Raw genomic sequence first — 226834 nt, 5'->3', positions numbered from 1 at the left:
GAACTTCTCCGGCCGGTCCTCGTTGAAGAACGCATGCGACGTGCCCGGGTAGTCGTAGGTCTGGCAGGTACCGCCGGCCGCCTCGATGGCCCGCCGGGTGGCCTGCACGCCGTCGGCGGACGAGGTGCCGTCCTCTTCCGAGCAGTGGATGAGTGCGGCCTTGCCGGCGTAGTCGGGCCAGTCGGCGCGCATCCCCTCCCAGGGCAGCCGGGGGTAGAAGCCGGCGGTGGCGACGACCCGCTCGGAGAACGTCGCCGACCAGAGGGCCAGGCTGGCGCCGGCGCAGAAGCCGGCGCAGCCGACCTTGCCGGTGACCTCGGGACGGCCGGCGAGATATTCCGCCGCGGCGGCGATGTCCGTCGCCGCCTCGTCCATCTGCGGCGCGTTCAGCATCTGCCGCAGCTCGGTCGGCTTGCTGGCCGGCTCACCGTGCCGGAAGTCCGGGGCGAGGGCGACGAACCCCGCCTCGGCGAAGCGGTCCACCACCGCCCGGACGTGGGGCACGAGGCCCCACCAGTCCTGGATGACGATGACCGCCGGGCTGGCCACACCGCCGGAGGGTATCGCGAGATACCCCTCGCTCGTCCCTCCGTTACTGGTGAAGCTCACCGTCTCGCCCATGGCCCGTCCTCCTAGCGGTCAGTCATCGTTGGCTGGTCGCCCAGTGGTCCTACGTGCCGGTAGCCTGCCACGCCGCCACCGCGCCGGGGAAGACGCGGGAACAGTGGCATTCACCTCCCGTTCGCCTTGTGGCCGGCCCCCAGGTACGCCGACGGCGGCGCGGGTGACTCCGCGCCGCCGTCCGTGTTCCCGGTCTACCGGGTCAGGCCTTCTTGGTCAGGCAGAGCAGGTAGTACTTCTCGCCGCTCCGCTGTGCGCCGGAGAAGACGTACCCGTCCTCACCCTCCTTGAAGTACTGGCCGCATGCGTCACCGGACTTGGCCTGCTCCTCGTTCTGGTCGTCGACCCGGCCGACAACAGTGAACGCCGCGTCGGTCGAGGTGCACTCCACCACCTTGGCGTCGTCGGCGTGCTCCTGGCCGTCGCCCTTTATCTCGGGCAGCTGGGCGATGCAGTCGCCGACCTTCGCCTGGGCGGTCTCGTCGCGGTTCTGATAGACCTTCCAGGCTCCCTTGAGCCCGCCGACGACGAGGACGGCGAGGATGAGGCCGAGGATGCCGAGCACCTTGCGACGGCGGGACTTCCCGGTCTCGGCCGGCGGCGACGCCTGCACGGCCGGCTCGGGCTGGCCGTTGTACGGCGCGGGAGGCGGTGCGACCTGCTCTGACACTGCTGTTCCTTCCAAGGGGTTGATGAGCAGACGACACCGTAACGATCAACTCCGCCCCAGCCCCTCAGCCTTTCAGCCAGTTCCCAGCTTCCGTCCACACGGGGCATTCACCGAGGGCGTGGCTCCGAGCGCCGCTCAGCCGGTCGGGCTCGGCACCGGAGCCGTGCTGGTCGGGGCCGGGGTCACCGTCGCGGTGGGGACCGGGGTCGGCGTGGCGGCAGCCGTCGGCAACGAACTGTCCGTCGGTTGCGGCGACGCCGGGGTCGCGGCGGGCGCTCGGCCCGCCGGCGGCACCGGGACCGCGGCGGGCGGCCGCGGCCGGAACGGCGCGAGTTGCGGGCAGTACGGATAGCCGGTCCGCAGCGCGGCGTCCGGTTGGGCCGGGTCGACACACGACGGGTAGCCGAGCCGGATCGGCACGCCGTTCTGATCGAACAGCCGGGCATTCTCCACCAGCCGCCCCTCGCTGTCGTAGACGAAGACGTCCTGGACGGAGTCGTACCGGTCGCCGACCGACACCCCCTGGTAGCCGAACTCGTCCGACCTGGCGTTCTGGTCCACGTTGACGAGCATGGCGAAGGAGAAGAGCAGCAACGCGGCGGTGCCGAGGCGCAGCAGACGGCGGGGCCAACCCCGCAGGCCGGGGGAGCGGTGACCCAACCAGACCGAGGCGAGGACGCCGCCGGCGAGCAGGAACAGGCCCGCCACCGCGCTGTCGCCGAGCCGGGGCAGCAGGCCCGACGGCTCGCCGAGCGCGGCGGAGAACAGCAGGGCCGCAAGCCAGCCGCGCAGCACCCACCAGGCCGGCCGGAGCAACCGGAGGAACTCGGACGCCTTGGCGTACCCGAGGAGCGGACCGAGACGGACGTCGAGGCCGGACAGCCGGGCGCGGGCCCGGTGCGCGGCGGCGGCGATCCGCCGGTCCGGGCCGCCGCGACCGCCGAGCGGCTCGCCGGCACCGGCGGCCGCGCGCAGCTCGGCGGCGTACGCCTCGGGCTCGCCGAGCCGGTCGACCAGCGAGCCGTCCGCCTCGGCGGCGACCTCGGCCAGGTGCTCCGGCAGGTCCTCGGTCAACTCGTCGCGGACGGCGGGCGGCAGGTCGGCCAGTGCGGCCCGCACCCGGTCGACGTAGTCCGCGATGTCCTGCCCAGTGACGGTCATGCCGCCATCCCCCGATCGTCGAGCAGTGCGTCCATGGTCGTGGCGAAGGAGCGCCAGGTCTTGCCGGAGCGGGCGAGCTGGTCCCGGCCGGCGGCGTTGAGGGCGTAGTACTTGCGGTGCGGGCCGGATTCGCTCGGCACGACGTAGGTGGTGAGCAGGCCGGCGGCGAAGAGCCGGCGCAGGGTGCCGTAGACCGAGGCGTCGCCGACCTCCTCCAGGCCGGCGTCGCGCAACCGGCGGAGGATGTCGTAACCGTAGCCGTCCTCCTCCCGGAGCACGGCGAGGACGGCGAGGTCGAGCACGCCCTTGAGGAGCTGCGTGGTATCCACGCTTCCGACACTAGTGTGGATTGCGGAGTACCGTCAAGAAAACACTAGTGCGCGTCGGCCCGTCGTAGAGCATCCTGCGTGGAGGTCGCCGACAACCTGCCCGGCATGGTCCTGGTCCGCGACAGCAAGGACCGGACCGGACCGATGCTCACCTTCGCCCCGACCGTCTGGGCGGCGTTCGTCAGCCAGGTCAAGGGCCGCCCGCACCTGGGTAGGCCCAAGCCCGGGGCTGCTACTCGGTGTGCTGGGTCACGTTGATGACCGCGCCGTTCGGGTCACGGACGAAGAACCGGCGTAGCCCCCAGGGCTCGTTGGTGAGCGGGTAGACGATCTCGGCGCCGAAGGCGACGCACCGCGCGTGCACGTCGTCGATGTCGTCCACCTCGATCGACACGTCGGGGTGGACGCCCGCCCGGATGTCGCGCTTCATCACCGAGAGCTGGACCTCGCGGGTCTCCCCGCCGAAGAACAGGATCCAGTCGAGCCCGTCGCCGCCGTCCAGCCCGATCAGGTCAGTGTAGAATCGACGACTCCCGTCGAAGTCCTCGGAGCGGATGTTCGGCTTGATCCGCTTGACCGCCATTTCGGCAGCCTAGGCGGCTCACCCGGTCGGCGCGAGGCTCCAGGCGATGCCGTCGAGGATGTCGTGCTCGGAGGCGACCACCGACGGCATGCCGGCCCGCTCCATGATCACGCGGAGCACCAACGCCCCCGCGCCGATCACGTCGGCCCGGCCCGGGTGCATCACCGGGATGGCCAGCCGCTGCTCGCGGGTCTTTGCCAGCAGGTCGGCGGTGACGTCGGCGACCGCCTCGTACGACACCCGGGCGTGGTGGATGCGCGCCGGGTCGTACTCCGTCAGGCCCTGGGCGATGGCGACCACGGTGGTGACCGACCCGGCGAGCCCGACCAGCGTGGCGGCCTCGCGGCCCGGCACGGCCGTCAGCGCCCGGTCCACCGCGACCGCGATGTCGGCCTGGGCGGCGGCGATCTCGTCCAGGGTCGGCGGGTCGCCGTGCAGATGCCGCTCGGTCATCCGGACGCAGCCGATGTCCATCGAGATGGCGGCCTCGACCCCGCCCTCGCGGGTGCCCACCACGAACTCGGTCGAGCCGCCGCCGATGTCGACCACCAGGTACGGCGGCTCGGCGTCGGCGGGCAGGCCGCGCACCGCGCCGGTGAACGAGAGTCGGGCCTCCTCGTCGCCGGTCACCACCTCGGGCTCGACGCCGAGGGTCTGCTCGACCATGGCCCGGAACTCCGCGGCGTTGGCCGCGTCCCGGGTCGCCGAGGTGGCACACATCCGGACCCGCTCGGCGCCCAGCTTCTCGATCTCGGCGGCGTAGGACGCCAGCGCGACCCGGGTGCGCTCGATGGCCTCGGGGGCGAGCCGGCCCGTCTTGTCGACGCCCTGGCCGAGGCGGACGATCTCCATCCGCCGGGTCACGTCGACCAGCGGCGCCTGCGGGCCCGCGGACGGGTCGGGCAGGTCGGCGACCAGCAGTCGGATCGAGTTGGTCCCGCAGTCGATGGCGGCCACACGCGTCGTCACGGCAGCAACCCTACGGCAGCGCCCCGGCCCGGACGCCACGGTCACGGGCGCAGCCCCGACCCCGACGCCGGGTCCCGTCCCTCCCCGGTGCGCCGCTCGTCGGGCGGGTCGCCTCCGGGGCCGGCGTCCCCGGACCGGCCCAGCAGGTGCCCGCCGAGCGGCGTCAGCCGGTGCAGCACCGCACCGCCGTCGCGCCCGGTCCGGATCAGACCGGCGGCCCGCAGCGCCGTCATGTGCTCCGACGCGGTGGAGATACTGACCCCGACCGCCCCGGCCAGCGCCGTGGTGGTGTGCCGGTCGGGCTCGCCCAGCCGACGCAGCAGGGCCGCCCGGGTGGCCCCGAGGAGGCGGCCGAGCGGATCGACCCCCGGGGCGGCCGCGTCGCGCGGCATCGCGGCGGGGTAGACGAGCAGGACGGGACGGTCCGGCTCGACCAGCACCCGGGGGCACGGGCCGGCCAGGGGCGAGGGCAGCAGCAGGAGACCCTCGCCGGTGCCGGTCACCTCCCCGCTCCACCAGGTTCGCACCTCCAGCACCGGCGGCCGCCAGCGGATCGCCGGGTGCAGCCCGGCGAAGAGGCCCTCCAGGCCGCCCGCGGCCAACCGGTGCGTGGCGGTCGCGACGTGGTGGCGGTGGGCGGACGCCAGATCGGTCCAGTGCGGCGCGAGCACGGCGCCGAACCAGGTCGCCACCGCCTGGTCGAACAGGTCCAGGATCTCCGGGTCCGCCTCGGCGAACCGGCGCCGCAACGGCGTCGCCGACAGCTCGGCGTACGCGGCGGTGAGCTCGGCCCGGACGCGTCGGCGCGGGGTGGCCCGGATGGCCGCGAGACCGGCCGACACCGATTCCAGGCCCTCGAACGGGGTGAGGAAGTCCGGCAGCCGACCGCGGGCGGGCAGCAGGTGCGCCAGCGACGCGGCGGCGGCGCGCACCGACGCCCCGGAGGTGGCGCCCGCCTGTCGCGCGGCGAGGGCCGGCACCAGCCTGGCGGTGGCCGGGTCGCGCAGCGCCTGACGGGCCAGCATCGCCGTGCCGACCGGGTGCAGGCGCCCGGCGAACCGCACCCGGCACAGGTCCTCCGGGGTCAGATGAAGGCGGAGCATACGGGCAGCGTGCCGGTATTCGGCGAGGGCCGAAAGGGTTGACCCCGCCGGACCCGGCTCACCACTGTGGACCTCGGAGTCCACGAAGGGGGCGGGGCGTGCGACGGACGATGGCGGTGCTGACAGGGTCCTGCCTGGTCATCCTCGGCACGGCGTGCGGTGATGAACGGGGGCGTCCCGGGGCGACGGCCTCCCCGCCCCCCTCGGCCGCCGAGCGGCCGGCGGCCGGCGACCACCGGTTGACCCTGCGGCACGACGGGACGGAGCGCCGCTACCTGCTGCACGCCCCGCCCGGCTACGACCCGGCCACGCCGCTCCCGCTGGTGATCGTGCTGCACTTCTACCCCGGCGATGGGGACGCGATGCGCCAGATGGTGGGCCTGGACGCCAAGGCCGACCGGGAGCGTGCGCTCGTCGCCTACCCGGACGGGCTGAATGGCGGCTTCAACGCCCTGATCTGCTGCGGGTCGTCGGACGACGTCGGGTTCCTCAAGGCGCTCACCGCCCATCTGGTCGAGACCTGGCGGGCCGACCCGGACCGGGTCTACCTCACCGGCATCTCCAACGGCGGTGACATGAGTTTCCGGGCCGCGGTCGAGGCCGAGGGGGTGTTCGCGGCGATCGGCGTGGTCAGCGGCGGCTACAGCGGGCCCCGGACGTCGGCGGAGGAGTACGTGCCGAAGCGCCCGGTCTCGGTCATCACCTTCATCGGCGGCCAGGACGTCTACGCCGACATCTTCAGCGAGGGCACGCGCACCTGGCAGCGGCGGCTGGGCTGCCGGCCGGCACCCGGCCCGCGCCGCACGGCGCCCGCCGGGATCTCCCGGACCGACGCGCGCTGCGCCGACGGCAGCGACGTCACCGTCTACACGATCCCGGACATGGGTCACTCGTGGCCCGGGGCGGCCTCCGGCCAGCTCGCCGCGCCGCGGGCGGGTGTGGTGGCCACCGACCTCGTCTGGGCCTTCTTCGCCGCCCACCCCCGGCGGAGCTGACACCACTCGGTCCGGGCCGGGCCGGCCGTCACAGGCGCAGCAGCATCCGGGTGTTGCCGAGCGTGTTCGGCTTGACCCGCTCCAGGTCCAGGAACTCGGCGACACCCTCGTCGTACGAGCGCAGCAGCTGCTCGTAGACCGGCTGCGGCACCGGCGCGCCGTCGATCTCCCGGAAGCCGAACGAGCCGAAGAAGCTGGTCTCGAAGGTGAGCACGAAGATCCGCGCCACGCCCAGCTCCCGGGCCGCGTCGATCAGCTCGCCGACGATCCGGTGGCCGATCTTCCTGCCGCGGCAGGCCGGGTCGACCGCCACCGTCCGGATCTCGGCCAGGTCCTCCCACATCACGTGCAGCGCGCCGCAGCCGACCACCGTGCCGTCGGGCGCCACGGCGACCCGGAACTCCTGCACGTCCTCGTAGAGGGTGACGGTGGCCTTGCTGAGCAGCCGCCGGTCGTCGGTGTAGGTGTCGACCAGCCGCCGGATCCCGCGGACGTCACCCGTCCGGGCCCGGCGGACGACGATCTCGCCCCCGCTCACTCTTGCGCCGGGACGTCCACGCACGGGCCGGCGGCCCACCACTTCTCCACCAGCGCGAGGGTCTCGTCCCCGAACGGGTTGACCCCCGGCCCGGCGCCGAGCGCGTGTCCCAGGTGCACGTGCAGGCACTTCACCCGGCCGGGCATGCCGCCCGCCGAGATGCCGGCGATCTCCGGCACCTCGCCGATCGCCTCCCGCCGGGTCAGGTAGTCCTCGTGCGCCGCCCGGTAGCGGGCGGCCAGCTCCGGGTCGGTGGCCAGCCGGTCGGCCATCTCCTTCATCAGCCCGGCCGACTCCAGCCGGCTGCACGCCGCGGTCGCCCGCGGGCAGGTCAGATAGAACAGCGTCGGGAAGGGCGTGCCGTCGGCCAGCCGGGGCGTCGTCTCCACCACGTCGGGCAGGCCGCAGGGGCAGCGGTGGGCCACCGCCCGGGTGCCCCGGGTCGGGCGTCCGAGCTGCGCGGCCACCGCGGCCAGGTCGGCCTCGGTGGCCGGTTGGCGCTCCGGCGGGGGTACGGAACCCGCCGCCGGGTCCTGCGGTGGTACGACAGTCACGGTGCCCATCTCTCGTTCGGTGCTCAGGTGGTGCTCACTTGTCGGGGCGCTCGGCGTTGGCCGCCTGCACGCTCGACCACAGCGTGTCGTACCAGGGATCGGGCGGCTTGGGCGGCCCCGGCTTCGCGCCCTTGCCGGCGTCCTTGGCGGCGCCCTCCGGGTCGGAGAGCACCACCAGCAGCGTCTCCCCCGGCTTGCCCATGAAGAACCGCTCCCGGGCCTGCGTCTCGATGTACGCCGGGTCCTGCCACTTGGCCGCCTCGGCGGAGAGCTCCTCGATCACCCGGCGCTGATCGGCCTGGGACGCCTCCATCCGCTCGATGTCGGCCTGCTGGTCCAGGTAGACCCGGACCGGATAGGTGTACGCCAGGGCGAGCGCGATCAGCACCGCGAAGAGCACGGTGGCCCGCCCGGTGAAGCGCCGGGGGTGGGGTGCGGAGAGCCGCTTGACGCTGCCGCCGGCAGCCGTCCGCCGGGCGGCGGGCCGGCTCGCGGAGCGTACGCCCTCGGCGCCCCGGGCCGCGCCGGGCGACCGGCCGGCGGCGCCGCGCGGCTCGGCGCGGACGCCACCCTCGCGGGCCGACGACCGGGCTCGAGGCCCGCCCGTCCGGCCGGCCTGACCCGGCCGGCGGACGGGACGCTGACCACCCGGTGTGCGGCGCTGCTGCATCGTCACACCCCTCCCCCGGAGCTACGCGCTCAGGCCGAACGGTAACGCGGGAACGCACCTGCACCGGCGTACCGCGCCGCGTCGGCCAGCTCCTCCTCGATGCGCAGGAGCTGGTTGTACTTGGCGACCCGGTCGGAGCGGGCCGGGGCGCCGGTCTTGATCTGGCCGCAGCCGGTGGCCACCGCCAGGTCGGCGATGGTGGTGTCCTCGGTCTCGCCGGACCGGTGGCTCATCATGCACTTGAAGCCGGCCCGGTGGGCCAGGTCCACCGCGTCCAGGGTCTCGGTCAGCGAACCGATCTGGTTGACCTTCACCAGCACCGCGTTGGCGGCCTTCTCGGTGATGCCGCGGGCGATCCGCTGCGGGTTGGTGACGAAGAGGTCGTCGCCGACGATCTGGATCCGGTCGCCGACCGCCGCGGTCAGGGTGGCCCAGCCGCTCCAGTCGTCCTCGGAGAGCGGGTCCTCGATGGAGACGATCGGGTAGTCGCCGATGAGCTTGGTGTAGTAGTTGCTCATCTCCTCGGCGGTCTTCGCGCTGCCCTCGAAGGTGTAGGTGCCGTTGTCGAAGAACTCGGTGGCGGCGACGTCGAGGGCGAAGACGATGTCGGTGCCGAGCCGGTAGCCGGCCTTCTCCACCGCCTCGGCGATCAGGTCCAGCGCGGCGGCGTTGGTGGGCAGGTTCGGGGCGAAGCCGCCCTCGTCGCCGAGGCCGGTCGAGAGGTTCTTCTTCTTCAGCACCGACTTCAGCGCGTGGTAGACCTCGGTGCCGGAGCGCAGCGCGTCGCGGAAGGTGGGCGCGCCGATCGGCGCGATCATGAACTCCTGGACGTCGACGTTGGAGTCGGCGTGCGCGCCACCGTTGAGGATGTTCATCATCGGCACCGGCAGCAGGTGCGCGTTCGGGCCGCCCAGGTAGCGGAACAGGCTCAGCTCGGCGCTGCCCGCGGCGGCCTTCGCGATCGCCAGCGAGACGCCGAGGATGGCGTTGGCGCCCAGCTCGGCCTTGTTGTCCGTGCCGTCGAGGTCGAGCATCTTCTGGTCGATCAGCCGCTGCTCGCTGGCCTCGTACCCGATGAGCTGGTCGACGATCCGGTCCTCGATGTTCGAGACGGCCTTCTCGACGCCCTTGCCCTGGTAGCGGTCCGCGTCACCGTCGCGCAGCTCGATCGCCTCGAAGGCGCCGGTGGAGGCGCCGGAGGGCACGGCGGCGCGGGCGATCGTGCCGTCGTCGAGCCCGACCTCGACCTCGACCGTCGGGTTGCCCCGCGAGTCCAGGATCTCCCGGGCGACGATTCCCTCGATGGTTGCCACTGAGTCGCTCCTCGTTTGTGTGTTCCGGTCCGGTATGGGCCGCGACGGTGCGGCTGAGGCAGGTGTTGAACGCAGCGTATCGGGCGACGCCCGGTCGCACGCCTCCACCCGGTGTCCCGCTGGCGCACGGAGCCGGACCCGAATCCCGCGCCCGACGGCGGGTGACACGGACATTCCCGGATTCTCGGGCGTCAACCGGCAACGGGTTTGCGAGAGGTTGCCCCGATCGACAAGGCTGGGCGCCATGCCCGCCCCCTCGACCACTCTCCGCGTGCTCGCCACCTCGGTCATCGCGTCGCTGACGGTCACCGGGTGTCAGGCGCTCGACGACGCCGGACAGGCCCTCGGCCGCGCCGACCTGGTCAACGACCTCGCGGCCCGGATGGACCGGGCGCTGGAGCAGACCTGGGCCGCCGACTACCAGCTCCCCGGTGGGAAGGCGGCCTCGATCGCCCAGACGGAGGACCCGCTCCGGTCGGCGTACACCTGGCCCGCCGGCAAGATCACGGTGACCCAGGAGGCGCTCACCCGGTGCGCGACGACCGCCGGCCGGACCTCGTGCACCGTGCTGCCCCCGGTGCTGACCGCCGGCAAGCCGTCGGTCGCCGTCTACACGGAGGCCGGCAAGCTCGGCCTGGTCACCCCACCGGCCGTGATCAGACTGCTCACCGAGGCCGCCCTCGACCCGGAGGCGACCATCGGGCAGAGCGACACCACGCTCTCCGGACACCACGCCACCTGCGTCGACGTCACCCGCTCCGGGGACCGGTTCAACGCCTGCGTCACCACCGAGGGGGTGCTGGGCAGCTTTACCGGCACCCTCGACGGCAAGCCGGCGGAGGTGGCGCTGACCGGCTACACCGAGACGGTCGACCCGGCCACCTTCGACGTGCCGCCCGGCGCCGGCGTGGTGGACCACCGCAGCGCCATCTCCTGACCTCTGCCGCCACCCAGTGGTACAGCAGCAGGTGGACCACGCGGAGCAGGACGTAGGCCAGGGCGAGGAGCAGCGGCCCGTCCCGGCCCGGCCCGGACGACCAGGACCGGGGCGGCGACGAGGAGCGCCGCCATGACCAGGACCCCGAGGCGGACCAGACCGACGTCGGCCGGCGTCTGGTTGCCCAACCAGGCGTACGACGACCAGGCGAACGAGAGCAGCACCAGCAGGAGCAGTCCCCCGCGCCAGGCCCACCGGGCCCGGCGGCTGCCCGATCAACGCCATGATCCGCGTGAGCGCGAAGACGAAGACCAGATCGAAGAAGATCTCGAACGCCGTCACCCGACGGTCCGGGGCTGCCGGTGCCGGGGGCCGCGGCCGGAACCGCACGTCGTCGGCCCGGGATGCGATCAGCTCAGCAGGAACGCGAGCAGATCCTTGTTGACCTGATCCTGGTGGGTCGAAGTGATGCCGTGCGGCGCGCCCGGGTAGTAGATGTCCTGCGCGTTCCGGACGAGCTGGGCGGTCTTCCGCGCCGAGTCCTTCACCGGGACGATCTGGTCGTCTTCGCCGTGCAGCACGAGCGTGGGGACGTCGAACTTGGCGAGGTCGTCCCGGAAGTCCGTCTCCGAGAACGCCTTGATGCTCTCGTACGCGTTCCACAGCCCGGCCTGCATGCTCCACAGCCAGAACTGGTCGAGGATCCCCTTCGAGACCTTCGCGCCGGGCCGGTTGGCGCCGTAGAACATCTGCGCCAGGTCCTGGTAGAACTGCGACCGGTCCTTGACCAGGTTCGCGCGCAGCTCGTCGAACACGCTGATCGGGAGGCCCTCCGGGTTGTCCGGGGTCTGCACCATGATCGGCGGTACGGCCGAGATGAGCACCGCCTTGGCGACCCGGCCGGTGCCGTGCCGGCCGACGTAGCGGGCCACCTCGCCGCCGCCGGTCGAGTGGCCGATCAGCGTCGCGTCCCGCAGGTCGAGCGCCTCGATGACCGCGGCGAGGTCGTCGGCGTACCCGTCCATGTCGTTTCGGGTGCCGGCCTGGCTGGACCGGCCGTGGCCGCGACGGTCGTGGGCGACCACCCGGAAGCCGTTCTGCGCCAGGAAGAGCATCTGCCCGTCCCAGGCGTCCGCGCTGAGCGGCCAGCCGTGGGAGAAGGTGACGACCGGACCCTCACCCCAGTCCTTGTAGTAGATGTCCGTGCCGTCCCTGGTCGTGATGAAGCTCATGCCGCTACCTTCCTGGTCACAGCGGTGGGTGCGGACGACCGAGCCGCGCGCGCCGTGTCGCCGCAGGCCAGCACGGGGAGGGTCGACTTCACCCGATGCTAGGCCGGCCCTCGGCCGGGAACGGCCGGTTCATCGAAACGCGCTCCGCGCGAAGCGGGAGGGCCGCGACCGGTGGACCTGATCGGTCTCCATCGCCACGTCCACCACCGAGAACCGCCACCCGTTAGGGTCGTACGGATGTCGGTCCCCCAGCCCGTACGCGCAGGCTTCCTGCCGGGATCGGACGCCACCGTCCCGCCCGCCCCCGACGATCTGGCCCTGCCGGTGGCCGGCCGCCGGCTGTTGACCGCGCCGGACGGGGGCTTCCCCCGGGTCGCCGACCTGCCGCCGGAGACCCGCTGGGTGCCACTGGGCACGCTCGACGGGTTACCCGCCTGGGGCGCCGAGGTGATCCCGGGCGAGAACGACGGAGGGCGCTGGCGCAGCTGGCGCGCGCTCGCCGCCGAGCTGCCCGAACCGCTCGCCACGCTCGCCGGTCGGGCGCTGGCGGTGCTCACCTGGCGGCGTACCCACCGCTGGTGCGGCGCCTGCCGGGCGGAACTGGCCGACGTGCCCGGCGAGACGGCCCGCCGCTGCCCCGGCTGCGAGCTGTACGTCCCGATGGGGCTCTCCGCCGCCGTGCTCACCGCGATCACCCGCCCCGGCCCGGCCGGCGGCACCGACGAGCTGCTGCTCGTCCGGCACGCGTACGGGCCGACGGAGCTCTGGGCGCTGGTCGCCGGCTTCCTCGAGGCGGGCGAGTCGCTGGAGGCGGCGGTGCACCGGGAGGTGGCCGAGGAGGTCGGGCTGGCCGTCGGCCGGGTCACCTACTTCGGCAGCCAGCCCTGGGCGATGTCCGGGCCGGGGACGCTGCTGGCCGGCTTCACCGCCACCGCCGCCGACCCCACGGCCGAGCCGGTGGTCGACGGGCGGGAGCTGGTGCAGGCGCGCTGGTTCCCGCTGGACGCGCTGCCGGCGGAGCTGCCGCCGGCGTACTCGATCTCCCGCTGGCTGATCGACGCGACGGTGACCGCCGCGCGGCGCTGAGCCGGCGCGGCGCCCGGGGCCTCAGGCCGAGGCCAGGTGAAGGGCAGCGCCTGCAGGTGCTCCGGCGGCTCAGACACCGAGCAGGGTGCGCAGGTGCCGGGGCGGCGGGCAGTCGTGCGCCAGCATCGCGTCGTGCCACTCGCGCACCGGCACCCCGTCCGGCCGGGACCGGGCGATGTCGGCCATCTCGCTGTAGCCGACGAAGTAGGTGGAGAGCTGGGTGGAGGTGAGCAGCGCCCGGCGCCACTTGCCGGCCGCCTCGCCCTCCTCCTGGAAGCCGCGCCCGGTCATCAGCGCCATCGCCTCCGACTCGGGCAGCTCCTCGCAGTGCACGAGCTGGTCGAGCAGGGCGTTGATGGTCATCCGGAGCTGCATCTTGAGCTGCTGCAACCGCACCGGCAGGCCGCCGAAGCCGAGGCCGGCCATCAGCTCCTCGGTGTAGACCGCCCAGCCCTCGACGAACACGCCGGACTCGGTCAGCGCGCGGACCCGGGTGGGGCCGGCGTACCGGCGGGCGTGGGCGAGCTGGAGGAAGTGGCCGGGCATCGCCTCGTGCACGGTCAGGTTGCGGATCATGTGGTCGTTGTACTCGCGGTAGAACGACTCGACCCGGTGCGCCGGCCAGTCCGCCGGGGTGGGCGCGATGCAGTAGAAGGTCGGCAGCTCGGCCGTCTCCAGCGGGCCCGGCGAGTCGCAGTACGCCACCGCGACGCCCCGGGCGAACTCCGGCATCTCCTGGATCACGCACGGGTCCTCGACCAGGGTGATCAGGTCGTGCGCGCGGACGAAGTCGCTCGCCTCGTCCAGGGTGACCGAGGCCAGATCCACGATGGAGTTGTCGTCCGGATGCTCGGCGGCGAGCAGGTCCAGCGCGCGGCGTACCGTCCCGTCGTCGGCCGGGCCACCGACCAGCTCGACGGCCGCCTCGCGGATCTCCGCGGTGACCCGCTCCAGGTTGGCCCAGGCCCGGCGCTGCACCTCGGCGGCGCCCAGCTCGGTGTCGAGGGTGTGCCAGAGCCGCGCCTCCCAGCGCCGCCGGCCCAGCCGCGGGTCGCGCCCCGGCCCGGAGTCGGCGGCCAGGCCCATTCGCAGCCAGGCCACGAACTCTTCCAGCGCGGCGATCGCGTCGATCGCGACCGGCTCGATCCGGCCGTGCAGCCCCGGCGCCTCGGCCAGCAGCCGGGGCACCCCGTCGCGGATCAGCGCCGCCGTGCCGGTGAACTGCCCGACCGCCGTCTCGGCGTGGATCCGCGGCATGTCGCGCAGCGTGGCGCGCGCGGTCGCCAGGGCGTCCGGTACGTCCGACAGCCGCCCGGCCAGGTGGGTCAGCCGCTCCCCGACGGGCGCGTACGGGCGGGCGAGCAGCGCGTGCAGCAGCGGACCCGGGTTGTGCCGCAGCGGGTCCCACTCGTGCGCGCGGATCTCCGTCGACTCGAACAGCGCCCGGTCGACAAGGCTGCTCAGCAGCGCGTGGTCGACGCCCTCCTCGACGTCGAGCGAGTCCGGGTCGATCTCGGAGAGCGCGTCGGCGGCCTCCTTGAGCATCCCCTGGTCCGCCGCGACCGCGTCCGCGGAGAGGTCGGGCAGCCGGTCGTCGTACCGGTGGTCCCCGGCCGACGTGGCCAGCCCCGGCCGGCTCTCCAGCAATGCTTCGACGATCCGCTCAGCGAGCGGCACGAACGACTCCATCCCCCGACCCTACCGACCGACCCCGACGTTGGCCCTCCCTCAGCTGATCATGACGTTGTTGTCACGACACGCCGTGCCGGACGACAACAACTTCATGGTCAACTGGGTGGGTTGGTGCGGGCCTCGCGTTCGGCGGCGCGGACGGCTTCGGCGTAGGCGAGGGTGGTGCGGCGGAGGGCGGCCTCGGGGTCGATGTCCGCCCGCCGCGCCGCCGCGACGGTGGAGAGGAGGCTGGCGCCGAGTCTGGCCTCCGGGTCGACCTGGGAGTCAGCGAGGGGTGGCGGGACGGCGAGGCCGACCCGGGCGGCGCGATCGAGGATCTTGGCGGCCAGGGCGAGGGCGGGCTGGCTCAGCGCGATGCCGTCCAGCACCGACTCGCGGGCCTTCTCGGCACGCTTGATCCGCTCCCAGTTGGCCTCGATCTCCTCCAGCGAGCCCGTCTGCGCGCCAGAGAAGACGTGCGGGTTGCGGCGGACCATCTTGTCGACCAGCCCGCCGGCCACGTCGTCGACGTTCCACCGCTCGCCCTCGGGCAGATCCTCGGCGAGCCGGGCGTGCAGCAACACCTGGAGCAACACGTCGCCCAACTCCTCGCGGAGGGCGTCGGTGTCGTCCGCGCTGATCGCGTCGTACGCCTCGTAACACTCCTCCAGCAGGAAACCGGCGAGGCTGCGGTGGGTCTGCGCGAGCTTCCACGGGTCACCACCCGGCGAGGCCAGCCGGTCCATCACCTCGACCGCGTCCAGCAGCCGCGCGCCCGGCGGATCCCACGAGCCGTACATCAGCTCCAGCTCGGCCAGGCCGGGCGACCGGGCCAGCCGCAGTCCCAGCTCCCGGGCCAGCGCCTCGTCGCCGGCCGGGCCGGCCAGCCAGACCGCCGTGCCGCGGGCGGCCATCGCGTCCAGCAACGCCTGGGTCGCGCCGCCGTCGACCACAGTGACCTCGGCGCCCGCCGAGCGGACCGCCGCCGTCAGCGCGCTCTCCGCGCCCGCCAGCACCGGAGCGGACCGTACGACGTCCCAGGCGGCCGCGGTCAGCAGGCCGGCCGGCAGCCGGGGCGAGGTGACCAGCAGGACGATCCGCGCGGACATGCTCAGGAGGCAGCCTGCTCGGTCGCCTCGGTGGCCACCGGCTCCGGGGTGGAGATGTCGGTCACCTGGCCGTTGCCGTCGACGTAGGGCAGGTCGTACTGCTGGAGGCCGTTCTGGGTCTGCAGCAGCGCCGGGATCTCCAGCGCCGCGAAGCGCGGGTTGACCGTGACGTCGAGCTCCTCGACCTCGTCCTGGAGCGCCTCGCTCACCGCGGAGACCTGGCGGGTGAACGGCGCCTGCTCGAACTGCTGGCGCTGCTCGTCGGCGGACCAACCGGCCGGGGCCACGCCGGCCTTGACCAGCGCGTCGTAGAGGTCGCCGCGCGAGTCGTCGGTCAGCTCGGCCGGCGGCAGCCCCGCCTCCAGGCCCAGGTAGAGGTCGTACCACTCGGCGGCGAGCTTCGCGTACTCCGTGTTCGGCACGCGCAGCTCCCGGCCGATCTGCTCGGCGCTGAGCTGGTCCGCCACCTGGACCTTCCGCTCGGTGGCGATCCGCTTGCCCAGGTCGATGCCGACCAGCAGGTTGAGGATGTCCTGCCGGTCCACGTTCAGCTTCAGCTGCTCCGGCGTGGGGGTCGCCCCCTGCTGCGCGGCGGAGGCCTTCATCGCCTCCGCGTACGCCGCCTGGGCCTCGTCGTGGATGGCGTCCACCCGGTCGACCGGGTAGGTCCGGTCACCCACGTACGCGGCGACGTCCGGCGCCGACCGTCCGCAGGCGGCGAGGGGGAGCACAGCGAGGGCCGCGACGCTGGCGGCGGCGATGAGACGGCGAGCACGCATGCGGGTCACTCTCTCACGCCCGGCACGCGGCTGTGACGCCGCCCACCCGGCCCGCTCACCGGGCCCCTGCCAGGGCCGGCTCCGCCGTCTCACCTTCCGCTCGCCACTGCGGGGCGGGCAGAACCGGCCCGCTCCTCGGGCTCGCCCAGCACGTCCTTGAGGAGCTGGGCGCACCACTCCAGGAGGGCCTGGTCGCGCAGCGGCTCGCCGCCGACTCGGCGGGTGCTCGGGCGCGGGACGCTGACCTGGTCCGCGGCCTGCTTGTAGACCGAGTCCGGGTGGTAGCGCTTGAGCCGGAGCTGTTTCGAGTCCGGCAGCGGCAGCGGGCCGAACCGGAGGTGCTTGCCCTGCATCGAGACGTCGGTGAGGCCGTACCGGCGGGCCAGCAGCCGGAACCGGGCCACCGCGACCAGGTTCTGCACCGGGGCTGGCGGCTCGCCGTACCGGTCGGTCATCTCCGCGACCACCTCGCTCAGCCGCTCCTCGTCACGCGCCTCGGCGAGCTTGCGGTACATCTCCAGGCGCAGCCGCTCCACGCCGACGTAGTCGTGCGGCAGGTGCGCGTCGACCGGGAGGTCGATCTTGACGTCGGCCTCCTCCTCGGGCTGCTCGCCCTTGAACGCCGAGACCGCCTCGCCGACCATCCGGATGTACAGATCGAAGCCGACGCCCTCGATGTGACCGGACTGCTCGCCGCCGAGCAGGTTGCCGGCGCCCCGGATCTCCAGGTCCTTCATCGCCACGTACATGCCGGCGCCCAGCTCGGTGTGCTGGGCGATGGTGGCCAGCCGCTCGTGCGCGTGCTCGGTGAGCGGCTTCTCCGGTGGGTAGAGGAAGTACGCGTACGCCCGCTCCCGGGCCCGGCCGACCCGGCCGCGGATCTGGTGCAGCTGGGCCAGGCCGAGCAGGTCGGCCCGCTCCACGATCAGGGTGTTGGCGTTCGGGATGTCGATGCCCGACTCCACGATCGTGGTGCAGACCAGGACGTCGAACTCCTTCTCCCAGAAGCCGACCATGACCTTCTCCAGCGCGTCCTCGCCCATCTGGCCGTGCGCCACCGCGACCCGCGCCTCGGGCACCAGCTCCCGGATCCGGCGGGCCGCCCGGTCGATCGACTCGACCCGGTTGTGCAGGTAGAAGACCTGCCCGTCGCGGAGCAGCTCCCGGTGGATCGAGGCGGCCACCTGCCGGTCGTCCTGCGCCCCGACGAAGGTCAGCACCGGGTGCCGCTCCTCCGGCGGGGTGGCGATGGTGGACATCTCCCGGATGCCGGTGATCGCCATCTCCAGCGTCCGCGGGATCGGGGTGGCCGACATGCTCAGCACGTCGACCGAGGCCCGCATCGTCTTCAGGTGCTCCTTGTGCTCGACGCCGAAGCGCTGCTCCTCGTCGACGATGACCAGACCCAGCGACTTGAACCGGGTGGCCGACTGGAGCAGCCGGTGGGTGCCGATGACGATGTCGGCGGTGCCCTCGGCCGCCATCGCCAGGGTCTGCTCGGTCTCCTTCGGCGTCTGGAACCGGGAGAGCTGCTTGATGGTCACCGGGAACTGGCCCATCCGCTCGGCGAACGTGTTGTAGTGCTGCTGCACCAGCAGGGTGGTGGGCACCAGCACGGCGACCTGCTTGCCGTCCTGCACCGCCTTGAACGCCGCCCGGACCGCGATCTCGGTCTTGCCGTACCCGACGTCGCCGCAGATCAGGCGGTCCATCGGGACGGTCTGCTCCATGTCCCGCTTGACCTCCTCGATGGCGGCGAGCTGGTCCGGCGTCTCCTGCCAGGGGAAGGCGTCCTCCAGCTCCCGCTGCCACGGGGTGTCCGGGCCGAACGAGTGCCCCTTGGACGCCTTGCGGGCGGCGTAGAGCTGGATCAGCTGCGCGGCGATCTCGCGGACCGCCTTGCGGGCCCGGGCCTTCGACTTCTGCCAGTCCGAGCCGCCCATCTTGTGCAGGGTGGGCTGCTCGCCGCCGACGTACCGGGAGAGCTGGTCGAGCTGGTCGGTGGGGACGAAGAGCCGGTCGCCGGGCTGGCCCCGCTTGCTCGGGGCGTACTCGATGACCAGGTATTCGCGGGAGGCGCCGTTGACGGTGCGCTGCACCAGCTCGACGTACCGGCCGATGCCGTGCTGCTCGTGCACGACGTGGTCGCCGGCCTTCAGCTCCAGCGGGTCGATGGTGTTGCGCCGCCGGCTCGGCATCTTGCGCATGTCCCGGGTGGAGGTGCCCCGGCCGCCGGTGACGTCGTTGCCGGTGAGGAGCACGAACCGGGACGCCTCGTCGACGAAGCCGGCGCTCAGGCAGCCGCAGCTGACCAGCAGCTCGCCGGGGGCGGGCGCGGTCGGCACCTCCTCGGTGAGCCGGGCGCCGAGGCCGGCGTCGCGGAGCACCTCGACGGCGCGCTGGGCGGGGCCGTGCCCCTCGAAGACCAGCGCGATCGACCAGCCCTCGCCGGCCCAGCGCTTCAGGTCGTCGACCACCCGGGCGGTCTCGCCGTGGTAGAGCGGGGCGGGCTGGGCGGCCAGGGTCACCGCGATCGCGTCGTCGGGGGTGACGTCGACCTCGGTCGGCGCGTCCTCCCAGGGCTGCCTGGCCGGGGCGGTGGCGTCCGCCTCGACCAGGCCGAACGGGGCGAGGGTCCACCAGGGCTGGCGCAGGGCGCGGGCCGCCGTGCGTACGTCGGCCAGGGTCTTGAAGGCGGCGGCGCCGAGGTCGACCGGGGCCTGGCCGCCGGCGGCGGCCGCGGCCCAGCTCGCCTGGAGGAACTCCTCGGAGGTACGCACCAGGTCGTGCGCCCGGGTGCGGATCCGCTCCGGGTCGCAGAGCAGCACGTGGGTACCGGCCGGCATGCAGTCCAGCAGCAGTTCCAGGCTCTCGTTGCCGAGCAGCGCCGGGACCAGCGACTCCATCCCCTCGACGGGGATGCCCTCGGCGAGCTTGTCGAGGATCTCGGCCAGCTCCGGGTGTTCCTGGGACAGGGCGGCGGCGCGCTTGCGGACCGCCGGGGTGAGCAGCAGTTCCCGGCAGGGCGGCGCCCAGAGCTGCGGCACGCCCTCGATGGTGCGCTGGTCAGCGACGGCGAAGGTGCGGATCTCCTCCACCTCGTCGCCCCAGAACTCGACCCGGGACGGGTGCTCGTCGGTGGGCGGGAAGACGTCCAGGATGCCGCCGCGGACGGCGAACTCACCCCGCTTGGTGACCAGGTCGACCCGGGCGTACGCCATGTCGGTGAGCCGGCGGGCGACCTCCTCCAGATCCGCCTCGTCGCCCGCGGCGAGCTGCACCGGTTCCAGGTCGCCGAGCCCCTTGAGCTGCGGCTGCAGCAGCGACCGGACCGGCGCCACGACGACCCGCAGCGGCCCGGTGCGGCCGTGCGCGTCGGCCGACCCCGGGTGGGCCAGCCGGCGCAGCACGGCCAGCCGCCGCCCGACGGTGTCGGAGCGGGGCGAGAGCCGCTCGTGCGGCAGCGTCTCCCAGGACGGGAAGACCGCCACCTGCTCCGGCGGGAGCAGGCTGCCCAGCGCCGAGGCGAGGTCGTCGGCTTCCCTGCTGGTGGCGGTCACCGCCAGCACCGGGCGGCCGGCGCCGCCCGCGGGCTCGTCCGCCGCGACCCCGGCGACCGCGAACGGGCGCAGCGCGGCCGGGGCGGTGAGGTCCAGGCCGTCGACCTGCGCGGCACCGGAGCGCGCCAGGTCACGGGCCCGGGCCAACCCCGGGTCGGCCAGGGCGGCGGCGAACAGTCCGGTGAGCATCAGTGATCACTTCCCGCGGATGGCACACGACGATCACCCCGCGCCCGGTCTGGACGGGGGGTTTGCGAATCGACACTATCTCTCCGGGGGGACGATCGGCCGCCACGCCGTCGAGGAACACCTGGGGGGTACCGAATCCCTGCTGAGGGCATCGGCCGTGACCCGCGCCGGAGGACAGCCCCGGCGGTGGCGGGTGTGCTGGGGCAACGGATCTTGACGGGGCGAGCGGCCCATGATCGGCTTGCCGGGTGGCGGAGCAGTATCGGGCGCAGTTCGACGCGGAGGTCACCTTCGCCAACGGTGGCGGGCTGCGGACGGAGGGTTTCCGGCTGGACATCCCGGGCCGGGACATCGGCGACGACGAGTTGGCCGCGCTCTTCGTCCGGCACCTCGGGCTGCTGATGGTCGCTGAGGTGCGGATCGACCGCAGGACGATCATCGAAGAGCCGCACAAGGGCGGCCGGGGCGTCGCCACCGGCGCCCCGTCGGCGCGGCGGCTGGTCGAGCTGAGTCACGTGATCACCGACGGCATGACCACCCTGCCGGGCTGGCCCGGGCCGCGGATCAGCGACTGGCTCACCCGGGAAGCGTCCCGGCCGAACTACGCCCCCGGGGTCGAGTTCCACGTCGCCCGGATCGACATGATCGCGAACACCGGCACCTACCTGGACACCCCCGCGCACCGCTGGGCCGACGGCGCCGACCTCACCGGTACCCCGCTGGACCGCCTCGCCGACCTGCCCGGACTGCTCGTCCGGGTACCGGCGGGGACCCGCGCGGTGGACCGGCTGCTGCTCGCCCCGTACGACGTCGCCGGTCGGGCGGTGCTGCTGCACACCGGCTGGGACGCCCACTTCGGCACCGACCGGTACGCCGCCCCCGAGGCGCCCTACCTGACCGGGGACGCCGCCCGCGCCCTGGTCGAGGCGGGCGCCGCCCTGGTCGGCATCGACTCGATCAACATCGACGACATGAGCCCGGCGGCTGCCGGCGAGCGGCCGGCGCACAGTGCCCTGCTGGCCGCCGGCATCCCCATCGTCGAGCACCTGACCGGCCTCGACGCGCTGCCGCCGACCGGCTTCCGGTTCACCGCCGCCCCGCCGCGGGTGGCCGGCATGGGCACCTTCCCGGTCCGCGCCTTCGCCGTGCTCGGCTGACCGAACCCGAGCCACCGGCGACACCCATGGCGTTCCACCCGTCGGCGGGGTCGGTCACGGCGGAGGGGCGTGCGCAGGATCGGGTACGCCCACGAGTCGCTCGGCTCAGTAGCGCACCGAGATCCGGCGCTCGACCGCGTCGACCCGGATCTCCCCGCCGTACGGGATGATCAGCTGCGGGTCGGTGTGGCCCAGGTCGACGTCGAAGACCACCACGGCGTCGGGGGCGTACTCCGCCAGCGCCCGGGTGACCGCCTCCCGCTGGTCGTCCGCCCACGCCCGCCGCTCCTCGACCGTGTGCGGCCGATCGAAGTCCCACGCCTTGGCCCGGCCGACGACGACCGCCGGGAAGCCGGCGAGCAGCCCGCGCTCCCCCATGTTCCGCAGGATCCGGAACACCTCCTGCGCGCCGGGCAGCTCGTTGGAGGTCTCGAAGACCAGCACCGACCCGGCCAGCTCGGCGGCGGACGGGACCCGGTCGGTCGCCATCAGCCAGTGCAGGATCTCCAGGCAGCCACCCCAGGTCCGCCCCTGGACCACCCGCGACGGCCCCTGCCAGCGCCAGCCGTCGCCGGGGAGCATCTCCGGCTCGAACGCCAACGTCTCCGGCTCGTCCCACGGGTTGGGCTTGTCGCCCCACTCGGGGGCGGGCGCCAGGTCGTACCAGCCGGAGGTGAAGAGGGCGGCGCGCAGCGAGTCGAAGGTCAGCGGGTGCGGTTTCCCCGGCCGGCCGAGGTGCACCAGCACCGACCCGCCGTGGTACGCCACGATGCCCAGCCGGTACAGGTGGTTGAGCACGTTGGTGTTGTCCGAGTAGCCGAAGTACGGCTTCGGGTTGGCCCGCAGCACCTCGTCGTCCAGGTGCGGGGTGACCGTGATCAGGTCGTCCCCGCCGACGGTGGCGAGCACCGCGGTGATCGTCGGGTCGGCGAAGGCGGCGGTGAGGTCCCGGGCCCGGTCGCGCGGGTCGGCGCCCATCACCCGGGTGGTCGGGTACTCCACCGGCTCCAGGCCGAACTCCTCGCGCAGCCGGCGCAGCCCCAGCTCGTGGACGTGCGGGAAGAGGCCCGACAGGCCGCGGGAGGGAGAGACCACGGCGACCCGGTCGCCGGGTCTGGGCTTCGGCGGGTAGGTGGGCGAGCTCATGCTCGAACGCTACCGAGCCGGGCCATCGGGTTTTCAGACGGTCTGGCCGACCTCGATCAGGTGGCCGTCCGGGTCGCGCAGGTAGCAGCGGATCTCCCTGCCCCGGTCCTGCGGCGGGGTCAGGAAGACCGCGCCGCGGGCGCACCACTGGGCGTACACGGCCCGGATGTCGGCCACCCGGATGTTGAGGAAGGCGCTGGTCCGGTGCGGGTCGCTCGGGGTCTCCAGCGTCACGTCGGGCTTGTCCTCGGTCGGCCCGCCGCCGACGGCGATGATCACCCAGCTGTTGGCCAGCTTGACGATCGCCGGCTCAGCCTCCCGGACCACCGTGCCGCCGAGGACGTCCCGGTAGAACGCCGCCGACCGGGCCACGTCGGCGGCCACCACGAAGTGGGCCAGCAGGATGCCCTCGGCCGGGTTCGGCAGGTCGTCGCGCGCCATGCCGCCAGCCTGGCAGCGGCGGGAGCGCGGGGCGGCGAAACCCCACAACCAGGGCGAACCGCCACCCTAGGCTGGCGGCGTGGACGAGGACCGGGAGCTCGCGGTGCGGGACTGGCTGCCGCGTACCGCGGCGCTGCTGGTCGGCACGCTCGCCCTGGCCACCGCGTTCATCGCCGCCTACGTGGGGGCGCTGCACCAGCCCACCCCGCGCGACGTGCCGGTCGGGGTGGTCCTCGACGACCAGCGCGCGCAGCAGGTGATGGCCGCCCTGCGCGCCCGGACCGACAAGATCAAGCCGATCGAGTACGACAACCCGCAGGCCGCCGACGACGGACTGACCGCCCGCGAGGTGTACGGGGTGCTCACCTCCGGCCCGGACAGCGGTCTGCGCCTGAGCACCGCCAGCGCCTCCGCGCCGGCCGCCGCCGAACTGGTCACCCAGGTGCTCACCCAGGCCGCCCGGCAGGCCAACCTGCCGCTCCAGGTCACCGACGAGGTGCCGGTGGAACGGAGCGACCCGCGCGGACTGGTCCCCTTCTATCTGGCGGTCGGGTACGTGCTCGGCGGCTACCTGGCCTCCACCGCGCTCGGGTTGAAGACCGGCACCGCCCCGGTGAGCCTGGCCCGGGCCAGGCTGCGGATCGCCGCCCTCGCGGTCTACTCGGTCGTGCTCGGCATCGTCGGCGCGACCATCGTCGGCCCCGTCCTGGACGTCTGGCACCACGACGTGCCGGCCGTCGCCGCGGTCGGCGCGCTGGCGGTCTTCGCCGCCGCGATGGTGGCCTCCGCCGTGCAGGGCTGGCTCGGACTGCTCGGTACCGGGATCGTCATCCTGCTGCTGGTGGTGCTCGGCAACCCCGGCTCCGGCGGCATCTACGCCCCGGAGTTCCTCCCCGACTGGCTGCGCGGCATGCACCGGTGGAACGTGCCCGGGCTGACCACCGACCTGATCAAGTCGGCGGTCTACTTCGACCGCCGGTCGACGGGCTGGTCACTGACCGGCCTCGTGGTGTGGGCGCTGCTCGGGGTCCTCGGGCTGATCACCGCGACGATGTTCCACACCCACCGGCGGGCCCGCCGCGCCGCCGGCCCCCATCGCACCGGACCGGACGAGCCCGCCACCGATGGCTGAGCCCTCCCGCCCGTCCCAGGGTGCAGATCATCACGCGGGCCCCCTCCTTGCGGCGGGGCCGGCGCGGATACGATCCAGGGAGTCGGACAGCGCTGTCCTTCGTACTCACGTAAGGAGCGCACCGTGACCGACCAGCACGACCACGACGGCCCGGACGCCGCGCTGCGGGCCGACATCCGCCGCCTCGGCACGCTCCTCGGGCAGACCCTCGCCCGCCAGGAGGGCCGCCCCCTGCTCGACCTGGTCGAGGAGATCCGCGCCCAGGTCCGCTCCGACGCCCCGGCCGCCGCCCAGCGCCTCGGCGGTCTCGACGTCACCACCGGCACCAAGCTGGCCCGGGCCTTCTCCACCTACTTCCACCTGGCCAACATCACCGAGCAGGTGCACCGGGCCCGCGACCTGCGCCGCCGCCGGGCGGTCCAGGGCGGTTGGCTGGACCAGGCGGCCAAGATGATCGCCGAGCGCGGGGTGCCGGCCGAGGAGATCGCCGCCGCGGCCCGCCGGCTCGCGGTCCGCCCCGTCTTCACCGCCCACCCGACCGAGGCGGCCCGCCGCTCGATCCTGTCGAAGCTGCGCGCGATCGCCGACGAGCTGGACGCCGAGACCGCCAACGCGATCCTCTACGGGGCCAGCGACGAGGGGCCGGCCAACCGGCGCCTGGCCGAGCTGCTGGACCTGATGTGGCAGACCGACGAGCTGCGGCTGGACCGGCCGGACCCGACCGACGAGGCCCGCAACGCCATCTACTACCTGCGCGACCTGTACGCCGAGGCCGCGCCGCAGGTCCTCGACGACCTCGCCGACACGTTGCGCACCCTGGGCGTGGAGACCTCACCGACGTCCCGCCCGCTGACCTTCGGCACCTGGATCGGCGGCGACCGGGACGGCAACCCGTTCGTCACCCCGGCGGTCACCCGGGAGGTGCTGCGGATCCAGCACGAGCACGGGATCTCGGCCACCGAGGCGGCGATGGAGCACCTGATCAACGAGGTCTCCGTCTCCCGCCGGCTGCGCGCTGTCTCGCTCGACCTCTCCGCCAGCCTCGCCGCCGACCTGGACGCGCTGCCCGAGGTGGCGCCCCGGTTCCGCCGGGTCAACGCCGAGGAGCCGTACCGGCTCAAGGCCCGCTGCGTGAAGGCGAAGCTGGCCAACACCCGGGAGCGGCTGCGCGCCGGCACCGCGCACGTGCCCGGGCGGGACTACCGGGGCTCCGCCGAGCTGATCGCCGACCTGGAGCTGCTGCGCGCCTCGCTGGCCCGCAACTCCGGGCAGCTCACCGCCGTCGGCCGGCTGGCCTCCACGATCCGTACGGTCTCCGCGTTCGGCCTGCACCTGGCGACCATGGACGTCCGGGAGCACGCCGAGGCGCACCACGCGGTCCTCGCCCAGCTCTACGCGGCCGTCGGCGAGGTGTCGGACTACCCGTCGCTGACCCGGCTGGAGCGGACCAAGCTGCTCGCCGACGAGCTGGCCGGCCGCCGGCCGCTCTCCACCCTGGACACCCCGCTGACCGAGGGCGCGCAGAAGACGCTCGACGTGTTCGGGGCGATCCGGGAGGCGCAGGACCGGTTCGGGTCCGAGGTGATCGAGTCGTACATCATCTCGATGACCCTGGGCGTGGACGACGTGCTCGCCGCGGTGGTGCTGGCCCGCGAGGCCGGCCTGGTCGACGTGCACAGCGGTCGGGCCCGGATCGGCATCGTGCCGCTGCTGGAGACCCCGGCCGAGCTGAACGCCGGCGGCGAGCTGCTCGACGAGCTGCTGTCGCTGCCCGCGTACCGGGCCCTGGTCGCGGCCCGCGGCGACGTGCAGGAGGTGATGCTGGGCTACTCCGACTCGAACAAGGAGGCGGGCATCACCACCAGCCAGTGGTCGATCCACCGGGCCCAGCGCGCGCTGCGCGACGTGGCCGCCCGGCACGGCGTGCACCTGCGGCTCTTCCACGGCCGCGGCGGCACCGTGGGTCGCGGCGGCGGGCCGACGCACGACGCGATCCTGGCCCAGCCGTACGGCACGTTGGACGGCGCGATCAAGGTGACCGAGCAGGGCGAGGTCATCTCCGACAAGTACACGCTGCCCGCGCTGGCCCGGGAGAACCTGGAGCTGACCGTGGCCGCGGTGCTCCAGGCGACGCTGCTGCACACCGCGCCCCGGCAGCCGGCCGAGATGCTGGAGCGCTGGGACGCGACGATGGACGTGGTCTCCGAGGCGGCGTTCCGGTCGTACCGGTCGCTGGTCGAGGAGCCGGACCTGCCGGCGTACTTCTGGGCCTCCACCCCGACCGAGCTGCTCGGCGCGCTGAACATCGGCTCCCGGCCGGCGAAGCGGCCCAACACCGGGGCCGGGCTGGCCGGCCTGCGGGCCATCCCGTGGGTCTTCGGCTGGACGCAGACCCGACAGATCGTGCCGGGCTGGTACGGCGTCGGCTCCGGGCTGGCCGCGGCGCGGGCGGCCGGGCTGGAGGACGTGCTCGCCGAGATGAACCGCAACTGGCACTTCTTCCGCACGTTCCTGTCGAACGTGGAGATGATGCTGAGCAAGACCGACCTGACGATCGCCCGGCGGTACGTCGAGACCCTGGTGCCGAGGAAGCTGCACCCGATCTTCGACAAGATCCAGCAGGAGTACGAGCTGACCAAGCAGGAGGTGCTGGCGGTGACCAACTCGCCGGCCCTGCTGGAGAACTCGCCGGTGCTCCAGCGCACCCTGGCGGTGCGGGACACCTACCTGGAGCCGCTGCACCATCTCCAGGTGGCGCTGCTCCAGCAGTACCGCGAGTCCGGCGCCGCCGGCCGGGCGGTGGCCACCGCGCCGGGCGGTCGCCGCGCCCCCAACGACGGTACGGCGCTGGAGCGGGCGCTGCTGACCACGGTCAACGGCATCGCCGCCGGCATGCGCAACACCGGCTGATCCCCACCGCCGCCCCGCCCGGCCGGCCCCGGCCGACAGCTCCTGCTCGAGCGATATACCTGTCAGTCATATCTATCCCTCACAGGTATATCGCTCGACCGGTATCTGCCCCCGCCGTTCAGCCATGCCTCGCCGCCATCCGCCCCGCACGGTCGACCCGGCGGGCCGGCCGGCTCACCCCGGCCGGACCGCCCTCACCAGTCGCCGCCGCCGCCGAAGTCGCCGCCGCCGAAGTCGCCCCCACCGAAGTCGCCGCCGAAATCGCCGCCGGAGAAGTCACCGCCGGCGTAGTCGCCACCGCCCTGGTCACCGGCGAACTGGTCGCCCCCGCCCTGGTCGCCGACGTCCCCGCCCTGGTCCTGACCGTCGCCGAAGCCCTCCTGGTAGCCGGCCTCGTAGCCCGGGTCGGCGAAGGCGGGCGAGAAGAGCGCGTCGGCGATCAGGATGCCGCCGAGCACGCCGGCCCCGGTACCGAGCGCCGTTTTCCACCACGGCGTCGAGTACCAGCCGGCCGGCACCGGCCGGCCCTGCCAGTTGCCGCCCGGGTAGTAGTAGGGCGTCTGGTTGCCCGGCTGCGGGCCGGCCCGGTAGGTCTGCCCCTGCACGTTGACCTCGCGCTCCTTGGTGAGCATGCCGGCGCCCCGGGCGGCGGCCAGCGGCGGCAGCTCCGGTCCCGGGTCGATGCCCATCGCGGTGCGGGCGGCCCGGATGTAGGCCAGCCCCTCCAGCGCGGTCTCCCGGGCCAGCGCGAACTGGTGCGGGGTCCCCGCCTGCTCCAGCTGGGAGCCGGCGGCGTTGTACCGCTCACCCGCGTCGGCCAGCGCCTGCCGCACCGCCGGCGCGTCGCCGTGCAGGTTCATCAGCTGGCCGCCGAGGCGCTCGTACCAGCGCTGCGCCTCCGCGCGGGCGTCGGCCAGCTCGGTGGCCCGCCGGGACCTGCTCCCCCACCGCCAGAACACGAACGCACCTCCGAGTATCAGGACCAGGATCACCCACAGGGCAACTTCCATGCTCCCGAAGGTACCCACCGGGCGCCCGTCGTACCCGTTTGGCAAGCTCTCGGGCATGGACTTCGCGACGCTGGCCGTGGTGGTGCTCTGCCTCGCCGCGGGCGGCGCGGTCGGCTGGCTGGCCGCCCGGTCCCGCGCCGCCACCCAGCTCGCCCGGTTGGAGGCGACCCTGGAGGCCACCCGGGCGGGTGAGGGGCGGCTGGAGCAGTCGATGCGGGCGCTCAGCTACGAGGCCACCGCCCAGTCGCAGGAGGCGGTCGCCCGGGCGGTGGCCCCGCTGCACGACACCCTCCGGCGGTACGAGCAGCGGGTCGCCGAGCTGGAGCACGACCGGGTCGACGCGTACGCCGAGCTGCGTGAGCAGGTCCGGGCGATGAGCACGGTCTCCGGGGAGCTGCGCACCGAGACCAAGCAGCTGGTGGCCGCGCTGCGCACGCCGCAGGTGCGGGGGCGCTGGGGCGAGCACCAGCTCCGCCGGATCGTCGAGGCCGCCGGCCTGCTGGAGCACTGCGACTTCGACGAGCAGGTCACCGCCGCCACCGACCACCAGGGGGTGCGCCCCGACCTGGTGGTCCGGCTGCACGGCGGGCGCAGCGTGGTGGTCGACGCCAAGGCGCCCTTCGACGCGTACCTGACCGCGATGGAGGCGCGCGACGAGCGGGGGCGAGACACCCACCTGGACGCGCACGCGCGGCACCTGCGGGCCCACGTGGACGCGCTCGCCGCCAAGACCTACTGGGCGGCGTTCGACTCGACCCCGGAGTTCGTGGTGCTCTTCGTGCCGGCCGACCCGTTCCTCGACGTGGCGTTGCAGCGCGACCCGACGCTGCTGGAGCACGCCTTCGCCCGCAACGTGGTGCTCGCGACGCCGGCCACCCTGGTGGCGCTGCTGCGCACGGTCGCCTACTCGTGGCGGCAGGAGGCGTTGGCGCGCAACGCGGTGGCCGTGCACTCCCTGGCCCGCGAGCTGTACGGGCGACTGTCCACCCTGGGCGACCACGTCGGCAAGCTCGGCGCGTCGCTCGGCGGGGCGGTGACCGCGTACAACCGGGCGGTCGGGTCGCTGGAGGCGCGGGTGCTGGTCAGCGCGCGCAAGCTCGCCGAGCTGGGCGTCTCCGACCAGGAGCTGGCCACGCCGGCACAGGTGGAGCTGGCACCCCGGCAGCCGCAGGCCCCGGAGCTGGTCGGGACCGCGGACGAGGGCCGGTCCACATCGGCCGAACGGTCAACAGACATCGACGCTTAACACGACCGGTGTGACGATGACGGCCTAATCACGTCACGGAGTGGTCACAACCTACGTCGGAGTAGTGACATCGACGCCGGCCACCGCGAAGGATTTCGCTCACGCGTGCCCTGTTTCTTTCTGAAGGGCCCTGTTCTCTGGAGGAAGAGAACGTGAGTCAACCCCGCAACCGGAGCCGGCGTACCTCCGCCGCGCTCTTCGCCTCGGTCCTGGCGGCCGGTGCCATGACCGTGGGGGGTGGCGCCGCGACCGCGAGCGCGGCCCCCACCACCACCCCCGACGCCTCGCAGCCGACCGCCGTCGAGACGCTGGGTGCGCACGACGCCAAGCTCCTCGACGAGGCGGAGGCGAAGCACGCTCCGACCGTCACCCTGATCATCGCCGCCAAGAAGGGCTCGGCCACGAAGGTAGCCGACGGCCTGAAGGGCCTGGGCGCCTCGATCAGCCAGCGGTACGACCAGGTCGGCTACCTGCTGGCCAAGGTCCCCACCTCGAAGGTGCTCAAGGCCGCCATGCTGCCCGGCGTCTCCGCGGTCGACCTCGACGAGACCATCCAGCTCCCAGACCCGGCCCCCGAGGCCGCCCCGGCCGGCGCGAAGACCGCCGAGCAGGGCGAGACCCTGGCCGGCCCCGGTGGGGACACCGGCGCGGTCAACCCGTACATGCCGACCAACGAGACCGGCGCGGAGGCCTTCAAGGCCGCCCACCCGGAGTGGGACGGCCGCGGCGTCACCATCGGCATCATGGACTCCGGTGTGGACCTGGACCAGCCGGCGCTGCAGAAGACCACCACGGGCGAGCGCAAGATCGTCGACTGGGTCACCGCGACGGACCCGCTCGAGGACGCCTCCTGGCGCGCGATGGCCACCGAGGTCGCCGGCCCGTCGTTCACCAACTCGCTCGGCACCTGGACGGCACCCGCCGGCACCTACAAGTTCAACGTCTTCCGCGAGAACATCACCGCCCTTAGCGACGCGCGCGGTGACGTCAACCGCGACGGTGACGCCACCGACTCCTGGGGCATCCTCTACGACCAGGCCACCGGCAACATCTGGGTGGACGTCAACCAGAACAAGGACTTCACCGACGACGAGCTGATGCGGCCGTACAAGGAGAAGTTCCAGGTCGGCCACTTCGGCACGGACAACCCGGCCACCGCCGTGCGGGAGCAGATCCCGTTCGTGGTCGAGTACCGCCGCGACGTGGACATCGCCCCGGGCGACGGCAAGCCGGGCCCGTACTACGACTTCGTCAACATCGGCATCATCGAGAGCACTCACGGCACGCACGTGGCCGGCATCACCGCCGCCAACGACATGCTGGGCAACAGCGCCTTCGACGGCGCGGCCCCCGGCGCCAAGCTGGTCTCCGCCCGGGCCTGCTCCTGGGGCGGCGGCTGCACCGCCGCGGCGCTCACCACCGGCATGATCGACCTGGTGGTCAACCGCAAGGTCGACGTGGTCAACATGTCGATCGGTGGCCTCCCGGCGCTGAACGACGGCTCGAACGCCCGCGCCAACCTCTACGACGAGCTGATCACCACCTACGGCGTGCAGATGTTCATCTCGGCCGGCAACTCCGGCCCGGGCCTCAACACCGTCGGCGACCCGTCGGTGGCCAGCAACGTGGTCAGCGTGGCGGCGAACGTCAGCAAGGACACCTGGCTGGCCAACTACGGCTCGGTGGTCCGCAAGGACAACGCGCTGTTCAACTTCTCCTCGCGCGGCCCGCGGGAGGACGGCGGCTTCAAGCCGAACATCGCCGCCCCCGGCTCGGCCATCTCCACCGCGCCGACCTGGCAGCCGGGCAACCCGGTCCCCGAGGCCGGCTACCCGCTCCCGCCGGGCTACCAGATGCTCAACGGCACCTCGATGGCCTCCCCGCAGGCCACCGGCGCCGCCGCGCTGCTGCTCTCGGCCGCCAAGGCGAACGGCAAGGGCGTCACCCCGGCCGCGCTGCGCCGGGCCATCTACACCTCCGCCAAGCCGATCGACGGCGTCCCGACGTACGGCCAGGGCTACGGCATGTTCAACGTGCCCGGCGCGTGGGGCCTGCTGGACGCGGGTGTGCAGACCCGGAGCTACACCTCCTCGGCGCCGGTCTGCACTGAGCTGTCGGGGAACCTGACCAGGTACAACAAGGACTCCGGCGAGTTCGAGCCGACCCCGAACGTGGGCGTCGGCGTCTACAACCGCTGCGCCGCCGACCGCGGTGGTCAGAAGGTCAAGGAGAGTCGCTACTACGAGGTCAAGCTGACCCGGACCAGCGGCCCGAACAAGGGCATCGCCCACAACGTCGCGTTCCGCGGCAACGACGGCACGTTCACCGCGCCGCAGGTCGTGTGGCTGCCGCTGAACAAGACCGTCACCGTCAAGATCAAGGCGAAGCCGCTGACCGCGGGGGCGCACGGCGCGATCATGACGATCGACGACCCGGCCACCTCGGTGGTCGACTTCGAGGTCTCCACCGTCGTGGTCGCCTCGAACGCGGTCTACGCCCCGGCGTACTCCTTCTCCACCGAGGGTTCGGTCGAGCGGAACAGCTTCACCTCGTACTTCGTGACGGTGCCACAGGGCGCGGGCGCGCTCCAGGTCAACCTCTCCGGCATTGCGACCGGTTCGCAGACCCGGTTCATCGCCTTCAACCCGTACGGCGTTCCGGTGGAGAGCACCGCGAGCACCGCCTGCTACACCAACTTCTCCGACGCCGCCGTCTGCAAGCCGCAGGAGCGGGACTACCAGAACCCGATCGCCGGGGTCTGGGAGATCGAGGTGGAGGCCCGGCGCACGTCGCCGACCCTGAACAACCCGTTCCAGCTCCAGGCGCGCGTGCAGGGCGTGAAGGTCGAGCCGGCCGTGGTCGAGCTGCCGGCGGTGAGCGCCGGCGCGCCGACCGAGGTGAGCTGGGGCCTGACCAACACCTTCGGCCCGGTCCAGGTGACCGGCGTGGGTGGCCCGCTCTCCAGCGTGCACGCCGAGCGGCCGAGCATCGCCCAGGGCGTGCAGCAGGAGTACCTGGTGGACGTTCCGGCAGGGGCGGCCTCGTTCACCGCCCGGATCGGCAACCCCTCCGACCTCGGCGCCGACCTGGACCTGTCGGTCTTCCTCGGCGCCACCCGGGTGGGCATCTCGGCCGACGGCGACTCGGAGGAGGCCGTGACGCTGACCAACCCGGCCGCCGGCACCTACCGGGTGGTCGTGGACGGCTACGCGGTCGACGACCCGACCACCGCCTACGACTACCGGGACTCCTTCTCGGCCCCGGCGCTGGGCAGCCTGTCCGCCCCGAACACCCCGCTGGCCCTGGCCAACGGCGCCACCGCCACCCTCACCGGTACGGTGACCGCCCTGGCCGCCCCGGCCGCCGGTCGGGAGCTCTACGGCGACCTGGCCGTCACCACCACCGAGGGCGCGGTCGTCGGCCGCGGCTCGGTGGCCATCGGCGCGGTCAACTGATCATCCGCTGAACCAAGGAGCCCCGCCCCCGTCCCGGGGGCGGGGCTCCTCCCGTTCCACCCCCGACCACCCGCCCGACCACCCTGTTGATCATGAAGTTGTTGTCGCGACACGCCGAGGCGAGCGACAACAACTTCATGATCAACCTGCAGGTCCCCGGGGGAGAGCGGGAGGGAGGGAGGGAGGGGGGTCAGGCGGGGCGGGCGGATTCGACGACGAAGGGGGTGCCCTGCTGGCAGGTGGTCATCATGCCGGGCTGGGAGCGGCCGGTGACCGTGACCCGGGCGCCCGGCTTCAGCACGTCGCGGGGGCCGCCGATCAGCAGGTTGCCGTCGAGCAGCAGGCAGTTCGGTTCCACCCCGGCCTGGATGCTGCCGGTGAGCACGGTGTCGCCGGCCGGCGGCGGCTTCGTCGGGCCGCCTCTCGGCGGGGCGGTCGGGCCCTTCGCGGTGGGCGACGGGTCGACCGGGTCCGCCGGGTCGCTCGGGGCGGCGGTCGGGTCGGGGGTGGGCTGGCTGGTCACCGGGGCTGCTCCCGTCGGGGTGGTGGTGCCGTCCGTACCGCCCTGGCCGCCGCAGGCGCTCAACGCCGCGCAGACGAGCAGGGCGGGGACGGCGAGCCGAAGGTTCCTCATACCCGTCTCGGACGTACGGCGGGGGTGGTCCGTTCCCGGCCCGGTCAACCCCGCGCGGCCGTCGCTGCGGCCTTCATGTCCCGCTTGAGCTCCTGCGGCAGCGAGAAGGTCAGCCGCTCGTTGGCGGTGGTGATCTCCTCGACGTCGGTGAAGCCCCGCTCCGCCAGGTGCGCGAGCACCTGCTGGACCAGCTCGTCGGGGACGCTGGCGCCGGAGGTGACGCCGACCGTGGCGGCGCCGGCCAGCCAGGCGTCGTCGATCTCGTCGGCGAAGTCGACCAGGTGACCGGCGCGGGCGCCGGCGTCCAGGGCCACCTCGACCAGGCGCACCGAGTTGGAGGAGTTGCGCGACCCGACGACGATCACCACGTCGCAGTCGGGGGCGATCTCCTTCACCACGTGCTGCCGGTTGGAGGTGGCGTAGCAGATGTCGTCGCTGGGCGGCGACTGGAGCAGCGGCAGCCGCTGCTTGAGCCGGGCCACGGTCTCCAGCGTCTCGTCCACCGAGAGGGTGGTCTGCGAGAGCCAGACGACCTTGTTCGGGTCGCGCACGGTGACCTTGTCGGCGCCGTCCGGGCCGTCGACCAGCTGGATGTGCGCGGGGGCCTCACCGGCGGTGCCGACGACCTCCTCGTGCCCCTCGTGGCCGATCAGCAGGATGTCGTAGTCCTCGGCGGCGAACCGCTTCGCTTCCTGGTGCACCTTGGTGACCAGCGGGCAGGTCGCATCGATCGCCTTGAGCGAGCGCGCCTTCGCCTGCTCGTAGACCTCGGGGGCCACGCCGTGCGCGGAGAAGATCACGGTGGCGCCCTCGGGCACCTCCTCGTTCTCCTCCACGAAGATCGCGCCCTTGGCCTCCAGGGTCTGCACCACGTGCTTGTTGTGCACGATCTGCTTGCGGACGTAGATCGGCGCGCCGTAGAGCTTCAGCGCCTCCTCGACGGTCTGCACCGCCCGGTCCACGCCCGCGCAGTAGCCGCGGGGCTTGGCCAGGAGCACGCGCTTGCCGGTCCGGGGAGTCGTCTCAGCGGGAGTCACCCGCCCATCCTACGTGTCGGGTTTTCCGACGGCAGCGGCTGCGACCCGCGCCACAGGGGGACCGCGCGCGCCCCCGGCTTCACGGTCGCCGACGACGGCTGGACCATCAGCACCCTCGGCGGCGCCCGCGCCGCCCACTGGGAGCACCCGGTGGCGATCACCGCGGCGGGGCCACGGATGCTCACCGCGCGTCCCGGGGAAACCCAACTCCTGCCCCACCCCGCACACACCGCCCTGGCCTGATCCTCACCCCCCGCCGCCGCTGGTGATCAAGAGGTTTGCGTCCGGAAACGCCCGGGCGCGGACGCGAACCTCTTGATCGACACGGGGGTCCGTAGGGTGATGGGGTGAGCGACGCCCCGCGCAGCACCCCCGAGGAGCCCTGGCCGGTCCGGGTGGTCAGCCAGAAGGTCGGCGCCTGGATCGCCAAGCTCGGCTGGGTCTGGGTGGACGGGCAGGTGGCGCAGATCAGCCGGCGCCCCGGCGCCAGCACCGTCTTCCTCACCCTGCGCGACCCGTCGGCGGATCTCAGCCTCACCGTCACCACCAACCGGGACGTCCTCGACTCCGGCGCGCCGGAGCTGCGCGAGGGCGCCCGGGTGGTGCTGCACGCCAAGCCGGAGTTCTACGCCGCCCGGGGCACGCTGAGCCTGCGCGCCGACGAGATCCGGCAGGTCGGGCTCGGTGAGCTGCTGGCCCGGCTGGAGAAGCTCAAGAAGCTGCTCGCCGCCGAGGGGCTCTTCGACCGGAACCGCAAGCGCCGGCCGCCGTTCCTGCCCGGGCGGATCGGGCTGATCACCGGTCGCGCCTCGGCCGCCGAGCGGGACGTGCTGACCAACGCCCGGCGGCGCTGGCCGGCGGTGGAGTTCCGCACGGTCAACGTCGCGGTGCAGGGGCCGGGCGCCGTCCCGCAGATCGTCGACGCGCTCAAGGTGCTCGACGCCGACCCGACCATCGACGTGATCATCCTGGCCCGGGGCGGCGGCAGCATCGAGGACCTCCTCGCCTTCTCCGACGAGGCGCTCTGCCGGGCGGTCTTCGCCTGCCGTACGCCGGTGGTGAGCGCGATCGGCCACGAGACGGACGCCCCGCTGGTCGACTACGTCGCCGACGTCCGCGCGTCGACGCCCACCGACGCGGCGAAGCGGATCGTCCCCGACCTCACCGACGAGGTACGCCTCATCGGCCAGGCCCGGTCCCGCCTGGAGCGGGCCGTCCGCAACCTGGTCGACCGGGAGTCGCACCGCCTGGACCTGCTCCGCTCCCGCCCGGTGCTGGCCCGGCCGCAGGTGATGGTCGACCAGCGGGCCGCCGAGGTGACCGCGCTGCGCGACCGGACCGGCCGCTGCCTGGACCACCGGCTCGGCGCCGCTGGCGACGACCTGCGGCACACGCTGGCCCGGCTGCGCGCGCTCTCCCCCGCCGCCACCCTCGACCGCGGGTACGCGATCGTGCAGCGCGCCGACGGCCACGTGGTCCGCGCGGCCGCCGAGGTGGCCAAGGGCGACCCGCTGCGGGTACGCCTCGCCGACGGCGAGCTGACCGCGACCGTCGACGGTTGACAGGTGCCGAGCGGCGGGCGGCGAGCGCGACGGCGGACGGGCGACGGCGGACGGATGTGGTGGGATGGGTGCGATGACTGACGAGAAGAAGGACGAGCGGCTCAGCTACGAGCAGGCCCGCGCCGAGCTGGCCCAGGTGGTCGAGCGGCTGGAGACCGGCGGCACGTCGCTGGAGGAGTCGCTGGCGCTCTGGGAGCGCGGCGAGCAGCTGGCCGAGATCTGCCAGCGCTGGCTGGACGGCGCCCGGGCGCGGATCGACGCGGCCCGGCAGCGCGCCGAGGACTGACGCCGAGGGCGGGACGGCCGAAGCCGCCCCGCCGACGGGCTCAGTTGAACAGGTTGTAGAACTCCGGCGGGGCCTCCACGACCTGGTCGGCCGGCGGCTTCTGCGCGGCCGCGGCGTTGCCGTAGTCCGAGTACGTGATCTTGATGTCCTGCGCCGCGCTCTGGCCGGCCGCCGGGACCTGGACCACCATCTCGCTGAGCCGGCCCTGCGGGTCCAGCTTCGCGGTGAACGGCACGGACTTCGCCTGCGCGCCGAGCGCGGTGATCACGGTGGGGTCGACCGAACCGGCCTCGGCCGCCCGGGACACGTCGAGCGTGCCGGCGTACATGCCGTCACCGGTCTGCCGGACCTCGGTGATGCCCTGCGTCAGCACCTCGCTGCCGGCCGGGTCGACCTTCTCGAAGTCGAAGCCGAGCGCCCGGTTGCCCTTGATCCGGGTCTGGTCCAGGTGCTGGTACTTGCCGAGGTTGAGCTTCTGCACCCCGGGGACACTGCTGGCCGACCTGCCGCCCAGCTCCACCTTCACCCAGCTGTCCGGCTTGAAGTGGATCAGGTCGAGCTTCATCATCAGGTCGGAGGACGGGTCGCCGATCGTCACCCGCATCTCCGCGCTCTGGCTGGGCTCGTGCACCTGGCCCTCCGCGGTGGAGCCGGCGCCGGACATGGTGAATCGGAAGTTGCCGTTCCGGATCTCGTTCGTGGAGTTCAGTAGTGCCTGCTTGGCGTCACCGGTACCGGGGCTGGCGCCGCTCGGCGCGATGCTGCCGGAGACCGTCGGGGACGCGGAGGCCCCCGCCTCGCCGGTCCCGGTGCTGTTGCAGGCGGCCAGGCCAGGAGTGAGCAGCGCCGCGGCGAAGGCTGCCGCGCTGAAGCGTCGAATCATCACGTGAACCTCTCCAGGTGGGTCGTCCGGCCCACGGAAGGCGCCGGAGGCGTGGCGCCGCAGCCTTGACGCCGGCTCCGGCGCACGAGCCCCGTCCGGCCGGCGGAGCGACCCGGCGAGCTCGCGCCCTCTCTGTTCCCTGAAGCGGCCTTCGGCAATCCCTGTCCGGTCCGCGCGGCCCACGAGGGTTGGGCGACCCGGCCGGGGGCGGAGCTGCCGCCCCCGACCGCGCGGGCTCAGCCCTTGAACATCTCGTAGGTCTGCTCGGACGCCTCGACGACCTGGCTCGCCGGGGGCGCCTGCACGGCGGTGGCCGCGCCGTAGTCGGCGTAGGTCACCTTCATGGTGTGCGCCGCGGTGTCCCCGACCGCCGGCATCTGGACGGCGAACTCGGTCAACCGGCCCTGCGGGTCGACCTTGGCGGTGAACGGCAGCGCGCCGGCCTTGTCGCCCAGGCCCTTGACCGTTTCCGCGTCGAGCACGTCGGAGTCGGTGACCTTGGTGGCGTCGATGGTGCCCGCGTACGCGCCCTCGCCGGTCTTCTTGACGTCGGTGATCGCCTGGATCAGCGTGTCGCTGCCGGCCGGGTCGACGTCGCTGAAGTCGAACTCCAGCTCCTTGGCGTTCTTGATCCGGGTGCGGTCCAGGTGCTGGTACTTGCCCTTGAGCGCCTTGAAGCCGGGGATGGAGTCGGCCATCGCGCCACCGAACTCCAGCTTCACCCAGCTGTCCGTGTCGATGTAGACCAGGTGCATGTTCATCGAGGCGTCGTCGGCGCCACTCTGGCCGCTGCCCATCTTCATCTCGGCGCTCTTGGACGGCAGGTGCACCGTGCCACCGCCGGTGAACTCGCCGCCGTCGATCGCGAAGGTGAAGTTGCCCTTCTGGATCTCCTTGGTGGAGGCGAGCAGCGCCTCCTTCGGGTCGGCGGGGACCGCCGGGGCGGCGGAGGCGCCGTCGGCGGTGGGCGAGTCGGCCTCCGTCTTGCAGGCGGCCAGACCGGGGACGAAGAGGGCGGCGGCGAGGACGCCGACGCTCCACCGTCGAATGTTCACGTGGTTCTCTTTCCGGAGATGTGTCCGGGCACGCCAGGTGTGCCCGGTTTCGAACCCGGGCAGCCTAACGCGGAGCACGGCGGGGCCGTGGGGACCCGGTGGGCCCGACCCGGTCAGCGGAGGGCGCTGGCGAGCTGGCGCAGCTCAGCCTCCCCGGCGTCACCGACCACGATCACCGTTCGCGTCGGTTCGAGCAGCACCAGCGCCTGCTCGTTGCCCCGGGCGGTGTAGCGCTGCCAGCTTCCGCCGGGCAGATCGGCCGTCCCCTGCGGCTGGCCGCCGCTCAGCTCGGCGGGCAGCAGCTTCTCGGCGGGCACGTTGCTCTGCACGAGCTGGGCGCCGCGCCCTTCCGGGGTCAGGTAGCCGATCCGCAGCGTCGCCCCGCCCGGCTCGGGCTGGTAGCGGGCGCTGACCGTGCGCCAGTCGGAGGCCAGGCCGGCCGGCGCGCTGACCGGGAACGCGTTCGCCGCCCGCGCCTCCTGGACGGCGGGCGCCGGGTCGACGGTGGCCGGCTCGTCGCCGCCGAGGAACCCACGGTAGAAGGCGAGCAGCAGCGCGATGGGGACCAGCAGCACGAGCAGCGAGAGCGCCATGTCCCGGGGCGACCGCTCGGAGCGGGCCTTGTCCCGCCGGGCCGGCGGCGCGGGCTGGTCGCCGGAGACCGCCGGATGGGCGCCGACCTCACCCCGGGCCGTGCCGTCGACCGGCTCGACCAGCGCCGGCTCGCCGGCGTCGGGCAGGGGCGCGGGCCCGGTGGCGGGCTCGACGAGGGCCGGCTCCCCGGCCTCCGGGGACGGGCCGGCGGTCGCCCGGACCGGCGGCTGGCCGTCCGGCGGGGTCGTGTCGGTGGGTACGCGGTCGGCTGGCTGTGCGGCTTCCACCCGCCCATTCTCGCAGCCGGCCGATCGGTGCCGACCGGCCGGCGGGGAGCGAGCCGCCGCAGGTCGCCAAGAGCGACCGATCTCACAGCCGACTCCGCTGCGGAGCCGACCCACGACGGACCGGCCAGGTCACGACCGGCCGGCGCCCGGACCGCCCGGTCGGCGGGAAGCTGCTCATCCCCGCCCCGCCCCGACGTCGCGTCGGCGATCGTGTGAGGATCAGCGACAAAGCCGGCAGCGGCGACGGCCGCATCCTGCCGGTCCACCCCGCAACGTCGCGAGGAGGAGCCGTCATGACGAACACCAGGACGCGGATCCCGCAGGATCTCGACCGCAACCTTGCCCTCGACCTGGTCCGGGTCACCGAGGCCGCGGCGATGGCCGCCGGCCGGTGGGTCGGGCGGGGCGACAAGGAGGGCGGCGACGGGGCAGCCGTCGACGCGATGCGCAAACTGATCAACTCGATCCCGATGCGGGGCGTCGTGGTGATCGGCGAGGGCGAGAAGGACAACGCCCCGATGCTCTTCAACGGCGAGGAGGTCGGCGACGGCAGCGGCCCCGAGGTGGACGTCGCGGTGGACCCGGTCGACGGCACCACCCTGATGAGCAAGGGCATGCCGAACGCCCTCGCGGTGCTCGCGGTCTCCGAGCGGGGCGCGATGTTCGACCCGAGCGCGGTCTTCTACATGGAGAAGCTCGCCGTCGGCCCGATGTACGCCGACGTGGTGGACATCAACGCCGGGGTGGCCGACAACCTGCGCCGGATCGCCAAGGTCAAGGGCACCGATGTCTCCGAGGTGACGGTCTGCGTGCTGGACCGGTCCCGCCACGACGACCTGGTCAAGCAGATCCGCCGGACCGGCGCGGGCATCCGGTTCATCTCCGACGGCGACATCGCCGGCTCGATCGCCGCCGCCCGGGGTGAGTCCGACGTCGACGTGCTGATGGGCATCGGTGGCACGCCGGAGGGCATCATCTCCGCCTGCGCGCTCAAGTGCATGGGCGGGGCGATGCAGGCGAAGCTCTGGCCGCGTGACGCCCAGGAGCGGGAGAAGGCGCTCGCCGCCGGGCACGACCTGGACCGGGTGCTGCTCACCGACGACCTGGTCACCGGGGACAACTGCTTCTTCGTGGCGACCGGCGTCACCTCGGGCGACCTGCTGCGCGGGGTGCGCTACCGGGCCGGCGGGGCGTACACCCAGTCGATCGTGATGCGCTCCAAGAGCGGAACCATCCGGGTGATCGACTCGTACCACCGGCTGGAGAAGCTGGCGCTCTACTCGGCCGTCGACTTCGACGGTCGCCCGCTGGCCGAACAGGAGTGATCGCGACCGGGACGGCGGCGCCCCCCACGCTGTCGACCGGGCGGCGGATCGCCGGCGTCGGGCTGGCGACCGCCTCCGGGGTCGCGGTGGCCGTCCAGTCCCGGATCAACGGCGAGTTGGGCGTACGACTGGCCGACGGGATCGCCGCGGCGGTGGTCTCGTTCGGCCTGGGCCTGCTGGTGCTGCTGGTGCTGGTCCCCGCCACCCCGGGCGGCCGGCGGGGGCTGGCCGCGTTGCGGGCGGCGCTGGCCGAGGGGTCGCTGCGGCCGTGGCAGTGCCTCGGCGGGGTGTGCGGCGCGTTCCTGGTCGCCACCCAGGGGCTGACCATCGGCACGCTCGGCGTCGCCGTCTTCACCGTCGCCGTGGTCGCCGGGCAGTCCGCCAGCAGCCTGCTGGTGGACCGGGCCGGCATCGGGCCGACCGGCCGGCAGCCGGTCACCCCGAGTCGCCTGGTCGGCGCGGCGCTCACCGTCCTGGCGGTGCTGCTGGCGGTGGGCGACCGGCTCGGCGACCCGGGCGCCCTGGCGCTGGCCCTGCTGCCGCTGCTCGCCGGGGTGGGCATCGCCTGGCAGCAGGCGGTGAACGGCCGGGTGCGGGGAGCCGCCGGCAGCGCCCTGGCCGCCACTCTGGTCAACTTCACCGTCGGCGCGGTGGCGCTGCTGGCCACGTTCGCGGTCGAGGTGGCGGTCCGGGGCTGGCCGTCCGGCAGCCTCCCGACCGAGCCCTGGCTCTACCTGGGCGGCCCGATCGGCATCGTCTTCATCGCGCTCGCCGCCGCCATCGTCCGCTTCACCGGGGTGCTGCTGCTCGCACTGGCCACCATCGCCGGACAGATCGTCGGCGCCGTACTGCTGGACATGCTTCTGCCGACGGCGGCCTCGCACCCCGGGCCGACCACCCTGCTCGGCGCGGCGCTGACCCTGGTCGCGGTCCTGATCGCGGCGCTCGGGCCGCCGCCGCGCCGCTGACGCCCGCCGGACGGGGGGCGCCGCGGGCGGTGCCGGCCGGTCAGTGGCGCAGCGCCGCGACGGTCTCGGCGAGGGAGACGTCCAGCGGGGTCGGCTCGACGCCGAGGGTGGCGGTCGCCGCGCCGGAGTCGAGCAGATAGGGCCGGTCGAACTGGTAGGCGGTCTCCCGCAGCTCGCGGGCGAACGGGTCGGCCAGGCCACCGAGCCAGAGCACCGGGTAGGGCATCCGGGTCAGCTTGGGCGCGGGGGCGCCGGCCAGGGCCGCCGCCCGGGTGGCCAGCTCCCGCATCGCGACGGCGGGCGCGCTGGGCACGTGCCAGGCGCGGCCCCAGGCCCGCGGGTCGGTGGCGGCGGCGATCAGGGTACGGGCGACGTCGTCGATGTACGTCCAGCTGTGCGGGGCGTTCCAGTCGACGGGGAGGAAGACCCGCTTCCCGGCGAGCACTCGGGGCAGCACCAGCATGGGCAGGGAGGTGCCGCCGGGGCCCAGGTAGTCGGAGCCGCGCACCTCGGTGATCCGGGCCCGCCCGGCCCGGTGCGCGGCGAGCGCGTCGGCCCACATCCGGTTCCGCACCCGCCCCTTGACGCCGGTGGACGCCAGCGGGGTGGCCTCGGTCATCGGCCCGTCGACCGGGCCGTAGCCGTAGAGGTTGCCGACCGTGGCGAGCACCGCGCCGCTGCGCTCGGCGGCGGTGAGCAGCGCCGCGGCGAGCGGCGGCCAGTCCATGGGCCACCGGTGGTACGGCGGGTTGGCGCAGTTGTAGAGGGCGTCCGCGCCGCCGGTCAGCGCGGCGAGCCGGTCCGCGTCGGCGGCGTCGGCGGCGACCCGCTCGACGGCCGGGTGCTCGGGCCCGGTGCCCCGGCGGGTCACCACCCGGACCCGGTCGCCGCGCTCGGCGAGGAGCCGGGCGGTGGCGGTGCCGACTGGGCCGGCGCCGACGATGACGTGCAGGGCCATGGAAGGCCACCTTTCGAAGCAGGGATCCGATCCGCGAGCACTGCTCTCGTTGAGAGCAGGACCAGCATGATCCGCCGCGCGACACTTTGTCAAGAGCACTGCTCTCGGTTTTGATTGGCGCTCTCCCCGTGGCAGAGTGGGGGCATGGTCGCTCCCTCGCTACGCGCCCGGGTCCGCGCCGGAATGATCGACGAGATCAAGGCGGTGGCCCGGCGGCACCTGGCCACCGACGGCGCCAACCTCTCGCTGCGCGCGGTCGCCCGGGACATGGGCATGGTCTCGTCGGCGATCTACCGCTACTTCCCCAGCCGGGACGACCTGCTCACCGCGCTGATCCTGGAGGCGTACGGCGCGCTCGGCGACGCGGTGGAGGCGGCCGACGCGGCCGCCGAACGGCACGATCTGCGCGGGCGCTGGCACGCCACCTGCCGCGCCGCCCGGGACTGGGCGCTGGCCCACCCGGCCGAGTACGCCCTGATCTACGGCAGCCCGGTCCCCGGGTACGCGGCCCCGGACGACACGGTCGGCCCGGCCCAGCGTCCCCCGATCGTGCTGGTCGGCATCCTGCACGACGGTCTGACCACCGGCCGGCTCACCCCGCCGCCCGACGACGAGCTGCCCGCCCCCCTGCGCGAGGACCTCGCCGAGATCGCCGCCGGCCTGCACCCCGGCATGTCCGAGGCGCTGCTGGCCCGCGGCATGGCCGGCTGGACCCAGCTCTTCGGGCTGATCAGCTTCGAGCTCTTCGGCCGGATCAACCGGTCACTCCCGCACCGGGACGAGTACTTCGACCACCAGACCGGCCTGATGGCCGACCTGATCGGCCTCCCCCGACCGTCCTGACCGGACCCCGTCAGCTGCCGTCGGAGGAGTGGCCGGGGAAGAGGTGGGCGGTCGGGTCGATCGCCACCGCCGCGTTGTTCACCGCCGTGGCGGCCTCGCCGAAGCCGGTGGCGATCAACCGGACCTTGCCCGGGTACTCGGTGATGTCACCGGCGGCGAAGACCCGGGGCAGGTTGGTGGCCATCGCGCTGTCCACCACGATGTGCCGGCGGTCCAGCCGCAGGCCCCACTCTGCGAGCGGGCCCAGGTCGGCGGTGAAGCCGAGCGCCGCGACGACCGTGTCGACCGGCAGCGTCTCCGCCGCGCCACCCCGAACGACGAGCTCCGCGCCGGTCACCCGGTCCTCCCCGTACAGCCGGGTCACCTCGGCGTTGACCACCACCCGCACCGGCAGGGCCAGCACCCGGGCCACCGTCGACGCGTGGGCGCGGAACCGTTCCCGGCGGTGCACCAGGGCCACCGACCGGGCCAGCGGCTGGAGGGTCAGGGCCCAGTCGAAGGCCGAGTCGCCGCCGCCGACGATCAGCACGTCCCGGCCGGCCAGCTCGGTCGGCTGGGGGACGAAGTAGACGATCCCGGCGCCGACGAAGCTGTCGGCGGCGGGCAGCGGCCGGGGCGTGAAGCTGCCCAGCCCGCCGGTGACGATCACCGCGCCGCAGCTCAGCTGCTCGCCGCCGGCGAGCCCCAGCACCGGCCGCCCGTCGGTGTAGGAGAGCTTCTCGGCCCGGGTGCCGAGCAGGTACGTCGGCGCGAACGGCGCCGCCTGGGCGACCAGATTGGCCACCAGGTCCCGCCCCTTGACGGCGGGGAAGCCGGCGACGTCGAGGATCAGCTTCTCCGGGTACATCGCGGCGACCTGGCCGCCCGGTTCGGGCAGCGCGTCGATCACCGCCACGGAGAGCCCACGGAATCCGGCGTAGTACGCGGCGAAGAGCCCGGCGGGACCGGCCCCGATCACGGCGACATCGACCTCGCGCATGCGTACCGTCACTTTCGCCTCACGTCAACGTGTGCTGATGCCGACGGTAGGCGGGCGGGTGCCGCCGGGCAAGCACGTCCCATGACCCGTTCGGACGGCCGTGCCGGCCGGTCAGGGCAGGGTGAGCGGCGGCTCCGTGTGCTGCGGCTGGGGCAGCTCGGCGCGGCGACGCCGGAACAGGATCGCCGCGACGACCCCGCCGAGCAGCCCGAACAGGTGGCCCTGCCAGGAGATCCGCTCGTCGGTGGGGAGGATGCCGAGCAGTTGCCAGCCGTAGAGCAGGCCGACCAGCAGCACCACCGCGACGTTCCACCAGCTCCGCTCGACGACCCCCCGGGTGAGCAGCATGCCCAGGTACCCGAAGATGACGCCGCTGGCGCCGACCACCACCGAGTTGGGCGAGCCGGTGAACCACACCCCCAGCCCGCTGACCAGGATGATCAGCAGCGTCGACCAGAGGAACCGGCGGGTGCCGGCGGCGAGCACGAAGGTGCCGAGCAGGATCAGCGGGATGCTGTTGCTGTAGAGGTGGTTGAAGTCGGCGTGCAGGAACGGCGAGAAGAAGACGCCGTCGAGCCCTTGGATCCGGTGCGGGATGATCCCCGCCGCCACGTCGAGGTCGGCGTGCAGCCCGACGTCGAGCGCCTCGATGAGGAAGAGCACCGGCACGACCGCGCACATCGCGACGAAGGCCCGGCCCAGCGAGGCGTAGAACGCCTCGGTGCCGAACCGGTGGGGATCGCCGCCCGTCGGGCCGCCGCGCCAGGTCACGTACCAATGGCTATCAGCAATCGCGGTCGACCGCCACCCGGGCGGCGCGTCCCGGTGCGACACGACGACGGCGGGGTGTGCGGCCACCCGCACACCCCGCCGTCGTCAGCGTCGGATCAGTACCAGCCGGTGCTCTGCGAGTGTGCCCAGGCGCCGCACGGGTCGTCGTAGCGGCCCTCGATGTAGCCGAGCCCCCACTTGATCTGGGTGGCCGGGTTGGTCTTCCAGTCGTCGGCGACCGTGCCCATCTTGCTGCCGGGCAGCGCCTGCGGGATCCCGTACGCGCCGGAGCTGGAGTTGTAGGCCTTGTGGTTCCAGCCGCTCTCCTTGGTCCAGAGCTTGTCGAGGCAGGGGAACTGGTCGATGCCGAAGCCCTCCTCGAGCATGAGCGCGCAGCCGATCGCCCGGTTGCCGCTGTACTCCTCGCAGGAGGCCGGGATCGGGCCGTCGTACGGCTTGGCGGCCTTGGCCTCGGCTTCCGCCGCGTCCCGCTCCTTCTTCCGGGACGCCGCCGCGGCCTCGGCCTCGCGGGCCCGTTCGGCGGCCTCCTTGGCGGCCGCCGCGGCCCGCAGCTTCGCCTGGTACTCGGCGGCCCGCTGCTTGGCCGAATCCAGTCGGTGGTCGGCCTGCCGGTCACGCTGGTACGCGTACTCCGCCTGGTCGACCTCGAGGCCGACCTGCGCGGTCAGGCCCTGTTGCTGGGTTTCCCGGTCTTCGCCCAGATAGAAGCCGCCGGCAACGCCCACGGAGAGCAGCGCGACAGCGGCCGTGCGGGCGCCGAACCGGCTCCACAGCCGACTCACGAAGTGGTCCCTTCGTCGGGGGCAAGGACACGGCGCGACGCCTGGCCGTCCGTGGCCGCGTCGGCGCCGTGAGCGCCCCGACCCCTCGGGTCGCAGCCGACGCACCGGCGTTCACCGATCTCCGTCGCCTGGGGCGAACGATGACCGACGATCTTCATGGTGCGTGGGCGCTCGTTGGACACCATCGCGCACAGTGAGGCGGATGGGAAACCAAGGGCCTCATTTGTGACCTGGGCCACAAAGTGAATACCCTCAGGCCAGGACAAACCCGGCAGGGAACCGCTGTCAGAGCGGAATGTCCTCCAACAGATCCGTCACCATGGCGGCGATCGGCGACCGCTCCGAACGACTGAGCGTGACGTGTGCGAAGAGCTGATGGCCCTTCAGCGCCTCGATCACCGCGGTCACCCCGTCGTGCCGCCCGACCCGCAGGTTGTCCCGCTGCGCGACGTCGTGGGTCAGCACCACCCGCGACCCCTGGCCGATCCGGGACAGGACGGTGAGCAGGACCCCCCGCTCCAGCGACTGCGCCTCGTCGACGATCACGAAGGCGTCATGCAGGCTCCGCCCCCGGATGTGGGTGAGCGGAAGCACCTCGAGGATGCCCCGGGTGGTGACCTCGTCCAGCACGTTCTCGTGCACCACCGCGCCGAGGGTGTCGAAGACCGCCTGGGCCCAGGGCGACATCTTCTCCGACTCCGACCCGGGCAGGTACCCCAGCTCCTGACCGCCGACGGCGTAGAGCGGGCGGAAGACGATCACCTTCTTGTGCCGGCGGCGCTCCATCACCGCCTCCAGCCCGGCGCAGAGCGCCAGGGCCGACTTGCCGGTGCCCGCCCGCCCACCGAGCGAGACGATCCCGATCGACTCGTCCAGCAGCAGGTCCAGCGCCACCCGCTGCTCGGCCGAGCGGCCGCGCACGCCGAACGCCTCCCGGTCACCGCGGACCAGTCGTACGGTCTTGTCGGGCAGCACCCGGCCGAGCGCCGAGCCACGGGCCGAGTGCAGCACCAGACCCGTGTGGCAGGGCAGCCCGGCGGCCGCGTCCAGGTCGAGCGTCTCGCCCGCGTACAGCCGGGCGATCTCCTCCTCGCCCAGCTCCAGCTCGGCCATGCCGGTCCAGGTCGGGTCGCTGGCCTGGCCGTGCCGGTACTCGTCCGCCCGCAGGCCGACCGAGGCCGCCTTCACCCGCAGCGGCATGTCCTTGCTGACCAGGGTGACCTCGCGCCCCTCGGCGGCGAGGTTGAGCGCCACGGAGAGGATCCGGGCGTCGTTCGACTCGTTCCGGAAGCCGGGCGGCAGCACCCCGTCGTCGGTGTGGTTCAGCTCGACCCGGAGCGTGCCGCCCTGGTCGTTGGCGGGGACGGGCCGGTCCAGCCGCCCGTGCTTCACGCGCAGCTCGTCGAGCATGCGCAGCGACTGCCGGGCGAACCAGCCCAGCTCCGGGTGGTGGCGCTTGCCCTCCAGTTCGGAGATGACGACCAGGGGCAGCACCACCTCGTGCTCGGCGAAGCGGTGGAACGCCGCGGGATCGGAGAGGAGGACCGAGGTGTCCAGGACGAAGGCCTGGCCGGCTGGTCGGGGCTCCTCGGTGCCGACCGGCGCGGCCGCCGTGCGGCGGCTGCGGGTGGTCCGGCGGGTCGTGGCAGTCGCGGCCGGGGTCTGGTCGGCACCGGCGGGGGTACGGCGAGTCGTCACAGGCCTGCTCCGCGGATGGGCACCCGGCCACCCGTGTTCCGCCTCGTCCGGTGCCCGGTGGACACGGGGTCGGATGCGGGCCCCGTGCGCGAGGTCGCAGATCCGGGCTGGCCGGCTGGCCCGGGAGAACCCCGTGCCATGACTAGACGCTAGCCGCGTCACGGCCCTTCGGCTAGTGGGCGGCCGCGGATCCCAGCCGACCGGGGCGTGAACGCCGGGCGGCGGATCCGGCCGGGATGCATGCCCCCTGCGCGCATCCCGGCCGGCGGGACCATCGTCACCGGTCTGACGTGGTCCCGACGGTGCGCGTCCGCCGCGGACGACGCACCGTGTCCCTGGCGGGCCTCAGCCCTGCCGGCGGACCAGCGTCCCGCCCGGATGCCGGCCGCCGACGACCGACGCGGTGAACGAGGAGCCGGTGTAGGTCGTGCCCTGCCGGGTGGCGATCCCGCCGAGCTGCGCGGTCGCCGTGACGCGGGCGGACGCCCCCGGCGCGGGCCGGCCGCCGAGGGCGACCGCGGACGCCGTACCGGCGCGCGGGCCTTCGCCGACCGGTGGCACCGCGGCGGAGCCGGGGACGACGACCGGACGGGTCAGGGCCGAGGCGACGGCGGCCTGGGCGTCGCGGCGCCGGCGGTTCCAGGCGCCCCGGTCACCGTCGAAGTAGCCCTGCCGGTAACCGAAGCGGTAGCCGATCCGGTAGCTCAGCTGGCCGTGCAGCCGGCCCGCCGCGTAGCTGGTCGACCCGAGGACGAGGACGAGGAAGACCGCGAGGAACGGGCTCATCCGGCCGCCCCCGCCGGCGTCGGGCCGCCGGGCGTCGCGGTCGCCCGCCGGGTCATCGCTCCTCCGGCTCGACCGCGGGGTCGACGACCAGCAGCCGCTCCAGATCGGCGGTGCTGACCTCCTCCACCAGTTCGACGCTGATCCGGCAGCCGTCCAGGACGACCTCGGCGACCGAGGAGCGCCGGATCTCGCCGCCGGCGTCGTAGACCCGGACGCTCAGTTCCGGACAGCCGAGGTGGGTACGCCAGGCGTTCCACTCGTCCCGGTCCCCGACGCTGAGGGACAGGTAGCGGCAACCCCGGGCGAGGTAGAGGCGCCATGGCGCGCTCAGCCCGGCGGCCACCCCCTCCGCGATCAGGCCGAACGCCTGGGCGCGAGTGGCGAGTTCGGTCACCGGACCCCCCTGGAACCCGCGGAGTGACGCATGTGAGCACTCGTCGTCTCATCCACGTGACACACCGTAAGTTGTCTCATGAGCGTGACAGTATCAGCTTTTCGTCTGTTTACCGCCGTACTGGTGGGCATCTATTCTGCCCGGGTGATACCCCTCAAGAACAGCGCTGGATCGTTTACCGGAAATCCGGGAGAGCCGTCACGTCCGCGTGACAGCAGCGTGCCCGGCGGTCCGGGGACCGATGACTGGTCGTACCGTCACGGGGTGACCGAGACGGCCAACGCACGGAAGATCGCCTTCGCCACCTTCGTACGTCGCGCGCTGGACGACGCCCGGGCCATGCGGGCCTGGAGCGGCACCGAGGTCTCCCGCCGCACCGGCGTCTCCCGCCAGACCATCAACCGGTGGGTACGCGGCGACTGGGCCAGCGACCCGGAGGCGGAGCGGGTGGTCGCCTTCTGCGAGGGGCTGGGCCTCAACCCGGCGACCGCCTTCACGGCGCTCGGCTGGGACCGGACGGCTCCACCCCGCAGCGCCCCCACGCCGCCGCCGATGGACCCCGACGTCGAGGCGCTGCTCCGTCGCCTGGTGGATCCGAATGTGTCGGACGCCGAGAAGTTCCACATCCGGGAAACCATTCGCTACCTCGCCTATCGTCCGACGCTCCCCGTCGATGCCGGAAAACGAGGCAAGCAGGCCGGATAGTAAACAAGCCGGGTGGTTCCTCAGATGGCGAAAGAACGGTAGGGCAGACCCGATCGTTTCCCTCCGGGGCCGGAACGGGCGCGCTAGCGTCCCTATTCGTACTGCTTGGGCTCGTCATCGGCGGGGGGACGGGACAAGGCCGAACCCAGCCCTGCGGGACAGAAGGAGGGGTCTGTCCATGACCCTGAAATGGTTGGCAGTCGTGGTCGCGGTGGTGTCGGTGACATCGTGCGTGACCGGCAACGTGGTGGTCGGCGTGATCAACGGCGGGCAGCTTCCCCTGGTCGTCAACCTCTTCGCGCTCACCACCGCCGGCACCGCGGCGGTCCTCGCCGTCGTCGCCGAGCTGCACGACCGGCTCAACGACCGGGTCAGCGCGCTCACCGAGTTCCTGGTGGCTCGGCTGAACGAGATCGAGGCGCACACCGGCGACCGGAACACCGGCTTCGTGGAGGGCTACCTGCTCAGCCACGGCCAGGAGGCGGCCGTCGTGCCGTTCGGACGCCGGGGACGGGGGGCCGCTGAACGTTGAAACTCCCCAACGGCTGAGCGTCACATCTCGGCCACGAATGAGCCGCACCGCCCGGGGTACGCTGTCGCGCGTGCCGCCGTTGAATCTGGGCAACCAGCAGCCGAAGACCCCGTTGGACGCCGAGCACGCCTGGCGTGCCACCGCCGAGCGGGCCGCCGACACGGTGCTCTTCTTCGACTTCGACGGCACCCTCGCGCCGGTCGACGACGACCCGACCGCGGTCCAGCCCGCCCCGAAGGTGCTCGCCGCGCTGGAGGTGCTCGCCCCGCTCGTACGCCGGATCGCCATCGTGTCCGCGCGGCCGGTGGATTTCCTCCGCGACCACCTCGGCGGCCTCGCCGGGATCGACCTGTACGGGCTCTACGGCCTGGAGCACAGCCACTCCGGCGGCGAGACGGTCACCGAGCCGGCCGCCCTGCCCTGGGTGCCCACCATGTCGGAGCTGGCCGAGCAGGCCCGCGCCGAGCTGCCGCCCGGCGCCCTGGTGGAGTTCAAGCGGCTCTCCGTCGCCCTGCACTGGCGCACCGCCCCGCAGCTCGGCGACCTGGTGCAGGAGTGGGGCCGGGCCCGCGCCGAGCGGCTCGGGCTGCGCTGCCAGGCCGGCCGGATGGTGCTGGAGCTCAAGCCCCCGGTCGACCGGGACAAGGGCATGGTGATCGGCGAGATCGTCCGCGACGCCGGCGGCGCCTGGTACTTCGGCGACGACGTCTCCGACATCAAAGCCTTCGCCGCGCTGCGCGCTCGCGCCGCCGCCGACCCCGACTTCGTGGGCGTCTGCGTGGCCGTCGCGAACCCGGAGACCGGTCACGAGGTGGCCGACGCCGCCGACCTCACCCTCGACTCCCCCGCCGCGCTGGCCACCTTCCTCACCAACGCCCTCCCCCACCTCACCTGACCCCCTTTTGGCCGGGGTCGATCGGCGAAGCGTGGGTCAGGCGCCGAAGCGGCGTTGGCGGGTGGCGTAGGAGCGCAGGGCGCGGAGGAAGTCGACGCGCCGGAAGTCCGGCCAGTTGAGTTCGCAGAAGTAGAACTCCGAGTGGGCCGACTGCCAGAGCATGAAGCCGGAGAGGCGCTGCTCACCGCTGGTCCGGATGATCAGATCCGGGTCGGGCAGGCCCTTGGTGTAGAGGTGCTCGGAGATGTGGTCGACGTCGATCGAGTTGGCCAGCTCCTCGATCGTGCCGCCGTTCGCCGCGTGCTCCAGCAGCAGCGAGCGGACCGCGTCGGCGATTTCCCGCCGGCCGCCGTACCCGACCGCGATGTTGACCTGGGCGCCGCCGCTGCGGTCCCGGGTGCGCTCCTCGGCGGCCTTCAGCGCGGCGGCGTGCGGCGCGGGCAGCACGTCGAGCGCGCCGACCATCCGCAGCCGCCAGGGGTTGCCGTCCTCGGCCAGCTCGGTGGTGAGGTCCTCGATGATCTGGAGCAGCGGGTCCAGCTCCGTAGCCGGCCGGGAGAGGTTGTCGGTGGAGAGCAGCCAGAGCGTGACGTGTCCCACGCCGGCGGCGTCGCACCAGCGCAGCAGCTCCTTGATCCGCTCGGCGCCCATCCGGTGGCCGTCGTTCGGGTCGACGAAGCCCATCTCCCGGGCCCACCTGCGGTTGCCGTCGCACATCACGCCGACGTGCCGGGGCACCGGCTTGCCCGCGAGCCTCGCCGTCAGCCGGCGCTCGTACACGGAGTAGAGGAGTTTCCGCAGAGTCATCACCTTGCAGGGTAGCGACCCCGGTTGAAGATCAGTGCCGCGGAGCCCGATCCCCGGTCGGGAGACCGATGCCGATCATGGCCAGCGTGCGGGCGTCCAGCCGTCCGTCACCCAGCCCCAGCTCCACCACCGTCCGGTAGACCCGGTCGTCGCGGCGGGCCGCCCGGACCGCCGCGTCGACCACCCGCCGGCGCCGCGCCAGCCAGGCCGCGACCGAGCTGTGCCGCAGGTGCGCGCCGAGCCGCCGGCGCAGCGTCTCGGCGTACCGGCGGGCGGCCTGCCCCGGGGAGCCGGCCGCCGCCGCGCCGGCCAGCGCGCCGGACCGCAGCGCGTAGAAGATGCCCTCCCCGGTGAACGGGTTGATCAACGAGAGCGCGTCGCCGGCCAGCACCACCCGGTCCCGCCCCGGCGCCGGCCGGTGGGTGGAGAGCGGCAGGTGGTGGGCCCGCAGCTCGGTGACCGTCGCCAGGTCCGCGCCGGGCAGCAGCGCGGCGAGGCGGTCCACCAGGTGGGCCCGGGTCAGCGGTTCGCCGCGCAGCACCTCCCCGTACCCGACGTTCGCCCGCCCGTCACCGATCGGGAAGGACCAGGCGTACGCCGGCCAGCGCGGCGCCGAGGTGACGATGAGCTGCTCGGGCGGGCCGGGCAGCGCCGGGGCGTACCCCCGGATGGCCAGCGCCAGGTGGCGGTCCGGGTTCACCGGATGGCCGAGCGCCCGGCGGACCACCGAGCCGGCTCCGTCCGCGCCGACCACCGCCCGCCCGGACAGCTCCCCGTCCAGCACCACCCGGCCGTCCCGCAGCTCCACCCGGCGCACCGTGTGGCGGCGCAGCTCCGCACCGGCCGCGACCGCCGCCGCCACCAGCCGGGCGTCGAAGACCTTCCGGGGCACCGTGTACGCGGGCCGGGGCAGCGCCCGGGCCACCGCACCGCCGCCGGGGCCGACCAGCCGCAGTGCGGGCAGCGGGGCGTACCCGTCGACGGCGTCCGTGACGCCCAGCTCGGCCAGGACGTCCAGCGCGTGCGCGGCGATCCCGTCCCCGCAGGCCTTGTCCCGGGGAAAGTCGGCCCGGTCCAGCAGCAGCACCCGGGCCCCGGTCCGGCGGGCGGTCAGCGCGGCGGCCGAGCCGGCCGGCCCCGCCCCGACCACGATCACGTCGAACTCGTCGCCCATGGCCGCCCTCCCTCCCGGTCGCCGCCGGTGGCTCGGCGGACCGGACCGGTCGTCTCACCCCGATCAACCGGACCTCTCGGCCCATCCTGCCCCGCCCGCGCTCACGAACCCCGATGCCTCACCGGCACACCCCCGCCTGCCCTGGCTCCCGTCGCGCGACCGGGACGTCCCGCAGTGACCGGCAACAACAGCGGGCAGCAACTTCCCCGCAGCCGTCTGGATCTTGGAAGGGGGCCGGGGGTCAGGCGGGGCGGGGGGCCTCGCCGGCGCGGGTGGCGCGGCGGAGGCCGTAGAGGGCCAGGAGGGCGGCGGCGACCAGGGGGCCGCCGTCCCGGATCAGGCCGTCGACGCCGAGCAGCCACCAGCAGAGCGGCAGGTCGACGGCGAGCACGCCCAGCGTGATCGCGACCAGGAACCGGCGGGCCCAGGCCCGGCCGCGCATCAGGAAGGCGGTGCAGAGGAGGACCAGGTAGCTGACGGCGATGCCGGCGGCGAACCAGAGGAGCACGGCCGGCACGGCGCTGAGTCGCCCGTCCAGGATGGATCCGCCGGCGACCAGCGCCGGGACCAGCATCAGCGGGCTGTAGGTGAACGCGGCGACCCGGCTGGTGAGTAGCCACCCGGTCACCGGCGGGCGCTTCGGCGCGACCTCCCGCCAGGAGATCGTCCCGCCCTCGACGACCAGGGACTTCCGGTGCCGGACCAGGTGCGCGCCGACCGCGTCGGAGCGGTAGAGCAGCACGACCACGGCCACGCAGAGCGCGGTGAGCAGCCCGAACCCCAGCAGGCCGGGCAGCGCCGGCACCCCTTCCCGGGGTACGACCAGCCGCCCCACCGCGAAGACGGTGGTGACCGCGAGGATCAGCCCGAACGGTCGGGCCACGGTACGACCGCGGTTGACGTGCCCGATGAGCACCAGGAAGCCGAGCGAGCGGAGCATCGCCCAGCCGGTGCGGACGGCCAGGCCGAACTCCTGCTCCGGGGCGTACCAGTAATTGAGCAGCTCGACCACGACGGTCGCCGCCGCCGTGACGGCGAGCAGGGTGGTCAGCGCCCGGACGGCGGACGGCCGCCGGACCTCGGTGGTCTCGGCGGCCGTCCTCATGGGATCCGATGTTGCCCGGTACGGGCAACCGTCACACCTACCTCTGCGGCTGCTCCGCGTCGAGCCGGGCGCGCAGCGCGTCCAGCTCGGCCCAGAGGACGCCGGGCAGCTTGTCCCCGAACTTCTCGAACCACTCGGTGACCAGCGGCAGCTCCTTGCGCCACTCCTCCGGGTCGACCTTGAGGGCGATCCGGACGTCCTCCGGGGTCATGTCCAGACCCTCGACGTCCAGGGCGTCCTGGGCCGGGACCATGCCGATCGGGGTTTCCACCGCGGCAGCGGTGCCCTCGATCCGCTCGACGACCCACTTGAGCACGCGGGAGTTCTCGCCGAAGCCCGGCCAGAGGAAGCTGCCCTCGGGGTCCTTGCGGAACCAGTTCACGTAGTAGATCTTGGGCAGCTTGGCCGCGTCGCCGTCGGCGCCCTTGCCCATCTCGATCCAGTGCCGGAAGTAGTCACCGGCGTGGTACCCGATGAACGGCAGCATGGCCATCGGGTCGCGGCGGACCACGCCGACCGCGCCGGAGGCCGCGGCGGTGGTCTCCGAGGAGAGCGTCGCGCCCATGTAGACGCCGTGCACCCAGTCGCGGGCCTCGGTGACCAGCGGGATGGTGTCCCGGCGGCGACCACCGAAGAGGATCGCGTCGATCGGCACGCCGTTCGGGTCGTAGTAGTCGTCGGCGAGGATCGGGCACTGGGTGATCGGGGTGCAGAACCGGCTGTTCGCGTGGGAGGAGAGGCTGTCGCTCTCCGGCGTCCAGTCGTTGCCCTTCCAGTCGATCAGGTGCGCCGGGGGCTCGCCCAGGCCCTCCCACCAGACATCGCCGTCGTCGGTGAGGGCGACGTTGGTGAAGACGGAGTTGCCCCGCTCCAGCGTCCGCATCGCGTTCGCGTTGGTCTTCCAGTCGGTGCCGGGCGCGACGCCGAAGAGCCCGTACTCCGGGTTGACCGCGTAGAGGCGGCCGTCGGGGCCGAACCGCATCCAGGCGATGTCGTCGCCGATGGTCTCGACCTTCCAGCCCGGGATGGTCGGCTCCACCATGGCGAGGTTGGTCTTGCCGCAGGCCGACGGGAACGCGCCGGCGATGTGGTAGACCTTGCCCTCCGGCGAGGTGATCTTGAGGATCAGCATGTGCTCGGCGAGCCAGCCCTCGTCCCGACCCATCACGCTGGCGATGCGCAGCGAGTAGCACTTCTTGCCGAGCAGCGAGTTGCCGCCGTAGCCGGAGCCGAACGACCAGATCTCCCGGGTCTCCGGGAAGTGCGAGATGTACTTCGTCTCGTTGCACGGCCAGGCCACGTCCTGCTGGCCGGGGGCGAGCGGGGCGCCGATGGAGTGCAGGGCGTGCACGAAGTCGGCGTCGTCGCCCATCGCGTCGAGCACCTTCGCGCCCATCCGGGTCATGATGCGCATCGAGGCGACCACGTACGGGCTGTCGGTGATCTCGACGCCGAACATCGGGCTCTCGGCCTCGACCGGGCCCATGACGAACGGGATGACGTACATGGTGCGTCCACGCATGCTGCCGCGGTACAGCTCCGTCATCGTCCGCTTCATCTCGGCCGGCGCCATCCAGTTGTTGGTGGGGCCGGCGTCCGCCTCGTCGACGGAGCAGATGAAGGTGCGCTCCTCGACCCGGGCGACGTCCGTCGGGTCCGTCCGGGCGTAGAACGAGTTGGGCTTCTTCTCGGGATTCAGCCGGATCAGGGTGCCGTTCTCGACAAGCTCGTCGGTGAGGCGGCGCCACTCCTCATCGGACCCGTCCACCCAGACCACCCGGTCGGGGGTGGTCAGTTCCGCGACCTCTCGGACCCAGGCGAGCAGTTTGGGGTGGGACGTCGGGGCCTGATCGATACCCCGAACAGTAGCCGGAGCAACCATGTCACATCTCCTTGTGGTCGACGCTGACCGATGTATGGGATGCACGAGTTCTGGCGAGCGAGTCGTCGCCTTCGTGGAAACCTGGGATTGGGCTCAGCGTAAACCGGGCTGCCTCGCGAGTCAGTGGGACTGGTTGTGAAGAACTGCACAAGGTACGGCCACGCTGCGGCATCGCGATCTGATACCCGCTTTCGCGCGCAGTTTCACGCAAATCCTGCGCCCAACCTCCGGCGGGGGCCGGTCGCGAGGTCCGGTCGCAGGTGCACGATGAGCGGAAGCGCCCGCCGGTGCCGAGGGCGCCGATTCGGCGATCCGATCCGCAATTCCGCCACGGCCGGTTACGCTCTGCTCACCGGACATCGAACGGTCGCGAGCCGCCCGCCGCCGGTCGGTCGCCCACCGTCACCGGTCGGACGGCGGTCGGTGTCCGTCGGAGGGGCCGGGCGGCGCCCCGCGGGACGCGGGTGCGTCCGGCCCGTGGTTGCTACCCGCCCCGGGTGCCGGCACCCGGTAGGCTCGGCGGGTGGCCGCGACGATGACCGGGGACCAACCGGGCGCTCCGCAGACCCGGCCGGGTCTGATCGCTTCTCTCCTCGACCGTTTCGGTCACCTCGTCCGCGAGTTGAGCAAGTTCGCCACGGTGGGCGGGCTCGCGTTCCTGGTGGACTTCGCGCTCTTCAACTACCTGGCCAGCGTGCGCCACATGCCGCCGGTCGCCGCGAAGACCATCTCCACGGTGATCGCCGCGTCCATGGCGTTCCTGGGCAACCGGTTCTGGACCTGGCGGCACCGCCAGCGCTCCAACCCCGCCCGGGAGTACGCGCTGTTCTTCTTCTTCAACGGAGTCGGCCTGGGCATCGCCGTCGGCTGCCTCGCGATCAGCCGCTACGGGCTGGGCAGCGTCTGGCCTGGGGTGTTCCAGACCCCGCTGGCCGACAACATCGCCAGCTTCATCGTCGGCACCGGCCTCGGGACGCTGTTCCGATTCTGGTCGTACCGGCGGTTCGTTTTCGTCGAAGCGGGAACTCCCCCCGTTCCGGAACCGAGCCACGACCGAGACTCCGGGGCGTGACCTACCGCCCACCCCGTCCGGCCGGGCCGAGCCGGCCCTGGCCACTGCCCTAAGGTGTTCCGCATGCGTCTGGTCCGTCTGCTGCCCGAGCGCTGGCAGAAGTTCATCCACGAGGCGCTCAAATTCGGCATCGTCGGCGGCATCAACACCGTCATCAATTACGCGGTGTTCAATGCGCTGGCACTGACCGTTTTCCGCGACGGGCAGCTCAAGGCGACGGTGATCGCGACCATCGTGGCCACCATCACGTCGTATCTGATGAATCGGCACTGGACGTACCGGGATCGCCCGAAATCGGCGCTACGGCGGGAATATGTCCTGTTCTTCCTGTTCAACGCGACCGGCCTGATCATCGAACTCGGCGTCCTCGCCGCGGCGAAGTACGGCCTCGGCGTGACCAGCCTGCTGGCGTTGAACGTGGCGAAGACCGGTGGCGTGCTGCTGGCCACCACGTTCCGTTTCTGGTCCTACCGGACGTTCGTCTTCCAGCCCGTGCCGAAGCACGCGGAGAAGACCTGGCACAGCATCCCGCGTGACGAGTGGGACACCATGGCGGAGATGGACCCGGTCGCCGAGCTGGCCGAGTCGGTCAGCGAGCTGGAGGAGTCCGAGCCCGCGCCCGGCGAGCGCCGCGACCGGACGGCCGGCCGCCGCGTCACCGCGGAGTACGGCACCCCGGCCCAGGGCCGCCCCGCCCCGGCCGAGGCCGCCCTCGGCCGCGCCCTCGACAGCGACCTGGACGCCGAGCTCGCCGCGGAACTCCACGCCGGCACCCGCCACTCCCGGCGGAGCTGATCAAGAAGTTTGCGTCACCCCGGGTTCCCGATCTGACGCAAACCTCTTGATCAACGAGCGCACGGGCGGGGGTCAGGCGCTGGGGTCGCGGAGGGGCTTGCCGTCGCGCATGTCGGCGAGGATCTCGCGCATCTCGCCGTCGCCCAGGGAGTGCTTGTCGTGGTGCGCCTCGACCAGCTCGTAGAGCTTGGTCTGCACCTTGTCGACGTGGGGCACGTCGTTGAGCACCGACTGGCCGCGTTCGCCGGCCGACTCGATGGTCAGGGTGCCGCAGCCGAGCAGTCGCTCCAGGAAGCGCTGGTGCATCGAGTGGTCGTTGATCCGGGTCAGCGGGAGGTCCCGCCGGTTCCGGGAGAAGACGCCCTCCTGGAGCAGCACCCGCTCGTCGGTGAAGAGATAGTGCGTGGTGCGCCAGACCAGGAACGGCCAGAGACCAAGCCAGCACACCAACGCCAGGCCGAGCGCGGCGATCGCGTAGAGCGCGATCGTGCCGCCGTCGCCGTCGGGCAGCAGGAGCCAACCCGCCACCACCGCCACGACGGCGAGCACCAGCACCAGGATCGGCCGGAGCAACGCCTTCCAGTGCGGGTGCAGGTGGAGCACGACGTGCTCATCCTCGGTGAGCACGTCTTCGGGGAACGCCACGGAAACCTCCTCGCAGAACAGGACGCGCTGACCGTAACGGGTCGACGCTCGCCCAGGGATCAGCCGCGCGGCGGTAAAGCGGGTCAGCGCACGTGCAGCACGTCACCGGCGGCGAGGCGCAACTGTCCCTCAGGTCCGTCGACCAGCAGCTGGCCGTCCGGGTCCACGCCGGTGGCAGTCCCTCTCACCTCGCGACCGTCCGGCAGCAGCACCCGGACCTGGCGGCCGACCGTGGCGCAGCCGGCCAGGTAGGCGTCGCGCAGCCCGCTGGCCACCGCGTCGCCCCCGGCGTCGCGCCAGCGGTCGTACCAGTCGGCGAGCGAGCGGAGCAGGGCGCGCAGCAGCGGATCCCGGTCGGTCGCCGCCGCACCGGCGAGCTGCAGCGAGGTGGCCGGCAGGCCGGTCGGGTTCTCCGGCAGCTCGTCGGCGCGGAGCGTGACGTTCAGGCCGATGCCGACCACGATGGCCGGCGGCTGGCCCGGGGACGCGCCGGGCACCGCCTCGGCGAGCACCCCGGCGCATTTCGCGCCGTCGATCAGCAGGTCGTTGGGCCACTTCAGGCCCGCCTCCAGCTCGGCCAGCCGGGCCACCGCCTCGACCAGCGCCACCCCGGCGAGCAGCGGCAGCCAGCCGTACCCGACGGGTGGGACGGGCGACCAGCCGCGCTCCGGGACGGCCTCGCCGGGCCGGAGCAGGACGCTCGTCGCGATGCCGGCCCGCGGCGGCGACTGCCAGATCCGGCCGCGCCGGCCCCGGCCGGCGGTCTGCCGCTCGGCGACCACGACCAGGCCCTCCGGCTCGCCGGCCCGCGCGGCCGCCACCACGTCGGCGTTGGTGGAGCCGGTCTCCGCGCGCAGCTCCAGCCGGCGCCACGGGCCGTGCGGGGCGAGCAGCGCGCGCCGCAGCCGGGCCGCCGACAGCGGCGGGCGGTCCAGATCGGTGTACGGCGAGCCGGGCATCCCGCCAGCCTACGGCCCCGGCCTCCCGGCGTCGGCCGGATGCCGCCCGGAGCCCGGTGAGGCGCACTGCACAGCGGCGCCCGCCTGAACCATCGTTATATTCCCTGGGTGACTACCGAGACCGGGATCAACATCCACAGCACTGCGGGCAAGCTGGCGGACCTGGACCGTCGGGTCGACGAGGCGGTGCACGCCGGGTCGGCGCGCGCGGTCGAGAAGCAGCACGCGAGGGGCAAGAAGACCGCGCGGGAGCGCATCGAGATGCTGCTCGACGAGGGCTCCTTCGTCGAGCTGGACGAGCTGGCCCGGCACCGGTCGACCAACTTCGGGCTGGAGAAGACCCGCCCGTACGGCGACGGCGTGGTGACCGGCTACGGCACCGTGGACGGCCGGCAGGTCTGCGTCTTCGCGCAGGACTTCACCGTCTTCGGCGGCTCCCTCGGCGAGGTCTTCGGCGAGAAGATCGTCAAGGTGATGGACCTGGCCATGAAGATCGGCTGCCCGGTCGTCGGCATCAACGACTCCGGCGGCGCGCGGATCCAGGAGGGCGTGGCCTCGCTGGGCCTCTACGGCGAGATCTTCTTCCGCAACGTCCGGGCCAGCGGCGTCATCCCGCAGATCTCGCTGATCATGGGCCCGTGCGCGGGCGGCGCGGTCTACTCCCCGGCGGTCACCGACTTCACCGTGATGGTCGACCAGACCTCGCACATGTTCATCACCGGCCCCGACGTGATCAAGACCGTCACCGGCGAGGACGTCGGGATGGAGGAGCTGGGCGGCGCGCGCACGCACAACTCGCGCAGCGGCAACGCGCACTACCTCGGCAGCGACGAGGAGGACGCGATCGAGTACGTCAAGGCGCTGCTGTCGTACCTGCCGTCGAACAACCTGGACGAGCCGGTGGTCTACGAGGCCCCGGCCGACCTCGACATCACCGACTCCGACCGCGAGCTGGACACGCTGATCCCGGACTCGGCCAACCAGCCGTACGACATCCACCAGGTCATCGAGCACGTCCTGGACGACGGCGAGTTCCTGGAGGTCCAGCCGCTCTACGCGCAGAACCTGGTGGTCGGCTTCGGCCGGGTCGAGGGACGCCCGGTCGGCGTGGTCGCCAACCAGCCGATGCACTTCGCCGGCACCCTGGACATCGCCGCGTCGGAGAAGGCGGCCCGCTTCGTGCGCACCTGCGACGCCTTCAACATCCCGGTGCTGACCTTCGTGGACGTCCCCGGCTTCCTCCCCGGCACCGGGCAGGAGTGGGACGGCATCATCCGCCGCGGCGCGAAGCTCATCTACGCGTACGCCGAGGCGACCGTCCCGAAGGTCACCGTCATCACCCGCAAGGCCTACGGCGGCGCGTACGACGTGATGGGCTCGAAGCACCTCGGCGCGGACCTGAACTTCGCCTGGCCGACCGCGCAGATCGCGGTGATGGGCGCGCAGGGCGCGGTGAACATCCTCTACCGCTCGGACCTGGCGAACGCCGACGACCCGGCCGCCGTCCGGGCCGAGAAGATCGCCGAGTACGAGGACACGCTGGCCAACCCGTACATCGCGGCCGAGCGCGGGTACGTCGACTCGGTGATCCCGCCGCACGAGACGCGTACCCAGATCGTCCGGGCGCTGCGGGTGCTGCGTACCAAGCGGGAGACCCTGCCCCCGAAGAAGCACGGCAACATCCCGCTGTAGCGGTCGCCGCCGAGGCCCCCCGCCGTACCCGGCGGGGGGCCTCGGCGCGTCAGCAGCCGGGGTTGGCGGCGGCGCACATCCGGCGGCCCGCGGCTCGTGCGACGTCGAGCAGTTGTGCCTCGATCACCGTGTTCCCCGGCACGCCGAGACGCAGAGGCTCGCCCGGCACCAGGACCGTGACCAGGTCTCCGACCCGGACGACCAGCGTGTACTCGGGCCAGGGCGGGAGACCGACCGGTTTGCCCGTCGTCCCGTCCGGCGGCACGGAGACGGTGTGCCGGAGCAGGATCGCCTGGTCGCCGGCGAAGTCGCTCGCCGCCACCGTCCACCCGTGCACGACCGTGGTGGTGACGGTCCCCTGCTCCGCCTGCACCGGGCTCACCTCCTGCCAGGCCGTGCAGCCCGCCACCAGCCGGTCGAGGTCGGCGAAGACCCGGCCCGCCGCCCCGGCCTCCAACCGGTAGACGTCCTGGCTGACGACCGGCCTCCGGTACGGGGCGAAGCCGTCCACCGTGGCGGTCCCGATCAGGGTCTGCGACCGGGAGTAACGCGACACCGCCTGGTCCTCCAGCAGCCCCCGCTCCTGCCCGCAGGTCCGGAGGACGTCGTCGACCCGGACCCGCTCACCGAGGCCCGTGTCGCCGAGTCGCTCGTCGCTCTTCGCCGGTACGTCGGCCGGTGCCAGCATCGCCTCCACCGGGATCTCGGCGTGTTCCCCGGCGGTGGCGGCCGGCGGTGGCGCGGGCGCCACGGCCCGGCCGACGGCGACGGTGGAGACCGAGGCGAGCACCAGCACCGCCGCGGCTGCCGTCACCGCCGTACGTCGGCTGCGGCCCCGGGCCCGCGCCCGGATCTCGGCCGGCTCGGGCCAGCGGACCTCACGCAGGTCCCGATGCACCAGTTCGACAAACGTCACGTCGTCACGCATCTGCGGCCTCCTCCTCCAGATCCACGACCGCGAGCAGCCCGGCGAGTGCGGCACGCCCCCGGGAGAGTCGGGCCTTGACGGTGCCCACCGGCGCTTCGGTCTCCCGAGCCACCTCGACCACCGGCATGCCGAGCAGGTAGTGCAGCGCGATGGCGGTGCGCTGGGCCTCGGGCAGCTGGCGCAGCGCGGCCACCACCTCCACCGTCTCGGTGCTCGGCGCCGGGACGCTCTCCTCGACCCCGTGCCGCAGGTACGCCCGGGCCCGGCTGCGCAGGCTGCGCCACCGGCTCACCGCGATGCGGCTGGCCACCACCCGCACCCACGCCTCCGGGTCGTCGTACCCGCTCACCGTCGACCAGCGCTGCCAGGCGCGGATGTACGCCTCCTGGACGGCGTCCTGCGCCTCGGCGAGATTCCCGGTGAGCACGTAGACGAAGCCGAGCAGCCGTTGTCGACTGCCGCGATAGAACTCGTCGAACCCGTCGATGTCCGGCAATCTGCCACCTCCCCGTGTCGCAGGAGACACGCCTGGCGTCGCACGGGTGGTTGCCCCGCCGGCCGGTCTTCTTTGCCCGGCCCCTCCGGGAAGCTGTCCCGCCGTGACATGGAACGCTTCCCCGAGGCCGCGCGGTGAGCGCGGCGGAACCTCAGCCGATCAGCCGCTCCAGCTCGGCAAGCGGGAAGCCGCCCGCCGGGATCCGCTCGCGCACCGCCTGCCGCACCGCGAGCTGGACCGCCGCGTTCGCCGGCGTCGGCACGCCGTGCAGCCGGCCGAGGAGCACGATCTCGCCGTTGAGGTGGTCGGCCTCGGCGGAGCCCGCACCCCGGGCCAGGCTCTGCCAGGTCGAGCCGCCGGCCCGTTCCTCGCCGTCGACCGGCCGGTGCCGGACCTGGTCGCCGCGCTCGGCCGCCTCCTCCTCGGGCGAGGTGTGCGCGATCCCGGCCGCGGCGAGCGCCGCGACCCCCTCGGCCCGCACCCGCTCGGCGAGGGCTTCCGGTACGTCCCCGCCGAACAGCGCCTGGAGGCCGTTGCCGAGGTTGCCGAGGAGCTTGCCGTACTTCCAGCGCATCACGTCGTTGCGGACCGGGGCGACGAACCCGGCGGCGGTCAGGTCGGCGGCGATCGCCCGGCTGGAGTCGTCGGATCCGGACGGGTACCGGCCCAGGTGCAGCATCCCGGGGTGCGGGTGGCCGTTGGCGACGACCACACCGGGCTCCAGGTGGGTGGCGGGCAGCCAGACGCAGACCGGGTGCACCCGGGCGAAGAGCCGCAGCGCGGCCCGCTCGTTGGCGACACCGTTCTGGGCGAGGACGAGGGGCAGTCGTTCGCCGGCGGTGCCGCCGCCCTCGACCGGCGCTTCCACCCAGGTCGCCAGCGCCGCGTCGGTGTCCTGCGACTTCACGGTCAGCACCAGCACGGTGTCGGTCGGCAGCGGCTCGGCCGGTGGTCCGTCGATGGCGGACCCGCGCCGGGTCACCGTCCTGTCGGGAGAGCGCAGGGTCAGGCCCCGGTCCCGGATCGCGTCCAGGTGCGCGCCGCGGGCCACCAGCGTCACGTCCCGGCCGGCCTCCCCCAGCCGTACGCCGATGGTGCCGCCGACCGCGCCCGCCCCGATGATCACATACCGCATCTGTCCGATTCTGCCCCTCGCCGCACTGTCCCGTGGCGGCGAGGTGGCCTGGTCGGTCAGCCGGTGAGGCCGGCGTCGGTGAGGATCGGACCGGCGAGCAGCAGCGCGCCGACGCCGAGGGCGGCCAGGCTGACCAGGGCGAATACGGTCACCCAGAAGAGCGCCGGGAACGGCGTCAGCCGGGCGAGCTGGTCGGCGTCGGACTCCGGCATCCGGCCCCGGCTGCGCATCCGTTGCAGCTCCACCACCGGCCGTACACCGCCGAGGAGCAGGAACCAGACGGAGGTCCAGGCGAAGGCGGCCTGCACCTGCGGGGAGGTGTACCAGGAGACGGCGAGCACCACGCCGCCGGTGACCAGCAGCGACAGCACGCCGAAGACGTTGCGGATCATCACCAGCATGGCCAGCAGCAGCGCCACGGCGACCCAGAGCAGCAGGGTGATCCGGTTGCCGGCGAGCAGCCAGGCGCCGGCGAGTCCGACCAGCGACGGGGCGACGTACCCGGCGAGCAGGGTGAGGATCATCCCGGGTCCGGTGGGCCGGCCGGCGGAGAGGGTGAGCCCGGAGGTGTCGGAATGCAGCCGGATGCCGCGCAGCTTCCGGCCGGTCAGCAGCGCCACCAGCGCGTGCCCACCCTCGTGGGCGATGGTGACGGCGTTGCGGGCGATCCGCCAGGGCAGCCGGGTGGCGACGACCACCAGCGCGATCACGGCGGTGATCAGGACGAGCAGTGGCGGCGGGTCGGGCTGGGCGCCGAGGAGCTTGTCCCAGAGGGTGGTCAGACCGTCGATCAGGGGCATGGGCGGGGAGCCTACCGGCATGACCTGATGTCATTTCGCGGCTACCGCCCGTCCTGTCAGAGACTGCCCGGGGAGCGGGAGATCGATGCCGAGCGACGACGATCGTCTATGAAAAATTCTTTAGGGCCCCTTGTGACCTAGGGCAGTTACCTCCAAAGATAGTCGTCAATCGATCGACGTCCCTGGAGGCATCCATGGCTCGTACCAGATTCTCCGTACGCCGGCTCCTCGCCGCCGGCCTCACCGTCGTCGCCACCGCGGCCGCGGCCCTCGTCGTGACCGCCGGACCGGCCGCCGCGGCCACCACCCCCGGCATCGACGTATCCCGCTACCAGGGCACCATCAACTGGACCAGCGTCCGCAACGCCGGCATCCAGTTCGCCTTCATCAAGGCCACCGAGGGCACGAGCTACAAGGACCCGAACTTCAACAGCAACTACACCAACGCCTACTACGCCGGGGTGATCCGGGGGGCGTACCACTTCGCGCGGCCGAACATCTCCTCCGGCGCCACCCAGGCCGGCTACCTGGCCAGCAACGGCGGGGCCTGGTCCGCCGACAGCCGCACCCTCCCGGCGGCCCTTGACCTGGAGGCGAACCCGTACAGCGGCGGCTACTGCTACGGCAAGACCACCTCCGCGATGCGGACCTGGATCCAGGACTTCCTGAACACCTACAAGTCCCGCACCAGCCGGTACGCGGTCATCTACACCACCACGAGCTGGTGGAACCAGTGCACCGGCAGCTGGACGGCCCCGTGGGCCAACCATCCGCTCTGGGTCGCCCGCTGGTCCAGCACCGTCGGCACCCTGCCCGCCGGCGCCCCGTTCTGGAGCTTCTGGCAGTACACCTCCAGCGGCAGCGTCTCCGGGATCAGCGGTAACGTCGACCGCAACTACTGGAACGGCGACCGGACCCGACTGATCGCCCTGGCCAACAACACCTGATCCGGGTAGACAGGTCGGCGGCAGCGGGATCGGCTATCACCTTGGTCGATAGCTGGTCCGGCTGCCGCCACCGTCGTCCCTGGTCGGTCAAGCCCTCCGTCGGGCGGCGACCGGCACGGGGACCGTGCCCTCTCCGGCCAGGGCGTTCCGCCGCGTCAGACGCCAGGCGGCCACCCCGGCGACGGTGACGGCCACGACACCGAGCAGCGCCACCAGCGCGGAGACGCCGGCGCTCACCAGCAGCAGGACGATGTCCCCCAACGCGACCAGCATCCACAGTGCCAGCCGGGGCCGGGTGTCCTTGCGTCGGTAACCCATGTCGCACCTCCTTCCGTCGTTGCGGGATCAGTACCCCGTTCAACGGAAGGCCATGCGAATCACCTTCGTGCTGGCGGAAATTACGCCGGGGTGTCCGCCCGGTCCGGCTTGAAACCCTTGACGATCACGCCGAAGCCGGCGAGGTTGGCGTTCCAGTCCGCCGCCGGGACCTCCCAGCGCAGGGCGTAGCCGCGGTTGCTCGCGGTGGCCACGCCCCGGTTGCGCACGTGGATCCGGGCACCATCCCGGGTCTCCAGCCACTCCCAGTCCGCGCACGTCCGGTACCAGTCGCACCGCTTGATACTGACGTACTGGTAGTTGTCGACGTAGTTCTTCCGGTACGGCTCCTTCGACTTCCAGTCCGCGTACGCGTCCCGCTCCGGGGAGCTGGTCCACTGGACGAACAGCTCGCGCTTCCCGTTGGGCTCGGAGAAGGTGACCGAGTCGGAGCCGGCGGAACTTCTCCAGCCGTTCGGGATCGGGATCGCGAAGCCGGCCGGGTCCCGGTGCAGGTGCCAGCCGGCGGGCAGGGCCGCCGCGTCGGTGGACGGGCTGGCCGACGGGGTCGCGCTGGGCGCGGCCCTGGTCGGGGCCGGTGCGACCGGCTCCGAGGTGGGCGCGCCCGCCGACGGCCCCTCCGAGGCGGCGGTGGTGCTGCCGCCGGCCTGCTGACCGCCGCCGTCGTCCCTCGGATCGTCGGCGCCGTTGAGCAGCGGCACGGCCACCACGAGCGCGACCAGCAGGAGCGCGACCAGCGCGCCGATCAGCAGGTTGCGCCGCTTGTGGTCCGGCTTCGTGCCGGGAACGACGGTGGCCCGGCCGGTCGACGGCGCCGGGCTCACCGGCGCCGGCATGACCGAGGTCGGATTCGCCGGCCTGCGCGGGGGCGCTCCGACCCGCGTGTCGCCGCCGGCCGCGGGAGCCGGCGCGTCCACGCGGGTGTCGTGCGCGGCGGGCGACCGCCCGTCCACGCGGGTCTCGTCGAGGGCGGGCGCCGGTGCGTCGACCTTTGCGGTCGGCTCGGCGTCCGCAGTGGACACCGGTGGGTCGACCTTGGCGGTGGGCGCCTCCGACCCGGTCGGGGTCCTGGTGGCGTCGTCGGCCGCGAGCGCGGCGCCCGCGGCGGCGGCAGCGGCCGTACCCGCGTCGGGCCGGCGCGGGGCCGGCGCGGCGGCCGGCCGGCCTGAGCGCCCGGCGGCCGGACGCGGCGCGGGCACCAGCGGCGGGCGCGGCTCGCGCGGACCGTTCGGCCCCGGCCGGCGTACGCCGTCCAGCAGCGAGATGCCCTTGGCGCGCTTGCCGCCGGCCTTGCGGAGGAGGCGTTCGGCCACCTCGGCGTTGATCCGGTCGGCCGGGTCCTTGCGGAGCAGGCCCTGCAGGAGCGGCTTGAGCGGCCCGGCGTTCTTCGGCGGCGGCAGCGGCTCGGTGGCCAGCGCGGCCAGGGTGGCGATCGCGGACGGCCGGGCGTACGGCGACTTGCCCTCCACGGCCGCGTAGAGGGTCGCGCCCAGCGACCAGAGGTCGGCCTCCGGCCCGGCGGTGCCGTCCTTGGCCCGCTCCGGCGCGATGTACGCGGGCGAGCCGAGGACCATGCCGGTGCGGGTCACGTTCGGGTCGCCGGGGATGGTGGCAAGACCGAAATCGGTCAGCACCACCCGGCCGTCGTCGCCGAGCAGCACGTTGCCCGGCTTGACGTCCCGGTGCATCACGCCGGCCTTGTGCGCGGCCTTCAACGCGCCCAGCACACCGAGGCCGATCTCGATCGCTTTGGCCGGCGACACCGGACCGTCCTCGGCGAGGGTGTCCTGCAACGACTTGGACGGCACGTACTCCATGACGATCCACGGGTCGCCGTCGGTGCGCAGCACGTCGAAGATGCGGACCACGTTGACGTTGTTGAGGCGGGCGATGGCCCGCGCCTCCCGCAGCGAGCGTTCCCGCATCTCGCGGCGCTCGTCCGGGGTGAGGCTGGGCGGTGGGACGAGTTCCTTGATGGCAACGTCCCGGTGCAGCACCTCGTCGCGCGCCTTCCACACCCGACCCATGCCGCCCTGGCCGAGCGGCGATATGAGCCGGTACCGGTCGGCAACGAGTTGGGGAAGAGCGTTCGACATCGGTGAGACGGTACCCGGCACGCGCGACCCTCACACCGCCGGCACGCCACTGTGCGGCGAAGGTCAAGTTCTCGACGCGTACCCTGAGGTCATGTCTGCCGAAGAGCCGCTGTTCCGGATCGTCCGCGGCGTGCCGACCGCCGAGGAACTGGCCGCCCTCGTCGGCGCCATCGCCGTCCGGACCCGCCCGGCCGCCGCCCCCGCGCCGGTCGCCGTGTCGGCCTGGGCGCGCAGCGGCCGGCCGGCCGGCGCGACACCCGCCGCCGGCCCCGGCGCGTGGCGCGCCTCCGGCCTCCCCCGCTGACCTTTCCCGGGTACGGCGGTCCTGAGCTGGGAGAAATTTGTCGGGACTGCCGAGATCGCGTCGCAGCCATTAGCCTCACTCAGGGAAACGGTGCGGTAACTGGCAGGAGGGCCGATGATCCCCGAGGAGGACCGGCCGGCGGGCTGGCTGCGTGACTACGCCGGCATCGAGGCCGACATCCGACAGATGCGCGAGTTCGCCGACCGGCTCCAGGCCGAGGTCGAACGGAACTACGCCCCCCATCTGTCGTATATCGCGGACGACATGAAGGCCCCGATCCCCAACCCCGCCGACGCGTTCGTCGAGCTGGTCCAGTTCCTCCAGGCGCACCACGAAACGCAGCAGGCCACCGCCGAGGTGGTCTGGGGCATGGCCCCCGCCACCGGCCGGCTGGCCCAGGCGGCCGGCACCATCGCCGACGACTACGCCGGCTCGGACGCGTTCTCGTCCGCCCGGGTGGCCGACGTCGAGCGCGCCCTGGCCGGCCCCTCCGCGACCGCGGCACGCCCCCTGCCCGCGCTCCCCGATCCGACCGGGCCGGAGAGCGGGCGGGTGGTGCTGCCGTGATCGAACGAGGCAGCGGCCGGACGTCCGGCCTCACCGACTGGCGACTGATGGACCTGCTCAGCATGTGGGCCTGTCTCCAGGACCACGACACCGCCGGCCACTGGAAGCAGGTCGCCGGCTGGCGCAAGGTCTGCGACCTCGCCCTCGCCCACCTGAGCCGCCTGCGGGAGTACCGGCGCGGGCTCGCCGCGGCGTGGCCGCCGGAGACCAACGCCGCCGCCCGCGCGTACATCGGCGAGCTGGATCAGCTCATCGACAAGGTCCAACACACCCACGACGCGGCCGCCGCGAACTACGACGCACTGGCCGCAGCCACCCGCGCCATCGGCAGCACCCGCGCCGAGCTCGAGCCGCTCTACCAGGAGTACGCGACCAAGCTTCAGCAGAAGCAGGCGTACGAGGCGACGGTCGCCGATCCGAAGGCGGTGGCCGGGAGCCGGCTACCGGAGCAGCCGCCGGTGACGGACGCGGACCTGGAACGGCTGAACGTCAAGGGGCGGGGTCTGATGACGGGGCTCAGCGGCGAACTCCAACAAGCCCAGGTAATGCTCCGTACGCCGCCGCCAGCGCCGAAGCTGCCAAGGCAGACAGAAGACCCAGATGTCTACGGCAACTCCGGTCCGATTATCCCGCCAATCGTGCCTGTTCCGATTTCTACGTCGGGTTCCGTAGCCGCCGTCAGTCGACCTTCGACGGCAGCAAGGCCTGTGCACACCCCGGCTGCATCTAACGTTGGACCGGTGCTAGGTGCCGCTGGCAGCAGGTTGGCGCCGGCACCCACCAATCCAGGGCCGAATGGCTTGACTCCAGCCAATCCTGCGACTCCTTCACCCGGCACTGCGCTATCGCCCACGTTTCCTACAGACTCCGGCGCTCTCAGGCGCCCCGGTGTCCCGCTAGGCGAGCCATCTAGGCCAGTCAGACGGCCATTGAGTGGCGGCACGAATGGTCTTCCACATGCCGCGCCATCTCCGCCGCTACCCCCGGGCGGTTTGATCGGCGGAACACCTGCGATGGGCCTCAGCCAGCCGAGCGGTAACACCTCGCCGCGTCGCGTAAACCCGGTCGGAGGCGTAATTGGCGGCGGCGGCGCGGGGACCGCCCCTACGGGTGGGGCTGGATCCCGTCCCGGGAGTGGACGCGCTGGGCAGTTCGGCGGCGTTCACGGAGCAGCGCCAATCGGCGGCAGCCCAGGCCTGGCGAACAGCCCGGGCATGGGACGTCCCACGGCCAGGAACGAGAAGCGCAAGCGCGGCGAGCCAGAGGCACGCGACTGGGATCCCGATGACCCGTGGGAAACCGACGAGGGGGTGCCTCCCGTCGTCCGCCCTCCAGATGACGACGGCCCGATCAATCCAGGGCCGGCCATCGGCTTCACGCGGTGAATCGGCCACGTTCCAGAGCAGGCATTGCAGCGCTGATTCTAGGACCGCTTCTTCTTTCACCGGCCCCACCTACACGAGCCGTAAATCCTAATGGGGCGGACCGTGTGGGCAGCGAGCAATGGCACCTCACCTACCTACGAGTCGCAGAAGCCCAGAAGGTCAGCCAAGGAGAAGGCATTACCGTCGCAGTCCCGGATACGGGGGTGGACCCTCACCCTGACCTGCGCGACAACCTTCTTTCGGGAACTGATCTATCTGGCGACGGTGACGGTCGGCAGGATCAAAGCAGCCATGGCACCTCGATGGCGGGCTTGATAGCAGCCCACGGCCAAGGCCCGGGAGTGGGAGCACTTGGCATCGCGCCGAAGGCCAAGATTCTGCCAATCCGGTCTCAGTTAGTCGACGGCAAGGGCGATGCCGAGGATCTTGCGAAGAGCGTCGAATGGGCGACGGCTAACGGTGCCGACGTGATCAGCATTTCAGCAGTTGCTGGCGCAAGCGTTCATCTCCAGCAATCGATCAAGGCCGCGCTTCAGGCCAACATCGTTGTGGTAGCGGCGGCGGGTAATCGCCCCGATGACTTTCGCGTTGGCTATCCCGCTTCAGAGCAAGGTGTCGTCGCTGTGGGCGGGGTCGACCGTAGCGGTGAGCATGCCAGTATCTCCGTGACGGGCCCGGAGATCGACATAGTCGCGCCCGCCGTCGACATCTACAGCACCAGCTACGACGGGAAGTACTCCAAGGGCACAGGGACTTCCAGTGCCACCGCGATCGTCGCTGGGGCAGCCGCCCTCATCCGGTCCAAGTACCCCTACCTTCCCGCCCAAGAGGTCGCGCACCGGCTCACCGCCACCGCCATCGACAAGGGCCCACCTGGCCGGGACGACGAGTACGGCTACGGCGTCATCGACCTGGTCGCGGCCCTGACGGCGGACGTACCCCCGCTCGGCTTCGAATCCACGGCGGCGAGCGCGTCGCCCACGACGACCGCCGCGGAGCCGGCGTCGGACGGCGGGGACGGCGGTGCGACGGCGCGGGGCCTGGCCATGCTGGGCGTGCTGGTGGCGGCGAGCGGCGGTTACCTGTTCTGGCGGCGGCGTCGACGTGCCGACGACCCGCCGCCGCGGATCAGCCGGTAGCGTCGGTCGGGTGCTGAACTCCGTACCGCTGCGTCTCGTGCTCGCCTCGCAGAGTCCCGCCCGCCGCAAGCTGCTCCAGGCCGCCGGGATCGAACCCGACGTGCTGGTCAGCGGGGTGGACGAGTCACAGGTGGTCAGCGACCAGGCCGAGGACCTGTGTCTGGAGCTGGCCCGGCTCAAGGCGCAGGCGGTGCTCGGTCGACTGCGGGCGACGCCGGACGAGCGGACGCTGGTACTCGGGTGCGATTCGGTGCTCGCGTTCGACGGTGAGATTCTCGGCAAGCCGGCCGACGCGGCGGACGCGACCCGGCGGTGGGAGCGGATGCGGGGGCGCAGCGGCGTGCTGCACACCGGGCACTGCCTGATCGACGTGACACGCGAGGCGCGGGCGGAGGGGGTCGCCTCCACCACCGTGCACTTCGCCGACATCAGCGACGAGGAGATCGCCGCGTACGTGGCGACGGGCGAGCCGCTGGCCGTGGCCGGTGCGTTCACCATCGACGGGCTGGGCGGTGCGTTCCTGACCGGGATCGAGGGTGACCCGGGAACGGTGGTCGGGCTCAGCCTGCCGCTGCTGCGCAACCTCCTCCGCGAGTTGGACCTGAGCGTCACCGACCTGTGGACGAAGGTCGCGCCAGGAGGCCAGGAGATCGAGCATCTCGGCTAACGTCCGGTCATGAGCACGAAGCCGCTGCCGCTGACCCCGGAACTGCACGCCTACCTCGTCGCGCACGGGTCCGCCCCGGACGAGATCGTCCGTGAGCTGGCCGAGGAGACCCGGGCGGCGCTGCCAGCCCAGGCGGACATGCAGGTCGCGCCGGAGCAGGCCGCGTTCCTGACCTTCCTCACCCGACTCCTCGGGGTTCGGCAGGCGGTGGAGGTGGGCACCTTCACCGGCCTCTCCTCGCTGGCGATCGCGCGAGGGCTGGCCGACGGTGGCCGGCTCACCTGCTTCGACATTTCGGAGGAGTACACCGGCATCGCCCGCCGCTACTGGACCCGGGCGGGGGTGGACGACCGGATCGACCTACGGATCGGGCCGGCCGGGGAGACGCTGCGGGAGCTGCCCCGCGAGCGGTACCTGGACTTCGCGTTCATCGACGCGGACAAGGTCGGCTACCCGATCTACTGGGACGAGCTGGTGCCGCGGATGCGTCCAGGCGCGGTGATCGCGGTGGACAACACGCTGCGCGGCGGCCGGGTGCTCGCCCCGCAGAACGCCGACGACCGGGCGATCGCCGCGTTCAACGACGAGGTCCTCGCCGACGTCCGGGTGGAGCCGGTGATGCTGCCGATCGCGGACGGCGTCACGCTCGCCCGGGTGCGCTGAGGCCCGCCGCGACGCTCAGGCGGGGATCGGGATGGGGGCCTGGTCGTCGGTGGGGTCGGCGGTGCGCAGGGCGCGGCCGAGCCGCACGGCGAGCAGCGCGGCCGCCGCGATGAAGACCGGCAGCAGCAGGAAGGCCAGGTGCGGCCCGACCCCGTCGGCCACCCACCCCAGCCCGACCGGGGCGATGCCGAAACCCACCCCCATCGAGTACGACGACCAGCCCGCCGCCTTGTCGGCGGCCGGCCCGGCGACGGCGAGCGCGATGGAGATCGCGAGCGGGTAGTGCAGGGCGTTGCCCAGGCCGAGCACGACCAGGCCGGCCACGGCGAGCCAGCCCACCGAAGCGGCCCAGAACAGGGCGAAGCCGGCCAGCGATACGCCCAGCGCCGCCAAGAGCAGCGGCACCGGCGGCCAGCGCAGGGCGATCCGGCCACCGACGACCCGGCCGACAAACATCCCGCAGACGATCGCGGCGACCGCCGCCGCGGCGCGACCGGCGCTCAGCCCGGCGTGGCTGCGGAGCACGTCGGCGGTCCACAGGGACAGGCACACCTCGATCGAGCCGGTGACCGCCATCAGCACCCAGGCGATCCAGTACGCCCGGGGCAACCGGTCCGCCGCTGCCGGGTTCGGCCCGTCGCCGGCCGGGTCGCCGGGACGGACGTCGGCGGCGGAGGCCGCGGCGGTCACTCGTTCGTCGGCAGCCGCGGCAGCGGGGGCGGTCCTCGGGAGGCGTACCCGGAAAGTGAGGGCGGCGAGGGCGACCAGCGCGATCAGCGCGACCTCGACGGCCATCACCGGCCGCCAGCCGAGGCCGGCGTCGACGGTGGCGCCGATGACCAGCGGGGCGAGGATGCCCATGCCGGCGCAGGCGGCGTTGGCCTCGGTGAGGGCGGCGGGGGCGGCGTCGCCGTGGCGGGCGGTGAGCACGACACTGACCCCGCTGATCACCATCATGCCGAAGGCGGCGATCACCGCCACCGAGGCGATGGTCGCCGGCAGCGGGTGCAGGGCGCCGAGCGCGGTGACGCCGGCGGCCACCCCGGCGAGGCCGAGCCAGATCACCGGGCCGCGGCCGAGGCGGCGGGCGACCGGCGCGAAGAGCACCCCGCCGAGCAGCGCGCCTACCGCGATGCCGGTGCTGTGCAGGCCGGCGACGGCGGCGCTGGTGCCCTGCTCGTCGCGGAGCAGCGGTACGACCGGGCCGAACCCGTAGAGGAAGAAGCCCCACAGCCCCAGCTGGGCGTAGGCCAGCCAGGTGATCTTGTCATGGGTGAGGCGGGGCACCGGCCTTACGCTACAAGCGTCGGACCGGCGCCCGGCCCCAGATGAGAGGCAGCTCTCTCAGCGGACGCTGCGGGCGAACTGCCGGGCGGCCCAGACCACGCCGGCCACGGCGAGCACCGCGATGATGCTCAGCCCCTGCCAGACCTTGTCGTTGCCGAGGTCGCCGGCGAAGAGCGCGCGGGTGCCGTCGACCGCCCAGGAGAACGGGTTCCACTCGGCGACGCCCTGGAGCCAGCCGGGAGCGAAGGTGAGCGGCAGCAGGATGCCGGAGAGCAGCAGCACCGGCTGGGCGACGGTGTTCATCAGCGGGGCGAGCGCGTCCTCGCTCTTGACCTTGAGCGCGACGCCGTAGGAGACGGCCGAGGTCATCAGCGCGATCAGCGCCAGCATCAGGTACGCCAGCAGCAGGTCCCCGATGAACACCCGCAGGTCGAACAGGAGCGCCAGCAGGGTGATGATGACGGCCTGCACGACCAGCGAGACCACGTCCCGCAGCGAGCGGCCGAGCAGCAGGGCGAGCCGGCTGACCGGGGTGACCCGGGACCGTTCGATGACCCCGGCGCGCAGCTCGGCGATCAGGCCGAAGCCCTGGAACAGGCCACCGAAGATGGCCAGCAGCACCAGCAGGCCGGGTACGAAGATCTTGTAGGCCTCCGCCTGGGTGGGTGCGTTCAGCGCCGGCTTGAGCAGCGGGGCGAAGAGCAGCAGGTACATCACCGGCTGGAAGACGCCGACGAAGACCCAGACCGGGTTGCGCAGCAGCAGTTGGATCTGGCGCTCGAAGATGAGCCAGGTGTCGCGGGCGAGTTTCATGGTCTGTCTCCGGATATCTCAGGACTCGCGCAGCGAGCGGCCGGTCTTGGTGAGGAAGACGTCGTCGAGGCTGGGGCGGTGCAGCTCGATGGAGCGCAGGTCCAGCCCGGCGTGGTCGAGGCGGCGCAGCACCTGCGGGATGGCGGTGGCGCCGTCCTCGACGTAGAGGCGAACGCCCTCGTCGCCGGTCTCCAGCTTGTTGACGTACGGCTCGGCGTCGAGCAGCTTCGCCGCCTGCGGCGTGGCGGCGGCGTCGAGGCCGACGAGCACGACGTCGCCGGAGATCTCGCGCTTGAGCTCGGCCGGGGTGCCCTCGGCGACGACCTCGCCGTGATCCATGATCGCGATCCGGTCGCAGAGCGCGTCCGCCTCGTCCAGGTAGTGCGTGGTGATGAAGACGGTCATCCCGTCGGCCCGCAGCCGGCGGATCTCGTCCCACATGTGCGCGCGGCTCTGCGGGTCGAGGCCGGTGGTCGGCTCGTCCAGGAAGACGATCTTCGGCTCGTGGATGATGCCGAGGGCGATCTCGACGCGCCGCCGCTGGCCGCCGGAGTAGGTCTTGCACTTGCGGTCGGCGTACTCGGTGAGCTGGAAGGCGTCCAGGGCGCGGGCGGCCCGGCGGTGTGCCTCGGCCTTGCCGATCCCGTAGAGCCGGGCGTGCAGGACCAGCTCCTCCCGGGCGGTGGACTCGTCCCAGGTGCTGCCGCCCTGGGCCACGTAACCGATCCGGCGGCGCACCTCGGCCGGGTCCTTGCGCAGGTCGGCCCCGGCGATGGTGGCGTCGCCGCCGTCCGGCTCGATGAGGGTGGCGAGCATCCGCAGGGTGGTGGTCTTGCCGGCGCCGTTGGGGCCGAGGAAGCCGAAGATCTCCCCTTCCGCCACCTTGAGGTCGACGCCCCTGACGGCGTCCACGGTCTTCGTCTCGCGACCCGCCCGGGAGCGGAACGACTTCCGCAGTCCCCTGGTCTCGATCATTTCTGCTCCTGGTCGTCCGGGCCGGCGCGCCGGCCGTGCTTGCCTGGGGACGACGCCGGACGGCGCGCTCCCCCCGTTGTGCGGGCTCAGGCTAACGCGATATAGCGTTTGTAGTCAATGTTGATTATTGCTCGGTGGCCGGGTCCGAAGCCCGGTCGCCGCCCGGCTCTCCGGCCACGCCCAGGTTCTGCTGCTGCCACTCGACCCAGCTCTCCCCACCGGCCAGTCCAGCAGGCAGGTACGACACTCCGGACTCGATCCGCTCGGCGATCCGCTCGCACCAGGCGATCTCCGCCTCCGAACGGGCCGACCAGAGCTCGAAGATCCAGCCGACGTGCACCGGCCGGGTGGTCCGCATCCACTCCGAGTCGATCGCCGCCCGCATCGACTCGGCGCCGGCACGCAGCAGCATCGCCCGGTTCCGCAGGGCCGCCGCCGCCTCCTCCCGGGGCAGGGCCGGCAGGAAGGAGAAGGCAGCGGTGAACGGATCGGTGGGCTCCTGCAGCTGCCACCACAGTCCGCGCAGCAGCGTCTCGAACTCCTCCGCGCCCTTCTCCGTGATCTCGTACGTGGTCCGGGCCGGCCGGCCGCCGACCTGCTCGGTGGCGACGGCGCGGAGCAGCCCCTCCTCGGTCAGCTTCCGCAACGCGTGGTAGATCGAACCGGGCTGGATGTTGGCCCACTTGTCCGCGCTCCAGCTCAGCAACTCGCGGCGCACGTCGTAGCCGTGCACCGGCTGCATCCACTTGACCAGCCCGAGAATCATCATGCGCGTCGCCGACATAGGACAAGCGTAATAAACAAGTTTGACTAGTGCTCGCCATTCGAGTGCGGCATCCCACACTGAGCGATCGTTAGGGTCGCCAGGCCGGCCGATACACTCCCGGCATCGACCTCCCGGGAGGAGCCACCAAGGTGCGCAAGGTACTCATCGCCAACCGCGGCGAGATCGCCGTCCGCGTCATCCGCGCCTGCCGCGACGCCGGTCTGGGCAGCATCGCCGTCTACGCGGACTCCGACCGGGACGCCCTGCACGTCACCCTCGCCGACGAGGCGTACGCGCTCGGCGGCGACACCGCGGCGGAGAGCTACCTGCGGATCGACAAGCTGATCGACATCGCCGGGAAGGCCGGCGCCGACGCCGTGCACCCCGGCTACGGCTTCCTCTCCGAGAACGCCGACTTCGCCCAGGCCGTCATCGACGCCGGGCTGACCTGGGTCGGCCCCACCCCGCAGGCCATCCGCGACCTCGGCGACAAGGTGACCGCCCGGCACATCGCCCAGCGCGCCGGCGCGCCGCTGGTCCCCGGCACCCCGGACCCGGTGGGCAATCCGGACGAGGTGATGGCCTTCGCCGTCGACCACGGCCTGCCGGTGGCCATCAAGGCCGCCTTCGGCGGCGGCGGTCGCGGCCTCAAGGTCGCCCGCACCATGGAGGAGATCCCGCAGCTCTTCGAGTCGGCCACCCGCGAGGCGGTCGCCGCGTTCGGCCGGGGCGAGTGCTTCGTCGAGCGGTACCTCGACAAGCCCCGTCACGTCGAGGCGCAGGTCCTCGCCGACCAGCACGGCAACGTGATCGTGGTCGGCACCCGGGACTGCTCGCTGCAGCGCCGGCACCAGAAGCTGGTCGAGGAGGCCCCCGCGCCGTTCCTCACCGAGGCCCAGCGGGCCCAGATCCACGACAGCGCCAAGGCGATCTGCCGGGAGGCCGGCTACCACGGCGCCGGCACCGTCGAGTACCTGGTCGGCGTGGACGGCACCATCTCCTTCCTGGAGGTCAACACCCGGCTCCAGGTCGAGCACCCGGTGACCGAGGAGACCGCCGGCATCGACCTGGTCCGCGAGCAGTTCCGGATCGCCGACGGCGAGAAGCTGCGCTTCACCGAAGACCCGACGCCGCGCGGGCACTCCATCGAGTTCCGGATCAACGGCGAGGACCCGGGCCGCAACTTCCTGCCCGCCCCGGGCACCGTCACCGCGCTGCGGCTCCCCACCGGCCCGGGCGTCCGGGTGGACACCGGCATCTCGGCCGGCGACGTGATCGGCGGCAACTTCGACTCGCTGCTGGCCAAGGTGATCATCACCGGCGAGACCCGCGCCGAGGCGATCGAGCGGGCCCGCCGGGCGCTCGACGAGATGGTCGTCGAGGGCATGGCCACCGCGCTGCCGTTCCATCGGCTGGTGGTCCGGGACGAGGCGTTCACCGCCGAGCCGTTCACCGTGCACACCCGGTGGATCGAGACCGAGTTCAACAACACCGTGCCGGCGTTCACCGCCGCCGCCGCCGGAGCCGCCGAGGCCCCGGCGGAGCGCGAGACCGTCGTGGTCGAGGTGGGTGGCAAGCGGCTGGAGGTGGTGTTGCCCGCCGGCCTCGGCGCGGGTACGACCGCCAGCGCGCCCGCCGCGAAGAAGCCGGCCCGCCGGGGTGGCGGGGCCAAGGCGGGCGCGGCGGTCAGCGGTGACGCGCTCACCTCCCCGATGCAGGGCACCATCGTGAAGATCGCCGTGGCGGACGGGGACACCGTCGCCGAGGGCGACCTGGTCGTCGTCCTGGAGGCGATGAAGATGGAGCAGCCGCTGCACGCGCACAAGGCCGGTACGGTCAGCGGTCTCTCCGCCGAGGTGGGCGCGGTCATCACCGCCGGCGCCGCCATCTGCACCATCGCCTGACCCGTCGCCCCCACCGGCTCGCCGGCTGGAACCGACACCACCGTGAGCGATACGCCTGTGAGTCATATTTATGCCTCTCAGGTATATCGCTCACCAGGCATATGGCCGGCCGACGCCACACGGCGACACCGGCGAGCGGCCGTAGCTTCGGCTCGTCGGCATGGGCGCACGGCGGCCGGCCGGGTGGTTTGGGACACCACCGGCGGCGGTCCGGGGCGCGAGCAGGAATGATGTCCGGGTGCGGTTCCTTCATGGCGCGGTCCCCGCGCACGACCTGACCTACAACGACGTCTTCATGGCGCCGGCCCGCTCCGAGGTGGGCTCGCGGCTCGACGTCGACCTGGCCACCGGCGACGGTACCGGCACCACCATCCCGCTGGTGGTGTCGAACATGACCGCGGTCGCCGGCCGCCGGATGGCCGAGACGGTCGCCCGGCGCGGCGCCATCGCGGTGATCCCGCAGGACATCCCGATCGAGGTGGTGGCGAACGTCGTCGCCTGGGTCAAGCAGCGGCACCTGGTGCACGACACCGCGATCACCCTCGGCCCCACCGACACCGTCGGCGACGCGATCCACCTGCTGCCGAAGCGCTCGCACGGCGCGGTGATCGTGATCGACGAGGCCGGCCGCCCGGTCGGCGTGGTGACCGAGGCGGACACCGTCGGCGTGGACCGGTTCGCCCAGCTCCGGCACGTGATGTCGACCGAGCTGCACACCGTGCCGGCGGACGCGGACCCGCGTACCGGCTTCGACCGGCTCTCGGCCGGGCGGCGGCGACTCGCCCCGGTGGTGGACGGGGAAGGCCGGCTGGTCGGGGTGCTCACCCGGCAGGGCGCGCTGCGCGCCACGCTCTACAAGCCGGCCGTGGACGACCGGGGCCGGCTGCGGATCGCCGCGGCGGTCGGCATCAACGGCGACGTGACCGGCAAGGCGGCCGCCCTGCTGGAGGCGGGTGTCGACACGCTGGTCGTGGACACCGCGCACGGCCACCAGGAGCGGATGATCTCGGCGCTGCGGGCGGTCCGCAAGCTCGACCCGGCGGTCCCGGTCGCGGCCGGCAACGTGGTCACCGCCGACGGCGTACGCGACCTGGTCGAGGCGGGCGCCGACATCGTCAAGGTCGGCGTCGGCCCGGGTGCGATGTGCACCACCCGGATGATGACCGGGGTGGGTCGGCCGCAGTTCTCGGCGGTCCTCGACTGCGCGGCGGCGGCCCGAGAGCTGGGCCGGCACGTCTGGGCGGACGGCGGCGTACGCCACCCACGCGACGTGGCGCTGGCCCTGGCGGCCGGGGCGTCCAACGTGATGATCGGTTCCTGGTTCGCCGGCACCTACGAGTCCCCCGGCGACCTCTACACCGACGTGGACGGCCGGCGCTACAAGGAGAGCTTCGGCATGGCCTCGGCCCGGGCGGTCAGCGCGCGTACGGCCGAGGACAGCGCGTTCGACCGGGCCCGCAAGGCGATCTTCGAGGAGGGCATCTCCTCGGCCCGGATGCACCTCGACCCGAACCGGCCGGGCGTGGAGGACCTGATCGACGAGATCATCTCCGGGGTGCGCAGCGCCTTCACCTACGCCGGCGCCCGCAACCTGGACGAGTTCCACGAGCAGGCCCTGGTCGGCGTGCAGAGCACCGCCGGCTACACCGAAGGCATGCCCCTCCCCACCAGCTGGTAACACCGCCCGGCATGGCGGTCACTCGAAGAGGCGGCGGATGACCGAGCGGGCGGCGGACTCCGGGTCCGGGCCGGCCGCCGGCGGGAGGGCGCCGGCCAGCCAGAGGGTGGCGAAGCCGTGCACGATCGACCAGGCGGCGAGGGCGTCCCGGTCGGGCTCGGCGGCCGGCCGGGCGGGCAGCGCGGCGATCCCGCCGCGCAGCGCCGCCCCCGCCCGGGCGCGCGCGGCGGCCACCTCGGGGTCGTCGGCCCGGTAGAGCCCCGGCGCGAACATCACCTCGAAGTGGGCGCGGTGGTCGACCGCGAAGCGGACGTACGCCACCCCGGTCTCGAGCAGGTCGCCGCCGGCCCGGCCGAGCGCCCCGGCGAGGAGGTCGAAGCCCTCGACGGCGAGCGCCGTGAGCAGGCCGGCCTTGTCGCCGAAGTGGTGCGCGGGCGCGGCGTGCGAGACCCCCGCCCGGCGGGCCAGGTCACGCAGGCTCAGCGCGGCCGGCCCGGACTCGCCGATCGCCTCGACCGCCGCGGCGAGCAGGGCCCGCCGCAGGTCGCCGTGGTGGTATCCGCGGTTCGCCGTCATGCCCGGGAGCATATCTTGCCAGCGACAAGATAATGTGTCGGAAACTAGTTTGGCCCCTGACGGTCCGGTAGCTAATCTGACGGCTGTGAAGATGGAACCGCTCGTCACCTTCCCCGACATGCTCCGCCACGCGCCGCTCGGTCGGCTGCTCGCGATCGCCGGCCATGTCGTCGAGCAGCACTGGGGGCGGTACCTGGCCGAGCACCACGGCCTCACCTCGGCCGGCATGCGGGTGCTGTTCATCCTGAGCCGCATCGGCGACAGCACCCATCGGGAGGTCGCCGAACGGTGCTTCGTCCGGCCCGCCACCCTCACCGGCATCGTCGACACCCTCGAACGCGACGGCTTCGTCGAGCGTCGCCGGGACGGCGCCGACCGCCGCACCGTGCAGCTGACCCTGACCGACAAGGGCCGCCGGCACGCCGAACAGCTCACCGAGCTGATCCACAGCGACCGCCCGCTCACCTCCGTCGACGCCGATCCGGCGAAGAAGGCGGTTATCCGGGAGTTCCTCACCGAACTCATCACGAGCATGTCCGACGGGGAGGTCGGCAGGTTGAACCAACACCAGGACTCCGCAACCGACCCGACGCCGGGGAGCCGTCCATGCTGATCCGCCTGCTCCGCCACCGTCTGCGCCCGTACCGCCGGCTCCTCGCGGCCGTGGTGGCGCTCCAGTTCGTCGGCACGATGGCCTCGCTCTACCTGCCGAGCCTCAACGCCGACATCATCGACCGGGGTGTCGCCCTCGGCGACACCGACCAGATCATGCGCACGGGCGGATGGATGCTGGTGGTCAGCCTGCTCCAGATCGCCTGCTCGATCGCCGCGGTGTACCTGGGCGCGCGGACCGCGATGGGGTTCGGGCGGGACGTACGCGCGACCATCTTCGGGCACGTCAACACCTTCTCGGCCCGCGAGGTCGCCCGGTTCGGCGCGCCGTCGCTGATCACCCGCAACACCAACGACGTGCAGCAGGTGCAGATGCTCGTGCTGATGAGCTGCACCATGCTGGTCGCCGCGCCGATCATGTGCGTCGGCGGAGTGGTGATGGCGCTCAGCGAGGACGTCGGGCTCTCCTGGCTGATGCTGGTCAGCGTGCCGGTGCTGGCCGTCGCGCTGGGCCTGATCATCCGGCGGATGGTGCCGGGCTTCCGGCTGATGCAGACCCGGATCGACGCCGTCAACCGGGTGCTGCGCGAGCAGATCACCGGCATCCGGGTGGTCCGCGCCTTCGTCCGGGAACCGTACGAGACGGAGCGCTTCGGCGTCGCCAACGCCGACCTCACCGCGACCGCCCTGCGCGTCGGCCGGCTGATGGCCCTGATCTTCCCGGTGGTGATGCTGGTGCTCAACGTCTCCAGCGTCGCGGTGCTCTGGTTCGGCGCGCAGCGGGTCGACGCCGGCCAGATCCAGGTCGGCGCGCTGACCGCGTTCCTGCAGTACCTGATGCAGATCCTGATGGCCGTCATGATGGCCACCTTCATGCTGATGATGGTGCCGCGCGCGGCGGTCTGCGCCGAACGGATCGTCGAGGTGCTGGACACCGAGTCGTCGGTGGTGCCGATGGCCGAGCCGGTGATCGCGGTGACCAGGAACGCCGAGCTGGAGCTCCGCAGGGTCGCCTTCCAATATCCCGGGGCGAGCGCTCCGGTGCTGCACGACATCTCGTTCCGGGCCGGCCCCGGCCGGACCACGGCCATCATCGGCTCCACCGGGGCCGGCAAGACCACCCTGCTCACGCTGATCCCCCGGCTGGTCGACCCGACCGCCGGCGCGGTGCTGGTCGACGGGGTGGACGTGCGGCTGCTGGAACCGGACGAGGTCTGGCGCCGGATCGGGCTGGTGCCGCAGCGGCCGTACCTGTTCAGCGGAACGGTCGCCAGCAACCTGCGGTACGGCAACCCGGACGCGACCGACGCCGAGCTGTGGGCGGCGCTGGAGATCGCCCAGGCCCGGGACTTCGTGGCCGAGATGCCGGGCGGGCTGGACGCCCCGATCGCCCAGGGCGGCACGAACGTCTCCGGTGGTCAGCGGCAGCGGCTGGCGATCGCCCGCGCGCTGGTCCGTCAGCCGGAGATCTACCTCTTCGACGACTCGTTCTCGGCGCTCGACCTCGGCACCGACGCCCGGCTGCGGGCCGCGCTGAAGCCGGTCACCGCGAACGCGGCGGTGGTGATCGTGGCCCAGCGGGTCTCCACGATCGTCGACGCCGACCAGATCATCGTGCTCGAGGACGGGGGCGTCGTCGGCATGGGACGACACGAGGACCTGCTGGAGAACTGCCCGACGTACGCCGAGATCGTGGCGTCCCAGCAGACGGCGGAGGTGCCGGCGTGAGCGAGCCGAACAGACAGCTCGGCCCCCGGGACGGCAAGGTCACCGTACCGGTCCAGAAGCAGGGCCCGGAGGCGGCGATGCCGAAGCGGCTGCCGCCGGCCGGGCGGCGCCCCGGCGGCCCGCCGTGGATGAGCGCCGGGATGCCCGCCGAGAAGTCGATGAACTTCGGGCCGTCGACCCGGCGCCTGCTCGGCCGCCTGCGGCCGCACCGGCTCCAGCTGGGTGCCGTGACCGTGCTGGCCGTGGTGAGCGTCGGGCTCAGCGTCGCCGGGCCGAAGCTCCTCGGCCACGCCACCGACCTGATCTTCAGCGGGGTGATCGGCCGGCAGTTGCCCGCCGGGACCAGCCCGGAGCAGGCCGTGGCGGCGGCCCGGGCGGCCGGCAACGACAACTACGCCGACATGCTCGCCCGGATGGATGTGGTGCCCGGCGCCGGGATCGACTTCACCGCCCTCGGCCGGGTGCTCGCCCTGGCCCTCGCGCTCTACCTGGCGGCCAGCCTGCTGTTGTGGTGGCAGGGCTGGCTGCTCAACGGGGTGGTGCAGCGGACCGTGCTGCGGCTGCGCGCCGAGGTGGAGGAGAAGCTCCACCGGCTGCCGCTGCCCTACTTCGACCGGCAGCCCCGGGGCGAACTGCTCAGCCGGGTCACCAACGACATCGACAACATCTCGCAGACCCTGTCGCAGACGCTCAGCCAGCTGCTCACCTCGCTGCTGACCGTGATCGGCGTGCTGGCCATGATGTTCTGGATCTCGCCGCTGCTGGCGCTGGTCGCCCTGGTCGCGGTGCCGCTGTCGGTGCTCGTCACCCAGCGGATCGCCAAGCGGTCGCAGCGCAGGTTCATCGCCCAGTGGCGGCACACCGGTGAACTGAACGGCCAGATCGAGGAGGCGTACACCGGCCACGAGCTGGTCAAGGTCTTCGGCCGGCAGCGCCAGGTGCAGGCCGCCTTCGCGGCCAAGAACGAGGAGCTTTTCCGGGCCAGCTTCGGGGCCCAGTTCATCTCCGGGATCATCATGCCGGCGATGATGTTCGTCGGGAACCTCAGCTACGTCGCGATCGCCGTGGTCGGCGGGCTGCGGGTGGCCTCCGGGTCGATGACCCTCGGCGACGTGCAGGCGTTCATCCAGTACTCGCGGCAGTTCACCCAGCCGATCACCCAGGTCGCCTCGATGGCGAACCTGCTCCAGTCCGGGGTGGCCTCCGCCGAGCGGGTCTTCGCGGTGCTCGACGCCGAGGAGCAGACCCCGGACACGGTTGCACCGCCCCGGGTCACCGGCCGGGTCGAGTTCGCACACGTCTCCTTCCGGTACGACCCGGACAAGCCGCTGATCGACGACCTGTCGCTGGTCGCCGAGCCGGGTCACACCGTGGCGATCGTCGGCCCGACCGGCGCCGGCAAGACCACCCTGGTCAACCTGATCATGCGGTTCTACGAGCTGGACGCGGGCTGGATCACCCTGGACGGGGTGGACATCACCACCATGCCCCGGGAGGAGCTGCGCGGCCGGATCGGCATGGTGCTCCAGGACACCTGGCTCTTCGGGGGCACCATCCGGGACAACGTCGCCTACGGCCGGCCCGACGCCACCGAGGAGGAGATCCTGGCCGCCGCCCGGGCCACCTTCGTGGACCGGTTCGTCCACAGCCTCCCCGACGGGTACGACACGGTGATCGACGAGGAGGGGAGCAACGTCAGCGCCGGCGAGAAGCAGCTCATCACCATCGCCCGGGCGTTCCTCGCCGAGCCGTCGCTGCTCATCCTGGACGAGGCGACCAGCTCGGTGGACACCCGCACCGAGGTGCTGCTCCAGCGGGCGATGGCCGCCCTGCGGTCGGACCGGACCAGCTTCGTCATCGCGCACCGGCTCTCCACCATCCGCGACGCCGACCTGATCCTGATGATGGAGAACGGCCGGATCGTCGAGCAGGGCAGCCACGACCAGCTCGTCGCCGCCGACGGGGCCTACGCCCGGCTGTACCGGTCCCAGTTCAGCCAGGCGGTGGTGGCCGACGAGGCCGACCAGCTCGCCCAACCGGCGACGGCCGGGAACTGACGATGCCCGAGGGATCCCGCCCGGCACCGGCTCCCGTCCACGACGGACGGGAGCCGGCGGGCGCACGGTTCGCGGGCGCACGGTCGGCCGGTGACGAGCGGCCGGCGCCGCGCTGGCGTGGACCCGGCGCGGCCGGGTCAGTCCGCGGGGAGCAGGCCGGCCGAGCGGCCGGCGACCACCTTCCCGATCAGCCCGAGGGCGTCGGCGACGGGCATCGGGGCCAGCGCGCGACCGTCGCGCAGCCGCAGCGAGACCGCGCCGTCGAGCGCCTCCCGGGGGCCCAGCACCCCGACGTACGGGATGCGGCGGCGGGCGGCGTCGCGGACCCGGGCGCCCAGCGAGCCGGCCACCTCGACCTCGGTCCGCAGCCCGGCCGCCCCGGCCCGGCGGGCCAGGTCGACGGCCGCGCCGGCCTGCCCCTCCTCGACCGGGAGCAGCACCAGCTGCACCGGGGCGTACCAGGCCGGAAAGGCGCCCGCATGCACCTCGATCAGGTACGCGAAGAGCCGCTCCATGCTGCCGACCAGGCTCCGGTGCACCAGCACCGGCCGCCGCCGCGACCCGTCCGCGTCGGTGTACGACAGGTCGAACTTCTCGGGCTTGTCGAAGTCGAGCTGGATGGTGGAGATGGTCGACTCCCGGCCGGCCGCGTCGACGATCTGGATGTCGATCTTCGGCCCGTAGAAGGCGGCCTCGCCGGGCGCCTCGGTGAACTCCACCCCGTCGAGCGCGGCGCCGAGCAGCTCCTCGGCCCGCGCCCACGCGGCGTCGTCCCCGACGTACTTCTCCCCCGGCCCGCGCAGCGACAGCCGGAACCCGGCCGGTCGTACGCCGAGCGCGGCGTGCGCCTCGCGGATCAGCCGCAGGATCTCGCGTACCTCGTCGCCGACCTGGTCGAGGGCGCAGAAGTTGTGCGCGTCGTTCAGCGAGATGGCGCGGACCCGGGACAGCCCGCCCAGCACGCCGGAGCGTTCCGCCCGGTACATCCCGCCCAGCTCGGCGATCCGCAGCGGCAGCTCCCGGTAGGAGCGGCCCCGGGCGCGGAACACCAGCGCGTGGTGCGGGCAGAGCGCCGGCCGGAGCACGAACTCGTCGTCGGCGCTCAGCCGCATCGGCGGGAACATGTCGTCGGCGAAGTAGCCCAGGTGGCCGGAGAGCTCGAAGAGCTCCCGTTTACCCAGCGGCGGCGAGTAGACGTGCCGGTATCCGGCCCGGCGCTCCAGTTCGCGGACGTACTCCTCGACGGCGTGCCGGGCGGCGGCGCCGGCCGGCAGCCAGATGGGCAGGCCGGCGCCCGCGAGCGGGTCGGAGACGAACAGCTCCAGCTCCCGGCCGAGCCTGCGGTGGTCGATCATGTCGCTCTCCTTGATCGGGTACGACCCGGAGGCGAGGCGGCCCGGAACGCCGCGAGGCCCCGGGGCGGTTCGCCCCGGGGCCTCGTCGACGGTTACGTCAGTGCGGCGCGCCGGGGATTCCCGGCGTCGTGGTCACCACCGCGCTGCGCATGCGGCGACGGTACGCGGGCGTCGACGTGCCACGCATCCGGATTTCGCGGTGTCATCGAGGGGGCGGGCGCCCCGGAAAAGGGGGCGGGTCGCCGGCACGGGACCTGCCGGCGACCCGCGGCGGCCCGGTCGTCAGGAACGGGGGACCCGACGTCCGTGTGGCCGCGCGCCGACAACGGTACGCCGACGAGCGCCGAGCCGCCGCCCGTCGCCGCGCCGCGCGCCACGCCGACGTCCCGTCACATCCGGCGTCGCCGTGTCGTTGTCATTCGGTGGCCCTGCCGTGTCAGCGGTCACCACCGGCCAGGGCCCCGACCGGTGACGCCGGACACGCCGTCAGGCTCGGTGCAGGCAATCGGGGGAAATCGGCGAGGTGGCAGTCGTGCCCGAACTCATCACTGACGTCGCGTCGCCGACGTGGGCGTACCTCGCCCTGCTGACGCTGCTGGTCGCCGACGCCTTCGTACCGGTCATCCCGACCCAGGTCGTCATGATCACCAGCGGCGCGCTGACCGTGTACGGCGGGCTGAGCCTGCCGCTCACCATCGCCGTCGGCGCGTTCGGCGTCTTCGCCGGCGACCTGGCCTGCTACCTGATCGGGCGGCGCGCCCCGGACCGCCGGGAGGCCCGGCATGCCATGCCCGGCCGGGCCCGCCGGATGGCCGGCCGGGTCACCCGGGGGCTGCGCGAACCGGGGCCGCTGGTGATCCTGCTCTGCCGGTTCGTGCCGGGTGGCCGGATGGCGGCCTGCTTCTCCGCCGGGCGCAGCCGCTACCCGTACCGGCTCTTCCTGCTCTACGAGACCGCCGCGGCGGCCGGCTGGGCGACGTACGGGACGCTGGTCGGGCACCTGGGCGGGACCGCGCTGACCCAGTCGGCCTGGCGGCTGGCGCTGATCGGCGGCGCGGCGGCGGCCGGGTTCGCGGGCGCGGGCTGGGCGATGACGGCGATCAGCGCCCGCAACGCCCGCCGCGAGGTCCCCGTCGACTGACCCCCCCGCTCGCACCGGGTGCGGTCGCCGGCCGCCTCTAGGGGTGGTCCCGGGGATCGATGTCGGTGGCCGTCCCGGATCCGCTTCGGGTGCCCCCGGCGACAGGCTGAGGCATGCCTGGAACCCGGAGACACGGGCTGCTCGCCCTCGGCGGGATCGCCCTGGCGGCGGTGCTCGCCCTGATCGGTCATCTCGAAGTGAACGACGACCTGAACCCCTGGTCGCTGACCGTCAGCGACTTCGCCGTCTCGGACCGGGGCGGCGTCATCGACGTGGCGATGGCGGTCCTCGCCGCGGCCACCGCCGTGCTGGTCCCGGTCCTCCGCGCCCCCGGCCTGCCGGGCCGCCCACACCGCGCGCCCGGGCCGGCCGGGACGGCGGAACCCTCGGCGCCCGCCGGGCCGGGCGCGAGCTCCGGCCGGCTGGTGGCGGTCCTGCTCTGGGCGTGGACCGCCGGACTGGTGGTCTCCGCGCTGGTGCCGACCAACGAGCCAGGCCTGCCCATGGACACCGCCGCCTACCTGCACCGGTACGCCTCGGTGGTCGCCTTCCTCGCGTTGCCGCCGGCCGGCTGGCTGCTCGCCGGGCGGCTGGGCGGACACGGCGCCTCCTGGCTGCGCGCGCTCGCCCTGACCAGCCTGGCCCTGGCCGGGGCCATGGTCTGGTCCGCCTACCCGGGCGACCGGGTGCTGATCGGCCTGGCCGAACGGCTGCTGATCCTCGCCGAGGTCGGCGTGCTCGCCGTGGTCGCGGTGAGCCTGATCCGCCGGCCCGCCGTCGGCGGGACGCGGCCGACCCGTGCCGTTGACCTCAACGCGACTTCAACTCCTAGCGTGTGACCGCGACGGTCGACGGCGGCCCGGTCCGGCGAGGAGGCGTGATGATCCTGGTGACGGGGGCGACCGGCACGGTCGGCCGGGCCGTCGAGGCGTCCGGCGCGGAGTGGACGTTCCTCCGCCCGGTCGGCTTTGCCGCCAACACGCTGATGTGGGCCGGTCAGATCCGCGCCGGCGACGTGGTGCGCTGGCCGTACGGGTCGGCGGCCCGGTCCCTGATCCACGAGCGGGACCTCGCCGAAGTGGCCGTCGCGGCGCTGACCTCGGACGGCCACGCCGGCGCGCGGCACCTGCTCAGCGGGCCGGCGACCCTGACCCAGGAGGAGCAGGTCCGCACCATCGGTCGGGCCGTCGGCCGGGACCTGCGCTGGTCGGAGATGCCGCGCGGGGAGGCCCGGCAGATGCTCGCCGCCGCCTTCCGCTGACGCCGCCCACGGCACCGACCGAGGAGACGGGGTTACTCCAGTTCGTGGAGCATGAGCTGGCGGGCGGCCTCGGTGATGGAGCCGGAGAGGCTGGGGTAGATGGTGATGGTCTGGGCCAGCTCGTTCACCGTGAGGTTGTTCTCCACCGCCATGGTGATCGGGAGGATCAGCTCGCTGGCCTTCGGGGCCACCACCACGCCGCCGATCACCTGACCGCTGGCCGGGCGGCAGAAGAGCTTGACGAAGCCGTCGGCCAGGTCGTCCATCTTCGCCCGGGCGTTGCCGGAGAGCGGCAGCATCACCTGGCGGGCCGGGATCTTGCCGGCGTCCACCTCGTCCTGCGAGACGCCGACCGTGGCCAGCTCCGGGTCGGTGAAGACGTTCGCCGCGACGGTACGCAGCCGCAGCGGCCGGACCGCCTCGCCGAGCGCGTGCCACATCGCGATCCGGCCCTGCATCGCGGCGACGCTGGCCAGCGGCAGCACCCCGGTGCAGTCGCCGGCGGCGTAGACGCCGGGGACGTTGGTCCGGGACACCCGGTCGACCGTGACGTAACCGCCCCGGGCCAGCTCCACGCCGTACTCGGCGAGGCCGAGGTTGGCGGTGTTGGGGATCGAACCGACGGCGATCAGCGCGTGCGAGCCGTACACCTTGCGGCCGTCGGAGAGCTCGACCTCGACGCCGTCGGAGGTGCGGCGGACCGCGTCCGCCCGGGAGTTGTTGAGGATGCTCATGCCCCGGTTGCGGAACACCCGCTCGATGGCCATCGCCGCGTCGGCGTCCTCGTGCGGCATCACCCGGTCCCGGCTGGAGACCAGGGTGACTTCGACGCCCATCGCCAGGTACGCGCTGGCGAACTCGGCGCCGGTCACGCCGGACCCGACCACGATCAGGTGCTGGGGCAGGTCGGGCAGGTCGTACACCTGGCGCCAGGTCAGGATGCGCTCGCCGTCCGGCACGGCGGTGGGGAGCTGGCGCGGGGTCGCGCCGGTGGCGACCAGCACGGTCGAGGCGGCGATGGAGTACTCCTCGGCGCCGTCGGCCGGGGTGACGATCACCCGGTGGGTGTGACCGAGCGTGTCCTCGCCGAGCCGGGCGGTCCCGGCGACGAACTCCACCCCGGCCTTGATCAGCTTAGCGTGGATGTCGGCGGACTGGGCCAGCGCGAGCCGCTTCACCCGCCCGTGCACCGCCCGGGCGTCGACGGTGACCGCCTCCAGCCCGTCGGAGTGCACCCCGAACTCCTCGGTGTCCCGGTAGCCGGTCACCACCTCTGAGCTGGCGATGAAGGTCTTCGACGGGACGCAGTCGGAGAGCACGCAGGCGCCGCCGGCCCCCTCCGCCTCCACCACGATCACATCAGCGTCGAGCTGGGCGGCGACCAGCGCCGCCTCGTACCCGGCCGGTCCCCCGCCGATGATCACGATCTGGCTCACAGCGCTCGCCCCTCGTCAGTGTTCACAGTGACTTTCTTCTCCCCAACGTGCTCGACACGCACCGTCGTATTCTCCCCCACCCGCCGGCCGGGCTATCGTCATCGCCGTGCGTCATTACGCCGCTTACGGCTCAAACCTGGACCCCGCCCGGATGCGCGCCTACTGCCCGCATTCGCCGATGGTGGGCACCGGCTGGCTGGAGGGGTGGCGGCTCACCTTCGCGGGCGAGGGCGTCATCGGCTGGGAGGGCTCGGTCAGCACCGTGGTCGAGTCCCCGGGTGACCGGGTCTTCGTGGCGCTCTACGACATCCACCCGTACGACGCCGCGCAGCTCGACGAGATCGAGGGCGTGACCGCCGGGACGTACCGCAAGCTCACCGTCCGGGTCTCCACCCTCGACGGGGACGCGACCGCGTGGGTCTACGTCTTCGACGGGTACGAGGGCGGCCTGCCGACCTCGTGGTACCTGTCGGAGATCGCGAACGCGGCCGAGAAGGCGGGCGCGCCGGACGACTACGTCACCGAGCTGCGGTCCCGCCCCACCGGCACCGCGTCGGCGTAGCGCGTATCGCACGCCTCCAGTCTGCTCCGGCCGCCGCCCCGACCGGCCGCCGACCCCGGCCCGGGTCGTCAATCACACACCCGTGGTACTCACCGGGGCGGACGGGTCAGGCGGTGGCCGGAACGGTGAGCTGGTACATGTCGACGATCCGCGCGTCGCGCAGCCCCACCGACCGGTAGAGCGAGACCGGCGCGGTCGGGTTGGTCAGGTCGACCCCGAGGCCCGCGGAGGCGCGGCCCTTGGCCGCGTACCGGGCGAAGGCGTGCTGGAGCAGGGCGGCGCCCACCCCCCGGCGCCGCTGCCCGGGCAGCACCGCGAGGTTCTTCACGAAGCCCTCGTTCTGGTCGAGCCCCTGGTCGGAGGACTGAAGTACGCCAGCCGGCTCGCCGTCGACCTCGGCGACGAACCACTCGTCCCAGGCGTTGCCGGCACCGATCCGGGCCCGCCAACGGTCGTAGTCCTGCGGCTCGTAGTCCAGCGTGTCGCGGAACGCGGCGTCGTAGATCCGGTGGAAGGTGCGCAGCTCGGCGTCGTCGTCGGGACGGACCGGGCGGACCGTGACGCCGTGCGGCGGGGCGGGCGGTGCGCTGGGCAGGCCGGCCAGCGGGCGGCTCATCCGGACATACCGCTTGGCCAGGATGAACCCGGCGTCGAAAAGCGTCTGCTCCCACTCCTTCTCCGGCTCGTACACCGCGCAGCGGACGGTGAGCGCCGGCAGGCCACGCGCGGCGGCCCGCTCGGCGACCCGGGCCAGTTGTCGGGCCAGCAGCGGGGCGCGCAGCGGCCGGCCCCGGTCCGGGTCGACGTACACCTCGACGAACTCGCGCCCCACCCCGGTCGGGTTGTCCACGATCGCCCAGGCGACGACCTCGCCCTCCGGGTCCAGACCTAGCCACGAGTCCGCGGCCGGGTCGACGTACGGCGCGGTCAGGCACTCCGCCACGTCCTCCGCGGAGAAGTCCGGATACCCGATGGCGAAGGTGTCGGCGGCGTGCACCACCTTCAGGATCGCCGGTACGTCGTCGAGGGTGGGTCGGCGGGCGGTCCAGCCGACGGGAAGCGTCACGCCGCCGATCCTGGCAGGCCACCTACCGGCCGCGCCGCCCATTTTCCGCCGCCGCCGCCGTGCCGGTGCTGGTGGCGCCCCGGCCCGCCGAACGGGCGGCACCGGTCAGCCGGCCCGCACGGGTGCCGCCGGTCAGCCGGCCGGGACGGGCCGGCGCAGGTGCAGCCGGACGGCGGTGAGCAGGTCGAGCAGCTCCGCCCCCTCCCCGGGGCCGAGCGCCCGGAACGCCGTCGAGGCCAACCGGTCGGTCACCGCCTCGGCCCAGAGCCGCCGCCGGACCAGCGGCCCCACCGGCGGGTACGGCGGCGGCCAGCCGCAGGCGGCGGCGCCCGCCTCGCCCTCCGGCCCGGCCAGGACCGCCTCCAGCGGGGTCATCCCGGCCGCCCGGACGGCGAGCAGGTACGCCCCGGCGAAGTGTTCGCGGAGCAGGAGCAGCCCGACGGCTGTCCGGGCCCCGGGCGACCGGTCCGGCACCGGCATGGCCCGCCAGGCGGCGAAGAGCGGCATCCCGCTGGCCTCCGCCGCGTCGACGATCCGCTCCAGCAGCCCGACCAGCCGGGCCACCCGCGGTGCGTCGCCGAGGTGCTGGCCGCCCCAGCGGCAGCACTCGACCAGGTTCGCCGCGGCCACCTCCACCGGTGGGACCGTGCGGGCCGCCGCGTCCCAGCCGTCGGCGACCGCGTCGGGGGCGATGAAGCCGAGGGCGGCGGCGACCGTCTCGGCGCGTACGTCGCCGAGGGCGCCGGCCCGGCCGGTGATGTAGAACGCCCAGCCGGAGATGCCGAGCAGGCGGGCCCGGCGCAGTGTCCCCGGGCAGCGGCTGAACGCCTCCCCGAGCTCCAGCACCAGCGGCTTGCTGGCGGCGGCGACCTGCTCGGGGGTCATGCGCCGGACACCGCAGCGGGGGGCGCGGACACCGTCCGTCCACCGTGGTCATCCATCCCGGTCAGTCTGCCTGCTGACCGCCGCCGGCGGCATCCCCCTCTTCGGCGTCCAGCGCCTCCACCGCGGCCTCGACCTCGCCGGTGTGCCGGCGGGCGGCGGTGACCGCCCGCTCGGCGGCGCGGCGGGCCAGCTTGGCGCGGCTCAGCTCCTGCTCGGCGACGGCCCGCCGGCGCTCCAGCTCGGCGAGTTCGGTCTCGATCCGGTCCAGCTCCGCCGCGCCGTCCTGGGCGGACCGCACCGCGCCGGCCAGCTCCGCCTCGGCGCGTTCCTGGTCGGTCCGGGCGCGGGCCAGCTCACGGTCCAGCGCCCGGCGGCGTTTCGCCCGCTCGGCCCGGGCGGCCCGTTCCGCCGCCCGTTCGTCGCGCGCCCGCCGGGTCTCGGCCCGCTCGGCCGCCCGATCCGGTACGGCGGGCTCCTCCGCGCCGCCGGTGACCAGCCGCAGCTGGGGGCGGGGCACCTCGCCGAAGCCGGCGTAACTGGTGGCCCGGAGCAGGCGGCCGGAGCGGATCTGCTCGGCCACCTCGGCGTCGGAGAGCGCCGCGTTGAGGGTCGCCTCGACCTCGGCCAGCGGCAGCTTCCCGGCCGGCGGGGCGTCGCCGGTCTCGGCGGCGAGCCGGCGTACCTCGGCGACCAGGGCGCCGACCACGGCCCGGCGCTGCGCGGAGAGCTCGCGGAGCTTGGCGCCGCGCAGGTCGCGCTGGGCGGCGCGGAGCGCGTCGGCGAGCTGCGCCAGGTCGGCCACCAGCTCGGGCCGCTGGATGGCCAGCAGGTTGACCAGCCAGGCGGCCACGGTGGGCCGGCGCAGCCGGGCGAGCTCCCGGGCGGCGGCCTGGTCGCCGGCCCGGCGCGCCTCGGCGACGGCGGCGTCCCGGGCGGCGACGAACCGGTCCGGTGGCGTCGCGTAGAGCCGCTGGACCAGCTCGCGGGAGGGGCCGGGCACCGGCTCAGGCGTCGAACCGGGTGCCCGGCTCGAGCCGCTGGTACTCGGTGTTCGACAGCGCGGTGTACTGCCGGTTGAGCACCGCGAACCCGTTGTCGTTGAGCAGTCCGTCGTGCAGGGCGTACGCGCGGCGCGGGGCGACCGCCCGGATGAAGTCGACCACCTCGGAGAACTTCGACCAGGGCGCGTGGATCGGCGCGAAGAGGGTGTCCACCGGGACCTCCTCGGGGACGTCCAGGGAGTCCCCCGGGTGGTAGACCACGTCGTTGATCAGGTAGCCCAGGTTCTCGATCACGGGGATGTCGGGGTGGATGAGGGCGTGTCGGCCGCCGTACGCGCGGACCGCCACCCCGGCGGCGGTGAACGACTCGCCCGGCGCGACCACGGTCAGCGCCTCGGCCGCGTCACCGAGGACGCCGGCGAGCGAGGCCGGACCGTTGACGGTGAACGGACGACGCTCCAGCGCCCTGGCCAGCAGCTCCGGGTTCACATGGTCCGGGTGCTCGTGGGTGATCAGCACCGCGTCCGCCCCGTCCAACGCCTCGGGCTCGCTGAGCACCCCGGGGTCGACGACGAGCACTCCCCCGTCGTGCTCCACCCGGACACAGGAGTGGGCGTACTTGGTGACCTGCATCGTGACTCCTCGATTATCGAATCGTGACGTCCTCAGCGCAGTCTGCCGGAACCGGCGCGGTGTCGCGTCGCGTCCGACGTATCGCCCCGGGACGGGGCCACGAGGATCGGAGCGGGGATGAGCGTAAGAACAGGACGCCGTCGGGGCGTACCCCTGGCGGCGGTGGGATTGGTCGCGGTGCTGCTCGCCGGCGGTTGCGGCGCGGGAGAGCCGACGAGGAGCAGCGGCCCGGCGGCGCAGGCGCCGGCCGGCGGCGCGGCCGACCAGGGCCAGGCGGAGCCCGGCAAGGCCGGCGCGGGCGCGCCGGACCTGCGGGTCGACCAGCGGTCGATCATCTACACCGGAACGATGCAGGTGCAGGTCGACGACGTGGAGCGGGCCGCCCGGGAGGCGATCGCCGCGGTGACCGCGGCGGGCGGGTTCGTCGGCGGCGACCAGCGGCGCAGCGAGTCGGCGGACGCGCGGGCGGAGTTGGAGTTGCGGGTGCCGGCGGCGAAGTTCACCGCGGTCGTGGACGAGCTGGCGAAGCTTGGCCGGCAGCAGCGGCGCGAGGTGCACACCCAGGACGTCACCGAGGAGACGGTCGACCTGGACGCCCGGATCACCAGCCAGCGGGCGCGGGTGGAGAGCGCCCGCAAGCTGCTGGACCGGGCCACCTCGACGGGCGAGCTGGTGAACCTGGAGAACGAGCTGGGCCGGCGGGAGGCCGACCTCGCCTCGTTGGAGGCGAAGAAGCGCCGGCTGGCCGACCTGACCGCGCTCTCCACCATCACGGTGACGTTCGTGGGGAGGGACGCCTCCACCGAGGAGGAGCAGACCGAGATCGGGTTCCTGGTCGGGCTGCGGGGTGGCTGGGAGGTCTTCCTCGCCTCGGTGACCGTGCTGCTCACCGTGCTCGGTGCGCTGCTGCCGTGGCTGGTGGCCTTCGGCGTACCGGTGGCGCTGCTGGTCCGGGTGCTGCGCCGTAGCCGGCGTCGGCGGACGCCGCCGGCCGGTCCGACGCCGCTCGGGCCGCCGGCCGGACCTACCGCGCCGCCGCCAGTGCCCGCAACGCGGTCTGCACCATGAGGCGTACGCCGGCCGGGATGGCGCGCTCGTCCACGTCGAACGAGGCCCGGTGCAGGTCCACGTTCGGACCGGCCCGGCCGACGCCGAGGCGGGCGAGCGCCCCGGGCACGTGCTCCAGGTACCAGGAGAAGTCCTCGCCGCCCATGCTCTGCGGGGTCTCCGCGATCCCCTCGGGGCCGAGCGCGGCGGCGGTGGCGGCGGTCAGCACCCCGATGGCCCGGGCGTCGTTGCTGACCGGCGGGCGGCCGCGCAGGTATTCCAGGTCGACCGTCGCGCCGGTGGGAGCGATGACGTCCCGGACCACCTGAGCGACGATCTTCGGGGCCAGCTCCCAGGTGTCGCGGTCCATCACCCGCAGGGTGCCGGCGGCGCAGGCCTCGGACGGGATGACGTTGTAGCGGGTGCCGGCCGAGGCGTGGCCGAAGACCAGCAGCAGCCCGCTGTTGGCCGGCACCCGGCGGCTGACCAGGGCAGGCACCTCGGTGACCAGCCGGCCGAGCGCGTCGACCAGGTCGACGGTCAGGTGCGGGCGGGCGGTGTGCCCGCCCGGCCCGGTGAGCCGGACGGTGACGTTGTCGGCGGCGGCGGTGATCGGGCCGACCCGCAGGCCGACCCTGCCCACCGGCAGGTTCGGGTCGCAGTGCACGGCGAAGATCTGCACCACGTCGTCGAGACCGCCGGCCTCGATGACCTCCAGGGAGCCGCAGGGCAGGATCTCCTCGGCCGGCTGGAAGATGAGCCGGACCCGGCCGTCGAGCCGGCCGAGGTCGGCGAGCTGGGCCAGCAGCATGCCGACGCCGAGCATCACGGAGGTGTGCACGTCGTGCCCGCAGGCGTGGCAGACGCCGTCCACCGTGGACCGGTACGGCACGTCCTTCGGGTCGGTCAGCGGCAGCGCGTCGATGTCGGCGCGGAGCGCGATCACCGGTCCGTCCGGCCGCCCGTCGATGTCGCAGATGACGCCGTTGCCCTTGGGCAGCAGGCGCGGGTTCAGCCCGGCCAGGGAGAGCTCGCGGGCGATCAGCGCCGCCGTCTCGAACTCCTCGCCGGAGAGCTCCGGGTGGGAGTGAATGTGACGGCGGGTGGCGATGAGGCCGGGTACCCGGAGGGCGAGCAGATGGTCGAGCTCGAAGGGCAGGGGCTGGGACCCGGACGGCGCCTCCGGCCAGGACGACGCCAGCTGGCCGCCGGTGGGCAGCGTCAACGCACTCGTCACGTCGAATTCTCGATCACTAGAGATGGATGGATCATCGGGGAGAACAGCAGACAGCCTAGACCTCCGGCGGTGACGCTGGGCAACATCTTTCCCGTAGCGATCGGACCGCACAGCGTCACGAATGCCCTGGTGAGAGGGCTCGAATATCTGCGGGACAGCAGGTAGATCGCGGTCGAACGCCGTCATCTGCCCCCCACCTCCTACAACGCGTAACCGTTTCGGCGGTCACGAAAACCCGGGCCGTCGTTCCGAATTGTCGCATTAGTCGCGACAATTAACTGCCGCTCCGACAATTAGCCGGCGACGCTGGGCGGCCGGGTGACTCCCGACGGTGACATGACCGATCCGAACGCGACCGCACAGGCTGTCCGTCCCGATCACCCGGTCGGGTTTACCCGCATTCCCGATCCGCACACTCGGGCGGGCGGCGGGCCCCGCTGCCCCGGGCCGGCCGGACGGGCCGGGCGACGTCGCCCGGGAGGCCCGCGCCGCGCCCTCCGCTCCGCCGACGTACGGGGAGAAGACCGACTGTAGCGCCGCCCGACGACCTGCGGCGACGCCCGTTTTCGCAGCTCGGAAGAGCGGACGGCGGCCCGCGTCGGCGCCGGGGCGCCGGCGGGGGCCGCCGTCGACGAAGGTCAGAACCGGTCGCTCGGCCGGTACGTCCCCCACACCGCGCGCAGCGTGCCGCAGACCTCGCCCACCGTGGCCCGGGCCCGCAGCGCCTCCTTCATCGGGTAGAGCACGTTCGCGGAGCCCTCGGCGGCGTCGCGCAGCTCCGCGAGCGCCCGCTCGACCGCCCCGTTGTCCCGCTCGGCGCGGAGCTTCGCGAGCCGCTCCGCCTGGGCCGCCTCGATGGTCGGGTCCACCCGCAGCGGCTCGTACGGCTCCTCCTCGTCGAGGGTGAAGCGGTTGAGGCCCACCACCACCCGCTCGCCGGAGTCGATCTCCTGCGCGATCCGGTAGGCCGACTGCTCGATCTCCCGCTTCTGGAAGCCGGCCTCGATCGCGTCCACCGCCGAGCCGTGGTCGGCCACCCGCTCCATCAGCTCGGTCGCCGCCGCCTCGATCTCGGCGGTCATCGCCTCCACCACGTACGACCCGGCGAACGGGTCCACGGTGGCGGTCAGGTCCGTCTCGTACGCCAGCACCTGCTGGGTCCGCAGCGCCAGCCGGGCCGCCTTCTCGGTGGGCAGCGCGATCGCCTCGTCGAAGCTGTTGGTGTGCAGCGACTGGGTGCCGCCGAGCACCGCGCCGAGCCCCTGGACCGCCACCCGGACCAGGTTGACCTCCGGCTGCTGGGCGGTGAGCTGCACGCCCGCGGTCTGGGTGTGGAACCGCAGCATCATCGACTTCGGATCCTTCGCGCCGAACTCGTCACGCATCAGCCGGGCCCAGATCCGCCGGGCCGCGCGGAACTTGGCGACCTCCTCCAGCAGGGTGGTCCGGGCGACGAAGAAGAACGACAGCCGGGGCGCGAAGTCGTCCACGGCCAGCCCGGCCGCCAGCGCGGCGCGGACGTACTCCACGCCGTTGGCCAGCGTGAACGCGATCTCCTGCGCGGGCGTCGCACCGGCCTCCGCCATGTGGTAGCCGGAGATGGAGATGGTGTTCCACTTCGGCACCTCCTTGCGGCAGTACGCGAAGGTGTCGGCGACCAGCCGCAGCGAGGGCTTCGGCGGGAAGATGTACGTCCCCCGGGCGATGTACTCCTTGAGGATGTCGTTCTGGATGGTGCCGTTCAGCGCGCCCCCGGCGACCCCGTTCTCCTCGGCGACGAGCTGGTAGAGCAGGAGCAGCACCGAGCCGGGCGCGTTGATGGTCATCGAGGTGGAGACCTTGTCCAGCGGGATGCCGTCGAAGAGCAGCCGCATGTCCTCGATGGAGTCGATGGCCACGCCGACCTTGCCCACCTCGCCGTGCGCGATCGGGTCGTCGGAGTCGTACCCCATCTGGGTGGGCAGGTCGAAGGCGACCGAGAGGCCCATCGTGCCGGCCCGCAACAACTGGTGGTACCGCGCGTTGGACTCGGTGGCGGTGCCGAAGCCGGCGTACTGCCGCATCGTCCACGGGCGGGAGGTGTACATGGTGGGGTAGACCCCGCGGGTGTACGGGAACTCGCCCGGCGCGCCCAGCCGGTCCGCCAGCTCCCCGGGGAGGTCGGCCGCCGTGTAGACGCCCTTGATCGGGAAACCGGATTCGCTTGACCGCCGTTCGCTCATTACCGGATGGTAGGACGCCAGCGGACGTCGGTGGGTGAGGGATACCGCACACCGACGTCGACGGAGATCGACGAGAGGTGAACACCTGGCCACATACCGTCGAGTAAGTAAACGTCCGCCGCGTCGGGTTTCGCATCGGCCGTCGGAACCAGCAAGATAGGGGGGTTGTGTCCCAGCCCCCCTCGATCCCCCGGTGGCTTTTCTGTGACTCAGATCCCGACGTGGAGCGGTGGACCAGTCAGTCCCCCGAACGGACGCGCGGCACCCGGCACCACCATCGGTGGTCGCTACTCGCTGCGGTCCCCGGTGGGCAACGGCGGCATGGGCACGGTCTGGCGCGCCTCAGACACGCTGCTGCGCCGTGACGTGGCGGTCAAGGAGGTCGTCCTCCCGCCCGGGCTGGCCCCGAGCGACCGCGACGCGATGTACGAGCGCACCCTGCGCGAGGCCCGCGCCGCCGCCGCCATCCAGCACCCCGCGGTGGTCCAGGTGTACGACGTGGTCACCGAGGGTGGCCGGCCGTGGATCGTGATGGAGCTGCTGGACGCCCGCAGCCTCGCCGACATGGTCATCGAGGACGGGCCGGTGGCGCCCCGCGCGGTCGCCAAGATCGGCATCGCCCTGCTCGGCGCCCTGGAGGTCGCGCACGCGATCGGCGTGCTGCACCGGGACGTGAAGCCGGCCAATGTGCTGATCTGCAACGACGGTCGCTGCGTGCTGACCGACTTCGGGGTGGCCCGGATGCCCACCGACGTGCAGCTCACCACGCCCGGCATGGTGCTCGGGTCGCCGCACTTCATCTCGCCGGAACGGGCGATGGGCCAGGAGTTCGGGCCGCCCAGCGACCTCTTCTCGCTGGGCGTCACGCTCTACACCGCGGTGGAGGGGCGCCCGCCCTTCGACAAGGGCGACCCCATCGAGACGATGCACGCCGTGGTCGAGGACCCGCCGGCCACCCCGCAGCGCAGCGGTCCGCTGACCCGGGTGCTGATGGGGCTGCTGGAGAAGGACCCGGCCCGGCGGCTGGACGTGCACACCGCCCGGGCGATGCTGCGCGAGCTGCTCGCCGGCCCGCTGACCAGCACCGCGACCGCGGTCAACTCGGTCACCGACCCGTACGCCGTGGTGCCGGTGCAGCGGCCGGCCGCGCCGCCGCCCCCGGCCGCGCCGGAGCCGAAGCCGACCGGCCAGATCGGCGGCCGCGCGATGATCGGGCCCGGTGAGTCGCTCACCGACCGGCTCGCCGCGCTGCGCCGGGGCGAGCGCCCCGAGTCGGCGGCCGAGGGCGGCGCCGCCCTCGACGAGACCAGCGCGGACGCGCTGGCCGGTCCGCTGCACACCCCGACCGGGGCGATGCCCACACCGGGACGCGCCGGTACCGCGTACGGCACGCCCGAGGCCACCCAGCGGATCTTCACCGGCCATCCGGACGCCACTCAGCCGGTGTACGGCCGCGCCCCCGAGGCCACCCAGCCCGTGTACGGCGGCGGCCAGTGGTCGGTGCCGGGCACCGGGCAGCCGTGGGCCTCGCCGGCCACCGCCCCCGGCGGATCCGGCTCCGGCGGCGCGCTGGGCACGCTGAAGGGCACCGGCGGCAAGCTGGTCGGCACCGTCAAGGGCTGGCCGCGCAAGGCGCAGCTCGCCGCGGCCGGCGGCCTGGCGGTGCTGCTGCTGATCGGCGCGGTCGTGCTGTTCAGCGGCGACCCAGAGCCGAACCGGCAGATCGTCACGTCGCTGCCGACCGCGACGGCGCCCGCCGGGCCGGGCGTGGAGATGCAGGAGCACTCGGCCAAGGGCATCAGCGTCCAGGTGCCGAAGGGTTGGGACCGGAAGAGCGGCGTCCTGTTCGTGGACTACGTCGACCCGCAGGACAGCGGGCGCAAGGTGCGGATCCTCGCCGAGAAGTGGAACGGCACCTCGGTCAGCTGGGCGGAGTTCGCCTCGCGGAACCTGCGGGACAAGAGCAAGTCCTGCGCCAAGCCGTACCAGGAGCTCGCGATGTCGCAGCCGAAGCTCGCCGGCGAGCCGGCGGCCGAGTTCGAGTACACCTGCGGCGACGGTGCGACCAAGCGGCACGGGGTGTGGCGCGGGGTGGTGAAGGACGGCAAGGTCTACTCGTTCTACCTGACCGCCAACGACGCCGAGTTCGACGCGAGCCGGCCGATCTTCGAGGCGATGGCGAGCTCCTTTCAGCTCAGCGGGGCCAACTGAGTCGAGGCCGCGGGCCAGTGGTGATCCGCCGCCGTGCTATCAAGGGGCAATGGCGGCGGAAACCACTGACCTTGACGAACTTCGCGAGCAGGCCCGGCGGTGGCTCGACGACGACCCCGACCCGACCAGCCGGGACGAGCTGCGGGCGGTGCTCGACGGGCTGCCGGCCAGCGCGCCGGAGCTGGCCGACCGGTTCGCCGGGCCACTGACCTTCGGCACCGCCGGCCTGCGCGGCCCGCTGCGCGCCGGCCCGAACGGGATGAACCTCGCGGTGGTCACCCAGGCCGCCGCCGGGCTGGTCGGCTGGCTCGCCGCCCAGGGCGGGACCGGCCCGCTGGTGATCGGGTACGACGCCCGGCACGGTTCCCGGGCCTTCGCCGAGCGCACCGCCCAGGTCGCCACCGGGGCGGGGCGCCCCGCGCTGCTGCTGCCCCGGCCGCTGCCCACGCCGGTGCTCGCGTACGCGGTGCTGCACCTCGGCGCGGTGGCCGGGGTGATGGTCACCGCCAGCCACAACCCGCCGCAGGACAACGGCTACAAGGTCTACCTGGGCGCGCAGCTCGGCGGGGAGCTCGGTGGGGGCGCGCAGATCGTGCCGCCGGCCGACGCCGGCATCGAGTCCGCGATCCGGGCGGTGGGCCCGCTGGCGCAGGTGCCGCTCGGCCCGGCCGGCGAGGTGCTCGGCGACGACCTGGTCGCCTCCTACGTGGCCCGGGCCGCCACGCTGATCGACCCGGACGGCCCCCGGGAGCTGAAGGTGGCGTACACGCCGCTGCACGGGGTGGGCGCCGCGGTGCTGACCGCCGCCTTCGCCGCGGCCGGCTTCGCGGTGCCGGGCGTGGTGCCCGACCAGGCCGAGCCGGACCCGGCCTTCCCGACGGTGAGCTTCCCCAACCCGGAGGAGCCGGGCGCGGTCGACCGGCTGGTGGCGCTGGCCGACTCGACCGGCGCCGACATCGCCATCGCCAACGACCCGGACGCCGACCGCTGCGCGGTGGTCGTCCGGGACGGTCTGACGGGCTGGCGGATGCTGCGCGGGGACGAGGTGGGCGCGCTGCTCGCCGACCACCTGATGCGCCGGGGCGTGACCGGCCTGTACGCCACCACCATCGTGTCGTCGTCCCTGCTCCGGGCGATGTGCGCGGCCCGCGGCCTGCCGTACGACGAGACGCTGACCGGCTTCAAGTGGATCGTCCGGGCGGGTGGCGGGGCCGAGCCGTTGGTCTTCGGGTACGAGGAGGCGCTCGGCTACTGCGTGGCGCCGGGACACGTCCGGGACAAGGACGGCATCACCGCCGCGCTGACCGTCGCCGAGCTGGCCGCCGTCCTGAAGGCGCAGGGCCTCACGCTCACCGACCGGCTCGACGAGCTGGCCGCCGAGTTCGGCGTGCACCACACCGACCAGCTCTCGGTGCGGGTCGAGGACCTGCGGCTGATCGCCGACATGATGACGCGGATCCGAGCGACCACCCCGACGAGCCTGCTGGGGCACCCGGTCACGGAGTCGACCGACCTGCTGCCGGAGGCCGACGTGGTGATCCTGCGGACCGACGCGGCCCGGGTGGTGATCCGGCCCTCCGGCACCGAGCCGAAGCTCAAGGCGTACCTGGAGGTGGTGGAGCCGGTCGCGGACGGCGACGTGCCCGCGGCCCGGCAGCGCGCGGCCGCCGCGATCTCCGCCCTCCGCACCGAGATCGCCGCCGCCCTGGGCAGCTGACCCGCCCGGCAGGGAGTTGATCAAGAGGTTTGCGTCCCGGAGCGGGTCTCCGGAGACGCAAGCCTCTTGGTCAACAGGGTCGGGGTGAGGGAGCGAGGGGTCAGTCGCGCTTGCCGAGGGCGGCGTCGACGGCTTGGCCCAGGGCGGCGACCACCAGGCCGACCGAGGGGCGGACCACCGAGTCGTCCAGGCTGACGTTGCCGGAGAAGCCGGCGCCGCCGGAGATCTCCTCCAGCCGGCGGCGGGCGTCCCGGGCGTCGTCGCCGGTCAACCCCAGCGCCGGCTCCATCCGCAGCACCGCGACCAGGGTGGCCAGCGCGGCAGTCCGCTCGTCGGGGAGTTCGCCGCTGGTGAGCGCCGCGGCCAGGCGGCGGCGGATGTCCGCCTCCACCGAGGCGTCGGCGACCGGGTAGCGGTGCACGTGGATGAAGCCCAGCTCGGTCTCGTCGACGTCCCGGACCACCCCCTGGCCGCACAGGTCGCCGAGGATGCGGTCGCGCAGGCCGTGCCGCAGCCGCTGCACCCAGGACGACGGCGTGTGCGGGGTGTCTGCGGCGATCCGGGCGAGCACCTCGTCGGCGACCGGCTCGCCGGTGGGCGCCGGATCGGTCACCGCCAGGCTTCCCTCGGCGTACGCGATCCGGCCGGCCAGGGCCAGCTCGATCAGCACCGCGGCGGCCATCCCGAGGTCCAGGCTGATCCGCGGCATGGTCGCCTTGCCGGTTTCGTCGTCATAGGCGAGGAGCAGCAGCTCTTCGGCGAGCGCAACACCAGTCATGGCCCGAGACGCTAGCGCTTGTCCGCATCCCCCCGCGCGGCAACTCGCCCGGTCGACCCGTCCGGCCCGCCGGGGTCACCGACGGGCCGAGCGGTCGCGTCAGAAGCGGGGCATGCCACCGAACTGGCGGTCGCCGGCGTCGCCGAGGCCCGGGACGATGAACATCCGGTCGTTCAGGCCCTCGTCGATCGAGGCGGTGACCAGGCGCAGCGGCAGGCCCGACTGCTCCAGCCGCTCGATGGCCACTGGCGCGACGAGGACGCAGAGCACGGTGATGTCGGTGCAGCCGCGATCGGCGAGCAGCCGGCAGCAGTGCTCCAGCGAGCCGCCGGTGGCCACCATCGGTTCGAGGACCAGCACCGGCAGGCCGGTCAGGTCGCGGGGCAGCGACTCCATGTAAGCGCGCGGCTCGAACGTCACCTCATCCCGGGCCAGGCCGACGAAGCCCATCGACGACTCGGGCAGCAGGCCGAGCGCGGCGTCGGCCATGCCGAGACCGGCCCGCAGCACCGGCACCAGCAGCGGCGGGTTGGCCAGTCGGGTGCCCTCGGTGGCGGTGACCGGGGTCTGGATCGGGTACTTCTCGACGGGGAAGGAGCGCGCGGCCTCGTACACCAGCATGGTGGTGAGTTCGTGCAGCGCGGCCCGGAACGACGACGAGTCGGTCCGGGCGTCCCGCATGGCGGTCAGCCGCGACTGGGCGAGCGGGTGGTCAATGACGTGTACGTCCACGATCGCTCAACCTACCGGTCCGCGGGGGCCGGCAGTGCGGGTGCGGGGTGACCAGCGACGCCGCTCACGTGTGGCGCTCCCGACCAGGTGACCGTGACCAAGATCACCCGGCGCACGGATGCGTAGTATTCGAGGCATGACGGCGACAGCGACGTCGGCCCGGTCGGACCTCTCCGAGCTGGGACGATCCGAGACCGCTCTGCGGACCTTCCTGCACGGCCTGCCCGGCGTGGACCAGGTCGGCGCGGAGCAGCGGGCGGCACAGCTCGGCACCCGCTCCATCAAGACCACCGCCAAGGCCCAGGCCATCGACCTGGCGATCCGGATGGTCGACCTGACCACCCTTGAGGGGGCCGACACCCCGGGCAAGGTGCGGGCGCTCGCCGCGAAGGCGCTGCGCCCCGACCCGGCCGACCCGACCTGCCCGCACGTCGGCGCGGTCTGCGTCTACCCGGCGATGGTCCCGTACGTGGCCGAGGTGCTGCGCGGCTCCGGCGTGCACCTGGCCAGCGTGGCGACCGCCTTCCCGTCCGGCCAGGCCCCGCTTGAGGTCAAGCTCGCGGACACCCGGGCGGCCGTCGAGGCCGGCGCCGACGAGATCGACATGGTGATCAACCGGGGCGCGTTCCTGGCCGGGCGCTACAAGGAGGTCTACGACGAGATCGTGGCCACCAAGTCCGCCTGCGGGGACGCCCACCTCAAGGTGATCCTGGAGACCGGCGAGCTGGCCACGTACGACAACGTGCGGCGGGCCTCCTGGCTGGCCATGCTGGCCGGCGGCGACTTCATCAAGACCTCCACCGGCAAGGTCCCGGTCGCCGCGACGCTGCCGGTGACCCTGGTGATGCTGGAGGCGGTCCGCGACTTCCGCGCCGCCACCGGGCGGCAGGTCGGCGTGAAGCCGGCCGGCGGCATCAAGACCACCAAGGACGCGATCAAGTACCTGGTCATGGTCAACGAGACCGTCGGCGCGGACTGGCTCGACCCGGACTGGTTCCGGTTCGGCGCGTCCAGCCTGCTGAACGACCTGCTCATGCAGCGCACCAAGCTGACGACCGGCGTCTACTCCGGTCCCGACTACTTCACCCTGGACTGAGAGTGATGTTCGAATACGCGCCCGCCCCCGAGTCCCGCTCGGTGGTGGATCTGAAAGCCTCCTACGGGCTCTTCATCGACGGCCAGTTCGTCGATCCGACCGACGGCGGCAGCTTCAAGTCGATCAACCCGGCCTCTGAGGAGGTCCTCGCCGAGGTCGCCGAGGGTGGCAGCCAGGACGTGGACCGCGCGGTCCGCGCCGCCCGGCAGGCGTACGAGAAGGTCTGGGGTCCGATGCCGGGCCGGGACCGGGCCAAGTACCTGTACCGGATCGCCCGGATCATCCAGGAGCGCTCCCGCGAGCTGGCGGTGCTGGAGTCGCTGGACAACGGCAAGCCGATCAAGGAGTCCCGCGACGTCGACGTGCCCCTGGTCGCCGCGCATTTCTTCTACTACGCCGGCTGGGCCGACAAGCTGGAGCACGCGGGCTTCGGGCCGGGCCCGAAGCCACTCGGCGTGGCCGCGCAGGTCATCCCGTGGAACTTCCCGCTGCTGATGCTGGCCTGGAAGATCGCCCCGGCGCTCGCCGCCGGCAACACGGTGGTGCTGAAGCCGGCCGAGACCACCCCGCTGACCGCGCTGCTCTTCGCCGAGATCTGCCAGCAGGCCGACCTGCCGGCCGGCGTGGTCAACATCGTCACCGGCGCCGGTGACACCGGCCGGGCCCTGGTCGAGCACCCGGGCGTCGACAAGGTGGCCTTCACCGGCTCCACCGAGGTCGGCCGGGCCATCGCCCGGTCCGTCGCCGGCACTCGCAAGAAGGTCACGCTGGAGCTGGGTGGCAAGGCGGCCAACATCGTCTTCGACGACGCCCCGGTCGACCAGGCGGTCGAGGGAATCGTCAACGGCATCTTCTTCAACCAGGGGCACGTCTGCTGCGCCGGCTCCCGGCTGCTGGTTCAGGAGTCGGTCGCCGACCGGGTGCTGGAATCGCTGAAGCGGCGGATGGCCCAGCTCCGGGTCGGTGACCCGCTGGACAAGAACACCGACATCGGGGCGATCAACTCGGCCGCTCAGCTCGCCCGGATCCGCGAGCTGTCCGAGGCCGGCGCCGCCGAGGGCGCCGAGCGCTGGTCACCGCCGTGCGAGCTGCCCGAGCGCGGCTTCTGGTTCGCGCCGACGATCTTCACCGGGGTCACCCAGGCACACCGGATCGCCCGCGAGGAGATCTTCGGCCCGGTGCTGTCGGTGCTGACCTTCCGCACCCCGGCCGAGGCCGTCGAGAAGGCCAACAACACGCCGTACGGGCTGTCGGCCGGGATCTGGACCGACAAGGGCTCCCGGATCCTCTGGATGGCCGACCGGCTCCGCGCCGGCGTCGTCTGGGCCAACACGTTCAACAAGTTCGACCCCACCTCGCCGTTCGGCGGCTACAAGGAGTCGGGCTACGGTCGCGAGGGCGGCCGGCACGGGCTGGAGGGCTACCTCAATGTCTGAGCGGGTCGCGGTACGCAAGACGTACAAGCTCTTCATCGGCGGGAAGTTCCCACGCAGCGAGTCGGGACGGTCGTATCTCGTGCAATCCGGCAGGGATGAAACAGCCAACGTCGCGCTGGCTTCGCGGAAGGACGCGCGGGACGCGGTGGTCGCCGCCCGCGCCGCCGTGCAGGGCTGGGCCGGGGCGACCGCGTACAACCGGGGTCAGATCCTCTACCGGGTCGCGGAGATGCTGGAGGGCCGCCGCGAGCAGTTCGTCGCGCTGGGCGTGCCGGCCGACGAGGTGGACGCGGCGATCGACCGCTGGGTCTGGTACGCCGGCTGGTCCGACAAGCTCGCCCAGGTGTACGGCGGCGCGAACCCGGTCGCCGGGCCGTACTTCAACCTGTCGGCGCCCGAACCGACCGGCGTGGTGGCCGTGGTGGCCCCCGAGACGCCGGCGCTGCTCGGCCTGGTCAGCGTGATCGCCCCGGCGATCGTCACCGGCAACACCGTGGTGGTGGCGGCCTCGCCGGCGCAGCCCCTGGCCGCGGTGACCCTGGCCGAGGTGCTGGCCACCTCCGACCTGCCGGGTGGCGTGGTCAACATCCTGACCGGCCGGCTGACCGAGACGGTGCCGACGCTCGCCGCGCACATGGACGTCAACGCGATCGACCTGACCGGGGTGGCCGACGCCGAGCTGGCGGCCGATCTGGAGGTCAAGGCGGCGCAGAACCTCAAGCGGGTGCTCCGGCCGGCCCCGGTCGACCACGACTGGTTCGCCGACCCGGGCGTCACGCGGATGACCACGCTGCTGGAGACGAAGACGGTCTGGCACCCGAAGGGGGTGTGAGTCTCGTTCCCGGCCTTGGGGTTTTCCGGGGAGCCCTGCCCGCTCCGGGCGGTCAGGCTTGATCCCTGCGCAGGCGGGGCTCCCCGGAAAACCTGTCGTGGGCCCGGTCCGCGTGAGGGGTGTCATCTCACGTGTCCCGCCGCGGGAGGGCTCTACTACGCGAGGTAGGATTGCGGCGTGACGCGCCTTGGGGATCTTGAACGTGCGGTGATGGACGTGCTGTGGGACGTGGTCCCGGGCACGTCGGACGGGGTCACCGTGCGCGAGGTCGCCGATGCCCTGGACGGGCGCGAACTGGCTTACACGACGGTGATGACCGTGCTCGACCGGCTCGCCGGCAAGGGCATGGTGCAGCGCGAGCGGGAGGGTCGGGCCTGGCGTTACCGGGCCGCCGCCAGCCGCGAGGCGCACATCGCCCAGCTCATGCTCGACGCGCTGGACCTCGGCGGCAGCCGGGACGCCGCGCTGGTGCGCTTCGCCCGCTCGGTCACCGGCACCGAGGCCGAGGTGCTGCGCGCGGCGCTGGGCGCCGAGGCCGGGCTCTCCGGGCCGGGCGACGGCGGGCCGCGGCTGACCGACCGGGTCGAGGACCCGCGGGCCGACCGGCCGAGGGTCACCGACGAGGCGACGGACCGGTAGGGCGACCGCCGTGGCGTACGCCGTGCACTTCGCCGCGACCACCCTGGCCTGCTGGCTGACCGCGCAGGTCCTCGCCGCGGCGACCTGGACCTGGCGCGCCCCCCGGGTGGCGATCGTCTGCTGGCAGGCGGTCGGGCTGGCGCTCGGCCTCTCCGCGATGGGCCTGCCGATGGCGGTCGGCCTGGCCGCGTACGACCGGCCGACCGGCAGCGCGCTGCTCGCCCTCGCCACCGACCTCTTCCACGGCACCCTCCCGGCCGGGCTGGGCGCGGTCCACCTGGGCCTGGTCGGCGTCGGCTTCGGCATCGGCGCGGTGCTGCTCACCACGACCGTCCGCAGCGTCCACGGCGCGGTTCGCGCGCAGCGTCGGCACCGGGACCTGCTCACCCTGGTCGCCCGGCGGGACCCGACGGTGCCGGGCGCGCTGGTGCTCGACCACCCGAGCGCGGCGGCGTACTGCCTCCCGGGGGTGAAGCCGCGGGTGGTGGTCAGCGCCGGGACGCTGAGCCTGCTGGACCGGGCCGAGCTCGAGGCGGTGCTGACCCACGAGCGGGCGCACGCGCAGGAGCGGCACGACCTGGTGCTGCTGCCGTTCACCGCGCTCTGCCGGGCGCTGCCCTGGTTCCGCTGGGTGCGCGACGCGCACGAGCGGGTGGCCCTGCTGGTCGAGATGCGGGCCGACGACAAGGCCCGCGAACTGCACGCCGAGGAGCCGCTCGCCGGGGCGTTGCGCCGGTTCGCCGCCGCCGGTCACCGGGTCACCCCGGCCGGCGCGCTCGGCATGGGCGACCGCGACCTCGACGTACGGGTGCGGCGGCTGCTGGTCGCGGACCGCCCGCCCCGGCTGCTCGGCGCGACCGCGCTGACCGTGGCCAGCACCCTGGTCGCCCTGCCGATCTCCCTCTTCCTGAGCTGACCTCGGCTCGCGGCGACGCCGCCGGCCTGTTCGGCACCCCCACCCCGCGTACTACTACGGCTCGTCGTACATTTTCTTACTACATGACGTAGTAGATATGCGTAGACAATCTACGTGTAGGGTCACTACGACAAGCGAGCCAACCGTGGGAGACCGACCATGGACACCCTGCTCCTCGCCCGCCTGCAGTTCGCCACCACCACCTCGATCCACTTCCTCTTCGTGGTGGTCACGCTGGGCCTGGTCACCCTGCTGGTCGGGCTCCAGACCGCCGGCTACCTCACCGGCAAGCCGGTCTACGAGCGGCTGACCCGCTTCTGGGGCCAGCTCTACGTGATCAACTACGTGCTCGGCATCGCCACCGGCATCGTGATGGAGTTCCAGTTCGGGCTGAACTGGAGCGGGCTGTCCCGCTACGTCGGCAACGTCTTCGGCGCGCCGCTGGCCATCGAGACGCTGGTGGCGTTCTTCCTGGAGTCCACGTTCCTCGGCATGTGGATCTTCGGCTGGCACCGGCTGCGCCGGGGCGCACACCTCGCGCTGCTCTGGGGGGTGGCGCTGACCGCGTACGCCTCGGCCTTCTGGATCATGGTGGCGAACGCCTGGCTCCAGCACCCGGTCGGCTACGAGCTGCGCGACGGCGTCGCCCACCTGACCGACTTCGGCGCGCTGCTCACCAACCCCACCCTCGGTTTCGCCTTCGGCCACGTGGTCGCCGCCGCGCTGCTCACCGGCGGGGTCCTGATGGCCGCCGTCAGCGCGTGGCACCTGATCCGGCGCACCCCCGACTTCGCGCTGTTCCGCACATCGCTGCGGATCGGGCTCGTCACCGCTGCGCTCGCGGTCGTTCTGGTGCAGGGATTCGGGTTCGCCCAGTTCGGCCCGGTCGGGGAGGTGCAGCCCACCAAGTTCGGCGGCGGCGCCGACCGCGACGCGCTGGTCGCCGAGTGGACGGCGAAGTTCGGCCCGGGCGACTACCTCCCGCCGGCGCTCTCCAACGTCGGCCTGGGCTTCATGATCCTCATCGGCTTCACCCTCGGCTGCGTCTGGCTCCTGCTGCCGCTGCTCTGGCGGGACTGGATCATCCGGCTGCGGTTCCCGCTCTGGCTGACCCTGCTCGCCCTGCCGCTCCCCTTCGTCGCGGTGATCCTCGGCTGGATCGCCCGGGAGGTGGGCCGCCAGCCCTGGGTCGCGTACGGGCTGCTGCCGACCGACCAGGCGGTCTCCCCGGTCGGCGGCGGCGTGATGCTCACCTCCCTGATCGGCTTCAGCCTGCTGCTCGGCACCCTCGCCGTGACGAACTGGGTGCTGCTCGCCCGGCACGCCGCCCGCGGCGCGGCCGATCCCGCCCTCGGCCGCCCACCCGCGTCCGACCCCGACATCCGCCCCGAACCCGCGTTCGCCTGAGGGAGCCCGCCGTGGAACTCGCCTGGTACGCCCTGCTCGGCCTCTTCTTCGCCACCTACCTCGTCCTCGGCGGCTACGACTACGGCGTCGGGCTGCTGCTGGCCCGGCGGGCCACCCCGGCCGCCCGGCGGGCGACGCTCACCGCCGTCGGGCCGTTCTTCCTCGGCAACGAGGTCTGGCTGGTCGCCGCCGTCGGCATCCTCTTCGGCGCCTTCCCCACGCTGGAGGGCGAGCTGCTCTCCGGGCTCTACCCGGCCGTGGTCGGCGCGCTGGCCGGCGTGGTCCTAGTGACCGCCGGGGTGCAGCTGCGCAGCAGGCCGGCCGGCGCGCGGGCCCGGGCCGGTTGGGACCGGGTGGTCGTCGTCGGCAGCGCGCTCGCCGCGCTGGGCTGGGGCGCGTTGCTCGCCGGGCTGCTGCAGGGTGTACCGCTGCGGGCCGACCGCCACGTCGCCGGGGTGACGCACGTCTTCACCCCGTTCGTGGCCGCCGCCGCGCTGGCCATGTTGTCACTGGTCGCGGCGCAGGGTGCGACGTTCCTCACGCTCCGGCTGCCGGCCACCGAGGTCGCGCCGGTCGCCCGGCTGGCCCGCCGGCTGGTCCCGGTGGCGCTCGCCGCGGTCGGCGCGGCCACCGTCCTCGGCCTGCTCTCCGACCGGGTACGCGCCGCGGTGGCGCAGCCGGCGGCGGCCGTACTGCTGCCGTTGGTGCTGGTGGCGGCGCTGCTGGCGGCCCGGACGGCGCTCGTCCGGCGGCGGCCCGGGCTGGCTTTCGCCGCCACCAGCGCGGCGCTGGCGCTGCCGGTGCTGCTGGTCGGGGCGGCGCTCTGGCCCTGGGCGCTGGTCTCCACGGTCGAGCCCGGGGCCGGGTTGACCGTGGCCGACGCCGCGGCGAGCGGGCCCACCCTGCGGCTGCTGGGCTGGCTCGCGCTGCCGCTCCTGCCGGCCCTACTAGGCTTTCAGGCAATGTGCTGGTGGGTGTTCCGGGGACGGACCGACGGCAGGGCACCGGTGTACTGGTGAACCGCCGCCCGTTCGACCCGCGTCTGCTGCGCCGGGTCCCTGCGGCCCGGCGCGACCTCGCCGTGCTCGCGGTCCTCGGCGGGCTCACCGCACTGCTGGTGGTCGCGCAGGCCACCGCGCTGGCCACGCTGCTGGCGACCGCGGTCGACGGGCGGCTGCACCGGCCGGCGCTGGCCGGCTTCGTGGCGGCGGTCGCCGCCCGGGCGCTGGTCAGCTGGGCCCAGGGCACGGCGGCGGCCCGGGCGGCGGCGACGGTGAAGGCGGCGCTGCGCGCGGACCTGCTCCGCGCCGTCGGCCGGCACGGGCCGGGCTGGGTCGCCGGGCAACGAGCCGGGCAGCTGGCCACCCTCGCCGGGCGCGGCCTCGACGCGCTGGACGCCTACTTCACCGGCTACCTCCCCCAGCTCGTGCTCAGCGTCACCGTGCCGCTCGCCGTGCTGGCCCGGATCGTCCTCGCCGACTGGAGCTCGGCGCTGATCATCGCGCTGACCCTCCCGCTCATCCCGGTCTTCGGGGCGCTGCTCGGCTGGCAGGCGCAGGCCGCCACCGAACGGCAGTGGCGGCGGCTCTCCCGCCTCGGCGGGCACTTCCTGGACATGGTCGCCGGGCTGCCGACGCTGCGCGCGTTCGGCCGGGCGCGGGCGCAGGTCGACGTGGTCCGCCGGATGGCCGACGGGCACCGCCAGGCGACCCTGCGGACGCTGCGGATCGCCTTCCTCTCCGCGCTGGTGCTGGAGCTGGTCGCCACCCTCTCGGTGGCGCTGGTCGCCGTGCCGGTGGGCATCCGGCTGCTCGGCGGCGGGATCACCCTCTCCACCGCGCTGCTGGTGCTGCTGCTCACCCCGGAGGCGTACCTGCCGCTGCGGGCGGCGGGCAGCCGGTTCCACGCCAGCATGGAGGGGCTCACCGCCCTGGACGAGGCGCTCACCGTCTCGGCCGCCCCGGCTGTGGCCACGCCGACCGCCGCGCCGGCCCCGACGCCGCCCGGTGACGGCGAGATCCGCTTCGAGGGCGTGACCGTCGAGTACGAGCGGACCACCGCCCTGCGGGACGTCACGCTGACGATCCACCCCGGCGAGCGGATCGCGGTCATCGGCCCGAGCGGCGCCGGCAAGAGCACCCTGCTCGGCCTGCTGCTCGGCTTCGTCACCCCGACCGCCGGCCGGGTCACCGTGGCCGGGGTCGACCTCGCCCACGTCGACCCCGACGCCTGGCGCCGCCAGGTGGCCTGGGTGCCGCAGCGGGCGCACCTCTTCGCCGCCTCGCTGGCCGACAACATCCGCCTCGGCGCGCCCGAGACCACCGACGCCGCGCTCGGCAGGGCGGTCGCCGACGCCGCGCTGGACGACGTGGTCGCCGCCCTTCCCGACGGGCTGGCGACCGAGCTCGGCGAGCGCGGGCACGGCCTCTCCAGCGGCCAGCGGCAGCGGGTCGCGCTGGCCCGGGCGTTCCTCCGCGACGCCCCAGTGGTGCTCCTCGACGAGCCGACCGCGCGGCTGGACTCCGCCAGCGAGGCGGTGGTGCTGGCCGCCACCCGCCGGCTGGTCGCCGGGCGCACGGCGTTGCTGGTCGCGCACCGACCCGCGCTGCTGGAGGACGCCGACCGGATCCTCCGCGTCGAGGACGGCCGGGTCACCGAGCTGACCCCGACACCGGTCGGGAAGGCGATCTGATGAGCCCCGGACCGAGCGTCCCCGACCGCCCGGACCACCCCGGGCGGGCCGTGCCGGGTGGTGTCTCGGCCGACGGGAGCACGCCGGCCGCGCGCGACCCCGGAACGCCCACCCCGGCCGAGGTGATCCCGCCGGAGCTGGCGTCCGGCGCCCTGCCCACCGAGCCGACCCCGGACGAGGCCGTACCCACCGGGCCGGCCCCGGACGAGGCCGGAGTCACCGGGGCGATGACCGCCGAAGTCCCGCCCGCCGGCGGGCGGGCCGGGCCGGCCGGCGCCGGCGGCGTCCGCGCCGAGCGGACGGTGCTGCGGCTGGCCCGGCCGTACCTGGGCCGGCTCGTCGGAGCCGGGCTGCTCGCCGCCGCCACCGAGTTCGCCGGGCTGGCCCTGATGGCCACCGCCACCTGGCTGCTGATGAGCGCCGCCGGCCGGCCCCCGCTGGACCGGCTGACCGTGGCCATCGTCGCGGTCCGGGCGCTCGCCATCAGCCGGGGCGTGTTCCGCTACACCGAACGGCTCGCCGGGCACGACGCCGTGCTCCGCATGATCACCGACGTCCGGGCCCGGGTCTTCGCCACCCTCGCCGCCCGTCGGGACAGCGCGTCGCAGCGCTCCGGTGACGCGCTGAGCCGGCTCGTGTCCGACGTGGAGGCCGTGCAGGACCTGCTGCTGCGGGTGCTGGTGCCGGGATCGGCCGCCGCGCTGGTGAGCGTGCTCGCGGTCGGTGGGGCCGCGCTGATCTCGCTCCCCGCGGCCGGAGTGCTGGCCGCCGGGCTGCTGGTCGCCGGGGTGGCGCTGCCCGCGCTGGCCACCGTGCTCACCCGGCGGGCCGCCGACGAGGTGGCCCCGCTGCGCGGCGCGCTCGCCGTGGACGCGGTCGACCTGACCCACGGCGCCGCCGACCTGGCCGCCTTCGGCGCCACCGGCGCGGCGCTCGCGGCGGCCGACCGGCGCACCCGGCGGCTCGCCCGGCTGGAGCGCCGGCTCGCCGCCGCCGGCTTCGCGGTCGACGCGGCCGGGGTGCTGGTCGGTGGGCTCACCGCCGCCGCCGTGGTGGTCGTCGCGCTCCGCGCCGACGTCGGCGGGGTGCTGGTCGGGGTGCTGGCCGTCGGCGCCCTCGCCGCCGTGGAGATCGCGCTGGCGCTGGTCGGCGCGGCCCGGCAGTTCACCCAGCTCCGAGCCGGCCTGGGCCGGGTCGCCGCGCTGCTCACCGGGCCCGTCCCGGCGGGCGGCGCGGCCCCGACGCCGGAGCCGGGCACCGGGGCCGCCGGGAGCCCGGCGACCGGCCCGGCGGGAACGACGGGCCGGACCCCGGCGGGCACGACGGCCGGGGTGGGGACCGGCGCGGCTCCGGCCGGCCACGACGTGCGATTCGACGAGGTGACCGTCCGGTACCGGGCGGGGGCGGCACCCGCCCTGGACCGGGTCAGCCTCGACCTGCCGGCCGGCCGCCGGGTCGCCGTGGTCGGGCCGAGCGGCGCCGGCAAGAGCACCCTCGCCGCGGTGCTCACCGGCGCGGTCCGCCCCGACGGCGGCCGGGTCACCCTGGCCGGGGTCGACGTCTCCGCGTACCCGGCCGAGGAGCTGCCCCGGGCGATCGGCGGGCTGCTCGCCGAGGCGTACGTCTTCCACGCCTCCGTACGGGAGAACCTGCTGCTCGGTCGCCCAGGGGCGGGCGAGGCGGAGCTGACCGCCGCGACCCGGGCGGCCGGCCTGCTCGACTGGGTACGCGCCCAGCCGGCGGGCTGGGACACCGTGGTCGGCGAGGAGGGCGGGCAGCTCTCCGGCGGGCAGCGGCAGCGGCTCGCGCTGGCCCGGGCGCTGCTGGCCGCGCCGGCCGTGCTGGTGCTGGACGAGCCCACCGAGGGGCTCGACCCGGCCGCGGCCGACGCGGTGCTCGCCTCGGCGCTGGCCGCCACCCCGGCCGGGCACTCGGTACTGGTGATCAGCCACCGGCTCAGCGGCCTGGCGGAGCTGGACGAGATCGTGGTGCTCGACGCCGGCCGGGTGGTGCAGCGCGGCCGGCACGCCGAGCTGGTGGCCCGGCCCGGCTGGTACCGGGAGCAGTGGCTGCTCCAGGAGGCGGCGGAGCGCGGCTACCTGGCCCTGACCCCCTGAGCGGTCTCCGGGAATTCCCCGGACGCGCCGGGCCGCGCCGGGTGGCAGGGTGAGGCCATGCGGGGGTACGACGGCGCGCTCGTGGAGGAGCACCTGCGGGAGCTGGCCGGGCGCCTGCACGGGCCGGGCCGGTTGAAGAGCGACCTGATCACCGAGGCGCGGCACGCGCTGCTGGACGCCGCCGAGGCGTACCGGGAGGACGGCCTGCCGGCGGCGGAGGCCGAGCGGCGCGCGGTGGCCGAGTTCGGCAGCCCGACCCAGCTCGTCCCGGGCTACCAGGCCGAGCTGACGGCCGGGGCGCTGCGCCGGTTGGCGGTGCGGGCGCTGGCGGTGGCGGTGGCGCTGATGGCCGGCGGTGATCTGACCTGGCGGGGCGCGCACTGGGACGGGGGTCCGCCGCCCGTGGGCTACCACGTGCTCTCCGCCTCGCTGAACGGGATCTGGGGCCTGGTCGCCGGGCTGGCGCTGGCCGGGCTGCTGCTGGGCTTCCTCGCCGCGCGGTACGGGTCGACCCGGCTGCCCCGCCTGGGGCGCGCGGTGGGCTTCGGCCTCACCGGCGCGCTGGGCCTGGGCGCGCTCGCCGGCAGCGCCCTGCTCGCCTGGTCGATCGGGCTCTGGCAGGCGGCCCTGACCTGGCCGCCGATGATCCTCGGGGCGGTGCTGACGGGCGTGGCCTGGTTCGCGTTGGCCCGGGCCGCCCGCTGCTGGCTGCTGGCCACCCGGTGACGCCGCCGGTGGACCGGGCCCGCCCGCGGCCGGCGCACCGCCGGGAAACCGAGCCGGGCCGACGCGCCGGGCCAGGCCGGGTTGGCGCGCCATCGCCCCGAGGGTCAGGCGGGTGCGGTCGGCGGTTCGTCGGCCCCGAGGAACCGGCCCACGGTCGCGCTGAACTCGCGCCAGCCGGCGCGCTCGCCGGCCAGTGCCCGCCCGCCGGCCTCGGTGAGCTGGTACGTCCGTCGTTCCCGGCCGTTGACGGTGCTCCACGAGCTGGCGACGTAGCCCGCCCGCTCCAGTCGGCGCAGCGCCGGGTAGATGGTGCCGGTGGGCAGGTCCAGCGTGCCGCCACTGCGCGCCCGGAGCGCCTCGATGATCGCGTACCCGTGGAGTTCGCCCTGCTCCAGGACCGCCAGCAGCAGCGCGTCGAGATGTCCGTGCAGCGCCTGGGCCTTCATACGTAGCAACGCTACTTGTCCGTCCGCCGGGACGCCACCGGGGTGCGGTCCCGGCCTCGGCGGGTCGCCCACTAGGGTATGTGCGCAGAGTCACTCGGCGACCGAAGGTGTCGCCGGGTGCGCAAACCCGACAGCACACGGAGGTCAGCGTGGCCCGCCAGTCGCCCCAACGGCCCGACGCCGACGAGCCCGAGCTCGACGAGAGCACCGCGTCGGCCGCAGCAGACGAGGTCGACGACGACCGCCCGGCGGCCGACCGCGCGCTCTGGGACGAGCTGCGGATCGACCCGGTGGAGATCGCCCTGCCCGCCGGCACCGGCTTCACCCTGCGCGCGTACCGGCCGGCGCGGGAGCTGACCCCGACCGACGTCGCCGAGCGCGACGAGGACGACCCCTTCCTGGCCCGCCGCCAGGTCGTCGAGGCCGAGGCCGAGGACGAGGAGGTGGTGATCCTCGACGAGGAGTTCGCCGCCCTGTCCGCGGAGAAGGAAGAGGACGACGAGCGGCCCGGGGGCCGCCGGCGCGCCGCCGCCCGGGCGGCCGAGGAGAAGGCGGAGGCCGAGGACGAGGCCGACGAGGACGAGGACGAGGACGCCGCGGGCGACGAGGAGGTGCCGGTCTTCCTCAGCCACCGCGGCCGGCTGCTGCTGTTCAAGACGCCGGAGTCGCTGGTCAGCTTCGTCCGATCCGGCGCGCCCAACGACCTGTCCCAACTGGACAGCTGGAATGAACTGTCCGAACGGGTCGAACCGGCCGACATCGCCCCGCTGGACGAGGACACCTACGAGCTCGACCTGGTCGTGGAGAACCTCCGCGGCGGGCACGACACGTGGGACCCCACGCTCCTGATCGAGGCTGGCGAGGTCGCCCGTGACCTTGCGTACGCGCTGCGGCTACCGGCGGTGCTGGACATGCTCTCCGCGAGCTCCAGCCTGGACGACCTGGACGAGGCGCTGCGGGCTTCTGTCAACGGCGGAATAGGTGCTTTCCTGGGCCGGCGGCGCCTGAAGAAAATCGGGGCACAAACCGCAAGTTTGGGTTGGCGCACCATTGTCGGCAAGATCTCTGCTGTCGTGGACTGGCGCGACTGACCCGTAACGGGGAGCATCAGTCTCTGGCAGAAGTAACGACCTGTGTCCCGGGAGGAGGACGACGCCGTGGCGCTCGTGCGCGTGTACTGCGGTCTGGCCTCGGCGGATCCGGCCGACCGACCGGCTTCGGCCGGTTCGGCGCTGACGTCCGCTGTGGTCGACGACGCAGGCCGTCTGCTGCATGTCTGCGAGATCAGCGACGACCCGGCGGGCTACGCCCAGCTGGTCGCGCTGCTCGTGGAGCGGTCGGGCGGGCCGAGCGGTGCGGCCATCGCCGCCGACAGCGACGACCACACGGTCACCTCGCTGCTCAGCGCCGCGGGTCGTCCACTGGCGATCGCCGACGACGACTCGGTGGACGACTTCGCCGAGCGCTTCGCCGACGACGCCTCCCTGGAGGAGATGCAGTCCCCGGCGGCCGAGCGCCGCGCCGTCGGGCTGGCCCGGGCGCTGCAGGCCGGCGCGCTCTCCGCGGTCACCCTGCCCGCACCCCGTGACCTGGCCAACTACAAGCAGGTCCTGGCCGCGCACGCCGCCCTGGCCAACGGTCGGCACTCCGCCGCGGCGGCGCTGCGCGAGGTGCTGCGGGAGCTCTACCCGGCCGCCCTGCGGGCCTACCCGGACCCGGCCGAGCCGGTCTCGCTGGCGGTCCTCGACGCGCTGCCGGAGCCGGGCATGCTCGGCGGCACGGTCACCCGGGGCCGGGAGGTCTCGGTCGCCGCGGACGCCGTCGCCGCACACCTCGCCGCCGAGGGCGTCGCGGGTGCCGACCGGATCAACGACGCGATCACCGCCCTGCGGGTCGCCATCTCCGAGACGCCCCGCCGGGCCACGGTCAACCGGGTGCTCACCTCGGCCGTCGCGGAGACCGTGCGGCAGGCGGTCGCCTCCGTCCGGGCCTGCGACGCCGGCTGCGAGGCCTTGGTCGGCGCCCTCAGCGCCCGGGTCACCACGCCCGCTCCGGTTCCCGGCCGGCGGGCCGCCGCCCGTCGGGGCGAGCAGGTCGGCGAGCTCGCCGGTCTGACGGGCACCACCGCGACCGGCCTGCGGACGATCCGGCCCGCGGAGCCCGAGCCGGTGGGCCGCCGCAGCCGTCCCGAGCCGCTCACCGGCGGCACCACGCCGCTGCCGCCCCGGCCGCTCGGTCCGCCGCCGGTCGCCCCCGCCCCGGTCGCGCCGCCGCCGATCGCACCGGCCCCGGTCACCCCGGCCGCCGCCAGCGGTAGGCCGATCTCCGCGCCGCCCGCACGCCCCGAACCGGTCCCGCCGATGCCGCGCCGGGTGGACGCGCCGGCCAACCGTCCGGTCTCCGCGCCGCCCCCGCCGCCCCCCGGCATCACCCCGATCGCCCCGGCACAGCGCGGCAGCATTCCCCCGGCCGAGGCCGGCGAGCCGTTCCGGCCCACGCTGACCACCGCCGCGATCAACAACGCGCGCGCCGAACGCCAGCGCACGATCATCCCGCCGCGCCCCAAGACCACTCCGGTGCCGGCGCCGCCCACCGGCGGCTTCAGCGCGACCGACCTGAGCGTTCCGGTGCCGACGCCCCGGCCCGGCCAGGAGTCCGCTCCCCCGGGAAGCCGGGCCAACTGGCCACTGGTCAACAACGGCGACGACCTCCCCGAGGGCCCCGCAAGCGCCCCGGCCGCCTACTCGTACGGCGACCGGGAGGTGCGGAAGGTCGACGCGCCGACCGACCCGGGCAAGGGTCGGGTCACCCCGCCCTGGCTCGCCGACGACCTGCCCCAGGAGCCCCCGATGCTGCGGCTGGTCGAGCCGCCGCCGCTGGCCGACCGGGCGCTGCGGGACGGCCTGAACCCGCCGACCGACCCCGGGCTGGACGCCCCGCCGTTGCGGCTGGTCGAGCGGGCCGAGGCGGAGCGCGCCGGCCGGTCCGGTCCCCGCACCGACCTGCCCCCGCCGCTGGAGCGGCGGCCCGCGCCGAAGGAGCACCGGCCCCCGCCGGTCTCCGACGAGGGCGACGGCGACCTGCTGATCTTCGCCCAGGCGAAGTCCGCCTGGTTCGTCGGCCACACCGAAGAGTCCGAGTTGGACTGGTCGACCACCGCGGACACCGGCTGGCAGGCCGCCGAGCAGGCGGCCCGCCCGGCGGTGGGCGACGAGACCACGGCGGGCCTGCCGAAGCGGGTCCCCCAGGCCAACCTGGTCCCCGGTTCGCCGCTGCGCGAGGAGCGTCCACTGCGGATCGTCCGGAACGCGGCGAGCCTCGCCGAGAACACCACCGGCTACTTCCGCGGCTGGCGTCGCGGTCAGGAGATCGGCGGGTTCGCGGTCGGCGGTCGCCCCGGCCGGGAGTCGGCCGGCGGCTGGGACTTCAGCCGCGACACCGGCGACCGGGACGACGACCGGGAGTACGAGTACCGCTCCGCCGGCTACCGGTCCTGACCGGACGCCGACCGCCCGCCACCTGCGTGTTCCTGCCCACACCCGGATAATTTCACGCCGGGTCCGGGCGGCCGGGAGCATACCGGCGGAATTGCCGGCGGCGAATGCCGCCGGGGTGGGAAGGCGACTCCAATGGCGACACCGGCAATCGACTCCGCTGTGCTCACCCGTCGGGGCCTCCTCGCCGCGGCGGCGGGCACCCTGCCGCTCAGCGCCTGCGGGCCGGGCGGGCCGCAGGACCAGGCCGGCGCCGGCAGCAGCGCGGCACCGGGCGACCAGGAACTGGTGATCGGCGCCAGTCTGGAGCTGAGCGGCCCGGGCGCCGCCCTGGGCGCGTCCTCCAGCAGCGGGCGATGGAGATCACCCTCGAGTCGCTGAACGTCACCGGGATCCCGGTCGGCAACCTGCGGCGGGACCCTACGGCTCGAGGTGCGGGACAACGGCAGTGACCCACGGCTCGCCGCCCGGCAGGTAACCGAGCTGGCCAGGCGGGAAAAGGTGCACGCCCTGGTCGGCGGCACGCTGGCCGACACTCCATGGCCACCATCGGGGTGGCCCAGAAGCTCCAGGTGCCGTTCCTGTCGTTCGCGGCCGGCGACGACATCGTGCTGCCCCTCGCCCAGCGCACCTACATCTACAAGCTCACCCCCGACGCCGGTGACGTCGCCCGGCGGCTCGCCCGGCTGATCGACTCCCAGCGGCTGCGGCGGATCGCCCTGCTGGCCGCAGACGGGCTGCACGGCGACTCCGGCGTGCGGGCCATGAGGGGCGCGCTGCGGACCGCCGACGTGGAGCTGACGGCGAGCGAACGGCTGCCGGCGCGCGTACCTGCAGACCGAGGTGACCGAGGGCATCGCCGGCGGGTACGCCTTCGCGCCGATCCGGCACGGGGGCCTGGAGCGGGACTCCCTCGGCATCTACGTGGTCACCCAGGGCACCTGGACGCCGTACGCCTGATCACCGGCCCGCCCCCGGCGGACGGCGGGTCGCCCCCGGCCGGCCGGCGGGTGGCCGGCGGGCCACCGAATCAGGACAGCGCGAAGCGCCCGGTGACGGCCGAGGCTGTCACCGGGCGCGACCTGACGCCGGTCAGGCGGGCGCGACCGCCCGCGAGCGCCGCATGGTGAGCACGTACTCGACCAGCGAGATCAGCACGTGCTTGGTCGACTCGCGGTTCCGGGCGTCGCAGGCCACCACGGGCACGTCGCTGGAGATGGCCAGCGCGTCCCGGACGTCCTGCGGGTCGTGGTACTGCATCCCGTCGAAGCAGTTGATGGCCACCAGGTACGGCAGCCGCCGGTGCTCGAAGAAGTCGATCGCGGCGAAGCAGTCGGCCAGCCTGCGGGTGTCCACCAGCACCACGGCGCCGATGGCACCGCGGACCAGCTCGTCCCACATGAACCAGAACCGCGTCTGACCCGGCGTACCGAACAGGTACAGGATCAGGTCCCGGTCGATCGAGATACGACCGAAGTCCATCGCCACCGTGGTCGTCGTCTTGCCCGGCACCTGCCGGGTGTCGTCGACGCCCACGCCGGCGGAAGTCATGATCGCCTCGGTGGTCAGCGGCGTGATCTCCGAGACCGAGCCGACCAACGTCGTCTTACCGACGCCGAATCCACCGGCGATAACGATCTTCGCCGACGTCACGCGCCCGCTCGGGGTCGACGGCCGGTGCGACATGTCAGAGCCTGCGAAGTCCACTCAGCACCCTCTCCAGCAGTTCAGTGCCCACCGCGTCGTCGGAGTCGTCCAAAATGGTCGGCTCGTGGACCGCGACCAGGCCGTCCGTCGCCATGTCGGCGATGAGCACCCGGGCCACGCCGAGCGGAAGCTGCAACCGCGCCGCGATCTCGGCGAGCGACTGCACGCGTCCGTCACACAGCGCGGCGATGTACTGGTGCTCACGACCCTGGCCGCCATTACCACTGGCAGCGGCCCGGCCGCGCACCGTCGTCTCGACGAGCGCCTCCAGGGCGATGTCGAGTCGGGGACGGGTACGACCGCGGGTCACGGCGTATGGACGGACCAACGCGCCGGTCGGCTCGTCACGATCGACCATGTCGCCGCTCACCTCCTTCGCACCCGGCACCGGCTCTCGCCCGGTGGTTCCCGTCGTTGTTCTCGTGTCGTTCCTGCCGTGCCGACCCGCCGGTCAGCTCAGTCAGCCCATCATTCCGACAGCCGTACGCGGCTGCGGGGTCAGCGCGTCGCCCACCCGGTCGACGAGCAGGGCCATCTCGTAACCGACCTGCCCGACGTCGCAGCTGCGCGCGGCCAGGACCGCGAACGACGATCCGTCCGAGATGGACATCAGGAACAGGAAGCCGTTGTCCATCTCCACGACGGTCTGCAGGACCGCCCCGCCCTCGAAGCAGCGGGCGGCGCCCTGGGTCAGGCTGACCAGGCCGGACGAGATCGCGGCCAGCTGGTCCGCCCGGTCCCGCGGGAGGTCACGAGACGACGCGAGAAGCAGGCCGTCGGCGGAGACGGCGACCGCGTGCGCGACACCGGGCACCCGGTCGGCGAAGTTGGCCAACAGCCATCCGAGATCCTGCGTAGTTGTCATCCTTGTTGCTCCTTCTGCCCGCTCCCGGCCACCGGGCCAGAGCCAGACTGCGAGGACTGCTGCCCGCCCGGGGTCGCCTCCGGGCCGGTCGAGTTGCTGTCGGTCGGGTGGTTACGCCCCCGCTGCACGCCCCGATGGTAGGCCGAGAGCAGGCCCCGTACGCCCTCCGGCGTCCGGCGCTGCACCGAGGCCGACGGCTTCTCCACGCCACCCGGGACCAGCTGCGCCATCGGCGTCCGCTTGGGCAGCCCCTTCTGAGTGGTCTCCTCCACCGGCACCTCGGTGGCCGCCGAGGCGGCCCGCCAGCCATCGTCGGCCGCGGTCTGCCAGCCACCGGGCGGGGGCTGCGGCCGCCGGGTCGGCAGCGCCTCGGCGGGAGCGGGGCGGACGCCGCCGTTCGTGGCCGTCCCGTTGTCGCGCGGCGCTCCACCGGCCGTCGGAGTGTGTGCCATCGGTGCGTTACCTGTCGTCCCGGGTGGTGTCTGCTGAACGGCCCGACCGGTGGCGTCGACCCTGGCGAACTGCTGGGTCGCGGCACCGTTCGCCGGGGTAGCCGGGGTGGCCGGGGCGGCCGGCGCGGCGCCCGCCTCCTCCGGCCCGGGCCGGCGGGTGCGGAACCACGCCGACTCCAGCTCCCGGAAGATCGGCAGCTCCATCGTCTCGTCCGCGTACCGCTGGCGGTTCCCGGCCTGCTGCGGCGTCGTCGGGCGGTTCGCAGCCGGCGGTCGGTTGGCGGCCGGCGGCATGGCGGCCTCCGGGCGGTGCACCCGGGGCAGCTCGGTGGTCATGTCCAGGGCGGCGGCGAGCCGCTCCGGCACCGGCGGGGTGGCCGCGTCCCGGTCGGGCGCGGCGACCGGCGGCCAGACCGGCGGCGCTGCGGCGCTCGGCGCAGCCTGCGGCGGCATCTGACCCGCCGACGGCGCGGAGTACTGCTGACCCGCCGACGGCGCAGAGTACTGCTGACCCGCCGACGGCGCGGAGTACTGCTGACCCGCCGACGGCGCGGAGTACTGCTGACCGGCGGGCGGCGCCGAGTACGGCTGAACCGCCGGCGGCGCCGAGTACGGCTGGCCGTGGGCCGGCGCGGCCGACACGGGCTGGCCCGAGACCGGCTGGCTGGACACGGGCTGGGCGGAGACCGGGTGTCCGGAGACTGGCGACGACGACACCGGGACGCCGGAGACCGGCGGCGGGTTGTACGGATGCGCCTCCGGGCTGCTGGGCAGCTGCCGCGGGATCGCCGGCTGCTGGCCGGTGCCGGACGGGTCACCGTCGCCGCCGTTGCGGCGCTGCGGCAGCGGGTCGATCGGCTGGCCGTTGGAGTTCCGCGGCGTGAACGAGTCACTGCCGCTGATCCCGCTGGCACCGGTGAGGTCCGACCAGGCGGGCATCGAGCGCATCCCGCCGGTCGTGGCCGGGGTGCCGGAGCCGTTGCGCGAGGCCGGGTCGAACGGGCGACCGCCGAGGGTCACCTGGTTGCCCGACTCGCCCGGACGCGGGGCCGGCGGGGTGGCCGGGCCGTTGCCCAGGGCCGCCAGCGCGCCGAAGGCGGGGGCCGGGCCGACCGCCTGGGGGCCACCGAAGGCCGGCGCCGGGCCGGCCGCCGCGGGGAGCGCCGGGGGCTGGTGGCCCCGCCCGGAGAGGGCGCGGGGCACCAGCACGGAGGTGGGCAGCGTGACGTCGGCGACGGTGCCCCGGTCGGCGCCGGGCCGCAGCTCGACCCTCACGCCGTGCCGGGAGGCCAGTCGGGCGACCACGACCAGACCCATCATCCGGGAGACGGCCACGTCCACCTGCGGCGGCGTGGCGAGCCGCTCGTTGAGGTCACGCAACAGGTCGGCGCTGATGCCGATGCCCCGGTCCTCCACGTACAGGGAGGCGCGGTCGCCCACCCGCCGGGCCTCCACCATGACGTGCGAGTCCGGCGGGGAGAAGGCGGTGGCGTTGTCGAACAGCTCGGCGACCAGGTGCACCAGGTCGTTGACCGCGTGGGCGGCGACCTCGATGTCCCGGTCGATCACGCCGAACTCGATCCGGGTGTAGTGCTCCACCTCGGACTGCGCGGCGCGGAGCACGTCGATCAGGGCGGCCGGCTCGCGCTGCACGCGGGTCGAGTCGGCGCCGGCGAGGACCAGCAGGTTCTCGTCGTTGCGGCGCATCCGGGTGGCGAGGTGGTCGAGCTGGAACAGCTCGGCCAGCCGGTCCGGGTCCTCCTCGCCGCGCTCCAGCCGGTCCAGGTGACCGATCAGCCGGTCGACCAGGATCTGCGACCGGCGGGCCAGGTTGACGAACATCGTCGCGACGGAGGCGCGCAGCGCGGCCTGCTCGGCGGCGGTCCGGACGGCCTCCAGGTGGACGGCGTTGAACGCCTCGGTCACCTGGCCGAACTCATCCTTGCTCCGGACGGGCAGCGGCTCGGCGATCTGGTTGGCCAACTGCACCGGGGAGAGCTGCCCGATGACCTGCGGGTCACGCAGCCGGGCCACCGCCTGCGGCAGTCCGTACTGGGCCACGGAGAGGGCACCCTGCCGCAGGTCGCGCAGCGACCGGGCCATCGAGCGGGCGACCAGGTACGCGAAGAGGATCGCCAGCAGCAGCATGCTCAGCAGCAGGCCGGTCTCCAGGAAGACCTGGCGCTGCACGTCCGAGCGGAGGTTGTCGGCCTGCCGCACCACGTTGCCGTCAAGCCTCGCCTCGACCGTGCGGATCAGCTTGGCGTTGGCCACCATGGCCGCGTCCCACTGGTCCGGCCCGAACTTCGCACCAGCCATGTCGCCGGTGCTGTTGTTTTCCATGAAGGAGTTGTAAGTGACCGCCTCACGCAGGTCCGAGCCGGAGACCGTCTGGTCGTAGAACTCGCGGTCGGCCTGGTTGGTGACCGCCTTGAAGGTCTCCAGCGCCTGCGCCTGGGCGGTGCCGCTGGCGATGTAGTCGTTCCGCAGGATCGGGGTGAGCGACTTCTGCTGCAGGGCCTGGTGGACCACCACGCGGCGCTGGGAGAGGTACTCCTTCTGTCGGGCGACGGCGGCGGACGCCCGCATCCGGTCGCTCAGGTCGTTGTCCCCGGCGAGCTGGGTGGCCGAGTCCCGGACCGCGAGCAGGTCCGTGATCAGGACCGAGTACGACTTCACCGCGTCGGTGAGCGTGAGCTTGCCGTTGAAGACCTTGCTGCGGGTGCCGGGCAGGCCGGTGAGGCCGTCGTCGATCTTGCCGAGCAGCGCGTTGTAATTCGCCGGCAGGCCGTCGATCTCCAGGCGCTGCTGGGAGTACGGCGTCTTGGCCTGGTCGACCCGGGAGTTGGCCCGGTTGTAGGCCTCCTGGTACTGGGCCTTGGCCTGGGGGTTGTTGTCCCTCGCGCCGAGGAAGAGCACCGCGGAGGTCCGCTCGTCCTGCAGGGTGTCGACCAGGTCACCCGAGTAGCCGACCAAATTGGCGAGGTCGCCGGCCCGGTTGGCATTGTTGAGCGTCTGCAGGTGGTCGACCAGACCACTGGTGCCAACCACGACCGTGGCGATGGTCGGCACGATCATGATCAGACCGAGCTTGGACCAGATCGGCATGTCGCGGAGCCGGCTGGCCGGCCGGCGCAGACGCGACAGGAAGGAGCCCGCCGTCTTTGGCCGTTTGCTCACGTCACCGCCCTCGCATCACAGCGTCCGGACGTTGCCCCTGGGCAACGCCGAGCGACCGACCCGGCGGGTCGGACCTCCGAGATTCCATCACGCCGCCTCGCAAAGAGAAAGCCCAGGATGTCACTCGCCGGAGGTGTGATGAGATGTTGATGCAATTTGATAGCAATCTGTCTGTCCGGAGTCACTCAAGGTTATGGAACATCGTCACCGCGTCGTCCTGCTCGCCGGCCCTTCCGGCTCCGGAAAGTCGTACATTGCGCACCGAACCGGACTTCCTGTCCTTTGCCTGGACGACTTCTACAAGGACGGCGATGACCCTACGTTGCCGCGTCGGAACGGACAGGTGGATTGGGAGTCTCCCGGGTCCTGGGATGCCGAGACAGCGGTGGAAACAATTGCCCGACTGGGCCGGTACGGCAAGGCCGAAGTGCCGGTTTATGCGATCGGCGCGGACCGGCGGGTGGCCACCCGGCCATTCGATGTCGCCGGATCGCCACTTTTCGTCGCCGAAGGGATCTTCGCCGCCGAGATCGTCGAGGAGTGCCGCCGCCGCGGCCTCCTCGCCGGGGCGTACGCGCTGCGCCGGCCGCGCGGGGCGACGTTCCTCCGCCGGCTCGCCCGCGACCTCGCCGAGCAGCGCAAGGCGCCCCGGGTCCTGCTGAGCCGCGGGGTGGCCCTGCTCCGTGCCGAGCCGGCGGTGCTGCGCCGGCAGACCGGGTTGGGCGCCGAGGCGGCCCGGGCCCGGGAGGTGCTGCGCCGGGTGGCCGCCCTGCTCGCCGGCCACCCGCACCAGCATCCGTGATCAGCCGATCAGCTTCCCGTACGCCGGCTTGATCACCTCGTCGATGATCTTCAGTCGCTCGTCGAACGGGATGAAGGCGCTCTTCATCGCGTTGATGGTGAACCACTGGAGCTCCTTCCAGCCGTAGCCGAAGGCCTCCACCAGCAGCGCCATCTCCCGCGACATCGAGGTGCCGCTCATCAGCCGGTTGTCGGTGTTGACCGTCGCCCGGAAGCGCAGGTCCCGGAGCAGCCCGATCGGGTGCTCCACGATCGAAGGGGCGGCGCCGGTCTGCACGTTCGACGACGGGCACAGCTCCAGCGGGATCCGCTTGTCCCGCACGTACGCGGCCAGCCTGCCGAGCACCGGCTCCGGACCCGGGGTGATGTCGTCGACGATCCGTACCCCGTGGCCGAGCCGGTCGGCGCCGCACCACTGGATCGCCTGCCAGATCGACGGCAGCCCGAACGCCTCGCCGGCGTGGATGGTGAAGTGGAAGTTCTCCCGCTGGAGGTACTCGAAGGCGTCCAGGTGCCGGGTGGGCGGGAAGCCCGCCTCCGCGCCGGCGATGTCGAAGCCGACCACCCCGGCGTCGCGGTGCCGGACGGCCAGCTCGGCGATCTCCTGCGAGCGGGCGGCGTGCCGCATCGCGGTGAGCAGGGTGCCGACCCGGATCGGGGTGCCCGCCTCGGCGGCCTGCGCGCTTCCCTCCACGAAGCCGGCGACGACCGCCTCGACCACCTCGTCCAGGCTCAGGTTCTGTTCCAGGTGCTGCTCCGGCGCAAACCGGACCTCGGCGTAGACCACCCCGTCGGCGGCCAGGTCGAGCGCGCACTCCCGAGCGACCCGGCGCAGCGCGGGCGCGGTCTGCATCACCGCCACGGTGTGCGCGAACGTCTCCAGGTAGCGCTCCAGCGAGCCCGAGCTGGCCGCCTCGACGAACCAGCGGCCCAGCGCCTCCGGGTCGGTGGTGGGCAGCTCGTGGCCGACCTCGGCGGCCAGCTCGACGATCGTCGCCGGCCGCAGACCGCCGTCCAGGTGATCGTGCAGCAGCGCCTTCGGGACCTTGACGATGTCCTCGTACCGGATTGCGACCATGCTCAGACATTAGTCACCGGCGACCGCGGGACGGGATGGGACCGGGCCGGGCGGGTCAGGGGCGCCAGCCGTACACCCGCTCGACCGCGAGGCGCACCACCAGGCGACCGTCGGCCACCATGGCGGCCCGGTACTCCGCCCAGTCGGGGTGCTCGCCGCGGATCCGCCGGTAGACCTCCACCAGCTCCTCGACGGTGGCGTCGTCGGCCGCCGCGGCCGGTGGGGTGAGCGTCACGGTCCCCTCGGCCACCACGTACGCCCCGCCGTCGGCGGTGGTCACGTGGAAGCTGGCCCGGGGGTCGCGGCGCAGGTTGCGGACCTTGGCCCGGTCGCCGGTGGTGGAGCAGCGGATCAGCCCGGGCTCGGCGAGATAGTCGACGTTCGACAGCTGCGGTCGGCCGTCCCGGCGCAGGGTGACCACCACCCCGCGCCCCCGCTCGCCGAAGAGCTCCCACAGCCGGGCGCTCACGCCGCCACCCGCAGCGGCGCGAGCGCGGCGGCCAGCCGGACCAGCTGGTCGAGCATCAGGTCGGCGGCCTCGTCGCGCCCGGGGTCGGGCCGCAGCTCACCGCGGTCGTCGAGCGCCTGCCGCAGGAAGACGGCCACCGCCTCGTTGACCGGCACCATGTTCAGCGTGGTCACCACCTGCTTGATCATCTGCACCGCGCGCAGGCCGCCCGAGGTCATGCCGTAGCTGACGAAGCCGACCGGCTTGTGCCGCCACTCGTGGTAGAGGTAGTCGATCGCGTTCTTGAGCGGGGCGCTGAAGCCGTAGTTGTACTCCGGCATGACGAGGACGAAGGCGTCCGCCGCGGCGGTCGTCGCGCTCCACTCCCGAGTGTGCGGGTGCAGGTAGTTCCCCTCCGAGGGGTGGTGCGGCTCGTCGTGGAAGGGCAGCCCGACCTCGGCGAGGTCGACCAGGCGTACCTCGTCGAAGCCGCCGTGCCGGACGGCGACTTCGGTGAACCAGTCTCCGAGCCGCCGGCCCACCCGGCCGGGGCGGGTGCTGGCGACGATCACGTTCAGGCGGGGCATGGTGGGGTCACTCCTGTCGGGGCGGGCCGGGCGGGGATCGGCACGGCGAGTCGGGGGATGAGGAACTGGGCGAGCGGTCCGATGCTCAGCGCGTAGAGCACGGTGCCGACGCCGACGGTGCCGCCGAGCAGCCAGCCGGCGGCGAGCACGCCCAGCTCGATCAGGGTGCGGACGCGGCCGATCGGCAGGCCGCGCGCGGCCAGGCCGGTCATCAGCCCGTCGCGCGGGCCGGGGCCGAGCCGGGCGCCGAGGTAGAGGGCGGTAGCGACCCCGTTGAGCAGGACGCCGAGGAGCAGCAGGCCGACCCGGGCGGGGAGCGCGTGCACCGGCGGGAGCACCGCCAGCACCGCGTCGAGCGCCACCCCGACCAGCGCGACGTTGGCCACGGTGCCGAAGCCGGGGCGCTGGCGCAGCGGGAGCCAGAGCAGCAGGACCACCAGCGCCACGCCGTTGACCACCCAGCCCAGCGGCAGGCCGGTCCGGGCGGCGAGGCCCTGGTGCAGCACGTCCCAGGACGACAGCCCGAGGTCCGCGCGGACCATCAGCGCCACGCTGGCGCCGAAGAGGACCAGCCCGACCAGGAGCCGACCCAGCCGTAAGGGCAATCTGGATGACATGTCATCGACCCTAGGGTGCTCTCGGTGACATGTCAACAACTGAGTTAGGATGGTCGGCATGGACGCACCCCGGTGGCTGGACGAGCGGGAGGAGCGGGCCTGGCGCGGCTACCGCCGGATGCGCCGCCTGCTCGACCTGGAGCTGGCCCGCGAGCTGGCGCAGGACGCCGGGCTCTCCGAGCCGGACTACGACGTCCTCTCCGACCTCTCCGAGACGCCCGACCAACGGCTGCGCCTCAGCGAGCTGGCCGACCGGATGCTCTGGTCCCGCAGCCGGCTCTCCCACCACCTGACCCGGATGCAGCAGCGCGGCCTGGTTACCCGCGAGGAGTGCGCATCCGACGGCCGCGGCTCGGTGATCGCGCTGACCCCCGCCGGCCGGCGGGCCATCGAGGCGGCCGCACCGGGGCACGTGGCCGCCGTCCGCCGGCACCTGATCGACCTGCTCACGCCCGACGAGATCGAGGCGCTCGGCGCGCTGACCCACCGGGTGGTCGACCACCTCACCGCGCCGGCCCGGCCCGGTGACGACCGGCCCCGCCGGGCCGCTCCGACGCCCGCCGGCCCGGAGCTCTGACGTGGACGCCCGCATCCTCGACCGGCTGCGCTGCCCGGTCTGCGGCGATCCCCTGGCCGAGGTCACCGCGGGCACCGCCCGCGCGCTGCGCTGCCCGCGCCGGCACAGCTTCGACGTCGCCCGCCAGGGGTACGTCAACCTGCTCGCCGGCCGCGCCCCGCACGCCGGGGACAGCGCCGAGATGGTCGCCGCCCGCGCCGACTTCCTCGCCGCCGGCCACTACGACACCGTCGCCGAGGCCCTCGCCACCACCGCGCTCCCGTACGCCGAGCGCCCCGACCAGCCGTACCCGCTGGTGGTGGATGCCGGCGCCGGGACCGGCCGGTACCTCGCCGCGGTGCTGGCGGCGCTGCCGGACGCCGCCGGTCTGGCCCTGGACGTCTCCAAGCCGGCGCTGCGCCGCGCGGCCCGGGCCCACCCGCGCGCGGCGGCGGCGCTCGCCGACACCTGGCAGCGCCTCCCGCTGGCCGACGCCTCCACCGCCGTGCTGCTCAACGTCTTCGCCCCGCGCAACGGCGCGGAGTTCCACCGGGTGCTCGACCCGGCCGGCGCGCTGCTGGTGGTCACCCCGGCCGAGGACCACCTGGTCGAGCTGGTCGACCCGCTCGACCTCCTGAAGGTGGACCCGGCCAAGGCGGACCGGGTCGCCGGCAGCCTGGCCGGGCACTTCACCGAGGAGTCGACCGAGGTGCGTCGGGCCCGGCTCGCGCTCACCCGAACCGAGGTGGCCACCCTGGTCGGGATGGGCCCGAGCGCCTGGCACACCGACCCGACCCGGCTCGCCGACCGGATCGCCGCCCTGCCCGAGCCGGTCCCGGTGACGCTCGCCGTCCGGCTGGGCGTGCACCGGCCGCGCTGACCGGGTCAGGTGGAGAGGTCGACCTCTTCCCAGCCGGGCGGCTCGTCGTGGTACGGGCCGCGGAGGACCACCGCCCACTCCAGCGCCCACCGGCGCTGCCCGATCGCGTTCGCGTCCACCAGCCCGGGCGGCCGCCGGCCGGCCCGCTCCGTCGCCAGGTACGCCCAGTCCAGGCAGTAGTGCAGGTCGAGCAGGGCCGCCGCGTCGGCGGGGTGCTGCGGGGCGGCCAGGATCCGCGACCGCCACTGGGCGAAGGTCTCCCCGCTGGCGACGTGCGGCATCCGCTCCACCAGCCGCTCGTCCACCGGCACCGTCGGGTCGAGCTCCTTGGTCAACCCGAGCACCCAGGCCAGCGAGAAGAGCGCGTCGTGGTGCAGCACGAACGACCGGTGGTCGCCCTTGCCGCCCATCACGAACTGCCACTCCGGCGGCGTTACCATGTCCACCAGGCGCGAGGCGAGCAGCCAGCTCATCGCCGCCTGCGGGGGCATCCCGAAGCACCGGGCCAGGATCAGGTGCAGCACCGAGATCCGAGCCTCGATCTCGACGGTGGGTCGCAGCTCGATCTCGTCGCCCGGCTCCCACACCAGCGGGAACTGGGACGGCGGAAGTGGCAGGCCCAGCCGGGACAGCTCGTCGAGGCTCGCCTCACGGACGGCCCGGGGATCGGGGGCGGGTATGCGCACGGCTCAGGTCCCTGTCTGCTCGCAACGGCTCATCGCCGGTCTGTCCCCCCTGGGCAGGGAGAATAGCGGCTTCGGGTGGCCAGCACCACGGCACCGCCGACCGGAATTGATCAGCCGATGCGCTCGATGACCAGCGGCGTCGCCGCCGGCGCGTCCGGCGCGATCCGGACCGCGCGCTCCGCCTCGGCGAGCGCCGCCGGGATCCGCTCCCCGTGCTCGGCACGCAGCTCGTAGAGGGGGTCGCCCGCGCGTACCGGGTCACCGGGGCGCTTGTGCAGCACCACCCCGGCCGGGATGCTCACCGGGTCCTCCTTGCGGGCCCGCCCGGCGCCGAGCCGCCACGCGGCCACCCCGATGGCGTACGCGTCGACGGAGGCGACGAAGCCGTCCTCGGCAGCGCGGATCACCTCGACCTCGTTGGCGGTGGGCATCGGCGCGTCCGGGTCGCCGCCCTGCGCCCGGATCATCGTCCGCCAGACGTCCATCGCCCGGCCGTCGCGCAGCGCCGCCTCCGGGTCGGCGTCCGGCAGGCCGGCCGCGGCCAGCATCTCCCGGGCCAGGGCCAGGGTCAGCTCCACCACGTCCGCCGGGCCACCGCCGGCCAGCACCTCGACCGACTCGGTGACCTCGACCGCGTTGCCGACGGTCAGGCCGAGCGGGGTGGACATGTCGGTGAGCAGGGCGACCGTCCGCACGCCGTGCGCACCGCCCAGCTCGACCATGGTCCGGGCCAGCTCGCGGGCGTCGTCCACGGACTTCATGAAGGCGCCCGAGCCGACCTTCACGTCGAGCACCAGCGCGCCGGTGCCCTCGGCGATCTTCTTACTCATGATCGAGCTGGCGATCAGCGGGATCGCCTCGACGGTGCCGGTGACGTCGCGCAGCGCGTACAGCTTGCGGTCCGCCGGGGCCAGCCCCGCGCCGGCCGCGCAGATCACCGCGCCGACGTCGCGGAGCTGGGCGATGAACTCGTCGTTGGTGAGCGCGGCCCGCCAGCCGGGGATCGACTCCAGCTTGTCCAGGGTGCCGCCGGTGTGGCCCAGCCCGCGCCCGGAGAGCTGCGGCACCGCGCCGCCGCAGGCGGCGACGAGCGGAGTGAGCGGCAGGGTGATCTTGTCGCCGACGCCGCCCGTGGAGTGCTTGTCCGCGGTCGGCCGGGACACCGACGACAGGTCCAGCCGCTCCCCGCTGGCGATCATCGCGGCGGTCCACCGGGCGATCTCCGGCGCGGTCATGCCGCGCAGCAGGATCGCCATGGCCAGCGCCGACATCTGCTCGTCGGCCACCAGCCCCTTGGTGTACGCGTCGACCACCCAGTCGATCTGGCCGTCGCTCAGCACACCCCCGTCCCGCTTGGCCCGGATGACGTCGACCGCCGTAAAAGCACTCATCAGATGATCTTTCCTCGTCGTTGCGGATGCCGACCAGCGGCCCTGCGCCCGGCGGAGCTCAACCAGCCCAGCGGATCGGTATCTCCATCGGCGGCTCGCTCTCACCGGCCCAGAAGATGGCGCCGGCCGCGTCGACCACCACCACCCGAGGCGTACGGGCCAGCCCCCAGGTGACCGCCTCCGCCGGGTCGTCCCAGGTCGGACCCTCCTCCAGCACGCCGGTCTCGGCGCCCTCGGTGTCCCCGGCGGACCGCTCCCAGTACGCCGTCCAGACCTGCTGCCCGGCGGAGAGGTCCGGGTGCACGAAGACCGTGCCCCGCCCCCGCCAGGCGGCCAACCGCTCCGGCACCACCGGCACCGGGGTCTCGCTGACGACGGCCTCCAGGTCCTCCACGCCGAAGGCGTGCGGCAGCAGCTCGGCCATCCGCAGCGGCCGGCCCTTCGTCTCGACCAGGCACTCCGGGCCACCGTGCTCCCAGAGCAGCTGCCGGCACCGGCCGCAGGGCATCAGCGGCTCGCCGTTGGCGTCGACGCAGGACATCGCGACCAGCCGGCCGCCGCCGGTGGCGTGCAGCGAGGAGACCACCCCGCACTCGGCGCAGAGCGTGACGCCGTACGCGGCGTTCTCCACGTTGCAGCCGACCACCACCCGGCCGTCGTCGACCAGGGCGGCCGCCCCGACGGGGAACTTCGAGTACGGCGCGTACGCGTGCCGCATCGCCTCCGTGGCCGCGGCGCGCAGCCGCTCCCAGTCGATCTCGGTCATCCCACCATTCTGCCCAACTGACCCTGGTCGAACGCGGGAAGGGGTACCCCTGTGCCGGTCGACACCCGGAACGACCGTGCCCGGCGGGAAATCCCCCGCCGGGCACCGATCAGCTCAGGGCTCAGCCCTTGATGTACGGCTTGCCGTCCGCGGCCGGCGCCCGGACCCGGCCGACCAGCCCGGCCACCGCCAGGATCGTCGCCAGGTACGGCAGCATCGCCAGGAACTGGCTGGGGATGCTGCTGCCGATCGCGCCGAGGTAGGTGGCGAGCTGGTCGGCGAAGCCGAAGAAGAGCGCCGCGAGCAGCGCGCCCGTCGGGCTCCACCGGCCGAAGATCAGCGCGGCCAGGGCGATGAAGCCCTTACCGCCGATCATGTTCTTGGTGAAGGAGTAGAGCGCCAGCGTGTACGAGGCGCCGCCGATGCCGGCCACCATTCCGGCCATGATCACGTTGCGGTAGCGCAGCCGCAGCACCTTCACGCCGAGGGTGTCGGCCGCGGTCGGGTGCTCACCCACCGACCGGGTCCGCAGGCCCCATCGGGTGCGGAACAGCGCGATGTGGATGACCAGCACGAGCAGCAGGCCGAGGTAGAGGAAGATGTTGCCCCGGAACAGCGCCGGACCGATCAGCGGGATGTCCTTGAGCAGCGGGATCTCCCAGTTGCTGAACCGGGGCGCGCTGTTGTACTTCGTCGCGTCGGTCTGCATCAGCCGCTCGTAGAGGAAGCCGGTGACCCCCACCGCCAGCAGGTTGAGCACGATGCCCATGACCACCTGGTCGACCAGGTAGCGGATGGCGAAGACGGCGAGCAGCAGGGAGATCAGCGCGCCGCCGATCGCGGCGGCGACCAGGCCGACCCAGACGTTGCCGGAGATGCTGCCGAAGAGCGCGCCGGAGAAGGCGCCCATCAGCAGCTGGCCCTCGATCGCCACGTTCACCACGCCGGTCCGCTCGCAGAGCACGCCGGCCAGCGCGCCGAAGATCAGCGGCAGGGCCAGGATGAACGTGCCGCGGACGACGTTCACCAGCGGCATGAAGTTGCGGCCCTCGGGGGCGGCGGAGACCTGCCAGCACAGGAAGCTCAGCACGAAGGCGACCAGCCCGACGCCGAGCAGCGTGGTGAACCAGCGCTTCGGCACCCCGGCCAGCAGCGCGCCGCCGGCCGCGGCGGCGATGATCCCGAAGAAGATCGCGCCGGTCGTGCCGTTGACCGCCAGCGCCGCCCCGCCCTCGGTTTCGCTGAGCGTGAAGCGGGCCTGCCGGCCGGTGGCGAGCGCTCCGAAGAGCACCGCCGCGAGCACGCCCAGCGCCAGCAGGGCGGCACCCGTCTTGCGGGTCCGCGTCCAGAAGCCCTCGTCGACCGTGGCGACGGCGACGTCGGGGACAGCCGTGGTGGACATGCCTTACCAGCCCTTCGCCAGGCTCGTCTGCAACCGGGCGGCGCGGGCGGCCCGGAGCTGGAAGATCGCCTTCACCAGGGCCGGTGCGGCGATGAAGATGACGATCAGCGCCTGGAGCACGGTGACCAACTCCAGGGAGATCCCCGAGTACGACTGCATCCGGTTGCCGCCGGCCTGGAGCGCGCCGAAGAGCAGGGCGGCGAGCAGCACGCCCCACGGCTTCACCCGCCCGAGTAACGCCACCAGGATGCCGTCGAAGCCGATCTGCGCGACCACCTCCGGGGTGAGCGCGTCCGCGGTCGAGCCGAGCACCATGTTCGAGCCGCCCAGGCCGGCCAGCAGGCCGGAGATCACCATGATCAGCACGTACGTCCGGGTGACGCTGATGCCCGCGGTCCGCGCGGCGTCCGGATTGTCCCCGACCGCGCGCAGCTCGAAGCCGACCGTGGAGCGGTTGAGCAGCCAGGCGACGAACCAGGTGGCCAGCACCGCGACCAGGATGCCGGCGTGCACCCGCAGGTTGTCGCCGAGCAGGCGGGGCAGCTGGGCGGAGGACTCCACCGGCTTGCTGATCGCGTCGGCGCGGTTCGGGTTGTGCACCCCGCTCTGGATGATGATCCAGGAGAGGAAGTAGACCGCCACGTAGTTGAGCATGATCGTGTTGATCACCTCGTGGGCCCCGGTGCGCGCCTTGAGGATGCCCGGGACGAAGCCCCAGATCGCGCCGCCGGCCGCGCCGGCGATCAGCGCGACGAGCAGGTGCAGCACCGGCGGCAGCGGCAGCGCGAAGCCGGCGACCGCGGCGAGGATGACGCCGATGGTCGCCTGGCCCTGGGCGCCGATGTTGAACAGGCCGCCGCGGAAGGCGAGGGCGACCGAGAGGCCGGTGAAGGCCAGCGGCGCGGTGTAGGTGAGCGTCTCCGAGATCGGGCTCAGCACGGCGGTGAAGCCGGACGCCTCCGGGTCGAAGATCGCGCCCTTGAACAGGTTCGCGTACGCCTCGCTGACCACCGCCCAGCTGGAGTTGAGCGCGTCGGCCGGCCGGGCGGTGATGTAGCTGTAGGTGGCCAGCACCTCCGGGTCGGAGACGATGATCAGCACGGCGCCGACGAGCATCGCCAGGACCACGGCGAGCACGGTGACGGTGACCGTGTTGGCGGCCCAGAGGTTGTCCAGGAACAGCCGACCCAGCGAGGGGCGGGGCTGTTCCTCGGGCCGCTTCGGGGCGGTGGCGGTCGTCGCCGCGCGGTCGGTGTTGCCGACCGCGTTCTGCGCCGCCTGGGACTCGGTCGCCGGCTCCTTGTCCGGGGAGCCCGACGCCGGGTTCGGGTTGCTCATGCCTCGTCCTCGTTACCAGGGCCCTCGGGGGCCGGGGCCGCCGTGCCGCCGGGCTCGCCGGCCGTCTCCGGGGTGATGCCGGCCATCAGGAGGCCGATCTCCTCGCGCGGGGTGTCCGGGCCGACGATGCCGATGATCCGGCCCCGGTACATCACCGCGATCCGGTCGGCGAGGCCGATCACCTCGTCCAGCTCGCTGGAGACCACCATGACCGCGGTGCCGATGTCCCGCTCGCGGATCACCCGGCTGTGGATGAACTCGATCGAGCCGACGTCCACGCCCCGGGTCGGCTGGGCGGCGATGAAGAGCTTCAGCGGCCGGGACAGCTCCCGGGCCACGATCACCTTCTGCTGGTTGCCGCCGGAGAGGGTGCCCACCGCGGCGTCGGCCGAGGAGGTACGGATGTCGAACTGCTCGATCCGCTCCTTCGCCGACTTCGCGATGGCGTCCGGCTTGAGCGACAGACCCTTGCCGAAGGGCGGCCGGTCGTAGATGTCCAGCACCAGGTTCTCCGCGACGGAGAACTCCTTGACCAGGCCGTCGACGCTGCGGTCCTCCGGCACGTAGCCGACCCCGGCGCGGAGCACCTTCTTGGTCTGCCAGCCGTGCACGTCCTCGCCGTCGAGGGTCACCGTGCCGGCGAGCGCCGGCCGCAGGCCCATGATCGCCTCGATCAGCTCGGTCTGGCCGTTGCCCTGGACGCCCGCGACGCCGAGCACCTCGCCCGCGTGCACGGTCAGGTCGACGCCGTCGACCGCGCGGATCTGCCGGTCGTCGTCGACGACCAGGCCGGAGACCTCCAGGATCGGCCGGCCCGGGGTGGCGGGCTGCTTCTCCACGGTCAGTCGGACGCTGCGGCCGACCATCAGCGCGGCCAGTTCGTCCCGGCTGGCGGTCGGCGCGGCGGTGCCGACGGTCTTCCCGCGCCGGATGACGGTGATCCGGTCGGCGATCGCCTTCACCTCGCCCAGCTTGTGGGTGATGAAGACGATCGACTTGCCGGCGGCCTTGAGCGACCGCATGACCGTGAGCAGCTCCTCGGTCTCCTGCGGGGTGAGCACCGCGGTCGGCTCGTCCAGGATCAGCAGGTCGACGTCGCGGGTGAGCGCCTTGACGATCTCCACCCGCTGCTGGATGCCGACCGGGAGGTCCTCGATCACCGCGTCCGGGTCGACCCGGAGGTTGTACCGCTCGGAGACCTCGGCGACCTCGCGCCGGGCGCGCCGCCGGTCCAGGAAGCCGGCGATGCCGCCCTTGACCTGCTCGGCGCCGAGCATGACGTTCTCGGCCACCGTGAAGACCGGCACCAGCATGAAGTGCTGATGCACCATGCCGATCCCGGCCGCGATGGCGTCCGACGGGCCCTTCAGCTTCAGCGGCTTGCCGTCGACCAGGATCTCGCCCTCGTCGGGCTGGTAGAGCCCGTAGAGGACGTTCATCAGGGTCGACTTGCCGGCGCCGTTCTCGCCGAGCAGGGCGTGGATCTCTCCAGGCTCCACCGTCAGGTCGATGTGGTCGTTGGCGACCAGATCACCGAACCGCTTGGTGATGCCGCGCAGTTCGAGTCTCAGCGCAACCTCCTGGAGTGCGAGCGATGGTGCAGCGTAGCCGCTGCCGCCGGGCGCCGAGCCGGCCCGGTCCCGGTGTGGTGCGGATCGGCCGCCCCGGCGGCGCGGGTGTCCCCGCGTACGCCGAGGCGGCCGGATCGTCAAACCTGGTGCCCGCCGGCCTCCGCTGCCGATGATCTCACCGCGGCGGCCGGCGGACGGGTCACTTGGTCGGCTGGGCCTTCGAGGTGACCGTGATGGTGCCGGCGGCGATGTCCGCCTTGATCTTGTCGACCTCGGCCTTCAGGTCCGCCGGGACCTTGCTGTCGAAGTCGTGGTACGGGGCGATGGAGACGCCGTTGTTGGCCAGGGTGCCGACGAAGCCCGGCTTGGGCTGGAGCTTCTCGCCACCGGCGGCCTTGAGCACGGCCTCCTTGACGGCGTCCGGGATGTTCTTGACCACGGTGGTCAGCAGCGCCGCGCAGTTCGGGGTGCTGTCGCAGCCGTCGACGTCGACCCAGACGACCGAGTACTTGCCGCCCGAGGCCTGGGCCGCGGCGGTGGTGCCGAGGCCGGCGCCACCGGCGACCGGCATGATGATGTCCGCGCCCTGGGCGACCAGCGCGTCGGAGACCTTCTTGCCCTCGTCCTGCTTGGTGAACGACTGGGTGAAGGAACCCTTCTGGGTCGCCTTGTCCCAGCCCAGGACCTGGACGTTCTTGCCCTTGGCCTTGTTGTAGTACGCCACGCCGTCGGCGAAGCCGTCCATGAAGATGGTCACCGGCGGGATCGGCAGACCGCCGTAGGCGCCGACCTTGCCGCTCTTGCTCATCCCGGCGGCCAGGTAGCCGGCCTGGAACGCGGCCTGCGCGGTGTCGAACTGCATCGGGTAGACGTTGTCCACGCCCGGGTTGGAGTCGACGATGCCGAACTGCTGGTTCGGGTTCGCGGTCGCGGCCTTCTTGGTCGCGTCCGACATCAGGCCGCCGACGGCCAGGATGAAGTCACACTTCTGGTTGACGTACCCGGTCAGGTTGACCTCGTAGTCCGCCTCGGCCTTCGACGCGACGTACTTGATGTCGATGTTGTCGTTGGCCTTCTTGGCCTCCTGCAGGCCCTTCCAGGCCGAGGTGTTGAACGACTTGTCGTCGATGCCGCCGATGTCGGTCACCATGCAGGCGCTGTACTTCTTGGCGCCGTTGCCACCGGCGTTGTCGCCGTCCTTGGGGGCCTCACCACACGCGGCGGCGCCCAGCACGAGCCCACCCGCCACGAAGGCGGAGGCAATCCGCATCCCACGCACAGAGCGCAAGACGTCTCCTTCCCATTGCACACCGCGTTCCCAGCGGTGGCAGCCCTTGAGCCGGCCTGCGCTTGCCGCCGGCGTCCCACGTTACGGACGGGAGCGTACGCCCGCGCCCACCCACCGGCCGACAATCGTGCACGAACGTTGAGTGCCTGTTATCCGTACGTAACCGTTGCGTGGGCCAGATCACCATTCGTGCCGCTATCGTCCCCGGAGCGGTGTCGCGAACGTCCGTTTCCCGTGGCCTTTCCCCTGCTCCCGACGCTACCGCCAGAAGACCGCCACCGCCGCGTTGACCAGGGTCAACCCGATGATCGCGAGGAAATGGCCACGGTTGACCGACTCCCGCTTACGGGAGAAGAAGACCATGACAAAGATCAGCAGCGCGAGCACCAACTTGGTAACAAGTTTGGCGGGCGCCGGCTCGTCGCCGTCGCGCAGCGGGGCGGCGAGGCCCAGGCCGGTCAGCAGACCGATCACCGAGCCCCACAGCATGGCGGCGTTGATCCGCAGCCGGCCGCTGACGAACTGGGCGATCGAGCCGCCGAGCAGCAGCGCGAACCCGATCAGATGGACGTAGAGAAGTACCAGCCGAAGAGCTTCCACGGCGGCCATCCTCCCCCATCAACGACGGTTTGTAGTAGCCGGCCCGCCGAGCCGAGCTCATACCGTGACCTCGGCCGCCCGGCCGGCCGCCCGCCCGGCGCCGACGCGCTGACCCCGTCCACCGACTGTGCCCGCCCGAGCACCCGCCGCGTCGCAGCCGCCCACGATCCTGCACGATCAGGGACATGGTGGCCGCCGCAGCGCGGGGCCACGTCGCGGTTGGCGCGTGACCTTCGGGCCGCCGAGCGGTCAGGCCAGGCGCCAGACCTGGAAGGTGGGGCCGTCGGCGGGCAGGACCACCGCGCCGTCGGCGTCGGGCCGCAGGGCCGGCGCGCCGCCGTGGACGTTCTCCCCGGCCGGCAGGCCAGCCAGCCGGACCGGGGCGCCCACCGCGCGGCGGGCCAGCACCAGCACCGAGCCGGTGGGCGCCTCCCGCAGGAAGACCAGGGTGTCCGCGTCGGCGTGGACCCAGCGCAGGCCGCCGTGGCGCAGCGCCGGCTCGCCGCGGCGCAGCGCCAGCAGCGACCGGTACGCGGCGAAGGTCGCCTGGTCCCAGCTCTCCGGCCGGTGCCACGGCATCGGGGTACGCGACCCCTCCCCGTTGGTGCCGGTCAGCCCCAGCTCGTCACCGGCGAAGACGACCGGGGTGCCCGGCATGGTAGCGAGCAGACCGGCGGCGACCTCCTGCCGGGCGGCGTCGCCGACCACGGTCCGGATCCGGGCCGAGTCGTGCGACCCGAGCAGCTGCCACGAGTGCACGTACGACCGCCAGGAGATCAGCGACCGGTAGTTGTCCATGGTGGCCAGCACCGCGCCCGCGTCCCGCCGGCGCACGCCGCCGGGAGTGCCGAGGAAGTTCGGGACCGGGGCGTCACCAAGCCGCAGCCAGGACCAGACCGGGTCGGTGAAGCCGACGTAGTTCATCGTGCCGTGCCAGCCGTCCCGGTCCAGGTCGCCGGTGTGGTCGTGGCCGTGCTCGGCGAGCAGCAGCCCGTCCGGCCGGGTCTCCGCCACCACCTCGCGCAGCAGCCGCGCCACCTCGTGGGTGTACGCGTCCGCGCCCCGGCGGCCGGTCATGTTGGCCACGTCGACCCGCCAGCCGTCCAGCCCGTACGGCGGGCGCAGCCAGCGACGCAGCAGCGAGTCCGCGGCGGTGGCGAAGCGCCGGCGCAGCTCGGCACTGCCCCAGTTCATCTTCGGCAGCGACTTGACCCCGTTCCAGGACTCGTAGTCGCCGGTGGCCTCGTCGAAGTAGTACAGCTCCCGCTCGGGCGCGCGCACGTCGGCCGCGGCGCTGGTGAACCACTCGTGCGCGTCGCCGGTGTGGTTGCTGGTGATGTCGCCGAGCAGCCGCCAGCCCCGGGCGCGCACCGCGTCCGCCAGCCGGGCCAGCGCGGCGTCGCCGCCGAGCAGCGGGTCGACGGTGTCGAAGCTCGCCGCGTCGTACCGGTGGTTGGAGCGGGCCGGGAAGATCGGGGTGAGGTAGAGGGTGTTCACGCCGAGCCGGTCCAGGTGGTCCAGCCGCTCGGTGACGCCGTCCAGGTCGCCGCCGTAGAACTGGTACGGCGTCTCCGGCCCGCGCCCGACGACCGGGGTGTCCCAGTCGCAGGGGATGGCCCAGTCCGGCGCGGTCCGGCCGTCGGCGGCGGCGGAGCGGGCGAACCGGTCCGGGAAGATCTGGTAGATCACCGCGTCCCGCGCCCACGCCGGCGGCGGGGCGTAGCTGACCAGCTTGAAGTCGCCGTTGTCGGGCACGTCGTGGTCGACCAGGCCGGCGGCGTTCAGCCAGCGGTAGCCCGTGGCGCCGGAGAGCATGAACCGGTAGTTGCTGACCGGGTTGCGGACCTCGACGTCGGCCCGCCACCACACGTCGCCGCGCTCGGTGCGGTCGACGGTGGCCTCGGCGAAGCGCGGCTCGCCGTCGCCGGTGGTCCGGACGTGCACCTGGCGCACGTCGGCGCCCTCCGGGACCCGGACGAAGACCGGCACGGTCTGCCCGAGCGCGGGCTCCTGCTCCGGGACGTAGGTCGCGGATCCGTCGTGGTGCGGCTGCAGGGACATGGTGGGACCTTTCGCGTCGGTCGGACGGGAGAGAGGAGCCGCCCGCCGCGGCCGGTCTCCCGGCCGCGGCGGTCAGCCCGTGACTGCTCCGGTGTACGTCGGACGCCGACGCCCTTGCCGCGGCGTGCTTCACCAGTTCCAGGTGGCCTGAGCGGGGTCGCGAAGCCGGACCGCTCGCCTCGCCCTCAGCGAAGGGTGGCCACCCCTCCGACCAGTCCTATCCGATTTATCCCTTTACCGCTCCGGAGGTGAGGCCGGAGACGATGTAGCGCTGGAGGAGTTGGAACACCAGCACCGTCGGGACGGCGGTGAGCAGCGTGCCCGCCGCGAACATCCCGAAGTTGTTGTTGCGCTCACCGGCCACCAGGCCGAACATGCCGACCGCGAGGGTCTTCGACCCGGTGTTGGTGAGGAACACGTTGGCGATCATGAACTCGTTGATCGTGCCGATGAACGACAGCAGCGCGGTCACCGCCAGGATCGGCGCCACCAGCGGCAGCATGATCCGGAAGAAGACCTGGGCGTGCGTGGCGCCGTCCATGGTCGCCGACTCGTCGAGCTCCCGGGGCAGGGTGTCGAAGAAGCCCTTCATCAGCCAGGTGTTCATGCCCAGCGCGCCACCCATGTAGAGCAGGAACAGGCCCCACGGGGTGTTGAAGCCGATCACCGGCCACAGGTCGGTGACCGTGGTGAAGATCAGGAAGATCGCCACGATCGCCAGGAACTGCGGGAACATCTGGATCAGCAGCAGCGTGAGCAGGCCGAACCGGCGCCCGGCGAAGCGCATCCGGGAGAACGCGTACGCCGCGAGCGAGGACAGGAAGATCGACACGAAGCTCGCGCAGCCCGCGATGACCAGCGAGTTGAGGAACCAGTGGCCGAACGCGGTCCGGTCGAACAGGTTGGTGAAGTTCTCCAGCGACGCCCCGGTCGGCACCAGCTCGGTGGAGGAGAGGGTGCCCAGCGGGTTGAGCGCCGCCGAGAGCACGAAGAGGATCGGGAAGAGGCTGAACGCCACCGCCAGCACCCCGACGACGTGCCGCCAGCCCACCTGGGCGAACCAGCGACTCCTCGGCTTCCCCTTCGCGTTGCGGTTGGCGACGGGGGCCTCCGCGTAGGTCGTCACGAGTACACCTCCTCCTGCTGCCGGGTACGCCGGAAGCTGATCGCCGACACCGTCGCCACGATCGCGAAGATGAAGATCGAGACCGCGGCCGCCATGCCGAACTCCGCGCCCTGGGCGCCGAAGGCCAGCCGGTAGGTGTAGGTGATGAGCAGGTCGGTCGCGCCGTTGGTCGGGTTGTCCGCCGGGAACGGCCCACCCTCGGTGGTGAACCAGATCGCGTTGATGTTGTTGAAGTTGTACGCGAACGACGCGATCAGCAGCGGCGAGAGCGCCACCAGCAGCAGCGGCAGGGTGACCGCCCGGAACGACTGCCACGGGGAGGCGCCGTCGACCGAGGTGGCCTCGGTCAGCTCGCGCGGGATCGCCTGGAGCGCGCCGGTGGCCACCAGGAACATGTACGGGTAACCCAGCCAGAGCTGCACCAGCAGCACCGCGGCACGGGCGGACCAGGTTTCGCCGAACCAGTCGACCCCGATCCCGAACAGGTTGTTGACCAGGCCGAAGTCGGTGTTGAACATGTCCCGCCAGACCAGCAGCATCGCGAACGACGGCATGGCGTACGGCAGGATCAGCAGTACCCGGTACAGGTTGGTGCCGCGCATCCGGGGCGAGTACAGCGCGAGCGCGATGGCAATGCCGAGCAGGAAGGTGAGCCCGGTGGAGCCGATCGCGAAGGCGAAGTTCCAGATCAGGGTGCCGAAGAACGGGCCGGAGATGTTCGGGTCGGTCAGCACCCGGTGGAAGTTCTCCAGCCCGACGCTGACCTTCCAGCCCTGGGTCAGCCGCTCACCGTCGGCGGCGACGAAGGAGCCGGTCGCAGCGTCGGCGGTCCAGGTCTTGCCGGTCTCGCTGTCCTCGATGCAGTCGCACCCGGCGTCGTACGCCCGGATGGCCTTGCCCTCGTAGGCGCGGGACAGGCCGTTGGAGCGCAGGGCGCCGCCGGGGGTCGGCACCACGAGGTTGGTGATCTCCGGGCTGCGGGCGCTGGCCTGGCCGAAGTTGAGGATGGTGTAGCCCTCGGCGGCGGTGACCTTGCCGCCGGGGCTGACCGTGACCGAACCGGCGTCGACCGGGCGCAGCCCCTCGCCGTCGCCGGCGGAGACGGCGCCGGTCTTCGGGTCGGTGACCAGGAAGACCAGCGGGCCCGCGGTCGGGTCGCCCTTGGTGGCGATGGAGAGGGCGTACTCGGTGGAGCCGGCGACCTGCTTCACCGAGGAGCTCTGGATGGCGACGATCGCGTCGTCCTTGCTGCCGCGGTGGCCGTCGCCGAAGTTCGTGAAGGCGGTGCTCGCGGTGTAGAGCACCGGGAAGACCTGGAAGGCGATCAGGAAGAGCGTGCCGGGAACCAGGTACTTCGCCGGGATGTGCCGGCGGGTGAGATAGAGGTAGCACAGGCCGGCGGTGGTGGCCCCCAGGATGGCCAGACCGACCCACATCCTGGCCTCGATGAGCGGGAAGGCCGCCCAGATCGCGATCCCGGCCACCAGGCCGAGCAGGACCACCTTGACGACGAGGCCGGTCGCGGTGATCGGCGCGTGGTTCCGCGCGTCACGGGACTTGCGCGGGAGCCCGGAGCGGATGGGCTCCCGGCCCGGGGCCTGCGTGGCAGACCCCGGGCCGGACAGCGACGTGCTCATTACTTGATCTGACCCGCGATGGTCTTGCCAGCGGCGGTGATCGTCTTGGCCGGGTCGGCGCCACCGATGACGGCGGCCTCGGCCTTGCCGAACGGGTCCCAGATCGCGGCCATGGCCGGGATCGCCGGGAGCACCTGGCCGTTCTTGCCGGCCTCCTGGAACTTGGCCAGGTCCGGGTCGGTGCCCTTGACCTGCTCGAAGGCGGCGGTCAGCGCCGGCGGGCGCGGCTCGGCCTGGTACAGGGCGACGGCCAGCTCCGGCTTGGTCACGTAGTTGGTGACGAACTCCTGGGCCAGGGCCTTGTTCTTGCCCTTGGCGGCGACGTAGAACGCCTGGACGCCCACGAACGGCTGGGCCTCCTTGCCACCGGCGAAGCCGGGGACCGGGGAGATGTCGTAGGCGATGTTGGCCTTCTTGGCGTCGGCGATCGCCCACGGGCCGGAGACCAGGAAGGCGCACTTCTTGCCGGTGAAGGTGGCGATGGAGTTCTCGCCGGTGATGGAGCGCTTCAGCGCACCATCGCCCTTCTCGCCCAGCTTCGCGATCTTCTGGAAGGCCGCGATCGACTCCGGCTTGCCCACGCCCAGGTCCTTCGGGTCGTAGTCGCCGTTGGCCGTGGTGCCGAAGAGGTAGCCACCGCCCGAGGTGTACAGCGGGTAGACGTGGTACGCGTCGCCGTTCTGGCCGGACTGGAGGCAGAGGATCTCGCTGGCCTTCTTCTCGGCCTTGAGCTTCTTGCCGGTGGCGACCAGGTCCTCGATCGTCTTCGGCGCCTCGGGGGCCAGCGCCGTGTTGCGGATGAGCGCGACGTTCTCGGTGGCGTAGGGGACGCCGTAGAGCTGGCCGTTGAAGGTCACGGCCTTGATCGCGGTCTCGTTGAAGCTGCTCTTCTGCTCGGCGGCGAGCTGCACCGGGTCGATGGCGCCGTTCTGCACCAGGTTGCCGATCCAGTCGTGCGCGCCGACCACGACGTCCGGGCCGCTGCCCTGCTGCGAGGCGGTGACGAAGTTGGTCTGCAGGTCCTTGGAGACGGCCTGCACCTCGACGGTGACACCGTTGTCCTTGCCGAACTGCTCGGCGAACGGCTTGAGGGCGGCGGTCCGCTTGTCGTCGGCCCAGATGACGAGCTTGCCGCTGGCGGCCTTGGGGGATTCCTTGGCGGCCGGCTCGTCCTTGCTGTTGTCGCCGCAGCCGGACGCGGCGAGCGCCAGACCGAGAACGGCGACCACACCCGCGGTACGGATGCGCATCGGTACTCCTGTCGTTGTGGCGGCCCGCCGGGGGAAGGGCGGCCCGCCAGTGGAAACCCTGAAAGTTCTTGCTGTCCGGCGCTAGGGTGCCGCGCCGCGGCTGTCGCGTGTTGCCGGGACGTTAGCAAGAGGTTGCAGGGAATGGAAGAGATTGCAGGACTGTACGCAAGAACTTGCCCTTGAGCTAAAGTGCCGCCATGCGCGCTCGACTGTCCGACATCGCCCAACAGGCCGAAGTCAGCGAGGCCACGGTGTCGCGGGTGCTCAACGACCGCCCCGGTGTGGCCCCCGAGACCCGGCAGGCCGTCCTGACCGCCCTCGATGTGCTCGGCTACGAGCGCCCGGCCCGGCTGCGCAAGCGCAGCGCGGGGCTGGTCGGGCTGGTCGTCCCGGAGCTGGAGAACCCCATCTTCCCCGCGTTCGCCCAGGTCATCGAGTCGACCCTGGCGCAGAGCGGGTTCACCCCGGTGCTCTGCACCCAGACCCCGGGCGGGGTCACCGAGGACGAGTACGTCGAGATGCTGCTGGACCGGCAGGTGTCCGGGATCGTCTTCGTCTCCGGCCTGCACGCCGACACCGCCGCCAACCACGACCGGTACCGCGCGCTGATCGCCCGGCCGCTGCCCGTCGTCATGATCAACGGGTACGCGCCCGGCATCGCCGCCCCCTTCGTCTCCTGCGACGACCGGGAGGCCACCGAGCTGGCCGTCGCCCACCTGGTGGCGCTCGGCCACCGCCGGATCGGCCTGATCACCGGCCCGGACCGGTTCGTGCCGGTGCGGCGCCGGGTGGCCGGCTTCCGGGCGGCGATGCCCCGGCTGGCCAACGTGCCCGAGAGCGAGCTGGACGAGCTGGCTGAGCTCTCTCTCTTCGGGGTCGAGGGCGGCGAGGCCGCCGCCGGCCGGCTGATCGAGCGGGGCGTCACCGGCATCGTCTGCGGCTCCGACCTGATGGCGCTCGGCGCCATCCGGGCCGCCCGGCAGCGCGGGCTGACCGTGCCCGGCGACGTCTCCGTGGTCGGGTACGACGACTCCCCGCTGATGGCCTTCACCGACCCGCCGCTGACCACCATGCGCCAGCCGGTCGCGGCCATGGCGGTGGCCGCGGTCCGGGCCCTGGTCGACGAGATCAACGGGCACGGCGCGCCGCACTCGGAATACCTCTTCCGCCCCGAGCTGGTGGTGCGCGGCTCGACCGCGGTGGTCCGCCGGCCGGGCTCCGCACCGGCCGGGCCGACGCGGGAGCGCCCGGTGACCTCCACCCTCGCCATCCCGGCCTGACCCGCTCCCGGCATGGCTTGACGGCCCGCGGCCCGTCGCCAGTGGGCGACTTGCCCAGACCCGCGGGGTGACGGGCATCATTTCTTGCGCAAGGAATGCTTGACTCTTGCAGCGGCGGGCCGGCATTCTGCTCAGGCACCCGCGCCCACCACCCACGCCCGCGCGGCCTGCCGCCGTCCCGCGCCAGAGAACGGGGATCGTCACCGATGACCGCCGCCACCAACCCCACGCCGCTGACCTCCGACGACGACTGGTGGCGCTCCGCGGTTGTCTACCAGGTCTACGTCCGCAGCTTCGCCGACGCCAACGGGGACGGCGTCGGTGACCTCCAGGGCATCCGGGAGCGCCTGCCCTACCTGCGCGACCTCGGGGTGGACGCGCTCTGGCTGACCCCCTTCTACACCTCGCCGCAGATCGACGCCGGCTACGACGTCGCCGACTACCGCGACGTCGACCCGCTCTTCGGCTCGCTCGCCGACTTCGACGCGATGATCACCGACGCGCACGCCCTGGGCCTGCGGATCATCGTCGACCTGGTGCCCAACCACACGTCCAGCGCGCACCCGTGGTTCACCGCGGCCCTGGCCGCCGGCCCCGGCTCGGCCGAGCGCGAGCGCTACCTCTTCGCCGACGGCAGGGGCGAGCAGGGCGAGCTGCCCCCGAACGACTGGGAGAGCATCTTCGGCGGCCCGGCCTGGACCCGGGTGGCGGACGGCCAGTGGTACCTGCACCTGTTCGACCCGGCCCAGCCGGACCTGAACTGGCGCCACCCGGAGGTGCGCGCCGAGTTCGAGGATGTGCTGCGCTTCTGGCTCGACCGGGGCGTGGACGGGTTCCGGATCGACGTGGCGCACGGCATGATCAAGGCCGAGGGCCTGCCGGACGTCGGGTTCAACTCGATGACCACCGGCCAGCGCCAGTCGGAGCTGCTCGGCAAGGGCCGGCTCCCCTACTTCGACCAGGACGAGGTGCACGACATCTACCGCGCCTGGCGGCCGATCCTGGACAGCTACCCGGGCGGCCGGATGGCGGTGGCCGAGGCCTGGGCGGAGACCCCGCAGCGGCTGGCCCGCTACATCGGCCCGGACGAGCTGCACCAGGCGTTCAGCTTCGACTTCCTCGACGCCACCTGGTCGGCCGACTCGTTCCGCAAGGTGATCGACACCGCGCTGGCCGAGTCGACCATCGTCGGCGCCCCGACCACCTGGGTGCTCTCCAACCACGACCGGCAGCGGCACGTCACCCGGTACGGCGACGGCGAGGTCGGGCTGCGCCGCGCCCGGGCCGCCGCCCTGCTGATGCTGGCCCTGCCCGGCTGCGCCTACGTCTACCAGGGCGAGGAGCTGGGCCTGCCGGAGGTGCTGGACCTCCCCGACGAGCTGCGCCAGGACCCGGCGTTCCTGCGGACCGGGGAGAGCCGGGACGGCTGCCGGGTGCCCATCCCGTGGAGCGGCGAGCTGGCCCCGTACGGCTTCGGCCCGGCGAGCAGCGAGCTGAGCTGGCTGCCGGCCCCGGCGACCTGGCGTGCCCTCTCGGTGGCCGCCCAGACCGGCGCGCCCGGCTCGACGCTCGAGCTCTACCGCGCGGCGCTGCGGATCCGGCACGAGCACCCGGCGCTGGCCGGCACCACCGGCGGCGTCACCTGGCTGGAGACCGAGCCCGGCGTGCTGGCGTTCCACCGGACCGCCGGGGACACCGTGCTGACCTGCGTGGTCAACATCAGCGGCGCCGAGGTCACGATCGACGGGTACGGCCGGCCGATCGTCGCCAGCGCCGACCTCACCGAGCAGGGCGCCGGACACGTCCTGCCGGTTGACGCAGCTGCGTGGTTCGAACGGCGCTGAGCCGGGTAACCCGCCATGGACCTGGTCGTCCGTTGTGCCCCGCGCCGACGGGCGGCTGGGCTACCGACCCCTTGTGGTGGGGGGTGAGGTGGCGCTGGCGCCTCGGGGAGTCCGCTTCCCGAGGCGCCGGTGTCCATCTGGGACGGCTCAGGCCCCCTTGCTGGTCAGCAGCTTGGCGATCCGGGCGAACCCGGCCCGCAGCTCGGCCTCGCTGGGCGCGGTGAGCGGCCCCGCCACCGGCTCCTGCTCGGCGGCCAGCTCCAGCTCCTCGTCGATGACGTCTTCGAAGTCGCCGTAGAGGTCGGCCTGGTCGATCTGGGCGGCCTCGTCCTCGGCGGCGATCTGCGCGGCGGCGATCTCGCCCCGGATCTCCTCCGCCGAGAGCGCCGGCAGCAGCGGTTCGACCACCGCCATCAGCTGCTCCTCGGCGACCACCGCCTCGGCCAGGGCGAGGGCGTGCGGTCGCTCGTACGGCCCGCAGACCACCGGCTCCCACTCGTCGACGTCGCTGAGCGGGCCGAAGGTGATGATCCACGGCAGGCCGAGCATCGGCGAGTCGTCCGGCAGGTCGAGTGTCACGAGAGCGCCCACGCGCTCATCATGGTCGTTCGCGGCGCGGACGTGGGCGGCATTCGCCTCAAATGCCGCTTCTCCCCCTGTCACCCTCATGACACCCTCCTCACGATCACGCCGCCTTCACCACCCACCCGCCCGCGCCCGCCGAAGCCGGGCCGGGGCGGGTCAGCCGGGGTGGGCGGCGTCCAGGGCGGCGCGGACCAGGGCCAGCGCCCGGTCCGGCGGGACGCCGAGCCGCACCGCCTCGGCGGCGTACCCGGTGGCGGCGCGCTGCAGCCGGTCCGTCGCGTCGTCGCGCCCCGGCGCCACCACGGTGCCGTGCCGGCCCCGGGTCTCCACCAGCCCGGCGGTCTCCAGCTCCCGGTACGCCCGGGCCACCGTGTTCACCGCCAGGCCGAGGTCGGCGGCGAGCTGCCGGACGGCGGGCAGCCGGGTGCCGACCGGCAGCCGGCCGTCCCCGATCATCCGGGCGAGCTGCCCGCGCACCTGCTCGTACGGCGGTACCGCCGAGGTCTGGTCGATCCGGATCCGCATGTCAGCCCGCCCCTCCCGGGGTACCCGGTTCGGTCTCCTCGTCGACCTCCACGTCCACCTCCGCGGCCGAGCCGCCCTCCGCCAGGTCGACCACCCGGCCGTACGGGCTGGTGGCGGCCAGGGCCGCGCCGAACAGCACCAACTGGTTGAGCAGGTAGAGGTAGAGCAGCAGCCCCACCGCGGTCGCCACCACGGTGTACGCCGGGTTCCGCTCGGTCCGTACCACGTAGTAGCGCCCGACGGTGTTCAGCAGGGTGATCCCGACGGCGACCACCAGGACGACCGGCCGCAGCCGGCGGCGGCTCATCCGCAGCCGGGGCACCGCCACCAGCAGCGCGGTGGCCAGCACCGCGTTGATCAGGACGCTGAGCACCGCGCTGACCGTGGTCAGGCCGACCGAACCGGTGCTGCGCAACAGGAACCGCAGCAGCGACTCCAGCGCGTCGACGGCGGCCACCGAGACGCCGAGCAGCACGAAGACCGCCACCATCACGCCCAGGTCGACCACACGGCGGACCACCAGGTTGCCGGGCTGCTGGTTGAAGCCGTACATCAGTCGCTGCGAGGAGCGGATCGCCTCCACCCACCCGATTCCGGTGATGACCAGGATGATCAGGCCGATCACCCCGACGGTGTTGCTGCTCTGCGCGATCTGCTGCGGGTTCAGGAAGGGCAGGTTCTCGTCGAGGAAATCCGCCGCCGCCTTGCTGACCTCGTCGTTGTCCTGCAGGATCGCGCCGAAGATCCAGTACGCGACCAGCGCCAGCGCGAAGACCGCGAAGAAGCCGTAGTAGGCGATCGCCGCCGCGAGCCGGCCGCCCAGCACGTCGCTGTAGAGCGTCCCGGCCCGCCAGAGGTGGTCGAAGGCCGCCGAGCGCCGCCGGACCGCGTCCACCCGGCGGCCGAGACTGGCCTCGATCCGGCCGATCACGTTCACCACGTCATCCTCGCCGATCCATGGGCGGCACGCGGGCAGCCGGGCCGCGCGGTCAGCTCAGCCGCCGAGCCGGAAGTCCCGGCGGGGCTGCCACCGGGTCTGCCCGCTGTGCGAGAAGAGGGTGAACGCCTCCACCTCGAAGAGCGCAGAGAAGTCGGCCAGGTCCTCGTACGCCCGGTCCAGCGCCTCCGGGGCGACGTCCTGTGCCACCGTGACGTGCGGGTGGTACGGGAAGCGGGCCTCGCGGTGCAGCTCGGGCGCCGAGCGGATCGCCGAGGCGAGCAGCTCGCACTCGCTGATCCCGGCCGCGACCGCCACGAAGACCACCTGGGTCACCGGCCGGAAGGTGCCGGTGCCCCGCAGGTGCAGGGTGAACGGCAGGTGGGCGCTGGCCACCTCGGCGAGGTGCTTCTCGACCGCCGGCAGGGCCGCCACCGGGATCTCGGTCGGCCCGAGCAGCGTCACGTGGGCCGGGACGGCCTGCGGGTCACCGGCCTCGACCCGGCGGCGGGTCAGCATCCCGCCCCACGGCTCGGGGATGTCCACCGCGATCCCGATCTGGATGGTGTCGCCGGCGTCCGGCACCCCGTCCCTGCGATCCACGCTCCGCGCCACCCCTCCGGCCACCGACTGCGTCCCCACCCGTTCCCGTCGCGTCCGGGCCGCTACTCGAAGCGGACCGGCGGGAAGAACCCGACCCGCTCGTACGCCGTCCGCAGCGTCGCCGCGGCGACCACGCGGGCCTTCTCCGCGCCCTGGGCGAGCAGCTTGTCCAGCTGGGCCGGGTCGTCCAGGTAGGCGCGGGTGCGCTCCTGGATCGGGGTGACGAACTCCCGCACCACCTCGGCGAGGTCCTTCTTCAGGTCGCCGTACCCCTTGCCCGCGTACGCGGCCACCAGGTCGTCGATGCCCCGGCCGGAGAGCGCCGAGTAGATGGTGAGCAGGTTGGCGATGCCCGGCTTGGTCTCGACGTCGAAGACGATCTCGCGGCCGGTGTCGGTGACCGCGGAGCGGATCTTCTTGGCCGAGCGGGCCGGATCCTCCAGCAGGTCGATGATGCCGGCCGGCGAGGAGGACGACTTCGACATCTTGGCCGTCGGGTCCTGCAGGTCGGTGATCTTCGCGGTGTCCTTGACGATGTGCGGCGCGGGCACCGTGAAGGTGGGCCCGAACAGCGAGTTGAACCGCTGGGCCAGGTCCCGGGAGAGCTCCAGGTGCTGGCGCTGGTCCTCGCCGACGGGGACCGCGTTGGCCTGGTAGAGCAGGATGTCCGCGGCCTGCAGGATCGGGTACGTGAAGAGGCCGACGCTGGCCCGCTCGCTGCCCTGCTTCTGCGACTTGTCCTTGAACTGGGTCATCCGGCTGGCCTCGCCGAAGCCGGTGATGCAGCCGAGCACCCAGGCCAGCTGCGGGTGCTCGGGCACCTGAGACTGGACGAACAGGGTGCTGCGCTCCGGGTCGAGCCCGACCGCGAAGAGCTGGGCGGCGGCGAGCCGGGACCGCTGCTTGAGCACCTTCGGGTCGTGCCCGGCGGTGATCGCGTGCAGGTCGACCACGCAGTAGAACGCGTCGTGGGTCTCCTGCAGGGCCACCCAGTGCCGTACCGCGCCCAGGTAGTTGCCGAGGTGGAACGAGTCGGCCGTCGGCTGGATGCCGGAGAAGACGCGCGGGCGGGCGGGTACGTCGGACATGCCGGCAATTCTGTCAGCAACGCGCGGCGTACGTCATGACGGGCCGGCGGGTCGGCTCTCCGCCGGCACCGCCGGCGCGGTGAGCTCGCGCCGTTGCTCGGGCAGACGCGCCGTGGAGACCGCGAGCCGGGAGACCCGCCGCCCGTCGAGGGCGAGCACCCGCAGCAGCCAGCCGTCGGTCGGGTCGTCCGGGTCGGGTCCACCGACCTCGTCCGGCCCGGGGGTCACCGGCACCTCGTCCCCGGCGACCGGGAGCCGGCCCAGGGCGGCCATCACGAAGCCGCCGACCGTCTCGTACGGCCCGGCCGGCAGCGGGACACCGGTGCGCTCGGCGAAGTCGGCGAGGTTGAGTCGCCCGTCGACGACGGCGGGCAGCCCGGCGTGGCCCGGGTCGGGCGGGGTGTCGTACTCGTCGTGGATCTCCCCGACCAGCTCCTCGATGAGGTCCTCGCAGGTGACGATGCCGGCGGTGCCGCCGTACTCGTCGACGACGACGGCGAGGTGGTGGCCCTCCCGGCGCATCTCGGTGAGCGCGGCGAGCACCCGCTTGCTGCCGGGTAGCTGCTTGACCTCGCGGATCAGCTCGCCGACGGTGGTGCACGGGTCGCGGTCGGGGCGGAGCAGCACGTCCCGCAGGTGGACGAAGCCGACCACGTCGTCGTGGGTGCCGTCGACCACCGGGTACCGGGTGTGCGTCTCGGCCCGGACCAGCCGCTCCGCCTCGGCGATGGTGAGCCGGGCGGAGAGGAAGACGACCTCGGTGCGGGGCATCATCACCTCGCGGACCAGGCTCGCCCCGGCCACCAGCACCTCGTCGATGATCCGGCGTTCGTCGGGATCGAGCACCGTGTTCGCGGCGACCAGGTCGCGCAGCTCCGCCTCGCTGATCCGTTCCCGGCCGGCGGTGGGGCTGGTCCCGAGCAGGTCGGTGACGAGACGGGTGGCGCCGTCGGCGGCGCGGACCACGAGCCGGGCGACGGTCCGGGCGACCGGCCCCGGTTCGCGCCGGGGCCGCCCCGGCGGTCGTCGCCGGAGCCCGGGACCACCTGCTTCCCGCATGACAAGGATGGTAGACAGCACCGGCTCGGCACCTGCCCCAATGTTCGGATCTGTTCAATCGTGGCGGATCGTGGTGGAATAGCGGCTGGGCACGCGGAGCGCGGGCACAGCCGACGGCCGTAGGGTGATCACGAACGGCCGCGGCGGGAGCGGCCAGGCAGGAGGAACCCCGACGTGAAACTGCTCGTCACCGGCGGCGCCGGCTACATCGGCAGCGTGGTGACCCGGATGCTGCTGGACAACGGCCACGACGTGACGGTCCTGGACGATCTGCGGACCGGCCACCAGGAGGCCCTCGCCCCCGAGGCGACCCACGTCGACCTGCCGATCCACGAGGCCGCCCGGGTGCTCACCCCGGACGCCGGCTTCGAGGGCGTACTGCACTTCGCCGCCCTGATCGCCGCCGGCGAGTCGATGGTCAAGCCCGAGCTGTACTGGCACACCAACACCGTCGGCTCGCTCGCCCTGCTCGACGCGGTCCGGGCCGCCCGGGTGCCCCGGCTGGTCTTCTCCTCCACCGCCGCCGTCTACGGCAACCCCACCGAGGTGCCCATCCCGGAGACCGCGGTCAAGGCGCCCACCAACACGTACGGGGCGACCAAGCTGGCCGTCGACATGGCGCTCACCTCCGAGGCGATCGCGCACGACCTGGCCGCCGTCTCGCTGCGCTACTTCAACGTCGCCGGGGCCTACCTGCACGGCGGCCGGGCCATCGGGGAGCGGCACGACCCGGAGACGCACTTGATCCCGCTCGCGCTCCAGGTCGCCGCCGGCAAGCGGGAGAAGCTCCAGCTCTTCGGCGACGACTACCCCACCGTCGACGGCACCTGCGTGCGCGACTACATCCACGTCGAGGATCTGGCCCGCGCCCACCTGCTGGCGCTGACCGACGCGACGCCCGGCCGGCACCGGATCTACAACCTGGGCAACGGCAAGGGCTTCACCAACCGGCAGGTGGTCGACGTGGTCCGCGAGGTCACCGGGCATCCGCTGCCGGTCGAGGTGGCGCCGCGCCGCGAGGGCGACCCCGCCGAGCTGGTCGCCTCCTCCGCGCTGGCCCGCGAGGAGCTGGGCTGGGTGCCGGCGAAGCCCACCCTGCACGACATGGTCGGCGACGCCTGGGCCTTCTACCGCGCGCACGTCCTGGAGCAGCGGTGACCGAGCCGGGCACGCCGGTCGGTGCCGTCGCGGAGCGCGCCACCGCCGGCTTCCGCCAGCGGTACGGCACCGAGCCCGCGGGCCGCTGGGCAGCTCCCGGGCGGGTGAACCTGATCGGCGAGCACACCGACTACAACGACGGCTTCGTGCTGCCGTTCGCGCTGCCGCTGCGGACCGTCGTCGCCGCCGCGCCGCAGGACGGCGAGCGCTGGACGGTCTGGTCGGAGCTCGCCGACTCCCCGGTCGAGTTCGGCGCCGCCGAGGCCGACCAGCGCGGCCGGGTCACCGGCTGGGCCGCGTACGTCGCCGGGGTGGTCTGGGCGCTGCGGGCCGCCGGCCACCGCGTGCCCGGCGCCCGGCTGGCCATCGCCTCCGACGTACCGGTCGGCTCCGGGCTCTCCTCCTCGGCGGCGATCGAGGCGGCGACGCTCGCCGCCCTGGTCGACCTGGGCGGGCTGGACCTGACCGACGACCGGCGGCCCCGGCTCGCCCAGCGCGCCGAGAACGAGTACGTCGGCGCGCCCACCGGGATCATGGACCAGTCCGCGGTGATCCGCTGCCGGGCCGGGCACGCGCTCTTCCTGGACTGCCGCACCGAGTCCGTCGAGCAGATCCCGTTCGACCTGGACGCCGCCGGGCTGGCCGTGCTGGTGATCGACAGCCGCGCCCCGCACCGGCACGCCGACGGCGAGTACGCCTCCCGCCGGAAGTCCTGCGAGCGGGCCGCCGAGCTGCTCGGGGTGGCCGCGCTGCGGGACGTCTCCCCCAACGACCTGGACGCCGCGCTGGACCGGCTCGACGACGAGGAGATGCGCCGCCGGGTGCGGCACGTGGTCACCGAGGACCAGCGGGTGCTCGACACCGTGGCGCTGCTGCGCGCCGGCCGGATCCGCGACATCGGGCCGCTGCTGACCGCCTCGCACGCCTCGATGCGGGACGACTTCGAGATCACCGTGCCGGAGATCGACACCGCGGTCGAGGCGGCCCTGGCCGCCGGGGCGTACGGGGCCCGGATGACCGGCGGCGGCTTCGGCGGCTGCGTCCTCGCCCTGGTCGACGCCGACGCGGCCGAGTCGGTGGCCGCCGCGGTGACGGCCGCCTACGCCGAGCGGGGCTTCCCCGCCCCCACCCACGTCACCGTCCTCCCGACGGGCGGCGCCCACCGCCTCACCTGAGCGACCCGCGCCCGTCCGGGCCACCTCGCGGAAAGGCCCGCGTCAGGAGCCTGACGCGGGCCTTCCGATCGGGACTGTGGCGCGCGCGGGTCAGCCGGCCTCGACGATCATGCCGGCACCGACCGTGCGGTTGGTGGCCTCGTCGATGATGACGAAGCCGCCGGTGGTGCGGTTACGGCGGTACTCGTCCGCCAGCAGCGGCACCGTCGTCCGCAGCCGGACCCGGCCGATCTCGTTCAGCTTCAGCTCGGCGGCCGACTCGTCCCGGTGCAGCGAGTTGACGTCCAGCCGGTAGTGCAGCCCCCGGACGATCGCCCGCGCCGAACGGGTGGTGTGCTTGATCGCGTACTTGCCGCCGACCTGCAGCGGGCGGCTCTCGTCCATCCAGCAGACCATCGCCTCGATGTCCTGCGCGACGGTCGGGGCGTTGTGCGGCCGGCAGATCATGTCGCCGCGCGAGATGTCGATCTCGTCGGTCAGCCGGACGGTCACCGACATCGGCGGGAACGCCTCGTCGACCGGGCCGTCGGCCGTCTCCACCGAGGCGATCCGGCTGGTGAAGCCGGACGGCAGCACCATCACCTCGTCGCCCGGCTTCAGCACACCGGAGGCCACCTGACCGGCGTAGCCCCGGTAGTCGGTGACGGTGGTGGACTGCGGCCGGATCACGTACTGCACCGGGAACCGCACGTCGACCAGGTTGCGGTCGCTGGCGATGTGCACCCGCTCCAGGTGGTGCAGCAGCGACGGCCCGTCGTACCAGGGCATGTTCTCCGACCGGCTGACGATGTTGTCGCCGCGCAGCGCGGAGATCGGCACCACGGTCAGGTCCGGCACGTCGAGCTTCGCGGCGAACGCGGTGAACTCGTCGGCGATCCGCTCGAACACCTCCTGCGACCAGTCGACCAGGTCCATCTTGTTGACGCAGAGGACCAGGTGCGGCACCCGCAGCAGCGAGCAGAGGAACGCGTGTCGGCGGGACTGCTCCACCAGGCCCTTGCGGGCGTCCACCAGGATCAGCGCCAGGTCGGCGGTGGAGGCGCCGGTGACCATGTTCCGGGTGTACTGGATGTGCCCCGGGGTGTCGGCGATGATGAACTTCCGCCGCGGGGTGGCGAAGTAGCGGTACGCCACGTCGATGGTGATGCCCTGCTCCCGCTCGGCCCGCAGGCCGTCGGTGAGCAGCGCCAGGTTGGTGTACTCGTCGCCCCGCGCCGCGCTGACCGCCTCGACCGCGGCGAGCTGGTCGGTGAAGAGCGACTTCGTGTCGTACAGCAGCCGCCCGATCAGGGTCGACTTGCCGTCGTCGACGCTGCCCGCGGTGGCGAACCGCAGCAGGTCCATCGGCCGCCCCTCGGGCAGCCCGGTGTCGGCGGCCGGAGCCGCGGTGTCGACGCTCATCAGAAGTAGCCCTCCCGCTTGCGGTCCTCCATGGCGGCCTCGCTGACCCGGTCGTCACCGCGGGTCGCGCCGCGCTCGGTGATCCGGGTCGCGGCGACCTCCTCGATAACCCGCTCCACCGTGTCGGCGTCCGAGCGGACGGCGGCGGTGCAGGAGGCGTCACCCACCGTGCGGTAGCGCACCTGCGCCTTGAACCGCTCCTCGCCCGCCCGGGGGCGGAAGAACTCGTTGACCGCGTACAGCATGCCGTCCCGCTCGATCACCTCGCGCTCGTGCGCGTAGTAGATCGACGGCAGCGGGATCCGCTCGCGGGCGATGTAGTGCCAGACGTCCAGCTCGGTCCAGTTGGAGAGCGGGAAGACCCGGATCGACTCGCCCGGGTGGTGCCGGCCGTTGTAGAGCGACCACAGCTCGGGACGCTGGTTCTTCGGGTCCCACTGGCCGAACTCGTCGCGGAAGCTGAACACCCGCTCCTTGGCCCGGGCCTTCTCCTCGTCCCGGCGGGCGCCGCCGAAGAGCGCGTCGAAGCGGTGCTTCTCCACCGCCTCGAGGAGCACGGGGGTCTGGATGCGGTTGCGCGTCCCGTCCGCCGCCTCGCGGACCATCCCCTTGGCCAGGGCCTCGGGCACGCTTGCCACGATCAGCTGCAGGCCCAGCTCCGCGACCCGCTGGTCGCGGTACTCCAGGACCTCGGGGAAGTTGTGCCCGGTGTCGACGTGCATCACCGAAAACGGGATGTTGGCCGGGGCGAACGCCTTCTGGGCCAACCGGAGCATCACGATCGAGTCCTTGCCACCGGAGAAGAGCAGCACCGGGCGCTCCATCTCCGCGACCACCTCGCGCATCACGAAGATGCTCTCGGCCTCGAGCGCGTCGAGGTGCGAGACCTGGTACGCGGCGGGGGCGGTCATGACACGGCCTCGATTTGCTCGGATCCGCTCATGGGGATTCCAGACCTTTCCGGTCGGACACGTGAGGAAGAACGACAGGTTACCCGGAATGTCGCTGCAGCGCTGCAAGCAACCGACTGGCGAGATCCTTGCGACAGACCAGCAGGTCGGGCAGACGCGGGTCGGCCTCGTTGTATTTCAGCGCAGAACCGTCGATCCGGGAAGCATGCAGTCCGGTGGCCGTCGCCACAGCGACCGGAGCGGCCGAATCCCACTCGTACTGACCGCCGGCGTGGATGTACGCGTCGACCTCACCGGTGACCACAGCGGCGATCTTCGCGCCCGCCGAGCCCATCGGCACCAGATGCGCGCCGACGTCCGCTGCCAGATCGGTCAGGAAAACCGGCGGACGGCTACGACTGGCCGCCAACCGGATGGTCCGTTCGCCACCCGCCGTGGCCGCCTCCAACGTCATCGGCGGGTACGCCGGCGGGTAGTCCGTGCCCAGCACCCGGTGCTGCGCCGGCAGCCCCACCGCGCCCGCGACCAGGCCGTGCGGGGTCGGCGCGTGCCGCGCCCAGAGCGCCACGTGCACCCCCCAGTCCGAGCGCCCCTCCTCGGCGAACTCCCGGGTGCCGTCCAGCGGGTCGATGATCCAGACCCGGTCGGCGTTCAGCCGGGACACCGCGTCGCTGCTCACCTCGGCCGTCCAGGCCAGCCGGGAACCCTCGTCCTCCTCGGAGAGCACCGCGTCGGCCGGGCGCCACTTCGCCAGCTCGGTGCGGATCAGGTCGTGCGAGTCCTTGTCCCCGGCCGCCTTCAACGCCCCCGCGTCCGCGAAACCCATCTCCGCGCGCAGGTTGACCAGCGCCTGACCGGCCCGCGCCGCCAACCACCGGGCGAACGCGCCGTCGATCATCGGAGGACTGCCCATCCAACCGCTCCCGTCGCCCCGCCGCGACCCGCGTCGTCGGCTCCCGCCACGCCAGAAGGCGCAGACTACCGGCCCGGACCGCCCGGACCACCGACGCCCCGCCCGGGTCAGCCGCCGTGATAGAGGTTCTGCGTCGGCTCCACGCCGCGGGTGATCACCGACTCCACCACGTCCGCCGCGCGGTCGACCAGGAACTCCAGCTCCTTGCGCTCCGCCGCGGAGAAGTCCGACAGCACGTAGTCGGCCGGGTCCTGCCGCCCCGGCGGCCGGCCGACGCCGAACCGCACCCGGACGTACTCCTTCGTGCCGAGCGACTTCGACATCGACCGCAGCCCGTTGTGCCCGCCCTCGCCGCCGCCGCACTTCACCCGTACCTGCCCGTACGGGATGTCCAGTTCGTCGTGCACCGCGATCACCCGGCCCGGCGGGATCTTGTGGAACTGGGCCAGCGCGACGACCGGGCCACCGGAGAGGTTCATGTACGTCAGTGGCTTCACCAACACCAGCTTCGGCCCGCCGAAGCCGAGCCGCCCCTCGGCGACCTCCGCCACCGCGCGCTTGTGCCGGCCGAACTTCCCGCCCACCCGGCCGGCGAGCAGCTCGGCCACCATGAAGCCGACGTTGTGCCGGTTACCCGCGTACTCCCGACCGGGGTTGCCCAGGCCGACCACCAGCCACGGCCCCGCCTCGTCCGTCACGCCACACCTCTCCCGCATCCACCGCGCCCGGCGGCCGTCCCGATACGCCGACAGGCGCCCCCGGACACCGGGAGCGCCTGTCGCACAGCCTGCGGACCGATCAGGCCTCGGTACGCGCCTCGGCCGGGGCACCCTCGCCGGCCGGCGTCTCGGCACCCTCGGCGGCGGTGGTCTCCTCGCCGACCTCGGCCTCGGCCTCCTCGGCGGCCACCTCGACCTCGGGGAGGGTGGCCTCGAGCTGCTCGGCGGTCGGGGCGGCGGTCACCGTGGCGACCGGCAGCTCCGGGTCGGCGGCCAGCTCGACGCCGGCCGGCAGCTCGACGTCGCCGGCGGTGACCTGGACGCCCGGCACCGCGCCGTCGATCGAGGCCTCCAGGTGGTCCGGCACCTTGGTGGCGTCGGCGGTCACCGAGAGGGTGTCGTGGTCGTGCACGATCAGCGTGTCCCTCGCGGCCTCACCGGTCAGCTGGACCGGGACCTCGACGGTGACCTTCTCGCCGCGGCGGACCAGCAGCAGGTCGACGTGCTCGAAGGTGTCCTTGATCGGGTCACGCTGGATCGCCTTCGGCAGCGCCAGCACCTGGGTGCCGTCGCTCACCTCGATCGCGAAGAGCTGGTTGGCGCCACCCTTGCGGATCGCGGCCGCGAACTCACGCACCGGGAGCGCGATGTGCTTGGGCTTCTCGCCGTGGCCGTACAGCACGGCGGGCACCTTGCCGGCCCGGCGGGTACGACGGGCACCACCCTTGCCGAACTCGGTACGGGGCTCGGCGCTGATCTTTACCTCGGACACGGGGAAACTCCTGATGCTTTCGCTGCGGCGGCTTGTCGTCTGGCGGTGCTGGGGCGAGGGGCTCGCTGGGGCTCATGCGTCATGAACGACTGCCCGGAGCACCGCGTCGATGACGGCGCCTCCGTGCGGTGCTTTTCAGCGACCCGCCGGGCACCCTCGCCGTGGCAACCGCACCAGTCTACCCGAGGGAATTCCGAGCTTTCCGGCAGTCCCCACATCACCGTTCCCGTCGGCCTGTGGGACGACGGGAACGGCGCCGGCGCGCGGCGCTCGCCGCCACGCGGAAGATCAGCTCAGGCCACCGAAGAGGGTGGTCACCGAACCGTCGTCGAAGACCTCCCGGATCGCCCGGGCCAGCAGCGGTGCGATCGACAGCACGGTGAGCTTGTCGAGCTGCTTCTCCGGCGTGATCGGCAGGGTGTTCGTCACCACGACCTCGCTGATCGGGCTGTTCTTCAGCCGCTCGGTCGCCGGGTCGGAGAGCAGGGCGTGGGTGGCGGCGACGACGATCTCGGCCGCACCGGACTCCCGCAGGATGTCGGCGGCCCTGGTGATCGTGCCACCGGTGTCGATCATGTCGTCGACGATCAGGCAGACCCGACCCTCGACCTCACCGACCACCCGGTTCGCCACCACCTGGTTGGGCTTCAGCGGGTCACGGGTCTTGTGGATGAACGCCAGCGGGCATCCGCCCAGCCGATCCGTCCACCGCTCCGCCACCCGCACTCGGCCCGAGTCCGGCGCCACGACGGTCATCGGCCGGCCCGCGTACTTGCGCTCGACGTACTCGGCGAGCACGTCCATCGCGAAGAGGTGGTCCACCGGGCCGTCGAAGAAGCCCTGGATCTGCGCGGTGTGCAGGTCGACCGTGAGGATCCGGTTCGCGCCGGCGGTCTTGAGCAGGTCGGCCACCAGCCGGGCCGAGATCGGCTCCCGGCCACGGTGCTTCTTGTCCTGCCGCGAGTACGGGTAGAACGGCAGCACCACGGTGATCCGCTTGGCCGAACCGCGCTTCAGCGCGTCGATCATGATCAGGGTCTCCATGACCCAGGTGTTGACCCCGTGCGTCACGGACTGCACCACGAAGGCGTCCGAACCGCGCACCGAGTCCTTGAACCGGACGAAGATCTCACCGTTGGCGAAGTCGTACGAGTCGGAGGGGGTCGGCGCAACGCCGAGCACCTCACCGATCTCCTTGGCCAACTCCGGAAAGCCACGTCCGGAGAAGAGCATCAGGCTCTTGCGGTTTTCGGCGACGATGCTGCCCATGGGCCCGTCTGCTCCCGTTGGTCGGTGGTTCCCGGCGCGGTGGAGCCGGGGACTATTCGGTTGCAGTATCCCCCGCGCCGGCCGGTCCTCCCACGGTCTCCGCATCCTCGTGGATTGGCTCACCTTCGCTTGCGGCGGCGGCCCCGCCCGACGCACCCTCGCGGGCCCGCTGCGCCGCCTCGGCGGCCGGCGTACCGGCCCGCTTGCGCAGCACCCAGCCCTCGACGTTGCGCTGCTGACCCCGGGCGACCGCCATCGCGCCGGGCGGCACGTCCGCGATGATCACCGAGCCGGCCGCGGTGTACGCACCGTCGCCCACCTCGACCGGCGCGACGAACATGTTGTCCGCTCCGGTACGGGCGTGGCTGCCGATGGTGGTGTGGTGCTTCTTCACCCCGTCGTAGTTGACGAACACCGTCGCCGCGCCGATGTTGCTGTGCTCGCCGATGGTCGCGTCGCCGACGTACGACAGGTGCGGCACCTTGGAGCCCTCGCCGATCGTTGCCTTCTTGGTCTCCACGAACGTGCCCACCTTGGCCTTGCGGGCCAGCCGCGACTCCGGCCGCAGGTACGCGTACGGTCCGACGGTGGCCTGGGGGCCGACCTCGGCGCCCACCGCGTGGCTGCGCAGCACGGTCGCGCCCTCGCCCACGGTGGTGTCGACCAGCGTCACGTCCGGCCCGACCACCGCGCCGGCGCCGACCGCGGTGGCGCCCTGGAGCTGCGTGTTCTGGTCGATCACCGCGTCCCGCTCGACGGTCACCGTCACGTCGATCCAGGTGGTGTGCGGGTCGAGGATGCTCACCCCGGTGCGCATCCAGCCCTCGTTGACCCGGTCGCGCAGCAGCCGGCGCAGCGCGGCCAGCTCGACCCGGTCGTTGCAGCCCAGCGTCTCCACGTGGTCCGCGGCGACATGCACGGCAACCGGCTCACCGGCGTCGCGGAGCAGGCCGAAGACGTCGGTCAGGTACTCCTCGCCCTGTTCGTTGTCGGTCGAGAGCTTGCCCAGCGCGTCGCGCAGCCGCGCCACGTCGAAGGCGTAGATGCCGGCGTTGATCTCCCGCAGCGCCCGCTGCTCGGGGGTCGCGTCGCGCTCCTCGACGATCTGCTCCAGCCGGCCGGCGGCGTCCCGCACGATCCGGCCCAGGCCGGTCGGGTCGGGCACCTCGGCGGCGAGCACGGTCGCCGCCGCGCCCGCGCCCTCGTGCGCCTCGACGAGCGCGGCGACGGTCTCCGGCCGCAGCAGCGGCACGTCGCCGTTGATCACCACGACGGTGCCGGTGGCGTCCGGCACCGCCTCCAGCGCGATCCGCACGGCGTGCCCGGTGCCGAGCTGCTGGGCCTGGAGGACCGGGGTGGCCTCCGGGGCGATCTCGGCCAGGTGAGCGCGGACCTGGTCGGCGCCGTGCCCGACCACCACCACGGTGCGGTCCGCGCGCAGCGGCGCGGCCGCGGCCAGCACGTGGCCCAGGAGGGTACGACCGAGTAGCGGGTGCAACACCTTGGGCAGGGACGACTTCATCCGCTTGCCCTCACCGGCGGCGAGCACGACAACGGTGCGGAGGTGGGGCTCGGGCACGACGTGGCTCCCGTCGGGACGGCGACAGTCTCGCGGCCATGCTAACCACGCGACTCGGAACGCTCGCCCGTTACCCCAGTCAGACAGCATCCGGACGCAGTAGGAAAGCTCGGCCGCCAGGGTTCGAACCTGAAACACGGGTACCAAAGACCCGGGTGTTGCCAATTACACCACGGCCGAACGGTCATCCACAGCTTAGCGCCTCGGCCTCAGCCCCTGGACGCTCGCATCGTGGCGCCCGGCCGTCACCAGGCCATCCACCACGCCTTCTTCCAGCCGAGGCGGGCCTGGATGTCACGGACGGCGAGCTGCTCGACGACGCGCAGCCGGCGCGCCTCGGCGGCGAGAGGATCGGTCACGACGCGTAGGTTAGAACGGGCGTACGACAGTCACTCCATCCACGATCGACACTCTCCGGTGTGATCTAGAAACCCCGCGGTTACGGTGACGTAGGCGTGACCCGTACCGCTGGGAGGTGCCATGTCGACCGCCCTCACCGACCCGAACGCCGCCGGTCCGAAGCCGCTGACCCAGGGCCACCAGTCCCGGGGCATCCTGGTCGCCCTCTGGGCCTTCGTGGTCATCCCGTTCCTCGCCCTGCTCGCCGCCGTACCGGTCGCCTGGGGCGGCTGGCTGAGCTGGACCGACATCGCCGTGGCCGGCTTCTGGTACGTGCTGTCCGGGCTCGGCATCACCGTCGGCTACCACCGCTACTTCACCCACGGCTCGTTCAGGGCCAAGCCGTGGCTGCGGGTGGCGTTGGCCGTCGCCGGCTCGTTCGCGGTCCAGGGCGAGATCATCCAGTGGGTGGCGGACCACCGCCGCCACCACGCCTTCTCGGACCTGGAGGGTGACCCGCACTCGCCGTGGCGGTTCGGGGAGAGCGTCGGCGGGCTGGCCAAGGGGCTGTTCCACGCCCACGTCGGCTGGCTGTTCAACCGGGAACTGTCCAACCGGAAGCGGTTCGCCCCGGACCTGCTCGCCGACCAGGCGACCCGGCGGGTCGACCGGCTCTTCCCGCTGCTGGTGGTGGTCTCGCTGCTCGGTCCGGCGGCGATGGGCGGGCTGCTGACCTGGTCCTGGCCGGGCGCGCTCACCGCGCTCTTCTGGGGCGGGCTGGTCCGGATCGCGCTGCTGCACCACGTCACCTGGTCGATCAACTCGGTCTGCCACGTCTACGGCGAGCGCCCGTTCGCGGCCCGCCAGGGCGACCGGGCGTCGAACTTCTGGCCGCTGGCCGTCCTGTCGTTCGGGGAGAGCTGGCACAACCTGCACCACGCCGAGCCGACCAGCGCCCGGCACGGGGTGCTGCGCGGCCAGATCGACATGTCCGCGCGGGTGATCTGGCTGCTGGAGAAGGCCGGCGCGGCCTGGGCGGTGCGCTGGCCGAAGCCGGAACGCATCACGGCGAAGCTGGTCCGCCCCGAGCGGGTCACGGCCGGGTCGGCGCGGCCGGAGGGGTGAAACCGGTCGGTGGGTCGGGCAGCCACCTGACAGGATGGCCCGGTGATCGAGCTTCCACCCCGCCGGCCGGTCGGATGCCGCCACGGCGCGGGCCGTCGAATCGGCGAGGTCACGACGTGAGCAGGCAGATCCCACGGCAGGGCGTCACCGAGCGCCAGCGAGGTGACGAGATGACCGAGGTTCCCGGTAACGATGCCAGCGCCGCGCGACGGCGGGCCGTCCCGGCGGCGAAGTCCTCCTCCCGGGTACGGATGTCCGCGGCGCAGCGGCGGGAGCAGCTGATCGCGATCGCCCGGCAGATCTTCGCGGAGCGCGGCTTCGACGCCACCTCGATCGAGGAGGTGGCGGCCCGGGCCCGGGTCTCCAAGCCGGTGGTCTACGAGCACTTCGGCGGCAAGGAGGGGCTCTACGCGGTGGTGGTGGACCGGGAGGTCCGCTCGCTGCTGGAGCGGATCACCAGCGCGTTGACCGCGGGGCACCCCCGGGAGCTGCTGGAGCAGGCGGCGCTGACCCTGCTGACGTACATCGAGGAGGAGACCAGCGGGTTCCGGGTGCTGGTCCGGGAGTCGCCGCTGATGTCGGCGACGGGCAACTTCAGCAGCGTGATGAACGACGTCGCGCACCAGGTGGAGCACATCCTGGGCGCGGAGTTCTCCAGCCGGGGGTACGACCCGAAGCTGGCCGAGCTCTACTCGCAGGCGCTGGTCGGCATGGTGGCGTTGACCGGCCGCTGGTGGCTGGAGGTGCGCAAGCCGCGCAAGGAGGCGGTCGCCGCGCACCTGGTCAACCTGGCCTGGAACGGGCTGTCGCACCTGGAGGCCAAGCCGGGCCTGATCACGGTCCGCAAGCCGGGCTGACGACCGGGCGGGGTCAGCGGGCGCCGGCCTCGGAGATGGGGTGGTTGCGGCGGCGGCGCTCGGCCTCCGCGTGCTCCTCGCTGCCGACCTTGTCGTAGAGGCCGGTGGCCAGCAGGACCAGCCCGAACAGCATTGACACGAGGACGGTCGACATCGAGAAGTTGAGGAAGTTCGCCGGGGTCTGCAGCACGGCCATCATCAGGATGCTGGTGACCAGGAAGACCACCCCGGCGGTGAGGTTCATGTAGTGGCCGAGGTTGCCCCGGCGGGACGCCCCGATCATCAGGAAGATGCCGAACACCACGGAGACCAGCGAGAAGGCCAGGTTGGTACGGAGTCCGAGCGCGTAGTTCGAGCTGCGGTCGAAGAGGCCGTCGCCCCAGGTCTCGAAGACCCCGTACACGCCGAAGACCAGGATGTAGAGCCCGACGAGCCCGGAGAGGACCCGGTAGAGCGGCCGCGCGGGGTGGTTCATCGGAAAGTGCGGCATGAGCTCCTCCAGCCAAGTGACCGATTTAGCCACATTGTCACTTGACCGGGAGGGGCATGTCCCCGAAAACGCCGAAGGCCCGGCAACGGCCGGGCCTCGCGAGCGCAGGAGGGTCAGAGGACGAGGCGGGCCTTCTCGAAGGCGTCCTGCTCCTCGTCGGTGCCGACCTTGCCGTACATGCCGACCATCAGCAGGACCATGGAGAGGAAGAGGGTCACGATCACCGTGACGATGGAGAAGTTGAAGATGTTCGCGTCGGTCCGGATGAAGGCCAGCTCGGCCAGGCCGAGGACCATCAGCGCGTACGCCAGCCACTGGTTGATCGCCACGTCGAGGTTGCGGCCGATGACGGTGCCGGCGAGGATCACCAGCCCGAGCAGGGCGGCGAGCAGCGAGTAGCCGGTGTTGGTGCCCTGGCCGAGGACCGTGGTGTCGTTCTGGGCGAGGACGTCGTTGCCGGCGCTCGCGATGATGCCGAGCACACCGAAGACCACGAAGTACAGACCAACGAGCCCGCCGATCGCCCGGTAGATCGGCCGCGCGGGGTGGTTGACGGGGGTGTGGGCCATGTCTGCGTCTCCAAGACCGTTCGGGTGAGGGGTCGCCGACGATTGTCCCGCACGCCGGGCTGTGACGCCGCACACCCCCCACCCGTGGCCGGCTCAGCCGGCCGGCAGCTCCTCGGCGAGGGCGAGCCAGGCCTCCTCGGTCCGTTCCCGCTCGGCCCGCAGCTCCTTGAGCTGGGTGTCCAGCTCGGCGACCTTGGCGTAGTCGGTGGCGTTCGCGGCGAGCTGGTCGAGCAGGGTGGCCTCCTTCTGCTCCAGCTTGCCGACCTGCCGTTCCAGCCGGCTCAGCTCCTTCTTCGCCACCCGCACCTCGGCGGCGGACCTCCCGCTCGGGGCGGTGGCCGGCGTCGCCGGGGCCGACGCGATCTCGCCGCGCGTCGGGCCGGGCTGGACGCCCGCGGCCCGGGTCAGGTACTCGTCGACCCCGCCGGGCAGGTGCACCAGTCGCCCGTCACCGAACATCCCGTACACGCTGTCGGTGACCCGCTCGATCAGGTAGCGGTCGTGGCTGGCCACGATGATCGTGCCGGGCCAGGAGTCGAGGAGGTCCTCCAGCGCGGCGAGGGTGTCGGTGTCCAGGTCGTTGGTGGGCTCGTCGAAGAGGAGCACGTTCGGCTCGCCGGCGAGCAGCCGGAGCATCTGCAGCCGGCGGCGCTCGCCGCCGGAGAGGTCGCTGACCGGGGTCCAGAGCCGCCGGTCGTCGAAGCCGAAGATCTCGGCGAGCTGGGCGGCGGAGATCTCCCGGTCGCCGAGCTGGACCCGGCGGGCGACCTCCTCGACGGCTTCGAGGACCCGCAGGTTTCCGGGGAGTTCGGCCAGCTCCTGGGAGAGGAAGGCGGGCTTGACGGTGGAGCCGGTGGCGAACCGGCCGCCGTCGGGGCGGCTCAACCCGGCCAGCATCCGCAGCAGGGTGGTCTTGCCGGCGCCGTTGCGACCGAGGACGGCGATCCGGTCGCCGGGACCGACCTGCCAGGTGACGTCGTGCAGGATCTCCTTCGGGCCGGCGTGCAGGGTGACCTGTTCCAGGTCGTAGACCTGCTTGCCGAGCCGGGCGGTGGCGAGCCGTTGCAGCGACATGGTGTCGCGCGGCGGCGGCACGTCGGCGATCAGCGCGTTGGCCGCGTCGATCCGGAACCGCGGCTTGGAGGTGCGGGCGGGCGGGCCGCGGCGCAGCCAGGCGATCTCCTTGCGGAGGAGGTTCTGCCGGCGGGCTTCGGTGGCGGCGGCGACCCGCTCCCGCTCGACGCGGGCGAGGGTCCAGGCGGCGAAGCCGCCCTCGTACGCCCGGACGGTCTGGTCGGCGACCTCCCAGGTGTTGGTGCAGACCGCGTCCAGGAACCACCGGTCGTGGGTGACCACGACGAGGGCGCCCTTGCGGCCGACCAGGTGCTTCGCCAGCCAGTCGACGCCGCCGACGTCGAGGTGGTTGGTGGGCTCGTCGAGGATCAGCAGGTCGGACTCGCGGACGAGCAGCGCGGCGAGGGCGACCCGGCGGCGCTCGCCGCCGGACATCGGGCCGACCGGCTGGTCGAGGCCGAGGTAGGGCATGCCGAGGCCGTCGAGGATGGCCCGGACGCCGGCGTCGCCGGCCCACTCGTGCTCCGCGCCCATGCTCTGGCCGAGCCAGGCGGTGCCGAGCACCACGTCGCGGACGGTGGCCTCGGGGGCCAGGGTGAGGCTCTGCGGCAGCCAGAGCACGCGCAGGTCGCGGCGGTGGGTGACCCGGCCGTCGTCGGGCTCCTCCTGCTTGGTGAGCATCCGCAGCAGGGTGGACTTGCCGGCGCCGTTGAGGCCGACCACGCCGATCCGGTCGGCGTCGTCGAGGCCGAGCGAGACGTCGGTGAGCAGCGGCCCGGCGGCGCCGTACCCCTTGGACACCCGGTCCAGGTTGACGATGTTGGCCACGACCTCACCTACCTCCCATGATCAAGGCGTCCCGGTGCCGGGGGCACGTGGGACGCCTGCGACGTTTCAGGGTACGCGGGCACCTGGTCGGGTGCCGGGCCCGTGGGGGTCAACCGCCCCCGGCGCCCGCTTGTTCCGTCCCGGTCGCGGCGTGACGTCCCCGCCGCGCCCGCGCCGCGGGCGGCGGCCGCCCCGGGCCGGCCCGATGACGTGGGGCCAGGGTGGCCCGGCCGGCTCAGACGATGCGCGCTCCGGCCACCGGGCCGTGCGCGACCCGGGCCTCCCGGCACACCTCGGCGGCCTCCAGCTCGGCGGCGATCCGGCCGGCGTGCGCCTCGTCGCTGGCGAGGAAGACGCAGGTCGGGCCGGAGCCGGAGACGATGCCGGCGAGCGCCCCGGCCGCCTCCCCCGCCTTCAGGGTGTCGGCCAGCGCCGGGCGCATGCTCAGCGCGGCGTCCTGCAGGTCGTTGCCGAGGGCGGCGGCGAGCACCCGCGGGTCGCGCTGGCGCAGCGCGCCGAGCAGCGCGTCGGTGCTGCCGAGCGCCTCGCCCGCGGTGCCGGCGTCGCGGAGCCGGTCCAGCTCCCGGTAGGCGGCCGGGGTGGAGAGGCCGCCGTCGGCGACCGCCACCACCCAGTGCCAGGAGGTGGGGCGGGCCAGCACCGGGCTGACCGCCTCGCCCCGGCCGGTGCCGAGCGCGGTGCCGCCGTGGATCAGGAAGGGCACGTCGGAGCCGAGGTCGGCGGCGATACCGGCCAGCTCGTCCCGGGAGAGCCCGGTGCCCCAGAGGGCGTCGCAGGCGACCAGGGCGGCGGCCGCGTCGGCGCTGCCGCCGGCCAGCCCGCCGGCGAGCGGGATCTGCTTGCGCAGGTGCAGCCGGGCGTGCGGCAGGACGCCGGCGTACCCGGCGAGGGCGTGGGCGGCCCGGATCACCAGGTTGGTGTCGTCCAGGGCCAGCTCGCCGGCCCCCTCCCCCTCCATGGTCAGGGTGAGGGTGTCGCCCCGCCGCGCGGTCAGCTCGTCGTAGATCGAGATCGCATGGTAGACGGTGTTCAGCTCGTGGTACCCGTCGCGGCGCAGCGGGCCCACCCCGAGGTGCAGGTTGACCTTGGCGGGCACCCGGACCTTGACCGGTCCGCTGGCCCCGCGCCGCTGCTCGTCCTCGTCGTCCGGTCGCCAGGCCTCGGTCACGGGGCGATGTCCCACGGGCGCAGGCGGACGTCGAACGGCTTCTCCACGGTCAGCTCCTCCGAGGGGTCGGACAACGGCGCCAGCCTACTGCGCGGCCGGCGCGGCGGTCGGGGCCGACGCGGCGATGGCGGCGAACTGCTCCACGGTGAGTGACTCCCCGCGGGCGCCCGGGTCCACCCCGGCGGCGGTGAGCGCGGCGGCGGCCCGGTCCGCGCCGCCGGCCCAGCCGGCGAGGGCGGCGCGCAGGGTCTTGCGGCGCTGCGCGAACGCCGCGTCCACCACCGCGAAGACCCGCTCCCGGGGTACGTCGGGGCGGGGCGGCTCGCGGCGGGTGAAGGCGACCAGGCCGGAGTCGACGTTCGGCACCGGCCAGAAGACGTTCGGCGGGACCTTCCCGGCGGCCCGGGCCCGGGCGTACCAGGCGAGCTTGACCGACGGGATGCCGTACACCTTGGAGCCGGGACCGGCGACGAGCCGGTCGGCGACCTCCTTCTGCACCATCACCAGGCCGTGCCGGAGGGTGGGCAGCTCGGCGAGGAGGTGCAGCACCACCGGCACCGCGACGTTGTAGGGCAGGTTGGCGACCAGCGCGGTGGGCGCCGGCTCGGCCAGCTCGGCCGCGCGGACGCGCAGCGCGTCGGCCCGGTGCACGGTGAGCCGGGCGGCGTCCGGGCCGGCGAACCGGGCGGCGGTCTCCGGCAGCGCGCCGGCCAGCGTCGGGTCGATCTCCACGGCGTGCACGTGCGCGGCGACCGGGAGCAGCGCCAGGGTGAGCGAGCCGAGGCCGGGGCCGACCTCCAGCGCCACGTCGTCCGGGGCGAGCCCGGCGGTGGTGACGATCCGGCGGACCGTGTTCGGGTCGTGCACGAAGTTCTGGCCGAGCTTCTTGGTGGGGGCGACGCCGAGGCGCGCGGCGAGTTCCCGGATCTCCGCCGGGCCGAGGAGGCCGGTCACGCCCCGTAGCGTAGCGGCGGGTTCCGCTCCGCTCACCATGGGCCGAAGACGCGGTCGCCGGTCGCCGAGATCGCCGCGCAGAGCTCGTCCAGGTCCGCGCCGGTGGTCGCGGCGAGCGACCGGACCGTCAGCGGGATCAGGTACGACGCGTTCGGCCGTCCCCGGTGCGGCATCGGGGTCAGGTACGGCGCGTCGGTCTCCACCAGGATCTGGTCGAGCGGGGTGAGCGCGGCGGCCTCGCGCAGCGCCGCGGCGCTGCCGAAGGTGACCGTGCCGGCGAAGCTGAGCAGGTAGCCCCGGCGGACGCACTCGGCGGCGAACTCGGCGTCGCCGGAGAAGCAGTGCAGCACCACGGTGTCCGGGGCGTCCTCGTCGTCGAGGATGCGCAGCACGTCGGCGTGCGCGTCCCGGTCGTGGATGACCAGCGCCTTGCCGTACCGCTTGGCGATGGCGATGTGCGCGCGGAAGCTCTCCTCCTGCGCGGCCCGCCCCTCGTCGCCGGTACGGAAGAAGTCCATTCCGGTCTCGCCGACGCCGCGCACCCGGTCCCGGGCCGCGAGGGCCTCGATCTGGCGCAGCGCCTCGTCCAGGTCGGCCAGCCGGGGCGCCTCGTTCGGGTGCAGCGCCACGGTGGCCAGCACCGCCGGGTACCGCTCGGCGACGTCGGCGCCCCAGCGGGAGGAGTCCACGTCGACGCCGACCTGGACCAGCCGGTCCACGCCGACCCCGGCGGCCACCTCGATCGCCGCGGCGACCGGGTCGGCGGCCGGACCGCCGGGCACGCCGGCCTCGCTGACGGTGATGTCCAGGTGGGTGTGGCTGTCCAGCACGGGCCGGGGCAGCGCCTCCGGGGCGGGCGGGAACTCACCGGCCCGGCGGGCGGCTCGCTGCTTGCGGGATTCGGTCTGCTCGGTCATCGCGGCCAGCATCACACACCGCCGACCGGCTGCGTTCCCGGACCGCCACCGACTGTTCACGTGCACCACATCTGTCACGCTTAGCGTGCCGGTGGTGACCGTCACCCCCCAGGCCAGCGGTACCGCGTCGGAGCGGGCCGGGCTGCACGTGACGTACGACGGCCGCGTCCACCCGGCGGAGGAGATCGCCCGGGGCGCGGCGTACGAGCTGTTCAGCGCGGACGAGGTGCCCGGTTTCGAGTGGGCGCCCCGGCCGGGCGCCACCCACCCGTGGCGGAGGTTCGTGCACGTCACCGAGGTCACCGCGGTCCACGGGGGGACCGAGCCGACCGAGGAGGCGGAGTCGCCGCTGCTGATGCCGCTGCACCGGGAGCGGGGCTGGGAGCAGGTGCATCAGCTCAGCCAGCAGCCCGCCGCGGCCGGCGACCCGGTGCTCGCCGCGGTCCGCGCCTCGGCGGTGATCCGGCCGGGCACCCGGATGGTCAAGGTGCTCTCCGCCCGCCAGCTCGGCGGGTACGTGCGGGGCTGGCTGCCGCACGGCTTCTGCTACCGGGAGCACGACGTCGCCCACCTGCGGACGCCGGCGGCGATGGCGGTGCTGCGGGGCGACGGCGAGGGCGGCCGGTACGGCACCGACGTGGCGTACGCGCTGCGCTGGCGGGCCGCCGGCCCGGCCGACTACGACGTGCCGGTCGGCGCGGCGCACCCGGGGCTGACCGCGCTGCCGCCCCGGGACCGGCTCGGACCGCCGGTGCTGGGCACCGGGTTCGTGCCGAGCAACGCCCAGCTGATCCCGGAGTTCATCACCCGGGACTTCGCGGACCTGCCGATGCCGGCCAACGCCACCCTGCTCGCCTACCCGGCGGAGGGGGTGGAGGTGGTGCTCTACACCTACCAGGCGGAGCAGCGCGGCTGGCTGCGCATGGTCGGACCGCAGTGGCGGCACCTGCTCGCCGCGGTGCCCGGCCTCTCCCCCGACCAGGAGTACGTACCGACCGGTGACGCGCCCCGCTCCACCCAGCTCGTCGGCGGCTACGCGGGCGGCGAGTACGAGGCGGTGGCCGATCAGCCCGGCGGGTTCCGGGTGCTGGCGATGACCCGGGCGGCCCGCTACCCGGTGGACGCGGCGGCCCGCCGGCTGCGGCACGCCACCTGGCGGGACGTGCCCTGCCTGGTGCTCCGGGAGGAGGCGGGCTGGCTGCGGCTGCGGCTGTGCCGCCCGGACGCGGACGCGGTGGCGACGACCGGGGCGCAGTGCCACGAACGGGGCGTCTACGAGACCTGGGCGCCGGGCGCCGAGCTGGCCGACGACCGGGTGGTCGACCTGCCGTATCCGCTTGCATAACAGCGGGCTCGTCGGGAAAGCGCGAGCGTCCGAGACGCACGCACCAGGAGACGAGATGCCCTTCATCACCGTCGGGACGGAGAACTCCGCGCCCATCGACCTGTACTACGAGGATCACGGCTCGGGCCAGCCGGTGGTGCTCATCCACGGCTTCCCGTTCAACGGCGCCACCTGGGAGAAACAGGTCCCGGCGCTGCTCAGCTCGGGCTACCGGACCATCACCTACGACCGGCGCGGCTTCGGCAACTCGGCGCAGCCCGCCCTGGGGTACGACTACGACACCTTCGCCGCCGACCTCGACGTGCTGATGACCGAGCTGGACCTGCGCGACGCGATCCTGGTCGGCCACTCGATGGGCACCGGCGAGGTGACCCGTTACCTCGGCTCGTACGGCTCCGGTCGGGTGCAGCGCGCGGTCCTGCTCGCCCCGCTCGCGCCGTTCCTGCTCAAGACCGGGAACAACCCGGAGGGGGTCGAACAGAGCCTCTTCGACGGGTTCAAGCAGGCCATCCAGGCGGACCGGTTCGCCTTCCTCACCCAGTTCTGCAACAACTTCTTCAACTGGGAGCAGAACAAGGGGAAGTTGGTCACCGAGGAGGCGTACCGGGCGCACTGGCAGATCGGCGCGCGGGCCTCCGCGCTCGCGACGTTGCAGTCCGTGGACGCCTGGCTGACCGACTTCCGGGGCGACGTGTCCCGGATCGACGTGCCGGTGCTGATCGTGCAGGGCGACCAGGACGCGGTGCTGCCGTATCCGAACACCGGGCAGCGGTTGCAGCCGATGTTGGCCGGCAGCCAGTTGATCACGTTGAACGGCGCACCGCACGGCATCCCGTGGACGAACGCCGCCGACGTCAACAAGGCGATCCTGGCGTTCACCGGCGCCCCGGCGATGGCCCGCACCTGACCGGACAACCGCGGCACGGCCCCGGGGATCCCCCCGGGGCCGCGCCGGCGTGCGTGGGTCAGCCGGCGAGCCGGGCCAGCTCCTCGTCGACGATGGACGGGTCGAGCTTGCGGAAGACGGGCTTCGGGGCGGCCAGCGGTCGGCCCGCCTCCAGCGGCACGGACTCCCAGCGCGCGCCGACCGTGTAGTCGCCGGTCAGCACCGGGTACCCCGGACCGCCGTCGAGGTCCTCCACCTCCACGATCGAGGGCATCGGCGCGTGCACCCCGGTGCCGCCGAGCAGCTCGTGGACCTGCTGCGCCGAGTGCGGTAGGAACGGGGTGAGCAGCGTGTTGGCGTCGCTGACCACCTGGAGGGCGACGTGCAGGATGGTGCCCATCCGCGGCTTGTCCGCCTCGTCCTTGAGCTTCCACGGGGCCTGCTCGGAGAGGTACCGGTTCGCCTCGGCGACCACCTTCATCGCCTCGCCGATGGCCTGCTTCTGCCGGTGCTTGGCGATCAGGTCGCCGACGACGGCGAAGCCGGCCCGGGCGGTGGCGAGCAGCGCCTCGTCGGCCTCGGTGAGCCCGGCCGGGTCGATCGGCGGGATCGCGCCGAAGTTCTTCGCCGCCATCGAGACGGACCGGTTGACCAGGTTGCCCCAGCCGGCGACCAGCTCGTCGTTGTTGCGGCGGAGGAACTCGGCCCAGGTGAAGTCGGTGTCGTTGCTCTCCGGGCCGGCGACGGCGATGAAGTAACGCAGCGCATCGGCGTCGTACCGCTCCAGGAAGTCCCGGACGTAGATGACGACCTTGCGGGAGGAGGAGAACTTGCGCCCCTCCATGGTGAGGAACTCGCTGGAGACCACCTCGGTGGGGAGGTTGAGCCGGCCCAGTTCGCCCGACTCGCCGTCCCGGCTGCCCTCGCCGGAGTAGCCGCTGAGCAGCGCCGGCCAGATCACCGAGTGGAAGACGATGTTGTCCTTGCCCATGAAGTAGTAGCCCCGGGCGTCCTTCCCCTCGCCGTCGGCGGACCACCACTTCCGCCAGGCCTCGGGGTCGCCGGCGCGGCGGGCCCACTCGATGGAGGCGGAGAGGTAGCCGATCACCGCGTCGAACCAGACGTAGATCCGCTTGTCGGTGCGGTCCCGCCAGCCGTCCAGGGGGATCGGCACGCCCCACTCCAGGTCACGGGTGATGGCCCGGGGCTGGAGGTCGTCGAGCAGGTTCCGCGAGAAGCGCAGCACGTTGGGGCGCCAGCCCTCCCGGGTGTCCAGCCACTGCCGCAGCACGTCGGCGAGGGCGGGCAGGTCCAGGAAGAAGTGCTCGGTCTCGACGAACTTCGGGGTCTCCCCGTTGATCTTCGACTTCGGGTTGATCAAGTCGATCGGGTCGAGCTGGTTGCCGCAGTTGTCGCACTGGTCGCCGCGGGCGCTGTCGTAGCCGCAGATCGGGCAGGTGCCCTCGATGTACCGGTCGGGCAGGGTCCGGCCGGTGGACGGGGAGATCGCCCCCATGGTGGTCTTCGGGACGATGTAGCCGTTGCGGTACATCCCCTCGAAGAGCTCCTGCACCACGGCGTAGTGGTTGCGGGTGGTGGTCCGGGTGAAGAGGTCGTAGGAGAGACCGAGGCCGTGCAGGTCCTCGACGATCACCCGGTTGTACCGGTCGGCCAGCTCGCGCGGGGTGACGCCTTCGGCGTCGGCCTGCACCTGGATCGGCGTGCCGTGCTCGTCGGTGCCGGAGACCATGAGCACGTCGTGACCGGCCATCCGCATGTACCGGGCGAAGACGTCGGAGGGAACGCCGAATCCGGATACGTGGCCGATGTGGCGCGGGCCGTTGGCGTAGGGCCAGGCGACCGCGGCGAGAACGTGACTCATGACCAGCAAGCCTAGTGACCGTCTCGGGGTGGCGGCGAATCAATAGGCACCACGGGTTGGCGGCGGGTGGCCGGAGGCGGGCACCGACACCGGCACGGTGCTGCGGGCGCGGATGGTCCGGGCCGACGCCGGCACCGCGTACGCGGACACCGGGTTCGGCCGGCACCTGGCGGTCAGCTGTGCACGACGCCGTAGACCTCGCGGCGGCGCAGCCCGTACTCGGTCGCGACCTCGGTGATGGCGTCGCGCCGGGACAGCCCGGCGGACTCCCGCTCGGCCACCGCCGCGCGGAGCGTGTCGTCGTCGGGCCGGGCCGCGGCGGCGGGCGGCGCGCCGGCCACCACCAGGGTGATCTCGCCGCGGGGCTCACCCTCGGCGGCCCACTCGGCCAGCTCGCCCAGCGGCCGGCGGACCACCTCCTCGTACGTCTTGGTCAGCTCCCGGCAGAGCGCGGCGGGCCGGTCGTGGCCGAAGGTGGCGGCCAGGTCGGCCAGCGCGGCGGCGATCCGGTGCGGGGCCTCGAAGAGCACCAGGGTGCGTTCCTCGGCGGCCAGGGCCCGCAGCCGGGACCGGCGGGCGCCCGGTGAGCGGGGCAGGAAGCCCTCGAAGCAGAACCGGTCGCTGGGCAGCCCGGACAGCGCCAGGGCGGTGGTCACCGCGCTGGGCCCGGGGGCAGCGGTGACCGGGACGCCGGCGTCGAGCGCGGCCCGGACCAGCCGGTACCCGGGGTCGGAGACGCTGGGCATGCCGCCGTCGGTGACCAGGGCGACCACGTACCCGGCGGTGAGCACCTCGGCCAGCTCCGGGGTGCGGCGCTCCTCGTTCCCCTCGAAGTAGGAGACGATCCGGCCGGGGACCGTGACGGCCAGGTCCCGGGCCAGCCGGGTGAGCCGCCGGGTGTCCTCGGCGGCGACCACGTCGGCGGTGGCGAGCACCTCCCGGAACCGGGCCGAGGCGTCGGCCGGGTTGCCCAGCGGCGCGCCGAGCAGAATCAGCCGCCCTAGCTCGGACATTTCACCCACGAATGGCGCTCCTTCATCGGCGGCGGTGCCAATCTCGGAGACGACAGGCACCACCGGTCACCTTCGCAGCCTACGATCGCCCGGTGACGAGTGCGTCGACAGCACAGAGCGCCATCGCGGGCCGGTCCGGGTCGGACCCGACGACGACCGGCCACCCCGCCGCCGACCCGGCCGACGAGTCCGCGGCGACGGGCGGGGGCGGCCTCCCGGCGGTCGTCCGGCGGCGGCTCGCCACCGTCGACGCCCGGCTCGACGGGCACGCCTGGCTGGCCACCGGGGTGGTCGTGCTGATCGCGGCGATCCTGCGGTTCGTCGGGCTGAGCGGCCCCAACGGCAAGATCTTCGACGAGATCTACTACGCCCGCGACGCGTACGGCCTGGTCGACCGGGGCGTCGAGTGGAACTACAAGGACAACGGCCCGTCGTACGTGGTGCACCCGCCGCTCGGGAAGTGGCTGATCGGGTTCGGCGAGTGGGCCTTCGGCTACCAGGACGCCGAGACGAAGATCTCCGTCCCGGGGCACCTGATGACCGCCGCCCCCGAGTTCGGCTGGCGCTTCGCGGCGGCCGTCGCCGGGACGCTCTCGGTGCTGCTGCTGGTCCGGATCGGCCGGCGGCTGTTCCGCTCCACCACGCTGGGCTGCGCGGCCGGGCTGCTGCTCGCCCTGGACGGCTTCCACCTGGTGCTCTCCCGCACCGCCCTGCTCGACATCTTCCTGCTGCTCTTCGTGCTGGCCGCGTTCGGCGCCCTGGTGCTCGACCGGGACGCCCGACGGCGCCGCTGGGCCCGCGCGCTGGACGCGGGGCTGGACCCGTCCCGTCCGGGGCGGGCCGGCCGGCCGTCGTCCGGCTGGCGGGACTGGCCGTGGTGGCGGCTGCTCGCCGGGGTCCTGCTCGGCTGCGCCTGCGCGGTCAAGTGGAGCGGCCTCTACTTCCTGCCGGCCTTCGCGCTGCTGGTGATCCTCTGGGAGGTCGGCGTCCGCCGCTCCGCCGGGGTACGCCGTCCGTGGCGGGACGCCCTCCTCGACGAGCTGCCCTGGCTGCTGCTGGCCGGGGTGCTGATGGTCGGCACGTACCTGGTCACCTGGTCCGGCTGGCTGCTCACCGACGACGGCTACTACCGGCTGGCCAGCCGCTACCCGAACACCCCCGGGCTGAGCGACGCCCCGGTGATCGGCCCGCTGATCAACCTGTGGGAGTACCACAAGGCCGCGTACGGCTTCCACACCACGCTGGACGCCCCGCACAAGTACCAGTCCTGGCCGTGGCAGTGGCTGCTGCTCGGCCGGCCGGTGGCCTTCTACTGGTCGGGCGACGGCGCCTGCGGCGCGCCGAGCTGCGCCTCGGAGATCCTGCTGCTCGGCACCCCGCTGCTCTGGTGGTCGTTCCTGCCGGCGCTGGTGGCGACCGGCTGGCTCGGGGCGGCTCGGCGGGACTGGCGGGCCGGGGCGATCCTGCTCTGCGCGGCCGCCGGCCTGCTGCCCTGGTTCTGGTTCGCCCTGGACGGGCGGACGATGTTCTCCTTCTACGCCGCGCCGGCGCTGCCGTTCCTGGTGCTGGCGGTGGTCTACGTGCTCGGCGCGATCATCTCGCCGGCCGGGGCGCCCGTCGGGTCGAGGGTCGCGGTCGCGCCCGCGGCGGAGGAGGTCTCCGACCGGCGGCTGGTCGGCGGGATCATCGCCGGCGCGTACGTGCTGCTGGTGGCGCTCTGCTTCGCCTACTTCTACCCGATCTTCGTCGGCCGGCTGCTGCCGTACGCGGACTGGTCGGCCCGGATGTGGCTGGACGGCCGCTGGATCTGAGCCCGGAGCGGTGTGGCCCGTACGGCCGCCGGAGCGGGTCGGGCAAAGAGAAGCGCGCCCCGATCGCCTGCCACGGGGGAAGCGGGCGATTGGGGCGCGCATGAAGAGCTTAACCACACTCCAGCACGTTCACAACGGGTGGAGTTGGGTCAGATTTCCGACGGATGCACCACCGGCCGAATGGTTCACATCCGGCAGTTGACAATCGGTTATCTGACGGAAACCTTACGAATTCATGACGGCCGGCGGACGCCTTGTTCACCCCCGCACGTCGACGGGGACCAGGACCCGACCCGGATGATCATCTAAAGTGGATCTCACTACACTTCGGCCGGTGATCAACAAGAGACGATCGACGGCCGTCCTGTTGGGACTGCTGGCCGCGACCGCGCTGATCGGTCCGACGCCCGCCGTGGCCGACGACGAGACCACCGAGCCCCCCGCCGAACCGCCCAAGGTCGAGCTGGTCCTCGACGTCAGCGGCTCGATGCGGGCCCGGGACATCGACGGGCGCAGCCGGATCTCGGTCGCCCAGCAGGCGTTCAACGAGGTGGTCGACGCGCTGCCGGACGAGACCCAGCTCGGCATCCGGGTGCTCGGCGCGACCTACCGGGGCAAGGACAAGAAGAAGGGCTGCCAGGACACCCAGCAGATCGTGCCGGTCGGCCCGGTCGACCGGGCCCAGGCGAAGGCGGCCGTGGCCACGCTGCGACCGACCGGCTTCACCCCGGTGGGGCTGGCGCTCCGCTCGGCCGCTGAGGACCTCGGCACCGGCGCCACCGCCCGCCGGATCGTGCTGATCACCGACGGCGAGGACACCTGCGCCCCGCCCGACCCCTGCGAGGTGGCCCGGGAACTGGCCGCGCAGGGCACCCGGCTGGTGGTCGACACCCTCGGCCTGGCCCCCGACGAGAAGGTACGCCGGCAGCTGCTCTGCATCGCCGGGGCGACCGGCGGGACGTACACGGCGGCGCAGAGCGCCGACGAGCTGACCGGCCGGATCAAGCAGCTGGTGGACCGGGCCCGGGACACGTACACGGCCACCCCGACGGTGGTCGGCGGCGCGGCCGGGTGCGGGACCGCCCCGCTGCTCGCCCCCGGCGTCTACACCGACCGGGAGGCGTTCTCCGAGCACCGCTGGTACCGGGTGCCGGTGCGGGCCGGACAGGAACTGCGCGCCTCGGTCAGCGTGGCGCTCGACCGGCCGGTCAACCCGGACTACGGGGTGCTGCTGCGGGCCACCGCCCCGGACGGCCGGGAATTCGTCCGGGGCGTGGACGCCGGCAGCGGACGCACCGACGTGATCTCGGCCGGCCTGCGCTGGTCGGCGGCGGAGGACGCCACGATGCCGACGCCCGAGCCGAGCGGCACGCGGCCCGCGCAGACGGTCTGCCTGGTGGTCAGCAACGCCTTCGCGCCCCGCCCCGGCACCGAGGCCACGCCCGGCATGCCGGTGGAGCTGACCGTCGACGTGGTCGCCTCCTCCCCCGCCCCGGACGGCCCGGACCTGGGCCGCGGCTGGACCCTGCTGCTCCTGCTCACCCTGGCCGGGCTGCTCACCGGGCTGGTCGCCGGGCTGCTCACCCGCTGGCGGGTCGCCACCTGGAGGGAGAACTGAGGATGCGTACCCTGCTCAGGTCCGCGGCGGCGCTGGTCGCCGCCGGACTGGCCCTTCCCCCGGCCGCCGCCTCGGCCGCCCCCACGCCCACCCCCTCGCCGGGCGCGGCCACGGTCACCAAGGCCGGCACGTCCTTCCTCACCGCCACCGCGATCACCGCCGGCCAGCCGGTCCGGGTCGGCGCCTCGACCGGTGACCACCTCTACTGGGCGTTCCCCGCGCAGGCCGGGCAGGTCCACCAGGTCACCGCCACGGTCACCTTCCCGAAGGGCCGCAGCGGCGCCTCCACCTGGACCGTGGACGTCTTCGACGGGCTGCGTCGCCGGCAGGCCTGCACGGCCGGGGCGCAGACGCCGACCGTGGACGCGGCGGCGACCAGCGTGACCCTCGGCTGCACGCTGCGTCGGGTCCGGCCGTGGGCCGAGGCGTGGTCCGCCGACCCGCTGCCCGGCACCTACTACGTCCGGCTCTCCGTGGTCGACCTGCCGGAGCCGGACCTGGGCCAGCCGATCGACGTGGACCTCCTGGTCGGCGCGGACGGCGAGGGCGGCGCGTCGGGCGACGACGGGGAGCTGAAGGCGCCGCTGGTGCCGGCCAACCGCGCCGGGACGGTGCTGACCACCGAGCCGACGGCCGAGCCCGTGGCGGAGGAGGAGAGCAGCCTCACCGGCTGGCTCCCCGAGCCCGGCTCGCGCTGGGTCTGGACCACGGCCGGCGGCGTCCTCGCCGCGGTGGCCGGGGTGGTCGGCTTCGCCCTGACCCGGCGGCCCCGCCGCCGGTGAACCGCCCGTGGTGGCCGTTCCGCCGCTCGGGGCGGCCACCACACGGCGGAGGTCAGGCGGTGCGCGGGCTGCGCGGCACCCAGCCGATGAACCGGTCCTGCAGGGACGAGACCGGCGCGGTGCGCAGGTCCTGACTGGCGGCGGCGAGGCAGGATCCGAGGTAGACGCTCAGCGAGGCCCGGTCCACCTGGTACTCGTCGAGCAGTCGGTTCCGCTTCGTGCTGCACGGCCAGTCGTCGCCACAGGTGCCGCAGCTCCAGTCAGGAGTCACCGGAGAGTGCTCGCCCGGCCGCGTGCCGGATTCGTCCCCACCTGTCATCCCATATCCCCTCGCCGTGTCCGGACAGTCGGCCGCCGTCGAGCGCCGCGCTGCCGTCGAGTGTGGATTTCAGTCCCCCCAATGACGCCCGTAGAGCGCCACGAAACTCTCCGGCGTTACATCGTTGCGGTACGTTCACCGGTCATGGCCGTCCGACAGTTGACCGTCGACCGGGTCCTCGGCTGGCGGGCGGGGCGACACCTGCTCGGCCGGCCCGCCGGCGTGGACGTCATCGCCGTGGGGGGGCCGCCTCGCCGGGGTCGCCGCGCACCTCGGCTCGGGCTGGCCGGCTGGATCTCGCCGGTGGTGGTGCACCGGAGTCGGGTGGTCGGCACCTGGGATGCTCGGGACGGCGAGCCGGTGGTCCGGCTCTGGCCGGAGGCGCCGCCGGTGCCGACCGACCGGCTCGACGCCGAGGTGACGCGCTGCGGTCGTACCTGAAGGAGGTGGGTGATGCGTGACCTGCTGCCGCCGGTGGTCGCGGTGGCCGTGGCCGGTCCCGACGACTGGGCCGGCGATCTACTCCCCGCCGAGCTGGCCTGCCTGAGCGACCGCGCGGTGCCGAGCCGCCGGCGCGACTTCACCGCGGGCCGGGTCTGCGCCCGGCGGGCGCTGGCCGCCCTCGGGCTGCCGGCCGCGCCGGTGCCCGCGGCGACCGACCGGTCCCCGGTCTGGCCGGCCGGCGTGGTCGGCGCCATCACCCACACCCACGGCTACTGCGCGGCGGCCGCGGCCCGGTCCGGCGAGATCCGGTCGGTCGGCCTGGACGCCGAGCGGCACAGGGAGCTCAGCGCGGGAGTACGCCGGATGATCTGCCTGCCCGAGGAGGAGGCGGACCTCGCCGGGCTGCCGGCCGGGGTCTCCTGGCCGGCGGTGGTGTTCAGCGCCAAGGAGACCGTCTACAAGCTCTGGCACCCGGTCGTCGGCACCTGGCTCGACTTCCACGACGCCCGGGTGACCCTCGACCCGGACGCCGGGACGTTCACCGCCCGGATCGCGCCGGCCCGGCTGCACGCCGCCCCGGTCGCCGACCCGCCGGCGCTGATCACCGGACGGTTCAGCGTGGACGCCGACCTGGTCCGCACCGCCGCCGTGCTGCCCTCGTCCTGAGGCCGTGGCGGGCAGGTTGTTCATCACCGGTACCGTCGGTGCGACTGAAGATCTTCGAAGGCGCCCCTAGGAGTACGGTGAGCCACCCTCAGCCTCCGTTCGGATCGCAGGACCCGAACCAGCAGCCCCCGGAACCACCGACGCAGGCGTTTCCCACCGCGCCGATGCCGCCGGTGTCGGGTGCCCCGTACCCACCGACTACGCCCCAGCCGCCCGTCTCCGGCACGCCCTACCCGCCGCCGTCGATGTCGGGCGGCGGCTATCCGCCGCCGGTTTCGGGTGGTGGCTACTCGCCGAGCGGGCCGTACCCGCCGGCCCCAGGCCAGCCGTTCGGCGCGCCGCCGCCGGCCGCGCCCCGGTCGAGGAAGAAGGTCTGGCTGACCATCGGCATCGCGGCCGCTGTGCTCCTCCTGCTCTGCTGCGGCGGCGGCATCTTCGCGATCTACGCCGGCGCCAAGAAGGTGGAGAAGGCCACCGAGAGCCTGCCCACCCCGGCGGTGACCAACGCGCCGGTCGACGAGCCGTCCAGCGGCGCCGCGGACCCGACACCGGACGCCGACCGGACCACCGGCGAGACGTTCAACATGGAGCCGGGCGACACGCTGGTCATCGACGACGAGGACGGCACGATCCAGCTCACCGTCGACAACTTCCGCACCTCGGCCAAGGCCTGCAAGACCTACATGCCCGGGCCGGAGGAGGGCATGTACGTGATCGCGGACGTCACCGCGGAGGTCACCAAGGGCACGGGCTCGTTCAACCCGTTCTTCTTCCGCTGGGTCGGCGCCGACGGGACGGAGGCCAGCGGGATGGGCGGCGCGCTCTCCGGCTGCGGCAAGCTGCTCCCCTCGGGCAACGACCTCCCGGCCGGCAGCAAGCGGACGGGTCAGCTGATCTTCGACGTGAAGGACAAGAACGGCACGGTGGAGTACGAGCACCGGCTGAAGACGGCGGGCTCCTGGAAGCCATAGCTCTTTCCGGCACGGACGGGGGCCGGTCGGACCGGCCCCCGTTGTCGTCGGTTCGGACGGTCAGTCCATCCGGCCGAAGGCGCCGATCCGGGCGTGGAACAGGGCGATCGCCAACACGCCGAGCGACCCGGCGATCCATGCCTGGCGCGGGAAGCGGTCGAGGTCGGCCCAGACCGGGTGCAGCCCGGCCAGGTTGACCATCGCCCAGCCCGCGACCACGTTGACCACCGGCGAGCCCCCGAACGGCGTCGGGAAGCGCTCCCTGGTCAGTCCCTTCACTAGGTGCGGGACGGCGTTCCCGGCGAGGAGACCGGCGAGGAGCGTGAGCAGGAGCGTGGGGACCACTGATTGCCCATTTCGATCTAGCAGCTGTTCGCCGCGGCCGTGCCACTGCCCGCCGAGGAGACCGCCGCGGACGACCCCAGCGACCTGACCGAGCAGCTGCTCTCCTCGCTCGGGGCCAAGATGGCGTCCGAGCCGACCGAGCTGATCGCCATGCTGCGCTCCATGCTCACCCGCCCGAACGCCGCCCGCGAGGTCCGCGCCGGCCTGGTCGGCGCCGTCACGATCGGCGCGGTGATCGGCCGCTACCTGCTGCAACTCGACGGCGTACGCGACGCGCCGCCCGAGCGGATCGTGGACCTGCTCCGGCCGTGCCTCCGGTCCCTCATGGACGAAGCGGACCGCGCCTAACGCCCCTGCTCACCTGCCGGGACCCGACCGCGTGACCGAGCGCCACGCCTCGAAAGCCCAGGCCGGGTCGTCGGTGTCCGCGCCGGCCAGGATCGTCTCCAGGCAGTCGCCGTCGGTGAAGGTGTACCCGCACAGCGTGTGCCGGGCCTCAGCGGTGTCGCGGTACAGCCAGGCGGCGCGGACCCCGATGCCGTCGCTGCCGCCCTCCCCCACCTTGCCGGCCGGGTTCGGTGGCAGCTCGCTGTCCAGGGAGGCGATGATGTCGGCGGCGTCCGCGCAGCGCCAGACACACCGAGCGGCGAGCATGGTCCGTCCCGGGGCGCGCCAGGTGCTCACGCCATCCCCCGGACGCGCCGGCGTCCACGCCCCGACCAGCTCGATGGACCAGCCGGCGTCCAGTGCGACCCGCATCCCCGGAGTCTGACCCGTACGCGACGGAACGTCGAGAGGACTTTCCGCGATCGGGCCGAGCGGTCAGCGGGTGACGTCGTGGACGTGGTGCTCGATGTCGTGCAGGAAGTAGACCGCGAAGGTGTCGACCGTGAAGACCGAGCCGTTGCTGCGTCGGCCCGGCCGCTCCCACTGGTCCGCCCGGACCGCGTCGAACGCCGCCGCCGTCGCCTCCGCCTCCGCGGCCAACTGGTCGGCCACCTCGGCCGGGGCCTGGTGGAAGTAGTCCTCCTCGACGGCCGTCGCGTCCTGGTCCCAGTTGGCGAAGACCGGATCGTCCTCCCGCAGCATCAGCTCCAGCCGCTCGCGGAAGATCCGGCAGGTGTCGCGGACGTGGCAGGCGTACTCCACCGGGGACCAGACCGTCGGCACCGGCCGTGCGGAGGCGTCGTCCCGCGCCAGGGCGGCCCGCCAGGTCGGGATCGTGGCGCGCAGCCGCTCCCCCGTGGACGTGACCTCCTGCGGGGAGAAGCCGCACTCCGCGCAGCCTTCGGTGATGACGAAGGTCCAGTCGGCGGTCTCCGGGGTGATGGCGGGTGGCTGCTGCATGGGCGCAGTCTGCCATCCCGCGCCATCGGATCGCCGACCCGATGGCGGACCTCCTCCTCACCAGGGCCGCCCGCACCACCGCGAACCGTTAAGGTGCACTCTCGGCCGACCGGCGGAGGACAGAGGTGGACCACCGAACGGATCCGATCGAGATCATCGCCCGGGTCTCAGAGCAGGACGGCAAGCAGCGCGCCTTCGAGGTGTGGCTCCACAAGGCCAGCAAGGAAGGCTGGTCCGTGACGGTCGAGTCGACCTCGGTGGATGCGCCGGGCGACGAGTGCGGGGTCGTGGACATCGAGGGTCTGACGTACCGGATCCGCCACGCGAGGCGAGTCCGGCAGCAGGTCGCCATCGTGCCCGCCGGGCAGCACCTGATCGCTGCCGCCGTGAAGCTGTCGCTGGGCGAATCGGACGGCTTCGCCTGGACGTCGGAGTTCGTGCACGCGGCCTGGGCCGAGCCGGTCATCGAGGATGACTAGGGCAGACGCCCGCCGCTCACCAACGACTAGCCGCACGGCTCGCCGTGGCTGATCGGGGCGGGTTCAGACGGGGACTTCAGCGCTGAGGACGATGGTGCGTTCCTCGGGCAGGTGAAGGAACTCGGCTTGACTGGCGGCGTTGTGGGCGAGGGCGATGAACAGGCGTTTACGCCAGATGGCCATCCCGGGCTGACGGGTGCAACGCAGGGTGATCCTCGAGACGAAGTAGGAGACCTCGTCGTGGGCGATACCTTCGGCGAGGGGGTGGGTGGCGGCGCGGCGCAGGACCTCGGGGAAGTCGGTGGGGTCCTGGAAGCCGAAGACGGCGGTGATGTGGATGATGCCGTCGTTCGGGTCGCCGAGATCGTCGATGGTCAGGCGTTGCTCCCATGGAATGTGTGGGACGTTCGCGGTGCGACCGGTGATGATCACAATTCTGTCGTGCCGGACGTGGTTGTGCGCCACGTTCGCGCGCAGCGCCAGCGGGGTGGTCTCCTTGTTCGGGTGGGGGAACACCGCGGTGCCCGGCACCCAGGGGATGTTCGTGGCGTGCAGGGTGTCGATGAAGTCGCGGAGCGGGCCTTCGCGTTCGGTCCGCCGGGCGGTGACCAGTTCGGCTCCGCGCCGCCACGTCAGCAGGGTGGTGAACAGGATGATCGCGATGAGCAGCGTCAGCCAGCCACCGTGGGTGACCTTGGCCAGGTTCGCGGTGAAGAAGGTCAGCTCGATGCTGCCGAAGACGACCCCGAACAGCACCAGCTGCCAGGTGGTCCAGTGCCACCGCGCCCGCGCGACGACGAGGAACAGGGTTGTGGTGATCAGGAATGTGCCGGTGACCGCTACCCCGTAGGCGGCGGCAAGGTTCGTGGATGAGCCGAACGCGAACGTCACTAGCAAGACTGCCGCGAACAGGCTCCAGTTCACCCCGGGCGCGTAGATCTGCCCGTACTCGCGGCGGGAGGTCTGTCGGATGCGCAGGTGCGGCAGGAAGCCCAGCCGCATGGCCTCCCGGGACACCGAGAACGCTCCGGAGATCACCGACTGGGACGCGATCACCGTGGCGACGGTGGCCAGGACGACCATCGGCAGCCGCGCCCAGTCTGGCAGGAGCAGGAAGAACGGATCAGACCGGCTGTCCGGTGTTCGTAGGATCAACGCGCCTTGCCCGAGATAGTTGAGGGTCAACGCGGGAAACACGATCGCGAACCAGGCCCGGCGGATCGGGGCGCGGCCGAAGTGCCCCATGTCGGCGTAGAGCGCTTCGGCGCCGGTGATCGCCAGCACGACGGCGCCCATCGCGATGAACGCGATGACCGGGTGGTCCACGACGAACAGGGCCGCATACGTCGGTGACAACCCGGCCAGAACGCCCGGGTGCCGCACCACCTCGGCCGCGCCGGCAACGCCCAGACAGGCGAACCAGAGCAACATGATCGGCCCGAACACGGCCCCAACGCGTCCGGTGCCCCATCGCTGGATGGCGAACAGCAGGGTGAGGATCACCGCCGACGCCGGCAGCACCACCACCGCCCACCCCGGGGAGATCACCTCCAGACCTTCCACCGCCGACAACACCGAGATCGCCGGGGTGATCACACTGTCGCCGTAAAACAGGGCTGCGCCGAGCGCCCCGAGCGCCAGAAGGGTGGCGGCGCGCCTTTCGCTGGCCTTCAGCAGCGCCCTTCGGGCGAGGGCGGCCAGGGCCATCACCCCGCCCTCGCCCTCGTTGTCGGCCCGCAGGATGAAGATGACGTACTTGACCGACACGATCAGGATGATCGACCAGAAAACCCACGAGATCACCCCGAACACGTCGGGAGCGTCCGGTGTCAGGCTGCGGTCGAGGGTGAAGACTGTCTTCAGCGCGTACAGCGGGCTCGTGCCGATATCGCCGTACACGACACCCAACGCGCCCAGCAGCAGCCCCAGCCCCGCCGTCGGGCGACCCGCCAGCGATGTCTGGGACGCCGTCCCACCATCCTCCGCCGGCTCCTCGCCGCCTACCGCAGACTGCTCCTTGTTCGCACGCTCGGCCACCCCACAGGCATACCAACCCGCACGCCGCCCCCTACACCGGACCGGGAAACTGCCCGATCTGATTCGGTTTTCGGCTCGATCAGGTTCACCTCCTGTCATCTCGTTCGCCGTCGACCCGCCGCTTGGGGGAGCCGTCCGCCGCTCGGCCCGTCCATAGACGGTGTGTCTGGCGCCAGCCACGCACGCATCGATCACAGGCGGGGTGTGACCATCTTGATCAGGTTGCTTGCCGCTCGGGCCTGCTTGGGATATCTCGCTGACAAGTTCTGGGCGCTTCGTCCGGTGGGAGCCGTCCGCATAAATGCGCTGCCGTACAAGATCGAAAAATCGTCCCCGGCCGCGGCGACGGGCGCCAGTCGATCAGTTACAACCCCTTTCCAGGAATTGTCCGGTGTGGAAATAATTGCGGGGCAGCAACCATTTGGGGGCCGACATGCGCAGCGTCACCCGTCTCTCCGCCGTAGCAGTCCTCCTGTCGGGACTTGCCGTTCTTCCCGCGTCTCCCGCCGCCGCCGGCGCCACCGCCAGCGTCCCGCTGCCGATCGACCGGGCCGTCGCCGTCGCGCTCGACGAGGCGCACGGCCGTCTCTTCGTGTCCGCCGGGCCGGACCGGAACGAAGTCCTGGTCACCGATCTCGCGGGCACCGAGGTCCGCCGGCTGACCGGCCTGCCCGGGGCCTCCGGCCTGCTGCTCGACGGCGACACGCTCTATGTCGCATTGCACGGCGCCGGGGCCATCGCGGCGTTCGACACCAGCACGCTCGCCGAGACCCGGCGGTGGAGCCTGCCCGTTGATGCCTGTCCGGACGACCTCGCGCTGACCGCCGACCGGTTGGTCTTCACGGCACACCACTGCAACCCCGCGATCGGCGGCAGCTGGCTGGGGACGCTCGACCGGGCGTCCGGGAAAGTCACCCAGCGGCTCAGCATCGATGAGGACCTGGTGATCGCGGCCAATCCCGCCAGCAACGGCCTGGTCGCGGTCGCGGACACCTACGCATCCCCGTCCAACCTGCTCGTCTACGACGTCCGGGGCGACGAGCCGACGGCACTGCGGGGTTCGCAGGACCGCGTCAATGTCGACGACCTCGCCATGGCGCCGGACGGGCGCTCGGTCCTCGTCTCCGGCAACGACGGAGGCTTCCGGGTCCCGCTCGACACGCTGACCTTCGGCCGGTCGGTGGCCACCTCCGCCGTCGCCGCCTGGTCGGGCGACGGTCAGCGCCTGGTGATCGGCAGCGGCGGGACCCTTTCGGTGTGGCCGGAGGGTGGGACGGCCACCAGCAGCGGGGTGGCCGCGCCGTACGGTACGAGCGCCAAGCACGGCCGGCTGGCCCTCGATCGCACCGCGTCCCGGGCCTGGGTGGTGAGCACCGACTACTACGACGACTCGCCGGTGTTGGTCCGCTACGACCTCGCCCCGAACGGGACGGCGTGGAGCCTGTCCGCATCGCGCATCGTGCTGCCGGCGTACACCTCGGGCACGCTCCGCGCCGACCTGCGCGTCGCTGGCCAGCCCGTCGCAGATGGGACGCGGATGGTGGTCATCGTGGAGCACGCGGACGACTCCAAAACCAACGAGGTGCACTACACCAGGGACGGCGGCATCACGCTCTCGCTCTTCCCGGCGCAGGGCGTGACCCGCTACCGCTTCACGTACTCCGACAACGCATCCGACGTCGCCTATGCGTACGCCGACGTGGTCGGCGCCTACGACACCCGGCTTTCCCTCTACTGGGGACCGGAGCCCCCGCTCTACCCCGACACGCACCTCGGCTGGTCCGCCCAACTCACCGACGCCGACGGCCGGGGGTTGGCCGGCAGGCGGGTCACGCTGACCCGTACCAGCGGTACCAGCAGCGAGCAGGTCGCCGCGGCGTACACGGACCGGGACGGGAACGTCCTGTTCCAGATCCCGGGCAACGGCAGCGCGGGAACCTTCACCTTCACCCTCCGGTACGCCGGTGACGAGTCCGCCTCGCCGGCTGAGCACAGCACGGTGGTGACCATCGACAAGAAGGACCCGTACGTCTGGGTCGAGGCGAGCCGCGGCACCGGCCGGCTGGGACGGACCGCCACGGTCGTCGGCCACCTCGGCAACTTCCACACCAACCGGACGCTCACCATCACCGCCACCCCCGACGGCGGGAGCCCGCAGGTGATCGCCCAGGGCGAGGTCGACGAAAACCTGACCCTGACGGTGCAGTACCCGATGAAGCGGAACACCACCTTCACGGTGACCTATGCGGGTGACGACTGGTACATGGCGGCGGAGTCCTCAACCCGGCTGACCCTGCGCTGATCGGCGCCAACCGGCCACTGCGCAGCGGTCAAGCACCTGCTGCGACCGCGACACCGAGACACAGCAGCGTCACTCCCGTGAATGCCTGCATGACGCGCCGGAAGGTCGGTCTGGTGACTCTCGAGCGCCCCTTGTCGATGGCCCACACGAAACAGCAGAACCAGGCGCCTGACACGGATGCCCAGACAACGCCTAGGGCGATGCAGGATGCGAGGACCGGGCCATGGGTAGTGACGAACTGCGGCAGCAACGACACGGCGAAGACACCAGCTCTGGGATTACCCAGGCTGGTGGCCACGCCGACGATGAAGGCGCGCCTGCCCTCTCCGGATTTCCGTTCCTCGACCGCTTTATGGAGAGCAGCCGGCTGACGCAGCGACCACAGGGTCTGCGCGCCCAGGGCACAGAGCACGGCGGCACCGCCGATTCGGATGGCCAGGTGCGCGCCAGGGCTGGCCAGCAGCACCGCCGTACAACGTCGCCCAATCCCTCGTCGGCACCGGCATCGGCGTCGCCATGCTCTCCCGACTGACCATCGCTTCCACGCCCGGAGCCGTCCACCGCGAACTCACGCGGCCCCGCCTGCACCGCCAGATCTACGCCGTCACCGCAGTCGACACCACCCTGACTCCACTCGCGCCGACCTTCACCACCCTCCTGAGCCAGGTCAGCACGGAGCTCGCCAACGCTTGGGCAGCACAGCCAGTAGGGGTCTGATCCGCCGCTGAGCGGCGAGGAAGCCAAGCTGCTGTTGAAGACACCAACAAGCACGGCTCCCGCAGTCCGGCCCGTCACCGCTGCTGCCAACGTTGACCGGATCCCAGGCAGTTCAGGGGGCAGCCCCCAGAAAGGGGGGTGCGGGAGCGCCGCGTCGACCCGTTGCTGCTGCTCGGAGCCCGCGATCCCTCCGCTATGCGCCGCGCGGCCTGACCTCGACCCGCGCGCCGGCCTGGATGATCTCCCAGAACTCCTTCGGGAGCTGCGAAACCAGGTCCTCCAACTCATCCTTGCTCACGGCCTCACCGATGGTGCTGAGCACGGCCCGCATACCGGCGTCCGCCATCGCCACGTCGACCCCGGCGCGGGCCGCCACCCGCTCGACAAACTCGTCCAGCCCGAACGGCTCGGCGTTCTGCGACCCGATAGCGGTGGTGGTCTTGTGCAGATGCTGTCGTAGCTCTCTCGGAAGCTGCCCGGCGATGTTGCTCGCCTGACCGGCGGTGACCCGGTCGGTCAACGTTTCCAATGTCGCGCGGCTGACTGCTTCGGCCTTCTCCGACGGCACCCCGGCGCGCCTTGCCACGGCCTCTATGAATTCGGCGTAGTTCACCTCGAAGCCTCCTCTCCGACGAGGCCACCGTCTACCCGCGCCCCTCACGGTGAAACGGCCTCCTCGACGGGACGACCCTTCGGCCGTACGGGACGTGCGGCCAGACGCGGCTCCGCACACCGGCACGTGCACACCACCCGGCGGACCTGCGCGTCCCTGCCGGTGGCGCTCGACGTCCACCACCGCGTCACCATGCAGATCCTGCGGCACAGCCAGATCGCCGTGACCATGAACATCTACAGCGAGGCCCCGTCGGAGGCGACCAGACGGCACCTCGGTGACCAGTTCGGTAGCTGACCAGGGTTTTCACCCACGGACGGGCGGGGACGCGGGTCAGGAGGGCGCGGACAGCTCCGCGGTCCGCCAAACGACACGGAGGCGACATGAGCTTCGAGAGGGCGAACGAAAAGGTCGAGCGGGTGGCCGGCGCTGCCAGGGCGCGGATGGGCGACATGACCCAGGACGACCGGTCGGAGGCGGAGCGGGTGATGCGGCGGGATGAGGCCCAGGGCAGGCAGCCCGGCGGTCGCGTCCAGGAGGACGCTCGGGACGCGAGGGACAACTTCACGAGCTGACCGGCACAACGTGGCGCCCCCGGTCTGCGTGCCCGGGGGCGGTGCTGTATCCCGCTGCTGTACAGGATCGAAAAAGGCCGTCTCCGACTAGCGGAAACGGCCTTTGACCTGGGGTGGAGCTGAGGGGATTTGAACCCCATACACCTTCTGCGGGAAGAGATCATCATGAGTCAGACACCTTTGCGCCGCGACCTGCACAGCCGCCGCCAAGTCCTTCCGACGTTTGACACGGCTTGCCGGTCGCAGTTGTGCCGGATCTGTGCCCGATGATCTTCCGCTGCCCCTCCCCCGGCTGTGGCCTCTAGCCATCCCGTCGGCCTTCGTCCGCACACTGTGGAGCGGGTGGGGCCTGCCCGGTCAAGGTGGAGCACCCAGCGGCTGAACGACCTTGACCGGGCAGGCCCTGCCCGCTCGGCTCTGCCCGGACGAAGGTTGTCGGGATGGCGCCCACCATCCCGGAGTGCCCGAGGCCCCGCCGGAGGCGTACCTCTTGCCGAGCCTCCCGTCTGGCCAGGGCCTCGCTGCCTCGGCCCTCGGATCGAGTAGAGGTTCCTCTGCTGTGGGTGTATTCTGTTCGGCTGCCTACTTGCTGTGGAGGCGTCCGATGCAGGAAGAAGAATCGATCTTGCTGCGGTTCATCAATGCCCGAATCGATGAAACCGGGGGACCGGAGGACGTCGACATCAATGAACTCGTGGAACACGCAATTTCCCTCGCCGACGAGCTCGCGCCCACCCACATAAGGGCTGTCAGGGAGAGCGCGGCGTCCCGCGTGAAATGGCGACGCAGAACTGGCTATACGGTCCGCCGCAAGATTAACCGTGATTGGAAGGATACTTACGAGGGGCCCCGGGGCCGCTGCCACGAACTCGAGAGGAGCGAGCACCGAATGTCTGACCAGACCTTCACCTCCGTCCCCCATCAGGTCGTCCGCTGGTCGATCGACACCGGAGCGTTCTTCGCGGACTTCCGTGCTCGATACGAGGCCGCCGTGCCCGTGCTGGACACGAAGCGAATGGAGCGGCTGCGCGCCGACCGGGCCGACTGGGACACTGTTCTCCGCGCGGCAGCGGAGAACGCCCCGCACGGCTTCATGCGGTTCTGGAGCACCGACGTCGGCGGGACCATGCAGCTCGCCGGGGACGCAGGTGACTGCTCCTCCTACCTGATGGGCAACCACGCCATCGCCGAGCGGATGTACCGGCACGATCCGGCAGTGATGCTCTACGCCCCGTTGCGGGCAGCGATCCATCGCGACGAGCTGGGCATCACTCGGTTCTCAATCGATCAGCCCAGCACTCGGTTCTCCAGCTTCGACACCCCGGAAATCACGGCTGTCGGGGAAGAACTGGACCGCAAAGTCATCCACTTGCTCCAGGTCCTCGATGTGCCCGTACCCGACACGCTCTTCGCTGGTCCGGTGAACCAGTGACCGCGACGAATCGGCCCCACAACGATCCAGAGGAAGAAATCATGCTCGATGACACAGCACGAGCCGGCGACACCCAGCTCGTAGAGCTCGGCGTCGCGGCTGCCGCCGCCGCGATCCGCCGCGGCGACACCACCGCCGAGTCCTACGCCGCCGCACTCCTTCGCCAAGCACGCAGGAACTCGGATATCCACTCGTTCATCACGATCGACGAATCGGCTGTGCGCGAGGCGGCCAACGTTGCTGACAAGGCACGCGCCGCGGGCTCCACGGCACCCCTGCTCGGTGTCCCGGTGGGTATCAAGGACAGCTACCAGACGCGGGATTTTCCCACCACGCTCGGCCTGAAGGCCCTCAAGGAGTTCGTTCCCGAGGCGGACGCCGAGGCCGTCACCGCCGTCAAAGCCGCCGGGGCGATCGTGTTCGGCAAAAACAACCTCGTCGAGATGTCGTACGGGGTCACCGGCCACAACGACGAGTACGGACAGGTGCTGAACCCGTACAAGCGGGACCACCTGTCAGGCGGATCCTCAAGCGGTTCGGCCGCCTCGGTCGCCGCTCGTATCGTGCCGGCGTCGTTCGGCGGGGACACTGTTGGCTCGATCAGGATCCCCGCGGCCTTGACCGGCGTCGTCGGCTACAAGCCGACCACCGGGCGGTGGCCGCGCGGCGGAGTAGCCCCGGTCTCACATGTGCTCGATACCACAGGGCTCCTGGCTCGCAACGTCGAGGACTGCATCCTGGTCGACCAGATCGTCGGGCGCAGCGCGATCGTTTCCCCGTCTGAGGCTTCTGGCCTCACTGGTGCACGATTCGCCTACGCCCCCAAGTACTATCTCAAGCTCGTCGATCCCGACGTCGAGCAGCAGTTCTGGGAGACCGTGCGCCGCCTGCGCGACGCCGGCGCCGAAGTGGTCGAGATCGACCTCGGAGACGACTTCTCCGACCTTGCGGACCGGACGGCGTGGAACCTGTTCCTCCGTGAGACGCAGCAGGCCGTGACCCAGTTCCTCCGCGAGAACGACTACCCGGTTTCGTTCGACGACGTCTACAACGGACTCAAGCCGCAACTCCACGCAGTGTGGAGCGCCACCGTCGTGCCGTGCGCCCCCGCTTACCTCTCGGATGAGGAGTACGCCGCCACTCTCGCCGTCGACCGTCCGAAGCTGCAGCAGCGGCTCGGTGATGTGTTCGCACGAGACGGCTTCGACGCCCTGATCTTCCCCACCACCCCTGCGCCCGCGCCGGCCATCGCTGACCAGTGGGAGTTCAGCGTCGCAGGTGAAGCCGTGACGCATCTCTTCCTGTCCAAGAACACGGTTCCTGCCAGCGGCGCCGGCATCCCGGGGATCAGTCTTCCGGCAGGGCTGACCAGCAGCGGACTGCCGATCGGGATCGAACTGAACGGCGCACACGGCCACGACCAAGAGCTTCTTGCCCTGGCACTCCGCGTCGAAAGCGTTCTCGGCACGCTGCCCGCACCCGCCTGACCCTGACTGGTGCTGCTCGACACGAGGTGCACCGGCCTAATACCACAAATCGACTACCTGAAACGAAAGAGCTTCACGACATGCAACTCCAGGGAAAAACAACCATCGTCGCCGGCGCGAATCGCGGATTCGGCCGCTGCTCCCGCGTCAAACCCACACACCAGTGCCAACCAGCATGAAGTAACACCAAACCATGTAAACGATCTCAATTACGAAACACTAGCCCCGTGCTGCTGATCTAGGCGGCTCGGGGCTTCGTCGTATGTCGCGCCGCCGGCGGGCTATCACCGACGCGCTGGCGGCCGAAGGCCAGAGGCGCGGCGGCGGGCCATCGGCCCGGCCCAGGTTCGGCGGCGCGAGCGGCCTGCGAAGCGGGCCGCCTTGATCCCGTACAGAAAGTTCTCACACCGACGTGCAGAACGCGCTACGGCACTCCAGCCTGCGCATCACCCTGGAGACCTACGTCCACTGGTGGCCCAAAAAAGACCGCCGTCGCAACATCATCAGCAGCGCGCTCCGCGACGCGAGCGCCAAGCGTCACCGCTCCGGGAAATCCCCGGATCTCCCGTGATTTGTGCCGGATCTGTGCCAAACGATCATGGGGCAACGTTTCCGCTGCCCCATGGTGTTACTGGTGGAGCTGAGGGGATTTGAACCCCTGACCCCCTCGATGCGAACGAGGTGCGCTACCGGTCTGCGCCACAGCCCCTCCGCCGGCGAACCGGCATCGGTCCCACCCGGCTTTCACCGGGCGGGCCGGCGACAAGGCTAACAGGTCTGCGGCCCTCGCCGCGAATCGCCCCTCCGACAGCCTCTACCTTGATCGACTCGGTGGGCGGGACATTGCGGTGTCCCAGGCACCGGGATACCGCAATGTCCCCGCACGGAGTGGATCAACCGGAACGCGGCCGGGGGTCAGGCGGAGTGTGGGTTGCGGCCGGACTGGTAGGGGCGGCCTCGGAGGCCGCCCGTGCGGCGGTAGGAGACCGAGCCACCCGCGGCTGCGGCCGGGGGGAGGTCGGCGGGGCGGTCGAGGCCCATCGCCGTCCGGCGGACTGCCTCCCGCTGGGCGGCCAGGCGGCGCTGGGCCTCCCGGCGGGCGGCGGCGCGGCGGGCCTGCTCGCGGCGCACCTCGGCCTGCCGGGCGGCCAGCCAGGCCGCCTCCCGGGCCTCCGCGCGCCGCCGCCGGCGCTCGGCGAGGGCGCGCTGCCGCAGGTGTACGACGTACGCCACGAGCAGCGCGCCGGTGACCGAGACGCTGATCCAGAACCCGGGGCTGACCAGGACCACGCCGATCAGCTCGACGAAGTTGAGCAGCAGCAGCGCGGCGAGCACCCGGCGGCGGCGGTAGATCGCCGGGGTGTGGCGGCGCCGCTTCGGCGGGTGCCGTCGGCGGGACCGGTTCGGGGCGGGCGGCACCGCGCGCAGCCGGTTCGGGCGGCGCGGGGCGGGTGGGGCGGAGACCGGGGCTGCCAGACTCCCCGTGCTCGCATCCTCACTCAGTGTGACGACGAGGGAGCGGGACGGGTTGACCGGGCGCCGTCCCGGCACAGTGCGGCGCCGCCGGCGGCGCTGGAGCACCCGCGCCGTCGACTGCGCCCGCTCCGCCACCAACCGCTCGGTGGCGTCGTACCGGCGGACCAGCGCCGGCGCGAGGGCGAGCAGGCCGGCGGCGGCGAGGACGGCGAGGAGCACCGAGGTCGGCACCCTCACCCCTCCCGTCACCGAGTTCGAGGCAATCGCCGGTCGGCCGCAGGATCTTCTCCGGATGGTCGTCCACGGCGCAGATCCTGCGGGCGGGCGGCGCTTGCCACAGCTTGCAGTTACTTGAGGTTACGGGCCCCCGACCGGGTTGACCGTGCGCCGCGCCGGGCGTCGCGGGTGGGACGCTTCACCCCGCGCTGTCACGTACGCGGTGCCACCGGGCCAGCAGCCCGCCCTCGGCGGCCACTTCCTCGTTGGTCATCGCGTATCCGATGTGGTCCCGCCAGGCGCCGTCGATGTGCATGTAGCGCACGTGGTACGCCTCCTCGCGGAAGCCGAGTTTCTCCACGACCCGCCGGGACGGCCGGTTCTCCGGCCGGATGTTCACCTCGACCCGGTGCAGCCCACCCGGACCGAAAGCGTGGTCGACGGCGAGCGCCACCGCGGTGGGGATCACCCCGCGACCGGCCACCCTGGAGTCCACCCAGTACCCGACGTACCCGGAGCAGAACGCCCGCCGGACGATGCTGCCGATGTTGAGGTGGCCGACCAGCCGCTCCCGCCCCTGCTCACGCAGGCAGACGGCGAACGGCATGCCGTCACCGGTGCGCGCCGAGCGGCGCTGGTCGGCGTGGACGTAGCGGAACGCGGCCGGCGAGTTCGACTCGTTCCAGCTCCCGGGCAGGTGGGACTCCCAAGGGGACAGCCAGGCCCGGTTGGCGCGCCGCACCTCCGCCCAGGCGGCCGCGTCGGAGCGCCGGTAGGGCCGCAGCACCACCGGACCGTCCACCAGCACCGCCGGCCACCCGGGCGGCCGCTGGAACCAGCTCACCGAGCTGGCCTTCCGTTCGCGACCGTGGGGCTCGCAAGCTCGCTCCTCGCGCTCACCGGCGCCGGTCCAACAGCAGCACGTCCACAGTCGAGCCGGCGGCCGCGGTGGTGACCCGCTCGCCGAGCACCAGCAGCCCGTTCGCCTCGGCGAGGCCGGAGAGGGTGAACGGCCCCCCGCTGAGCGGCTGCACCGTGTACCCGCCGCCGCGCCGCTCGGCCACGTGCGCCGGGCGGAACTCGCGCAGCCGCACCGGGGAGGAGACGGTCTCCAGCAGGTGCGCGCGGACGCTGGGCCGGAACACCGGCTCCGCGCCGGCCAGCAGCTGGATGGCCGGCCGGGCCAGCACCTCGAAGCCGATCAGCGCCGCGCCGGGCTCACCGGGAAGACACACCACCGGCACCTCCTCGGCGCCGACCGTACCGAATCCGAGGGCCGTACCGGGATAGAGGGCGACATCGGTGAAGGTCGCCGGCCCGGCCCGGCCGCCCTCCCGGCGGGACAGGATCCGGCGGACCATGTCGCCCGGGCCGGTGCCGGTGCCGCCGGTGGTGATGATCAGATCGGCCCGCAGCGTCTGGTCCTCCAGCAGGCCGCGCAGCCCCTCCGGGTCGTCGTCGCAGATTCCCACCCGGTACGCCAGCGCGCCCGCCTCGGCCGCGGCGGCGGTCAGCGCGTGCGAGTTCGCGTCCACCACCTGGCCGGGCTGGCTGCCCCGGCCCACGTCGACCAGCTCGTCGCCGGTGGCCACGATGACCACCCGCGGGCTGGGCCGGACCACCACGTGCCCGATGCCGGTGGCGGCGAAGACGGCGACCAGCGCCGGCGAGACGTACGTGCCGGCGCGGGCGAGCAGGGTGCCGGCGGGCAGCTCCTCACCGGCGCGGCGGACGCCGTACCCCCGCTTGGGGGCGCGGAAGATCTCCACCGCGGCCATGCCCTGGTCGGTCCACTCCACCGGGACCACCACGTCCGCTGCGACGGGCAGCGGCGCCCCGGCGGCGACCGAGAAGCACGAGCCCGGGGTGAGCCGGACCGGCCGCCAGCTCGCCGCGCCGAGGTCGCCGACCACGTTCAGCCGGATGCTGTGACCGCCGGGCGTGCCGGAGGGGGCCGGGACGTATCCCGGCCCCCGGCTCCCTCCGGAGATGTCCTCCCAGCGCGCGGCGTACCCGTCCACCGCCGCCTGGTCGAAGGCGGGGAACGAGTGCGGCGCGACGACGTCCTCGGCGAGGACGTTGCCGTACGCCTGGGTCAGGTCGAGGTCGAGCGGAGGCAGCGCGCGTAACCTGCGCAGCACGCTGCCCAGGTAGTCGGCGAGCGGCGTCAACTCGTTCGCGGCCGCCTCGGCGTCGGCCGTCGCGGTCATGTACTGGGACCGCCCGACGCCTCGGTGTTGACGAATTCGGCCAGCCACTTGCGGAACTCGGCGCCCAGGTCCTCCCGCTCGGCGGCGATCTGGACGACGGTCTGGAGGTAGCCCAGCGGCATGCCGGTGTCGTAGCGGGTGCCCCGGTAGACGATGGCGTGCACCGGGGTGCCCTCGGTGCGCAGCAGCTCCATCGCGTCGGTCAGCTGGATCTCGCCGCCGCTGCCCGGCTCGGTCCGCCGGATCGCGTCGAAGATCTTCCCAGGCAGCACGTACCGGCCGAGGACGGCCAGGTTGCTCGGCGCGTCCTCCGGCTTCGGCTTCTCCACCATGCCGGTGACCTTGACGACCTCGCCGACGTCGGCCAGCTCGCCCTCGGCCGGCTCGACGGAGGCGATGCCGTAGCGCTTGGTTTCGGCCGGGTCGACCTCGAAGAAGGCCAGCACGACGCCGCCGGTGCGGGCCTGCAGCTCCAGCATCGCCGGCAGCAGCGGCTCGGACGGCTTGACGAACTCGTCGCCGAGCAGCACCGCGAAGGGCGCGTCCCCGACGTGCGACTCGGCGTACCCGACGGCGTGGCCGAGGCCGAGCTGCTCCGGCTGGCGGCAGGTGTAGATCTCGGCCAGCTCACTGGGCCGCCGGACGGCGGCGAGCGTCTTCTCGTCGCCCTTCTCCTCCAGCTTGGCCTCCAGGTCGGGCCGGCGGTCGAAGTGGTCCACCATCGACGTCTTGCCGCGACCGGTGATCAGCAGGACGTCGCCGATGCCGGCCTGGGTGGCCTCCTCGACGATGTACTGCAGCACCGGCCGGTCGACCACCGGCAGCAGCTCCTTCGGCACCGCCTTGGTGGCCGGCAGGAACCGGGTGGCCAGGCCGGCGGCCGGAATGACCGCCTTGACCGCGCGCGGACGACCGGTCGCGGCGGTCGTTGAGGGATTCGCTGAGTGCTCCGACATGTCGCGAGACTATCGGCCACGGCTCTGCCGCGGCGGGTGAGGACCGGAAGACGCGCCGCCCGGGGGCCCGGCCGCGGCATCCACGGCACCGGCCCGGGGCAGTCCGTCCGGCGGACTGACCGCTCCGGCCGCCACCGAAATTTCCTGCGTGGGCGCCGGGTCCGGCGGCTGCGCCGACCGGTAGCCGTCCCGGCCGGCGGCCTTGGCCGCGTACAGGGCGTCGTCCGCCGCGTCCAGCACCTGCTGGCCGGTGGCGGCGTGGTCGGGGTAGACGGCGATGCCGATGGAGACGGTCACCGGCACCAGCACCGGCTCGCCCGAGTGCCCGTCCACCGGCACCGGGCTGCCCCGGACTACCGCGCCGAGCCGCTCGGCGACGATCGCCGCGCCCCGGGCGTCGGTCTCCGGGAGCAGCACCACGAACTCCTCGCCGCCGTGCCGGAAGGCCAGGTCCACCTCGCGGATCTCCCCGCGTACCCGGCGGGCGAACTCGACCAGTACGGCGTCCCCGGCGGCGTGGCCCCAGGTGTCGTTAACGTCCTTGAACCGGTCCAGGTCCAGCGCCAGGACGCTGAGCATCCGGCCGAACCGGTTGGCCCGCTCCACCTCCCGGCGGATCGACTCGCGCAGGTAGCGGTAGTTCCACAGCCCGGTGAGCGGGTCGGTCAGCGACAGCCGCTGCGCCTCCTCGTGCACCCGCACGTTGTCCACCGCGACCGCGGCGTGCCCGGCGAAGGTGCGCAGCGTCTCCAGGTCGTCGTCGTCGAACTCGTCGGCGCCGACCCGGTCGTAGAGGGCCAGCACCCCGAGCGTCCCGCCGCCGGCCGCACCGCCGTCGCCGTCGGTGCCGGCCGGCGGGTGCCCCGGCCGGTCGGGGCCGCCGCGCCAGCCCAGCTCCGTCGCCCCGGGCGCCGCGAAGGGCACCGCGATGTACGTCTCGCACAGCGGCTCCCCGGTCGGCGCGGTCGCCGGCTCCCACCGGCCGCGAAGCGGCTCCCCGGTGGCGACCACCGCGCCGACGACCCCCGCGCCGACCGGCACCCGCAGCGTCGCCGCGTCGGCCGGGTCGTCGACGGGCCAGCGCCCCTCCAGCCCCTCGGCGCACTGGCCGACCAGCACACCGCCGCCGTCGAGCAGCAGCACCGCCCCGGCCCGGGCGCCGGTCGCCGCGATGGCGCTGTGCAGGATCACCCGCAGGATGCGTTGCAGGTCGTGGGTGCTGGCCAGGGTGTCGCCGAGCACCGCCAGGTGCCCGCGCAGCTGGTCCCGGCTGCTGGTCAGCGCGGTCACGTAGGTGCTGGTCTCCCGGGTCATCCGGTTGAAGGCGAGGGCCAGCCGGCCGATCTCGTCCCGGCTGCGCACCGGCACCCGGGTGTTCAAATCGCCGTGCGCCACCCGGTCCACCGCGCCGGCCAGCTCCACGAGCGGCCGGGTGGTCACCCGGGCCAGCCGCCAGGCGGTCAGCACCGCCAGCAGCGCGGCCAGCACCACCGCGCCGACCAGCGCGGCGTCGAGGCCGGGTGGGCGTTCCCCGGGGACCGAGAGCACCAGCGGCAGCGGCTGCCCCGGGGCCGGGCCGACCCGGCGGACGTACCGGCCGTCGCCGGTCTCGGTGACCCGGTCCCCGTCGATCCGGTCGGCGGCCGCGAGCACCGCCGCGCGTACCTCCCGGTTCTCGGTGGTGTGGCTGACCCGGACGGGGCCGGCGGCGTCGTCGAGGAGGGTGACCGCGACGCCGGTCACCGCGGCGAGGCGCGCGACGAACGCCGGGTCGACGGGCTGCGCGGCGGCGACCGTGCCCAGGTCGGCGCCGACGGGGTCGCGGAGCTGGACCCGGGCGGCGAGGACACGGACCGGTCCAGCGGCCGGCGGGGCGCCGGAGCAGTCCTGCCAGGGCTCGGCCGGCCCGCCGGGGGTGGCGTAGGTGGTCCGGCCGGCGGTGTCGACGATCCGGACGGCGGCGGCCAGGCCGCGGCCGACCACCTGGACCGCCGCGCCGGGCCGCGCGGTGGGGTCGGCGACCAGGGCGACCGCGTCGGCCGCCGCGCGCAGCTGCTGGCAGAGGGCGTCCACGGAGGTACGCACCCCGGCGGCGGCCAGCCCGAGCCGCTCGGTGGAGCGGCCCCGGTCCACGGCCGACATAGTCGAGCCGACGAAGAACGCGCCGAGCAGGACGGGGCCGAGCACCACCGCGAGGAAGGCTGCCGTCAACCGCCCGCGTAGCGTCAAGCTTCCCCCCGGAAGTTCCGCGCCCGTTGCTGCGATGCTGACACAGAGCGACGGAGAGGCAAGCGTTGCGTCAGGAGTGTTGCGTGCCGGAATTTTCTGATGGAGCGGATGTGACGCATGAGGCGAAGCGGGACATGCGGATCGCACTTCTCGCCCACCGCCGGTCGTTGACCACTGCCGAGCGGGTGGAAGCCGCGGCGCGCGTCCAGGCCGAGCTGGTCTCCCTGGTACGCCGGCTCCGCCCGACCCGGATGACCGCGTACGTCCCGGTCGGCTCGGAACCCGGCGGCCCGGACCTGCCGGCGGTGCTGCGGGCGGCGCTGGAGCCGGCGGCCGAGCTGCTGCTGCCGGTGCTTCGCGACGACCTGGACCTGGACTGGGCGGCGTACACGGACCCGGAGTCGCTGGTGGCGGCCGGACGTGGGCTGCGGGAGCCCACGGGCCCCCCGCTGGGGCGGTCGGCGGTGGCCGACGCCGGGCTGGTGGTCGTCCCGGCCCTCGCGGTGGACCACCGGGGGCGGCGCCTGGGCCGCGGCGGCGGCTCGTACGACCGGGCGCTGGCCCGGGTGCCCGTGACGACCGTCACGGTGGCGTTGCTGCACGACGGGGAGCTGGTGGCGAGCGTCCCCGCCCAGCCGCACGACCGCCCGGTCCGCGCCGCGATAACGCCCGCCGGCGGGCTGCGTACCCTTGCGGAGGCACCCGGTGTGGGACCGCCCGCTTCCGCTGGACGAACCCGGGCCCGATGACGCACCATTGGCACTCGAATACGTCGAGTGCCAACCGGCCGTGCCAGATCCGGAGGAGAACGTGCCCACGTACCAGTACGCCTGCACCGCGTGCGGCCAGCAGCTCGAGGCGGTGCAGTCCTTCTCTGACGAGCCGCTGACCGAGTGCCCGGCGTGTGAGGGGCGGCTGCGCAAGGTCTTCAACTCGGTCGGCATCGTCTTCAAGGGCTCGGGCTTCTACCGCACCGACTCGCGCTCCTCGGGCGCGGAGACCGCGGCGAGCACCCCGAGCAAGCCGGCCAAGTCGGAGTCCTCCTCCGGCGGCGACTCCGGCTCGTCGAGCGGCTCGTCGACGGGCTCGTCGACCGGCTCCTCCAGCTCGACCAGCGGCGGGTCCGCCAAGACCCCGGCCGCCAGCACCTCCAGCTCCTCGTCCTGACCCCGGCCGCGCGAGCCGGCGCCCGCCGGCTCGCGTTCGGCTGCCCGCCAGCTCGCCTTCGGCCATGATCCACTCGAGGACGGCGACATGGGGGCAGTCAGGTCCCGTGGACACCCCCATGTCGGCGATCCGGTGTCGATCATCCGCCCGGACCCGCCCGATCGGCTCCCGCCGCCACCGGCGCTGAGCCCGCCGGCCCGGCCAGCCCACGGATCCGCTCGGGCGTAGCACATGCCCTGCCGACGCGGGGGTTGTCCACAGGCGGGCCGGTTGTCCACAGGCGGCCGGCTCCGGCCCTGCCTCCCGGGTCTCCCGCACCTAACCTGCTGATCGGGCGCTGTCCGGATGGCGGCGCCGGGCGGCCGAGGCGGGGAGGCGCTGGCGTGACGGCGAGCGAGGGATCACTGCGTCCGGTGCGCTGGCGCGGGCTGCCCCGGGGCGGGACCCTGCTCCGGGTGACGCTCGTCGCGATGCTGCTCGGCCTGGCCGCCGCCGTCCTGCGGACGCCGTCCGGCTGCCCACCCGGGGCGGCTCCGGCCGCACTCGGCCCGACCGCGTCGGCCAGCCCGGCCGCCACGCCGCCCGGGTCGCGTGGCGGCGCCCTGCCGCTGCCCGACGGCGCGGTGGGCGTACCGGTCCGGCTGGCCGAGCCGGCCGCCCTCGCGGTGCTCCGGCCGGGTGCCCGGGTGGACCTGCTGGTCGTACCGGCCGGCGGGGCGGCCGGAGCGGCCGTCCTCGTCGCCGCCCGGGCACTGGTGCTCGACGTGGTGGGTGCGGACGCCGTCGACGGTTCGTCGGCGCTCTACCTGGCGCTCAGGCCCGAGCAGGCCCAGCGCGCCGTCGGCCTGCCCGAGGGGAGCCGGTTCGCCGTGGTCGTCCGAGGCTGAACCGGTCGTCGGGCCCGGGACGGGCCGGTCGCGCCAGGTTTCGGGACGGGTTGATCAGTCCCAGTGCGGCGGGCGCTCGGCGAGCAGCCAGTCGTCGTTGCCGCCGGCCCGCTCGCCCCAGCCACGGTCGGTGTCGTCCGCCGTCTGCTCGGGCAACACCACGAAGTCGTCGCTGAGGTCGACCGTACGGTCGTCGTCGCCGCGCGTGCCCTGCACGCCGGGGTCCTCGGTGCTCACGAGCGGCAAGGATACCGCCGTCCAGGGACGACGTCGCGCGTCACGCAGCGGCGACGGAGGACCCACCCGGACAACCCTGCCGCGTCGGGCGGCCGGCCGGCCGAGCCGTTGGTAGCGTCGGACGGCGTGACGACGCCGAGCGGAGCCAGCCCCGGGGACGAGTTCTGGCGGCGACCGCCGGACCAGCCGCCGACCGACGAGACCAGCGAGCCGACCGCGGGTGCGGGTGCCGGTGGGCCCACGGCCGGCCCGGGCGCCGGCGTGGCGGCCGCGGGCGCCACGCCGGGTGGGTACGCCGGTCCCCCGCCGACCGTGCCGCCGCCGCCCGGCTGGCGACCGCCGGTGCACGTGCAGGTGCCGCCGCCGCGACAGCTCCCGCCGCAGGACATGGCCGGCATGGACGGCGCCGAGCAGCAGGCCGAGCGGCTCACCTACGGCGTCGGTGCGGTGGCCGCCGTAGTGCTGGTCCTCCTGGTCTGCCTGCTCTGCTCCCGGGTGATCTTCTGAGCCGGGCCGGCGTCAGACGATGTCGCTCCAGACCATCCTGGCTCCGCTGTCCCCGGTGAGATAGACGTACACCAGCGCGAAGACCGCGAGGACGACGACCCCCCCGGTGAGCACCCAGGCCAGCCAGGAGGGCAGCACCCGCACCCGTTCGAGCCCGCTGGTCACGAGAAGCAGCACGAGGGCCGCCACGGCCAGGCCGATGGTGAGCCAGAGCAGGGTCTCGCCGTACTCGGAATGTTCCTGGATCTTCTGCAGGCTCTCCGGCGGGTAGCCCCGGCTCCGGAGCACCTCCTCCAGCGCCTCGCCGGACTCGGTGGCCACGAAGGTGACGATCGGGGTCAGCACGGCGAGGACGGCCACCGCCCAACCGAAGCGGGATCGCCAGCTGGGCAGCACCCCGTACCCGACGGAGAGGAGTGCCAGCAGCGGTACCAGCACCACGACGGCGTGGATGACCAGGACATGACCCGGCAGACCATTGACTTCCCTGAACACCGACACCTCCGGCGAGTGGACGGATACCGCTGGTGATCAGCGTACGACGCTGTGACGGCCGTCGCTGTTCGTCACTCCGATACACGCCGGGCCGGGGGTCGCGGTTCACCGGGAGTCGGGGCCTCCTGGCGGCTGTGGCCCGGGCCACCCCTGTCCCGGCTCCCTTGTCGCCCCGGTGAGCCCGTGCTGTCATTACGTCATGTCCATTGGTGAGGAGCTGCTCCGGTCGAGGGGCCTGCGGGTGACCCGACCGCGCCTCGCCGTGCTGGACGTGCTCGCCGCGGGGGGCCACCTGGAGGTCGAGGAGATCACCCGCCGGGTCCGCGAACGGCTGGACTCGGTCTCCACCCAGGCGGTCTACGACGTGCTCGGCGCGCTCTCCCGGGCCGGGCTGTCCCGCCGGATCGAGCCGGCCGGCAGTCCCGCCCGCTACGAGGCCCGGGCCGGGGACAACCACCACCACGTGGTGTGCCGGGGCTGCGGCGAGATCGCCGACGTCGACTGCGCGACCGGCAGCGCCCCCTGCCTCGACCCGAACACCGCCCATGGCTTCGAGGTGGACGAGGCGGAGGTGACCTTCTGGGGTCTCTGCCCCACCTGCCAGGCCCGCCGCTCCGCCGACGACTGACGTCGTCCGCCCGGCCGAGCACGGACCGGGCTCGCGGCGTGCGGTGCCGCCGCGTGGCACTCTTGGGCGGTGGACTCCGATGACCTCGGCCTCTTCGGACCGGGATCGGTCACGTGGAAGGTGCACGAGGAGCCGATCCTGATCGTCGCCGGCCTGCGTTCGCTCTACCTGCAGGCGCTGCATCCCCGGACGATGGCGGGGGTGGCGCAGAACAGCCGCTACCAGACCGACGCGTGGGGTCGCCTGGTCCGCACCGCCACCTACGTGGCGACCACGATCTACGGCACCACCACCGAGGCGGAGGCGGCCGGCCGCCGGCTGCGTACGCTGCACGCCCGGCTGCGGGCCCGCGACCCGTTCACCGGCGAGGAGTTCCGGATCGACGACCCGGAGCTGCTGCGCTGGGTGCACGTCACCGAGGTCGAGTCCTTCGTCAGCACGGCTCGGCGAGCCGGGCTGGCCCTGACCGACGACGAGGTCGACGGCTACTACACCGAGCAGCGGCGGGCGGCGGCCCTGGTCGGGCTGGACCCGGCGGGGGTGCCCGGGACCGCCGCCGAGGTGGACGACTACTACCGGCGGATCCGGGGCGACCTGCGGATGACCAGGGAGGCGGCCGAGATCGCCCTCTTCCTGACCGCCCCGCCGATTCCGTGGAAGCTCAGCCTGCCGGTCAAGCTCGGCCTGCACCTCGGTCCGGCCCGGTGGGCGTACCTCGGGATCGCCGGCACCGCGCTGGGGCTGCTCCCGGCCTGGGCCCGCCGGATGTACGGCGGTCTGGGGCTGCCGACCACCGCGCTCTCGGCGGACCTGAGCGTCCGCGCGCTCCGGCTCGCCCTCGCCGCGCTGCCCCGCCGCTATCGGGAGGGGCCGCTGCAGCAGGCCGCCAAGGAGCGGGCGGCCCGCCTGACCGCCACCACCGAGGCCGCCTGAGCCGGGTCAGTCCTGGTCGGCGCGCTCCACGGCCGCCCACGGGTCCTTGCCCGGCGTCTGCGCGCCGGTCGGGCAGGCGCGCCGGTAGTCGCACCAGCCGCAGCGCGGCCCGGGGGTGGTGGGGAAGGCCTCGTCCGGGTCGGCGCCCTCGGCGACCGCCCGCTCGGCGGCCATGATGTCCCGGGCCGTCTCCTCGGCCCGGCTGAGCTGGCGGGCCAGCGACTCGGGGGTGTGGTCGTGCGCGGCGACCGTGCCGGTGGGCAGGTGGTGCAGCTCGACCCGGCGGCAGGGCCGGCGGAACACCCGCTCGGCCGCGTACGCGTAGAGGGCGAGGGCCTGCGAGCCGCGGGCGTCGTCGGCGTCCAGGCCGGTGCGGCCGGTCTTGTAGTCGACGATGACCAGCTCCGGGCCGTCCTCGCCGGGTCGGGAGTCGATCCGGTCGGCGCGGCCGTTGAAGGCCAGCACCCCGGTCTTCACCGCCACCACCCGCTCCACGCCGACCGGCTCGTCGCCGGGGTCCAGGCCGGCGACGTACGACTCCAGCCAGGCCAGCGCCCGGCGGTAGGCGTCCCGCTCCTGCTCGTCGTCGCGGTAGCCCTCGCGCACCCAGGTGCCGCGGAGCAGGGTGGCCAGGGCCTCCGGCCGGCGGCCCTCCGGGGCGAGCGCGTACCAGTTCTTCAGGGCGGTGTGCACGCTGGCGCCGAGCGAGTTGTGCGCCCACGGCGGGCCCTTCGGCGGCGCCGGACGGTCGACGTAGGAGTAGCGGTAGCGGCGCGGGCAGTCGGCGTACGCGCCGAGCTTGCTGGGGGTGCAGACGAAGAGCCGCTCCGGCATGCCCTCGAAGCCGAGCTGCTCGGACTGCTCGGCGCGCGGCCGGGGGGCGCGGCCGCCGGTGCCCGGTCGTCCGGTCGGGGAGGGTCGTCGCACGCCTGAGATCCTGCCACCCCGGTACGACATCCGGGCGGGCGGCGGGCCGGACCGGTCAGCGCATGGTGAGGTACTGGGTCACGAAGGCGGCGATGGCGTCGGCGATGAGCTGCACCGCGATGGCGGCCAGCAGCAGGCCGGCGATCCGGGTCAGCACCTCGATCCCGCCCGGCCGGAGGATCTTGACGATCACGCCGGAGAAGCGCAGCACCACCCAGACGGCCACCATGACCGCGACGATCGCGGCGGCGATCGCGGTGTAGTCGGCCAGGCCGCCAGCCCGCTGGACGAAGAGCATGGTGGCGACGATGGCGCCCGGCCCGGCCAGCAGCGGGGTGCCCAGCGGCACCAGGGCGATGTTGGAGGTCACCTGCTGGCTGGGGTCGTCGGCCTTGCCGGTCAGCAGCTCCAGGGCGACCAGGATCAGCAGCAGCCCGCCGGCGGCCTGCAATGCCGGCAGTTCGACGTGCAGGTAGGCGAGGAGCGTCTGCCCGGCCACCGCGAAGATCACGATCACCCCGAGCGCCAGCGCCACGGCCTGCCAGGCCGCCCGATTCCGCTCCCGGGCGGGCAGCGGCCCGGTCAGCGCGAGGAAGATCGGCATCATGCCCGGCGGGTCGACGATCACCAGCAGGGTCACGAAGACCTCTCCGAAGAGCTTGAGATCCACCCGGACACGGTAGCGGCGGCGTCCAGACGGTTCAGCCTGAAGCGACCGGGGTCACCCCGCTAGCCGCGGCGACGATCCGCTCGTACGCCCCGGGGTCGGTGGTGTGCGCGCCGAGCCGGACCGTCTTGTGCGTGCCGTGGAAGTCCGACGACCCGGTGACCAGCAGGCCCAGCTCGGCGGCGAGCCCGCGGACGTGGGCCCGCTCGGCCGGCGAGTGGTCCTCGTGGTCGGCCTCCAGGCCGGCGAGCCCGGCCGCCGCCAGCTCCACGATCAGCTCGTCCGGCACGATCCGCCCCCGGCGGGTGGCCCGGGGGTGGGCGAAGACCGGCACCCCGCCGGCCGCCCGGACCAGCGCCACCGCCCGGAAGACGTCGATGTCCTCCTTGGGCAGCCGGTACCGCTCCCCCAGCCAGTCCGGCCCGAACGCCTCGGTGGTGGTCGCCACCAGCCCGGCCCGGATCAGCGCCTGGGCGATGTGCGGGCGGCCGACCGTCCCGCCGGCCGCACCGGCCAGGATCTCCGGCCAGCTCACCTCGATGCCGTCGGCCTGCAGCAGCCGTACGATCCGCTCACCGCGCACCTCCCGGGCCAGCCGCACCCGGGCCAGCTCGGCGACGAGCTCCGGCTCGGTCGGGTCGAAGAGGTACGCGAGCAGGTGCAGCGGGATCGCCGGCTCGACGCCGAACCAGCGGCAGGAGAGTTCCGCGCCGCGGATCAGGGTGAGCCCGGGCGGCAGCGCGCGTACCGCGGCCTCCCAGCCGGCGGTGGTGTCGTGGTCGGTGACGGCCACGACGTCGAGCCCGGCGTCGGCGGCGGCCCGGACCAGCTCGGCGGGGCTGAGCGTGCCGTCGCTGGCGGTGGAATGGGTGTGCAGGTCGATCCGGGGCGCCGCGGTCATCCGCCGACGCTACCGGTCCCGGCCGGGCGCCGCCGGTCCGCCGGGAGGGTCAGGAGACGGTGTCGCTGACCAGGACCGGCCGGTCGCCGGGCGGAACGCCGTCGACCGGTGCCGCGCCGGGCCGCTCACCGGCGAGCACCCGCTCGACCCGCACCCGGACGAGCCCGCCGGCGCCGTCGACGTGCAGCGCGGTCCCGGTCGACGTCCAGGCCACGACGTCGGTCACCGCCGGCCCGGCGGCCCGGGCCGACACCGTCGAGCCGAGCGTGCCCAGGTCGACCAGGAGCGCACCCTTGCCGGCCCCGTTCACCAGCAGCCACCGCCCGTCGGCGGAGACCCCGCCCCGGCCGTCGGTGCCGAGCTCCGGACCGCAGCCGGTGCGTACCGGGGCGAGGCCGCGGGCCGGGTCGAGCAGGGCGAGGCAGGGCCGCCGGGGCGTACCGGCGGAGACCTGGCCGACCACCCGGCCGTCGGGCAGCACGCCGTAGACGTTCAGCACCCTCCGCTCGGCGGTGGACGGCAGTGCGCCGGCCAACCGGGGCCAGACGGTGAAGCCGCCCTGCCCGGGCTGGCGGACCAGGACCGCGTCACCGGCGAAGCCGACCGGCACCGCGCCGTCCGGGGCCGGCGTGCGGGTGGTCGCGAGGAGTTGACCACCGATCAGGCCGGCGGCGAACACGTCCCGGCCGTCGCGCCAGGCGACCTGCCGTCCGTCGGGGGCCAGCGCGACCGCGTCCGCGCCGGCCAGCAGCACCTGCGGCGCGCTGCCGTTGGGCGGCACCCACCAGAGGGTACGACCGGCGGCGGTGGCCACCGACGTGACCAGCAAGCCGCCGTAGTCGGCGACCCGCTGCGCCCGTTCGACCGGGCCCACCCCGGTCAGCTCCCGCCGCTCGCCGCCGTTGCCCTCCAGCCAGGAGCCGATGATGAGATCCAGCTCGGTCCGGACGGGGCCCTTCGGCGGCGGCGTGCGCAGCGACGCGGTCGGCAGCGGCGACGCCGGCACGGTGCGGGGATCGCCGAGCACCACGGCCGGGACGCCCTGGCGGCCGGGCCGGTCGCCGAGCTGTGCCATGCCCGTGGTGACCAGCACCGTGGCCGCCCCCGCCAGGGCGAGACCGGTCAGGGCGCGCCGCCGTACCATCCGGTTGGCCCGGCCGATGGCGAGGGCGGCCGGGTCGGCGGCGAGCGGCCCCGGCGCGGCGACCCGGCGGGCGAAGGTCTCCCGCAGCGCCCGCTCCAGCTCGTCCTGCGTCACGGCGAATGGACGCTCCGGACCCTCGGTCTGGTTGTCGCAGGGATTCGGCGTCCGGCTCATCGGGTCTCCGCCGGGACGGTGGCGGACCGGACGGCGGCCGCGCGGCCGGAGCGGGCGGCCGGCCGGACCGCGGGCGCGGCCGGAGCGGTCGCGGGGGTCGGGGCCGCCGCGGGGGTCCGGGTCGCGGCGGGGGTCCGGGCCGCCGCGGGTCGGGGGTGCTCCGGGGTACGCGGTGCCGGCCGGGCGGGCGGCGTCGCGTCCTCGGCCGGCAGGCCGAGGGCGGCCTGGGAGCCGAGCCGGCGACGCAGGGTGGAGAGCGCCCGCGAGGTCTGGCTCTTGACGGTGCCCGGCGAGATCTCCAGCAGGGCGGCGGTCTGCGCCTCGGACATGTCCTCGTAGAAGCGGAGCACCAGCACGGCCCGCTGCCGGGCGGGCAGCGCGCTCAGGTGCCGCCAGAGCGCGTCGCGGTCGAGCTGCTGCTCGATCTCGTCGACCCCGGCCCGCTCGGGCAGCACGTCGGTGGGGCGTTCACCGTGCCAGCGCCGCCGCCACCAGCTCGTGGAGGTGTTGACCAGGACCCGGCGGGCGTACGGCTCGATGGCGTCGATCCCGCCGAGCCGCTTCCAGGCCAGGTAGGTCTTGGTCAGCGCGGTCTGGAGCAGGTCCTCGGCGGTCGCCCAGTCCCCGGCGAGCAGGTAGGCGGTGCGCAGCAGGGCGCCGGAGCGGGCCGCGACGAACTCGCGGAACTCCTCCTCCAGCGGATCCCTGCTCGCCACCGCTCACCTCCGCGCCCCGTCCTTCATGGCAGGCTGCCACGACCGGGGTGGTCGGGTCGACGGCAAATGGTGCGCTGTTCATCCGATGTTCGGACGAAAAGTTTCACGCCCCGTCGTCGGCCTTGGCCTCGTCCGCCTCCTTGCCCAACCGCGCCTCGACCGCCTGCGGCTCGTACATCTCTTCAACCACACGCAGGTAGAGCTCGTTCGGGTTGGGCAGGTTCTTGATCTCGCGGAGGGCCTGCTCCTGGCCGGCGGACTCCAGCACGAAGGTGCCGTAGTTGAGCGCCCGGCCGCTCGGCGTCTGCTCGTACTTCATGTCGGTGACCCGGACCAGCGGCATCATCGCGACCCGCCGCGTGATGATCCCGTTGACCACCATCACCCGCTTGTTGGTGAGGATGAAGCGGTCGTACCACCAGTCGGCGACCCGCCAGGCGACCCAGCCCATCACCGCGAACCAGAGCAGCACCGCGACGGTGGTCAGCGCGCCCACGTCCCGCCCGGCGAGGAAGCCGGAGAGGTAGCCGAGCACGAAGGTCGCCGCGATGCCGACGATGATCGGTGTGGAGAGGTGGATCCAGTGCCGCTTCCACTCGCCCCGGTACCGCTCGGTGGGGAAGAGGTAGCGGGCGACCAGCGAGCTGGGCTCGTCCTCGAGCGGCAGCACCCGGCGGGGGGCCATGCCGGCCGCGTCGGCGCGCAGCCCGGCCAGCTCGTCCTCGGAGATCTGCGGCGGCTGGTAGCCGGCCTCCGGATCCCGGATCCAGGCCCGGCCGGAGCGGCCCTCACCGGCGTAGCCCGGCCCGGCGCCGTAGCCGACGTCGTCCGAAAGGGAGGGACCGTCGCCGAGACTCGGGCCGGCGCCGTAGCCGGGACCGTCGTCGGGCCCGATCCGGGGGATCGGCTCAGTGTCGCGCTCCCGGCGCTCCCGGTCGGGATCGTCGGGATCGAAGGGTGGGCCGGAGGGGCTTCCCATCGGCGGCTAGGCGACCAGGCTGGTGAAGAAGTCGCCGAAGCCCTGAGCGATGTCCATGATGCCGCCGCCGAGGGACTTGAAGACGTCGGCGGCGGAGCTCGGCCGGTAGGCAACGAAGAAGATCAGGAATGCGATACCGGCCCAGGTGAGCACCTTCTTCATAGCGGGCCATCCTCTCGCGCGGAGCCGGGTCCGTTTACCGCACTGGCACCCAGAGTATCAGCATGGTGTCGTACAGTGAATATCTGCGTATGCGCTCCGACTCGCCCGGAACGGCCGGTCAGGCCGCTCCGTGCAGGTACGGAGATGGTGCGCCGTACACGAGTTCAGGCGGAGTCCACTCGGCGAGGTCGTGCAGCACGACTTCTTCCGCGAGGAGGTGACCCGCACTCGCCGGCCAGGCTATCGCATGCAGCCACATTCCCCGAGCCTCGCCGGCGTACGCGCTTCGATCTGTCGGGGAATTCACCAGCCACAGTGGAGTGGGATGACCGCCCACCCGGATCTTGGCGTGCGGCACGCGTTCGGCGTGACCAGGGCCGGGGTCGGTCAACGCCGCCGCCAGCTCGGGCCCCGGGTCCGGCCCGGGCATGCCGGCGAACCGGGTGCCCAGGCCGACGCCCGGCTCCTCCGCCACGAAGAGCAGGTCGGCCGGTCCACCGTCCAGGGGGGCCGGACCGGCGCAGGCCACCGCCGTGGCCCGGACGCCGCTCCGCTCGTCCCCGGCCCACGCCACCCCGGTCAGCGTCCAGCCGGGCGGGAGCGGCCAGGGGCACCAGAGTGGTACGCCCGGCCGGTCGGGCGGGTCGGCGGCCGCCACCACCTGCTCGACCACGCTCGCCACGATCTCGGCGCCGATGTGCTCGGGCACGTGCAGCGGGGACACCGGCCCGCACCGCAGGCAGCGTGACTCACCGTGCATCAGGTCCGGCTCCCGCACCGGCCCCGCACATCTCGGACAACTCACCGCGACACTCACACCCCCACCGTCGCCCCGCACGGCCGGCCCGTCAAGCGGAGCGGCCGGGTGGCGGGGGGATTCAGCCCGACGGCGGAGCCGGCGGGCCGGCCGGGGGATTCAGCCCGACGGGCGGCCGGAGACCCGCGGGTCAGTCCGGCGGCGGGCCGGCGTACGAGCGGATCCAGGCGTGCATGGCGATACCGCTGGCCACCCCGGCGTTGATCGAGCGGGTCGAGCCGTACTGGGCGATGGAGAAGAGCTGGTCGCAGGCGGACCGGGCGGGGTCGGAGAGGCCGGGGCCCTCCTGGCCGAAGAGGAGGACGCAGCGGCGTGGCAGGGTGGTGCTCTCCAGCGGCTTCGAGCCCGGCAGGTTGTCGATGCCGACGATCGGCAGCCGCTCGGCCGCCGCCCAGTCGACGAACTCCTCGATCGTGGGGTGGTGCCGGACGTGCTGGTAGCGGTCGGTCACCATGGCGCCCCGCCGGTTCCACCGCCGCCGGCCGACGATGTGCACCTCGGCGGCGAGGAAGGCGTTGGCGTTGCGGACCACCGTGCCGATGTTGAAGTCGTGCTGCCAGTTCTCGATGGCCACGTGGAAGTCGTGCCGACGCCGGTCCAGGTCGGCCACCACGGCCTCCCGCCGCCAGTACCGGTAGCGGTCGACGACGTTGCGCCGGTCGCCCTCGGCGAGCAGCTCGGGGTCGTACCGCGGGTCGTCCGGCAGGTCGCCGGGCCACGGCCCCACACCCACGTCGAGCTGGTCACCGGTCACGGTTTCCAGAGGGTACGGCCCCTGCCGGCCACGGCCGCGACGAGGGTTCCCGACCAGCCGGGACGCCGACGAGCTGCGGTTCTCCGAGGTCCGCGAGCGGCCCGCCCCGGACGGTCGGCTGGCCGCGACCCGGGAGCAGCCGCGGGCGGCGCGAGCTCAGCGCAGCCCCAGCGCGCCGCCGAGCCGGTCGAGGAACCGCAGGTCGGCCGGGCTCGACTCGCCGGCGGCGGCCCGGCAGACCCGCGCCGCGACCGACTCCACCCACTGCCGGTACGCCGCCGAGTCCGCCGGGTCGGCGCGGCGATCCAGCACGCGTACCGCCGCCCGGCAGGCGGCCAGCAGGTCGACCACGTCGGTGAGCCGCTCGGCCGCGGTGGAGGTTCCGTCGTGGCGGGCGTAGATCGCGGCCACCACGGCCCGGACCAGGTCGCTGTCGAAGGCCCGCCCGGCGGCCACGGCGTCCAGACCGGCGAGCCCGGCGGTGACCCCCCGGGGCGGACGCCCGGGGCCCGGCGAGGCGGCGGCGACGAGGACCCGGCCCGGCAGGCCGGTCAACAGGTCCCACTCCACTGCGGAGTAGACGGCGGTGGTCAGCGGTGCGGCACGGCGTCCGGCAGAGGGCGGCTCTCCGGCGACGGAGTGGCTCATGGGGACCTCCGGCGTCAGCATATGCCCCGGACCGCGGAAAGGGCCCCTTCCCCACCGGAACGCGGCGGGCAAGGGGCCCCTGGGTCGTCCGGGGGGTCAGCGCGGCTCGGGGAAGCTCGGCCGCTCCGGGTCGACGCCCTCGGGCACGGCGGCGGCCGCGTACTCCTTCTTGGGGACCATGACCTTGCGGCGGAAGACGCAGACCAGCGTGCCGTCCTGGTTGTAGCCGCGGGTCTCCACCGCGACCACGCCCCGGTCCGGCTTGGAGGACGACTCGCGCTTGTCCAGCACGGTCGTCTCGCCGTAGATGGTGTCCCCGTGGAAGGTCGGGGCCACGTGCCGCAGCGACTCGATCTCCAGGTTGGCGATCGCCTTGCCGCTCACGTCCGGCACGGACATGCCGAGGAGCAGCGAGTAGATGTAGTTGCCGACCACCACGTTGCGCTTGAACTGGCTCGCCGTCTCGGCGTAGTGGGCGTCCATGTGCAGCGGGTGGTGGTTCATGGTGAGCAGGCAGAAGAGGTGGTCGTCGTACTCGGTGACCGTCTTGCCCGGCCAGTGCCGGTAGACCGCGCCGACCTCGAACTCCTCGTAGTAGCGGCCGAACTGCATCCTTGTCCCCTTCGACGGGCGGCGATGGAGTTCGGCACAGCATGCCTTACCGCTTGTTAAGGCGACGCCCGGGGCGCTGGTGGCGAGGAAATGTCACATCGACCACAACCGGGGGGAGACGCAATGAGCGGCGGGGCCCTCCCCGGCACCCGCCGCCCACGCTCTGATGCGACAGATTCTGCCGTACGCCGATACCGGCCGGACAGAGACGGGCGTCACATTTATCCTTTTGTAACACTACTCAGAGTTACCGGTGCCGCCCGTGGGAGCGATCTCTGCGGACCTGATCGCTCCATGTCAAGGCCCAAGTTACCGATTCGTAGCGTTCTATCGGGTGGATCTCCTTGGGAACGCTCCCATCACGGCTCGTCACGCAAGTGTCTGGTGCACTTGCGCTCCGCAGATCGGGAGACACGGATATCGTTCGATACCGCTGCCGGTCACCGTTCCGTCACCCGGCGTTTCGGCACGCCAGCGCCGGGAATTCGACGACACCCACCCTGGTTCCAGTGGACGTAGGTAATCCGCGCTGATCGGAGAGTGCAATGGCAACGGTTGAGCTGACCACGGCCAACTTCGACGAGGTGACCGAGAGCGACGGCATCGTCCTGCTCGACTTCTGGGCCGACTGGTGCGGCCCGTGCAAGCGGTTCGCCCCCGTCTACGAGCGCTCGTCGGAGAAGCACCCCGGCATCGTCTTCGGCAAGGTCGACACCGAGGAGCAGCAGGAGCTGGGTGCCAAGTTCAACATCCGCTCGATCCCGACGGTGATGGCGATCAAGGACGGCGTGATCGTGTACAACCAGCCGGGCGCCCTGCCGGAGTCCGCGCTGGAGAACCTGATCGAGCAGGTCGAGCAGCTCGACATGGACGAGGTCCGCAAGCAGATGGCGGAGCACAAGCACTGATCCACCACCGCTCCGGCACCGGCCGGGTCCCCGATCGGGGGCCCGGCCGGTGCCGTTTCCGCAGGTTCACTGCCGCCTCCCGGACGCCCGGGCCGCCGACACGGTCAGCGAGGAGTAGACGACGGAAGGACGCCTTTCGGGTGCCCCGATCCCGTATCGTCCCCAACCGATGGAGACCTTGACCACCCGCGGGCGCGCGGTCCGGCTGGGCGTGACCGCGCTCGGACTGGCACTGCTCCTCGTCGGCACCGTCCGGGGCACCGACGACGACTTCCCGTTCGGGCCGTTCCGGATGTACTCCACCTCGGACCCGCCGGACGCCCCCGCCCCGGACACCCGTGTGGAGGGCGTCGACCGCACCGGCGCGGTGGTCGAGCTGGGCCAGGACGCCACCGGCATCCGGCGCGCCGAAATCGAGGGCCAGCAGGGCCGCTACGCCGCCGACCCCGCGCTGCTGCGCCAGGTCGCCGACGCGTACGCCGAACGGCACCCCGCCGCGCCCGCGCTGGTCGAGGTGCGGATCGTGATCCGCTGGTACGGCATCTGGGACGGCCGCCCGACCGGCCGGTGGACCGACGAGACCGCCGTGCGCTGGCAGGCCGACCGGTGAGTGGCTGGCTGACCGAGGCGGTGCCCCGCGGCCGGGTGGCCGCCTTCCGCACCCTGGTCTACCTCTTCGTCGCCGCGGACCTGGTCGTCTTCACCCCCTGGGTGCGCACCCGGGTCGACGTGCCCGGCGAGCTGTACCACCCGCTGCTGATCGGCCGGCTGCTCCCGCTGCCCACCCCCACCCCGGCGCTGGTCGGCGCGATCTTCTGGGCGCTGCTGGTGCTGGCCCTGCTCGCCGCGACCGGACGGGCGCCCCGGCTGCTCGGCTGGACGGTCTTCGCGCTCTACTTCGAGTGGATGATCGTCGCGATGAGCTACGGCAAGGTCGACCACGACCGGGTCGGGCTGCTCGTGGCGCTGGCCGCGCTCCCCACCGCCGGCCGGGCCCGCCACGGCGACCCCACCCGCACCGAGGCCGGCGGCTGGGCGCTGCGGGTCACCCAGATCGCGGTGATCTGCACGTACTTCCTGGCGGCCTGGGCCAAGTTCCGTTTCGGCGGGCTGGACTGGGCGACCGGGTCGGTGCTGGCGCGCGCGATCATCCGACGCGGCACCGACCTGGCGGACCTGATCGCCCAGGTGCCGCACCTGCTGATCGTCGCCCAGTTCGGCATCCTCGCCTTCGAGCTGCTCAGCCCGGCGGTCTTCGTGCTGCCGGCACGGTGGCGGCTGGCGACGGTGGGCTTCTTCTACTCGTTCCACCTGGTCACCGTCGCGACGATCACCATCTCGTTCGCCCCGCACCTGGTGGCGATGACCAGCTTCCTGCCGTTGGAGAAGGTCCGCCCGGTGGTGTGGGCGCGTCAACTCCTCGCCCGCCGAGGCCGGCCCGCCGCCCCGGACGACGCCTCACCGTCGACCGCCCTGACCGGCCCGGAGCCGGCGGTCGGCCCGGCCACGCCGTAGCCTGCTCGATCGACTCCACCGCGCCGAGGTGGCCGGTTTCCGGAATCCCGGATGCCGCCACCTGACCGAGCTGGTCTACGGCCGCCCCGGTCAGGAGCCGGCGCTGGGCCGGCCGGTCGGGCCGTAGAGGCGTTCCCGGGCCTCCTGCGGCAGCGAGCACGCCGCGGTGCCGCCGGGCAGCCGGTGCCGGTTGCGGGCCACCCAGCGGTACGCCGGCCAGGCGGCCGCCCGCACCGGCGGGAAGCGCAGGCCGGCCCCGGCGGCCCGCCAGAGCGCCGCGCTGTCGCCCAGCAGCCTGGCGATGGCGTCGGGGCCCGATGCGCGGGAGCCGTCGGCGCCGACCCACTGCACCGCCTCCTCGCACTCGGCCTCCGTCAGGCCGAGCGCGGCGAGGTCCGCGAACTGCCAGGGCAGCACGCGGGCGCCGGTCGGGATGCGGCGCTCGATGAACTCGGCGCAGCGGCTGCAGAAGGCGCAGTCGCCGTCGTAGACGAAGGTCGACGTCTCCATGCCCCCATCCTCCACCCGCCCGGGGCGCGCCGGGCACCGGTGTCCGGTGAGTCACTTGCACATGGTTCGTACACGTGTTCGAATGAGGGTCATGCGCTGGGAGAACCTCTCCGCTCCCCCGGACGAGGGGATTCCCGACGGGGCAGCGCCAGCGGCTCCACCCCTGCCGCTGGCGCTCCCCGGCGCGATCGCCCGCACGTTCGACACCCCGGGCTTCGCCGGGATGACCTTCTACGAGGTGCGGGCAAAGTCGATCATCAACCGGGTGCCCGGCGAGTCCCGCGTCCCGTTCGAGTGGACGATCAACCCGTACCGGGGCTGCTCCCATGCCTGTGTGTACTGCGTGGCTGGCGACACGCCGATCCTGATGGCGGACGGGCGCACGAAACCGATCAGCGAGCTGAAGCCGGGCGACCGGATCTACGGGACCGAGCGGCGAGGCACCTACCGCCGCTACGTCGTCACCACCGTCCTCGACAAGTGGTCGACGGTGAAGCCGGCCTACCGGGTCACCCTGCAGGACGGCACGACCCTGGTAGCGAGCGGCGACCACCGCTTCCTCTCCGACCGGGGCTGGAAGTACGTGACCGGCACCATGGCCGGCGCCGGACAGCGCCCCTACCTGACGACCAGCAACCGGCTGGTCGGCACCGGCCGCTTCGCCGCCGGTCCCAAGGACTCGGCCGACTACCGGCGGGGCTACCTCTGCGGCATGGTCCGGGGCGACGCTCACCTCGGCAGCTATTCATATCCGTCCGGGAAGGTGCACCGGTTCCGGTTGGCCCTGGCCGACGACGAGGCGCTGCGCCGTACGGAGCGTTTCCTCTCCGATGCGGGGGTCGAAACGCGGCGCTTCTCCTTCAGTGCGGTCAGCGCCACTAGACGGGCGATCACCGCCATCCGCACCTCGAAGCAACGCGACGTCGAGGCGATCTCCGAGCTGATCCGCTGGCCGGAGGAGCCGACCGACGACTGGCGACTGGGCTTCCTGGCCGGCATCTTCGACGCCGAGGGCAGTTGCAGCAGGGGCATCTTCCGGATCAGCAACGGCGACGACGACATCCTCGACTACACCGCGGATGCCCTTAGCCACTTCGGGTTCACCTCGGTGCTCGAGGATCCGGACCGACCGAACCGGGTGCGCCAGATCCGGCTGACCGGTGGTCTGCCGGAAAGGCTGCGCTTCTTCCATCTGACCGATCCGGCGATCACCCGCAAACGGTCGATCGAGGGCGCGGCGCTCAGGTGCCAGGCAGCCCTGCGGGTGGTGAGCATCGAGTCGCTCGGGCTTGAGCTCCCGCTCTGGGACATCACCACGGGCACCGGTGACTTCATCGCCAACGGGGTGGTCAGCCACAACTGCTTCGCCCGCAACACCCACACCTTCCTCGACCTGGATGCCGGGGCGGACTTCGACCGGAAGGTGATCGTCAAGGTCAACGCGGGTGAGCTGGTCCGCCGCGAGCTGGCCGCCCCGCGCTGGCGCGGCGCGCACGTCGCGATGGGCACGAACGTGGACTGCTACCAGCGGGCCGAGGGGCGCTACCGCCTGATGCCGCCGATCATCGAGGCGCTGCGCGACTTCGCGAACCCGTTCTCGATCCTCACCAAGGGCACGCTGATCCTGCGGGACCTGCCGCTGCTGCGCCAGGCCGCCGAAGTCACCCGGGTCGGCCTCTCCTTCTCGGTGGGCTTCGTCGACGAGGAGCTGTGGCGCAAGGTGGAGCCCGGCACCCCGAGCCCGCAACGACGGCTGGACGCCGTCCGCCAGCTCACCGAGGCCGGGTTCGAGGTGGGGGTGCTGATGGCGCCGATCCTGCCCGGGCTCAGCGACGACGACGAGTCGGTCGAGGCGACGGTGACGGCGGTCGCCGCCGCCGGGGCGACCAGCGTGACGCCGCTTGCCCTGCACCTGCGCCCCGGCGCCCGCGAGTGGTACGCGCACTGGCTGGCCCGGGAGTTCCCGCACCTGATCCCCCGCTACCGCCAGCTCTACCGGGCGGGCGCGTACGCGCCGCAGGCGTACCAGCGGGAACTGACCGCGCGGGTGCGGATCGCGGCCCGCCGGCACGGGCTGCACCGGGCCGAGGTCGGCGACAATCGGCGGCTGCCCGAGCCGGCGCCCGCGACCCCGTCCGAGCAGCTCACCCTGCTCTGAGGGCGGCCCGGCGCTACAGTCGCGGGGTGCGTACCGCTCAGCAGATCCTCGCCGACTCCGCCGTGATCGCCGTCGTGGGCGCGTCCCGCGACCCCGGCAAGGCCGCGCACAGCGTGCCGTTGCAGATGCAGCGGTACGGCTGGCGGATCATCCCGGTGAACCCGACGGTGGACGAACTCTTCGGCGAGAAGGCGTACCCGTCGCTGGCCGACATCCCGCACCCGGTCGACCTGGTCGACGTGTTCCGCCCCGCCCGGGACGCGGTCGACGTGGCGCGGCAGGCGGTGGCGATCGGCGCCCCCGCGGTGTGGTTGCAGCTCGGCATCGTGTCGGCCGAGGCGCGGCGGATCGCTGAGGAGGCCGGTATCGACTACGTCGAGGACCGGTGCCTCATCGTGGAACGGGCGGCCGGCGGGTTGACCCGGCTCGGCTGAGCGGCCGGCCCGCGCCGGTCACTTCCCCGGTTCGTCCGGGCCGAGGACCAGGTCCAGCTGGGCGTCGAGGGCGGCGAGCGCGGTCTCCGGTGAGTAGTGTCCGCCGAGCAGGTAGACCCCCAGCCCTTCCAGGATCGCCAGCAGCCCGACCGCGGCACGGTCCGGGTCGACGTGCCGGTCGGCCGTCCCGGCCGCCTGCGCGATGCGGATCTGCCCGGCGATGAAGGCCAGCAGCCCGGCGGTCTCCTGGTGCAGCGCGGCGGCGACGGTCGGACGGACCGCCGTGTAGGCCAGGAACGCCAGCGCCACCCGCCCGTCCGCCCGGCGCGACTCGTCGAGCGGCAGCAGTTCGACCAGCATGGTCCGGAGCAGCGCACGCGGGGAGGGGGCGTCGCCGAGCCCGGCGACAGCTCGGATCACCCGCGCCTCGGAGCGCTCGTGGACCACCGACAGCGCGAAGGTCATCATCTCGTCCTTGGTGCGGAAGTAGTGCTGCACCATCCCGGAGGAGACGCCGGCCTCCGTCGCCACGTGCCGCAGGCTGACCGCTTCCAGCCCGTGTTCCGCGGCCACCCGCATCAGCGCGTCGGCGATCAGCTTGCGGCGCTCCCGGTGGTCGACCCGTTTCGGCATGCTCCCATGCTTTCACAATACGACTGCATTGACATGCCGTCGGGCGGACGTTACGTTGCAACTGCAATGGAAAAGTTCTGAAGGGCAGGTGACCGTGCGGAAGCAGAGTCGTCCCGTCGAGCTGCTGCGTCGCGCGGTCGCGTACGAGCTGGGCATGTGGCGCAGTCTCTACCGCTGGCTGCTGCGCCGGCCCCTCGCGCTCGCGCCGGAAGCCGAGGCGTTCAGCTACGTCGGGGTGGTGAAGCCGATCCTGGGCGCCTTCATCGCGCTCTCCGCGATCGAGATCCCGATCTTCGACCTGATCCTCCGGCACACCGTGCCGTGGCAGTCGGTGCGGCACACCGCGCTGGCGCTCGGCATCTGGGGTCTGCTCTGGATGATCGGCCTCTTCGCCAGCCTGCGGATCCACCCGCACGTCGCCGACGCCGCCGGTCTGCGCGTCCGCAACGGCTTCACGGTCGACTTCCTGGTGCCCTGGACGGCCGTCGCCCGGGTCGACGCCCGATACCGCTCGCTGCCCTCCAGCCGGACGATCCGAGTCGAATCGGACGAGGCGGGGACGGTCCTGAACGTCGTGACCGGCAGCCAGACCAGCGTCGACGTCGTCCTACGCGAGCCGCTCTCCGTCCCGCTGCCCAAGGGGCCGAGCGAGCCGGTCACCGAGATCCGGCTCTACGCCGACGACCCGGCGGCACTGGTCGCCCGCGCCCGCCAACACCTGGCGCTCTCATACCGCGGCTCGGACAGCTAGGCACGGCATCGACCACGCCGATGCCGTGGTGAAGTGGCCATCGCGGCCCCACTGACCATTGCACGATCGCGCGGATCAGGGCCGGACCGTGACGATCTGGTCAGCCGCGGCCCTTCGGGCCACGACCACCCGGCCGTCCGGGTTCGCCGCCAGGAGGAAGGCGTCACCCGACGACGGGCCCGGGACGTTGCTGGACCATTCCTGCGCCTCGATCAGGGGGACCTCCCGAGGCGACCAGCATCGGTAGTCCGCGCAGCTCCAGAGCACAGCGCGACGCGGCAGCAGCGTTCGTTCGCCGATTCGAACGCGCACGTCGGGGCGGCCGTAGGTGATCGCGACGGCGTAGATGCCACCACCGGGACGGTCGACGGTCGCGCTCACCGCGCTGGTACACCGGTCGCACGGGGGCACCAGACGGTCGAAGTGGAGCGACGCCAGTTCCTCCTCGGTCGGCAAGCCGGGCTGTTCCGGGCTCCCCAGCAGTGCGAGCTGTGCGCTGGCGCAACCCGGTGTGTCGCACCGCCCCACCCAGACCATCGAGCCACCCGTCGGGCGGTAGGCGACGACCGGCCGGCCCCTCCGGTCCACGCCGACCAGCAAGCGGCGGTAGTAGGCGGAGGACATGTCGGCGAACCCGTTCTGCGCCACTCCGAGTCGGGTGATGTCCGGTGCCGTGCAGTGGACATCACGGCAGCGGATGAGACCCACCTCCGAGTCCTCCCGCCGTAGCTGACCGTCCCCCCGGTCCAGAGCGGGTGCGGCGATGCCGATGAGGATCTGCCCGTCGGGGGCGAGGGCGATGGCCGCCGCCTCCCAATCCCCGGCGAGGGCGTCGAGTGGACTCGGGGCGCTGCGGCAGGTTCGTCGCGGGTCGCAGTAGGTCAGCCGGTTGCCGGTCAGCGCGTAGACCGACCCGTCCGCGGCGATCACCGCGCCCTCCGGGCTCGCCAGGCTGATCGGCAGTTTCGTCCGCCTCGTCGCGCGGCACTCGTCGTCGAGGCAGTCGTAGATGGCGGGGTAGGTGAGGATGACGGGATGGCGCCCGGCCGGCCAGCCGAGCGCGACCAGATTGCGGGGGAGCGGGCCGGGCCGGACGGAGAGCTCGGTCAGGAACCCCGTCGTCACCACACCACCTGTCACGAGCGTGGGCAGCAGCATGGCGACGAGGGCGAACCCCAGCCCCGCCCAGCGCGGAACGCGCCCCTCGGCTCCCGACGCCGGCGACAGCGCAGCCAGCCGTGGCTGGGGAAGATTGCGGTACGCCACGACGAAGGTCCCCGCCTGGAGCGCCGCCAGCAGGACCAGGACCACGTCCCGCGCCAGCCACAGCCCGAGGCCGGGTAGCCGTCCGTCCACCAGCGGTCCGGCCCGCTCCCACGCCCAGCCGGTCAGCACCGCGGGGCCGAGCACGCCGAGCAGGAGCAGGATGGCGATGCTCACCCCGTAGCCCCTGACTCCGGCGGATGCCGCCCGGACGGCCGCCATCCCCCGCAGGTCCTCGAAGACCGTGAGCGGCAGCACGAGCCCCAGCCGCACGAGGAGCGCGCCGACCGGCACGGCGAGCAGCGCGACGACCACCCAGATCATCTCCTCGGCGGCCGGCAGGACGAGCCCGACCAGGAGGAAGGCGACGAGCACCGCCGCCAGGGCGGCGAAGAGCACACCGCAGACGGTGGGGAGCAGCCGCAGGGCTCGCCGCAGCGGCCGGTCGGCACCGGCCAGGGCAGCGACGCCGGCGGTCACCGCCCAGGTCCACGCGACGGCGACGACCACGACCTCCAGCCAGCCGGCGGGTGGCAGGACGAGCACTCCGTTGATCACCCTGGGTGCATCGGCGTCGGGGAGCGGGAGCAGCCGCCAGAGCGTCTGGAGCAGCGACAGCGGGACGAGTACCAGCAGGATCGGCGGCAGCGGGGACCGGCGGAGCGGGGTGGGCACGGGCGTACGGTACGGACCGACGGCCCCCGCCGCTGCCCCCTCCTGAGCGGGACGGCGGCGACTGGCGGTCCGGCTTTACCCTGCGACCGTGTCCCTACCCGGCCCGGCGGTGTACGTCCGGCACGACGACCTCTGGCCCCGCCGGTTGCTCTCCCTCGCGGTCGCCGCGGCGGTGGCGGCGGTGGCCGCCGCCGGCCTGCTGCGGGCGCGGCAGTCCGACCTGGACGACGTCCAGTTCGTGGTGTGGCTGGTGACCGGGGCGCACCTGCTGGAGAAGCGGTGGCGACCGCAGCGGACGGGCCGGCTGGTCTGGCGGGCGCGGGCGGCCGGCCGGGACGCGACGGAGCCGGGGCTGGTGGCCGGCCGGTCATTCGCGGGGTGGGTGGACCTCGCCGCGGACGCGACCATGGCGACCACGCTGGCGGTCGGCCTGATCTCGCTGCTCCCGGACGACCCGGGGTGGGCCCGGATCGCGCGGCCCGGCCTGCTGGTCGCGGTCGCGGTCGGACTGGGACGGCTCGCCTACCGCGAGGTCCGGGTCACCGGCCGGCTGGCGCTCACCGCCAGCGGGATCCGGCACGGCCGGCGCTGGTACGCCTGGTCGGACGTCGACGGGGCCCGGCTGCACACGCAGGACGGCCGGGCGGACGGCGTGTGGCTGCGCGTCCGGCAGCCGCCGGCGCTGCCGCCGGTGGTGGGCGGGCGGAGCGTGGCGGTGGCCGACGAGCTGCTGCTCGCCGCGATCGACCACTTCCGGACGCGCCCGGAGGTGCTGGCGGTCGGGCTGCCGGTCACCGCGCCGGAGCCGGCCGTCGAGCCGGCCGGCGGGTGACCGGCGCGCCGGTCAGAGCTTGTACTCCTTGAGCAGGCCGCGGGAGATGATCGTCTTCTGGATCTCCGAGGTGCCCTCGCCGATGAGCAGGAAGGGGGCCTCCCGCATCAGCCGCTCGATCTCGTACTCCTTGGAGTAGCCGTAGCCGCCGTGGATGCGGAAGGCCTCCTGGACGACCTCGGCGCAGTACTCGGAGGCGAGCAGCTTGGCCATGCCGGCCTCGACGTCGTTGCGCTGGCCGGCGTCCTTGAGCCGGGCCGCGTTGACCATGAGCGAGTGGGCGGCCTCGATCTTGGTGCCCATCTCGGCGAGCTTGAACGCGATGGCCTGGTGCTTGGCGAGCGGCTGGCCGAAGGTCCGGCGCTGCTGGGCGTACGCGACGGCCAACTCGAAGGCGCGGATCGAGATGCCGCAGGCGCGGGCGGCGACGTTGACCCGGCCGACCTCGATGCCGTCCATCATCTGGTAGAAGCCGCGGCCGACCTTCTCCTCGCCGCCGAGGACGGCGGAGGCCGGGACGCTGACCCCGTCGAGCACCATCTCGGTGGTCTCGACGCCCTTGTAGCCCATCTTGTCGATCTTTCCGGGGATGGTCAGGCCGGGGGCGGTCTCGCCGAAGCCGGGCTCCTTCTCCAACAGGAAGGTGCTCATGTTGCCGTAGACCGAGTCCGCGCCGGTGTCGGTCTTGACCAGGGTCGCCACCACCGACGAGTACGCCCCGTTGGTCAGCCACATCTTCTGGCCGTTGAGCACATAGTTGTCTCCGTCGCGGACCGCCTTCGACTTGATCGCCGAGACGTCGGAGCCGCACTCCGGTTCTGACATCGAGAAGGCGCCGCGCACCTCGCCGGTGGCCATCCTCGGCAGCAGCCGGGCCTTCTGCTCGGCCGAGCCGTGCTGGGAGATCAGGTACGCCACGATGAAATGGGTGTTGACGATGCCGGAGATCGACATCCAGCCGCGGGAGAGTTCCTCGACCACCAGGGCGTACGTGAGCAGGGACTCGCCGAGCCCGCCGTACTCCTCGTCGATGGTGAGGCCGAAGAGCCCCATCTCGCGCATCCCGTCCAGGATGTCGGTCGGGTACTCGTCGGCGTGCTCCAGCCGCTGGGCGTGCGGAATGATCTCCTTGTCCGCGAACTCCCGGACGGTTTCCAGGATCGACCGCTGCACATCGGTCAGGCCGGGCGTCTGGGCGAGTCGGGCCATCTCAGCCTCCGGGGGATCGGCGCATTACTCGTGGGTAACTGAACGCTGGGTAAGTATCGGTCCCGCGACCGGCGAGGCCAAGGTGACCAGTCCACACAACCGCTGTGAAAAGGTTCACCGCTGCGGGTAGCGTCCGCAAGAGAGAAGGCCGTTGAGCTGGGACGAAGGGGGGCGAGCGAGGGTGAGCCATCCACCACCCGGGGAGCCGGACCAGCCCCCGTCGCCGTACGAGCCGCCGTCCTACGGCCAGCCGCCCCACCATGACCCGTACGGGCAGCAGCCGCAGTGGGGACAACAGCCGCCGTACGCCCCGCAGCCGCCGTACGGGCAGTACGGACCGCCCGGCGAGG

Annotated in this window: 219 protein-coding genes, 2 tRNA genes and 2 pseudogenes (2 of these 223 only partly in view); 92 read left to right on the top strand and 131 right to left on the bottom strand. The window is 73.0% G+C overall.

The annotated features are described in order from the left end of the window. The 4 genes from EV384_RS08520 to EV384_RS08505 form a co-directional block, all read right to left on the bottom strand. A protein-coding gene (locus EV384_RS08520) for a dienelactone hydrolase family protein (protein WP_130331734.1) crosses the window boundary here: on the bottom strand, positions 1-621 show its 5' portion. The gene continues 66 nt to the left of window position 1, outside the view; 621 of the gene's 687 nt are visible here — the first part of the coding sequence; the start codon lies at positions 619-621; its stop codon lies off the left edge, out of view. Positions 622-823: 202 nt separating this feature from the next. Next, positions 824-1291, bottom strand: coding sequence for an LppU/SCO3897 family protein (locus EV384_RS08515; protein ID WP_242623986.1), 468 nt, complete (start codon positions 1289-1291; stop codon positions 824-826). Positions 1292-1426: 135 nt separating this feature from the next. Beyond that, a complete protein-coding gene (locus EV384_RS08510) occupies positions 1427-2452 on the bottom strand; it encodes an HAAS signaling domain-containing protein (protein ID WP_130331732.1) in 1026 nt (341 codons plus the stop codon). Continuing rightward, positions 2449-2781 (bottom strand): PadR family transcriptional regulator, encoded by a 333-nt coding sequence (locus tag EV384_RS08505; RefSeq protein WP_089011147.1) that lies wholly within the window; start codon positions 2779-2781, stop codon positions 2449-2451. Before EV384_RS08505 ends, EV384_RS08510 begins: the two co-directional genes overlap by 4 nt. Positions 2782-2853: 72 nt before the next feature. Here EV384_RS08505 and EV384_RS08500 point away from each other — a divergent pair. Next, positions 2854-3039, top strand: a pseudogene (locus EV384_RS08500) (DUF397 domain-containing protein); the annotation flags it as partial. Here EV384_RS08500 and EV384_RS08495 read toward each other — a convergent pair. Genes EV384_RS08495 through EV384_RS08485 form a run of 3 tightly spaced genes read right to left on the bottom strand, consistent with a single transcriptional unit; the run spans position 3014 to position 5436 of the window. Next, on the bottom strand, positions 3014-3364 hold the full coding sequence (locus EV384_RS08495; protein ID WP_130331730.1) for a VOC family protein: 351 nt from the start codon (positions 3362-3364) through the stop codon (positions 3014-3016). The pseudogene EV384_RS08500 and the gene EV384_RS08495 overlap by 26 nt on opposite strands. A gap of 18 nt (positions 3365-3382) precedes the next feature. Next, positions 3383-4321: a Ppx/GppA phosphatase family protein gene (locus EV384_RS08490; protein ID WP_130340362.1), complete on the bottom strand. Its 939-nt coding sequence runs from the start codon at positions 4319-4321 to the stop codon at positions 3383-3385. A gap of 53 nt (positions 4322-4374) precedes the next feature. Continuing rightward, positions 4375-5436 (bottom strand): ArsR/SmtB family transcription factor, encoded by a 1062-nt coding sequence (locus EV384_RS08485; RefSeq protein ID WP_130331728.1) that lies wholly within the window; start codon positions 5434-5436, stop codon positions 4375-4377. A 98-nt stretch (positions 5437-5534) separates the two neighbouring features. Between EV384_RS08485 and EV384_RS08480 the strand changes: the two genes are divergently transcribed. Next, complete coding sequence (locus EV384_RS08480; protein WP_242623985.1) at positions 5535-6431, top strand: CE1 family esterase; 897 nt, start codon at positions 5535-5537, stop codon at positions 6429-6431. Positions 6432-6459: 28 nt separating this feature from the next. On the opposite strand, the gene EV384_RS08475 is transcribed toward EV384_RS08480, so the two are convergent. From EV384_RS08475 to eno, 4 genes are read right to left on the bottom strand one after another with little or no spacing between them, the layout of a single operon-like run. Next, positions 6460-6969, bottom strand: coding sequence for an amino-acid N-acetyltransferase (locus EV384_RS08475; RefSeq protein WP_130331726.1), 510 nt, complete (start codon positions 6967-6969; stop codon positions 6460-6462). After that, positions 6966-7523: a DUF501 domain-containing protein gene (locus EV384_RS08470; RefSeq protein WP_130331724.1), complete on the bottom strand. Its 558-nt coding sequence runs from the start codon at positions 7521-7523 to the stop codon at positions 6966-6968. Before EV384_RS08470 ends, EV384_RS08475 begins: the two co-directional genes overlap by 4 nt. 34 nt (positions 7524-7557) lie before the next feature. After that, positions 7558-8193, bottom strand: a complete 636-nt coding sequence (locus tag EV384_RS08465) for an FtsB family cell division protein (RefSeq protein ID WP_130331722.1) — start codon at positions 8191-8193, stop codon at positions 7558-7560. Between the two features lie 29 nt (positions 8194-8222). Then, positions 8223-9506, bottom strand: a complete 1284-nt coding sequence (gene eno / locus EV384_RS08460; protein WP_130331720.1) for a phosphopyruvate hydratase — start codon at positions 9504-9506, stop codon at positions 8223-8225. A 244-nt stretch (positions 9507-9750) separates the two neighbouring features. On the opposite strand from eno, the gene EV384_RS08455 reads away from it, so the two are divergent. Next, positions 9751-10443, top strand: coding sequence for a hypothetical protein (locus EV384_RS08455; protein ID WP_130331718.1), 693 nt, complete (start codon positions 9751-9753; stop codon positions 10441-10443). A gap of 410 nt (positions 10444-10853) precedes the next feature. On the opposite strand, the gene EV384_RS08450 is transcribed toward EV384_RS08455, so the two are convergent. After that, positions 10854-11675 carry an alpha/beta fold hydrolase gene (locus tag EV384_RS08450; protein ID WP_130331716.1) on the bottom strand — a complete coding sequence of 274 codons (822 nt, stop codon included), beginning with the start codon at positions 11673-11675 and terminating at the stop codon, positions 10854-10856. Between the two features lie 237 nt (positions 11676-11912). On the opposite strand from EV384_RS08450, the gene EV384_RS08445 reads away from it, so the two are divergent. Beyond that, a complete protein-coding gene (locus EV384_RS08445; protein WP_130331714.1) occupies positions 11913-12761 on the top strand; it encodes an NAD(+) diphosphatase in 849 nt (282 codons plus the stop codon). Between the two features lie 69 nt (positions 12762-12830). On the opposite strand, the gene EV384_RS08440 is transcribed toward EV384_RS08445, so the two are convergent. The 4 genes from EV384_RS08440 to mfd all read right to left on the bottom strand — a co-directional run bounded on the left by EV384_RS08440 (position 12831) and on the right by mfd (position 20069). Further along, complete coding sequence (locus tag EV384_RS08440) at positions 12831-14450, bottom strand: DUF885 domain-containing protein (RefSeq protein WP_130331712.1); 1620 nt, start codon at positions 14448-14450, stop codon at positions 12831-12833. Between the two features lie 98 nt (positions 14451-14548). Continuing rightward, positions 14549-15541: a nucleoside triphosphate pyrophosphohydrolase gene (locus EV384_RS08435; RefSeq protein ID WP_130331710.1), complete on the bottom strand. Its 993-nt coding sequence runs from the start codon at positions 15539-15541 to the stop codon at positions 14549-14551. A 2-nt stretch (positions 15542-15543) separates the two neighbouring features. Continuing rightward, positions 15544-16320, bottom strand: coding sequence for a hypothetical protein (locus tag EV384_RS08430; protein ID WP_130331708.1), 777 nt, complete (start codon positions 16318-16320; stop codon positions 15544-15546). Between the two features lie 89 nt (positions 16321-16409). After that, on the bottom strand, positions 16410-20069 hold the full coding sequence (mfd, locus tag EV384_RS08425) for a transcription-repair coupling factor (protein WP_130331706.1): 3660 nt from the start codon (positions 20067-20069) through the stop codon (positions 16410-16412). A 248-nt stretch (positions 20070-20317) separates the two neighbouring features. On the opposite strand from mfd, the gene EV384_RS08420 reads away from it, so the two are divergent. Beyond that, entirely contained in the window at positions 20318-21226 is a 909-nt protein-coding gene (locus tag EV384_RS08420) for a cyclase family protein (protein ID WP_130331704.1), read from the top strand. 105 nt (positions 21227-21331) lie between these two features. Here the strand turns inward: EV384_RS08420 and EV384_RS08415 are convergent, their stop codons facing one another. Both EV384_RS08415 and EV384_RS08410 read right to left on the bottom strand, forming a co-directional pair. Beyond that, complete coding sequence (locus EV384_RS08415; protein ID WP_130331702.1) at positions 21332-22372, bottom strand: S66 family peptidase; 1041 nt, start codon at positions 22370-22372, stop codon at positions 21332-21334. 33 nt (positions 22373-22405) lie between these two features. Next, entirely contained in the window at positions 22406-22813 is a 408-nt protein-coding gene (locus EV384_RS08410; RefSeq protein WP_130331700.1) for a VOC family protein, read from the bottom strand. 79 nt (positions 22814-22892) lie between these two features. Here EV384_RS08410 and EV384_RS08405 point away from each other — a divergent pair, with 79 nt between their 5' ends. Together EV384_RS08405 and ppc are read left to right on the top strand one after the other, a co-directional pair. Next, positions 22893-23945: an ABC-2 transporter permease gene (locus EV384_RS08405; protein ID WP_130331698.1), complete on the top strand. Its 1053-nt coding sequence runs from the start codon at positions 22893-22895 to the stop codon at positions 23943-23945. 123 nt (positions 23946-24068) lie between these two features. Continuing rightward, a complete protein-coding gene (gene ppc / locus EV384_RS08400) occupies positions 24069-26855 on the top strand; it encodes a phosphoenolpyruvate carboxylase (RefSeq protein WP_130331696.1) in 2787 nt (928 codons plus the stop codon). A gap of 194 nt (positions 26856-27049) precedes the next feature. On the opposite strand, the gene EV384_RS08395 is transcribed toward ppc, so the two are convergent. Next, complete coding sequence (locus tag EV384_RS08395; protein WP_130331694.1) at positions 27050-27865, bottom strand: hypothetical protein; 816 nt, start codon at positions 27863-27865, stop codon at positions 27050-27052. Positions 27866-27920: 55 nt separating this feature from the next. Between EV384_RS08395 and rmuC the strand changes: the two genes are divergently transcribed. Beyond that, positions 27921-29111 carry a DNA recombination protein RmuC gene (rmuC, locus tag EV384_RS08390; protein ID WP_130331692.1) on the top strand — a complete coding sequence of 397 codons (1191 nt, stop codon included), beginning with the start codon at positions 27921-27923 and terminating at the stop codon, positions 29109-29111. A 152-nt stretch (positions 29112-29263) separates the two neighbouring features. Further along, positions 29264-32566 carry a S8 family serine peptidase gene (locus EV384_RS08385; protein ID WP_130331690.1) on the top strand — a complete coding sequence of 1101 codons (3303 nt, stop codon included), beginning with the start codon at positions 29264-29266 and terminating at the stop codon, positions 32564-32566. A 190-nt stretch (positions 32567-32756) separates the two neighbouring features. Here the strand turns inward: EV384_RS08385 and EV384_RS08380 are convergent, their stop codons facing one another. After that, positions 32757-33200, bottom strand: a complete 444-nt coding sequence (locus EV384_RS08380; protein ID WP_130331688.1) for a hypothetical protein — start codon at positions 33198-33200, stop codon at positions 32757-32759. Positions 33201-33244: 44 nt separating this feature from the next. Beyond that, positions 33245-34237, bottom strand: coding sequence for a 4-hydroxy-3-methylbut-2-enyl diphosphate reductase (locus tag EV384_RS08375; protein ID WP_130331686.1), 993 nt, complete (start codon positions 34235-34237; stop codon positions 33245-33247). A gap of 347 nt (positions 34238-34584) precedes the next feature. Between EV384_RS08375 and xseA the strand changes: the two genes are divergently transcribed. Beyond that, positions 34585-35799, top strand: coding sequence for an exodeoxyribonuclease VII large subunit (xseA, locus tag EV384_RS08370; RefSeq protein ID WP_130331684.1), 1215 nt, complete (start codon positions 34585-34587; stop codon positions 35797-35799). Between the two features lie 73 nt (positions 35800-35872). After that, a complete protein-coding gene (locus EV384_RS08365) occupies positions 35873-36085 on the top strand; it encodes an exodeoxyribonuclease VII small subunit (RefSeq protein ID WP_130331682.1) in 213 nt (70 codons plus the stop codon). A 40-nt stretch (positions 36086-36125) separates the two neighbouring features. Here the strand turns inward: EV384_RS08365 and EV384_RS08360 are convergent, their stop codons facing one another. The 3 genes from EV384_RS08360 to EV384_RS08350 form a co-directional block, all read right to left on the bottom strand. Beyond that, on the bottom strand, positions 36126-36968 hold the full coding sequence (locus EV384_RS08360) for a hypothetical protein (RefSeq protein ID WP_242623984.1): 843 nt from the start codon (positions 36966-36968) through the stop codon (positions 36126-36128). Positions 36969-37204: 236 nt separating this feature from the next. Further along, positions 37205-38023 (bottom strand): hypothetical protein, encoded by an 819-nt coding sequence (locus EV384_RS08355; RefSeq protein ID WP_130331678.1) that lies wholly within the window; start codon positions 38021-38023, stop codon positions 37205-37207. Positions 38024-38136: 113 nt separating this feature from the next. Beyond that, positions 38137-38904: a DUF4245 domain-containing protein gene (locus EV384_RS08350; RefSeq protein WP_130331676.1), complete on the bottom strand. Its 768-nt coding sequence runs from the start codon at positions 38902-38904 to the stop codon at positions 38137-38139. Between the two features lie 293 nt (positions 38905-39197). Between EV384_RS08350 and glpX the strand changes: the two genes are divergently transcribed. Next, positions 39198-40229 (top strand): class II fructose-bisphosphatase, encoded by a 1032-nt coding sequence (glpX, locus tag EV384_RS08345; protein WP_130331674.1) that lies wholly within the window; start codon positions 39198-39200, stop codon positions 40227-40229. Next, positions 40226-41197: a DMT family transporter gene (locus tag EV384_RS08340; protein ID WP_130331672.1), complete on the top strand. Its 972-nt coding sequence runs from the start codon at positions 40226-40228 to the stop codon at positions 41195-41197. The genes glpX and EV384_RS08340 overlap by 4 nt, the downstream gene beginning before the upstream one ends. Positions 41198-41237: 40 nt before the next feature. Here the strand turns inward: EV384_RS08340 and EV384_RS08335 are convergent, their stop codons facing one another. Continuing rightward, the gene (locus tag EV384_RS08335; RefSeq protein WP_130331670.1) at positions 41238-42155 is read right to left on the bottom strand and encodes an NAD-dependent epimerase/dehydratase family protein; all 918 of its coding nucleotides are present in this window, start codon (positions 42153-42155) and stop codon (positions 41238-41240) included. 144 nt (positions 42156-42299) lie between these two features. On the opposite strand from EV384_RS08335, the gene EV384_RS08330 reads away from it, so the two are divergent. Beyond that, positions 42300-42998 (top strand): TetR/AcrR family transcriptional regulator, encoded by a 699-nt coding sequence (locus EV384_RS08330; RefSeq protein ID WP_130331668.1) that lies wholly within the window; start codon positions 42300-42302, stop codon positions 42996-42998. Between the two features lie 10 nt (positions 42999-43008). On the opposite strand, the gene EV384_RS08325 is transcribed toward EV384_RS08330, so the two are convergent. From EV384_RS08325 to EV384_RS08300, 6 genes are all read right to left on the bottom strand, one after another. Beyond that, positions 43009-43977, bottom strand: a complete 969-nt coding sequence (locus EV384_RS08325; RefSeq protein WP_130331666.1) for an NAD(P)/FAD-dependent oxidoreductase — start codon at positions 43975-43977, stop codon at positions 43009-43011. Positions 43978-44088: 111 nt separating this feature from the next. Continuing rightward, positions 44089-44748, bottom strand: coding sequence for a rhomboid family intramembrane serine protease (locus EV384_RS08320; protein ID WP_130340358.1), 660 nt, complete (start codon positions 44746-44748; stop codon positions 44089-44091). 116 nt (positions 44749-44864) lie between these two features. Beyond that, positions 44865-45551, bottom strand: a complete 687-nt coding sequence (locus EV384_RS08315) for an aggregation-promoting factor C-terminal-like domain-containing protein (protein WP_130331664.1) — start codon at positions 45549-45551, stop codon at positions 44865-44867. Between the two features lie 285 nt (positions 45552-45836). After that, positions 45837-47249 (bottom strand): RNA 5'-3' helicase PhoH2, encoded by a 1413-nt coding sequence (locus tag EV384_RS08310; protein ID WP_130331662.1) that lies wholly within the window; start codon positions 47247-47249, stop codon positions 45837-45839. A gap of 345 nt (positions 47250-47594) precedes the next feature. Beyond that, positions 47595-48035: a hypothetical protein gene (locus EV384_RS08305; protein ID WP_130331660.1), complete on the bottom strand. Its 441-nt coding sequence runs from the start codon at positions 48033-48035 to the stop codon at positions 47595-47597. Positions 48036-48087: 52 nt separating this feature from the next. Continuing rightward, a complete protein-coding gene (locus tag EV384_RS08300; RefSeq protein WP_130331658.1) occupies positions 48088-48429 on the bottom strand; it encodes a hypothetical protein in 342 nt (113 codons plus the stop codon). A gap of 264 nt (positions 48430-48693) precedes the next feature. Between EV384_RS08300 and EV384_RS08295 the strand changes: the two genes are divergently transcribed. The 3 genes from EV384_RS08295 to otsB all read left to right on the top strand — a co-directional run bounded on the left by EV384_RS08295 (position 48694) and on the right by otsB (position 50561). Continuing rightward, a complete protein-coding gene (locus EV384_RS08295; RefSeq protein ID WP_130331656.1) occupies positions 48694-49134 on the top strand; it encodes a helix-turn-helix domain-containing protein in 441 nt (146 codons plus the stop codon). A 178-nt stretch (positions 49135-49312) separates the two neighbouring features. Next, positions 49313-49666 carry a hypothetical protein gene (locus EV384_RS08290; RefSeq protein WP_130331654.1) on the top strand — a complete coding sequence of 118 codons (354 nt, stop codon included), beginning with the start codon at positions 49313-49315 and terminating at the stop codon, positions 49664-49666. A 70-nt stretch (positions 49667-49736) separates the two neighbouring features. Next, complete coding sequence (gene otsB / locus EV384_RS08285) at positions 49737-50561, top strand: trehalose-phosphatase (protein WP_130331652.1); 825 nt, start codon at positions 49737-49739, stop codon at positions 50559-50561. Between the two features lie 36 nt (positions 50562-50597). Here otsB and EV384_RS08280 read toward each other — a convergent pair whose 3' ends face one another. From EV384_RS08280 to EV384_RS08265, 4 genes are all read right to left on the bottom strand, one after another. Continuing rightward, positions 50598-51368 (bottom strand): isoprenyl transferase, encoded by a 771-nt coding sequence (locus EV384_RS08280; protein ID WP_130331650.1) that lies wholly within the window; start codon positions 51366-51368, stop codon positions 50598-50600. A gap of 31 nt (positions 51369-51399) precedes the next feature. Continuing rightward, on the bottom strand, positions 51400-52542 hold the full coding sequence (locus tag EV384_RS08275; protein WP_130331648.1) for a geranylgeranyl reductase family protein: 1143 nt from the start codon (positions 52540-52542) through the stop codon (positions 51400-51402). A 241-nt stretch (positions 52543-52783) separates the two neighbouring features. Continuing rightward, positions 52784-53647, bottom strand: coding sequence for a hypothetical protein (locus EV384_RS08270; protein WP_130331646.1), 864 nt, complete (start codon positions 53645-53647; stop codon positions 52784-52786). A 37-nt stretch (positions 53648-53684) separates the two neighbouring features. Further along, positions 53685-55529, bottom strand: coding sequence for a phosphoenolpyruvate carboxykinase (GTP) (locus tag EV384_RS08265; protein ID WP_130331644.1), 1845 nt, complete (start codon positions 55527-55529; stop codon positions 53685-53687). A 523-nt stretch (positions 55530-56052) separates the two neighbouring features. Between EV384_RS08265 and EV384_RS08255 the strand changes: the two genes are divergently transcribed. Together EV384_RS08255 and EV384_RS08250 are read left to right on the top strand one after the other, a co-directional pair. Continuing rightward, the gene (locus tag EV384_RS08255; RefSeq protein WP_242623983.1) at positions 56053-56601 is read left to right on the top strand and encodes a GtrA family protein; all 549 of its coding nucleotides are present in this window, start codon (positions 56053-56055) and stop codon (positions 56599-56601) included. A gap of 63 nt (positions 56602-56664) precedes the next feature. Continuing rightward, entirely contained in the window at positions 56665-57396 is a 732-nt protein-coding gene (locus EV384_RS08250; protein WP_130331642.1) for a GtrA family protein, read from the top strand. A 72-nt stretch (positions 57397-57468) separates the two neighbouring features. Here EV384_RS08250 and EV384_RS08245 read toward each other — a convergent pair whose 3' ends face one another. Beyond that, positions 57469-58041 carry a PH domain-containing protein gene (locus tag EV384_RS08245; RefSeq protein ID WP_130331640.1) on the bottom strand — a complete coding sequence of 191 codons (573 nt, stop codon included), beginning with the start codon at positions 58039-58041 and terminating at the stop codon, positions 57469-57471. Positions 58042-58124: 83 nt separating this feature from the next. Then, positions 58125-59000 (bottom strand): biotin--[acetyl-CoA-carboxylase] ligase, encoded by an 876-nt coding sequence (locus EV384_RS08240; protein WP_130331638.1) that lies wholly within the window; start codon positions 58998-59000, stop codon positions 58125-58127. A gap of 108 nt (positions 59001-59108) precedes the next feature. Here EV384_RS08240 and EV384_RS08235 point away from each other — a divergent pair, with 108 nt between their 5' ends. Continuing rightward, the gene (locus EV384_RS08235; protein ID WP_130331636.1) at positions 59109-60692 is read left to right on the top strand and encodes an acyl-CoA carboxylase subunit beta; all 1584 of its coding nucleotides are present in this window, start codon (positions 59109-59111) and stop codon (positions 60690-60692) included. Positions 60693-60741: 49 nt separating this feature from the next. Here EV384_RS08235 and EV384_RS08230 read toward each other — a convergent pair whose 3' ends face one another. From EV384_RS08230 to EV384_RS08215, 4 genes are all read right to left on the bottom strand, one after another. After that, positions 60742-61620, bottom strand: a complete 879-nt coding sequence (locus tag EV384_RS08230; protein WP_130331634.1) for a hypothetical protein — start codon at positions 61618-61620, stop codon at positions 60742-60744. Beyond that, the gene (locus EV384_RS08225) at positions 61613-62116 is read right to left on the bottom strand and encodes a SigE family RNA polymerase sigma factor (protein ID WP_130331632.1); all 504 of its coding nucleotides are present in this window, start codon (positions 62114-62116) and stop codon (positions 61613-61615) included. The genes EV384_RS08230 and EV384_RS08225 overlap by 8 nt, the downstream gene beginning before the upstream one ends. A 151-nt stretch (positions 62117-62267) precedes the next feature. After that, positions 62268-63251, bottom strand: coding sequence for a ketopantoate reductase family protein (locus EV384_RS08220; RefSeq protein ID WP_130331630.1), 984 nt, complete (start codon positions 63249-63251; stop codon positions 62268-62270). A gap of 56 nt (positions 63252-63307) precedes the next feature. Further along, positions 63308-64051 carry a M50 family metallopeptidase gene (locus tag EV384_RS08215; protein ID WP_130331628.1) on the bottom strand — a complete coding sequence of 248 codons (744 nt, stop codon included), beginning with the start codon at positions 64049-64051 and terminating at the stop codon, positions 63308-63310. A gap of 194 nt (positions 64052-64245) precedes the next feature. Here EV384_RS08215 and EV384_RS08210 point away from each other — a divergent pair, with 194 nt between their 5' ends. Beyond that, a complete protein-coding gene (locus EV384_RS08210) occupies positions 64246-64998 on the top strand; it encodes a GH25 family lysozyme (protein WP_130331626.1) in 753 nt (250 codons plus the stop codon). 87 nt (positions 64999-65085) lie between these two features. Here EV384_RS08210 and EV384_RS08205 read toward each other — a convergent pair whose 3' ends face one another. Together EV384_RS08205 and EV384_RS08200 are read right to left on the bottom strand one after the other, a co-directional pair. Beyond that, positions 65086-65316, bottom strand: coding sequence for a hypothetical protein (locus EV384_RS08205; protein ID WP_130331624.1), 231 nt, complete (start codon positions 65314-65316; stop codon positions 65086-65088). 80 nt (positions 65317-65396) lie between these two features. Next, positions 65397-67430, bottom strand: a complete 2034-nt coding sequence (locus tag EV384_RS08200) for a serine/threonine-protein kinase (RefSeq protein WP_130331622.1) — start codon at positions 67428-67430, stop codon at positions 65397-65399. Between the two features lie 91 nt (positions 67431-67521). Between EV384_RS08200 and EV384_RS08195 the strand changes: the two genes are divergently transcribed. From EV384_RS08195 to EV384_RS08170, 6 genes are all read left to right on the top strand, one after another. Beyond that, positions 67522-67734 carry an acyl-CoA carboxylase subunit epsilon gene (locus tag EV384_RS08195; RefSeq protein ID WP_130331620.1) on the top strand — a complete coding sequence of 71 codons (213 nt, stop codon included), beginning with the start codon at positions 67522-67524 and terminating at the stop codon, positions 67732-67734. Positions 67735-67848: 114 nt separating this feature from the next. Further along, positions 67849-68301, top strand: coding sequence for a hypothetical protein (locus EV384_RS08190; protein ID WP_130331618.1), 453 nt, complete (start codon positions 67849-67851; stop codon positions 68299-68301). Next, positions 68298-69686, top strand: a complete 1389-nt coding sequence (locus EV384_RS34730; protein WP_165439890.1) for a hypothetical protein — start codon at positions 68298-68300, stop codon at positions 69684-69686. The genes EV384_RS08190 and EV384_RS34730 overlap by 4 nt, the downstream gene beginning before the upstream one ends. Further along, a complete protein-coding gene (mycP, locus tag EV384_RS08180; protein ID WP_130331616.1) occupies positions 69683-70825 on the top strand; it encodes a type VII secretion-associated serine protease mycosin in 1143 nt (380 codons plus the stop codon). Before EV384_RS34730 ends, mycP begins: the two co-directional genes overlap by 4 nt. A gap of 10 nt (positions 70826-70835) precedes the next feature. Beyond that, complete coding sequence (locus EV384_RS08175) at positions 70836-71492, top strand: Maf family protein (protein WP_130331614.1); 657 nt, start codon at positions 70836-70838, stop codon at positions 71490-71492. A 9-nt stretch (positions 71493-71501) separates the two neighbouring features. Next, positions 71502-72155: an O-methyltransferase gene (locus EV384_RS08170; protein ID WP_130331612.1), complete on the top strand. Its 654-nt coding sequence runs from the start codon at positions 71502-71504 to the stop codon at positions 72153-72155. A 15-nt stretch (positions 72156-72170) separates the two neighbouring features. Here the strand turns inward: EV384_RS08170 and EV384_RS08165 are convergent, their stop codons facing one another. The 4 genes from EV384_RS08165 to EV384_RS08150 all read right to left on the bottom strand — a co-directional run bounded on the left by EV384_RS08165 (position 72171) and on the right by EV384_RS08150 (position 76014). Beyond that, complete coding sequence (locus EV384_RS08165; protein WP_130331610.1) at positions 72171-73442, bottom strand: MFS transporter; 1272 nt, start codon at positions 73440-73442, stop codon at positions 72171-72173. Between the two features lie 57 nt (positions 73443-73499). After that, positions 73500-74255 carry an ABC transporter permease gene (locus EV384_RS08160; RefSeq protein WP_130331608.1) on the bottom strand — a complete coding sequence of 252 codons (756 nt, stop codon included), beginning with the start codon at positions 74253-74255 and terminating at the stop codon, positions 73500-73502. An 18-nt stretch (positions 74256-74273) separates the two neighbouring features. Next, a complete protein-coding gene (locus EV384_RS08155) occupies positions 74274-75230 on the bottom strand; it encodes an ATP-binding cassette domain-containing protein (RefSeq protein ID WP_130331606.1) in 957 nt (318 codons plus the stop codon). 124 nt (positions 75231-75354) lie between these two features. Next, on the bottom strand, positions 75355-76014 hold the full coding sequence (locus EV384_RS08150; RefSeq protein WP_242623982.1) for a PadR family transcriptional regulator: 660 nt from the start codon (positions 76012-76014) through the stop codon (positions 75355-75357). 131 nt (positions 76015-76145) lie between these two features. Between EV384_RS08150 and EV384_RS08145 the strand changes: the two genes are divergently transcribed. Then, positions 76146-77900 (top strand): acetyl/propionyl/methylcrotonyl-CoA carboxylase subunit alpha, encoded by a 1755-nt coding sequence (locus tag EV384_RS08145; RefSeq protein ID WP_130331604.1) that lies wholly within the window; start codon positions 76146-76148, stop codon positions 77898-77900. Positions 77901-78138: 238 nt separating this feature from the next. Then, positions 78139-79578 (top strand): GuaB1 family IMP dehydrogenase-related protein, encoded by a 1440-nt coding sequence (locus EV384_RS08140; RefSeq protein WP_130331602.1) that lies wholly within the window; start codon positions 78139-78141, stop codon positions 79576-79578. Between the two features lie 18 nt (positions 79579-79596). Here the strand turns inward: EV384_RS08140 and EV384_RS08135 are convergent, their stop codons facing one another. Beyond that, the gene (locus EV384_RS08135; RefSeq protein ID WP_130331600.1) at positions 79597-80154 is read right to left on the bottom strand and encodes a TetR/AcrR family transcriptional regulator; all 558 of its coding nucleotides are present in this window, start codon (positions 80152-80154) and stop codon (positions 79597-79599) included. Between the two features lie 91 nt (positions 80155-80245). Here EV384_RS08135 and EV384_RS08130 point away from each other — a divergent pair, with 91 nt between their 5' ends. The 3 genes from EV384_RS08130 to EV384_RS08120 all read left to right on the top strand — a co-directional run bounded on the left by EV384_RS08130 (position 80246) and on the right by EV384_RS08120 (position 84551). After that, the gene (locus EV384_RS08130) at positions 80246-80767 is read left to right on the top strand and encodes a MarR family winged helix-turn-helix transcriptional regulator (protein WP_130340352.1); all 522 of its coding nucleotides are present in this window, start codon (positions 80246-80248) and stop codon (positions 80765-80767) included. After that, on the top strand, positions 80761-82494 hold the full coding sequence (locus EV384_RS08125) for an ABC transporter ATP-binding protein (RefSeq protein WP_130331598.1): 1734 nt from the start codon (positions 80761-80763) through the stop codon (positions 82492-82494). The genes EV384_RS08130 and EV384_RS08125 overlap by 7 nt, the downstream gene beginning before the upstream one ends. Positions 82495-82571: 77 nt before the next feature. Continuing rightward, positions 82572-84551 (top strand): ABC transporter ATP-binding protein, encoded by a 1980-nt coding sequence (locus EV384_RS08120; RefSeq protein WP_130340350.1) that lies wholly within the window; start codon positions 82572-82574, stop codon positions 84549-84551. Between the two features lie 137 nt (positions 84552-84688). On the opposite strand, the gene thrS is transcribed toward EV384_RS08120, so the two are convergent. Next, the gene (thrS, locus tag EV384_RS08115; RefSeq protein ID WP_130331596.1) at positions 84689-85906 is read right to left on the bottom strand and encodes a threonine--tRNA ligase; all 1218 of its coding nucleotides are present in this window, start codon (positions 85904-85906) and stop codon (positions 84689-84691) included. A gap of 532 nt (positions 85907-86438) precedes the next feature. On the opposite strand from thrS, the gene EV384_RS08110 reads away from it, so the two are divergent. The 3 genes and pseudogenes from EV384_RS08110 to EV384_RS08100 all read left to right on the top strand — a co-directional run. Then, positions 86439-87047 (top strand): DedA family protein, encoded by a 609-nt coding sequence (locus tag EV384_RS08110; RefSeq protein WP_130331594.1) that lies wholly within the window; start codon positions 86439-86441, stop codon positions 87045-87047. Positions 87048-87160: 113 nt separating this feature from the next. Next, positions 87161-87886 (top strand): DUF998 domain-containing protein, encoded by a 726-nt coding sequence (locus tag EV384_RS08105; protein ID WP_130331592.1) that lies wholly within the window; start codon positions 87161-87163, stop codon positions 87884-87886. A gap of 71 nt (positions 87887-87957) precedes the next feature. Beyond that, positions 87958-88302: pseudogene (locus EV384_RS08100) on the top strand (SDR family oxidoreductase); the annotation flags it as partial. Between the two features lie 38 nt (positions 88303-88340). Here EV384_RS08100 and EV384_RS08095 read toward each other — a convergent pair. Continuing rightward, a complete protein-coding gene (locus EV384_RS08095) occupies positions 88341-89744 on the bottom strand; it encodes an NAD(P)H-quinone dehydrogenase (RefSeq protein ID WP_130331588.1) in 1404 nt (467 codons plus the stop codon). Between the two features lie 106 nt (positions 89745-89850). Here EV384_RS08095 and EV384_RS08090 point away from each other — a divergent pair, with 106 nt between their 5' ends. Then, positions 89851-90306, top strand: coding sequence for a gamma-glutamylcyclotransferase (locus EV384_RS08090; RefSeq protein WP_130331586.1), 456 nt, complete (start codon positions 89851-89853; stop codon positions 90304-90306). Positions 90307-90412: 106 nt separating this feature from the next. Here the strand turns inward: EV384_RS08090 and EV384_RS08085 are convergent, their stop codons facing one another. From EV384_RS08085 to EV384_RS08070, 4 genes are all read right to left on the bottom strand, one after another. Further along, positions 90413-91372, bottom strand: a complete 960-nt coding sequence (locus EV384_RS08085) for a GNAT family N-acetyltransferase (RefSeq protein WP_130331584.1) — start codon at positions 91370-91372, stop codon at positions 90413-90415. Positions 91373-91504: 132 nt separating this feature from the next. After that, positions 91505-92257, bottom strand: coding sequence for an SCO6745 family protein (locus EV384_RS08080; RefSeq protein WP_130331582.1), 753 nt, complete (start codon positions 92255-92257; stop codon positions 91505-91507). A gap of 61 nt (positions 92258-92318) precedes the next feature. Beyond that, on the bottom strand, positions 92319-93257 hold the full coding sequence (locus EV384_RS08075; protein ID WP_130331580.1) for a hypothetical protein: 939 nt from the start codon (positions 93255-93257) through the stop codon (positions 92319-92321). A 4-nt stretch (positions 93258-93261) separates the two neighbouring features. Then, positions 93262-93891: an MBL fold metallo-hydrolase gene (locus EV384_RS08070; protein ID WP_130331578.1), complete on the bottom strand. Its 630-nt coding sequence runs from the start codon at positions 93889-93891 to the stop codon at positions 93262-93264. Between the two features lie 117 nt (positions 93892-94008). Here EV384_RS08070 and EV384_RS08065 point away from each other — a divergent pair, with 117 nt between their 5' ends. Beyond that, positions 94009-94959 carry a DUF4349 domain-containing protein gene (locus tag EV384_RS08065; RefSeq protein ID WP_130331576.1) on the top strand — a complete coding sequence of 317 codons (951 nt, stop codon included), beginning with the start codon at positions 94009-94011 and terminating at the stop codon, positions 94957-94959. Here EV384_RS08065 and EV384_RS08060 read toward each other — a convergent pair. Together EV384_RS08060 and EV384_RS08055 are read right to left on the bottom strand one after the other, a co-directional pair. Further along, positions 94916-96175 carry an amidohydrolase gene (locus EV384_RS08060; RefSeq protein WP_130331574.1) on the bottom strand — a complete coding sequence of 420 codons (1260 nt, stop codon included), beginning with the start codon at positions 96173-96175 and terminating at the stop codon, positions 94916-94918. The two genes, EV384_RS08065 and EV384_RS08060, sit on opposite strands and share 44 nt — an antisense overlap. A gap of 638 nt (positions 96176-96813) precedes the next feature. Further along, the gene (locus tag EV384_RS08055) at positions 96814-98397 is read right to left on the bottom strand and encodes an acyl-CoA mutase large subunit family protein (RefSeq protein WP_130331572.1); all 1584 of its coding nucleotides are present in this window, start codon (positions 98395-98397) and stop codon (positions 96814-96816) included. Between the two features lie 204 nt (positions 98398-98601). Here EV384_RS08055 and EV384_RS08050 point away from each other — a divergent pair, with 204 nt between their 5' ends. Beyond that, entirely contained in the window at positions 98602-100608 is a 2007-nt protein-coding gene (locus EV384_RS08050; protein ID WP_130331570.1) for a serine/threonine protein kinase, read from the top strand. A gap of 49 nt (positions 100609-100657) precedes the next feature. Beyond that, entirely contained in the window at positions 100658-102325 is a 1668-nt protein-coding gene (locus EV384_RS08045) for a phospho-sugar mutase (protein WP_130331568.1), read from the top strand. A gap of 100 nt (positions 102326-102425) precedes the next feature. Here the strand turns inward: EV384_RS08045 and EV384_RS08040 are convergent, their stop codons facing one another. Further along, positions 102426-103103 carry a GOLPH3/VPS74 family protein gene (locus EV384_RS08040; protein ID WP_130331566.1) on the bottom strand — a complete coding sequence of 226 codons (678 nt, stop codon included), beginning with the start codon at positions 103101-103103 and terminating at the stop codon, positions 102426-102428. Positions 103104-103202: 99 nt separating this feature from the next. After that, positions 103203-103835 carry a uracil phosphoribosyltransferase gene (gene upp, locus EV384_RS08035; protein WP_130331564.1) on the bottom strand — a complete coding sequence of 211 codons (633 nt, stop codon included), beginning with the start codon at positions 103833-103835 and terminating at the stop codon, positions 103203-103205. Positions 103836-103971: 136 nt separating this feature from the next. Here upp and deoC point away from each other — a divergent pair, with 136 nt between their 5' ends. From deoC to EV384_RS07985, 10 genes are all read left to right on the top strand, one after another. Further along, positions 103972-104931, top strand: coding sequence for a deoxyribose-phosphate aldolase (gene deoC / locus EV384_RS08030; RefSeq protein ID WP_130331562.1), 960 nt, complete (start codon positions 103972-103974; stop codon positions 104929-104931). A gap of 5 nt (positions 104932-104936) precedes the next feature. After that, complete coding sequence (locus EV384_RS08025) at positions 104937-106367, top strand: aldehyde dehydrogenase family protein (RefSeq protein WP_130331560.1); 1431 nt, start codon at positions 104937-104939, stop codon at positions 106365-106367. Then, positions 106360-107199: an aldehyde dehydrogenase family protein gene (locus EV384_RS08020; RefSeq protein WP_130331558.1), complete on the top strand. Its 840-nt coding sequence runs from the start codon at positions 106360-106362 to the stop codon at positions 107197-107199. Before EV384_RS08025 ends, EV384_RS08020 begins: the two co-directional genes overlap by 8 nt. A gap of 177 nt (positions 107200-107376) precedes the next feature. Continuing rightward, positions 107377-107838: a BlaI/MecI/CopY family transcriptional regulator gene (locus EV384_RS08015; RefSeq protein ID WP_130331556.1), complete on the top strand. Its 462-nt coding sequence runs from the start codon at positions 107377-107379 to the stop codon at positions 107836-107838. Between the two features lie 10 nt (positions 107839-107848). Then, positions 107849-108754, top strand: coding sequence for a M56 family metallopeptidase (locus EV384_RS08010; protein WP_130331554.1), 906 nt, complete (start codon positions 107849-107851; stop codon positions 108752-108754). A gap of 159 nt (positions 108755-108913) precedes the next feature. Then, positions 108914-110161, top strand: coding sequence for a cytochrome ubiquinol oxidase subunit I (locus EV384_RS08005; protein WP_130331552.1), 1248 nt, complete (start codon positions 108914-108916; stop codon positions 110159-110161). A gap of 11 nt (positions 110162-110172) precedes the next feature. Then, positions 110173-111180: a cytochrome d ubiquinol oxidase subunit II gene (locus EV384_RS08000; protein ID WP_130331550.1), complete on the top strand. Its 1008-nt coding sequence runs from the start codon at positions 110173-110175 to the stop codon at positions 111178-111180. Continuing rightward, complete coding sequence (gene cydD / locus EV384_RS07995) at positions 111177-112853, top strand: thiol reductant ABC exporter subunit CydD (RefSeq protein WP_130331548.1); 1677 nt, start codon at positions 111177-111179, stop codon at positions 112851-112853. Before EV384_RS08000 ends, cydD begins: the two co-directional genes overlap by 4 nt. A gap of 227 nt (positions 112854-113080) precedes the next feature. Next, positions 113081-114970, top strand: coding sequence for a thiol reductant ABC exporter subunit CydC (gene cydC / locus EV384_RS07990; protein ID WP_130340348.1), 1890 nt, complete (start codon positions 113081-113083; stop codon positions 114968-114970). A 57-nt stretch (positions 114971-115027) separates the two neighbouring features. Further along, a complete protein-coding gene (locus EV384_RS07985) occupies positions 115028-115696 on the top strand; it encodes a permease prefix domain 1-containing protein (protein WP_130331546.1) in 669 nt (222 codons plus the stop codon). 104 nt (positions 115697-115800) lie between these two features. On the opposite strand, the gene EV384_RS07980 is transcribed toward EV384_RS07985, so the two are convergent. Continuing rightward, the gene (locus EV384_RS07980; RefSeq protein WP_130331544.1) at positions 115801-116142 is read right to left on the bottom strand and encodes a PadR family transcriptional regulator; all 342 of its coding nucleotides are present in this window, start codon (positions 116140-116142) and stop codon (positions 115801-115803) included. Positions 116143-116249: 107 nt separating this feature from the next. On the opposite strand from EV384_RS07980, the gene EV384_RS07975 reads away from it, so the two are divergent. From EV384_RS07975 to EV384_RS07960, 4 genes are all read left to right on the top strand, one after another. Further along, positions 116250-117233 carry a DNA primase gene (locus EV384_RS07975; protein ID WP_207232569.1) on the top strand — a complete coding sequence of 328 codons (984 nt, stop codon included), beginning with the start codon at positions 116250-116252 and terminating at the stop codon, positions 117231-117233. 42 nt (positions 117234-117275) lie between these two features. Then, on the top strand, positions 117276-119639 hold the full coding sequence (locus EV384_RS07970; RefSeq protein ID WP_130331540.1) for a transposase: 2364 nt from the start codon (positions 117276-117278) through the stop codon (positions 119637-119639). A 132-nt stretch (positions 119640-119771) separates the two neighbouring features. Beyond that, the gene (locus EV384_RS07965) at positions 119772-120017 is read left to right on the top strand and encodes a hypothetical protein (RefSeq protein ID WP_130331538.1); all 246 of its coding nucleotides are present in this window, start codon (positions 119772-119774) and stop codon (positions 120015-120017) included. A 158-nt stretch (positions 120018-120175) separates the two neighbouring features. Continuing rightward, positions 120176-120766 (top strand): type 1 periplasmic-binding domain-containing protein, encoded by a 591-nt coding sequence (locus tag EV384_RS07960; RefSeq protein ID WP_130331536.1) that lies wholly within the window; start codon positions 120176-120178, stop codon positions 120764-120766. On the opposite strand, the gene EV384_RS07955 is transcribed toward EV384_RS07960, so the two are convergent. The 4 genes from EV384_RS07955 to EV384_RS07940 form a co-directional block, all read right to left on the bottom strand. Next, the gene (locus tag EV384_RS07955; protein WP_130340346.1) at positions 120729-121322 is read right to left on the bottom strand and encodes a GTP-binding protein; all 594 of its coding nucleotides are present in this window, start codon (positions 121320-121322) and stop codon (positions 120729-120731) included. The two genes, EV384_RS07960 and EV384_RS07955, sit on opposite strands and share 38 nt — an antisense overlap. A gap of 1 nt (position 121323) precedes the next feature. Further along, the gene (locus EV384_RS07950; RefSeq protein WP_130331534.1) at positions 121324-121701 is read right to left on the bottom strand and encodes a DUF742 domain-containing protein; all 378 of its coding nucleotides are present in this window, start codon (positions 121699-121701) and stop codon (positions 121324-121326) included. 102 nt (positions 121702-121803) lie between these two features. Then, positions 121804-122208, bottom strand: a complete 405-nt coding sequence (locus tag EV384_RS07945) for a roadblock/LC7 domain-containing protein (protein ID WP_089011242.1) — start codon at positions 122206-122208, stop codon at positions 121804-121806. Continuing rightward, positions 122205-125840, bottom strand: a complete 3636-nt coding sequence (locus tag EV384_RS07940; protein ID WP_130331532.1) for a sensor histidine kinase — start codon at positions 125838-125840, stop codon at positions 122205-122207. The genes EV384_RS07945 and EV384_RS07940 overlap by 4 nt, the downstream gene beginning before the upstream one ends. A gap of 385 nt (positions 125841-126225) precedes the next feature. On the opposite strand from EV384_RS07940, the gene EV384_RS07935 reads away from it, so the two are divergent. After that, positions 126226-126642 carry a hypothetical protein gene (locus tag EV384_RS07935; protein WP_242623981.1) on the top strand — a complete coding sequence of 139 codons (417 nt, stop codon included), beginning with the start codon at positions 126226-126228 and terminating at the stop codon, positions 126640-126642. Here EV384_RS07935 and EV384_RS07930 read toward each other — a convergent pair whose 3' ends face one another. Genes EV384_RS07930 through yczE form a run of 4 tightly spaced genes read right to left on the bottom strand, consistent with a single transcriptional unit; the run spans position 126643 to position 129371 of the window. Then, positions 126643-127719: an adenosine deaminase gene (locus tag EV384_RS07930; protein ID WP_130331528.1), complete on the bottom strand. Its 1077-nt coding sequence runs from the start codon at positions 127717-127719 to the stop codon at positions 126643-126645. It abuts the gene before it with no gap. 55 nt (positions 127720-127774) lie between these two features. Continuing rightward, positions 127775-128188 carry a PPOX class F420-dependent oxidoreductase gene (locus tag EV384_RS07925; protein WP_130331526.1) on the bottom strand — a complete coding sequence of 138 codons (414 nt, stop codon included), beginning with the start codon at positions 128186-128188 and terminating at the stop codon, positions 127775-127777. Next, positions 128185-128754 (bottom strand): NADPH-dependent FMN reductase, encoded by a 570-nt coding sequence (locus EV384_RS07920; RefSeq protein WP_130331524.1) that lies wholly within the window; start codon positions 128752-128754, stop codon positions 128185-128187. Before EV384_RS07920 ends, EV384_RS07925 begins: the two co-directional genes overlap by 4 nt. Further along, complete coding sequence (gene yczE / locus EV384_RS07915; protein WP_130331522.1) at positions 128742-129371, bottom strand: membrane protein YczE; 630 nt, start codon at positions 129369-129371, stop codon at positions 128742-128744. The genes EV384_RS07920 and yczE overlap by 13 nt, the downstream gene beginning before the upstream one ends. A 58-nt stretch (positions 129372-129429) precedes the next feature. Between yczE and EV384_RS07910 the strand changes: the two genes are divergently transcribed. Both EV384_RS07910 and EV384_RS07905 read left to right on the top strand, forming a co-directional pair. Further along, the gene (locus tag EV384_RS07910) at positions 129430-129948 is read left to right on the top strand and encodes a MarR family winged helix-turn-helix transcriptional regulator (RefSeq protein ID WP_130331520.1); all 519 of its coding nucleotides are present in this window, start codon (positions 129430-129432) and stop codon (positions 129946-129948) included. A 1-nt stretch (position 129949) separates the two neighbouring features. Further along, positions 129950-130807: a putative RNA methyltransferase gene (locus tag EV384_RS07905; RefSeq protein WP_130331518.1), complete on the top strand. Its 858-nt coding sequence runs from the start codon at positions 129950-129952 to the stop codon at positions 130805-130807. 5 nt (positions 130808-130812) lie between these two features. Here EV384_RS07905 and EV384_RS07900 read toward each other — a convergent pair whose 3' ends face one another. From EV384_RS07900 to EV384_RS07845, 12 genes are all read right to left on the bottom strand, one after another. After that, entirely contained in the window at positions 130813-131493 is a 681-nt protein-coding gene (locus EV384_RS07900; protein WP_130331516.1) for a DUF4272 domain-containing protein, read from the bottom strand. Between the two features lie 110 nt (positions 131494-131603). Beyond that, positions 131604-132884 (bottom strand): thymidine phosphorylase, encoded by a 1281-nt coding sequence (locus tag EV384_RS07895; protein ID WP_130331514.1) that lies wholly within the window; start codon positions 132882-132884, stop codon positions 131604-131606. Between the two features lie 58 nt (positions 132885-132942). After that, positions 132943-133650, bottom strand: coding sequence for a cytidine deaminase (locus EV384_RS07890; protein WP_130331513.1), 708 nt, complete (start codon positions 133648-133650; stop codon positions 132943-132945). Positions 133651-133771: 121 nt separating this feature from the next. Continuing rightward, complete coding sequence (locus EV384_RS07885; protein ID WP_130331511.1) at positions 133772-135052, bottom strand: ABC transporter permease; 1281 nt, start codon at positions 135050-135052, stop codon at positions 133772-133774. Between the two features lie 3 nt (positions 135053-135055). Beyond that, positions 135056-136390, bottom strand: coding sequence for an ABC transporter permease (locus EV384_RS07880; RefSeq protein ID WP_130331509.1), 1335 nt, complete (start codon positions 136388-136390; stop codon positions 135056-135058). Beyond that, a complete protein-coding gene (locus EV384_RS07875) occupies positions 136387-137901 on the bottom strand; it encodes an ABC transporter ATP-binding protein (protein WP_341273651.1) in 1515 nt (504 codons plus the stop codon). Before EV384_RS07875 ends, EV384_RS07880 begins: the two co-directional genes overlap by 4 nt. Positions 137902-138160: 259 nt before the next feature. After that, positions 138161-139231 (bottom strand): BMP family lipoprotein, encoded by a 1071-nt coding sequence (locus EV384_RS07870; RefSeq protein WP_130340344.1) that lies wholly within the window; start codon positions 139229-139231, stop codon positions 138161-138163. A gap of 276 nt (positions 139232-139507) precedes the next feature. Then, the gene (locus EV384_RS07865) at positions 139508-139849 is read right to left on the bottom strand and encodes a hypothetical protein (RefSeq protein WP_130331507.1); all 342 of its coding nucleotides are present in this window, start codon (positions 139847-139849) and stop codon (positions 139508-139510) included. A gap of 249 nt (positions 139850-140098) precedes the next feature. Then, positions 140099-141910, bottom strand: a complete 1812-nt coding sequence (locus tag EV384_RS07860; protein WP_130331505.1) for a glycoside hydrolase family 13 protein — start codon at positions 141908-141910, stop codon at positions 140099-140101. A gap of 226 nt (positions 141911-142136) precedes the next feature. Continuing rightward, positions 142137-143036: a sugar ABC transporter permease gene (locus EV384_RS07855; protein ID WP_130331503.1), complete on the bottom strand. Its 900-nt coding sequence runs from the start codon at positions 143034-143036 to the stop codon at positions 142137-142139. Then, on the bottom strand, positions 143033-144673 hold the full coding sequence (locus EV384_RS07850; RefSeq protein WP_130331501.1) for an ABC transporter permease subunit: 1641 nt from the start codon (positions 144671-144673) through the stop codon (positions 143033-143035). The genes EV384_RS07855 and EV384_RS07850 overlap by 4 nt, the downstream gene beginning before the upstream one ends. After that, positions 144673-145923 carry a sugar ABC transporter substrate-binding protein gene (locus EV384_RS07845; protein WP_130331499.1) on the bottom strand — a complete coding sequence of 417 codons (1251 nt, stop codon included), beginning with the start codon at positions 145921-145923 and terminating at the stop codon, positions 144673-144675. Before EV384_RS07845 ends, EV384_RS07850 begins: the two co-directional genes overlap by 1 nt. Positions 145924-146120: 197 nt before the next feature. Between EV384_RS07845 and EV384_RS07840 the strand changes: the two genes are divergently transcribed. Next, positions 146121-147203: a LacI family DNA-binding transcriptional regulator gene (locus EV384_RS07840; RefSeq protein WP_130331497.1), complete on the top strand. Its 1083-nt coding sequence runs from the start codon at positions 146121-146123 to the stop codon at positions 147201-147203. Positions 147204-147409: 206 nt separating this feature from the next. Continuing rightward, positions 147410-149047: a glycoside hydrolase family 13 protein gene (locus EV384_RS07835; protein WP_130331495.1), complete on the top strand. Its 1638-nt coding sequence runs from the start codon at positions 147410-147412 to the stop codon at positions 149045-149047. Positions 149048-149194: 147 nt separating this feature from the next. Here EV384_RS07835 and EV384_RS07830 read toward each other — a convergent pair whose 3' ends face one another. The 6 genes from EV384_RS07830 to EV384_RS07805 all read right to left on the bottom strand — a co-directional run bounded on the left by EV384_RS07830 (position 149195) and on the right by EV384_RS07805 (position 153844). Next, entirely contained in the window at positions 149195-149638 is a 444-nt protein-coding gene (locus tag EV384_RS07830; RefSeq protein WP_130331493.1) for a hypothetical protein, read from the bottom strand. A gap of 150 nt (positions 149639-149788) precedes the next feature. After that, positions 149789-150157 carry a GntR family transcriptional regulator gene (locus EV384_RS07825; RefSeq protein WP_130331491.1) on the bottom strand — a complete coding sequence of 123 codons (369 nt, stop codon included), beginning with the start codon at positions 150155-150157 and terminating at the stop codon, positions 149789-149791. A 1-nt stretch (position 150158) separates the two neighbouring features. Beyond that, on the bottom strand, positions 150159-151094 hold the full coding sequence (locus tag EV384_RS07820; protein ID WP_130331489.1) for a YihY/virulence factor BrkB family protein: 936 nt from the start codon (positions 151092-151094) through the stop codon (positions 150159-150161). 57 nt (positions 151095-151151) lie between these two features. After that, a complete protein-coding gene (locus EV384_RS07815) occupies positions 151152-151736 on the bottom strand; it encodes a 2'-5' RNA ligase family protein (RefSeq protein WP_130331487.1) in 585 nt (194 codons plus the stop codon). A 23-nt stretch (positions 151737-151759) separates the two neighbouring features. Next, positions 151760-152785, bottom strand: coding sequence for a tryptophan--tRNA ligase (gene trpS, locus EV384_RS07810; RefSeq protein ID WP_130331485.1), 1026 nt, complete (start codon positions 152783-152785; stop codon positions 151760-151762). Between the two features lie 33 nt (positions 152786-152818). Next, positions 152819-153844 (bottom strand): hemolysin family protein, encoded by a 1026-nt coding sequence (locus EV384_RS07805; protein ID WP_130331484.1) that lies wholly within the window; start codon positions 153842-153844, stop codon positions 152819-152821. A 228-nt stretch (positions 153845-154072) separates the two neighbouring features. Between EV384_RS07805 and galE the strand changes: the two genes are divergently transcribed. Beyond that, the gene (gene galE, locus EV384_RS07800; protein ID WP_242624445.1) at positions 154073-155002 is read left to right on the top strand and encodes a UDP-glucose 4-epimerase GalE; all 930 of its coding nucleotides are present in this window, start codon (positions 154073-154075) and stop codon (positions 155000-155002) included. Then, the gene (gene galK / locus EV384_RS07795; RefSeq protein ID WP_130331480.1) at positions 154999-156177 is read left to right on the top strand and encodes a galactokinase; all 1179 of its coding nucleotides are present in this window, start codon (positions 154999-155001) and stop codon (positions 156175-156177) included. Before galE ends, galK begins: the two co-directional genes overlap by 4 nt. A gap of 90 nt (positions 156178-156267) precedes the next feature. Here the strand turns inward: galK and cysN are convergent, their stop codons facing one another. The 8 genes from cysN to EV384_RS07755 form a co-directional block, all read right to left on the bottom strand. Beyond that, entirely contained in the window at positions 156268-157578 is a 1311-nt protein-coding gene (cysN, locus tag EV384_RS07790) for a sulfate adenylyltransferase subunit CysN (RefSeq protein ID WP_130331478.1), read from the bottom strand. Next, the gene (gene cysD / locus EV384_RS07785; RefSeq protein WP_130331476.1) at positions 157578-158489 is read right to left on the bottom strand and encodes a sulfate adenylyltransferase subunit CysD; all 912 of its coding nucleotides are present in this window, start codon (positions 158487-158489) and stop codon (positions 157578-157580) included. Before cysD ends, cysN begins: the two co-directional genes overlap by 1 nt. A gap of 79 nt (positions 158490-158568) precedes the next feature. Next, entirely contained in the window at positions 158569-159402 is an 834-nt protein-coding gene (locus EV384_RS07780) for an inositol monophosphatase family protein (protein WP_130331474.1), read from the bottom strand. A gap of 107 nt (positions 159403-159509) precedes the next feature. Further along, a complete protein-coding gene (gene pth, locus EV384_RS07775; protein WP_130331472.1) occupies positions 159510-160100 on the bottom strand; it encodes an aminoacyl-tRNA hydrolase in 591 nt (196 codons plus the stop codon). 100 nt (positions 160101-160200) lie between these two features. After that, the gene (locus EV384_RS07770; RefSeq protein WP_130331470.1) at positions 160201-160893 is read right to left on the bottom strand and encodes a 50S ribosomal protein L25/general stress protein Ctc; all 693 of its coding nucleotides are present in this window, start codon (positions 160891-160893) and stop codon (positions 160201-160203) included. 288 nt (positions 160894-161181) lie between these two features. Further along, positions 161182-162162 (bottom strand): ribose-phosphate diphosphokinase, encoded by a 981-nt coding sequence (locus tag EV384_RS07765; protein ID WP_130331468.1) that lies wholly within the window; start codon positions 162160-162162, stop codon positions 161182-161184. 52 nt (positions 162163-162214) lie between these two features. Then, positions 162215-163741 carry a bifunctional UDP-N-acetylglucosamine diphosphorylase/glucosamine-1-phosphate N-acetyltransferase GlmU gene (gene glmU, locus EV384_RS07760; protein WP_341273619.1) on the bottom strand — a complete coding sequence of 509 codons (1527 nt, stop codon included), beginning with the start codon at positions 163739-163741 and terminating at the stop codon, positions 162215-162217. Positions 163742-163849: 108 nt separating this feature from the next. Continuing rightward, a tRNA-Gln gene (locus EV384_RS07755) sits at positions 163850-163921 on the bottom strand. A 300-nt stretch (positions 163922-164221) separates the two neighbouring features. Between EV384_RS07755 and EV384_RS07745 the strand changes: the two genes are divergently transcribed. After that, positions 164222-165205, top strand: coding sequence for an acyl-CoA desaturase (locus tag EV384_RS07745; protein WP_130331464.1), 984 nt, complete (start codon positions 164222-164224; stop codon positions 165203-165205). 170 nt (positions 165206-165375) lie between these two features. After that, positions 165376-166062: a TetR/AcrR family transcriptional regulator gene (locus tag EV384_RS07740; protein WP_130331462.1), complete on the top strand. Its 687-nt coding sequence runs from the start codon at positions 165376-165378 to the stop codon at positions 166060-166062. Between the two features lie 13 nt (positions 166063-166075). Here EV384_RS07740 and EV384_RS07735 read toward each other — a convergent pair whose 3' ends face one another. The 6 genes from EV384_RS07735 to EV384_RS07710 all read right to left on the bottom strand — a co-directional run bounded on the left by EV384_RS07735 (position 166076) and on the right by EV384_RS07710 (position 172095). Further along, a complete protein-coding gene (locus tag EV384_RS07735; RefSeq protein WP_130331460.1) occupies positions 166076-166552 on the bottom strand; it encodes a DUF4383 domain-containing protein in 477 nt (158 codons plus the stop codon). Positions 166553-166665: 113 nt separating this feature from the next. Then, complete coding sequence (locus EV384_RS07730) at positions 166666-167121, bottom strand: DUF4383 domain-containing protein (protein WP_130331458.1); 456 nt, start codon at positions 167119-167121, stop codon at positions 166666-166668. A gap of 93 nt (positions 167122-167214) precedes the next feature. Beyond that, the gene (locus EV384_RS07725; RefSeq protein ID WP_130331456.1) at positions 167215-169023 is read right to left on the bottom strand and encodes an ABC-F family ATP-binding cassette domain-containing protein; all 1809 of its coding nucleotides are present in this window, start codon (positions 169021-169023) and stop codon (positions 167215-167217) included. Between the two features lie 235 nt (positions 169024-169258). Further along, the gene (locus EV384_RS07720) at positions 169259-170212 is read right to left on the bottom strand and encodes a 4-(cytidine 5'-diphospho)-2-C-methyl-D-erythritol kinase (RefSeq protein WP_130340340.1); all 954 of its coding nucleotides are present in this window, start codon (positions 170210-170212) and stop codon (positions 169259-169261) included. A gap of 84 nt (positions 170213-170296) precedes the next feature. Continuing rightward, entirely contained in the window at positions 170297-171166 is an 870-nt protein-coding gene (rsmA, locus tag EV384_RS07715) for a 16S rRNA (adenine(1518)-N(6)/adenine(1519)-N(6))-dimethyltransferase RsmA (protein WP_130331454.1), read from the bottom strand. Positions 171167-171198: 32 nt separating this feature from the next. Further along, complete coding sequence (locus EV384_RS07710) at positions 171199-172095, bottom strand: TatD family hydrolase (RefSeq protein WP_130331452.1); 897 nt, start codon at positions 172093-172095, stop codon at positions 171199-171201. Between the two features lie 82 nt (positions 172096-172177). On the opposite strand from EV384_RS07710, the gene EV384_RS07705 reads away from it, so the two are divergent. Together EV384_RS07705 and EV384_RS07700 are read left to right on the top strand one after the other, a co-directional pair. Then, a complete protein-coding gene (locus EV384_RS07705) occupies positions 172178-173428 on the top strand; it encodes a hypothetical protein (RefSeq protein ID WP_130331450.1) in 1251 nt (416 codons plus the stop codon). A 55-nt stretch (positions 173429-173483) separates the two neighbouring features. Beyond that, entirely contained in the window at positions 173484-174335 is an 852-nt protein-coding gene (locus EV384_RS07700; RefSeq protein ID WP_130331448.1) for an alpha/beta fold hydrolase, read from the top strand. Between the two features lie 58 nt (positions 174336-174393). Here EV384_RS07700 and metG read toward each other — a convergent pair whose 3' ends face one another. Together metG and rsmI are read right to left on the bottom strand one after the other, a co-directional pair. Next, positions 174394-176196 carry a methionine--tRNA ligase gene (gene metG / locus EV384_RS07695; RefSeq protein ID WP_130331446.1) on the bottom strand — a complete coding sequence of 601 codons (1803 nt, stop codon included), beginning with the start codon at positions 176194-176196 and terminating at the stop codon, positions 174394-174396. 173 nt (positions 176197-176369) lie between these two features. Continuing rightward, on the bottom strand, positions 176370-177209 hold the full coding sequence (rsmI, locus tag EV384_RS07690) for a 16S rRNA (cytidine(1402)-2'-O)-methyltransferase (RefSeq protein ID WP_423202945.1): 840 nt from the start codon (positions 177207-177209) through the stop codon (positions 176370-176372). Between the two features lie 92 nt (positions 177210-177301). On the opposite strand from rsmI, the gene EV384_RS07685 reads away from it, so the two are divergent. The 3 genes from EV384_RS07685 (at position 177302) to EV384_RS07675 (ending at position 181420) form a co-directional block, all read left to right on the top strand. Further along, positions 177302-179020: a dolichyl-phosphate-mannose--protein mannosyltransferase gene (locus EV384_RS07685; protein ID WP_130331442.1), complete on the top strand. Its 1719-nt coding sequence runs from the start codon at positions 177302-177304 to the stop codon at positions 179018-179020. A gap of 334 nt (positions 179021-179354) precedes the next feature. Then, positions 179355-180638: a VWA domain-containing protein gene (locus EV384_RS07680; RefSeq protein ID WP_130331440.1), complete on the top strand. Its 1284-nt coding sequence runs from the start codon at positions 179355-179357 to the stop codon at positions 180636-180638. Positions 180639-180640: 2 nt separating this feature from the next. After that, entirely contained in the window at positions 180641-181420 is a 780-nt protein-coding gene (locus EV384_RS07675; RefSeq protein ID WP_130331438.1) for a peptidase, read from the top strand. 52 nt (positions 181421-181472) lie between these two features. Here EV384_RS07675 and EV384_RS07670 read toward each other — a convergent pair whose 3' ends face one another. After that, on the bottom strand, positions 181473-181691 hold the full coding sequence (locus tag EV384_RS07670) for a hypothetical protein (protein ID WP_242623980.1): 219 nt from the start codon (positions 181689-181691) through the stop codon (positions 181473-181475). Between the two features lie 192 nt (positions 181692-181883). Here EV384_RS07670 and EV384_RS07665 point away from each other — a divergent pair, with 192 nt between their 5' ends. From EV384_RS07665 to EV384_RS07655, 3 genes are all read left to right on the top strand, one after another. Further along, positions 181884-182180 carry a hypothetical protein gene (locus tag EV384_RS07665; protein WP_130331434.1) on the top strand — a complete coding sequence of 99 codons (297 nt, stop codon included), beginning with the start codon at positions 181884-181886 and terminating at the stop codon, positions 182178-182180. 12 nt (positions 182181-182192) lie between these two features. Beyond that, positions 182193-182849, top strand: a complete 657-nt coding sequence (locus EV384_RS07660; RefSeq protein WP_130331432.1) for a 4'-phosphopantetheinyl transferase family protein — start codon at positions 182193-182195, stop codon at positions 182847-182849. A gap of 164 nt (positions 182850-183013) precedes the next feature. Then, entirely contained in the window at positions 183014-183820 is an 807-nt protein-coding gene (locus tag EV384_RS07655) for a DUF4352 domain-containing protein (RefSeq protein ID WP_242623979.1), read from the top strand. A 60-nt stretch (positions 183821-183880) separates the two neighbouring features. On the opposite strand, the gene EV384_RS07650 is transcribed toward EV384_RS07655, so the two are convergent. Continuing rightward, positions 183881-184165: a hypothetical protein gene (locus EV384_RS07650; protein ID WP_130331428.1), complete on the bottom strand. Its 285-nt coding sequence runs from the start codon at positions 184163-184165 to the stop codon at positions 183881-183883. A gap of 39 nt (positions 184166-184204) precedes the next feature. Here EV384_RS07650 and EV384_RS07645 point away from each other — a divergent pair, with 39 nt between their 5' ends. Next, positions 184205-184513: a TetR/AcrR family transcriptional regulator gene (locus EV384_RS07645; RefSeq protein ID WP_130331426.1), complete on the top strand. Its 309-nt coding sequence runs from the start codon at positions 184205-184207 to the stop codon at positions 184511-184513. A gap of 9 nt (positions 184514-184522) precedes the next feature. Here the strand turns inward: EV384_RS07645 and EV384_RS07640 are convergent, their stop codons facing one another. After that, the gene (locus EV384_RS07640; protein ID WP_130331424.1) at positions 184523-184924 is read right to left on the bottom strand and encodes a hypothetical protein; all 402 of its coding nucleotides are present in this window, start codon (positions 184922-184924) and stop codon (positions 184523-184525) included. Between the two features lie 63 nt (positions 184925-184987). Beyond that, positions 184988-185512: a DinB family protein gene (locus EV384_RS07635; protein WP_130331422.1), complete on the bottom strand. Its 525-nt coding sequence runs from the start codon at positions 185510-185512 to the stop codon at positions 184988-184990. 125 nt (positions 185513-185637) lie between these two features. Here EV384_RS07635 and EV384_RS07630 point away from each other — a divergent pair, with 125 nt between their 5' ends. After that, entirely contained in the window at positions 185638-185991 is a 354-nt protein-coding gene (locus EV384_RS07630) for a hypothetical protein (protein WP_130331420.1), read from the top strand. Positions 185992-186054: 63 nt separating this feature from the next. Here EV384_RS07630 and EV384_RS07625 read toward each other — a convergent pair whose 3' ends face one another. Then, positions 186055-188028, bottom strand: coding sequence for a potassium transporter Kup (locus EV384_RS07625; protein WP_242623978.1), 1974 nt, complete (start codon positions 188026-188028; stop codon positions 186055-186057). 433 nt (positions 188029-188461) lie between these two features. Here EV384_RS07625 and EV384_RS07620 point away from each other — a divergent pair, with 433 nt between their 5' ends. Beyond that, complete coding sequence (locus EV384_RS07620; protein WP_130331418.1) at positions 188462-190330, top strand: WD40 repeat domain-containing protein; 1869 nt, start codon at positions 188462-188464, stop codon at positions 190328-190330. A gap of 28 nt (positions 190331-190358) precedes the next feature. Here the strand turns inward: EV384_RS07620 and EV384_RS07615 are convergent, their stop codons facing one another. Together EV384_RS07615 and EV384_RS34725 are read right to left on the bottom strand one after the other, a co-directional pair. After that, a complete protein-coding gene (locus tag EV384_RS07615) occupies positions 190359-190796 on the bottom strand; it encodes a LysE family translocator (protein ID WP_165439889.1) in 438 nt (145 codons plus the stop codon). A 444-nt stretch (positions 190797-191240) separates the two neighbouring features. After that, positions 191241-191660 (bottom strand): DUF2267 domain-containing protein, encoded by a 420-nt coding sequence (locus EV384_RS34725; protein WP_165439888.1) that lies wholly within the window; start codon positions 191658-191660, stop codon positions 191241-191243. A 126-nt stretch (positions 191661-191786) separates the two neighbouring features. On the opposite strand from EV384_RS34725, the gene EV384_RS34720 reads away from it, so the two are divergent. The 5 genes from EV384_RS34720 (at position 191787) to EV384_RS35285 (ending at position 195725) form a co-directional block, all read left to right on the top strand. Then, positions 191787-191957 carry a site-specific integrase gene (locus EV384_RS34720; protein WP_207232264.1) on the top strand — a complete coding sequence of 57 codons (171 nt, stop codon included), beginning with the start codon at positions 191787-191789 and terminating at the stop codon, positions 191955-191957. Positions 191958-192043: 86 nt separating this feature from the next. Continuing rightward, a complete protein-coding gene (locus EV384_RS07605) occupies positions 192044-192235 on the top strand; it encodes a general stress protein CsbD (RefSeq protein WP_130331412.1) in 192 nt (63 codons plus the stop codon). Positions 192236-192839: 604 nt separating this feature from the next. After that, positions 192840-193667: a DUF302 domain-containing protein gene (locus tag EV384_RS07600; protein WP_207232263.1), complete on the top strand. Its 828-nt coding sequence runs from the start codon at positions 192840-192842 to the stop codon at positions 193665-193667. Beyond that, positions 193664-195154 carry an amidase family protein gene (locus EV384_RS07595; RefSeq protein ID WP_207232262.1) on the top strand — a complete coding sequence of 497 codons (1491 nt, stop codon included), beginning with the start codon at positions 193664-193666 and terminating at the stop codon, positions 195152-195154. The genes EV384_RS07600 and EV384_RS07595 overlap by 4 nt, the downstream gene beginning before the upstream one ends. A gap of 412 nt (positions 195155-195566) precedes the next feature. Beyond that, positions 195567-195725 (top strand): hypothetical protein, encoded by a 159-nt coding sequence (locus tag EV384_RS35285; RefSeq protein WP_207232261.1) that lies wholly within the window; start codon positions 195567-195569, stop codon positions 195723-195725. 61 nt (positions 195726-195786) lie between these two features. Here the strand turns inward: EV384_RS35285 and EV384_RS07590 are convergent. From EV384_RS07590 to EV384_RS07565, 6 genes are all read right to left on the bottom strand, one after another. Continuing rightward, positions 195787-195863: transfer RNA gene (locus EV384_RS07590), tRNA-Ala, on the bottom strand. Positions 195864-196069: 206 nt separating this feature from the next. Next, positions 196070-196867 (bottom strand): divisome protein SepX/GlpR, encoded by a 798-nt coding sequence (gene sepX, locus EV384_RS07585; RefSeq protein ID WP_207232568.1) that lies wholly within the window; start codon positions 196865-196867, stop codon positions 196070-196072. Between the two features lie 178 nt (positions 196868-197045). Beyond that, positions 197046-197654, bottom strand: a complete 609-nt coding sequence (locus tag EV384_RS07580; RefSeq protein ID WP_207232567.1) for a GNAT family N-acetyltransferase — start codon at positions 197652-197654, stop codon at positions 197046-197048. Positions 197655-197742: 88 nt separating this feature from the next. Continuing rightward, positions 197743-199056, bottom strand: a complete 1314-nt coding sequence (locus EV384_RS07575) for a molybdopterin molybdotransferase MoeA (protein ID WP_130331406.1) — start codon at positions 199054-199056, stop codon at positions 197743-197745. Beyond that, positions 199053-200012 carry a UTP--glucose-1-phosphate uridylyltransferase gene (locus EV384_RS07570; RefSeq protein WP_130331404.1) on the bottom strand — a complete coding sequence of 320 codons (960 nt, stop codon included), beginning with the start codon at positions 200010-200012 and terminating at the stop codon, positions 199053-199055. The genes EV384_RS07575 and EV384_RS07570 overlap by 4 nt, the downstream gene beginning before the upstream one ends. Before the next feature lie 9 nt (positions 200013-200021). Beyond that, entirely contained in the window at positions 200022-202241 is a 2220-nt protein-coding gene (locus EV384_RS07565; RefSeq protein ID WP_207232260.1) for a diguanylate cyclase, read from the bottom strand. 83 nt (positions 202242-202324) lie between these two features. On the opposite strand from EV384_RS07565, the gene EV384_RS07560 reads away from it, so the two are divergent. The 3 genes from EV384_RS07560 to EV384_RS07550 all read left to right on the top strand — a co-directional run bounded on the left by EV384_RS07560 (position 202325) and on the right by EV384_RS07550 (position 204295). After that, entirely contained in the window at positions 202325-202990 is a 666-nt protein-coding gene (locus EV384_RS07560) for a 5-formyltetrahydrofolate cyclo-ligase (protein ID WP_130331402.1), read from the top strand. Between the two features lie 40 nt (positions 202991-203030). Further along, the gene (locus EV384_RS07555) at positions 203031-203408 is read left to right on the top strand and encodes an FmdB family zinc ribbon protein (RefSeq protein WP_242623977.1); all 378 of its coding nucleotides are present in this window, start codon (positions 203031-203033) and stop codon (positions 203406-203408) included. 383 nt (positions 203409-203791) lie between these two features. Next, on the top strand, positions 203792-204295 hold the full coding sequence (locus EV384_RS07550) for a flagellar biosynthesis protein FlgA (RefSeq protein ID WP_130331400.1): 504 nt from the start codon (positions 203792-203794) through the stop codon (positions 204293-204295). 54 nt (positions 204296-204349) lie between these two features. Here EV384_RS07550 and EV384_RS07545 read toward each other — a convergent pair whose 3' ends face one another. After that, positions 204350-204532 (bottom strand): hypothetical protein, encoded by a 183-nt coding sequence (locus EV384_RS07545; RefSeq protein ID WP_130331398.1) that lies wholly within the window; start codon positions 204530-204532, stop codon positions 204350-204352. 126 nt (positions 204533-204658) lie between these two features. Here EV384_RS07545 and EV384_RS07540 point away from each other — a divergent pair, with 126 nt between their 5' ends. After that, positions 204659-205039, top strand: a complete 381-nt coding sequence (locus tag EV384_RS07540) for a hypothetical protein (protein ID WP_130331396.1) — start codon at positions 204659-204661, stop codon at positions 205037-205039. A 12-nt stretch (positions 205040-205051) separates the two neighbouring features. Here EV384_RS07540 and EV384_RS07535 read toward each other — a convergent pair whose 3' ends face one another. After that, positions 205052-205534: a DUF2231 domain-containing protein gene (locus EV384_RS07535; protein ID WP_130331394.1), complete on the bottom strand. Its 483-nt coding sequence runs from the start codon at positions 205532-205534 to the stop codon at positions 205052-205054. 199 nt (positions 205535-205733) lie between these two features. On the opposite strand from EV384_RS07535, the gene EV384_RS07530 reads away from it, so the two are divergent. Then, on the top strand, positions 205734-206162 hold the full coding sequence (locus EV384_RS07530) for a Fur family transcriptional regulator (RefSeq protein ID WP_130331392.1): 429 nt from the start codon (positions 205734-205736) through the stop codon (positions 206160-206162). A gap of 69 nt (positions 206163-206231) precedes the next feature. Then, complete coding sequence (locus tag EV384_RS07525; RefSeq protein WP_130331390.1) at positions 206232-207095, top strand: oxygenase MpaB family protein; 864 nt, start codon at positions 206232-206234, stop codon at positions 207093-207095. Positions 207096-207101: 6 nt separating this feature from the next. Here the strand turns inward: EV384_RS07525 and EV384_RS07520 are convergent, their stop codons facing one another. The 11 genes from EV384_RS07520 to EV384_RS07475 all read right to left on the bottom strand — a co-directional run bounded on the left by EV384_RS07520 (position 207102) and on the right by EV384_RS07475 (position 215596). Next, positions 207102-207929, bottom strand: a complete 828-nt coding sequence (locus tag EV384_RS07520; protein ID WP_242624443.1) for a RecB family exonuclease — start codon at positions 207927-207929, stop codon at positions 207102-207104. A 148-nt stretch (positions 207930-208077) separates the two neighbouring features. Continuing rightward, complete coding sequence (locus tag EV384_RS07515) at positions 208078-208692, bottom strand: MarC family protein (protein ID WP_130331378.1); 615 nt, start codon at positions 208690-208692, stop codon at positions 208078-208080. A gap of 31 nt (positions 208693-208723) precedes the next feature. Continuing rightward, positions 208724-209590, bottom strand: a complete 867-nt coding sequence (locus EV384_RS07510; protein ID WP_130331376.1) for a PHP domain-containing protein — start codon at positions 209588-209590, stop codon at positions 208724-208726. A 49-nt stretch (positions 209591-209639) separates the two neighbouring features. Beyond that, on the bottom strand, positions 209640-210908 hold the full coding sequence (locus tag EV384_RS07505; protein ID WP_130331374.1) for a TolB-like translocation protein: 1269 nt from the start codon (positions 210906-210908) through the stop codon (positions 209640-209642). Then, positions 210905-211624, bottom strand: coding sequence for a SigE family RNA polymerase sigma factor (locus tag EV384_RS07500; RefSeq protein WP_130331372.1), 720 nt, complete (start codon positions 211622-211624; stop codon positions 210905-210907). Before EV384_RS07500 ends, EV384_RS07505 begins: the two co-directional genes overlap by 4 nt. 103 nt (positions 211625-211727) lie before the next feature. Next, a complete protein-coding gene (locus EV384_RS07495; protein WP_130331370.1) occupies positions 211728-212603 on the bottom strand; it encodes a PH domain-containing protein in 876 nt (291 codons plus the stop codon). Between the two features lie 6 nt (positions 212604-212609). Further along, complete coding sequence (locus EV384_RS34715) at positions 212610-212765, bottom strand: hypothetical protein (RefSeq protein ID WP_165439887.1); 156 nt, start codon at positions 212763-212765, stop codon at positions 212610-212612. 118 nt (positions 212766-212883) lie between these two features. Beyond that, positions 212884-213570: a DUF6758 family protein gene (locus EV384_RS07490; RefSeq protein ID WP_341273618.1), complete on the bottom strand. Its 687-nt coding sequence runs from the start codon at positions 213568-213570 to the stop codon at positions 212884-212886. A gap of 142 nt (positions 213571-213712) precedes the next feature. Further along, entirely contained in the window at positions 213713-214336 is a 624-nt protein-coding gene (locus EV384_RS07485; RefSeq protein ID WP_130331366.1) for a TrmH family RNA methyltransferase, read from the bottom strand. A 156-nt stretch (positions 214337-214492) separates the two neighbouring features. After that, complete coding sequence (locus EV384_RS07480) at positions 214493-214984, bottom strand: hypothetical protein (protein WP_130331364.1); 492 nt, start codon at positions 214982-214984, stop codon at positions 214493-214495. A gap of 96 nt (positions 214985-215080) precedes the next feature. Continuing rightward, complete coding sequence (locus EV384_RS07475) at positions 215081-215596, bottom strand: MaoC family dehydratase (protein ID WP_109800684.1); 516 nt, start codon at positions 215594-215596, stop codon at positions 215081-215083. 545 nt (positions 215597-216141) lie between these two features. Between EV384_RS07475 and trxA the strand changes: the two genes are divergently transcribed. The 3 genes from trxA (at position 216142) to EV384_RS07460 (ending at position 218019) form a co-directional block, all read left to right on the top strand. Next, entirely contained in the window at positions 216142-216504 is a 363-nt protein-coding gene (trxA, locus tag EV384_RS07470; protein WP_130331362.1) for a thioredoxin, read from the top strand. A gap of 169 nt (positions 216505-216673) precedes the next feature. Then, positions 216674-217114 carry a hypothetical protein gene (locus EV384_RS07465; RefSeq protein WP_130331360.1) on the top strand — a complete coding sequence of 147 codons (441 nt, stop codon included), beginning with the start codon at positions 216674-216676 and terminating at the stop codon, positions 217112-217114. Beyond that, positions 217111-218019, top strand: coding sequence for an HTTM domain-containing protein (locus EV384_RS07460; protein WP_242623976.1), 909 nt, complete (start codon positions 217111-217113; stop codon positions 218017-218019). The genes EV384_RS07465 and EV384_RS07460 overlap by 4 nt, the downstream gene beginning before the upstream one ends. Before the next feature lie 90 nt (positions 218020-218109). Here the strand turns inward: EV384_RS07460 and EV384_RS07455 are convergent, their stop codons facing one another. Further along, on the bottom strand, positions 218110-218529 hold the full coding sequence (locus EV384_RS07455) for a thiol-disulfide oxidoreductase DCC family protein (RefSeq protein ID WP_130331358.1): 420 nt from the start codon (positions 218527-218529) through the stop codon (positions 218110-218112). Between the two features lie 91 nt (positions 218530-218620). On the opposite strand from EV384_RS07455, the gene EV384_RS07450 reads away from it, so the two are divergent. Together EV384_RS07450 and EV384_RS07445 are read left to right on the top strand one after the other, a co-directional pair. After that, the gene (locus EV384_RS07450) at positions 218621-220687 is read left to right on the top strand and encodes an intein-containing Rv2578c family radical SAM protein (RefSeq protein ID WP_130331356.1); all 2067 of its coding nucleotides are present in this window, start codon (positions 218621-218623) and stop codon (positions 220685-220687) included. A gap of 26 nt (positions 220688-220713) precedes the next feature. After that, entirely contained in the window at positions 220714-221121 is a 408-nt protein-coding gene (locus EV384_RS07445) for a CoA-binding protein (RefSeq protein WP_130331354.1), read from the top strand. An 18-nt stretch (positions 221122-221139) separates the two neighbouring features. Here the strand turns inward: EV384_RS07445 and EV384_RS07440 are convergent, their stop codons facing one another. After that, positions 221140-221754: a TetR/AcrR family transcriptional regulator gene (locus EV384_RS07440; protein WP_130331352.1), complete on the bottom strand. Its 615-nt coding sequence runs from the start codon at positions 221752-221754 to the stop codon at positions 221140-221142. 88 nt (positions 221755-221842) lie between these two features. Between EV384_RS07440 and EV384_RS07435 the strand changes: the two genes are divergently transcribed. Beyond that, a complete protein-coding gene (locus EV384_RS07435) occupies positions 221843-222505 on the top strand; it encodes a hypothetical protein (protein ID WP_242623975.1) in 663 nt (220 codons plus the stop codon). A 75-nt stretch (positions 222506-222580) separates the two neighbouring features. Here the strand turns inward: EV384_RS07435 and EV384_RS07430 are convergent, their stop codons facing one another. Further along, positions 222581-224443 carry a hypothetical protein gene (locus EV384_RS07430; protein ID WP_130331350.1) on the bottom strand — a complete coding sequence of 621 codons (1863 nt, stop codon included), beginning with the start codon at positions 224441-224443 and terminating at the stop codon, positions 222581-222583. A gap of 88 nt (positions 224444-224531) precedes the next feature. On the opposite strand from EV384_RS07430, the gene EV384_RS07425 reads away from it, so the two are divergent. Next, entirely contained in the window at positions 224532-225275 is a 744-nt protein-coding gene (locus EV384_RS07425) for a hypothetical protein (RefSeq protein WP_130331348.1), read from the top strand. Between the two features lie 12 nt (positions 225276-225287). Here EV384_RS07425 and EV384_RS07420 read toward each other — a convergent pair whose 3' ends face one another. After that, positions 225288-226484, bottom strand: coding sequence for an acyl-CoA dehydrogenase family protein (locus EV384_RS07420; RefSeq protein WP_130331346.1), 1197 nt, complete (start codon positions 226482-226484; stop codon positions 225288-225290). A 181-nt stretch (positions 226485-226665) separates the two neighbouring features. Between EV384_RS07420 and EV384_RS07415 the strand changes: the two genes are divergently transcribed. Then, on the top strand, positions 226666-226834 hold the beginning of the coding sequence (locus tag EV384_RS07415) for a DUF4190 domain-containing protein (RefSeq protein ID WP_130331344.1). 257 nt of this gene lie beyond the right edge of the window; the window shows 169 of its 426 coding nt (coding positions 1-169); the start codon lies at positions 226666-226668; its stop codon lies off the right edge, out of view.

Origin of the sequence: Micromonospora kangleipakensis, assembly GCF_004217615.1 — a bacterium.
GTDB lineage: Bacteria > Actinomycetota > Actinomycetes > Mycobacteriales > Micromonosporaceae > Micromonospora > Micromonospora kangleipakensis.
The sequence above is the reverse complement of the archived record's forward strand: the minus strand, read 5'-3'. Positions and strand labels throughout refer to the sequence as shown.

Excerpts from the sequence above, each read along its gene's own strand:
- cysN (WP_130331478.1), bottom strand. The coding sequence starts at position 157,578 with ATGAGCGTCGACACCGCGGCTCCGGCCGCCGACACCGGGCTGCCCGAG.
- galE (WP_242624445.1), top strand. The coding sequence starts at position 154,073 with ATGCTGCTGGACAACGGCCACGACGTGACGGTCCTGGACGATCTGCGG.
- EV384_RS08170 (WP_130331612.1), top strand. The coding sequence starts at position 71,502 with ATGAGCACGAAGCCGCTGCCGCTGACCCCGGAACTGCACGCCTACCTC.
- EV384_RS08450 (WP_130331716.1), bottom strand. The coding sequence starts at position 11,675 with ATGAGCTTCATCACGACCAGGGACGGCACGGACATCTACTACAAGGAC.
- trxA (WP_130331362.1), top strand. The coding sequence starts at position 216,142 with ATGGCAACGGTTGAGCTGACCACGGCCAACTTCGACGAGGTGACCGAG.
- EV384_RS07825 (WP_130331491.1), bottom strand. The coding sequence starts at position 150,157 with ATGCGGATCCGGATCGACCAGACCTCGGCGGTACCGCCGTACGAGCAG.
- EV384_RS07655 (WP_242623979.1), top strand. The coding sequence starts at position 183,014 with ATGCCGCCGGTGTCGGGTGCCCCGTACCCACCGACTACGCCCCAGCCG.
- EV384_RS08495 (WP_130331730.1), bottom strand. The coding sequence starts at position 3,364 with ATGGCGGTCAAGCGGATCAAGCCGAACATCCGCTCCGAGGACTTCGAC.
- EV384_RS08080 (WP_130331582.1), bottom strand. The coding sequence starts at position 92,257 with ATGACCCCCGAGCAGGTCGCCGCCGCCAGCAAGCCGCTGGTGCTGGAG.
- EV384_RS08005 (WP_130331552.1), top strand. The coding sequence starts at position 108,914 with ATGGACACCCTGCTCCTCGCCCGCCTGCAGTTCGCCACCACCACCTCG.
- EV384_RS07640 (WP_130331424.1), bottom strand. The coding sequence starts at position 184,924 with ATGCGGGTCGCACTGGACGCCGGCTGGTCCATCGAGCTGGTCGGGGCG.
- EV384_RS07475 (WP_109800684.1), bottom strand. The coding sequence starts at position 215,596 with ATGCAGTTCGGCCGCTACTACGAGGAGTTCGAGGTCGGCGCGGTCTAC.
- EV384_RS07835 (WP_130331495.1), top strand. The coding sequence starts at position 147,410 with ATGACCGCCGCCACCAACCCCACGCCGCTGACCTCCGACGACGACTGG.
- EV384_RS07930 (WP_130331528.1), bottom strand. The coding sequence starts at position 127,719 with ATGGTCGCAATCCGGTACGAGGACATCGTCAAGGTCCCGAAGGCGCTG.
- EV384_RS08230 (WP_130331634.1), bottom strand. The coding sequence starts at position 61,620 with ATGCGTGACGACGTGACGTTTGTCGAACTGGTGCATCGGGACCTGCGT.
- EV384_RS08105 (WP_130331592.1), top strand. The coding sequence starts at position 87,161 with ATGCCTGGAACCCGGAGACACGGGCTGCTCGCCCTCGGCGGGATCGCC.
- trpS (WP_130331485.1), bottom strand. The coding sequence starts at position 152,785 with ATGTCCGACGTACCCGCCCGCCCGCGCGTCTTCTCCGGCATCCAGCCG.
- EV384_RS08040 (WP_130331566.1), bottom strand. The coding sequence starts at position 103,103 with ATGACTGGTGTTGCGCTCGCCGAAGAGCTGCTGCTCCTCGCCTATGAC.
- EV384_RS08365 (WP_130331682.1), top strand. The coding sequence starts at position 35,873 with ATGACTGACGAGAAGAAGGACGAGCGGCTCAGCTACGAGCAGGCCCGC.
- EV384_RS07480 (WP_130331364.1), bottom strand. The coding sequence starts at position 214,984 with ATGAGCCACTCCGTCGCCGGAGAGCCGCCCTCTGCCGGACGCCGTGCC.
- deoC (WP_130331562.1), top strand. The coding sequence starts at position 103,972 with ATGACGGCGACAGCGACGTCGGCCCGGTCGGACCTCTCCGAGCTGGGA.
- EV384_RS07455 (WP_130331358.1), bottom strand. The coding sequence starts at position 218,529 with ATGGAGACGTCGACCTTCGTCTACGACGGCGACTGCGCCTTCTGCAGC.
- EV384_RS07740 (WP_130331462.1), top strand. The coding sequence starts at position 165,376 with ATGACCGAGGTTCCCGGTAACGATGCCAGCGCCGCGCGACGGCGGGCC.
- EV384_RS08240 (WP_130331638.1), bottom strand. The coding sequence starts at position 59,000 with ATGCCCGGCTCGCCGTACACCGATCTGGACCGCCCGCCGCTGTCGGCG.
- EV384_RS08290 (WP_130331654.1), top strand. The coding sequence starts at position 49,313 with ATGACCCTGAAATGGTTGGCAGTCGTGGTCGCGGTGGTGTCGGTGACA.
- EV384_RS07860 (WP_130331505.1), bottom strand. The coding sequence starts at position 141,910 with ATGTCCCTGCAGCCGCACCACGACGGATCCGCGACCTACGTCCCGGAG.
- glpX (WP_130331674.1), top strand. The coding sequence starts at position 39,198 with ATGACGAACACCAGGACGCGGATCCCGCAGGATCTCGACCGCAACCTT.
- EV384_RS07620 (WP_130331418.1), top strand. The coding sequence starts at position 188,462 with ATGCGCAGCGTCACCCGTCTCTCCGCCGTAGCAGTCCTCCTGTCGGGA.
- EV384_RS08330 (WP_130331668.1), top strand. The coding sequence starts at position 42,300 with ATGGTCGCTCCCTCGCTACGCGCCCGGGTCCGCGCCGGAATGATCGAC.
- EV384_RS08485 (WP_130331728.1), bottom strand. The coding sequence starts at position 5,436 with ATGCTCCGCCTTCATCTGACCCCGGAGGACCTGTGCCGGGTGCGGTTC.
- EV384_RS08250 (WP_130331642.1), top strand. The coding sequence starts at position 56,665 with ATGCGTCTGGTCCGTCTGCTGCCCGAGCGCTGGCAGAAGTTCATCCAC.
- EV384_RS08280 (WP_130331650.1), bottom strand. The coding sequence starts at position 51,368 with ATGACTCTGCGGAAACTCCTCTACTCCGTGTACGAGCGCCGGCTGACG.
- EV384_RS07710 (WP_130331452.1), bottom strand. The coding sequence starts at position 172,095 with ATGCTGGCCGCGATGACCGAGCAGACCGAATCCCGCAAGCAGCGAGCC.
- EV384_RS08360 (WP_242623984.1), bottom strand. The coding sequence starts at position 36,968 with ATGATTCGACGCTTCAGCGCGGCAGCCTTCGCCGCGGCGCTGCTCACT.
- metG (WP_130331446.1), bottom strand. The coding sequence starts at position 176,196 with ATGAGTCACGTTCTCGCCGCGGTCGCCTGGCCCTACGCCAACGGCCCG.
- EV384_RS08150 (WP_242623982.1), bottom strand. The coding sequence starts at position 76,014 with ATGTCGGCGACGCGCATGATGATTCTCGGGCTGGTCAAGTGGATGCAG.
- EV384_RS08445 (WP_130331714.1), top strand. The coding sequence starts at position 11,913 with ATGTCGGTCCCCCAGCCCGTACGCGCAGGCTTCCTGCCGGGATCGGAC.
- EV384_RS07890 (WP_130331513.1), bottom strand. The coding sequence starts at position 133,650 with ATGACCGAGATCGACTGGGAGCGGCTGCGCGCCGCGGCCACGGAGGCG.
- EV384_RS08265 (WP_130331644.1), bottom strand. The coding sequence starts at position 55,529 with ATGGTTGCTCCGGCTACTGTTCGGGGTATCGATCAGGCCCCGACGTCC.
- EV384_RS07850 (WP_130331501.1), bottom strand. The coding sequence starts at position 144,673 with ATGAGCACGTCGCTGTCCGGCCCGGGGTCTGCCACGCAGGCCCCGGGC.
- EV384_RS08430 (WP_130331708.1), bottom strand. The coding sequence starts at position 16,320 with ATGCGTGCTCGCCGTCTCATCGCCGCCGCCAGCGTCGCGGCCCTCGCT.
- EV384_RS07840 (WP_130331497.1), top strand. The coding sequence starts at position 146,121 with ATGCGCGCTCGACTGTCCGACATCGCCCAACAGGCCGAAGTCAGCGAG.
- EV384_RS07895 (WP_130331514.1), bottom strand. The coding sequence starts at position 132,884 with ATGAGTGCTTTTACGGCGGTCGACGTCATCCGGGCCAAGCGGGACGGG.
- yczE (WP_130331522.1), bottom strand. The coding sequence starts at position 129,371 with ATGTCATCCAGATTGCCCTTACGGCTGGGTCGGCTCCTGGTCGGGCTG.
- EV384_RS34715 (WP_165439887.1), bottom strand. The coding sequence starts at position 212,765 with ATGAAGAAGGTGCTCACCTGGGCCGGTATCGCATTCCTGATCTTCTTC.
- EV384_RS07605 (WP_130331412.1), top strand. The coding sequence starts at position 192,044 with ATGAGCTTCGAGAGGGCGAACGAAAAGGTCGAGCGGGTGGCCGGCGCT.
- EV384_RS08415 (WP_130331702.1), bottom strand. The coding sequence starts at position 22,372 with ATGAGCTCGCCCACCTACCCGCCGAAGCCCAGACCCGGCGACCGGGTC.
- EV384_RS08440 (WP_130331712.1), bottom strand. The coding sequence starts at position 14,450 with ATGGAGTCGTTCGTGCCGCTCGCTGAGCGGATCGTCGAAGCATTGCTG.
- EV384_RS07985 (WP_130331546.1), top strand. The coding sequence starts at position 115,028 with ATGCGGGGGTACGACGGCGCGCTCGTGGAGGAGCACCTGCGGGAGCTG.
- EV384_RS08020 (WP_130331558.1), top strand. The coding sequence starts at position 106,360 with ATGTCTGAGCGGGTCGCGGTACGCAAGACGTACAAGCTCTTCATCGGC.
- EV384_RS07700 (WP_130331448.1), top strand. The coding sequence starts at position 173,484 with ATGCCCTTCATCACCGTCGGGACGGAGAACTCCGCGCCCATCGACCTG.
- EV384_RS07465 (WP_130331360.1), top strand. The coding sequence starts at position 216,674 with ATGGAGACCTTGACCACCCGCGGGCGCGCGGTCCGGCTGGGCGTGACC.
- EV384_RS08135 (WP_130331600.1), bottom strand. The coding sequence starts at position 80,154 with ATGACGGCGAACCGCGGATACCACCACGGCGACCTGCGGCGGGCCCTG.
- EV384_RS07735 (WP_130331460.1), bottom strand. The coding sequence starts at position 166,552 with ATGCCGCACTTTCCGATGAACCACCCCGCGCGGCCGCTCTACCGGGTC.
- EV384_RS08055 (WP_130331572.1), bottom strand. The coding sequence starts at position 98,397 with ATGAGCGAACGGCGGTCAAGCGAATCCGGTTTCCCGATCAAGGGCGTC.
- EV384_RS07510 (WP_130331376.1), bottom strand. The coding sequence starts at position 209,590 with ATGACCGCGGCGCCCCGGATCGACCTGCACACCCATTCCACCGCCAGC.
- EV384_RS08195 (WP_130331620.1), top strand. The coding sequence starts at position 67,522 with ATGTCTGCCGAAGAGCCGCTGTTCCGGATCGTCCGCGGCGTGCCGACC.
- EV384_RS07730 (WP_130331458.1), bottom strand. The coding sequence starts at position 167,121 with ATGGCCCACACCCCCGTCAACCACCCCGCGCGGCCGATCTACCGGGCG.
- EV384_RS08275 (WP_130331648.1), bottom strand. The coding sequence starts at position 52,542 with ATGGGCGACGAGTTCGACGTGATCGTGGTCGGGGCGGGGCCGGCCGGC.
- EV384_RS08025 (WP_130331560.1), top strand. The coding sequence starts at position 104,937 with ATGTTCGAATACGCGCCCGCCCCCGAGTCCCGCTCGGTGGTGGATCTG.
- EV384_RS08395 (WP_130331694.1), bottom strand. The coding sequence starts at position 27,865 with ATGGAAGTTGCCCTGTGGGTGATCCTGGTCCTGATACTCGGAGGTGCG.
- EV384_RS08205 (WP_130331624.1), bottom strand. The coding sequence starts at position 65,316 with ATGGGTTACCGACGCAAGGACACCCGGCCCCGGCTGGCACTGTGGATG.
- EV384_RS07920 (WP_130331524.1), bottom strand. The coding sequence starts at position 128,754 with ATGCCCCGCCTGAACGTGATCGTCGCCAGCACCCGCCCCGGCCGGGTG.
- cydC (WP_130340348.1), top strand. The coding sequence starts at position 113,081 with ATGACCGCCGAAGTCCCGCCCGCCGGCGGGCGGGCCGGGCCGGCCGGC.
- EV384_RS07955 (WP_130340346.1), bottom strand. The coding sequence starts at position 121,322 with ATGTCGCACCGGCCGTCGACCCCGAGCGGGCGCGTGACGTCGGCGAAG.
- EV384_RS07520 (WP_242624443.1), bottom strand. The coding sequence starts at position 207,929 with ATGCCGGAGCGGCTCTTCGTCTGCACCCCCAGCAAGCTCGGCGCGTAC.
- EV384_RS07570 (WP_130331404.1), bottom strand. The coding sequence starts at position 200,012 with ATGTCGGAGCACTCAGCGAATCCCTCAACGACCGCCGCGACCGGTCGT.
- EV384_RS08335 (WP_130331670.1), bottom strand. The coding sequence starts at position 42,155 with ATGGCCCTGCACGTCATCGTCGGCGCCGGCCCAGTCGGCACCGCCACC.
- EV384_RS07765 (WP_130331468.1), bottom strand. The coding sequence starts at position 162,162 with ATGGGCAGCATCGTCGCCGAAAACCGCAAGAGCCTGATGCTCTTCTCC.
- EV384_RS07960 (WP_130331536.1), top strand. The coding sequence starts at position 120,176 with ATGGCCACCATCGGGGTGGCCCAGAAGCTCCAGGTGCCGTTCCTGTCG.
- EV384_RS07950 (WP_130331534.1), bottom strand. The coding sequence starts at position 121,701 with ATGGTCGATCGTGACGAGCCGACCGGCGCGTTGGTCCGTCCATACGCC.
- EV384_RS08410 (WP_130331700.1), bottom strand. The coding sequence starts at position 22,813 with ATGGCGCGCGACGACCTGCCGAACCCGGCCGAGGGCATCCTGCTGGCC.
- EV384_RS07440 (WP_130331352.1), bottom strand. The coding sequence starts at position 221,754 with ATGCCGAAACGGGTCGACCACCGGGAGCGCCGCAAGCTGATCGCCGAC.
- EV384_RS07780 (WP_130331474.1), bottom strand. The coding sequence starts at position 159,402 with ATGGGCAGTCCTCCGATGATCGACGGCGCGTTCGCCCGGTGGTTGGCG.
- EV384_RS07420 (WP_130331346.1), bottom strand. The coding sequence starts at position 226,484 with ATGGCCCGACTCGCCCAGACGCCCGGCCTGACCGATGTGCAGCGGTCG.
- rmuC (WP_130331692.1), top strand. The coding sequence starts at position 27,921 with ATGGACTTCGCGACGCTGGCCGTGGTGGTGCTCTGCCTCGCCGCGGGC.
- rsmI (WP_423202945.1), bottom strand. The coding sequence starts at position 177,209 with ATGTCCGAGCTAGGGCGGCTGATTCTGCTCGGCGCGCCGCTGGGCAAC.
- thrS (WP_130331596.1), bottom strand. The coding sequence starts at position 85,906 with ATGATCGACCACCGCAGGCTCGGCCGGGAGCTGGAGCTGTTCGTCTCC.
- EV384_RS08200 (WP_130331622.1), bottom strand. The coding sequence starts at position 67,430 with ATGTCGAACGCTCTTCCCCAACTCGTTGCCGACCGGTACCGGCTCATA.
- EV384_RS07660 (WP_130331432.1), top strand. The coding sequence starts at position 182,193 with ATGCGTGACCTGCTGCCGCCGGTGGTCGCGGTGGCCGTGGCCGGTCCC.
- EV384_RS07945 (WP_089011242.1), bottom strand. The coding sequence starts at position 122,208 with ATGACAACTACGCAGGATCTCGGATGGCTGTTGGCCAACTTCGCCGAC.
- EV384_RS07575 (WP_130331406.1), bottom strand. The coding sequence starts at position 199,056 with ATGACCGCGACGGCCGACGCCGAGGCGGCCGCGAACGAGTTGACGCCG.
- EV384_RS08435 (WP_130331710.1), bottom strand. The coding sequence starts at position 15,541 with ATGTCCGCGCGGATCGTCCTGCTGGTCACCTCGCCCCGGCTGCCGGCC.
- EV384_RS08455 (WP_130331718.1), top strand. The coding sequence starts at position 9,751 with ATGCCCGCCCCCTCGACCACTCTCCGCGTGCTCGCCACCTCGGTCATC.
- EV384_RS07665 (WP_130331434.1), top strand. The coding sequence starts at position 181,884 with ATGGCCGTCCGACAGTTGACCGTCGACCGGGTCCTCGGCTGGCGGGCG.
- EV384_RS07885 (WP_130331511.1), bottom strand. The coding sequence starts at position 135,052 with ATGTCCACCACGGCTGTCCCCGACGTCGCCGTCGCCACGGTCGACGAG.
- EV384_RS08070 (WP_130331578.1), bottom strand. The coding sequence starts at position 93,891 with ATGCAGGTCACCAAGTACGCCCACTCCTGTGTCCGGGTGGAGCACGAC.
- EV384_RS08125 (WP_130331598.1), top strand. The coding sequence starts at position 80,761 with ATGCTGATCCGCCTGCTCCGCCACCGTCTGCGCCCGTACCGCCGGCTC.
- EV384_RS08155 (WP_130331606.1), bottom strand. The coding sequence starts at position 75,230 with ATGATCGAGACCAGGGGACTGCGGAAGTCGTTCCGCTCCCGGGCGGGT.
- EV384_RS08325 (WP_130331666.1), bottom strand. The coding sequence starts at position 43,977 with ATGCGCGAGGTCGATGTCGCCGTGATCGGGGCCGGTCCCGCCGGGCTC.
- EV384_RS08210 (WP_130331626.1), top strand. The coding sequence starts at position 64,246 with ATGGCTCGTACCAGATTCTCCGTACGCCGGCTCCTCGCCGCCGGCCTC.
- EV384_RS08305 (WP_130331660.1), bottom strand. The coding sequence starts at position 48,035 with ATGAGCCCGTTCCTCGCGGTCTTCCTCGTCCTCGTCCTCGGGTCGACC.
- EV384_RS08510 (WP_130331732.1), bottom strand. The coding sequence starts at position 2,452 with ATGACCGTCACTGGGCAGGACATCGCGGACTACGTCGACCGGGTGCGG.
- EV384_RS07965 (WP_130331538.1), top strand. The coding sequence starts at position 119,772 with ATGGCGACACCGGCAATCGACTCCGCTGTGCTCACCCGTCGGGGCCTC.
- EV384_RS07910 (WP_130331520.1), top strand. The coding sequence starts at position 129,430 with ATGGACGCACCCCGGTGGCTGGACGAGCGGGAGGAGCGGGCCTGGCGC.
- EV384_RS07805 (WP_130331484.1), bottom strand. The coding sequence starts at position 153,844 with ATGCGGGAAGCAGGTGGTCCCGGGCTCCGGCGACGACCGCCGGGGCGG.
- EV384_RS08065 (WP_130331576.1), top strand. The coding sequence starts at position 94,009 with ATGAGCGTAAGAACAGGACGCCGTCGGGGCGTACCCCTGGCGGCGGTG.
- EV384_RS08220 (WP_130331630.1), bottom strand. The coding sequence starts at position 63,251 with ATGCGGTATGTGATCATCGGGGCGGGCGCGGTCGGCGGCACCATCGGC.
- EV384_RS07845 (WP_130331499.1), bottom strand. The coding sequence starts at position 145,923 with ATGCGCATCCGTACCGCGGGTGTGGTCGCCGTTCTCGGTCTGGCGCTC.
- EV384_RS08215 (WP_130331628.1), bottom strand. The coding sequence starts at position 64,051 with ATGCCCCTGATCGACGGTCTGACCACCCTCTGGGACAAGCTCCTCGGC.
- EV384_RS08045 (WP_130331568.1), top strand. The coding sequence starts at position 100,658 with ATGGCGGCGGAAACCACTGACCTTGACGAACTTCGCGAGCAGGCCCGG.
- EV384_RS08380 (WP_130331688.1), bottom strand. The coding sequence starts at position 33,200 with ATGAGGAACCTTCGGCTCGCCGTCCCCGCCCTGCTCGTCTGCGCGGCG.
- mfd (WP_130331706.1), bottom strand. The coding sequence starts at position 20,069 with ATGCTCACCGGACTGTTCGCCGCCGCCCTGGCCGACCCGGGGTTGGCC.
- EV384_RS07980 (WP_130331544.1), bottom strand. The coding sequence starts at position 116,142 with ATGAAGGCCCAGGCGCTGCACGGACATCTCGACGCGCTGCTGCTGGCG.
- EV384_RS07495 (WP_130331370.1), bottom strand. The coding sequence starts at position 212,603 with ATGGGAAGCCCCTCCGGCCCACCCTTCGATCCCGACGATCCCGACCGG.
- EV384_RS07745 (WP_130331464.1), top strand. The coding sequence starts at position 164,222 with ATGTCGACCGCCCTCACCGACCCGAACGCCGCCGGTCCGAAGCCGCTG.
- EV384_RS08465 (WP_130331722.1), bottom strand. The coding sequence starts at position 8,193 with ATGCAGCAGCGCCGCACACCGGGTGGTCAGCGTCCCGTCCGCCGGCCG.
- cysD (WP_130331476.1), bottom strand. The coding sequence starts at position 158,489 with ATGACCGCCCCCGCCGCGTACCAGGTCTCGCACCTCGACGCGCTCGAG.
- EV384_RS07870 (WP_130340344.1), bottom strand. The coding sequence starts at position 139,231 with ATGCGGATTGCCTCCGCCTTCGTGGCGGGTGGGCTCGTGCTGGGCGCC.
- EV384_RS07635 (WP_130331422.1), bottom strand. The coding sequence starts at position 185,512 with ATGCAGCAGCCACCCGCCATCACCCCGGAGACCGCCGACTGGACCTTC.
- EV384_RS08130 (WP_130340352.1), top strand. The coding sequence starts at position 80,246 with ATGGAACCGCTCGTCACCTTCCCCGACATGCTCCGCCACGCGCCGCTC.
- EV384_RS07530 (WP_130331392.1), top strand. The coding sequence starts at position 205,734 with ATGTCCATTGGTGAGGAGCTGCTCCGGTCGAGGGGCCTGCGGGTGACC.
- EV384_RS07675 (WP_130331438.1), top strand. The coding sequence starts at position 180,641 with ATGCGTACCCTGCTCAGGTCCGCGGCGGCGCTGGTCGCCGCCGGACTG.
- EV384_RS07505 (WP_130331374.1), bottom strand. The coding sequence starts at position 210,908 with ATGAGCCGGACGCCGAATCCCTGCGACAACCAGACCGAGGGTCCGGAG.
- EV384_RS08160 (WP_130331608.1), bottom strand. The coding sequence starts at position 74,255 with ATGAAACTCGCCCGCGACACCTGGCTCATCTTCGAGCGCCAGATCCAA.
- EV384_RS08120 (WP_130340350.1), top strand. The coding sequence starts at position 82,572 with ATGCCGAAGCGGCTGCCGCCGGCCGGGCGGCGCCCCGGCGGCCCGCCG.
- EV384_RS07880 (WP_130331509.1), bottom strand. The coding sequence starts at position 136,390 with ATGAGCAACCCGAACCCGGCGTCGGGCTCCCCGGACAAGGAGCCGGCG.
- EV384_RS07600 (WP_207232263.1), top strand. The coding sequence starts at position 192,840 with ATGCAGGAAGAAGAATCGATCTTGCTGCGGTTCATCAATGCCCGAATC.
- EV384_RS08190 (WP_130331618.1), top strand. The coding sequence starts at position 67,849 with ATGATCCCCGAGGAGGACCGGCCGGCGGGCTGGCTGCGTGACTACGCC.
- EV384_RS08270 (WP_130331646.1), bottom strand. The coding sequence starts at position 53,647 with ATGAGGACGGCCGCCGAGACCACCGAGGTCCGGCGGCCGTCCGCCGTC.
- EV384_RS07450 (WP_130331356.1), top strand. The coding sequence starts at position 218,621 with ATGCGCTGGGAGAACCTCTCCGCTCCCCCGGACGAGGGGATTCCCGAC.